The organism is Aeriscardovia aeriphila (assembly GCF_002259595.1).
GTDB lineage: Bacteria > Actinomycetota > Actinomycetes > Actinomycetales > Bifidobacteriaceae > Aeriscardovia > Aeriscardovia aeriphila.
Genome location: NZ_MWWU01000002.1, coordinates 288,357 through 519,042 on the forward strand (window position 1 = coordinate 288,357; position 230,686 = coordinate 519,042).

The 230,686-nt window shown below is 54.4% G+C and carries 195 protein-coding genes, 7 tRNA genes and 5 pseudogenes (2 of these 207 only partly in view); 133 read left to right on the forward strand and 74 right to left on the reverse strand.

Features of this window, described 5'->3' with window-relative positions; genetic code table 11:
- On the reverse strand, positions 1–490 hold the 5' portion of the coding sequence (locus AEAE_RS02230; RefSeq protein WP_094689526.1) for a phosphoketolase. 1,994 nt of this gene lie to the left of the window's left edge; the window shows 490 of its 2,484 coding nt (coding positions 1–490); its start codon is at positions 488–490; its stop codon lies beyond the left edge, outside the window.
- A 241-nt stretch (positions 491–731) separates the two neighbouring features.
- On the opposite strand from AEAE_RS02230, the gene guaA reads away from it, so the two are divergent.
- On the forward strand, positions 732–2,294 hold the full coding sequence (guaA, locus tag AEAE_RS02235; protein WP_094689527.1) for a glutamine-hydrolyzing GMP synthase: 1,563 nt from the start codon (positions 732–734) through the stop codon (positions 2,292–2,294).
- 85 nt (positions 2,295–2,379) lie between these two features.
- On the opposite strand, the gene AEAE_RS02240 is transcribed toward guaA, so the two are convergent.
- Together AEAE_RS02240 and AEAE_RS02245 are read right to left on the reverse strand one after the other, a co-directional pair.
- Complete coding sequence (locus AEAE_RS02240) at positions 2,380–2,595, reverse strand: hypothetical protein (RefSeq protein WP_148139942.1); 216 nt, start codon at positions 2,593–2,595, stop codon at positions 2,380–2,382.
- Positions 2,596–2,872: 277 nt separating this feature from the next.
- The gene (locus AEAE_RS02245; RefSeq protein ID WP_158520470.1) at positions 2,873–3,433 is read right to left on the reverse strand and encodes a TetR/AcrR family transcriptional regulator; all 561 of its coding nucleotides are present in this window, start codon (positions 3,431–3,433) and stop codon (positions 2,873–2,875) included.
- 236 nt (positions 3,434–3,669) lie between these two features.
- On the opposite strand from AEAE_RS02245, the gene AEAE_RS02250 reads away from it, so the two are divergent.
- Both AEAE_RS02250 and AEAE_RS02255 read left to right on the forward strand, forming a co-directional pair.
- Entirely contained in the window at positions 3,670–4,344 is a 675-nt protein-coding gene (locus AEAE_RS02250; protein ID WP_094689530.1) for a TetR/AcrR family transcriptional regulator, read from the forward strand.
- Positions 4,345–4,382: 38 nt separating this feature from the next.
- Positions 4,383–5,276, forward strand: a complete 894-nt coding sequence (locus AEAE_RS02255; protein WP_094689531.1) for an oxidoreductase — start codon at positions 4,383–4,385, stop codon at positions 5,274–5,276.
- Between the two features lie 244 nt (positions 5,277–5,520).
- Here the strand turns inward: AEAE_RS02255 and AEAE_RS02260 are convergent, their stop codons facing one another.
- Positions 5,521–6,612, reverse strand: a complete 1,092-nt coding sequence (locus AEAE_RS02260; RefSeq protein ID WP_094689532.1) for a D-2-hydroxyacid dehydrogenase — start codon at positions 6,610–6,612, stop codon at positions 5,521–5,523.
- A 181-nt stretch (positions 6,613–6,793) separates the two neighbouring features.
- Here AEAE_RS02260 and AEAE_RS02265 point away from each other — a divergent pair, with 181 nt between their 5' ends.
- Together AEAE_RS02265 and AEAE_RS02270 are read left to right on the forward strand one after the other, a co-directional pair.
- Entirely contained in the window at positions 6,794–7,816 is a 1,023-nt protein-coding gene (locus AEAE_RS02265) for a DUF3737 family protein (RefSeq protein WP_211277520.1), read from the forward strand.
- A gap of 131 nt (positions 7,817–7,947) precedes the next feature.
- Entirely contained in the window at positions 7,948–9,213 is a 1,266-nt protein-coding gene (locus AEAE_RS02270; protein WP_094689533.1) for a MalY/PatB family protein, read from the forward strand.
- A gap of 49 nt (positions 9,214–9,262) precedes the next feature.
- Here AEAE_RS02270 and AEAE_RS02275 read toward each other — a convergent pair whose 3' ends face one another.
- The 3 genes from AEAE_RS02275 to AEAE_RS02285 form a co-directional block, all read right to left on the reverse strand.
- Positions 9,263–10,336: an amidohydrolase family protein gene (locus AEAE_RS02275; protein WP_094689534.1), complete on the reverse strand. Its 1,074-nt coding sequence runs from the start codon at positions 10,334–10,336 to the stop codon at positions 9,263–9,265.
- A 115-nt stretch (positions 10,337–10,451) separates the two neighbouring features.
- On the reverse strand, positions 10,452–11,783 hold the full coding sequence (locus AEAE_RS02280) for a nucleobase:cation symporter-2 family protein (RefSeq protein WP_244569638.1): 1,332 nt from the start codon (positions 11,781–11,783) through the stop codon (positions 10,452–10,454).
- Positions 11,784–11,941: 158 nt separating this feature from the next.
- Entirely contained in the window at positions 11,942–12,523 is a 582-nt protein-coding gene (locus AEAE_RS02285) for a xanthine phosphoribosyltransferase (protein ID WP_094689536.1), read from the reverse strand.
- Between the two features lie 351 nt (positions 12,524–12,874).
- Here AEAE_RS02285 and AEAE_RS02290 point away from each other — a divergent pair, with 351 nt between their 5' ends.
- The 8 genes and pseudogenes from AEAE_RS02290 to mltG all read left to right on the forward strand — a co-directional run bounded on the left by AEAE_RS02290 (position 12,875) and on the right by mltG (position 23,456).
- Positions 12,875–15,883 (forward strand): UvrD-helicase domain-containing protein, encoded by a 3,009-nt coding sequence (locus tag AEAE_RS02290; protein WP_244569596.1) that lies wholly within the window; start codon positions 12,875–12,877, stop codon positions 15,881–15,883.
- A gap of 270 nt (positions 15,884–16,153) precedes the next feature.
- The gene (gene rpsD, locus AEAE_RS02295) at positions 16,154–16,783 is read left to right on the forward strand and encodes a 30S ribosomal protein S4 (RefSeq protein ID WP_094689537.1); all 630 of its coding nucleotides are present in this window, start codon (positions 16,154–16,156) and stop codon (positions 16,781–16,783) included.
- A gap of 134 nt (positions 16,784–16,917) precedes the next feature.
- Positions 16,918–17,634 carry a histidine phosphatase family protein gene (locus AEAE_RS02300; protein ID WP_094689538.1) on the forward strand — a complete coding sequence of 239 codons (717 nt, stop codon included), beginning with the start codon at positions 16,918–16,920 and terminating at the stop codon, positions 17,632–17,634.
- Between the two features lie 51 nt (positions 17,635–17,685).
- A pseudogene (locus AEAE_RS06895) lies at positions 17,686–18,063 on the forward strand (DUF948 domain-containing protein); the annotation flags it as partial.
- A 158-nt stretch (positions 18,064–18,221) separates the two neighbouring features.
- Positions 18,222–18,467 (forward strand): hypothetical protein, encoded by a 246-nt coding sequence (locus AEAE_RS02310; protein ID WP_094689540.1) that lies wholly within the window; start codon positions 18,222–18,224, stop codon positions 18,465–18,467.
- Between the two features lie 105 nt (positions 18,468–18,572).
- A complete protein-coding gene (gene alaS, locus AEAE_RS02315) occupies positions 18,573–21,257 on the forward strand; it encodes an alanine--tRNA ligase (protein ID WP_094689541.1) in 2,685 nt (894 codons plus the stop codon).
- 222 nt (positions 21,258–21,479) lie between these two features.
- A pseudogene (ruvX, locus tag AEAE_RS02320) lies at positions 21,480–21,905 on the forward strand (Holliday junction resolvase RuvX); the annotation flags it as partial.
- 138 nt (positions 21,906–22,043) lie between these two features.
- Entirely contained in the window at positions 22,044–23,456 is a 1,413-nt protein-coding gene (mltG, locus tag AEAE_RS02325) for an endolytic transglycosylase MltG (RefSeq protein ID WP_244569597.1), read from the forward strand.
- 15 nt (positions 23,457–23,471) lie between these two features.
- On the opposite strand, the gene AEAE_RS02330 is transcribed toward mltG, so the two are convergent.
- Positions 23,472–24,305: a hypothetical protein gene (locus AEAE_RS02330; protein ID WP_094689543.1), complete on the reverse strand. Its 834-nt coding sequence runs from the start codon at positions 24,303–24,305 to the stop codon at positions 23,472–23,474.
- 158 nt (positions 24,306–24,463) lie between these two features.
- Here AEAE_RS02330 and AEAE_RS02335 point away from each other — a divergent pair, with 158 nt between their 5' ends.
- The 8 genes from AEAE_RS02335 to AEAE_RS02370 all read left to right on the forward strand — a co-directional run bounded on the left by AEAE_RS02335 (position 24,464) and on the right by AEAE_RS02370 (position 34,912).
- A complete protein-coding gene (locus tag AEAE_RS02335; RefSeq protein WP_244569598.1) occupies positions 24,464–26,185 on the forward strand; it encodes a CTP synthase in 1,722 nt (573 codons plus the stop codon).
- A gap of 345 nt (positions 26,186–26,530) precedes the next feature.
- Positions 26,531–27,988 carry a Fe-S cluster assembly protein SufB gene (sufB, locus tag AEAE_RS02340; RefSeq protein ID WP_094690078.1) on the forward strand — a complete coding sequence of 486 codons (1,458 nt, stop codon included), beginning with the start codon at positions 26,531–26,533 and terminating at the stop codon, positions 27,986–27,988.
- A 230-nt stretch (positions 27,989–28,218) separates the two neighbouring features.
- Positions 28,219–29,448, forward strand: a complete 1,230-nt coding sequence (gene sufD / locus AEAE_RS02345) for a Fe-S cluster assembly protein SufD (RefSeq protein WP_094690079.1) — start codon at positions 28,219–28,221, stop codon at positions 29,446–29,448.
- Positions 29,448–30,254, forward strand: coding sequence for a Fe-S cluster assembly ATPase SufC (sufC, locus tag AEAE_RS02350; protein ID WP_094689545.1), 807 nt, complete (start codon positions 29,448–29,450; stop codon positions 30,252–30,254). The genes sufD and sufC overlap by 1 nt, the downstream gene beginning before the upstream one ends.
- A 52-nt stretch (positions 30,255–30,306) precedes the next feature.
- Positions 30,307–31,650 (forward strand): SufS family cysteine desulfurase, encoded by a 1,344-nt coding sequence (locus AEAE_RS02355; protein WP_094690080.1) that lies wholly within the window; start codon positions 30,307–30,309, stop codon positions 31,648–31,650.
- A gap of 112 nt (positions 31,651–31,762) precedes the next feature.
- Complete coding sequence (gene sufU / locus AEAE_RS02360; RefSeq protein WP_094690081.1) at positions 31,763–32,374, forward strand: Fe-S cluster assembly sulfur transfer protein SufU; 612 nt, start codon at positions 31,763–31,765, stop codon at positions 32,372–32,374.
- A gap of 130 nt (positions 32,375–32,504) precedes the next feature.
- Positions 32,505–32,987 (forward strand): metal-sulfur cluster assembly factor, encoded by a 483-nt coding sequence (locus tag AEAE_RS02365; protein WP_094690082.1) that lies wholly within the window; start codon positions 32,505–32,507, stop codon positions 32,985–32,987.
- A gap of 545 nt (positions 32,988–33,532) precedes the next feature.
- Positions 33,533–34,912: a uracil-xanthine permease family protein gene (locus AEAE_RS02370; protein ID WP_094690083.1), complete on the forward strand. Its 1,380-nt coding sequence runs from the start codon at positions 33,533–33,535 to the stop codon at positions 34,910–34,912.
- Between the two features lie 115 nt (positions 34,913–35,027).
- On the opposite strand, the gene AEAE_RS02375 is transcribed toward AEAE_RS02370, so the two are convergent.
- Positions 35,028–35,915, reverse strand: a complete 888-nt coding sequence (locus tag AEAE_RS02375) for a TrmH family RNA methyltransferase (protein ID WP_094689546.1) — start codon at positions 35,913–35,915, stop codon at positions 35,028–35,030.
- Between the two features lie 45 nt (positions 35,916–35,960).
- Between AEAE_RS02375 and AEAE_RS02380 the strand changes: the two genes are divergently transcribed.
- Positions 35,961–37,475: a PDDEXK family nuclease gene (locus AEAE_RS02380; protein WP_094689547.1), complete on the forward strand. Its 1,515-nt coding sequence runs from the start codon at positions 35,961–35,963 to the stop codon at positions 37,473–37,475.
- Between the two features lie 380 nt (positions 37,476–37,855).
- On the opposite strand, the gene AEAE_RS02385 is transcribed toward AEAE_RS02380, so the two are convergent.
- Positions 37,856–37,943, reverse strand: a tRNA-Leu gene (locus AEAE_RS02385).
- 192 nt (positions 37,944–38,135) lie between these two features.
- On the opposite strand from AEAE_RS02385, the gene AEAE_RS02390 reads away from it, so the two are divergent.
- From AEAE_RS02390 to AEAE_RS02415, 6 genes and pseudogenes are all read left to right on the forward strand, one after another.
- Positions 38,136–38,477, forward strand: coding sequence for a histidine triad nucleotide-binding protein (locus AEAE_RS02390; RefSeq protein ID WP_094689548.1), 342 nt, complete (start codon positions 38,136–38,138; stop codon positions 38,475–38,477).
- Positions 38,478–38,512: 35 nt separating this feature from the next.
- Positions 38,513–39,763, forward strand: coding sequence for a PhoH family protein (locus AEAE_RS02395; RefSeq protein ID WP_420809214.1), 1,251 nt, complete (start codon positions 38,513–38,515; stop codon positions 39,761–39,763).
- Positions 39,763–40,284: pseudogene (gene ybeY, locus AEAE_RS06900) on the forward strand (rRNA maturation RNase YbeY); the annotation flags it as partial. The gene AEAE_RS02395 and the pseudogene ybeY, both read left to right, overlap by 1 nt.
- A gap of 281 nt (positions 40,285–40,565) precedes the next feature.
- The gene (locus tag AEAE_RS02405) at positions 40,566–42,065 is read left to right on the forward strand and encodes a hemolysin family protein (RefSeq protein ID WP_179373200.1); all 1,500 of its coding nucleotides are present in this window, start codon (positions 40,566–40,568) and stop codon (positions 42,063–42,065) included.
- On the forward strand, positions 42,062–43,159 hold the full coding sequence (gene era, locus AEAE_RS02410) for a GTPase Era (protein WP_094689551.1): 1,098 nt from the start codon (positions 42,062–42,064) through the stop codon (positions 43,157–43,159). The genes AEAE_RS02405 and era overlap by 4 nt, the downstream gene beginning before the upstream one ends.
- 131 nt (positions 43,160–43,290) lie before the next feature.
- Positions 43,291–44,358, forward strand: coding sequence for a Gfo/Idh/MocA family protein (locus tag AEAE_RS02415; protein ID WP_094690085.1), 1,068 nt, complete (start codon positions 43,291–43,293; stop codon positions 44,356–44,358).
- Between the two features lie 143 nt (positions 44,359–44,501).
- Here the strand turns inward: AEAE_RS02415 and AEAE_RS02420 are convergent, their stop codons facing one another.
- Complete coding sequence (locus tag AEAE_RS02420; protein ID WP_094689552.1) at positions 44,502–46,511, reverse strand: AMP-dependent synthetase/ligase; 2,010 nt, start codon at positions 46,509–46,511, stop codon at positions 44,502–44,504.
- A gap of 369 nt (positions 46,512–46,880) precedes the next feature.
- Between AEAE_RS02420 and AEAE_RS02425 the strand changes: the two genes are divergently transcribed.
- Together AEAE_RS02425 and AEAE_RS02430 are read left to right on the forward strand one after the other, a co-directional pair.
- Complete coding sequence (locus AEAE_RS02425; protein ID WP_094689553.1) at positions 46,881–47,501, forward strand: 50S ribosomal protein L25/general stress protein Ctc; 621 nt, start codon at positions 46,881–46,883, stop codon at positions 47,499–47,501.
- A gap of 229 nt (positions 47,502–47,730) precedes the next feature.
- Positions 47,731–48,540: a trimeric intracellular cation channel family protein gene (locus AEAE_RS02430; RefSeq protein ID WP_158520471.1), complete on the forward strand. Its 810-nt coding sequence runs from the start codon at positions 47,731–47,733 to the stop codon at positions 48,538–48,540.
- A 154-nt stretch (positions 48,541–48,694) separates the two neighbouring features.
- Here AEAE_RS02430 and rpsT read toward each other — a convergent pair whose 3' ends face one another.
- Positions 48,695–48,955, reverse strand: coding sequence for a 30S ribosomal protein S20 (rpsT, locus tag AEAE_RS02435; protein WP_094689555.1), 261 nt, complete (start codon positions 48,953–48,955; stop codon positions 48,695–48,697).
- A 161-nt stretch (positions 48,956–49,116) separates the two neighbouring features.
- On the opposite strand from rpsT, the gene lepA reads away from it, so the two are divergent.
- From lepA to AEAE_RS02480, 9 genes are all read left to right on the forward strand, one after another.
- Positions 49,117–50,997 carry a translation elongation factor 4 gene (lepA, locus tag AEAE_RS02440; RefSeq protein WP_094689556.1) on the forward strand — a complete coding sequence of 627 codons (1,881 nt, stop codon included), beginning with the start codon at positions 49,117–49,119 and terminating at the stop codon, positions 50,995–50,997.
- Positions 50,998–51,251: 254 nt separating this feature from the next.
- Positions 51,252–52,457 carry a radical SAM family heme chaperone HemW gene (hemW, locus tag AEAE_RS02445; protein WP_244569640.1) on the forward strand — a complete coding sequence of 402 codons (1,206 nt, stop codon included), beginning with the start codon at positions 51,252–51,254 and terminating at the stop codon, positions 52,455–52,457.
- 83 nt (positions 52,458–52,540) lie between these two features.
- The gene (locus AEAE_RS02450; RefSeq protein ID WP_094689557.1) at positions 52,541–52,957 is read left to right on the forward strand and encodes a hypothetical protein; all 417 of its coding nucleotides are present in this window, start codon (positions 52,541–52,543) and stop codon (positions 52,955–52,957) included.
- Positions 52,958–53,041: 84 nt separating this feature from the next.
- Positions 53,042–54,316 (forward strand): tRNA (adenine-N1)-methyltransferase, encoded by a 1,275-nt coding sequence (locus AEAE_RS02455; RefSeq protein WP_094689558.1) that lies wholly within the window; start codon positions 53,042–53,044, stop codon positions 54,314–54,316.
- 2 nt (positions 54,317–54,318) lie between these two features.
- On the forward strand, positions 54,319–57,543 hold the full coding sequence (locus AEAE_RS02460; protein ID WP_094689559.1) for a bifunctional [glutamine synthetase] adenylyltransferase/[glutamine synthetase]-adenylyl-L-tyrosine phosphorylase: 3,225 nt from the start codon (positions 54,319–54,321) through the stop codon (positions 57,541–57,543).
- A 16-nt stretch (positions 57,544–57,559) separates the two neighbouring features.
- Positions 57,560–58,297 carry a coiled-coil domain-containing protein gene (locus AEAE_RS02465; protein WP_094689560.1) on the forward strand — a complete coding sequence of 246 codons (738 nt, stop codon included), beginning with the start codon at positions 57,560–57,562 and terminating at the stop codon, positions 58,295–58,297.
- Between the two features lie 119 nt (positions 58,298–58,416).
- On the forward strand, positions 58,417–59,436 hold the full coding sequence (gene pyrB / locus AEAE_RS02470; RefSeq protein WP_179373199.1) for an aspartate carbamoyltransferase: 1,020 nt from the start codon (positions 58,417–58,419) through the stop codon (positions 59,434–59,436).
- Positions 59,429–59,956, forward strand: a complete 528-nt coding sequence (locus AEAE_RS02475) for an aspartate carbamoyltransferase regulatory subunit (RefSeq protein ID WP_158520472.1) — start codon at positions 59,429–59,431, stop codon at positions 59,954–59,956. Before pyrB ends, AEAE_RS02475 begins: the two co-directional genes overlap by 8 nt.
- Positions 59,957–60,037: 81 nt before the next feature.
- Entirely contained in the window at positions 60,038–61,594 is a 1,557-nt protein-coding gene (locus AEAE_RS02480; RefSeq protein WP_094689563.1) for a dihydroorotase, read from the forward strand.
- 73 nt (positions 61,595–61,667) lie between these two features.
- Here the strand turns inward: AEAE_RS02480 and AEAE_RS02485 are convergent, their stop codons facing one another.
- From AEAE_RS02485 to AEAE_RS02495, 3 genes and pseudogenes are all read right to left on the reverse strand, one after another.
- Positions 61,668–62,090, reverse strand: coding sequence for a hypothetical protein (locus AEAE_RS02485; RefSeq protein WP_158520473.1), 423 nt, complete (start codon positions 62,088–62,090; stop codon positions 61,668–61,670).
- A 567-nt stretch (positions 62,091–62,657) separates the two neighbouring features.
- Positions 62,658–63,578 (reverse strand): annotated as a pseudogene (locus tag AEAE_RS02490) (LysR family transcriptional regulator); the annotation flags it as partial.
- 200 nt (positions 63,579–63,778) lie between these two features.
- Positions 63,779–65,380, reverse strand: a complete 1,602-nt coding sequence (locus AEAE_RS02495) for an ABC-F family ATP-binding cassette domain-containing protein (RefSeq protein ID WP_094689566.1) — start codon at positions 65,378–65,380, stop codon at positions 63,779–63,781.
- A 251-nt stretch (positions 65,381–65,631) separates the two neighbouring features.
- Here AEAE_RS02495 and spxB point away from each other — a divergent pair, with 251 nt between their 5' ends.
- Positions 65,632–67,443 carry a pyruvate oxidase gene (gene spxB / locus AEAE_RS02500; protein ID WP_094689567.1) on the forward strand — a complete coding sequence of 604 codons (1,812 nt, stop codon included), beginning with the start codon at positions 65,632–65,634 and terminating at the stop codon, positions 67,441–67,443.
- Positions 67,444–67,909: 466 nt separating this feature from the next.
- Here the strand turns inward: spxB and nox are convergent, their stop codons facing one another.
- The 3 genes from nox to AEAE_RS02515 all read right to left on the reverse strand — a co-directional run bounded on the left by nox (position 67,910) and on the right by AEAE_RS02515 (position 71,105).
- Positions 67,910–69,259: a H2O-forming NADH oxidase gene (nox, locus tag AEAE_RS02505; RefSeq protein ID WP_094689568.1), complete on the reverse strand. Its 1,350-nt coding sequence runs from the start codon at positions 69,257–69,259 to the stop codon at positions 67,910–67,912.
- 164 nt (positions 69,260–69,423) lie between these two features.
- Complete coding sequence (locus AEAE_RS02510; RefSeq protein ID WP_094689569.1) at positions 69,424–70,359, reverse strand: ABC transporter permease; 936 nt, start codon at positions 70,357–70,359, stop codon at positions 69,424–69,426.
- 11 nt (positions 70,360–70,370) lie between these two features.
- Positions 70,371–71,105 carry an ABC transporter ATP-binding protein gene (locus tag AEAE_RS02515; RefSeq protein ID WP_094689570.1) on the reverse strand — a complete coding sequence of 245 codons (735 nt, stop codon included), beginning with the start codon at positions 71,103–71,105 and terminating at the stop codon, positions 70,371–70,373.
- Positions 71,106–71,198: 93 nt separating this feature from the next.
- Between AEAE_RS02515 and AEAE_RS02520 the strand changes: the two genes are divergently transcribed.
- From AEAE_RS02520 to AEAE_RS02565, 10 genes and pseudogenes are all read left to right on the forward strand, one after another.
- Positions 71,199–73,487: an elongation factor G gene (locus AEAE_RS02520; RefSeq protein WP_094690087.1), complete on the forward strand. Its 2,289-nt coding sequence runs from the start codon at positions 71,199–71,201 to the stop codon at positions 73,485–73,487.
- Positions 73,488–73,735: 248 nt separating this feature from the next.
- Positions 73,736–76,723 (forward strand): excinuclease ABC subunit UvrA, encoded by a 2,988-nt coding sequence (uvrA, locus tag AEAE_RS02525; RefSeq protein ID WP_094690088.1) that lies wholly within the window; start codon positions 73,736–73,738, stop codon positions 76,721–76,723.
- The gene (uvrC, locus tag AEAE_RS02530) at positions 76,716–79,070 is read left to right on the forward strand and encodes an excinuclease ABC subunit UvrC (protein WP_094689571.1); all 2,355 of its coding nucleotides are present in this window, start codon (positions 76,716–76,718) and stop codon (positions 79,068–79,070) included. Before uvrA ends, uvrC begins: the two co-directional genes overlap by 8 nt.
- Before the next feature lie 201 nt (positions 79,071–79,271).
- A pseudogene (gene rapZ, locus AEAE_RS02535) lies at positions 79,272–80,162 on the forward strand (RNase adapter RapZ); the annotation flags it as partial.
- A 121-nt stretch (positions 80,163–80,283) separates the two neighbouring features.
- Positions 80,284–81,351 carry a gluconeogenesis factor YvcK family protein gene (locus AEAE_RS02540; RefSeq protein WP_158520474.1) on the forward strand — a complete coding sequence of 356 codons (1,068 nt, stop codon included), beginning with the start codon at positions 80,284–80,286 and terminating at the stop codon, positions 81,349–81,351.
- Positions 81,352–81,682: 331 nt separating this feature from the next.
- A complete protein-coding gene (gene whiA, locus AEAE_RS02545; RefSeq protein ID WP_094690089.1) occupies positions 81,683–82,636 on the forward strand; it encodes a DNA-binding protein WhiA in 954 nt (317 codons plus the stop codon).
- 202 nt (positions 82,637–82,838) lie between these two features.
- Complete coding sequence (locus AEAE_RS02550) at positions 82,839–84,035, forward strand: phosphoglycerate kinase (protein WP_094689574.1); 1,197 nt, start codon at positions 82,839–82,841, stop codon at positions 84,033–84,035.
- Positions 84,036–84,248: 213 nt separating this feature from the next.
- Positions 84,249–85,052 (forward strand): triose-phosphate isomerase, encoded by an 804-nt coding sequence (gene tpiA, locus AEAE_RS02555; protein WP_094689575.1) that lies wholly within the window; start codon positions 84,249–84,251, stop codon positions 85,050–85,052.
- A gap of 161 nt (positions 85,053–85,213) precedes the next feature.
- Complete coding sequence (gene secG / locus AEAE_RS02560; protein ID WP_094689576.1) at positions 85,214–85,462, forward strand: preprotein translocase subunit SecG; 249 nt, start codon at positions 85,214–85,216, stop codon at positions 85,460–85,462.
- A 204-nt stretch (positions 85,463–85,666) separates the two neighbouring features.
- Positions 85,667–87,274: an APC family permease gene (locus AEAE_RS02565; RefSeq protein WP_094689577.1), complete on the forward strand. Its 1,608-nt coding sequence runs from the start codon at positions 85,667–85,669 to the stop codon at positions 87,272–87,274.
- Positions 87,275–87,529: 255 nt separating this feature from the next.
- On the opposite strand, the gene tal is transcribed toward AEAE_RS02565, so the two are convergent.
- Positions 87,530–88,642: a transaldolase gene (gene tal / locus AEAE_RS02570; protein WP_094689578.1), complete on the reverse strand. Its 1,113-nt coding sequence runs from the start codon at positions 88,640–88,642 to the stop codon at positions 87,530–87,532.
- A 214-nt stretch (positions 88,643–88,856) separates the two neighbouring features.
- The gene (gene tkt, locus AEAE_RS02575; protein WP_094689579.1) at positions 88,857–90,953 is read right to left on the reverse strand and encodes a transketolase; all 2,097 of its coding nucleotides are present in this window, start codon (positions 90,951–90,953) and stop codon (positions 88,857–88,859) included.
- A 199-nt stretch (positions 90,954–91,152) separates the two neighbouring features.
- Here tkt and hrcA point away from each other — a divergent pair, with 199 nt between their 5' ends.
- Entirely contained in the window at positions 91,153–92,277 is a 1,125-nt protein-coding gene (gene hrcA, locus AEAE_RS02580) for a heat-inducible transcriptional repressor HrcA (RefSeq protein WP_244569601.1), read from the forward strand.
- A gap of 2 nt (positions 92,278–92,279) precedes the next feature.
- Positions 92,280–93,440 (forward strand): DnaJ C-terminal domain-containing protein, encoded by a 1,161-nt coding sequence (locus AEAE_RS02585; protein WP_244569602.1) that lies wholly within the window; start codon positions 92,280–92,282, stop codon positions 93,438–93,440.
- A gap of 211 nt (positions 93,441–93,651) precedes the next feature.
- Here the strand turns inward: AEAE_RS02585 and AEAE_RS02595 are convergent, their stop codons facing one another.
- A complete protein-coding gene (locus AEAE_RS02595; protein ID WP_094689580.1) occupies positions 93,652–94,473 on the reverse strand; it encodes a fructosamine kinase family protein in 822 nt (273 codons plus the stop codon).
- A gap of 106 nt (positions 94,474–94,579) precedes the next feature.
- Between AEAE_RS02595 and uppP the strand changes: the two genes are divergently transcribed.
- The gene (gene uppP, locus AEAE_RS02600) at positions 94,580–95,458 is read left to right on the forward strand and encodes an undecaprenyl-diphosphatase UppP (RefSeq protein ID WP_094689581.1); all 879 of its coding nucleotides are present in this window, start codon (positions 94,580–94,582) and stop codon (positions 95,456–95,458) included.
- 123 nt (positions 95,459–95,581) lie between these two features.
- Positions 95,582–96,355, forward strand: a complete 774-nt coding sequence (locus tag AEAE_RS02605; RefSeq protein WP_094689582.1) for a hypothetical protein — start codon at positions 95,582–95,584, stop codon at positions 96,353–96,355.
- Between the two features lie 119 nt (positions 96,356–96,474).
- Here AEAE_RS02605 and AEAE_RS02610 read toward each other — a convergent pair whose 3' ends face one another.
- Positions 96,475–97,419 (reverse strand): PAC2 family protein, encoded by a 945-nt coding sequence (locus tag AEAE_RS02610; protein WP_094689583.1) that lies wholly within the window; start codon positions 97,417–97,419, stop codon positions 96,475–96,477.
- Positions 97,420–97,937: 518 nt separating this feature from the next.
- Here AEAE_RS02610 and AEAE_RS02615 point away from each other — a divergent pair.
- From AEAE_RS02615 to AEAE_RS06905, 14 genes are all read left to right on the forward strand, one after another.
- Positions 97,938–98,010, forward strand: a tRNA-Gly gene (locus AEAE_RS02615).
- A gap of 26 nt (positions 98,011–98,036) precedes the next feature.
- Positions 98,037–98,107: transfer RNA gene (locus tag AEAE_RS02620), tRNA-Cys, on the forward strand.
- Positions 98,108–98,124: 17 nt separating this feature from the next.
- Positions 98,125–98,196: transfer RNA gene (locus AEAE_RS02625), tRNA-Val, on the forward strand.
- Positions 98,197–98,235: 39 nt separating this feature from the next.
- Positions 98,236–98,308 (forward strand) — tRNA-Val (locus AEAE_RS02630).
- Positions 98,309–98,486: 178 nt separating this feature from the next.
- Positions 98,487–100,541, forward strand: a complete 2,055-nt coding sequence (gene thrS, locus AEAE_RS02635; RefSeq protein ID WP_094689584.1) for a threonine--tRNA ligase — start codon at positions 98,487–98,489, stop codon at positions 100,539–100,541.
- Between the two features lie 8 nt (positions 100,542–100,549).
- A complete protein-coding gene (locus AEAE_RS02640; protein ID WP_094689585.1) occupies positions 100,550–101,242 on the forward strand; it encodes an HIT family protein in 693 nt (230 codons plus the stop codon).
- A 136-nt stretch (positions 101,243–101,378) separates the two neighbouring features.
- Complete coding sequence (locus AEAE_RS02645; RefSeq protein ID WP_094689586.1) at positions 101,379–102,137, forward strand: YebC/PmpR family DNA-binding transcriptional regulator; 759 nt, start codon at positions 101,379–101,381, stop codon at positions 102,135–102,137.
- A 1-nt stretch (position 102,138) separates the two neighbouring features.
- The gene (gene ruvC, locus AEAE_RS02650) at positions 102,139–102,726 is read left to right on the forward strand and encodes a crossover junction endodeoxyribonuclease RuvC (protein WP_094689587.1); all 588 of its coding nucleotides are present in this window, start codon (positions 102,139–102,141) and stop codon (positions 102,724–102,726) included.
- Between the two features lie 36 nt (positions 102,727–102,762).
- Positions 102,763–103,377, forward strand: a complete 615-nt coding sequence (ruvA, locus tag AEAE_RS02655) for a Holliday junction branch migration protein RuvA (RefSeq protein WP_094689588.1) — start codon at positions 102,763–102,765, stop codon at positions 103,375–103,377.
- Between the two features lie 89 nt (positions 103,378–103,466).
- Positions 103,467–104,552, forward strand: a complete 1,086-nt coding sequence (gene ruvB / locus AEAE_RS02660; RefSeq protein WP_094690091.1) for a Holliday junction branch migration DNA helicase RuvB — start codon at positions 103,467–103,469, stop codon at positions 104,550–104,552.
- Positions 104,553–104,766: 214 nt separating this feature from the next.
- Positions 104,767–105,207: a preprotein translocase subunit YajC gene (gene yajC, locus AEAE_RS02665; RefSeq protein ID WP_094689589.1), complete on the forward strand. Its 441-nt coding sequence runs from the start codon at positions 104,767–104,769 to the stop codon at positions 105,205–105,207.
- A gap of 18 nt (positions 105,208–105,225) precedes the next feature.
- A complete protein-coding gene (locus AEAE_RS02670) occupies positions 105,226–105,825 on the forward strand; it encodes an adenine phosphoribosyltransferase (RefSeq protein WP_094689590.1) in 600 nt (199 codons plus the stop codon).
- A 299-nt stretch (positions 105,826–106,124) separates the two neighbouring features.
- Entirely contained in the window at positions 106,125–107,759 is a 1,635-nt protein-coding gene (locus tag AEAE_RS02675) for a cell division protein PerM (RefSeq protein WP_094689591.1), read from the forward strand.
- Positions 107,752–108,363 carry an MFS transporter gene (locus tag AEAE_RS06905; protein WP_244569603.1) on the forward strand — a complete coding sequence of 204 codons (612 nt, stop codon included), beginning with the start codon at positions 107,752–107,754 and terminating at the stop codon, positions 108,361–108,363. The genes AEAE_RS02675 and AEAE_RS06905 overlap by 8 nt, the downstream gene beginning before the upstream one ends.
- Before the next feature lie 168 nt (positions 108,364–108,531).
- Here the strand turns inward: AEAE_RS06905 and AEAE_RS02685 are convergent, their stop codons facing one another.
- A complete protein-coding gene (locus AEAE_RS02685) occupies positions 108,532–109,617 on the reverse strand; it encodes an MIP/aquaporin family protein (protein WP_094689592.1) in 1,086 nt (361 codons plus the stop codon).
- A 230-nt stretch (positions 109,618–109,847) separates the two neighbouring features.
- On the opposite strand from AEAE_RS02685, the gene AEAE_RS02690 reads away from it, so the two are divergent.
- From AEAE_RS02690 to AEAE_RS02710, 5 genes are all read left to right on the forward strand, one after another.
- Positions 109,848–110,795: a pseudouridine synthase gene (locus tag AEAE_RS02690; protein ID WP_094689593.1), complete on the forward strand. Its 948-nt coding sequence runs from the start codon at positions 109,848–109,850 to the stop codon at positions 110,793–110,795.
- Positions 110,792–112,960 (forward strand): bifunctional cytidylate kinase/GTPase Der, encoded by a 2,169-nt coding sequence (gene der, locus AEAE_RS02695; protein WP_094689594.1) that lies wholly within the window; start codon positions 110,792–110,794, stop codon positions 112,958–112,960. Before AEAE_RS02690 ends, der begins: the two co-directional genes overlap by 4 nt.
- Positions 112,961–113,028: 68 nt before the next feature.
- Positions 113,029–113,445 (forward strand): hypothetical protein, encoded by a 417-nt coding sequence (locus tag AEAE_RS02700; protein WP_094689595.1) that lies wholly within the window; start codon positions 113,029–113,031, stop codon positions 113,443–113,445.
- Between the two features lie 236 nt (positions 113,446–113,681).
- The gene (locus tag AEAE_RS02705; protein ID WP_094689596.1) at positions 113,682–114,128 is read left to right on the forward strand and encodes a helix-turn-helix domain-containing protein; all 447 of its coding nucleotides are present in this window, start codon (positions 113,682–113,684) and stop codon (positions 114,126–114,128) included.
- Between the two features lie 57 nt (positions 114,129–114,185).
- Positions 114,186–114,259, forward strand: a tRNA-Pro gene (locus AEAE_RS02710).
- Between the two features lie 92 nt (positions 114,260–114,351).
- Here the strand turns inward: AEAE_RS02710 and AEAE_RS02715 are convergent.
- The 9 genes from AEAE_RS02715 to AEAE_RS02755 all read right to left on the reverse strand — a co-directional run bounded on the left by AEAE_RS02715 (position 114,352) and on the right by AEAE_RS02755 (position 119,473).
- Complete coding sequence (locus AEAE_RS02715; RefSeq protein ID WP_148139944.1) at positions 114,352–115,155, reverse strand: tyrosine-type recombinase/integrase; 804 nt, start codon at positions 115,153–115,155, stop codon at positions 114,352–114,354.
- A 36-nt stretch (positions 115,156–115,191) separates the two neighbouring features.
- On the reverse strand, positions 115,192–115,491 hold the full coding sequence (locus tag AEAE_RS02720; protein ID WP_094689598.1) for an Arm DNA-binding domain-containing protein: 300 nt from the start codon (positions 115,489–115,491) through the stop codon (positions 115,192–115,194).
- A gap of 108 nt (positions 115,492–115,599) precedes the next feature.
- The gene (locus tag AEAE_RS02725) at positions 115,600–115,797 is read right to left on the reverse strand and encodes a hypothetical protein (RefSeq protein ID WP_094689599.1); all 198 of its coding nucleotides are present in this window, start codon (positions 115,795–115,797) and stop codon (positions 115,600–115,602) included.
- A gap of 3 nt (positions 115,798–115,800) precedes the next feature.
- Complete coding sequence (locus AEAE_RS02730; protein WP_094689600.1) at positions 115,801–116,040, reverse strand: hypothetical protein; 240 nt, start codon at positions 116,038–116,040, stop codon at positions 115,801–115,803.
- 280 nt (positions 116,041–116,320) lie between these two features.
- A complete protein-coding gene (locus AEAE_RS02735) occupies positions 116,321–117,115 on the reverse strand; it encodes a DUF1828 domain-containing protein (RefSeq protein WP_094689601.1) in 795 nt (264 codons plus the stop codon).
- Positions 117,112–117,549, reverse strand: a complete 438-nt coding sequence (locus AEAE_RS02740; protein ID WP_094689602.1) for a DUF6978 family protein — start codon at positions 117,547–117,549, stop codon at positions 117,112–117,114. The genes AEAE_RS02735 and AEAE_RS02740 overlap by 4 nt, the downstream gene beginning before the upstream one ends.
- Before the next feature lie 21 nt (positions 117,550–117,570).
- Entirely contained in the window at positions 117,571–117,966 is a 396-nt protein-coding gene (locus AEAE_RS02745; RefSeq protein ID WP_094689603.1) for an ImmA/IrrE family metallo-endopeptidase, read from the reverse strand.
- 14 nt (positions 117,967–117,980) lie between these two features.
- Complete coding sequence (locus tag AEAE_RS02750) at positions 117,981–118,997, reverse strand: 3'-5' exonuclease (protein ID WP_094689604.1); 1,017 nt, start codon at positions 118,995–118,997, stop codon at positions 117,981–117,983.
- 26 nt (positions 118,998–119,023) lie between these two features.
- On the reverse strand, positions 119,024–119,473 hold the full coding sequence (locus AEAE_RS02755) for a helix-turn-helix domain-containing protein (protein WP_148139945.1): 450 nt from the start codon (positions 119,471–119,473) through the stop codon (positions 119,024–119,026).
- Positions 119,474–119,557: 84 nt separating this feature from the next.
- Here AEAE_RS02755 and AEAE_RS02760 point away from each other — a divergent pair, with 84 nt between their 5' ends.
- The 17 genes from AEAE_RS02760 (at position 119,558) to AEAE_RS06990 (ending at position 127,585) form a co-directional block, all read left to right on the forward strand.
- Positions 119,558–119,836 carry a hypothetical protein gene (locus tag AEAE_RS02760; RefSeq protein WP_094689606.1) on the forward strand — a complete coding sequence of 93 codons (279 nt, stop codon included), beginning with the start codon at positions 119,558–119,560 and terminating at the stop codon, positions 119,834–119,836.
- Positions 119,829–120,599 (forward strand): phage antirepressor KilAC domain-containing protein, encoded by a 771-nt coding sequence (locus AEAE_RS02765; protein ID WP_094689607.1) that lies wholly within the window; start codon positions 119,829–119,831, stop codon positions 120,597–120,599. Before AEAE_RS02760 ends, AEAE_RS02765 begins: the two co-directional genes overlap by 8 nt.
- A gap of 3 nt (positions 120,600–120,602) precedes the next feature.
- Positions 120,603–120,743: a hypothetical protein gene (locus AEAE_RS06770; protein ID WP_158520475.1), complete on the forward strand. Its 141-nt coding sequence runs from the start codon at positions 120,603–120,605 to the stop codon at positions 120,741–120,743.
- Positions 120,724–120,873, forward strand: a complete 150-nt coding sequence (locus AEAE_RS06775) for a hypothetical protein (RefSeq protein WP_158520476.1) — start codon at positions 120,724–120,726, stop codon at positions 120,871–120,873. Before AEAE_RS06770 ends, AEAE_RS06775 begins: the two co-directional genes overlap by 20 nt.
- Positions 120,873–121,073, forward strand: a complete 201-nt coding sequence (locus tag AEAE_RS02770; RefSeq protein ID WP_094689608.1) for a helix-turn-helix transcriptional regulator — start codon at positions 120,873–120,875, stop codon at positions 121,071–121,073. Before AEAE_RS06775 ends, AEAE_RS02770 begins: the two co-directional genes overlap by 1 nt.
- A 109-nt stretch (positions 121,074–121,182) precedes the next feature.
- Positions 121,183–121,314 (forward strand): hypothetical protein, encoded by a 132-nt coding sequence (locus AEAE_RS06985; protein WP_275542013.1) that lies wholly within the window; start codon positions 121,183–121,185, stop codon positions 121,312–121,314.
- A gap of 245 nt (positions 121,315–121,559) precedes the next feature.
- The gene (locus AEAE_RS02780; RefSeq protein ID WP_094689610.1) at positions 121,560–122,846 is read left to right on the forward strand and encodes a YqaJ viral recombinase family nuclease; all 1,287 of its coding nucleotides are present in this window, start codon (positions 121,560–121,562) and stop codon (positions 122,844–122,846) included.
- The gene (locus AEAE_RS02785; protein ID WP_094689611.1) at positions 122,843–123,346 is read left to right on the forward strand and encodes an ERF family protein; all 504 of its coding nucleotides are present in this window, start codon (positions 122,843–122,845) and stop codon (positions 123,344–123,346) included. The genes AEAE_RS02780 and AEAE_RS02785 overlap by 4 nt, the downstream gene beginning before the upstream one ends.
- A gap of 12 nt (positions 123,347–123,358) precedes the next feature.
- On the forward strand, positions 123,359–123,853 hold the full coding sequence (ssb, locus tag AEAE_RS02790; protein WP_094689612.1) for a single-stranded DNA-binding protein: 495 nt from the start codon (positions 123,359–123,361) through the stop codon (positions 123,851–123,853).
- Between the two features lie 15 nt (positions 123,854–123,868).
- Positions 123,869–124,102 (forward strand): hypothetical protein, encoded by a 234-nt coding sequence (locus AEAE_RS02795; protein ID WP_094689613.1) that lies wholly within the window; start codon positions 123,869–123,871, stop codon positions 124,100–124,102.
- Complete coding sequence (locus AEAE_RS02800; protein WP_094689614.1) at positions 124,092–124,442, forward strand: hypothetical protein; 351 nt, start codon at positions 124,092–124,094, stop codon at positions 124,440–124,442. Before AEAE_RS02795 ends, AEAE_RS02800 begins: the two co-directional genes overlap by 11 nt.
- On the forward strand, positions 124,439–124,669 hold the full coding sequence (locus tag AEAE_RS02805; protein ID WP_094689615.1) for a hypothetical protein: 231 nt from the start codon (positions 124,439–124,441) through the stop codon (positions 124,667–124,669). The genes AEAE_RS02800 and AEAE_RS02805 overlap by 4 nt, the downstream gene beginning before the upstream one ends.
- A complete protein-coding gene (locus AEAE_RS02810) occupies positions 124,662–125,057 on the forward strand; it encodes a hypothetical protein (RefSeq protein ID WP_094689616.1) in 396 nt (131 codons plus the stop codon). The genes AEAE_RS02805 and AEAE_RS02810 overlap by 8 nt, the downstream gene beginning before the upstream one ends.
- Before the next feature lie 18 nt (positions 125,058–125,075).
- The gene (locus AEAE_RS02815; RefSeq protein WP_094689617.1) at positions 125,076–125,330 is read left to right on the forward strand and encodes a hypothetical protein; all 255 of its coding nucleotides are present in this window, start codon (positions 125,076–125,078) and stop codon (positions 125,328–125,330) included.
- 21 nt (positions 125,331–125,351) lie between these two features.
- On the forward strand, positions 125,352–126,269 hold the full coding sequence (locus tag AEAE_RS02820; RefSeq protein ID WP_094689618.1) for a hypothetical protein: 918 nt from the start codon (positions 125,352–125,354) through the stop codon (positions 126,267–126,269).
- A 51-nt stretch (positions 126,270–126,320) separates the two neighbouring features.
- Positions 126,321–126,896 (forward strand): hypothetical protein, encoded by a 576-nt coding sequence (locus AEAE_RS02825; protein WP_094689619.1) that lies wholly within the window; start codon positions 126,321–126,323, stop codon positions 126,894–126,896.
- A 365-nt stretch (positions 126,897–127,261) separates the two neighbouring features.
- A complete protein-coding gene (locus AEAE_RS06990) occupies positions 127,262–127,585 on the forward strand; it encodes an HNH endonuclease (protein WP_094689620.1) in 324 nt (107 codons plus the stop codon).
- 138 nt (positions 127,586–127,723) lie between these two features.
- Here AEAE_RS06990 and AEAE_RS02835 read toward each other — a convergent pair whose 3' ends face one another.
- Complete coding sequence (locus tag AEAE_RS02835; protein WP_094689621.1) at positions 127,724–127,912, reverse strand: transcriptional regulator; 189 nt, start codon at positions 127,910–127,912, stop codon at positions 127,724–127,726.
- A gap of 1 nt (position 127,913) precedes the next feature.
- Positions 127,914–128,147, reverse strand: a complete 234-nt coding sequence (locus AEAE_RS02840; RefSeq protein WP_094689622.1) for a hypothetical protein — start codon at positions 128,145–128,147, stop codon at positions 127,914–127,916.
- Positions 128,148–128,474: 327 nt separating this feature from the next.
- Between AEAE_RS02840 and AEAE_RS02845 the strand changes: the two genes are divergently transcribed.
- The 23 genes from AEAE_RS02845 to AEAE_RS02955 all read left to right on the forward strand — a co-directional run bounded on the left by AEAE_RS02845 (position 128,475) and on the right by AEAE_RS02955 (position 149,760).
- Positions 128,475–128,726 carry a hypothetical protein gene (locus tag AEAE_RS02845; RefSeq protein ID WP_094689623.1) on the forward strand — a complete coding sequence of 84 codons (252 nt, stop codon included), beginning with the start codon at positions 128,475–128,477 and terminating at the stop codon, positions 128,724–128,726.
- Between the two features lie 23 nt (positions 128,727–128,749).
- Positions 128,750–130,195 carry a terminase large subunit domain-containing protein gene (locus tag AEAE_RS02850; protein WP_094689624.1) on the forward strand — a complete coding sequence of 482 codons (1,446 nt, stop codon included), beginning with the start codon at positions 128,750–128,752 and terminating at the stop codon, positions 130,193–130,195.
- 4 nt (positions 130,196–130,199) lie between these two features.
- Positions 130,200–131,687 carry a phage portal protein gene (locus tag AEAE_RS02855; RefSeq protein WP_094689625.1) on the forward strand — a complete coding sequence of 496 codons (1,488 nt, stop codon included), beginning with the start codon at positions 130,200–130,202 and terminating at the stop codon, positions 131,685–131,687.
- Positions 131,644–133,101, forward strand: a complete 1,458-nt coding sequence (locus tag AEAE_RS02860) for a VG15 protein (RefSeq protein WP_094689626.1) — start codon at positions 131,644–131,646, stop codon at positions 133,099–133,101. The genes AEAE_RS02855 and AEAE_RS02860 overlap by 44 nt, the downstream gene beginning before the upstream one ends.
- 5 nt (positions 133,102–133,106) lie before the next feature.
- The gene (locus AEAE_RS02865) at positions 133,107–133,343 is read left to right on the forward strand and encodes a hypothetical protein (protein WP_148139946.1); all 237 of its coding nucleotides are present in this window, start codon (positions 133,107–133,109) and stop codon (positions 133,341–133,343) included.
- A 20-nt stretch (positions 133,344–133,363) separates the two neighbouring features.
- Positions 133,364–133,720 carry a DUF2513 domain-containing protein gene (locus AEAE_RS02870; protein ID WP_158520477.1) on the forward strand — a complete coding sequence of 119 codons (357 nt, stop codon included), beginning with the start codon at positions 133,364–133,366 and terminating at the stop codon, positions 133,718–133,720.
- 182 nt (positions 133,721–133,902) lie between these two features.
- Positions 133,903–134,391, forward strand: coding sequence for a capsid assembly scaffolding protein Gp46 family protein (locus tag AEAE_RS02875; protein WP_094689629.1), 489 nt, complete (start codon positions 133,903–133,905; stop codon positions 134,389–134,391).
- A 26-nt stretch (positions 134,392–134,417) separates the two neighbouring features.
- Positions 134,418–135,323, forward strand: coding sequence for a phage major capsid protein (locus AEAE_RS02880; RefSeq protein ID WP_094689630.1), 906 nt, complete (start codon positions 134,418–134,420; stop codon positions 135,321–135,323).
- Positions 135,324–135,330: 7 nt separating this feature from the next.
- Positions 135,331–135,693 (forward strand): hypothetical protein, encoded by a 363-nt coding sequence (locus tag AEAE_RS02885; protein WP_094689631.1) that lies wholly within the window; start codon positions 135,331–135,333, stop codon positions 135,691–135,693.
- Positions 135,693–136,031 carry a hypothetical protein gene (locus tag AEAE_RS02890; protein ID WP_094689632.1) on the forward strand — a complete coding sequence of 113 codons (339 nt, stop codon included), beginning with the start codon at positions 135,693–135,695 and terminating at the stop codon, positions 136,029–136,031. Before AEAE_RS02885 ends, AEAE_RS02890 begins: the two co-directional genes overlap by 1 nt.
- Positions 136,032–136,033: 2 nt before the next feature.
- Positions 136,034–136,345, forward strand: a complete 312-nt coding sequence (locus AEAE_RS02895; RefSeq protein ID WP_094689633.1) for a hypothetical protein — start codon at positions 136,034–136,036, stop codon at positions 136,343–136,345.
- Positions 136,342–136,722 (forward strand): hypothetical protein, encoded by a 381-nt coding sequence (locus tag AEAE_RS02900; RefSeq protein WP_094689634.1) that lies wholly within the window; start codon positions 136,342–136,344, stop codon positions 136,720–136,722. Before AEAE_RS02895 ends, AEAE_RS02900 begins: the two co-directional genes overlap by 4 nt.
- Positions 136,709–137,272, forward strand: coding sequence for a phage tail tube protein (locus tag AEAE_RS02905; protein WP_094689635.1), 564 nt, complete (start codon positions 136,709–136,711; stop codon positions 137,270–137,272). The genes AEAE_RS02900 and AEAE_RS02905 overlap by 14 nt, the downstream gene beginning before the upstream one ends.
- Positions 137,273–137,370: 98 nt before the next feature.
- Positions 137,371–137,679 carry a hypothetical protein gene (locus tag AEAE_RS02910; protein WP_094689636.1) on the forward strand — a complete coding sequence of 103 codons (309 nt, stop codon included), beginning with the start codon at positions 137,371–137,373 and terminating at the stop codon, positions 137,677–137,679.
- Between the two features lie 11 nt (positions 137,680–137,690).
- Entirely contained in the window at positions 137,691–138,065 is a 375-nt protein-coding gene (locus AEAE_RS02915; RefSeq protein WP_094689637.1) for a DUF5361 domain-containing protein, read from the forward strand.
- A 3-nt stretch (positions 138,066–138,068) separates the two neighbouring features.
- Positions 138,069–141,797, forward strand: a complete 3,729-nt coding sequence (locus AEAE_RS02920) for a tape measure protein (RefSeq protein WP_094689638.1) — start codon at positions 138,069–138,071, stop codon at positions 141,795–141,797.
- Positions 141,798–141,805: 8 nt separating this feature from the next.
- Positions 141,806–142,594 carry a hypothetical protein gene (locus AEAE_RS02925; protein WP_094689639.1) on the forward strand — a complete coding sequence of 263 codons (789 nt, stop codon included), beginning with the start codon at positions 141,806–141,808 and terminating at the stop codon, positions 142,592–142,594.
- Between the two features lie 2 nt (positions 142,595–142,596).
- Positions 142,597–145,122 carry a phage tail protein gene (locus tag AEAE_RS02930; RefSeq protein ID WP_148139947.1) on the forward strand — a complete coding sequence of 842 codons (2,526 nt, stop codon included), beginning with the start codon at positions 142,597–142,599 and terminating at the stop codon, positions 145,120–145,122.
- A gap of 9 nt (positions 145,123–145,131) precedes the next feature.
- Positions 145,132–147,483, forward strand: coding sequence for a DUF859 family phage minor structural protein (locus AEAE_RS02935; RefSeq protein ID WP_094689641.1), 2,352 nt, complete (start codon positions 145,132–145,134; stop codon positions 147,481–147,483).
- Positions 147,484–147,492: 9 nt separating this feature from the next.
- On the forward strand, positions 147,493–148,083 hold the full coding sequence (locus tag AEAE_RS02940) for a hypothetical protein (RefSeq protein WP_094689642.1): 591 nt from the start codon (positions 147,493–147,495) through the stop codon (positions 148,081–148,083).
- A gap of 3 nt (positions 148,084–148,086) precedes the next feature.
- Complete coding sequence (locus AEAE_RS02945) at positions 148,087–149,157, forward strand: GH25 family lysozyme (protein WP_094689643.1); 1,071 nt, start codon at positions 148,087–148,089, stop codon at positions 149,155–149,157.
- Between the two features lie 10 nt (positions 149,158–149,167).
- Entirely contained in the window at positions 149,168–149,509 is a 342-nt protein-coding gene (locus AEAE_RS02950) for a hypothetical protein (RefSeq protein WP_094689644.1), read from the forward strand.
- Between the two features lie 2 nt (positions 149,510–149,511).
- The gene (locus AEAE_RS02955; protein ID WP_094689645.1) at positions 149,512–149,760 is read left to right on the forward strand and encodes a hypothetical protein; all 249 of its coding nucleotides are present in this window, start codon (positions 149,512–149,514) and stop codon (positions 149,758–149,760) included.
- A gap of 592 nt (positions 149,761–150,352) precedes the next feature.
- On the opposite strand, the gene AEAE_RS02965 is transcribed toward AEAE_RS02955, so the two are convergent.
- A complete protein-coding gene (locus AEAE_RS02965; RefSeq protein WP_148139948.1) occupies positions 150,353–150,559 on the reverse strand; it encodes a hypothetical protein in 207 nt (68 codons plus the stop codon).
- 487 nt (positions 150,560–151,046) lie between these two features.
- On the opposite strand from AEAE_RS02965, the gene AEAE_RS02970 reads away from it, so the two are divergent.
- The 4 genes from AEAE_RS02970 (at position 151,047) to AEAE_RS02985 (ending at position 154,625) form a co-directional block, all read left to right on the forward strand.
- Entirely contained in the window at positions 151,047–152,498 is a 1,452-nt protein-coding gene (locus tag AEAE_RS02970; RefSeq protein WP_094689647.1) for a UTP--glucose-1-phosphate uridylyltransferase, read from the forward strand.
- A gap of 256 nt (positions 152,499–152,754) precedes the next feature.
- Entirely contained in the window at positions 152,755–152,847 is a 93-nt protein-coding gene (locus AEAE_RS07050; RefSeq protein WP_094689648.1) for a zinc-ribbon domain-containing protein, read from the forward strand.
- On the forward strand, positions 152,802–154,328 hold the full coding sequence (locus AEAE_RS02980; RefSeq protein WP_169711585.1) for a hypothetical protein: 1,527 nt from the start codon (positions 152,802–152,804) through the stop codon (positions 154,326–154,328). The genes AEAE_RS07050 and AEAE_RS02980 overlap by 46 nt, the downstream gene beginning before the upstream one ends.
- An 81-nt stretch (positions 154,329–154,409) precedes the next feature.
- Positions 154,410–154,625, forward strand: a complete 216-nt coding sequence (locus tag AEAE_RS02985; protein ID WP_148139949.1) for a hypothetical protein — start codon at positions 154,410–154,412, stop codon at positions 154,623–154,625.
- A 141-nt stretch (positions 154,626–154,766) separates the two neighbouring features.
- On the opposite strand, the gene AEAE_RS02990 is transcribed toward AEAE_RS02985, so the two are convergent.
- Complete coding sequence (locus tag AEAE_RS02990; RefSeq protein ID WP_094689651.1) at positions 154,767–156,680, reverse strand: cation:proton antiporter; 1,914 nt, start codon at positions 156,678–156,680, stop codon at positions 154,767–154,769.
- A gap of 255 nt (positions 156,681–156,935) precedes the next feature.
- On the opposite strand from AEAE_RS02990, the gene AEAE_RS02995 reads away from it, so the two are divergent.
- The 4 genes from AEAE_RS02995 (at position 156,936) to AEAE_RS03010 (ending at position 162,809) form a co-directional block, all read left to right on the forward strand.
- Positions 156,936–159,071: a helix-turn-helix transcriptional regulator gene (locus AEAE_RS02995; RefSeq protein ID WP_094689652.1), complete on the forward strand. Its 2,136-nt coding sequence runs from the start codon at positions 156,936–156,938 to the stop codon at positions 159,069–159,071.
- Positions 159,071–159,472, forward strand: a complete 402-nt coding sequence (locus AEAE_RS03000) for a hypothetical protein (protein ID WP_148139950.1) — start codon at positions 159,071–159,073, stop codon at positions 159,470–159,472. The genes AEAE_RS02995 and AEAE_RS03000 overlap by 1 nt, the downstream gene beginning before the upstream one ends.
- Before the next feature lie 25 nt (positions 159,473–159,497).
- Positions 159,498–162,365 (forward strand): DEAD/DEAH box helicase, encoded by a 2,868-nt coding sequence (locus AEAE_RS03005; RefSeq protein WP_094689654.1) that lies wholly within the window; start codon positions 159,498–159,500, stop codon positions 162,363–162,365.
- A 93-nt stretch (positions 162,366–162,458) separates the two neighbouring features.
- A complete protein-coding gene (locus AEAE_RS03010; protein ID WP_094689655.1) occupies positions 162,459–162,809 on the forward strand; it encodes an RNA polymerase-binding protein RbpA in 351 nt (116 codons plus the stop codon).
- Between the two features lie 57 nt (positions 162,810–162,866).
- Here the strand turns inward: AEAE_RS03010 and AEAE_RS03015 are convergent, their stop codons facing one another.
- Entirely contained in the window at positions 162,867–163,634 is a 768-nt protein-coding gene (locus AEAE_RS03015) for a DNA-3-methyladenine glycosylase (RefSeq protein ID WP_094689656.1), read from the reverse strand.
- 91 nt (positions 163,635–163,725) lie between these two features.
- Here AEAE_RS03015 and AEAE_RS03020 point away from each other — a divergent pair, with 91 nt between their 5' ends.
- Entirely contained in the window at positions 163,726–164,442 is a 717-nt protein-coding gene (locus AEAE_RS03020; RefSeq protein WP_094689657.1) for an HAD hydrolase-like protein, read from the forward strand.
- Positions 164,443–164,713: 271 nt separating this feature from the next.
- Here AEAE_RS03020 and AEAE_RS03025 read toward each other — a convergent pair whose 3' ends face one another.
- The 19 genes from AEAE_RS03025 to AEAE_RS03115 all read right to left on the reverse strand — a co-directional run bounded on the left by AEAE_RS03025 (position 164,714) and on the right by AEAE_RS03115 (position 181,253).
- Positions 164,714–165,619: a MerR family transcriptional regulator gene (locus AEAE_RS03025; RefSeq protein ID WP_094689658.1), complete on the reverse strand. Its 906-nt coding sequence runs from the start codon at positions 165,617–165,619 to the stop codon at positions 164,714–164,716.
- A gap of 104 nt (positions 165,620–165,723) precedes the next feature.
- Positions 165,724–166,158, reverse strand: coding sequence for an FHA domain-containing protein (locus AEAE_RS03030; protein ID WP_094689659.1), 435 nt, complete (start codon positions 166,156–166,158; stop codon positions 165,724–165,726).
- An 8-nt stretch (positions 166,159–166,166) separates the two neighbouring features.
- Entirely contained in the window at positions 166,167–167,141 is a 975-nt protein-coding gene (locus tag AEAE_RS03035; protein ID WP_094689660.1) for a DUF881 domain-containing protein, read from the reverse strand.
- Positions 167,142–167,153: 12 nt separating this feature from the next.
- The gene (locus tag AEAE_RS03040) at positions 167,154–167,486 is read right to left on the reverse strand and encodes a small basic family protein (protein WP_094689661.1); all 333 of its coding nucleotides are present in this window, start codon (positions 167,484–167,486) and stop codon (positions 167,154–167,156) included.
- A 70-nt stretch (positions 167,487–167,556) separates the two neighbouring features.
- Complete coding sequence (locus AEAE_RS03045) at positions 167,557–168,597, reverse strand: DUF881 domain-containing protein (protein ID WP_094689662.1); 1,041 nt, start codon at positions 168,595–168,597, stop codon at positions 167,557–167,559.
- The gene (locus tag AEAE_RS03050) at positions 168,597–169,286 is read right to left on the reverse strand and encodes a CDP-alcohol phosphatidyltransferase family protein (protein ID WP_094689663.1); all 690 of its coding nucleotides are present in this window, start codon (positions 169,284–169,286) and stop codon (positions 168,597–168,599) included. Before AEAE_RS03050 ends, AEAE_RS03045 begins: the two co-directional genes overlap by 1 nt.
- Positions 169,287–169,481: 195 nt before the next feature.
- Complete coding sequence (gene rpe / locus AEAE_RS03055; protein WP_094689664.1) at positions 169,482–170,147, reverse strand: ribulose-phosphate 3-epimerase; 666 nt, start codon at positions 170,145–170,147, stop codon at positions 169,482–169,484.
- Positions 170,148–170,209: 62 nt separating this feature from the next.
- A complete protein-coding gene (locus AEAE_RS03060; RefSeq protein WP_094689665.1) occupies positions 170,210–171,238 on the reverse strand; it encodes a putative RNA methyltransferase in 1,029 nt (342 codons plus the stop codon).
- 12 nt (positions 171,239–171,250) lie between these two features.
- Entirely contained in the window at positions 171,251–172,282 is a 1,032-nt protein-coding gene (gene lgt, locus AEAE_RS03065; RefSeq protein ID WP_094689666.1) for a prolipoprotein diacylglyceryl transferase, read from the reverse strand.
- A 99-nt stretch (positions 172,283–172,381) separates the two neighbouring features.
- Positions 172,382–173,368, reverse strand: coding sequence for a phosphatidate cytidylyltransferase (locus AEAE_RS03070; protein ID WP_244569604.1), 987 nt, complete (start codon positions 173,366–173,368; stop codon positions 172,382–172,384).
- 175 nt (positions 173,369–173,543) lie between these two features.
- Complete coding sequence (gene frr / locus AEAE_RS03075; RefSeq protein WP_094689668.1) at positions 173,544–174,098, reverse strand: ribosome recycling factor; 555 nt, start codon at positions 174,096–174,098, stop codon at positions 173,544–173,546.
- Between the two features lie 126 nt (positions 174,099–174,224).
- Positions 174,225–174,968 carry a UMP kinase gene (gene pyrH / locus AEAE_RS03080; RefSeq protein ID WP_094689669.1) on the reverse strand — a complete coding sequence of 248 codons (744 nt, stop codon included), beginning with the start codon at positions 174,966–174,968 and terminating at the stop codon, positions 174,225–174,227.
- Positions 174,969–175,139: 171 nt separating this feature from the next.
- Positions 175,140–176,015, reverse strand: a complete 876-nt coding sequence (gene tsf, locus AEAE_RS03085) for a translation elongation factor Ts (protein WP_094689670.1) — start codon at positions 176,013–176,015, stop codon at positions 175,140–175,142.
- Between the two features lie 163 nt (positions 176,016–176,178).
- A complete protein-coding gene (gene rpsB / locus AEAE_RS03090; RefSeq protein WP_094689671.1) occupies positions 176,179–176,991 on the reverse strand; it encodes a 30S ribosomal protein S2 in 813 nt (270 codons plus the stop codon).
- 257 nt (positions 176,992–177,248) lie between these two features.
- Positions 177,249–177,743 (reverse strand): peptide deformylase, encoded by a 495-nt coding sequence (gene def, locus AEAE_RS03095; protein WP_094689672.1) that lies wholly within the window; start codon positions 177,741–177,743, stop codon positions 177,249–177,251.
- Between the two features lie 144 nt (positions 177,744–177,887).
- Positions 177,888–178,313: a hypothetical protein gene (locus AEAE_RS03100; protein ID WP_094689673.1), complete on the reverse strand. Its 426-nt coding sequence runs from the start codon at positions 178,311–178,313 to the stop codon at positions 177,888–177,890.
- Positions 178,310–180,811, reverse strand: coding sequence for a ferrous iron transport protein B (gene feoB / locus AEAE_RS03105; protein WP_094689674.1), 2,502 nt, complete (start codon positions 180,809–180,811; stop codon positions 178,310–178,312). The genes AEAE_RS03100 and feoB overlap by 4 nt, the downstream gene beginning before the upstream one ends.
- Positions 180,808–181,059: a FeoA family protein gene (locus tag AEAE_RS03110; protein ID WP_148139951.1), complete on the reverse strand. Its 252-nt coding sequence runs from the start codon at positions 181,057–181,059 to the stop codon at positions 180,808–180,810. The genes feoB and AEAE_RS03110 overlap by 4 nt, the downstream gene beginning before the upstream one ends.
- Positions 181,060–181,177: 118 nt before the next feature.
- A tRNA-Asn gene (locus tag AEAE_RS03115) sits at positions 181,178–181,253 on the reverse strand.
- Positions 181,254–181,436: 183 nt separating this feature from the next.
- On the opposite strand from AEAE_RS03115, the gene AEAE_RS03120 reads away from it, so the two are divergent.
- Positions 181,437–184,049 carry an LPXTG cell wall anchor domain-containing protein gene (locus AEAE_RS03120; protein ID WP_094689676.1) on the forward strand — a complete coding sequence of 871 codons (2,613 nt, stop codon included), beginning with the start codon at positions 181,437–181,439 and terminating at the stop codon, positions 184,047–184,049.
- An 8-nt stretch (positions 184,050–184,057) separates the two neighbouring features.
- Entirely contained in the window at positions 184,058–184,675 is a 618-nt protein-coding gene (locus AEAE_RS03125) for a M23 family metallopeptidase (protein ID WP_094689677.1), read from the forward strand.
- Here AEAE_RS03125 and AEAE_RS03130 read toward each other — a convergent pair.
- Complete coding sequence (locus tag AEAE_RS03130; protein WP_158520479.1) at positions 184,652–186,400, reverse strand: hypothetical protein; 1,749 nt, start codon at positions 186,398–186,400, stop codon at positions 184,652–184,654. The genes AEAE_RS03125 and AEAE_RS03130 overlap by 24 nt on opposite strands.
- Before the next feature lie 74 nt (positions 186,401–186,474).
- On the opposite strand from AEAE_RS03130, the gene AEAE_RS03135 reads away from it, so the two are divergent.
- The 4 genes from AEAE_RS03135 to AEAE_RS03150 all read left to right on the forward strand — a co-directional run bounded on the left by AEAE_RS03135 (position 186,475) and on the right by AEAE_RS03150 (position 192,591).
- Positions 186,475–187,593: a GuaB3 family IMP dehydrogenase-related protein gene (locus AEAE_RS03135; protein WP_094689679.1), complete on the forward strand. Its 1,119-nt coding sequence runs from the start codon at positions 186,475–186,477 to the stop codon at positions 187,591–187,593.
- Between the two features lie 272 nt (positions 187,594–187,865).
- Entirely contained in the window at positions 187,866–188,357 is a 492-nt protein-coding gene (locus AEAE_RS03140) for a hypothetical protein (protein ID WP_094689680.1), read from the forward strand.
- A 156-nt stretch (positions 188,358–188,513) separates the two neighbouring features.
- On the forward strand, positions 188,514–190,646 hold the full coding sequence (locus tag AEAE_RS03145) for an AMP-dependent synthetase/ligase (protein WP_094689681.1): 2,133 nt from the start codon (positions 188,514–188,516) through the stop codon (positions 190,644–190,646).
- Positions 190,647–190,758: 112 nt separating this feature from the next.
- On the forward strand, positions 190,759–192,591 hold the full coding sequence (locus AEAE_RS03150) for an AMP-dependent synthetase/ligase (protein WP_094689682.1): 1,833 nt from the start codon (positions 190,759–190,761) through the stop codon (positions 192,589–192,591).
- 103 nt (positions 192,592–192,694) lie between these two features.
- On the opposite strand, the gene AEAE_RS03155 is transcribed toward AEAE_RS03150, so the two are convergent.
- From AEAE_RS03155 to AEAE_RS03180, 6 genes are all read right to left on the reverse strand, one after another.
- A complete protein-coding gene (locus tag AEAE_RS03155) occupies positions 192,695–193,357 on the reverse strand; it encodes an ATP-dependent Clp protease proteolytic subunit (RefSeq protein WP_094689683.1) in 663 nt (220 codons plus the stop codon).
- Between the two features lies 1 nt (position 193,358).
- Positions 193,359–193,988, reverse strand: a complete 630-nt coding sequence (locus AEAE_RS03160) for an ATP-dependent Clp protease proteolytic subunit (RefSeq protein ID WP_094689684.1) — start codon at positions 193,986–193,988, stop codon at positions 193,359–193,361.
- A gap of 336 nt (positions 193,989–194,324) precedes the next feature.
- Positions 194,325–195,689: a trigger factor gene (gene tig / locus AEAE_RS03165; RefSeq protein ID WP_094689685.1), complete on the reverse strand. Its 1,365-nt coding sequence runs from the start codon at positions 195,687–195,689 to the stop codon at positions 194,325–194,327.
- A 61-nt stretch (positions 195,690–195,750) separates the two neighbouring features.
- Positions 195,751–197,040: an HRDC domain-containing protein gene (locus tag AEAE_RS03170; protein ID WP_094689686.1), complete on the reverse strand. Its 1,290-nt coding sequence runs from the start codon at positions 197,038–197,040 to the stop codon at positions 195,751–195,753.
- 77 nt (positions 197,041–197,117) lie between these two features.
- Entirely contained in the window at positions 197,118–197,714 is a 597-nt protein-coding gene (locus AEAE_RS03175) for a hypothetical protein (protein ID WP_094689687.1), read from the reverse strand.
- Between the two features lie 9 nt (positions 197,715–197,723).
- Positions 197,724–199,424, reverse strand: coding sequence for an NAD+ synthase (locus tag AEAE_RS03180; protein ID WP_094689688.1), 1,701 nt, complete (start codon positions 199,422–199,424; stop codon positions 197,724–197,726).
- Positions 199,425–199,579: 155 nt separating this feature from the next.
- On the opposite strand from AEAE_RS03180, the gene AEAE_RS03185 reads away from it, so the two are divergent.
- Entirely contained in the window at positions 199,580–201,013 is a 1,434-nt protein-coding gene (locus tag AEAE_RS03185) for a C1 family peptidase (protein WP_094690093.1), read from the forward strand.
- 148 nt (positions 201,014–201,161) lie between these two features.
- Here AEAE_RS03185 and AEAE_RS03190 read toward each other — a convergent pair whose 3' ends face one another.
- The 5 genes from AEAE_RS03190 to hisS form a co-directional block, all read right to left on the reverse strand.
- Positions 201,162–202,493 (reverse strand): substrate-binding domain-containing protein, encoded by a 1,332-nt coding sequence (locus tag AEAE_RS03190; RefSeq protein ID WP_094689689.1) that lies wholly within the window; start codon positions 202,491–202,493, stop codon positions 201,162–201,164.
- Positions 202,490–203,920: a replication-associated recombination protein A gene (locus tag AEAE_RS03195; RefSeq protein ID WP_094689690.1), complete on the reverse strand. Its 1,431-nt coding sequence runs from the start codon at positions 203,918–203,920 to the stop codon at positions 202,490–202,492. Before AEAE_RS03195 ends, AEAE_RS03190 begins: the two co-directional genes overlap by 4 nt.
- Positions 203,917–206,535, reverse strand: coding sequence for a DEAD/DEAH box helicase (locus tag AEAE_RS03200; protein ID WP_094689691.1), 2,619 nt, complete (start codon positions 206,533–206,535; stop codon positions 203,917–203,919). Before AEAE_RS03200 ends, AEAE_RS03195 begins: the two co-directional genes overlap by 4 nt.
- A gap of 124 nt (positions 206,536–206,659) precedes the next feature.
- Positions 206,660–208,468 carry an aspartate--tRNA ligase gene (gene aspS / locus AEAE_RS03205; protein ID WP_094689692.1) on the reverse strand — a complete coding sequence of 603 codons (1,809 nt, stop codon included), beginning with the start codon at positions 208,466–208,468 and terminating at the stop codon, positions 206,660–206,662.
- Between the two features lie 37 nt (positions 208,469–208,505).
- A complete protein-coding gene (gene hisS, locus AEAE_RS03210; protein ID WP_094689693.1) occupies positions 208,506–209,927 on the reverse strand; it encodes a histidine--tRNA ligase in 1,422 nt (473 codons plus the stop codon).
- 406 nt (positions 209,928–210,333) lie between these two features.
- On the opposite strand from hisS, the gene pulA reads away from it, so the two are divergent.
- Together pulA and AEAE_RS03220 are read left to right on the forward strand one after the other, a co-directional pair.
- The gene (pulA, locus tag AEAE_RS03215; RefSeq protein ID WP_244569606.1) at positions 210,334–215,658 is read left to right on the forward strand and encodes a type I pullulanase; all 5,325 of its coding nucleotides are present in this window, start codon (positions 210,334–210,336) and stop codon (positions 215,656–215,658) included.
- A 244-nt stretch (positions 215,659–215,902) separates the two neighbouring features.
- The gene (locus AEAE_RS03220) at positions 215,903–217,315 is read left to right on the forward strand and encodes a DUF349 domain-containing protein (protein WP_094689694.1); all 1,413 of its coding nucleotides are present in this window, start codon (positions 215,903–215,905) and stop codon (positions 217,313–217,315) included.
- 92 nt (positions 217,316–217,407) lie between these two features.
- Here the strand turns inward: AEAE_RS03220 and AEAE_RS03225 are convergent, their stop codons facing one another.
- The 3 genes from AEAE_RS03225 to AEAE_RS03235 all read right to left on the reverse strand — a co-directional run bounded on the left by AEAE_RS03225 (position 217,408) and on the right by AEAE_RS03235 (position 220,960).
- Positions 217,408–219,714 (reverse strand): RelA/SpoT family protein, encoded by a 2,307-nt coding sequence (locus tag AEAE_RS03225; RefSeq protein ID WP_169711594.1) that lies wholly within the window; start codon positions 219,712–219,714, stop codon positions 217,408–217,410.
- A 428-nt stretch (positions 219,715–220,142) separates the two neighbouring features.
- A complete protein-coding gene (gene dut / locus AEAE_RS03230) occupies positions 220,143–220,607 on the reverse strand; it encodes a dUTP diphosphatase (RefSeq protein WP_094690095.1) in 465 nt (154 codons plus the stop codon).
- 32 nt (positions 220,608–220,639) lie between these two features.
- A complete protein-coding gene (locus tag AEAE_RS03235) occupies positions 220,640–220,960 on the reverse strand; it encodes a DUF4193 family protein (protein WP_094689696.1) in 321 nt (106 codons plus the stop codon).
- A gap of 232 nt (positions 220,961–221,192) precedes the next feature.
- On the opposite strand from AEAE_RS03235, the gene sepH reads away from it, so the two are divergent.
- Positions 221,193–222,416: a septation protein SepH gene (sepH, locus tag AEAE_RS03240; protein ID WP_094689697.1), complete on the forward strand. Its 1,224-nt coding sequence runs from the start codon at positions 221,193–221,195 to the stop codon at positions 222,414–222,416.
- Between the two features lie 158 nt (positions 222,417–222,574).
- On the opposite strand, the gene AEAE_RS03245 is transcribed toward sepH, so the two are convergent.
- Positions 222,575–223,939 (reverse strand): alkaline phosphatase family protein, encoded by a 1,365-nt coding sequence (locus AEAE_RS03245; protein ID WP_094689698.1) that lies wholly within the window; start codon positions 223,937–223,939, stop codon positions 222,575–222,577.
- Between the two features lie 101 nt (positions 223,940–224,040).
- On the opposite strand from AEAE_RS03245, the gene AEAE_RS03250 reads away from it, so the two are divergent.
- On the forward strand, positions 224,041–226,797 hold the full coding sequence (locus tag AEAE_RS03250; RefSeq protein WP_094689699.1) for a DNA gyrase/topoisomerase IV subunit A: 2,757 nt from the start codon (positions 224,041–224,043) through the stop codon (positions 226,795–226,797).
- Positions 226,798–226,950: 153 nt separating this feature from the next.
- Here the strand turns inward: AEAE_RS03250 and AEAE_RS03255 are convergent, their stop codons facing one another.
- Positions 226,951–229,317, reverse strand: coding sequence for a DNA gyrase/topoisomerase IV subunit B (locus tag AEAE_RS03255; protein ID WP_094689700.1), 2,367 nt, complete (start codon positions 229,315–229,317; stop codon positions 226,951–226,953).
- An 84-nt stretch (positions 229,318–229,401) separates the two neighbouring features.
- Positions 229,402–230,686 carry the 3' portion of an RNA polymerase sigma factor gene (locus tag AEAE_RS03260; RefSeq protein ID WP_094689701.1) on the reverse strand. 245 nt of this gene lie beyond the right edge of the window, so only the last 1,285 of its 1,530 coding nucleotides appear in the window; its start codon lies beyond the right edge, outside the window — the gene reads right to left on this strand; it ends in the stop codon at positions 229,402–229,404.

The window sequence follows — 230,686 nt, forward strand, 5'->3', positions numbered from 1 at the left end:
CGTGGGAGAGGGCATAACCCAACTCGCCACCCTCGTGGATGGAGCCTGGGGTCTCTGGTGCGAAGTGGGATGGAATACCACCTGGATAAGAGAACTGGCGGAAGAACTTCTGCAAGCCAGCCTCGTCATGGGTGATTTCTGGGTAGTACTCAGTGTAGGTACCGTCCAAGTAGGACTGAGCGGTACCTGCTGGGCCACCGTGGCCTGGGCCCATGATGATCACGGTGTTCTGCTGGTGGTCAGCAATCAAACGGTTGATGTGGCCGATCAGGAAGTTCAGGCCTGGGGTGGTGCCCCAGTGGCCAACCAGACGGTACTTGACGTCGTCACGGGTGAATGGCGCCTTCATCAGCGGGTTGCTGCGCAGATAGATCTGGCCGATGGACAGGTAGTTGGCAGCGCGCCAGTACTTGTCCACACCCTCGAGCGCTTCCTCGGAAACCGGACGACCGAGCTTCTTCCAAGGGGTGCCAATAACAGGATTCGTCATTTGTTCTCCTGCACTCTTGTGCGATCTGTTTTACTCTTAGGACTTCTGTAGCCAAGCGCGGCGTACAAGGCCGCCTTCGGCATATGTCCCAATCTCTTTGATCATATTTGGAGTGCCAGACTTTGCCACGCCCACAAGGCTCTTTAGCCCGCGGCCAAAGACGGTGTGAAAGTCTGGCGCTTCTGTCAAGCCAGTTTGCCAAGATGAGAGGAAAACTTGAGTTATACGAAGGAGAGGACTCATGGAGAGACGTCCGGTTCTGGTCGTCGATTATGGCGCCCAGTACGCGGAGCTCATTGCACGTCGAGTGCGTGAGGCTCATGTCTATTCTGAGCTGGTTGCTCATACCATGCCCGTGGATGAGATGCTGGCTAAGAAGCCACTGGCAATTATCTTTTCTGGTGGTCCCGCGTCAGTGTATGAACCTGATGCACCGCATATTGATCCCAAGATCTTCGATGCAGGCGTTCCTATTTTAGGTATCTGCTACGGCTGCCAGTTGATGGCAGAAGAGCTGGGCGGTGACGTCGACAAGGCTGCCATGGGTGAATATGGCAAGACCTCCGTCGAGGTGGACAATTCCTCCTACATTCTGAACGGTTCTCCTGCCGAACAGACGGTGTGGATGAGCCATGGCGTTCAGATTAACAAGGCTCCAGAAGGCTTTGTGACCTTGGCAACCTCTCCATCCGCTCCTGTGGCCGCAATGGCTGACCCTCAGCGCAAGCTTTACGGCATTCAGTGGCATTGCGAAGTCAAGCACACTCCTCTGGGTCAGAACATCATCGAGAACTTCCTGCACAACGAAGCAGGCATCGAGGATAACTGGAGCCCGAAGGGCTTGATGGAAGAGCAGATCGAAAAGATTCGCGAAGAAGTCGGCGATGACCAGGTGATCTGCGGCCTGTCAGGTGGTGTTGACTCTGCTGTTGCCGCCACTTTGGTGCACAAGGCTGTGGGCGACCAGCTCACCTGCGTGTTCGTCAACCATGGCTTGCTTCGTGAAGGCGAAGTTGAGCAGGTTCAGCACGACTTCGTGCAAGCTACCGGCATCAAGCTCAAGACTGTTGATGCTTCCGAAGAGTTCGTTTCTGCCCTCAAGGGTGTGACCGAGCCAGAGGCCAAGCGCAAGATCATCGGTGACCTCTTTATTAAGACCTTCGAAAAGGCTGCATCACAGATCGTTGCTGAGGTCGGTGAGAAGGGCGCGAAGGTCAAGTGGCTGGTTCAGGGCACTCTCTACCCAGACGTCGTCGAGTCGGGTGGTGGCTCCGGCACTGCCGTGATCAAGTCCCACCACAACGTCGGCGGCCTGCCAGAAAACTTGGAGTTCAAGCTCATCGAGCCACTGCGCTCCCTGTTTAAGGATGAAGTTCGCCAGATTGGCACTCATCTGGGGCTGCCGGACTACATGGTGTGGCGTCAGCCATTCCCAGGTCCAGGCTTGGCAATTCGTATTGTGGGCGAAGTTACTCAGGATCGTTTGAACCTGTTGCGCCGCGCTGATGCTATCGCTCGTGAAGAGATGACGAAGGCTGGTTTGGATCGCAAGATCTGGCAGTGCCCAGTTGTTCTCTTGGCTAACGTCCACTCTGTGGGTGTTCAGGGCGATGAGCGTACCTATGGAAACCCGATTGTGATCCGTCCAATCGAATCTTCGGATGCTATGACGGCCGATTGGTTCCACATGCCTTATGATGTGCTGACTGCCATCTCCAACCGCATTACCAACGAATGCCGTGGAATTAACCGCGTGGTTTACGATGTCACTTCGAAGCCACCGGCAACCATCGAATGGGAGTGAGTTTTCACTGTGAAGAAGGCGATCATCTGCGTGGTGGTCGCCTTCTTTGCGTTTGCAATGTTTTCTTTGTTGCTATGCAGTGTGTTCACCGAACCGCACAGCTCTCTTCGCTCTGTGGCTGCTGGGATTTATCGTCATCTGCAGGTGTGGGCGAAGCAGAGGGATCAGCAGCAGTGACAATCTGGGAGTGCCGAGCCGAAAGCTTTTCCAAAACGATAGCCACCCAGGTTGCGATGAGCAGAGGCTGGATCACTGCGTTGATGTTGCTCGGGGAGAGGAGCACCTCAATGAGGCTTGCCAATTGGTGATCTGAGGCAAAAGAGCGCCGAGAGATTTCAGCGAGTCGAAAAGTATTGGGTAAACAACGACGTAAATGGTGAGCCACTGAATGAGGTATTCGCTGATCTCAAACTCCTCTTGAGAGAGCGTGAGGCGAGGGAAACGGCGAGTTACCCAGCGTTGCGCGCCAACCTGGAGAAGCGCCACCAAGAATGGGATTGGGGCGACCTGGCGCTGACAGGAGTCGGAAGTTTAGTTGTTGTCTGGTTTGGCGTGACTTACCGTTTGTGGGGTTGGAGCTACTCGCGGTTAGCAGGGTTTGCTTTGGGAAGTAGCGGGGTAAGCCAGACGGCCATCGTCAACGCCATGCGCTCGGGAATAGGGTTTTCGCTCAATGCCCAGCGGCACAGCGCATCCGTCAAGCCGGAAGCCAAATAGATAATCGAGTAGCGAGAATCCGTACCAGCAGGCAAGTGGGGGCCGAAGGTTGCGCGTACCAACCCGGTCATCTCTTTTCTCAGGACAGAGACTAAACCATTAGCAGTCAGAGCGGCGATGAATTCTCGGTGAGCCAGGAAAACATTCGCATAAGTGAGCATGAGGGTAGGTACATGCACATTTTGCTCGAGGGCGAGGCCTTCTAAAGGCCGGATCATCCACTCGTCAATGCAATCGTGCAGCAACTCCGACTTGGAGGAGTAGTTGTTGTAGAAGGCTTGGCGCGAAAGAGTGGCGCGACGGCAGATGTCGGTAATAGAAATTGATTTATAGGTTTGATCGTGCAGCAAGGAAAGGAGGGCGTCGCGCAGCATGTCGCGGCTTCTCGCCGAGAGCGGGTTGACGTGTTCGATTTCGCTCATGTTCGTCCTTTCCTCGTGCTGCGAAAAGTGCATCACGTAGTCTTGCTCGATTCTAAAGGAAGCTCCTTCCATGCGGCTTACTATGTATTTTTGATAAAGAGTTTAGGTTTACAGGTTTGTGGGAAATTTTGAACTACTATAGAAGGTAGGAAAACCGAGAGTCTGGGCAGTGCACGGGATGAGCGCCATGCGTCCATCACTGTACTGCATGAGCCGAGCACCAGAAGGGATACGACATGGAAGCTGAGACTTCTCCACAACGTATTTCCGTCTTTGACGAATATATACTCGCATCCGACTTGCCGCAGAGGCAGAAGCGAGTACTGAAGGCCTGCTTGGTTCTGTTCTCTACCAAGGGCTATTCTGACACCACCACCTCAGATATCGCACGCCTTGCTGGCGTTTCTGAAGGAACTGTGTACAAGCACTTCCGCACGAAGAAGGACCTCCTCACGGCACTAGCAGTACCCTTCACTGACCGTTTCCTGCCGTCTAACGCTTTTGAAAGCGTTTTGGACCGCGCAAAGAACATGGAGAGCGTGCCTGATTTCAACGAGTTCTTGTACCAGATCACGTATGATCGTTTCCTCTTCGTTTCTGATAATCGTGAGATATTGCGCGTTTTCTTGCGAGATGGAATTCGCCGTACCGATGCCTTTGATCTTGCCCGCGAGCGTTTTGTTACTTCTTTAGCTGCGGCACTGGCAAAGGTGATTCACCTTTATCAAGCCCGGGGTGAACTGATCGATTGGCCAGAAGCTGTTATCTGTAGATTTGTATTTGGAGCATGGATGGGATATGTCCTTCCTAACGTCATTCTCTCCGATCAGAGTTTCGACATTGAGAAAGCTTCCCATCGCGTTGCACTGACATTATCCAGAGGATTAGCACCACAAACTTCAGTTCAGTAGTTCTCTGATTACAGTAGTGGTGCAAGAGAGGTAGAGCTATGACTGACGCACAAGTTAGTGAAAAGCCCGCAACTTCAACACTTGCTTCAGCACCTGTTGCTCTTGTCTCCGGCGCAAGCTCAGGCATCGGATTCCAGGTTGCCAAGCAGCTGAGCGAGAAAGGCTTCATCGTTTACGGTGCTGCCCGCCATTTTGCTGAACTTTCTGAGGACTCGGCGACTACTGTTGGCAAGGGTGGCTTCCACGAGGTTCACCTTGACGTCACTGACGAAGACGAGTGCAAGAAGGTCGTCGACTACATCGTCGAGCACACTGGCCGCATCGATGTTCTCGTCAACAACGCTGGCTTCGCCGTCTTCGGCGCTATTGAAACGGTAAGCAGTAAGGAAGCTAAGCGCCAGTTTGACACTAACGTCTTCGGCCTGGCCAATATGACTCGTACCGTTCTTCCTCATATGCGCGAGAATCGTCACGGCCATATCGTCATGATCTCTTCGGTGGCTGGTCGCTTGCCTGGCTATTTCGGCGGCTGGTACCACGCCTCGAAGTGGGCTGTGGAAGCTTTAAGCGCTACTTTGCGTTCCGAGGTCAAGCCTTACGGTATTGCCGTTACCGTGGTCGAGCCTGGCGCAGTGGCAACTCCGTGGGCCAGTATCGCCACTGATAGCTTGATGGAGGTGAGCAAAGGCACTGCTTATGAGCAGACTGCTCGCCGCGTTGCAGCAACAATGCTTGACTTCTACGAGAATGCTCCGATTTCCACTCCTGAGCAGGTGGGTGGCCGCATCGTTTCGATGATGACGCGCAAGAACCCGCCTCGTCGTTTCGTCGTGGCTCGTGGGGCTCGCATGATGTTGGCAGCTCACGCTCTCTTGCCAGCAGCAGCTTTTGAAGCAATTGAACGCATGAATCTCACGCGTCGAGAAGGCTGAATTGATGGCTTGAGATTATCACCGTGCTTCATCGCATGTTTTACGTAAGCGGGCACAGTGTGTGAGGAAGGGGTGGCATGCACAAATGTGCATGCCACCCCTTTTGTATCGGTCGCAATTGCTGCAGCAACGAGGACGCAATATTTCGGATTGAGTGCAGTGGTAATCACAGATAGCTTCTGATTCGTTGCAGTGGCAATCTGAGGTAATTCCTGATTGGGTGCGGTGACAATCTTGAGAAATGCTAGGCGCGAGAAGAGGGGAGAACCACATTTTCCACCGGCTCGCCTAGGGCCAGATGCGTCAGATTCGTCATCGTCAAGTTGCGCAAGTTCACCACCGACTGCGGCAAGTGCCAGCCGCCTGCAACATGAGGGCTGATGATCAAGCGAGGAGTGTCCCAGAGCGTTGAATCTGCGGGCAAAGGCTCAGGGTTCGTCACATCGAGCGCGGCACCAGCGAGGTGACCTGCACGCAAAGAAGCTTGCAAAGCTGCAGAATCTACCGCATCTCCGCGTCCAGCGTTCACAAAATAACTGCCCTGCTTCATCGCGCTAAAGAAGCTTTCATCGAAGAAGCCGACTGTTTGAGGGTTAGACGGCAAGAAACTCATCACAACATCAGCAGAAGGCAGGTACTCGGCCAGAGAGTCCATGGCTACAACCTGAGCGACAGCAGCAGAGTTCGCCGAGTGAGCAGGGTTGCGACGGAAACCGAAAACTTTCGCTCCCATTGCCGTGCACAAGCGGGCAAAAGCCTCACCAATATGGCCATAACCCAATACCACGACGGTTGCGCCGACCAACGAACGCACTTCACCGGCAGACTGCCAGCGATGCTTACGCTGCAAATCAGCATACTGATCGAGGTTTTTCATCAGGGCGAGAAGCTGAGCGAAAGCATGCTCAGAAACGGCTTGGTCGTAGGCGCCAGAAGCGTTGGTAATCACCACGCCCTGAGGCAGGGCGAGATTCATGTACTTGTAGTAGCCTGCGGAGAGAAGCTGAATGAGCTGCAAACGAGGGGCGGAAGCGTGGGATTGCGCAGTGAAGAGCTCTTGTACGGCAGCAACAGGGAAGTTTCCCACCACAGCCGTTGCATCAGCAGGCAAATGCTCACTCTTGGGCGCAAGCCAGGTAAAACGAGCAGCTGGGATGCTTGCTTCCATCATCTGACGGTCAGCAGGGTAGAAACGGTCAACCGCAACGATATGCATGCCCTCGCCGGCCGTTTGTGCGGTTTGCTGAGCGTGAGGAGTAGAGGTGGGCACGTGCGCAGATACTGGCGCAGGTGCAGTGGAAGTGGTCATATTTTCGCGAGTCTCAGAAGTCGTCATGTCCTTTATTTTAGGGGGAAACAGGGGTGGAAAGTTTCTCGATACGCGCAAAGCGACACTGCCAATCTCAGAAAGTGGAGTGACGACCCTAGACTAGAGAACAGTGAATAAACCAAGCCGTGCCGACTGCGAGAGTCGCCATTAGCTTGGAACTTGGCAATGCCGTTGTGCAGGAGACGATATGAACGAAAATATGGCCACTATGGGCGAATTGTCATGTCAGCCAGTTCAGGAAATGTGCGAGTGGACAGGCCCCCACGCCAAGGAAGTTGTCGAATCAGGCGCCGAGCAGCAGGCAACTCAGGCAATCCGAGGCGAGTACTTCTCCGGCGAACGCCCGCTCTACGGCTTGCATGACGCTCAAGTGAGTGACTGTGTATTCGGCGAAGGCGAATCGCCTCTCAAAGAAGCCCGTCACGTTTCCGTCGACAACTGCGTTTTCAAGTGGAAGTACCCCTTCTGGTACGCCGACACGGTTGCAGTGGAGAACACTGTGCTCGAAACTGTGGCGCACGCTGGCATGTGGTATGTGAAGAACTTCAGCATGAAGGATTGCGCGCTGCAGGCAGGAAAGCTCTTCCGCCGCAGCTCGGGAATCTTCCTCACCAACGTCCACTTCGCCAATGCGACGGAAACCTTCTGGAATTGCGAGGATGTACACCTCGAGCGTGTTGAAGCGCAAGGCACCTACTTTGGTATGAATTCGAGGAAGATCATCGCCGACCACCTCGACCTCATCGGTGATTACGCTTTCGACGGTGCCAGCGACATTCTCATCACGAACTCTCGCATCGTGGCCAAGGATGCCTTCTGGAATTCGACGAACGTTACTGTGCGCGATTCCTTCATTTCTGGCGAGTACTTGGGTTGGAATTCGACGAATCTCACGTTGGAAAATTGCGTCGTCGTTTCCGATCAGGGCTTGTGCTACATCAAGGGTTTGATGATCCGCAATACGAAGCTTCTGCGTACCGATTTGGCTTTCGAGTTGTGCTCGGATATTGACGCTGAGATTACCAGTTCGATTGATTCGGTGAAGAACCCTGTTTCTGGCCGCATTGTGGCCCCGCGCATTGACGGCGTGATTCTCGACCCTGCAGTCGTCGATCCTGCGAAGACGGAGATCATCTCCGGTGGCGAGCGCATCAGCGAATCGACCATGAATGAGGAGCATGCTCAACATATTGCCGGTTATAACGAGTAGTTGGTGCTCGCAGTAGGTGAGGGAGACCTGATCGTGCAGTGCTTGCCGCATGTCAGAGTTGGCTATCAGGGTCTTTTGTGGCGCAACAGGCTCTGGCAGCCAGGTAGCGCTCAATTTCGGGGGAGAAACATATGGCTGATGTTTTCGGTTTTGATAATCCAGTGAAGCGCCGTCATCACAACTGGGCTAAATGGGATGTTGCCGACGACGAGCTGCCCATGACCATCGCCGATATGGACCTTCCGACTTCACCGCAAATTGTCCAAGCTTTGCATGACAAGGTGGCTAGCGCAACCTACGGCTACGAGGATATTCCGCAAGAGTATTACGAAGCAGTGCAAGGCTGGCTCACTCGCCATCACCGCTTCACTCCGCCACTCGAATGGATGAGCTTCGCCACTGGCGTGATTCCTGCGCTCAGCTCCCTTATTCGCACGCTCACGACGGTGGGTGACAACGTACTCATGCTCACCCCGGTCTACAACATTTTCTTCAACTCTGCCGCAAACAATGGTCGGCATCCTCTGGCCTCACCGCTCGACTACGAGAACGCTTCCCACACCTATTCCATCAATTGGGCAGATGTGGAGAAGAAGATGGCGCTTGCTCGCACCACAATGATGGTCGTGTGCAACCCGCATAACCCCTCGGGTTTGGTCCCGGAGCCGGAAGACCTCGCCCACATCGTGCGTTTGGCCCGTCAGTACGGCGTTATCGTCGTCTCTGATGAAGTTCATGGTGACATGCTGTGGGACGACACTCTTGATTACACGCCGATTTTGAGCTTGCCTGAGCCGTTGCGCGGCAATGTGATTGAGCTGATTTCTCCGTCGAAAACCTTCAATTGCGCTGCAACTCACGCCTGCATGGTGCTGATTGCTGACCCTAATTTGCGTGCGCATGCTGTGCGCGGTTTCAATAACGATGAGATTGCTGAGCCCAACCTCACCGCTGTTCCTGCTTCGATCGCCGCTTACCGCGATTCCGATGAGTGGTATGCGGCCATGCTTTCCTACGTTCGCGCCAATATTGAGTTGGTTAACGATACTCTTGCGCGCGAAATGCCGCTGATCACGCCGGTGAAGATGGCAGCGACCTATTTGCCGTGGCTTGACTGCACTGACCTGTTCGCCGCACACCCTAGCTCGCCAGTTTCCTCAGTTTCTCCAGATTATCAGTCCACTGAAGTTGAGGCCTTAGACAGACCTCACACCGTTTCTGATGAGTTCACTGCGTTTATTCGCCAGACTTCTGGCTTACTGGTGAACCCGGGTGGGGAGTACTTCGGTAATGGAGCTACCTTCATTCGTATGGCAGTTGCCTGCCCGCGCCACCAAGTTGAGGATGCTCTCGCTCGTTTGAAGCGGTCCTACGACTTGTGGTGCGAGCAGCACTAGTGTGCGGAGCTTCGACTTCTGAGAGTCGCGCTTTTGAGAGCCTTGTGTCCTAGAAGCTTGCGCTCAGGCCATTAGAATCGTCGCGGTCAGCGTTCTTCTTCTGCTCAGCGTCGATTTCCGCTTGGAGTTTCTCATCCTCTTCGGCTTCCTTCTTCGCCTTCTCAGCCTTTGCCTGAGCTTTTTCCTCTTCATAGAGGTCTTGTTCGCTCAGCACATTGACAGGAATCCGCGCGCGCATGTGCTCCCACGAACCAGAGAGCACCAACTGCTTCTCCTGCTCATCAATGTGGGCAGCCTTCACCTGTTCCAGCGCATGCTGAGCAACATCGAGGCTTTCCACTCCCGTTTCGGTGGCGAAAGGAGAATCCGAAGAGAAGAGCACTCGACCAGCGCCAAGAGTTTTCACTGCAGTGGTAATCTCAAGCGAATTTGCCCAAGCAGTGTCCACCACAAAGTTCTGCTGCGCCGCCAAACGAGTCGCCTCAGCACTCACCTCTCCCTGAGCGAATAGAGCGGCGACACCACCATGAAGAATGACGCGCACGCGAGGGTAGGAGGCAGCCCACCGCAAATCCATCAGGTCACGAACCGTGGCGAGCAACTGCTGCCTCGCACTCTCGAGAAAATGCGGCGAAGAATGCTCAGCCACAGGATGCAGCCACACCGGACGGCGAACCTCATTGAGCATGGAGAAGAGCGCGGAATTCTGCTCATCAGCAAAATTACGACCATCCTCATGCGTCAGCATCTGAATTCCCACGAGAGTGTCAGAACGTGCGATAGTGTCAGCTAAGTAGTGGCAAGAAAACTCGAGGTCGTTGAGTGGAAGATGAGCGATAGCGCCCTCGAAAAGCTCTGGATGGTCCAACACTAGCTGGGACAACTCTTGATTAGCAGTCTGCGCAACCTCAGCGCGATACTTCTCGCGAATCTGTTCATCAAAAATGACAGATCCCACGATTTGCAAGCTGCGAGGAGGGTTAGCAACCAAACGCATATCCATATCCGTCAAGAGATTTTCACGAACAGAAGGATGACGTGCGCCCAGGTTAGCTTGGGAACGCTCTAATGCGCGCTCATAGGCGCGAGGCAGAACATGAGTGAAAACATCAATCGTTGGCATAAGTTCTTTCACAGTGTTAATGAAAAGGGGCAACCAAGTACGACTGTACTCGATTGCCCCGTCGATTCTCGCTAGCGGCGAAGAAGCTGCTGAGTGATGAGAAGAAGTCTAGTTATCACTTTTCTTCGTCAGCGTGATCCTTCTTATCAACGCTGAGGTTGATCTTGTAGAACTTCTCATCGCGAGGAAGAACCAGGTTCATGATGAAAGCGATCACGAACACGCCTGCGATAGCGTTGGATGCGAACACCTGCTGGAACAGAGCTGGAGTGTGAGCGAGCAAGGTAGGAACCTGGGTGAAGCCAACGCCCACCGTCAGAGAGACGGAAGCGATGAGGATGTTGCGCTCAGAGAAGCCAGCCTCGGAGATCATCTGGAAGCCTGCCAGGATGATGGAACCGAACATCATGATGGTGCAGCCACCCATAACTGCCTGTGGAATGGAGTTGAAAGCAGTTGCCACGGCAGGAACGAAGGCAGCGAGGATGAGGATCAAACCGCCAGAAGCGATGACCTTACGGTTGACAACCTTGGTCATGCGGATCAAGCCAATGTTCTGAGCGAAGGAGGTCAGTGGTAGAGCGCCGAACAGACCAGAGATAGCGGAGATCAGACCGTCGCCAGCGATGGAGCCAGCAGTTTCGAGGTCAGTGACCTCACGGTTCATACCCACGCGAGCCAGAGCAGCGGTATCACCGGTTACCTCAACTGCGGAAACCAGGTAGAGCAGAGCGATGGAGATGATGGCACCCCAGTCAAATTCAGGCTTGAATGGCAGGAACTTTGGTGCGGAGACGATGCCGATGTGCGAGAAGCCGCTCAAATCCACCATGCCCATGCACAGAGCGAGAACATAGCCGACGACCAGGCCGAAGAGAATGGACAGCTGCTTAGCAAAGCCCCTGAAGAACACCTGAGAGATCAAGCAAGCGAGCAAGGTCACGGTTGCGACGAGCAGGTGCTTCCAGCTGCCGAAGTCCTTTGCACCGTTGCCACCACCGAAGCTCGATGCAGAAACGGAAAGCAGGGAGAAGCCGATGGAGGTAACCACGAGTGCGGAAATAATCGGTGGAACAAGGCGCTTCCAGAAGCGAGCGGTCAGGCCGAGAAGTGCTTCGAACAAGCCGCCGACGATGATGGCGCCGACTGCGGATTCATAGCCGCGGGTGGAAATAATGCCCACGATTGCGGCCACGTAGGTAAACGAAATGCCGGTAACAATAGGCAGGCGTGCGCCGAAACGCCACAGTGGGAAGAGCTGCAAGAGCGTTCCCAAACCTGCCATGAGCAGTGCTGCCTGAACGATGGAATCAGAAACAGCAGCTGGCATCTTGCCGGCGGAAGTGACGATGAAGATTGGTGCAAGATTAGCTACGAACATGGCGAGCACGTGCTGAAGGCCGTAAGGCAGGCCCCTCAGGAAGCTCATCTTGCCGGTGAAATCCATCAAAGGATTACCATCGCTGGTTTCGCTGACCGCGGCGGCTGGAGTCTTCACGGTCGAATCTTTCTCAGTTGTCATGGGCTTTTTCCTCTCCTTGAACCCTCGACGAAAGATAATTGGTGAAATAAAAAGAGTGGTTCGCGCGGAACCACTCTCAGAAATTAGTCTTCAACGAACTTCACTTCGCCAGTCTGGTCATCCATTGCTGCGATGCGAGCCAGAGACTGCACGTTGTAGCCTCGCGATCTCAGCAGTTCGCCACCTTCCTGGAAGCTCTTCTCAATGGCAATGCCGATGCCTTCGACGACTGCTCCTGCTTGCTTGCACAAGTCCAGAAGGCCCAAAATGGCCTTGCCGGATGCCAGGAAGTCGTCAATGAGCAGAACGTGCTCGCCTTCGTTGATGAAGCGCTTAGCAACGATCACGTCGTAAGTCTTCTTCTTGGTGAAGGAGAACACCTGGGTGCGGTACTGTTCACCATCGAGATTGATGGACTCGGTCTTCTTAGCGAAGACGAAAGGAACGCCAAGCTTTTCAGCGACGATTGCAGCAATTCCAATACCAGAAGCTTCGATGGTGAGCACCTTGTCGATCTGCTTGCCAGCGAAACGCTTCTTCCACTCTTCAGCCATGCTGGCGAAGAGCTGGGGATCACACTGATGGTTCAAGAAAGAATCCACTTTGAGCACGTTTCCGGCACGGACAATGCCTTGCTCGCGGATCCTATCTTCGAGTTCCTTCATTGATTTGGCCTTTCGTTTTTGGTCCATCAGCTCAGAGCGAAGAATTGAGCTTGCCTAATAAGAATCTGCCGGCGACCGGACAAGAAGGGCTGAAAAACTCGGATTGGAAATATTAATTCAACCTTGTTGAAACATACAGGAAACACCGCAACACGCGATAACGCGACTGTAATTCCTCACTAACAAGGTAAGAAAAGGCGATTTCCCAACGTTTTACCTTTCTTGCTCCCTGCAGGCTTGTTGGTAGCATAGTCCCAGGTAAATGGCTGGAGATTATCACTGTGCTGAATTCTGGGAATGTCGAATTCAGCTGCGATGTAAACAGTGGACGATGTGAGAGGCAGGAGAGAGATGGATCAGATGGCTGATGAGTTTGACCAGCAGGCTTCCTATGAGGCAATGGCAGACGAGGACCCTTCCTTTGTTCCTCCTGTTGATCCAGAATCTGCTGAAGCCCAAGAGTATGGCTTGGATGCTCAAAGTCAGGCAGAATATGAGCAGTATCAGCAGCAGCGTTTCTTGGCCCAACAGCAGCAGCTTGCCGCTGCTTCGCAGAAGAATACAGCATCTTCACAGAGTAATACGGCATCTTCACGAGGTACAGGTAATTACCGTTTAGAACAGTTGAGCCCCGAGGAGAAGCAAGCTCAAGCTCAGCGCCTTCTCGCCGGCCTGAACCCCCAGCAAGCACAAGCGGTGCAATACCAAGGTCCTGCTCTGCTTATTGCTGCAGGTGCAGGCTCAGGTAAGACCCGTGTTCTTACTCGACGTATTGCCTGGGTAATGAGCCAGTGGAATGCATGGCCGAGCCAGATTCTTGCGATTACTTTCACCAATAAAGCTGCAGCAGAGATGCGCGAACGACTGACGAAACTCGTCGGCTCGCAGCGTGCAGAGCGCTTGTGGGTTTCCACATTCCATTCGGCTTGTGTTCGCATCCTCAGGCGCTTCACTCATGAAGCGGGTTTGAAATCGAATTTCACGATTTATGATCAGCAAGATCAGTTGCGTTTGTTGAAGCTGATTGAAACTGATTTCAACATTGATGTCAAGAAGTATAAGCCTCGCCAATTCTCCAGCAAGATTTCTGACTGGAAGAACTCGTTGCAAGGCGCGCAAGAAGTGCTCCAAACTTTGGCGCCATCCTTCACACCAGGTGTTGCCGGCACCCATATCACCGGTCATGAGAAGCAGCCAGAACTGGAAGCTATGGTCTACGGTGAGTACCAGTGCCGTTTGGCTGCGGCAAACGCAGTGGACTTCGACGATCTCATCATGAAAACGGTCGATCTTCTCAACACCTCTCAAGAAGCGGCTGATTTCTACCACAAGCGCTTGCACTATGTTCTGGTCGACGAGTATCAGGATACGAACCGCGCACAATATGAGTTCCTGCGCCTGATTGCCGGGTATGAGGGCTTTGCTGTCAAGCGGCCTGCATGGATTTCTGTGGTGGGCGATTCTGATCAGTCCATCTACGCTTTCCGCGGTGCTGATATTTCGAACATCCTCGACTTTGAGAATGATTTTCCTCACGCGAAAACTATTCTTCTCGAGCAGAACTACCGTTCGACACAGAATATTTTGGACGCAGCAAACGCTGTGATTGCCAAGAATGAGGGACGTAAGCCCAAGAAACTGTGGACATCAGAAGGTTCTGGTGACAAAATCATCGGCTATGCAGCTGATGACGCTCGCGGGGAGGCTCGCTTCGTCACCGAAGAGATTGCTCGCATTCGCACCGAGGAGAATATTCCGTATTCCGATGTTGCCATCATGTACCGCACGAATGCACAGTCTCGCCTGATGGAAGAGCAACTCGTAGCAGCTGGAATTCCTTACCTCATTGTGGGAGGAACTCGATTCTATGAGCGTGCAGAAATCAAGAATGCTCTCGCATACTTGCATGCTCTGCTCAACCCTGCTGACGATATTTCCTTGCGTCGTATTCTCAACGAGCCGCGTCGTGGAATTGGTGCCAAAACCGAGCTTGATGTTGCCAATTTCGCGCAAGCGCATTCCATGAGCTTCTGGGAAGCATTGTCACACCTTGATGAAATCGGCTTGTCTGCAGCACCAGTCAAGCATTTGCGTCAGTTCGTCGACCTGATGCAATCCATGATGGATTCAGTGACCGGTGATGGTGTTCTCCCAAGCACCGCTATTCATGTGATGCTGGAGAACTCCGGCCTCGTTGCTCAATATCGCGCGTCACAAGATGTTGAAGATCAAAGCAGGCTGGAAAACCTCGGCCAGTTGGAGACTGTTGCCAAAGAGTATGAAGCTAACGAAGTGAACCCTACTTTGGATGGCTTCCTGGAGCAGACTGCACTGGTTGCCGATTCTGACCAGCTTCCTGACGGTGACTCTGGCCGTGTCACGCTCATGACCTTGCACACGGCGAAGGGTTTGGAATACCCCGTCGTCTTCCTCACCGGTATGGAAGAAGGTACTTTCCCTTCCGCTCGCGCTTTGGCAGGGGATAATGATGCTCCTGATGCTTCCACCAACCAGTTGGAGGAAGAACGTCGCTTGGCTTATGTGGGAATTACTCGTGCGCGCAAAAGGCTTTACATTACTCGTGCGGGCATACGAAGCCAATGGGGCCAGGCTCAAGAGATGCCTCCGTCCCGCTTCCTTGACGAAATTCCGGCGCAATTGATCGATTGGCGTCGTGAGTTCACCGCAACAGAAAACGTGAGAAGCAATGGAGGCTGGGGTTCCGACAACTTTGGCGACGACTTCGACTCCGACTTCTCCGCTACCTCTGCCTTTGGAACAGATGAAGAAGGCTTCTCCTATGGAGGGAGGAGCTCCTTCGGTTCCCGCTACTCTCGCTCCTACGGTTCTGGCTCGTTTGGTGCGCGAAGCTCCTTTGGCTCGCGTGACTCCTACGGTGCGAATGATTTTGACGATTCCGATGATTATTCGTCGTCAGGCAGTTCGTACGGTTCTGGATCGCGTCGGTCGGGTAGTCGATCGAGCAGTTCCTACGGGTCTTCCTCTCGCTCTTCGAGCTATGGTTCAGGTTCGAGCAGCTATCGTTCGCGCTCTTCCATCTATGGTTCGAGTTCTCGCGGTTCCTATGGCTCGAATTCTTACAGTTCTCGCTTTGAGGAGAAATCGAAGATTCATTATTCGCACAAGCCAGTGGAGAAGAAGACGGCAACTGCTGCCAGTGGTTCGACGTATAGCATTTCAGACTTTGCAGTCGGGGATAAGGTGAGCCATGATAAGTACGGTTTGGGTACTGTCACGGAAATCTTCGACAAGGGTGCAAACTCCATCCTCGTGGTGGACTTCAAGAGTGAGGGTGTCAAGCGCTTGCTTCTGCGCATGGCTCCAGTGGAGAAACTCTGACGGCCAGCGAACGGGGCTGGTACAACTCGGCGCTAAGAAGTGCTTCATACGAGCTTTTGTAGCGTCGGGGGAGTGCTGTAGTGTAGGCCTGTTACGAAAGTAACTATCTGGAGCCTTAGCCCATCAATGGATCGGCGTACACCGTCACTGAAAAGAGCCGGTATGCGTTGCGCCCACAGCGCTTCGAGCATTGGAGAGGCCTGGCTCAGCACCCACACAGGTGTGTAGGTGCGGCGTTCAGATAACGACAGAGTAGAAAGTTAGGTTATTATGACCAACGTCCAGCGTGCACGCCGTCAGGTTCGCCTGTCTCGTGCTCTTGGCATTGCCCTGACCCCAAAGGCTCAGGGTCTCTTTGATAAGCGTCCATACGGCCCAGGTGAGCACGGCAATTCCCGCCGTCGTTCTGAGTCCGATTACTCCGTGCGTCTGAAGGAAAAGCAGCGTCTGCGCGCTCAGTACGGCGTTTCGGAGAAGCAGCTGCGTAAGGCTTATGAGGTTGCATCTCGCACCCAGGGCCAGACCGGTAACGCAATGCTGATCAACCTCGAGACTCGTCTCGACGCTCTGGTCCTGCGTGCTGGCTTCGCTCGCACTGTTGCTCAGGCTCGTCAGTTCGTGGTGCACCGTCACATTCTCGTCGACGGCAACATCGTGGATCGCCCAAGCTACCGCGTCCGTCCAGGCCAGGTCATTCAGGTCAAGCCAAAGTCCCAGACCATGGAGCCATTCCAGGCTGCAGCAGAAGGCGTTCATCGTGACGTTCTGCCAGCAACCCCAGGCTACCTCGATGTTGACTTGGCTTCTTTGAAGGCCACCTTCACCCGTCTTCCTGAGGTCGAAGAGATCCCAGTTCAGGTGAACACTCAGTTCGTGGTCGAGTACTACAACCACTACTGATCCTCGCTTCGTATTGGTTACCCAATACAACAGCAATCCCGTTTGGAAATCCAAACGGGATTTTTTTATTTCCGGTCACGCAATAGGCTGCCGGCGTTTCTCGCTTTCTGCACATCCAGCTGCATAATGGAAATATGAAACTTCATCTGCATCTCGTTCGTCATGGGCAAACCTATTTCAATCGCTATAACAAGTTGCAAGGGTGGTCAAACTCTCCGTTGACCGAGAAAGGCCGCGAAGACGCACGAAAAGCAGGAAGACTGCTCTCTCTTACTCACATTGCAGCAGCCTATTGCTCCGATACAACACGAGCACAGGATACTGCGCAACTGATTTTGGAAATGAACCATAAGAAGTCCGTTAAGACGGCGACATCTTCTCGTTTCTTCCGCGAACAGTTCTATGGCTCCTTCGAAGGAACTGATATGGCTGCAGCCTGGTATATGGCAGGTGGCCCTCATGGAGCATCAACCTACGCAGAAATCGTAGAAAAATTCGGAATCGGAGCCACAAAAGACTTTCTCAAAGAGGCAGATCCCTTCCACGATGCAGAATCTGAAGGGGAATTTTGGGTTCGTATTCGCGAAGGCTACCGTTTAATCGCCAATCATGCTCGTCACAGTGAAGAAGACCCGGATACTGTCATTCACCCGGTGCATGACGGTGATGACATTCTCATCATTGCCCATGGAAACCTTCTGTTGTCTCTGATGCAACGCTTCGCACCGGAAGGTTATGACCTTTCTGAGCGTCCGATGAATGGTTCGATCACCACTTTTGACTTCGATACTGACAAAATCGATGATTTCGACCATGCATTGACTTTGGTGGAATATAACAGAACCAAGTAAGTGCGCTACAGTTAGAACAGTATTGCTCGATTATCAGGAAAGTAGGTTGGTATGAGCATTGGTGATATCGCTGGCCTCATCGCAGCCATTGCCTTCGCTATCCTCGCAGGCGTCGCCATTTACCCTCTCATCCGTTTGGGCCGCATGCTTGACCAGATTGCCACAACGGTGAAGGAAGCGGGCGACCATACTCTGCCAATCTTGGATGAATCCACCACCTCCGTGCGTGAACTCAATAAGACGCTGTCTGACGTCAACCAGATCACGGATTCTGCTCGCTACACCGCACGCAACGTGGGTGCTTTGACTGACCTGTATTCCTCCATGCTTTCTAAGCCAGTCATCAAAGTGGCATCCAGCTTCTACGCTGTGAAAGAAACACTGAATGGCTTCATGAAGCATTCGAACACAACTACGCAAAATTCGCAGTTGAATGAGGATGGAGAAAAGAGCACCACACCAAAGGCTGCATCAAAGAGCGCGAAGCGTGATAATCCTGAGCAGTCGCCTCTTTCTCGAGCCAAGCATGCGAAGACGAGTGAGAGTGAAAAGCCAGAAACCAAGCCAACACCTACCGAGGAGAAGTGATGATGAAGCGACTTTTCTGGTTCGGCCTTGGCATGGCGGCAGGCATTGTTCTGGTAAACAAAACGCGCGCATATGCACGTTCTCAAATGCCTGATGTGATGAGCAATTTCCTCATGGGCCCGGATATGGATAACGCCCAGGCCAGCATTCAAACAGCGCGCGGCCTGATCAATGATTTCCAGCGTTTGCAAGCAAGCCGCGAGCAAGAGCTCGAGCAGCGTTTCACCCACCGTCAGGCTGAGTAATACTTTTTCGCATATTCGCTAAGTGTGCCAGAAAACTCCTCTCGTAATGTGCCGAGGTATCAATACAATCGGGAGAGTTACTGTTTAAAGAGGAAGGTTTCTGGCATGCAAACGTCTGAGATCGCCCGGAGATATCTTGACTACTTCCGCGACCATGACCATCTGATTGCACCATCTGCATCGCTCATTTCGCCGAATCCCACAACGCTGTTCACCATCGCCGGTATGGTGCCGTTCATTCCCTACCTTCTGGGTCAACAAACTCCACCGAAGACTCGCATGGCCAGCATGCAAAAGTGCGTGCGCACCCTCGATATCGATGAAGTGGGCAAGACTACTCGTCACGGTACTTTCTTCCAGATGCTGGGAAACTTCTCCTTCGGTGATTATTTCAAGGAAGAAGCAATCCACTATGCATGGGAGATTCTGACCCTTCCTCAGGATCAGGGTGGTTACGGCTTCAACCCTGAACTGCTGTGGTTCACCGTTTTCGAAGACGATGACGAAGCTCTGCACATGTGGATTAACGAAGGTGCAGATCCTACCCACATTCAAAAGCTCGGTATGGCAGATAACTTCTGGACGACCGGCGGCCCTGGTCCTGGTGGTCCTTGCACCGAAATCTTCTATGACCGCGGCCCAGCCTATGGCAAGGACGGCGGTCCAGCGGTTGATGATAACCGTTACATCGAAATTTGGGATCTCGTTTTCGAAACCTATGAAGTCGACAACGTCAAGTCCAAAACTGACTTGCACATTGTTAACGACCTTCAGCGCAAGAACATTGATACGGGCATGGGCTTGGAGCGTGTTGCTTACCTGCTTCAGGGCAAGAACAACATTTACGAGACCGACGAAGTCTTCCCAGTGATCGAAGCTGCACAGAAGCTCTCCGGCCGTACCTATGGCGAAAACGAGGAAGATGACGTTCGCTTCCGCGTTGTGGCTGACCACGTGCGTTCCGCATTGATGATCATGTCGGATGGCGTTCGCCCGTCGAATATTGGTCGTGGCTATGTTTTGCGCCGTCTTCTGCGTCGCACTATTCGCTCGATGAAGATGTTGGGCGTGGATGACGAAGTCATGCCAACCTTGCTTACCGCTTCTGAGAACGTGATGAAGAACTCTTACCCAGAGATTGAGGAGACCTTCCACGACGTTTCCGAAGCTGCGTATGGTGAGGAAGACGCCTTCCGCAGGACTCTTTCCAAGGGCACTGAGATCTTCGACATGGCAGTGTCTCAAGCAAAGAAGTCCCAGTCTGCAGACAGTCAGCCGACTGTTTCCGGCGAAGACGCTTTCAAGCTGCATGATACTTATGGCTTCCCGATCGAGCTCACCCTCGAAATGGCATCAGAAAAGGGTGTTCACGTCGATGAGAAGGCCTTCCGTGAGCTGATGGCTGAGCAGCGTAACCGCGCTCGTCAGGATGCTTTGAAGAAGCGCCACAATGTGGACTTGTCCATCTACGACGATTTCCGTAAGACGATGAGCGAGCCGCAGAAGTTCTTGGGCTACCAGCAGTTCGACTCTCGCGCTAAGGTGCTGGGAATTCTTACGGAACAAGGCCCTGTCACTTCTGTTAGTGCACCAGCAACCGTGGAAGTCGTGCTGGACCAGACTCCGTTCTATGCTGAGCGCGGTGGTCAGCAGGCTGATCATGGCCAGATTCTTTCCGATAACGGTGCAGAACTGGAAGTTGATGACGTGCACGAAGTGGTGAAGGGATTGACTGTTCACCAGTGCCGTCTGACTGAAGGTACTTTGGCTGTGGACGACGCGGTAGATGCTCAAATTGACGTTGCTCGTCGTGCTGGCTTGGCTCGCTCTCATACTGCAACTCACGTTTTGCATAAGGCATTGCGTGAGGTTCTCGGCCCGCAGGCTACCCAGCGTGGCTCTGTTGTTGCCCCTGACTTCTTGCACTTTGATTACCAGTGGCCAAAGGCTCCATCGCGCTCTCAGATCGATGACGTGGAAGCACGCGTCAATGAGATTGCCATGGAAGACCTTCAGGTCGTGCCAGAATATATGCCACTGAAGAAGGCTGAAGAGCTGGGTGCTGATCACCTCTTCTCCGACAAGTATGGTGACATCGTGCGTGTGGTGACCATCGGTGACGGTTGGTCGCGTGAGCTGTGCGGTGGTACTCACTTGGATTGGACAGGAAAGATTGGCAATTTTGTCATCACTTCTGAGTTCTCCAATGGTTCTGGCGTGCGCCGCGTGGATGCTTACATGGGTTATGAAGGTTACCGTCGTAGCCATGCTGAGCGTCAGCTGGTGAGCACTCTGGCTGGTTCGCTCAACGTTCCAACTGATGGTGTTCTCGAGCGTGTGGAACAAGCTTTGGCTGACCTCAAGCAGGCTCAGCGTGAACTTGCCGATATGCGTTTGGCATCCCTGAAGGCTTCTGAAGCTCACATTGTTGAGAACGCCTTGGCAAACGAAAAGAACGGTGTCGTCGTTGCAGCCAGCAACGTTGGACAGTTCGGTGATGCAAACCAGGTGCGCCCAGTCGTTATGGAGATTCGTGAGAAGCTCGGCAATGACAAGCCAGTTGTGGTTGCCATCGCAGGAACCAGCGCGGAAGGCAGGCCAGTGGTCTTCGTTGCTACCAACGAAGAAGCACGCAATAAGGGCCTGAAGGCTGGCGATATGGTTCGCACGCTTTCTCAGATGCTCGGCGGTGGCGGTGGCGGCCGTCCTGACTTCGCTCAGGGTGGCGGTAAGGACGCTTCTGCAATCGACGCTGCACTAGCTCAGCTGGTTTCTACCGTCCAACAGTGAAACACTGTTACACCGGTAAAACAGAATAATGTCACAGCATGAGACTGCACCCAACCTGCATAAGAGCGTAGGTAGGTGAGGGGCATGCTGAAGTGGGGAAGGAAAGAATGATCTTTCCTTCCCCTCGTTTATATGAGGCTGGTTGTGCTCAACACAAGAAGTGCATTCCAGTTCGTTCTTGTTCTTGCTAAGGTTGAGCAGGGTCAATAATGAGGAGGGGCCATGGGTGTTTGGTTGGGTGTCGATTTAGGTAACGCACGAGTAGGGCTCGCACTCTCTGATCCATCGGCTCAGTTGGCTTTTCCTTTGCAAAATATTAAAGTGTTTGGCGACTCCTTTGTTGCTTTGAATCCGGTGATTGACCTTATCGAGGAACAGCATGTGGAGGCTGTTGTTATTGGCGATCCGTTGACGCTTGCCGGGAAGGTAGGCGCGGCTGCCAGAAAAGCAAAGCGCTGGGCCAAGCAACTCACTCTTCGCCTCGAAAGGCTTGAGCTACCGGTTCCTCGAATTATTTTTCAGGATGAACGATTAACCACTGTGACTGCCCACCAACAGTTGAGAAGTGCCGGATATTCGCAAAGAACTGACCGGCAAATGGTTGATCAACAAGCTGCAGTGATAATCTTGCAAGCTGCTTTGGATGCTTACAATTATCCTGAGAAAAACCCGATACCTCCTCAAGATTTTCTCGATCCAATGCCGACGTTTGAAGAAATTGCTCTTTCTGACGACGATATTCCTGACGTTTTGAAAAAGTATTTCCAGTAAGGGGAGAGGGCAACCATGAATGACAAAAACAAGCCAGCCTCTTCCTCTCCTCATGAGATGGAAGACTTCTTGCAACGCTTACAAGCATCGCAAGAAGAACAACAGCTCAATCAGCAAATGCACGATTCCTCACTGGATGGTTTTGCTGACTTTACTGGTATGGACGAGGATGATGCACAGTCACTCTTCTCATTCGCTGATACTTCCGAAACTGCAGGTGAGAATGATGGATCAGACACACCTGCATTAACTTCAGCAAGCAGCACCACCCAGAATGCTTCACCAGCATCTGGCCCCTCAAATGCTGCTCCAGCGCCCGTTTTGACGCGCGTTGCCCTGCGTAATGAGAGACGACGCAAGAACATCCGTCGTGTGATAGGAATTATTGTCGCCATTGCACTCGTCATTGTGTTGGGCTGGGCAGGCGTGAAAGTCTACCGTAAGGTGAGAAGCATTCAGGCTGCTAATCAGCAAGCACAACTGGAAGCGCAGACGGCGAAGCGGGCCACGGATTACCCAGGCCCGGGTGAAGGCTCGGTTGAATTCACTGTGGAGAAGGGTCAAGGTTCTGGTGAGATCGGCGAAAACCTTGTCAAACAAGGTATCGTCGCATCAGTCGCTGCCTTTGACGCTGCAGTGGTGAATGCCGATGCTGCTCAAAAGCTTCAGCCAGGCACCTTCCAATTGAAGTACAAGATGGCTTCGAAGGATGTTGTCGCGATCCTGGTGGACCCGACAAAGGCTGAAGGCATGATCAACGTGACAGCAAGTACTCGGGTTTCTGCTGTCATTTCTGCAGCTTCACAGCTAATGAACCTTCCTCAGAGCGATTTCCAAGCCCTGTTGGATTCTCATGGTGATGGCATTCTTCCTCCTGAAGCTAAGGGGTCATTCGAGGGCTGGTTGCAACCAGATACGTATAACCCGAAGGATTATTCTTCTGCGCACGATCTCTTTGCGGACATGGTCAAGAAGCGCATCGCCTTCCTGGATGAAAACAAAGTTCCTACCGGAGATGAACGCGAGAACATTCTTATTCGTGCCTCCATCATTGGTGGAGAGGTGAATAGGGAAGAGTACTACGGTCAAGTATCGCGAGTGATTGAGAACCGCTTGAAGAAGAATATGCCTCTGGGAATGGATTCCACCGTGGCATATGGTTTCGGTGTGGACCCTCACGGTTTGACTCAAGCGATGCTTCAGGATGAATCGAACCCGTATAACTCGCGAATTCAGAAGGGCTTGCCGCCAACGCCGATCAATCAGCCGAATTTGGCAATGATTGATGCCGCAATGAACCCGACGCCTGGCGACTGGCTTTACTTTGTCACCGTCAATCTCAGCACTGGTGAGACGAAGTTCACTGCCGATTATTCCGAGTTTGAAAAGTATTCGCAGGAATACCAGCAGTGGGAAGCGAACAACTAAACGGGACTATCTCATTCATGGCGGATGAATGAGAAGGAGAGTGGGGATGAGCACGCTCCACGTCCACAACAGGTGAGGAAGAAGGCGGAGTTGTCGAGCTCCGCCTTCTTTGCGTTGCGGCTCCTTTTCCTCACGCTGATGGCTAATAAGTGCGTGCACTGATGTAGCGAACCATAGCAAACACCACAGCAACAGGGCGTCAGTTACTGGCCAGAGCAGTGTCAGAGTTTGTGCGCTCAGCGCTGCTGCCCAGACGTCAGCAAGGCCAAAACCGCTCTGAGGTGGCAGGTGGGGTGGCAGCTGACGAGATAACTCAGTTGGTGACGCAGCTTGAGTTTGAGCTGAATCGCTCGCCGTGACTCGAGCTGAAATCTTCGACTGTACTCCTGTACGCGCGTTGTGAATTGCAGCCGAGTCTTGACGTTTTCCTGCGATTTTCGTGAGCCGATGGCACAGGAAGCCCAGAGCGCATATACTTACTCCCACACTCAGCGCAGTGACAATCTGGGTGAAAAGCTGGGTGACCATCGGGGTGGAAGCCTGGAGAGGTGAAGGCGCCGATGACGTGAGGCTTGAGGAGTCGAGGCCTGGCCGCGCAGAAGCCGAAGACTCGAGGCTCAGCCACTTGAGTCCAGAACCGTTAAGTTCCAACCAGTCGAAACCTCTCCAACCAACAAACCAAGCCCCAGTAACAACCGCCACGCTAGCCGCAAATTGGCAGGTAGCCGTGCGCAGGAAAGTTCGGCGGCGCACCAAGCCGCAGTGATAATCTTGGCGAGCAGCAGAGAGTAACGCCATGCTCGCGCTGACCACGAAAATGATGCGAAGAATAAGAGTGAGAGTTGTCATGAGGCCATCGTGACAGAGCAGACAAGAGCGAACAGGAATTTTTCTGCAGTGTGGATAACTTGAGCAAAATCGGCGTGTTGGGCTCGTATGAAGCCAATCTCTCTGAGAGGTGAAATATGAGCGGCTCGAGTCGTGTCTGAATGTTAGGCTGGGGAAACATGGTAGAACAGCACAGCATCGAAAACCACCATGTAACTAAGCAGATTTTCATCACTGGCGGCGTTGTGTCCTCCCTTGGCAAGGGCCTCACCGCATCCTCCCTCGGACGTCTCCTCCGCTCTCGCGGAATTCGCGTTCTCCAGCAGAAGCTTGACCCTTACGTCAACGTCGATCCAGGCACCATGAACCCATTCCAGCATGGTGAGGTCTACGTGACGGAGGACGGCGCAGAAACCGATCTCGACCTCGGCCATTACGAGCGTTTCCTGGGAGTTCCACTTTCTCAACGCGCTAACGTGACCACCGGCCAGATCTACGAATCTGTGCTGCGCAAGGAGCGCGAGGGCAAGTACCTCGGCGAATGCGTTCAGGTCATTCCTCACATCACCAACGAGATCAAGGACCGTATGCGCGCCCAGGCTGGTGATGATGTGGACGTCATCATCACCGAAATCGGCGGTACGGTTGGCGATATCGAATCTCAGCCATTCATGGAAGCAGCTCGCCAAGTGCGCCGCGAACTGGGCCCAGACAACTGCATGTTCATCCACGTCTCCCTGGTTCCTTACATCCAGGCCGCTCACGAGATGAAGACGAAGCCAACTCAGCACTCCGTCATGATGCTGCGTCAGCTGGGAATCACTCCTGATGCCCTCGTCCTGCGTTCCGTCACCCCAGTATCCGAGTCCATCAAGGACAAGGTTGCTCTGATGTGCGACGTCGACCGTGAAGGCATCATCAACACTCCAGATGCTGAATCCATTTACGAAGTTCCATCCATCCTCTTCCGCGAGGGCTTGGATACTTACGTGGTTCGCAAGCTTAACCTCCCATTCCACGACGTGACGTGGGGCGAGTGGGGCGAGCTGCTCAACCGCGTTCACAACCCGAAGCACACCGTTCGTATTGCTCTGATCGGCAAGTACGTCGACCTCCCCGACTCTTACCTCTCCGTCGTCGAAGCTTTGAAGGCAGGCGGCTTTGGTAACTGGTCCAAGGTGGAGATTAAGTGGGTCGCTTCCGACAACCTCGAAACCATGGAAGGCGCCCAGAAGAACCTCGCTGATTGCGATGGCATCATCATTCCTGGCGGCTTCGGCGTTCGTGGTGTCGACGGCATGGTGACCGCTTTGCGTTGGGCTCGTGAAAACAAGGTCCCGGCCCTGGGCTTGTGCTTGGGCTTGCAGACCATGGTGATCGAGTATGCTCGCGACGTCATGGGCTTGGAGGACGCCAACTCCACTGAGTTTGAGCCAAATACGACGAACCCGGTGATCGCCACGATGGAAGAGCAGAAGTCGATTCTGCAAAATTCCGATATGGGCCATACCATGCGTTTGGGCTCTTACCCCGCAAAGCTCGTCGATGGTTCTTTGGCTGCTCAGCTCTACGGCACGACTGATATTACTGAGCGTCATCGCCACCGTTACGAAGTGAATGTCGATTACATGGAGCGCATTCAGAAGGCCGGTTTGAAGATCTCGGGTACGAGCCCAGATGGTCATCTGACTGAGTTTGTTGAGCTTCCTCAGGACGTTCACCCGTTCTACATCGCAACCCAGGCTCATCCTGAGTTCAAGTCTCGCCCGTACGCTCCACACCCGCTGTTCCAGGGCTTGATTGCTGCCGCTCTTGATTATCAGGCTGCTCGCGATGCTGGCAAGGGTATTCCAAGCGCCAACCCGAAGGCTGAGAAGGCTGAGAAGGAAGACGCTGAGTGACACTCAGGCTGGCTTTTAGCTCCTAGCTGAGAGTCGCTGGAGATTATCACTGTGATGAAAGCTGGAAGGCCGTTGTTCCGAAAGGGATAACGGCCTTTGCTGTATGTGCCCCGCGCAAAATTGCGCGGAAACTGATAGAGGAGCGGTACACCACAATGGCGTAATTCTGCGCTTTTCGAGCTATCTCTTTGCTCGACACTTCGGCGGGGCAAAGGTTAAGGGGCTGGGTAAGCTAAAAAACCCAGAGATAATTATTCCTATATCGGGGGTGAAACTGTGGCGGAGAACAAACAGGCTCTCACGGCTGATAAGCCTGCGAATGAACGCGAGTCTGCCGACGTTGAGATGGGTCAATATGTTTTTGACCGCACCCGAGCTAATGACGACAAAATTGAAGCCGACGAGAAAATTCTCGCCGAGTTTGGCAATGGTTACAACTACGGTTGGCATGATTCTGATGCTGCTGGCCAGGCTGCAAAGAAGGGTATTGACGAGAATGTCGTGCGCGAAATTTCAGCCGACAAGCATGAGCCAGAATGGATGCTGGACCTGCGTTTGAAAGGTTTCCAAGCATTCTTGGAAAAGCCAATGCCACAGTGGGGTGTTGACCTCTCTGGTTTCGATGCTCAGGATTTTAAATACTACGTTAAACCGATGGACCATCAGGCAAAGTCATGGTCTGACCTTCCACCGGACATCAAGAACACTTATGACCGTTTGGGCATTCCCGAAGCAGAGAAGCAAAGGCTCGTCGCTGGTGTTGCAGCTCAGTATGAGTCGGAAGTGATTTACAATTCGATTCGCGAAGAGCTCGCGAGCCAAGGTGTTATCTTCTGTGACACAGATACTGCAGTGCAAAAGTACCCTGACTTGGTGAAGAAGTACTTCAACACTGTGGTCAGGTACAACGACAATAAGTTCGCCGCGTTGAACACTGCTGCATGGTCCGGTGGCTCCTTTGTGTATGTACCGAAGGGTGTTCACGTCACCATTCCACTGCAGGCTTATTTCCGTATTAACACGGAGAATATGGGTCAGTTCGAGCGCACGCTGATTATTGCCGACGAAGGCTCCTACGTGCACTATGTGGAAGGCTGCACAGCTCCTCTGTATTCCACGGATTCTTTGCATGCTGCTGTGGTGGAGATTATTGTGGAGCCTCACGCTCGCGTGCGCTACACAACCGTTCAGAACTGGTCGAATAACGTGTACAACTTGGTCACTCAACGTGCTTACGTCAAGGAAGGCGGAACTATGGAATGGGTCGATGGCAACATCGGCTCGAAGGCTTCCATGAAGTATCCAGCATGCATTCTGGCTGGTGAGTATGCGAAGGCATCCACCCTTTCGCTTTCCTTCGCTGGCTCTGGCCAGTATCAGGATACGGGTGCCAAGATGATCCATCTGGCTCCTCACACTTCTTCGACGATTGTGTCGAAGTCCATTTCCAAGGGTGGTGGCCGCTCCTCGTACCGCGGTTTGGTGAAGATTCCGAAGGGTGCTTTTGACGCGCATTCTTCCGTTTCCTGCGATGCTTTGCTGGTGGATGAGTTCTCTCGCTCGGATACCTACCCACATGTGGATGTGCGTGAGGATGAGGTCACCATGTCGCACGAGGCTACTGTTTCCAAGGTTTCTCAGGATCAGCTCTTCTACCTGCAGCAGCGTGGTATCGAAGAGCGTGAGGCTATGGGAATGATCGTTCGCGGCTTCGTGGAGCCAATTTCGCGTGAGCTTCCTATGGAATACGCACTGGAATTGAACCGTTTGGTCGAACTGCAGATGGAGGCTTCCGTCGGATGAGTGAGAAAGAGATGAACACCACGTCAACGCCAGATTCTGACGGTTTCCGCCGCTCTGGTACCACAAAGCCAGTGGAAACTGCAGAGCAGAAGGCTCGTCGCGCTCAAGTTCAGGCTAATGCTTCGGAAGCGCAGCGTATTGAAAACGCGCGTCAGAAGGATCGCGAGCTCAAGAACGAGCAGAGTGCGTCAACTGCGTCAGAGGGTCAATCGGCTCCTGCTGAAGTTCGTATGCCGCGGTACGACCCGAAGGACCCGTATAAGTTCCCGGCTCAAATGCCGTCCAGTGCGGATTCCATGATTCGCTCCTTTGACCCTGCTGATTTCCCTCAGCCCAAGGCTAAGGACAATGAGTGGCGCTATTTGGACATGGACGAGATCAGCGAGTTCATGCAGCCTTTCACTCCCACGAACCTCGCCCAGGTGAGTGTCAGTTTTGAGGATGGTTCTGCGGTTCCTCAGCTTTCTGACAAGCAGACTAGCCGTGAGCTGGGCGTGAGCTTTGGTCAGATTAGCAAGAATGAGTATCCTGCGGGCTCGGTGAGCAAGCCCGTCGATCTTACGGCAGCAATCCAGTGGCAGGTAACGCAGCGCGTGTACTGGCTCAACATCACCTCTAATGTAGAAAAGCCAGTGATCATTCGTGTGCACTCGAATAATGCCGAGCGCGATGCCCTCCACTTCGTCATCACCGCTGCGGCGAATAGCCATGCAAGTGTGGTGGTCATGCATGATGGTTTGGCTCACTTGGCCGAAGGCATGGAGATTAGCACTGGTGCTGATTCCACTCTGAACTTCACCAGCGTTCAACAGTGGGATGAAGCCAGTAAGCATGTGGGCACCGAGCGCATCCGCGTGGGAGCAAACGCAGAATTGCGTCACCGCGTGGTCACTCTCTCCGGCAACTTCGTGCGTCTGCGCATGGACCCTGATTACGCCGGTAAGAAGGGCTTCCTTGATATGTTGGGCATCTACTACGTGCTGCCAGGCGATTACGCTGAGCATCGCACGATGGTGTGCCACAACCAAGCAGACTGCAAATCTCGTGTCATCTATAAAGGTGCTCTTGACGGTAAGGGTGCGCGTTCCGCGTGGGTGGGTAACGCTCTCATCCTTCCAACAGCACCGAATACCGATTCCTACGAGCTCAACCGCAACCTCGTGCTCAAGCCCGGCGCCATTGCCGACTCGGAGCCACAGTTGGAGATTGAGAACGGTGACATCATCGGCGCAGGCCATGCTTCCAGCGTCGGCCGCTTTGAAGACGAGCAGCTCTTCTACTTGGAGTCGCGCGGCGTGAGCGAGGAGAATGCTCGCAAGCTCGTCGTTCGTGGCTTCTTCGAGGAGCTGATCAACCAGATCGGCGTTGAATCGGTTCAAACAGCCTTGATGCAACGTATTGAAGAAAGACTGGCCAAGGGTGAATCTGCGGCTATGACTCAAGTTTTGGAGGATAAGTGATGGCTGAAGTAGCAACCAATGTGAGCGAGCAGCACACCCTGGAAATTAGGGGATTGCGCGCAGGAGTGCAAACCAAGGAAGGTCGTAAGGAGATCCTCAAAGGCGTCGACCTGACCATCCACACCGGCGAAGTTCATGCCATCATGGGTCCGAATGGTTCGGGTAAGTCCACTTTGGCATACACTCTTGCTGGCCACCCTAAGTATGAGGTGGATGGCGGCGAAGTGCTGCTTGACGGTCAGGATTTGTTGAAGATGAAGCCGTACGAGCGTGCTCGTGCAGGCCTTTTCCTGGCAATGCAGTACCCCGTAGAAGTTCCTGGCGTTTCCATGACCAACTTCTTGCGTACTGCTGTCACCGAGGTTCAGGGTTCTGCTCCAAGCCTTCGCCAGTGGGTGGAGGAGCTGTCCACGGAGATGAAGCGTTTGCGCATGGACCCGAAGTTCGCTCAGCGTTCGGTCAACGAAGGCTTCTCTGGTGGTGAAAAGAAGCGTGCTGAGGTGCTGCAGATGGAGCTTCTCAAGCCAAAGTTCACCATCATGGATGAGACGGATTCTGGCCTGGACGTGGATGCTCTGCGCATTGTGTCGGAAGGTGTGAACCATGCAAAGGATGTCAACCACTTTGGTGTGATGCTCATCACCCATTACACGCGCATTCTTCGCTACATTCACCCTGATTTCGTGCACGTTTTCGCCGATGGCCACTTCGTCCGTGCTGGCGGTCCTGAGCTTGCTGATGAGCTGGAAGAGTCCGGTTACGATCAGTACCTGCCAGAAGGCGTGAGCGAATCGGCACAGGCCTGAGCTCAGCAGGACGGCATCGGTAGATTATCAGCATGAATGAATCGGCATGACTATGAGTTCCTCTGAATTTTCTGGCGAGCAAGGATGGCAGGAACGGGTCGTCTCACAGTTCCCGCTCTTGCAATCGCCTCGCGCGCAGAAGGGGTTTGGCTCAGCTGAACATCCTTCGCGTTTGGCTTACTTGGATACTGCGGCAACCTCGCAAAAACCGCAGGTGGTGATCCAAGCAGAGCAGGCATTCTATTCCTCGATTAACGCAGGAGTTCACCGAGGAACTCATCGTCTTGCCGTTGAAGCAACGCAAGCTTACGAAACCGCACGTGCACGCATTGCCACTTTTGTGAACGCGAGTTCTGAGGAAGGTCAAGAGGAGATTGTTTTCACCTCGGGTGCCACCGCAGGCCTCAACGAGTTGGCGATGAGCATTGGCTGGGCGAGCTTGCCGGCAGCTCTCTCTGACGTTGATGTGCAGGCTCGTGCTCGTTTCGGGCTTCATGAGGGTGATGAGATTCTCACCAGCATTGCAGAACACCATTCTGTGCTCCTGCCATTCCAACAGTTGGCTCGCCGCACGGGTGCCACGCTCACTATTGCTGATGTTGAGGATGATGGTCGCCTCGACGCTCAAAAAGTGTGCGACAAGATTACCCCTCGCACGAAGATTGTCGCTTTGACGGCGGCGAGTAACGTTACTGGCGCTCTGACCCCGCTTAAAGCGATCGTGCAGAAGGCTCACCAGGTAGGCGCGCTGGTCATCGCTGATTTTTGCCAAGCTGCACCGCATCTGAGCCTCGATGTTGCGGACCTCGACGTGGACTTTGCCTGCTGGTCAGCGCATAAAATGTACGGTCCTACCGGCGTGGGCTTCCTCTACGGCAAGCGCGAGCTGCTGGAACTGCTGCCTCCAGCAAACTTTGGTGGTGAGATGGTGGACCTCGCTTGGCTGGATAAGCAGGCACAGTGGTCAGCCGCGCCTTTCAAGTTTGAGGCGGGAACGCAACCGGTAGCTCAAGTAGTTGCTGCTGGTGTGGCAGCTCAATGGCTTACTTCTGTCGGCTTTGACGCTCTTCAAGCTCATGAGCGTGAGATTGGCACTGCACTGTTGAAGGTTGCCGATATTCCTGGCATCCGTGTGCTCGGGCCCTTGGATATGAACGAGCGTCTCGCAACCGTGAGCTTTGAAGTTGAGGGCGTTCACCCTCATGATGTGGGTCAATTCCTCGATTCTTACGGTGTGGCAATCAGGACAGGTCACCACTGTGCTCAGCCTATTCACCGTCGTTTTGGTGTGTATTCTTCTAACCGTGCGTCGGCGGGGGTGTATACCACGGCGCAGGATGTTGAGCAGTTTATGGATGCGGTTGCTCAGATTCGCCCGTATTTCTTAGGTAAGTAGGAGTAGAAAGGAGAGCATGATGTTTGACGATCCTTTCGCACTGAACTCACTCTTTGGAATTTCTGAGCAGGACAGTAGTGAAGACTCTGTTGTAGATCCCGCTTTGGAGCAGATGTACCAAGAGTTCATTTTGGAAGCGTCGCGCGATCCTCACGGTAAAACGCATTTCGCTCCTGATGTTGCTCAAGAGAATTCGGATCGGCGAGAAAACTCGGGTGATCAAGAGAACCAAGGTGCGCAAGAGACTCAAGGTACACGAGAGAATCAGCGCAGTGACAATCTCGTGTCGGCCTCGAGCAGCCAAGAGCAGAGCCATGAGTACTGCCAGGCGGACTCTCACCAATTCAACCCGACGTGCGGCGACGAGGTGACTGTGCGCGTTGCCATCAAGCAAGAAGAGGGCAAGCCGGCAGTTATCGAGCAGCTGATGTGGGATGGGCACGGTTGCTCAATTTACCAGGCGAGCCTGTCGGTTCTGCACGACATGGCGCAAGGCAAAAGCGTTGACGAATTCATGAAGCTGCATCGCGCTTTCCGCGAGCTGATGGATTCGCGAGGCAAGGGCGTCGACGATGCTGCGACCGCGGATGCTTTAGGCGATGCGATGGCTTTCCAAGGAGTCTCGCGATTCCCGATGCGCATTAAGTGCGCACTGCTGGGCTGGGAAGGTACGAGAGACGCTGTGGCGAAAGCTTTAGCAACAATTTCTCCAGATTATCAGTGAGTTCACTGCATCGTCATGAGCTCACCGATTAGCAGCTGCAAGGTTGAAGCGGTAGGATTGCAGGATAGTCTGCTGAAACAACATCGAAAAATGAAATTCAGTGACAACAGCACAAAACGAAAGTAAAGCTATGGCAGATAATAATTTTGAGCCGGAAGCCGTGCGCAAGGCTCGTGAATATGCGAGCTCGGGTGACTTCAACCCGTTCTCGGAACAATCTTTCGCCCCCACTTTGGAAGCAAGCCAAAAGGCGGGTGCTGCTCAACCACGCAAGGTTGAGTTGAAAGCTCACGATGAGGTGGGCGAGCAAACCGCACAGGCTGTCCTCGACGCAATGAAGGACGTCATCGACCCTGAGCTCGGCATCGATGTAGTGAATCTAGGCTTGGTTTATGGTGTGGAAATCGATGAGAAGGGTCGTGCCATTTTGACGATGACTCTCACCACTCCCGCCTGTCCGCTAACAGATCTTATTGAAGATGAAGCAGCCAGCATGCTCGCACCTGTAGTGGAGTACTTCCGTGTTGACTGGGTGTGGACTCCTGCATGGGATGTGTCGATGATCACCGAAGATGGGCGCACCATGCTCAACGCGATTGGCTACGATTTCTGAGTTCCTGTGCTCATAGGCGCGATCGCGCGATGAGATACGCGCGAATGAAGCGAAATCTCATGAGTGCATCTTATCGATCGCGCAAGCTGAAGCGCGCACAACGCAAGAGGCGAAGTTTGAAAGAGGTGTGAGAGGGGAGTAGCGAGAGCTACTCCCTTCTTGCGTTGTGCACGATCACAACATTGCGGGCGACGACGCAGTTGCGCGGCGCTTCAAAAATTCGCAGCACCTCCAAAGTTGTGTGCAGTGCCTACACAATTCACAGCGGCGGACTGCTTGCGCGCAAGCGTGAGAAATGCTAAGCTGATTACTTCTTCTCTGTGGCCGAGAAAGCGCAGTGATAATCTCGGGCGTGTCGTCAGGTAAAGAGAAGCGTTCTCCTATCTTATTCCTAGTGCTTTGTAACACTTTGTTAACATAACTGTAACCTTAAAGCCATTTAAGTAGCACAATCTATCAAAGAACACAGTGCAAAAAGCACAGTGCCAGACCCACAACTATGTGCGAGCCCGGTGGGCAGCACGAAAGGGATAAAAATGGCAGAAATGAAGAATATTTTCAGCTGGCAGCTGCACGGAGATGGCAAGCATCTCGGCCCAGGCGAGGTTGTTGCTCCATGGGAGCGTTTGAGCTGGGCACGTACAGCCTCCGTTGGCGCACAGCATGTTATTGCAATGTTCGGCGCCACCTTCTTGGTTCCAATTCTGACGGGCTTCGATCCATCCGTCACCCTGTTCTTCACCGCATTTTCAACGGTCCTGTTCTTGCTCATCAACAAGAACGTTCTTCCTAGCTACTTGGGCTCTTCCTTCGGCTTCATCGCTCCAGTTACCGCAGTGGTGAGCGCACACAAGGGTCTGGCAGTCGCATCCTTCGGTATTCTTTCCACTGGTCTGGTCCTGGCTCTGGTCGGCCTGATCGTCCACTTCGCAGGCTCTCGCTGGATTGACATTGTCATGCCACCAGTCGTGACCGGCGCCATCGTGGCCATCATCGGCTTCAACCTGGCCCCAGCTGCTTGGAACAACTTCAAGCAGGCTCCAGACACCGCAGTCGTCACCCTCGTTGCAGTTCTCATCATCCCCGTCCTGCTGCGCGGTATGCTCGGCCGCTTGAACATTTTGCTCGGCGTTCTCGTCGGTTACTTCTACGCAGTCGCACGCGGCCAGGTCAACTTCAAGGCTGTGGAGCAGGCAGCATGGATCGGCCTGCCAGCATTCCACACTCCAAAGGTTGACTTCTCCGTACTCGCAATGTTCATCCCGGTCGTCCTCGTCCTCATCGCTGAGAACATCGGCCACGTCAAGTCTGTGGCTCTCATGACTGGCAAGAATTACGACGACCAGATTGGCACCGCACTCTTCGCAGACGGCCTCGGCACCATGTTCGCCGGCTTCGGCGGCGGTTCCGGCACCACCACCTACGCTGAGAACATCGGCGTGATGGCTGCAACCAAGGTCTACTCCACCGCGGCTTACTGGTGCGCAGCAGGCTTCGCCTTCATCCTCTCCCTCTGCCCGAAGTTTGGCGCACTGATCAACACCATTCCAGTCGGCGTACTCGGCGGCGTCACCACCTTGCTCTACGGCATGATCGGTATGCTCGGCGTTCGAATCTGGGTGGAGAACCACGTTGACTTCTCCAGCAACGTCAACCTCTCCGTGGCCGCAGTCACCATGGTCATCGGTATCGCCGACTTCTCCTTCGCCATCAACGGCATCGGCTTCAACGGCATCGCCATCGGCTCCGTGCTCTGCCTGGTGATTTACCACTTCATGGCAGGCCTCGGCCGCTTGACTGGCACCGTCCTTCCTGAAGAAGCAAAGCCTCTGGAGGCCAACTCTCAGGGCGCCGGCGTCGGTGACGCTGCAGCTTCCGTCGAAACTCAGGAAAAGGTTGCCGCTGCAAAGGCAACCAAGGCCTGATGACAGCATAGTCTGAGATTATCAGCGCTAAACGCAAGTGGGAGAGCAGATTTCTGCTCTCCCACTTTTTGTATGCGCAGCCTTGAGTTGTGCGGGCTGATAATCTGAAGAAATTCTAACTATTGACCAGCAAGCCTTGTGCCGCGCGGATCGCGTAGAAAGCCACCGCAGAACTTGCCGCAACATTGAGCGAATCAACATGGTGAGCCATCGGAATTTTCACCGTGTAATCAGCAGCGCGCAAAGTACGAGGCATGAGGCCCTCGCCTTCTGTACCAAAGATCAGCGCAACCTTACCGATATGCTCAGGAGCGTCTTTGGGCAGAGCACAACGGCGGGCGAGCTCAGGAAGGGACAGAGAGTCGTCGCGCAAAGCCATCGCAACAGTAGTAAAACCAAGGTCTTTGAGCTCTTGAATCGATGGGTTTGGCCACTGGTGGTAATCATCACCGCCAATGCGAGTCCACGGAACCTGAAAAACAGTGCCCATCGAAACGCGCACCGAACGGCGATAGAGGGGATCAGCGCAAGAAGGCGTGACCAGAACGGCATCCACGTTGAGAGCCGCGGCCGAGCGGACAATAGCGCCAATATTTTCGTGGTTGACCACATTCTCCAGCACTGCCACCAAGCTTGCCCCCTTGCACACCTCAGAAACGGAGGGGAGAGACCAGCGCTTCATAGCGGCCAGAGCGCCACGATGCAAGCGAAAACCAGTCAACTGAGTGAGAAGCTCCTCAGAAGCGACGAAAACGGGAACATCAGGGCCCCACGTGCGATCGACGAAATCAAACTCCTCCTGCATCTGGGCCAACCAGCGCTCTTCCAACAAGAAGCTCAACGGCTCAACATGGGCGGCGAGAGCGCGGTCAATCACCTTGGGCTGTTCGGCGATGAACAGGCCTTTGGCGGGCTCCAGGCGATTTCTTAATTGCAGTTCAGTAAGATTAGTGTATGCCTGAACTTGAGGGTTATTCAGATCGGTAATAGGGATGATTTTCACCCTTGCAGTCTAGCAAGCAGTCAAGAGCCAGAGGGGGAGGCGGGTATGGGCTTGCGAACGCCGAAGCAAGGCTCGAAGCGATACCGATACCTCCATGCTGCGCGCCTTCGTAAGCCGCGCGAACTCGTCAAATACCAGCATTGCCCAGCAACCGGGAAAGTCTGCTATGCGACTCAAGATGAAGCAATTCTCGTTCTGGGCAAGACGCAGTGGTCGAAGGATAGGGAGAAGCGCCACGAGAAGCGAGTCTATCAATGCCCCAACTGTCATCAGTGGCATCTCACTTCCGTTTCCCAGCTGAGCTACAAGCGGTATCTGCATCCGCGGGAGAAGGCGAAAGTTCTGCTGAGCCGGTGGAAGAACCTTGAGCGCTTCGGTGGCCACCGTCCGAAAGCTCTCGACGTGTACGTCGAAAGAATAGATGGGTATTGGACGTACTCGATTGCTGAACTCGATGTGCGAGGCAAGGCTGAGACTGCTGCGAAGGCACGAGAATATACGCGTAAAGTGTTCCCTCATGACCTTCTTGAGGTTGGCCTCGAGTTTCATTACCTGCATGAAAAGTACTCTGACATCGAGTACGTTTATCAGCGCATGTGCGAGCAGAGATATGGAGTGATTTCTCAGCGTGCTTGGCGTGAGTGGATGAACAAGTTTGGCCTTGAGCCGGAGGAGGTTTTTGTGGTGCCGGAAGCCGCGGTGAAAGCTGGAGCTGCGGTGAAAGCGGAACCGGAAGCTGCGCCGGAAACAGAAGCTGCGCCGGAAACAGTCGAAAAGGTACTGCCGGATGAGGTGGAAGCAGCACAGGAAGTCGCGCCGGAAGCAACACAGGAAGCCGAGGAAAGAGAACCATCTGCCCCGCGCACTGCCCCGCGCTCTTCCTTCAAATTTCTGACGAAGAAAGTGGACTACCGCAAGCTCAGCCTTGCTCAAACCCAGTTCATGTACTTAGAGCCGCTGCTGGCTCAGATTCGCTCGGTGTTTTTCCGCCGTGGTTTCCGCTTCCGCAAGTATGACCCGCGCTACAAATTCCTGCCTTCGATAGTCTTTCCCAAGTATCGCACTATGATTGTGGTGAAGCCTTGCTTGTGGCATGAGGATGAGAAGTGCGAGCGCCTTCCGCAGCTTTTCCCGCGTGCCCTCGAGCGATTCCGCGATGCTCATCTCGATGAGTGGATGGATATGATTGATGCGTATGAAGAGTTGCGCGCTCAGGGCTGGGATGTGCTCGAATGCTTCGAGTGTGAGCTCGACGGTCGCGTCGATGAGTTTGTGGATCAGACTGCTGCTCGCATGGTGCTGGTGAAGATGAAGCATGCTGGTGAGAAGCAGCTTTCTGACCAGTTCCTCGAGCGCTGGCAGGCGTATGCGAAGGAGCACGATTCTGCTGATCTTGTCCCCACTCTTGCTCGCCAATACAAAGAGATTTTCACTGAGTCTTTCTTCGCCGACGGCCCTGTGCACCTTCCTCGTCGTGAGCTTGCTCAGTGGCTCTACTGGTGTGTCACCTCCCAGCGACCGCGAGGGGAGTACCCGCTTCTTTCTCGTTGGAGAAGCTAGGGGAGTTTGCCAAGATTATCACTGCTGAGGAGACACACAGCTTTCGCGAATGGCGCTGAAAGAGAAGAGCGCTCGTAGCTCAAGGCTGCAAGTCATGTAATGAGGAAACCGATGAAAACGAATGAGAACAACTGAAGCGTACAGCTGAAAGTTGAGGGGGACTTGTTCTGAGGCTACTTGGCTGCTACCGGTGTTGAGGTGTTGCAGTAGCAAGGAAGGTCATGCAGGTTCCCCTTTCTCATGCTCTTATGCTCGAGAGAGGCAGAGGGGGTATGGAGTTGGTGGTGAGGGAAGGGTAACCTGAGATTAGCACCCCAAAGTCCGTACTATAGAGCACTGGAAAAACAAAAACCGGTTCTGGAATCAGAACCGGTTATGAGTGTCCGGAGCGGGAGTTGAACCCGCACGGCCGTATAAAGTGGCCACTAGCACCTCAAGCTAGCGCGTCTACCATTCCGCCACCCGGACAGTGCCCGTAAGCAACAAAATAAAACTCTAACACAGATGAGCAAGTGTGCAAGGGGTTCGCGAAAAAATGAGTAGTTTCGGCGTGTCGATATGAAGAGAAACCGCGTCATTTCAACAAAACACAGATTTTCAGCTCGGTTAGTACCTGGTGGCAAGATGGAGTAAAGAAGAACTCCACAGAAAAGAGCTGATATGAGCACGAACGATCCTGATTGCCTCTTCTGCAAGATTATCGCTGGTGATATTCCGAGCAGCAAGGTCTACGAAGACGAGCAGGTGTATGCCTTCAAGGATATTAATCCGAAGGCTAAGGTCCACGTTCTCGTGGTTCCTAAGGTGCATTATGCCAACGTTGCCGAGCTTGCCGAGAAGGACCCTGCACTGTTGGCACATGTTGTTCAAATCGCTCAGAAAATCGCTGACGAGCAGGCTGATGGCACCTTCCGCCTGATTTTCAACACGGGACGCAATGCAGGCCAGTCTGTATTCCACGTTCACGCTCATGTTTTGACCGGAGAGGTGTTGCCTGAGTGAGTGCCCGTTACGGCCATACGGTTCGCGTTTTCACCATTCCTGAAAACGTGGATGCGACAGAAGTGCTCGGCCCTGTCGACGCGGTTTTGCATGAGGTGGAGAAATCATTCCCACGCCTCACTTTTGTGGTGCGAGGCCATAACATCTCCATCATTTCGCAAGACGTTTTGACAGAGCCAGAGGCGATTGCTGCAGAAAACCTGTTTGAACAGTTAAGCCAAGCAGCACAAGCGAAAGCAGCTTTAGATGCTGATTCTGTTCGCCGCCTGCTCTCAGCACGTCGTCGTCACTTCGATGCTCATGGCCGCGATGTGGAATACCTCAGTGAAATCACACACAAGCATGCCGCTGGTGAAAATGCTGCAATCAAGGGTTCTGCAAGTAAGCATACTGGAACTCACCATACGGCAGATACTCGTGCTCCTCACAAGAGCGAGTATGACACTGCTCGCAAACGCTTGAGCAGAGCACAATTCTCACAGTTGACTGCGCACGAAACTCACACTGCTCGCACCCGTCAGTCGAGCCAAGTGGAAGGTGAACTGCCGGATGTGAGCATCCCTGCAGTCATCGCCTACGCCGGTGGAGTACCAGTGCGAGCGAAAACAGCAGGGCAGAGGCACTACGTTGCTCAAATTGCCAAGAACACCATCACATTTGGTATTGGCCCTGCAGGAACAGGTAAAACCTACCTCGCAGTAGCCATGGCAGTCCAAGCATTCCAAGAACACCGAGTCCGTCGCATCATCTTGACACGCCCTGCCGTCGAGGCCGGTGAAAATCTGGGTTACTTGCCAGGAACCCTCGCCGAAAAGATCGACCCTTACCTCAGGCCCCTCTACGACGCATTGTCCGACATGCTCGGAAGCATTCAGCTCAAGCAAGCCATGGACTCTGGAGCCATCGAAGTAGCGCCACTGGCTTACATGCGAGGAAGAACTCTCAATGACGCTTTCGTCATCCTCGACGAAGCGCAGAACACCACCGAGGAACAGATGAAAATGTTCCTTACTCGCTTAGGTTACAACTCGCGCATGGTCGTCACCGGCGACATCACCCAGGTTGACCTCGCCATTAGACGGTCCGGATTGCGATCCATTGAACACATTTTGCGAGGAATACCAGCAATCAGCTTCGTACATTTCACCGATAGCGACGTCGTGCGCCATTCCCTCGTCGCCGCAATCGTCAACGCCTACAACAAGCACGATGAGGAACGCGAAGCACGCGCTGCACGTGCACATACTGACCCACAGCGCAACAGCCGCAACGAAAAGGAGAACTGATGAGCGTTGAAGTAGCAAACGAAACAGAGTGGAGCATCGACCCTAAACAGTTCTCCGACCTCGGAGCTTTCGTCCTCGACCAAATGAGAGTGAGCCCCGGCGCGGACCTCACCATTACCTTCGTTGATCCACAAACCATCGCCGACCTGCACGAGCGATGGATGGGCTTAATCGGGCCAACCGACGTGATGAGCTTCCCCATGGACGAACTGCGCCCCGGAAAAGACGGCGCACTCACACCAGCTGGCATCCTCGGTGACATCGTGCTCTGCCCTGATGTGGCAATCCAACAAGCGCACGCATCCGGGCATTCCGGCATCGAAGAAATGCTGCTGCTCACCGCACACGGAATCCTGCACTTGCTCGGCTTCGACCACATGGAGCCCGAGCAGGAGCGAGCCATGTTCGACCTGCAGCGCCAACTCATGCTCCTCTTCATCGCCGCACGCGGAACAGCGGTCCACGAAATCGTGCTGCCCGAAGGTGCGGAGGACATGCTGGCCAGCTACTATCGCGACCATCCAGAACTGCCTCGCGCAGGTTCAGAAAAGTTCATCCACTCAGGCGCTTCCGATGGACCAACACAAGGCTTGTCCGGCCAGCCGGAAGAGGATGACGCTGAAGTCCAGAGCGACGAGCAAATCAACTTCGAGCAGCTGAAAGCCAACGACGAACGTTTTGGCTTGCCACAAAACGACTGGGTCGGCAGGCCAGAAAGCGAGCCGGAACACAATAACGGCTCCGATGACGCGTCAAACACGTCACCATATAGTGAGAAGTGAGGCGAAGAGCAGTGGAAAAAATGACTCTGGAAATAGTTCTAGCCATAGTCTTCGGCCTGATCGCCATCCTCGACATGTGGTTCTCCATCGTGCTGGCCAGCCTCGAATCGGCAGTCATGCGCGTCACCCGAACCTCGCTCAACAACCGATCCCTGGCAATCCAATCCGATGAAGACCTTACCGACTTCGAACGCGCCCGCAAACTCAAGAAGATTACCAGGGTGCAAAATCTCGTGGCGAGTAGGAATGCCACCCAAGCCTCCGCATCCTTCCTTCGCGTAGTGCTGACCGCATTCTTCGGTGTACTCGTCGCCCTTATCGCCGTGCTCTTCGTCCCTGAATGGTGGGAAGCCGTGCTCATCGGCTTCGTTGCAGCCATCATCTTCGGCGTTATTGCGCTTATGGCACGCCCGCGCTTCAAAGCTACCGTTGACTTGCCTATTGACGTGATGGTCCGCCACTCGCGCCTGATGAGTATCGTCACGCGCATCTTCCCCTTCGCAGCCATCCGTTCGCTGCGCAAATCCTTTAGAGAAGAAGGAGATGGAAGCCTCGCTGACGACGAGCAGATCGAGAAAATCCAACAAGAAGAATCCAAGGCGATGGTTGACCGCATGGTGGAAACCACCGATGTGGACCCTCAAGTCGCAGAAATGCTGAGAAATGTTGTCTCGCTTTCTGACACTCTCACGCGTGAGATCATGGTTCCTCGCACCGACATGGTCTGCCTCCCAGCTGACACGCCACTTGCTGACGCCCTCAAACTCTTCTCTCGTTCCGGTTTCTCTCGCATTCCTGTCATCGGCGACTCCATCGATGACTTGAGAGGCATGGCGTACCTCAAAGACGTCGTCCAACTCTTGGCCTTCGGTACCGCTAATGACGATAAAACCATTGGCAGCATTGCCCGAGAGCCGTTGCTCGTACCAGAATCCAAGCCTGTGGACGATCTGTTCCATCAAATGCAGCAGCAGCGTCAGCATATCGCCGTCGTCTTCGACGAATACGGCGGAATTGCCGGAATCGTCACCATTGAGGACGCCATCGAACAGATCGTGGGTGAGCTGGAAGACGAACATGATCGCACTCAGCATCAAGAACCGCGTCAAGTAGACGAACACGTGTGGGAAATGCCAGCACGCACACCGATCAACGATTTGGAAGAGATCTTCGAAATCGATATTGACGAAGACGATGTTGACACCGTTTACGGCCTGCTGACCAAGATTCTTGGCCACGTGCCGATCGTTGGGGAGTCGGGCCGCACACACGGCTTGCTGCTCACCGCCATCGACCAAGCAGGAAGGCGCAAGAAAGTTTCCATGCTGCGCGTTCAACCACTTTCCTTGCTCACCCATGACGAGCAGGAGAGGCAAGAAAAGCAGGAGAGTGCAGACTCAGCCGACAAGGCTGACAAGGCTGACAAGGCTGAACAGAACTCAGCACGCTCATCCCATTCAGCTAACCTATCGCATACTGCCCCGTCGCACACGGCCACCACAGAGGAGAAAGACTCATGAGTGATTTCGACCCACTGACTTTCGACCCGGAAAATATTGACCCCGAAGAGCTTGCCGAGCTCGCAGGCGAAGAAAAGGACAGTGATAATCTCGAGTCGGCTAGAGCAAGCCTCGACGACATCGCCCCAGAACATCGCGTACCAGAAGGCTTCCGCTCCGGCTTTGTTGCCATTGTGGGCAGGCCAAATGTGGGAAAGTCGACGCTCGTCAACGCGCTGGTTGGCCGCAAAGTGGTGATTACCTCCGATAGGCCGGAGACGACACGCCGTGATATTCGCGCCATCATGACCCGCCCCGACTCTCAGCTCGTCCTCGTTGACACACCAGGAATTCACCGCCCGCGCACCCTTCTGGGCAGGCGCCTGGACGATATGGTTGACGAATCCCTCTCCGAAGTGGATGCCGTATGCTTCCTGCTGCCAGCCGACCAAAAGATCGGCCCTGGCGACGAGAGAATTCTGCGCAAACTGCAAGACCAGTTCGCCCGTACCAAAGAAGAGCCGACCTCGCCACGTTACTGGCGCAAACCAGTGATCTGCGTGGTCACCAAAATCGACCAGCTGAGCAAGAAGAAGCTCGTCGACAAGCTCATCGAAGTCGACCAGTTCGGCCATTTCTCCGAAATCGTCGCCGTTTCCGCACTCGAAGGCGATAACACCGATGAAGTGGCGAAGGTGCTCATCAACGCGGTGCCAGAAGGCCCGAAAATGTACCCCGATGACGTTCTCACCGAGGAAAGCGCCGAGCAGACTATCGCCGAGCTGATCCGTGAAGCTTTCTTGGAAGAGCTTAACGATGAGCTACCGCATTCTCTGGCCGTCGTCGTCGATGATATTGTGAAGCCAGAACCTGGCGAAACCGATGAGAATGGCAACCCGGCGAAAGCTCATGTTTATGTGAGCCTCTATGTGGAGAGAGATTCGCAGAAACCGATTATCATTGGACGCAAGGCAAAGAATCTCGTGTATGTGAAGAAGAGAGTGAGGACGGCGGTCAACAGAGCTGTTGGCATGCGCTCCAGCCTCGACCTTCACGTCAAACTGGCACGAGATTGGCAGTCTGATCCGCGCGCTTTGAACCGCTTCGGCTTCTAAAGCTGATGTTTGCGGTGGCTCTGCACATTTCGCGCGTAACTACGCAACTGCAAAGTACTGCAAACAAGCGAGTACTGGCAACACGGAGTACTGACCACAGGAGAGTACTAATGACTCAACATTCAGAAACAATGCTGCAAGAAACAGCGTCGCAAGCAACAACATCACCGGAAAAGACACAGCCAGTGAATGTTGCGATTTTAGGCGCAGGCGATATTGCCCACGCCATGGCAACCACCCTCAACGGAATGCTCGCCGATGAGCGTTATGCAGGCTTGGTTCGCCCATATGCTGTTGCCACGCGCAACTCGAAGGAGCGTGCCCAAGAGTTTGCCAACAAATACGGCATCCCAGTAGCTTATGGCTCCTACGAGCAGCTGTACGAGGACCCCCAGGTTGACCTCGTCTACATTGCAACCCCTCACGCTTTGCACGCCGACCAGGCCATCGCATGCATGAAGCATGGTAAGGCCGTTCTGGTGGAGAAGTCCTTCACTGCGAACGCTCAGCAGGCTCGTCGCGTGCTCGAAGTGTCGCGCGACACCGGCCAAGCTTGCGTCGAGGCAATTTGGACGCGCTTCATGCCAAGCCGCAAGAAGCTGGTCGAACTCATCGACTCGGGCGTTATCGGCGAGGTGACTGATGTTTCAGCGAACCTCTCGTACCCGCTCGAACACAAGGCGCGCATCATGGACCCGCAGATGGCTGGTGGCGCTCTTCTCGACGTCGGCGTTTACACCATCAACTTCATCGACATGATGACTCCGGATTATCACCTCGATCGACTCAACAGTGTGGCAAGCTTCACCTCTACGGGTGTTGACCAGCAATCCACCACAGCAATGTGGCGCAGCAAGCCAGGTAAGCCGACCGTCATGGCAACCGCAACTTCGTCGACTCTTTCTGTGGGAACTCGCCGTGGCATGGTGATGGGCACGAAGGGCTACATGATTGTCACGAATATCAACAATCCGGAAAAGGTTGATATTTACAACAATCAGCACCAGCTCACCGATTCCATCACTCTCAATGAGGGGCAGATCACTGGTTATGAGTACCAAGTGGTGGAGGCTGCGAAAGCTCGGATGAATGGTGAGATCGAAGCTCCAAGTATGCCTCATGCTGATACGCTGCGCGTGATGGAAATCATGGATAGCATTCGTGAGCAGTGGGGAGAGGTTTACCCCTTCGAACGCTGAGCTCGAAAGACAAAAGAAGGCGCCGGGTATCACCGATACTCAGCGCCTTCCTTTATGCCTTGTGGTGGCAGCCCCAGTTGCGAGGCAGCCGCCTGAAACTATCTTCCGGCCACCCGAGTCGCAGTCGCGCCCCGCGCCACTTCTCAGTGCTTGTTCAGCGGCACATACATCTGTGTGTTGAGCAGATCCTCATACCTCTTGAGCACCTTCGGGCGAATCACCTTCATCGAAGCGGTCAGCAAACCATTCTGCTGAGTGAAATCATCCGGAAGAATGATGAACTTACGCACCGACTCAGCGCGGCTCTCGCCTTCATTCGCCTTGTCAACATACTGCTGAATCTCGGAGCGCACAGCAGCATTATTCGCTGCTTCCTCCAAGCTCATGTTCTCATCCATGCCATGCGACTTCAGCCAACGCTTCACACCATCCGGGTCCAAAGTGACCAGAGCAGAAACGAAGGGGCGCTTATCGCCCAACACCAAAGCGTGCGAAACCAGAGGACTGCGAGCAATCTTTTCCTCCATCGGCCCTGGCGTCACATTCTTACCACCAGCAGTGATAATCAAGTCCTTAATGCGGCCGGTAATATACACATAGCCGTCGTTATCAATACGACCCAAGTCGCCGGTCTTCAACCAGCCATCCTTGGTGAAGCTTTCCTTGGTCGCCTTCGAATTCTTGTGGTACGTCGTGAAAGCAGCAGCACCCTTCACCTGCAACTCGCCCGTTTCAGCAACACGCAAGGTGAAACCAGGGAAGGCGATACCTACCGAACCCTCGCGGTACTCAGCAGTCAAAGGAGTGAAAGCGCAGGGAGCAGTCGTTTCCGTCATGCCATAGCCTTCAAACAGCGGGATTCCAGCACCACGGAAGAAGTTCATCAAACGCGGGTCCAAAGGAGCACCGCCGCATACCAGCCACTTAGCGCGGCCACCCAGTGCATCGCGCAACGTCTTGTATACCACAGGGTTAAACACGCCACGCATCAAGCGCACCGAACGATTTGCCTTACCCTGCTCGCTCATTTCATGCGAATAGGTTGTTGCCACGTTGACAGCGCCCTGGAACACGTAGCCTTGCAAGCCGGAGCCAGCCTTTTGGGAAGCCGCGTTGTAAATCTTCTCAAACACGCGAGGAACACCGATCATGATGGTCGGGCGTGCGTACTGCAAATCAGAGAGCAGCGTGGCAAACGACTCGGAAATGTACTCAGTAATATCCGAGTTCACCACGATGTAGTTGATGGCGCGAGCAAAAGAGTGCGCCTGAGGCAAGAACTGTAACTCCGAATTGCGCGGGTCGGCAAGCAGGTCAGGCATGAAAGCGCGCAAATTCTTCGCCGTAGCGCAGAAGTACTCATGCGTCATCTCCACACCCTTTGGCAGGGCAGTAGAGCCAGACGTGTAGACGATGGAGCACAAATCCGTCTTCTTAATGCTGGCAATACGCTCGTCCAACTCGCGGTCAGAAACCGTCTCGCCGTAAGCCTGAATTGCCTCCAAGTCGCCCTGCTCGAGGCAGTACACCTTCACATTCTTGTAGTGCTCCAGTGCGTCCTCAATACGCTCGCGCATGGCATTGGTCTGCACGATGAGAATCTGGGCGTCGGAGTTGTCGAGAATATGCTCGACCTGAGGGGCAGAATCTGTGTCGTAAATCGTGGCTAGAACACCGCCGATGCTCACTACAGCGGCGTCGACAACATCCCATTCATAGGATGTCGAGCACATGAAAGCCACGCCCGTGCCCTTCTTAATGCCGATATGCATCATGCCTTTCGCTGTGCGGCGAATATCGGCGAGCACCTGATGAGCCGTCTTGGAAATCCAGGAGCCGTGACGCTTAAACACGAAGAGAGGGGAGTCGCCCATACGCTCGGCACGCTCACGGTAAATGTCATAAATCGTGTATTCTTCAGGAATCGTGTCAGCGCCCTTGCTTTGCGTGAGCTTGAGGTTCGTGATGGGGTCGATGTAGGTACGCGTAGGATGGCCGAAGCCCAAGTCAATTTCGTATGGCAACTCTGGCTGGGGACGTTCCGGCTGGTTGGGATCGAGAGGAGCTGGCAGACCTAGCTTGCTGGATACCTTACCAGCCAAACGGTAGGTTGCGTTAGAAAGTTTGTCGGCAAAAGGCAGATTCGCGCCCATGGGAACTCCTCTCGGTTAACTCCCGATCCTTTTTGTTCAACTTTAGCGGGAACCCTGCCTGACATTGTTCTGCCGTGGTGTTAATCTCAGAACTTGATGCTTTGGCGAGGGGAGAAATTCCCGTTATCGACTCGGCGTTTATACCTTCTCACAAGGAAGGCGAGCTGACAGGGCAGGCGGCTGGCAAAGTTGACGATGCTGGCTTACTTGCCAAGGGGCGCTCAAGATTATCACTGCGCTTACTCGCGTGCGAGTGCTCAGTGCACATTCCTTGTGTTCGGGTGTGCTGCGACAGGCGATGCTTGTTGCACAGGCTCTGAAGGTCCGTCTTGTCCTCGCAAAGAAGCTCGTACAAGAAAGGATTTCATTATGGCAGAGCCAATTAAGCTCGAAGGTCACGTTCGTACCGAGTTCGGTAAGGGTTTCGCCCGCCGCATGCGCATGGCTGGCAACGTCCCAGCTTCCATTTATGCCAATGGCCAGGAGCCACTCTTCTTGCAGCTTCCTGAGCTGGATTTGAAGAACGCTCTTCGTCACTCCAATGCTGTGTACAACATCGTCTTCGGCGATGAGGATCGTCTCGCTGTCGTCAAGGATGTTCAGCGCAACCCAGTGAAGCGCTCCATCGAGCACGTTGACTTCTATGAGGTCAAGCGTGGCGAGAAGATCGACGTCACCGTGCCAGTCTTCATCGAAGGTGAAACCAAGGGCTCTGGCGTCGCATTCGTTGACGTTCAGGAGTTGCACGTTCGCGCTGACGTGTCCAACCTGCCAGAGCGCTTCACCCTCTCCGTCGAGGGCATGCAGGACGGCGAGAAGATTCTCGCTAAGGACATCACCCTTCCAGAAGGCACCGAGCTCGTCGATGTCGACCCAGAAGAGTCCGTCGTTTCCGTGCAGGTCCCAGCTGATGAGGCTGAGTCTCCTGCTGCTGCTCCAGCAGCAACCGCTCCAGCAGAGGCTCCAGCAGCTGACGCTGATGCTGAGTGATAATCTTTTGAGATTTTCATGCTGCGTTTTGCACCGGCCTGACATAAAGCTAGCAATGTAAAGGCGGGCGTAAGCGTAAAGAGGGCTGTTCCTTGCCTGGCTGGCCTCGTGTGTCTTAGCGAGACTGACCGGTGTGTGAGGAGCGGCCCTTTTGCTATTCTTAGCTGACAGTCACCCAGCTGTTGACAGTCACAGCGCTAACCAAAGCATGAGCCCAAAGGAGCGGCATATGTCCCAACAGATTGCTTTAGAAAGTAATGCTGTTTTCATGGGCATCGAATACTTCACCATTCTGGTCTCCGGCTTTGTGGGAGGCCTGGTCGGCGTGCGCAAAAAGTACGACGGTTTCGCCATCATCGTGCTCGCCTGGGCGACGGCTCTGGGTGGCGGGCTCGTGCGTGACATTCTGCTCGGTGACATTCCGCCTGTTGGTGTGCGCGACCGCGCGATGGTGCTGATCGCCATCGCAGCAGGCGTGATCATCATGTTTATTCACCCTGAAATCGAGCGCATGCGCTGGACGCTGATCCTGCTCGATGCGGTGGCCATGGCGCTCTTCTCAGTGATCGGCACGGAAAAGGCTCTGGCCTGGGGAACAGGTGGCATGACGGCAGTCTTCCTTGGCATGGCAACGGCTTTTGCTGGTGGCGTGCTGCGCGACGTTTTGGTAGGTGAGGTGCCGGTGGTGATTCGTGACAAGCACCTTTACGCGGTCCCCTCGGCGGTGGCCTGCATCCTTACCATCATTTCGCATCGCATTATTTTGGCGCGTGGCGGCACGATTAACACCGAGATTTTCTGGGACGTCGTCATCGTTGTTTTCATCGTTTTCATCCGTTTCGCCTCGGTGAAATGGAACCTCACTGTTCCTGGCGCGTCAAAGCGTTCCGAAGCCTACATGTTCCGCGCGCCTCGCCGGCACAAAGTTTCTCCAGATTATCAGGCCGATGTTATGGACTCCGGAGAGATCATCGAGCGTGATGAAGCCCCGCAGGACGAGCCTGCGGTCACGAAAAGCGGGAATGCTCGCCAGCGCTGATAATCTGCCCTTCTGATAATCTGTCAGCCTGCTCATTTGTCATAGCGCCTGTTGCGGCAACAAAAAGCCCTTCCCGAAGGAAGGGCTAGAGAGGGCAGTGCGTCAGAGACTGATGTGACGCGTAAGCTCGACCTGCTTTTGAGATACGGAAAGATCAGAGCTTGTTGATGGCAAGAGCCAAAGCAGACTTGCGGTTTGCAGCCTGGTTCTTGTGGATGATGCCACGGCCTGCAGCGCGATCGAGCTGACGAGCGGCAACGGCGAATGCCTCTTCAGCAGCCTTCTTGTCGCCAGCCTCAACGGCTTCGCGGACCTTGCGGATCTCCGTCTTGAGCATGCTCTTGAAGGCGACGTTACGCTGATGTGCCTTCTCGTTAGTGATAACACGCTTCTTCTGAGACTTGATGTTTGCCATGAATGTACTCCAAATGACGTTCACTGCCTACAAATACAAGCCCCTATGATACACCACAGGCAGACTAAATCTGCCAACTACGAAAATATGCCCTACACTAGAAAGCAGTGTGACAAAAGCCCAGCCAGGCCATAAAGCCAACCAAGCCATGAGGAGCAGTTGTGAAGCAGCAGGTCAATCAGCCAGGTTCGACCCCACAGTCGTTGATCAGGAATTTCTGCATTATTGCGCATATTGATCACGGCAAGTCCACCGTTGCTGACCGTATTTTGCAATTGTCCGGTGTGGTAGATGCTCACGACATGCGCAACCAGTTCCTCGACAAAATGGACATCGAACGCGAGCGTGGAATCACTATTAAATCCCAGGCTGTGCGCGTTCCGTGGGCGGTAGACGGCACTGAATACACACTGGGCATGATCGACACGCCAGGCCACGTCGACTTTACGTACGAGGTTTCCCGCTCGCTCGCCGCATGCGAAGGAGCCGTCCTGCTCGTCGACGCTACCCAGGGCATCGAAGCGCAGACCTTGTCCAACTTGTACATGGCGTTGGATGACGACCTGGAAATCATCCCGGTGCTCAACAAAATTGACCTGCCTTCTGCCGAGCCAGAAAAGTATGGTGAGGAGATTGCCAATCTGATTGGCTGCGACCCCGACGATATTCTGCGCGTTTCGGGTAAGACGGGTGAAGGCATCCCTGAGCTTTTGGACACGATCGTCAAGAAGATTCCTGCCCCGCACGGCGACCCTGATGCTCCTGCTCGCGCACTGATCTTCGACTCCGTGTACGACTCCTATCGCGGCATCGTCACCTACATTCGTATGGAGGACGGCGAAATTCACTCTCGCGAGCGTGTGCGCCAAATGGGTTTGGGCTCGGCTCACGACCCGATCGAGCTGGGTGTGATCAGCCCGGATATGCAGCCGACGCAGTCGCTGGGTGCCGGTGAGGTTGGCTACATTATTACGGGCGTGAAGGATGTGTCGCAAAGTAAGGTGGGCGATACCATTACCACGGAAAAGAACCCGGCCACGGAGGTTCTGCCTGGTTACCGTGAGCCAGAGCCGATGGTGTATGCCGGCATTTTCCCGATGGATAACGTCGATTACCCTGACCTTCGCGACGCGCTAGATAAGCTCGTTCTTAACGACGCTTCTTTGGTTTATCAGCCAGAAACCTCCGTCGCTTTGGGCTTTGGCTTCCGCTGCGGCTTCTTGGGCTTGCTGCACATGCAGATTATCGTCGAGCGTTTGCGCCGCGAGTTCGGCCTCGAACTGATTACCACTGCGCCGAACGTCCACTACCGTGTGATTGCTGAAGACAGTTCTGAAATTACCGTGACGAACCCGAGCGAATACCCCGAAGGTAAGATTCGCGCAGTGTACGAGCCTGTTGCTGATGCGGACATCATCACTCCGAAGGAGTTTGTGGGTGACGTGATGGACCTGTGCCAAGAGCATCGCGGCAATATGAAGAATATGGAGTACCTCTCCACCGAGCGCGTTGACTTGCACTATGAGCTTCCTCTCGGCGAGATCGTTTTCGACTTCTTCGACCAGCTCAAGTCGCGCACGAAGGGTTACGCAACCTTGAACTATGAGCTTTCTGGCGAGCAGGAAGCTGACTTGGTGAAGGTTGACATTCTCATTCAAGGCGAGCGCGTCGATGCGTTCTCGGCCATCGTCCACCGCGATAAGGCGTATGCGTATGGCGTGATGATGACGAAGAAGCTGCAAAAGCTCATCCCTCGCCAGCTCTTCGAAATTCCGTTGCAGGCGGCGATTGGCGCTCGCATTATTGCGCGTGAGACGATTTCTGCACTGCGTAAGGATGTGTTGGCCAAGTGCTACGGCGGCGATATCACTCGTAAGAGGAAGCTGCTCGAAAAGCAGAAGGCTGGCAAGAAGAAGATGAAGATGCTCGGGCGTGTGGAAGTGCCGCAGGAAGCCTTCATCGCTGCTTTGTCGACGGATGACACGACGGATCGTGATACTCGCGAGAAGATTCGTGCGGCGAAGAAGAAGGCCAGCCTGTGAGCGAGCTCGATACCACTGGCACTCCTGACTCTCGCGGCTGGGAAATCCCCACCATCGGCGGCGTCGACTGGCAAGATAACCCCGACCCGGTGGAGGAGAGTGACCCTCTGGGCCTGGGCAAAGGCGTGTACCGCTCGGAGGGCAAAGTTCCCCGCGGCTTCCGTCCGACAGCTTCCCCTCAGGCTCTCGAAAAACTGCGCCAAGATTATCAGCACGCTGGCGAGCAGGCTGCAGCTTTCGAGCAGGGTAAGGACATTCCTTTCGAAGTTTACGTGCACGTTCCCTTCTGCTACCGCCGTTGTGGCTACTGTGATTTCAACACGTACACCACCATGGATTTCGGCGAAGGCGCGAGCCGAGAGAACTTCGCTAACGAGCTCATCAAAGAGATGGAGCTCTACGCTCTCTGGCAACAAAGTGCGGGGATGAAGCTCAAGCCGGCATCCACCGTCTACTTTGGTGGCGGAACTCCGACGATCCTTCCTGCGGCAGACTTGGTGAGGATGCTCACCCGCGTGCGTCAGATCTGGGGCTTGCTCCCTGCCAATCTTCAGCCTGATAATCTGGGCTACGAGGCGAGTACTGAGGCCAACCCGGACACGGTCAGCGAAAAGAGTATCAACGAGCTTGCCGAGGGTGGTTTTACGCGTATTTCTCTGGGCATGCAGTCGGCCGTTCCTCATGTTTTGCAGGTTCTGGACCGCACGCATAACCAAGCGAATGTCGTTTCGGCGGTCGGCTGGGCTAAAAAAGCGGGCCTTTCCACTTCGCTCGACCTCATTTACGGGGCTCCAGGGGAGAGCGTGGACGATTGGAAGCGCTCTCTCGACGCGGTTCTGAGCTTGGAGCCTGACCATATTTCCTGCTACGCGCTCACTGTGGCGCCAGGCACGAAGATGGGCCAGCGCATTGCCCACGGCGAGCTGGAAACTCCTCGCGATGATGACGAAGCGCACAAGTATGAGATTGCGTGCGAGCAGCTAGCTCAGGCGGGCTACCAGTGGTATGAGGTGAGTAATTGGGCGAAGCCGGGGCATGAGGATCGTCACAATCTGGGCTACTGGCGAGGTGCCGATTGGGCTGGTTTAGGCCCGGGGGCTCATGCGCACGCTGGTAACTTGCGCTCCTGGGATACAAGGCACCCGAAGGTGTGGACGCGACAGGTGGAAGCGGGTATTTTGCCGTGGGCAGGCCATGAGATTATCACTGGCCAGGAAGCCCGCGAGGAAAAGCTCATGCTTTCCCTGCGCTTGTACGAAGGAATTGCTTTCGACGAGCTGGTTTCTACCATCGCCGATGGCGATGTCACCCAGCGAGCTCAGGCCCGCGAACAGGTGAACAGTTTCTGCGAGCAGGGTTTGCTGGAGCGTTTCACCGACAAGAGTGGGCAGTTGCGTGTGCGGCCAACCGTGAAGGGCAAGTTGCTTAACGATGGCATGATCGAAGCGTTCTTGGGTTAATTTCCCCAAATTCCGCGTATTGCGTAGTATAGGAGCAGTGAGTTTGCGCAGAAGCGCAAAACAATGTCGTGAGGAGATGTGCAGTGGCGAATAGAGCACAGCGCCGCGCAGCCGCGCGTATGAAGGATGAAGAAACCAAGGGCGTTTCTTCTCAGCGCAAGTTTGATAACCAGGCAGACCGTGTTGCTCGCACCAAGAACGGCGAGTGGCGTCCAAGCCGCGTGGATAAGCCAGTCGAGGAGCCAGCAAGCTCTCAGGATGATGTCAACCTGACCATCGCTCGCAAGCGCACTCCTCGTGAATGGGCCAAGTTCTTCAGCTGGCTGTTCATCGTCGTGTCTGCCGTGGCATTCCTCATCGTCATGTGGATTCCACGCCTTCCACTCGCCGCAATCGTGGCGGTGACCGTCGTCTTCGTCATCGGCGTGGTCAGCCTCTTCTTCGTGCGCTCCGATCACGACCGCAACCCGTATGTTGACGAAAACGGAACCGCAGTCTGATCGCATTATCAGCGTGTGCCGGGAGCTTGCTCCCGGCTTTTTTGTTTCTGATAATCTCAAGAAAGACGACTAGAGGAGGCTAGAGTGGCGCGTGCATTTCAAGCCGGCGAAAAGGTACAACTGAGCGATAAAAAAGCCAAAAAAGTGACGATTCAACTGGCCAGCGGGCAAGTGTCGGAAACCGGCCACGGCCTGATTCGCCACGACGATATTATCGGCCAGATGCCAGGTACCATCGTCACTTCGGTAAGCAAAGTCAGGCGTGCGGGCGAGGAATCGCGTAAGAATGCGAAGGCTATCGGCGGCTGGGAGTACCTGTGCCTGCGCCCCAGGATGATGGATTATCAGCTCTCCATGCCTCGCGGCGCACAGATTATGTACCCCAAGGATATTGCGCTCACGCTCATGTACGGCGATATTCGCTCGGGTATGCGCGTGATGGAGTCGGGTGGCGGCTCAGGGGCAATGAGCTTGGCGCTGATCGATGCTGTCGGTGAAACAGGGCATGTGACGACCATTGAGAAACGCCCGGAGTTTGCAGAAATTTCGGCGGCCAACGTCGAGCTGTATTTCGGCATGCCACCTAGCCAGTGGAATATCGAGGTCGGCGGTTTCGACGAGGTGGCAGCGAGCCTCGACGAGCATTCGTACGATCGCTTGGTTTTCGACTTGTTGGACCCGTGGAACCACACCAGCCAAGCATGGCGAATTTTGCAGCCGGGTGCTGTGATGACCTGCTATGTGACAACAACAACGCAGATGAGCCGGTTGTGCGAGCAGCTCAGGGCGGAGGATCGCTGGACAGAGCCCGAGATATACGAGCTGATGGAGCGCACCTGGAAGGCAGAGGGCCTTGCTGTCAGGCCAAACCACGACATGATTGGGCACACTGGTTTCTTGGTGATTGCGCGCACGATGGCTGCTGGTGTGGAGCCGTTGAAGAAGAACCGTCATGGTTCGAAGGATGTGTATTCGGATGTGGACCGCACGGGTCAGCGCGCGGGGGAAGCGCTGGCTGACGCCGCCGGTGGTGCCGAGGAAGTTGGTGCTGCTGGTGCTTCTGCACCAGCCTCTGGCGCTTCCCATTCGCAGGCTGCGCTCGATGCACAAGATGCCCTCGATCTGCTGGAATCGTTGGATGCGCGCACGATTTCTGACCACAAGATTCGCCGCGTGTTGCGCGACCTTCACGCTCAGGTCACGCTGTTGCGCTCGCTCACCTCGGATGGCGAACAAAGTGCCGAGCCTAACAACAAGCTTTCTCACCCTGCGGCTGGCAGCGAGCCGGCTGACGAGCTTTCCAATCACGCCGCGGAAAGTGAACCTACTAACGAGCCTTCCCACGAGGAAGAAGAGTAGCGATGGAAGAATCTGCACTGCACCTGGCTGAACGAGCCCGCCTGACACCCGCTCACCGCTTTGCTCGCCTGGGCTTGGCGAGCCTCACAAGCTTAGGATTATCAGCACGCCCGCAGCAGGAGCAAGAAGGCTTCCTTCAGGCGCTGTTTTCCGCCGTCACGCTCAGTGCAGATCCGGACACTGCCATGGTGGCCTACTCGCGCCTTGCAGATTTGTGGGGTGATAAGACCGTTGCCCCTGCTGTTTCAGATGAGCCGTTGGAGCAAGCTGATCAGTCCCAACAATCTGATCAGTCCAACCAGCCTGCTCAACCTCAGCGCGTTCTTCCGCTTCCCAGTTCCGACACGGCCTTCGTATCGCTGATTCGCGTGCTCGGAGCTTCACGGCAAATGGGAATGCTCATGAACTCGCGAGCAGACCTCATCCAAGCGGCAATGCGCAGGCAATGCTGCTCGTGGAATCAAGAACAGCGGCATGATGCAATGGGTGCTGCCATGAATGCTGCAGTTAAAGCAGCGAGTACAGTCTCAGCGGTCCCAAGTTCATCTGCTGCCACATCTCAGCCCGAGCAGCTGCTCGCCATCAAACTCAGCGCGATGCGTCGCGAATACTACCGTCAACTGGCAAGCGTGATGGCATGGGATTTGGAGAACGATCCGCTCAGCATTCAACCCCAGGTGTCTGCCGCGCTGTCGTCTTTGGCAAGCGCAGCGATTGAAAGTGCTTATGAGCTGGCAATCTCCACTACTCCTCAGGCTGAGCACGTGAAGTTTGTGGTGGTGGCCATGGGAAAGTTGGGTGCTCAGGAGCTCAACTATGTGTCGGACTGTGACCTCGTGTTTGTCTGCGATCCGGCCTGCGACCAAGCCCCCACCTCAGCCACGCTCGGTGCCGAGCAGGTGCGGGCCATCGGCACCACAATCGCGCAGAAAATCCAGAAATTCTGCTCGCAAACCTTGCCTAACGTCAACGAGCCAGCCTTATGGGATATCGACACCGCCTTGCGCCCCGAAGGCAAAGACGGACCACTCGTACGCACTCTCGAAGCTTTTGACACTTACTACAGCAAATGGGCTCAAAATTGGGAGTTCCAAGCTCTCCTCAAAGCTCGTCCTATCGGAGGCGACAACACTCTCGCCGAGCAGTTTACGCAGATGGCCACGCACTACGTGTGGTCAGCAGCAGCGCGGCCGAACTTTGTGTACGAATGCCGTGCCATGCGCGAGCGCGTCGAAAGCCTCATCCCTCTCCACCTCAAAGATCGTGAGATTAAACTCGGCAAAGGCGGCCTGCGCGATGTGGAATTCACCGTGCAAATGCTGCAACTCGTCCACGGGCGCAGTGACGAAAGCCTGCGTTGCACCGCAACTCTCGATGCCCTCAAAGCTCTCGTCGCTGGAGGCTATGTGGGCAAGAAGCCGGGTGCAAAACTCGACGAATGCTACCGTTTCGAGCGGGTTCTCGAGCATCGCCAGCAAATGTGGGAGCTCAAGCGTACGCATCTTTTCCCCGACCTCGGCGAGCAGGGCAATGGTGGTCTCGATTCTGCCCGGCAAATTTCCGTGGCCAAGATGGGTGCGAATGCTCAGCTGCGCCGTCTGGCTCGCGAGCTCTCCTTGCTGCCCGACGAGTTAGTTCGACGCTTTGACCAAACCCGCCGCCAGGTTCGCCGCCTGCATGAGGAAATCTACTTCCGCCCGCTGCTGCCACTGCTCGCCGAATGGAGCGAGGATGACCTGAGCCTGACCACTCAAGCTGCCCGCCAGCGCTACGCTTCCATTGGTTTTGCCGACCCTGACGTAGCGATGAAGCGTGTGGCGCGTTTAACCCAAGGTTTTAGTAGGGCTGCTCGCATTAACCGCATCATTTTCCCCTCTCTGCTCGCGCACTTGGGTGAGGGGCAGGACCCGGACATGGGTTTGCTCGCTCTCGAGCGCATTGAAGAGCGTTTCCCGGAGGGCTCGCGCTACTTGGGTTTGTTGCGCGATAGCTCTCAGGCGGCTCAGAGGCTGTGTTGGATTGTCTCCAATTCGCGTTTCTTGGGTGATTTGTTGGCGAAGTCGGTGGAGTCAGTCAGTTGGCTTGCTCTCGACGCTGATCTGCAAGCGCGCACTCGCGAAAGCTTGGACGTTCAATGTTTGGCCCAGGAGCTGCGTTTTGGTGATGATATGCCTGGCTTTGCCCAGTCGTTGCGCGCCTTGTACCGTCAAGAGGTGGAACGCTTGGCTTTGGGCTGGGTTGTTCAGGTGGTCAGCGCCTCCCAGCTGCGCAAAGGCTTGACGGCCTTGTTGGAGGCGGTGATTGCTTCGGCCTGGCGGTGGACGGCGAAAGCCCACCCTGCCCCGGGTGTGAGCGCTATTTTGCTGGGTTTGGGCCGCTTTGGTGGCCAGGAAACAGCCTTCAGCTCCGATGCTGATTTGATGTGCGTTTACGAGGCGCAAGAAGGCGTTGACCCTGAACTTGCCCGCTCGGTGACGCTCGCCCGCATCAACGACCTCACCCAGATTATCAGCGCGCCGATGGGCTCCGAGCGCGGCATCGACCTCGACTTCGACTTGCGCCCGGAAGGCAAAAACGGGCCTTTGGTCCGCTCCTTCGACTCGGTGGCCGCCTATTACTCCCAGTGGGCGCAAACCTGGGAATTCCAGGCTCTTTTGCGCGCCCGTTTCGTCGCCGGTGAGCCCGACTTAGGCACCAAGATTATCAGCACGATCATCAATCCCGTGCGCTACCCACAATCAGGGCTGACGAGCAGCCAGGTGAGCGAAATCCAGCGGATGAAAGCTCGCGTCGAAGCAGAACGCCTGCCCAGAGCTATGAGTAGGCAGCGGGCGTTGAAACTGGGCTGGGGAGGCTTGTCCGACGTCGAATGGCTCGTTCAAACCGTGCAATTGCAACACGCTGGTGAGTTTGAAAATCTGCGCACCACCTCAACACTGGACGCGCTCGATGCAGCCCAAACTGATAATCTCATTTCGGCTGAGGATGCCCAGATACTGCGAGCTGCGTGGAGTATGGTTGCCGACGCAAGAAATGCCGCATATTTGTGGCAAGGGCGAGCCGAGCGTGCCGACCAGCTACCAGACGACGAGTACTCACTGGGTGCGATGGCCGCCTGCATGGGTTTGGGTGCGCATAGGGGAGAGTGGTTCGAAAACGAGATTCTGGCCCTCATGCGACGCGCCCGCCACGTGTTTGACAGCAACTTCTATTCTGAGCAGCACTAATACTAAGCTAGGAGTTATGCAGGCTACAGCGAGAATTCAACAACTTCTGTTCGATCTTCAGGTTACCGACACGAAGATCCGCCACATCCGCAACGAAGCAGAAGAGCTTGAGGAAACGCGCAAGCTCAAAATGCTCATCGAACAGCGCAAAGTGCTTGCCATGCAGCAAGCCCAACTTTCCTCGCGCGCACAGAAGGCTCAGCTCGCCCTCGACGACATCGCCCAGCAGGAAAGCAAGCTTGCCGAGCATCTTGACCAGTTGACCACCAGTCAGCAGGCGACCAGCGATTCAGCGAAACTCGCGACTATCGCTCAAAAGAGAGTCGCCGCTCAAGCTCGCCTCAAGGAACTGGACGGTGAAAAGGCGAGTGCGCAGGATGTGAAAGCCCAGTGCGAGCATTCCATCACTATTTTGGGCAAGAATGACGAGCGTTTGCGCGATTCTGGCATGGCGCTCAAGCGTCGTCGTGAAGCCGTTCTTCACCATTTGGGCGAGAAGATTACCATTCAGAAGGAACGCCGCGGCATTGCGGTGCATGCACTTCCGCCTGAGCTGGTAGAAACGTATATGCGTTTTAACAAGGCGAAAGCGGAAAGTGAGGAAGGCGGGCCGGTGGTGGTTCGCTTTACGCACGGCGAGCTGGAATCGCAAAAGGTGAGTCTGAGTGCGCAGGAGTTGAGTGAAGTTCAGGCAGCGCACCCTTATGATGTGGTGGCTTTGGAAGGTGCGCACGTGCTCGTGTGCGTGATGTGACACTGCCGCCGCGCGCTGTTAGCGTGAAGCACAGCGCAATCAGCGCAATCAGTTCCGCGCCGTGAGCGCAGCGCAATCAACCCAGAGAGTGAGGACGTATGGCTCAACAACTCGAGCAGCTGAAAGGTTCGCATCTCGTCTCCTTGGACGAGTGGAGTGCCGAGCAGATTTTGCATCTGCTACGCCTCGCCGAATGGATGCGCACTCACCGCGATGACGCTTCCCAATTGGCAGCAGGCTCGGTAATGGCAACCCTGTTCTACCAGCCGTCTACCCGCACTCGTTTGAGCTTTGAAACCGCCATGCTGCGCCTAGGTGGGCATGTTGCCGAATATGAGGGCCGCTCGCTCGACACCGATGATCTGGTTTTCCGCGAGACCATTCACGACCTCATCCGCTCGCTCTCTCAAATTGACGATATCATCGTCATCCGTCACCCTCGCGAAGGCTCAGCTTTGGTGGCTGCTCGCGCTTCTGACGTGCCGGTGATTAACGCTGGGGACGGTGGGCATTTGCACCCGACGCAAACCCTGGCTGACCTTGCCACCTTGTTGCGTTTGAAGGGTGGAAAGTTAAGAAACTTGACTATTGGCCTGTGTGGTAATCTCGCGGCTTCCCGTACCGCTCACTCGCTGGTGACGACTTTGTGCCGCTTGGGCCATAACCTGCATTTCGTGCTGGTCAGCACTCGGCAAAATCGCATGCCGGATTGGGTTTTGGCGCGTTTGGATCGCACGCCGGGCTTTAGCTACGAGGAGGTGGACTCGCTCAGGCCTGTCATCTCCAGCTTGGACGTGCTGTATATGACGAGTTTTTACCCCACTCAAGTCGAGCCTACCGGTCAAGCTCGTCAGGCCAGTAACTCGACGGCAAATGGCAAAAGATTATCACGCGACTATAGGGTGACCCCCGAGTTGCTGCGGGCTGCGAAGCCTGATCTGGCGATCTTGCACCCTCTTCCGCGAGGTTTGGAAATTGATAGGGCAGTGGATGATGACCCGCGCGCCGCTTATTTCACGCAGATCAGTTTGGGTGTGGATGTGCGTATGGCGTTGATTGCCACGCTGTTGGGAAAGTTGCCTCAGCAGTTTGATGAGTCTGTTGTGTTTGCCGAGCAGGGAAGTGATGTCGATGAGTGAGCTCAACACAAGTGCTGCAATAACCCCTGCTGCTGCAAGCCCAGTAGTCGCCGCAACCCCAGTAACCACCGGCGCTGACGAGGTGAATGACCTCATCCTCACCCGCCTAGCCGCCGTGCTGGGCCGCGGTTACGTCATCGAGCATGTGCCTGCCGGCGGTTCCTTGAGTCTGCTCAATTACTTGAAGATCGACCCTAGCGAAGAAACCGTTGTTATCGCGACGAATGTTGCCTCGCGCGCAGCAGGCCACGAGGATTTATTGGGTGTGCGCGTTGACGAGATCGACACGGATATGCTCGCTCTCTTCGCTCCTCACGCCATCATCGCCCGCGTTGAAGAAGGCAAACCGGTGCGTACTGTTGACCCAGTGTTACCCGCTCGCGTAGTCAACACGATTCGGTGTGTGAACCCGCGCTGTGTGACACAGACAGAACCGTATTTGGATCAGGTTTTTGTGCTCGCAGATAAAAACCTCGGGGAGTACCGCTGCGAATATTGCTCAGCTGCCGCACAATTCTGAGGCTGAGCTACGTCGTAGTGATAATCTCGGTTTGTCCCGCCGAGGCCTGTCGCTAGACTAGTAAGGCTTAAAGGAGGAAGCATGTCATCTGTTTTTATGGGTTCCGTCCGCCTTGCCAACATCAAGGTGTGGGATACCGGCGAGATTATTGATATCATCGCGCAAACTCGCCACTCGCACCTCATTGGCGAAACCATCGACTGCACCGGAGTCACCGTCACCCCTGGCTTGGTTGACATGCACGTGCACTTCTTCGACCCAGGCAACACTCAGCGTGAGGATATTCGTTCCGGTTCTGCTGCTGCTTCTGCCGGCGGTTTCACGGATGTGGCAATGATGCCCGATACGCTTCCTGCTGCGGACGGCGAGCCGTTTATGGAGGGCCAGGCCAGCCGCGAGGAGCTGATTGGCCAAGGTTTCAGCTCGGTTTTGGATTACTGGCAGCGTTATGCTGACTCTTTTGACCCTAACCAGCCGATCGACTATTGCATGGTTGCGGCCGCTACCGTTGACCGGCAGGGTCGCCGCGTCTCGCGTGAGCGCATGTGGGAGCGTTTCCTGCGCGGTTCTGATTCGGTGAAGCGTTATGGCCACCCGGTGGTTGCTTTGAGTGATGACCCTCGCGCGATCTCCGAGCGCATGCTGGATCGCGTGATGGAGTTGGCTCATGTCAATGATCTCGTGGTGATGGACCATTGCGAAAACCACACGAGCGGCATGATCAATGAAGGCGAGCTTTCCCGTCGTCTCGGTGTGCCGGGTATTCCGGATTCTGCTGAGATTGATGTGATTCGTCGCGATATTGAATCCTGCCGTCGCACGGGTGCGCGCCTGCATTTGCAGCATGTCACCACTGCCGGTGGTTTTGACCTCATTCGTGAGGCCAAGCAGGAGGGCTTGCCAGTGACGTGTGAGACTGCTCCGCACTATTTCGCTTTGACGGATAAGGATGTGGAGCGTTATGGCGCGTATGCGAAGGTGAATCCGCCTCTGCGTTCGGCTGCTGACCGTCTGGCCACTTTGGAGGCTATTGCTGACGGCACGGTGGACGCGATTGCTACCGACCACACGCCTCTGACTTTGGCTGACCGTCAGGCTCACGCGCTCTCTGCTTTGGATGGTATTTCTGGTTTGGAAACCTCGTACGCTCTGGCACACACTCTGCTGGTGACGACCGGTGTGATTGGTGACCGCCGTTTGGTGGAGTTGATGAGTTTGGGTCCTGCTCAGATTTTGGGTTTGAACCGCAACCGCATTTCGATGATGCTTACTCAGGACCCTGCTCTTGCTGCTCAGGAGAGCTTGAAGGCGTTGGCTACTCGCGTCACGGTGAACCCGGAGGCGTCGGAGACTTCCGATTTCGACCAGATTGCCGCTTCTTCACAGTCTGCTGGTCAGAAGGCTCACCGCGTGCTTGACCTCACTGATGGCCGTCACCAGCATGTGCGTTTGAGCTTGGTCGCGCCGAAGCAAAAGTGGAATATCGATACTCGCCGCTTCTTCTCCAACGGTCACAATTCGCCGTTTAATGGTTGGAAGGTTCACGGCATGCCGATTGCCACGATTATGGGCTCGCGTTTACACGATGTTGCTCAGCACATTCGCAACAAGGAAGCTCATGGTCGCTGGAATATCTAGTATTTCGAGTTGAGAAAGTCTCTGGGGTGCAGGCAAGCATGATTTTTCCATGAGCCTGTATCCCAAAGTTATATTATACAGATTCGATTTTCCGTTTCACTGCGGCAGGTGTTTCATCCGACCAATCTTCCTCAACTTGGGCAACGGTAATGATACTGTCTAGCGGAATGCTCGATATCTTTGGTATAAGCATCTCGCTGAAGATTCCAGTTGTACTTATGTATAGGTTTTCTTTTTCAGTCGAGAAAATTAAACCGTGAGATTGCTTAATGCGGAATGGAGTTGAGGAAAATGAAATATCATCATCAACAATCTCAACTCCTTTTATTGCACCATAGAGTGCATATTTATTAAGAGGCTGTGCCCCCTGGATTGGTACTTTTTCTTCTCTCCTGAAGACAGAGACTCGCAAACGTGGAATCTGCTCGATTTCATCAAAGTATGGTGTATCTTCTTCATAGTTTGTTACTACGATAAGATGGTTTTCCGTTTCCACGTCGATGCGCCCATAGGTGTATCTCTTCTGATCAAGCGAGTCACAAGAGATTGAGCAGAGTCGCTCTCTCCTTAGTGCATGCAAGTTATTCCTCGCGATCAGTGGAATTGTTGTATCAATCATGATTCAACTGACGAGGAATTAGTGTTGAGAATTCTGATGGCGCTGGTCGCGGCGCTTCCTGCTCTGCTCATCCACCGGGTCGATTTCATCGTCTTCTGGACGGAAGAACACGGAACCAGCTTCCGTAGAAGCAAGGTCCATCAGGTTCTCAGCGGAATCTTCAGAAACGCGAGCGCGCTCGTCAGCGCCAATCTTTGCGCTCACCCCGCCCAGAGCACTCGAACCAGCAGCGGTACCCACCACAGAGCCCAAAGTTGCGTTATCACCGGGCTCTTGCGGTACACGCGCCGGCTGCATTTGTGTGCCCGAACTTGCTTGAGAAGGCGAACCTGAACGCGGTGCCAGTAAGTGGTCGACGACTTCGGCTTCCGTTAATCTTCCTGTAGCCGAATTATGAACCATCGCCGCACTCTTCTCTTTGAGCTCGGCGACCAAAGTCTTCGGGTCAATCAGCTTGTAACCCTTACGAACGATGATGTGCTGCAAATGCTTGAGGTAGTTCACGGCACCTTCAGAAAGCTGAGTGCGCTGAGGCTTAATCCAGCCGATAATCATCGTGCGGTCCGTATCCAAACGCACAGTCGCCACTTTATCGGGGTTCAAATCCTCATTATCAATGCCAGTCGAAATAGTGTAAGCGTTCACAGTCTGGATAAGGTTGAGCATGGAAGCGCGGTCAGAAATCGTAATGACCTTGCTCGGCTTATTCGGCCAGATTGCCTCTTCAGCGAAGAAGAGAGATGAATCATCGCCCTGTTCGTACTTGATGAACGGGTAGTCGCGCAACTCGTCCAAGCTCACGCGGTCTCGGTCGGCCAGCGGATTGTTCGAGGAAAGGAACACGTGCAAATTCGCGCGGAAGAGAGGGTAGAAGGTCAAGTGCTTGGTGCGCAGCATGCGAGTGATGATGTCGCGGTTGTATTCGCTCAGGTACAGGATGCCGATGTCCGAGCGCATCTGTGCCACTTGCTCGATGATGTCGCGAGTAGTGGTTTCGCGCAGTGCCACCTCATACGATTCTGTGCGCTCGGTTCTCAACTGCTCAGCCAAAGCCTCCAAAGCGAACATGAAGTGCTGAGTGGAGATCGTGCACAGTTGGTTGCGTCCGCTCTTTTTGAGGAAGCGGTCTTCGATCATGCTGGCCTGCTCGACGAGCTGGCGAGCGTAGACCAAGAAGTGTGCGCCTTCCGAGGTCAGGGAGATTCCCTGGTGGGAGCGTTGGAAAATGGAGAACCCTAATTCTTCTTCGAGGTCGCGAACTTGTGCAGAAAGGGTTGGCTGGGAAATATAGAGATCCCTGGCCGCCTCGTTCATGCTTCCGGCTTCGACGATCTTGATGATGTACTGCAATTGCAGAAGGGTCATTCCTGCTCCCTCTCGAGACACTTTTCTCCATAGATTACAGCATTCTTGTGAACACGTTATTACTCGGTGAAATGCCTGTCGGTATGAGGGCGCACACCGTACAAGCCCCTGAGGTGCGTAGGTTGCTGGGGGGGGGTAAACTCCATCGCGCAAATACTCGCCGTATAAGCCCTGACGTGAGGGGGCTTGCGGGGGGGGGGCTACTCCATCGTCACCAGCTCAAGGTAGGAATCATCCCACAAATCCTCATCACCATCGGGCAGCAACAGCACACGCTCCGGGCGCAAAGCCTCCACAGCACCCTGATCGTGGGTCACCAAAACAATCGCACCCTCATACTTGGAAATAGCAGAGAGAATCTGATCGCGCGACTGCGGATCCAAGTTGTTGGTCGGCTCATCGAGCAGCAGAACATTAGCCTTCGACGTCACCAAAGTGGCCAGTGCTAATCTTGTTTTCTCACCACCAGAAAGCACCGAGGTAGGCTTATCAGCGTCTTCACCCGAGAAGAGGAAAGAGCCCAAAATAGTGCGCGTCTGCGTGTTATCCAACTCAGGAGCCACATGCTGCAGATTCTCCAACACCGTGGCGTCATTATCCAAAGTGTCGTGTTCCTGAGCGAAATAGCCAATTTTGCAGCCATGCCCGTAAATCACTTCACCGGAATCCGTCTGCTCCTGGCCAGCCAAAATACGTAAAGTCGTCGTCTTACCGGCGCCGTTATAGCCCAAGATTACCACCCTGGAACCGCGGTCAATCGCCAAATCAATTCCAGTAAACACTTCGTTGGAGCCGAAGCTCTTGGAAATATTCTTGGCCATGATCGGCGTACGGCCAACCGGAGCTGGGGTAGGGAAGCGCAAATCAGCTACTTTCTCTGCCTTCTCCACCGGCTGAGTCTCGGCCAACAGCTTTTCAGCGCGACGAATCATCTGCTGAGCAGCCACAGCCTTCGTTGCCTTCGCGTGCAAGCGGATGCCTTCCTTCATCAAACGCTCCGCCTTCTTCTGAGCAACCTCACGCTCACGGCGAATGCGCTCCTCATCGGCGGCACGCTGCTTCAAATACGCCGACCAACCCAAGTTATACACGGTGATCGTTGCCGTGCGAGCATCCAAATGCCACACACGATTCACCGTTTCATCCAGCAGCTCAGTGGAGTGGGAAATGACGAGGAAACCACCCGGGTAGTTTTGCAAGAAGCGCTTCAACCATTCAATAGAATCCGCATCCAGATGGTTCGTCGGCTCATCCAAAATCAAGGTATCCGCATCCGAGAAAAGAATGCGCGCCAACTCAATACGCCTACGCTGACCGCCGGAAAGAGTACCCAAAGGCTGGCGAAGAGTGCTCTCCTCAAGCCCCAAAGCCATACCCATCTTGATAGCCTCTGACTGAGCGGCATAGCCACCCGCATTGTCAAATTCAGCCAGAGTGCGGTCGTAGCGGTTCATCGCCTTTTCCATCACGGCAGGGTCAGAGGAGGTCATCTCCTTCTCCGTCTTACGAAGGCGCTTCAAAAGATTACCAATATCGCGTGCATCCATAATGCGATCCAAAGCCATCTGCTGCGCATCGCCTACGTGCGTCGACTGCGGAAGGTAACCCAACTTGCCCGAAACATGAACAAAACCGGAAGCAGGCAGCATATCACCAGTGATGACGCGGGTCAGCGTCGTTTTGCCAGCACCGTTGCGGCCAACCAAACCCACGTGATCTCCCTTGGCAATATGGAAATTCATAGGAGCAAGCAGCTGACGTGCTCCGATACGGATTTCCAAATTCTGCGCTTCGATTCCCACTTTTCCTCATTTCCGTGCACTTGTTTCGCCCCAACAGCCTAGCCGATAGAAAGGACGGGAGTGGGAGGAGAGGTGTGCGCGAGAAACGCAAGAAAAACAGGAAAATCTCTGTGGGTTACGCGCCAAGCGATTTTCTACTGGAGGTGATTGTCCACGCGATAACATGAGTCGAAGGCACTGAAAAGTGCAGGCTTTCGCTTGCGCTCACAGTATCAACTGAGAGAGCCCCGTCAATGCTGACAGGAGAAATTATGACTGAAGAAAAGAAGACAGTTCCAGCCTCTGTCGCCATGCTCAAGGTTCTTGAGGCATGGGGTGTCAAGAACGTTTATGGTTACCCAGGTGGTTCCTTCAACTCCACCATGAACGCTCTGGACTTGGAGAAGGACAATATTAACTACGTTCAAATTCGTCACGAGCAGGTGGGTGCTTTGGCAGCAGCCGCTCATGCCAAGCTGACTGGTGAAATCGGCGTGTGCTTCGGCTCTGCTGGCCCAGGTGCTGTGAACCTTCTCAACGGCTTGTATGACGCTCGCGAGGATCATGCTCCTGTTCTTGCACTTGTTGGTCAGGTTCCTCACACCAACATGAACTACAACTACTTCCAGGAGTTCTCTGAGCTGCCAATGTTCTCCGATGTGGCTTGCTATAACCGCACCGTGATGACTGCTGAGAGCCTTCCTTACGTCGTTGACAAGGCAATCCGCGAGGCTTACCGCAACCGTGGTGTCGCCGTCGTCATCATTCCAAACGATTTCGGCTATGTTCAGATTCCTGACGAGCCATACGCTTCCGTCACCGTCGATGACAAGCCAGCTCCACTGCCAGTGGCAACCGATGATGAGGTGAGCCGCTTCCTCGAGCTCGTCAAGAAGGCAAAGCGTCCAGTCTTCCACGTTGGTTCTGGTATCAAGGGCAACGCCGATCTGCTCATGAAGCTTTCCGAGAAGCTGCAGATTCCAGTCACCATCACTGGTTTGGCCAAAGGCCTCGTCCCAGACGACTTCCCAGCAAACCTCGGCACTTTGAACCGTGCTGCAAGCAAGGCTGCTGATGAGGTGTTCGCTTCTGCTGATCTCGTGATCGCACTGGGCGCTGACTTCCCATTCGCCAACCTCGTCTACCGCACTCATCCATTTACCTTCGTCCAGATCGACGCCGAGCGTGCACAGTTCGGCCGTCACCACTTCCTGGATATGGGTATTTGGTCTGATTCGGGTGCCTTCTTGCAGAAGGCTCTCGACATGAGCACCCCAGCTGAGCCAAGCGGCTTCTACCAGGCAGCTGTTGAGGATATGAAGGGTTGGAAGGAATACCTGACTGGCCTGATGAACAAGGCTGACGGTCCACTCGAGTACGAGCAGATTTATCGCGAGATCAACCGCGTCTCTGATCCAAACGCAGTGTACGGCATCGACGTTGGTGATAACATCATCAACTCCTTCCGCTTCCTCAACCTCACCAAGGATAAGAAGTGGACGATTTCCGCACTCTTCGCCACCATGGGTTACGGCGTTCCGGCTGCTATCGCAGGTAAGCTCGCCTTCCCAGACCGCCAGGTGTTCAACATCTCTGGTGATGGCGCCTTCTCCATGGTGATGCAGGATCTGCTCACCGAGGTGAAGTACAACTTGCCAATCATCAACATCGTCACCTCCAACGCCGCTCTGGGCTTCATTCGCTCCGAGCAGGAGGATGTCAAGATGAACTTCTCCGGCATCGATCTGCTTGACGCTGACTACGCCAAGGTTGCTGAGGCAATGGGTGTTGTTGGCATCACCGTTCGTACTTTGGACGAACTGGTTCCAGCATTCGATAAGGCTGTGGAAGTCACGAAGTCTGGCCGTCCAGTCCTGCTCGATTGCAAGATCACCAAGAAGCGTGGTCTGCCAGTTGAGGAGCTGGAGATTTCGTGGAAGGATGGCAAGGCTGTGGAGACCGTGTCTCAGGCATATCAGGACACCCATAAGCCGATGAGCGTGGAAGAGTTCTTCGAGTCCTATGATGGCTCTGCACTCAAGCCACTGCCATACTACTTCGAGAAGTTTGGCGTCACTGAGTGAGTCAAAGTTCAAGTTTCGAGTTCTGGCCGGCGTCTCATTGTAGCCGGCCAGTAGCTCACAAGCTTCCTCGGGAGGCTCTCAGTACAGTCGGTTGATGCGCGAGTTTCATGAGCTTTGTGGTGTAAGCGCAGTGTAGTTTCATCATTGCGCAGTGTCTCACTGCAGGATGCGAATGTTCTTGAGCATTAACTGACGAATGGCGTGTGATGGTTTTCATCACGCGCCATTTTTTGTTGCTGGGCGTTCGCTGTGTTCCTGTCGCCCGTCTGGTTTGCATCCGCTTTGTGTAGCGCCGATCTGAGGATGTGCTCGCTGTGTACATTACTCGTTTCGGGCATAGAAAAGGGCCTATCTCGCAGGAGATAGGCCCAAAATTTTTTGGCTCACAGTCGGTGAACTGAGTTCACGCTCTGCGCTCGCTCACGCTCAGCCACTCGGCAGATTAGCCGCGCAGCTGTTCAGCTACTCAGCGCAGTGCTTGCAAAGCTGCTTCGTTGATGTAGCTGTGAGGCTGGTTGAAGTGAGGCATGAAGAAGATGTCGCTCAGAGCAATCTTCTCAATGGTCACGCGCTCCTGAATGGCAAGGGAGAACATGTGAATGGTCGCCGACATATCGTACTCACTCATCAGTTGAGCGCCGATCACCTCATGATTATCGCGACGATAGACGATGCGAATCTTCACCTCAGGGTTCTCACCTACCTCGTTCATGAAGGCTGGCTTCTGCGTATCAGTGAGGTCCACCTGTTCAGCCTGAATACCACTCTGAGCAGCAGTTTCCACAGTCTGGCCGGTGCACACCATCTTCAAATCGAACAAGCACAAGCCGGACGAGCCTTCAACACCGCAGGATTCAATATCGCGACCGGCAATATTCATGCCAGCGATCATGCCTGAACGAACAGCATTCGTTGCCAGAGCAATGTAGGACGTGGCCTGAATGGAGTTGTCGAAAGTGGTAGCGCAATCGCCCACAGCATACACATCTGGGTCGCTCGTGCGCTGATGCTTGTCAACGAGAATGGCGCCGTTACGGAACAGCTGCAAGTGGCCGCGGGCCAAAGAGGTGTTCGGACGGAAGCCGATGCACATAATCACCAGGTCGGTGTCATACGTGCCCTTGTTGGTCACGACAGAGCGGACGCGATCCTCGCCCTCGAAACGCTGAACGAGCTCACCCAGGTGAATTTCAATGCCCTTGGAACGCATGCGATCAGCCATGACTTCGGAGAAGTCACGATCAAAGTGAGTTCCCAGAATGCGGTCGAGAGCATCGATAAGAATAACCTTCTTACCTGCACGCTGGTAAGCCTCAGCAAGTTCGGCTCCAATGTAACCAGCACCAACAACGGTGACTGTCTTGACACTGTCATCATGCTTCAGCTGTTCAACAGCCTTCTGAGCATCCTCATACTGCTTTGCACGCTGAACATAAGGCAGGTCAATTCCTGGAAGACGAGGGATGATAGGCGAGGAGCCGGTGGCCAGCACCAGCTTGTCGTAGCTTTCGCTTCCTTCCTCACCATCCTTGGTCTTGTATGTGACAGTCTTCTTCTCATAGTCGATGCCAGTGATCTCAGTTTCCGTGCTCACCTTGGCACCTGCAGCTTCCAACTGTTCGCGGCTGGAATAGAACAGACCGTCACCAGTGCTGATCTGGTTTCCAATCCACAGAGCCATACCGCATGCGAGGAAGCTCATATATTTATCGGCATCAAAAACGTGAACCTGTGCGTCCTTATCGAGGTCCAACACATGCGTTGTAGCGGAGATACCGGCATGGTTTGCACCGATGACGATGACCTTCTGACCCATGATTCTCCTTTGAAGTCGGACAGTAAGTGATCCACCCTTCATCTTAACGAAGAAAGATGGTTAAGAAGGCATCAGTTACAAAATTACGCTGTAGAAAAAGGCCAGGCGACAGGCTTTAGTTTTGTCGCGAGGCCTTTACTGTACTGACAATCTGGAGAAATGCTTTAGGAGCGAGGCTTGAGATTACCAAAGACGCTGACTCGGCTGTCCGAAGTGACAGGGCTGTACTGGTCTCGGGAGGTGAAGCTCGTCTTGTAAATCAGCAGCAAGATCAGTGACGCCGAGGTGAGGGTCAAGGAAGCCAGCGCGTACAGGATGACCAGCTGGTAAGCGGCGGCTCCACGGGGGTCAAGGCCTGCGATAACCTGACCTGCCATCATGCCAGGGATCAACACCAAACCAGAGCTTGCCAAAGTGGCCACCGTCGGCAACATTCCCAGGCGAATTGCGGAGAGAACCGAGGTTCGCGAGGACTCCCATGGGGTGGCGCCCAAGGCGAGCATCATGTCAATCTCGTCGGCTCGGGAGCGCATGGATTCATAGAAGCGCGACATAGCAACAGCGGTAGCTGACACCGTATTGCCCAAAATCATGCCGGTAATCGGAATGACGACCTGCGGCGAGTACCAGGGGCGTGGGCGAATGACGGCCTCCACCAAAATGCCCATAATGAGCAGGGTTGTGATGAGAAGGGTGAGGAAAACAGGTAAAGCCATGCCGTGAGGGATGCCTTTAGCGCGAGAAATCGTGATTTGCACGCCGCCGACGATCATGAGAGCGACCAAGCTGAAAACAATGATCACGTTGTTTTGTTGAATGACCCACTGGATGATGAGAGCCATGGCGAGCAGCTGGAGGGCGGCGCGGGCTGCGGAGAAGAGCAGGGATTTGCTTACTTCGAGCCTGAGAGCCCAGGAGATTGCTGCGGCAACGAGAATCATGGCAAGCGCGACCAGCAAGCCCCACTGGTCAACGATGTAGGTTCCTGCCGGTTGCAGTCCGTTGGACCGGGTGGCAAGAGTTGCATGGGCTGCGAGAGTCGGCTGGGCAGTAAGTGTTGCCTGTGCGGCAAGGGGTGTGAGAAGCGAAAGTGTGGCCATAATTATCCTCTTTACTCCTCAGAAGTCGAATCGTGTACAGGCATTACATGTAAGCCGGTGGAGTCGAGCAGCAGCGTTCGTGAGGCGAAGCCATCAGGAGCACGGTGGCGAACACGCAGTGCTGATAATCCAAAGTCGGCGGCCAAACGAGCAACATACTCGCCTTCAGTGTGCGCCGACTCATCGTCCAAAGCGGCGTCGATCTCATCAGCCAGCAGCACGCGCGGGCGGGTGAGAAGGGTACGCAGCAGGCTCACACGGGCCAGCTGACCGCCGGAGAGGGAAGCGGTTTCGCGCTCCAGCTCAACATCGGGCAAGAGCAAGGCATCCAAGCCTTCGCGAAGCTGTTGGTCGGTAGGGCGAGTGGCGCCGTTATGATGCGCGATTTGCAGCGACCAGGGCATGAGCAGTGCCTCACGAACGGTGTTGCCCGTCAGAATGGCTTTTTGATGCACATAAGCCACCTGCCTACGCCACATCTGCGGGGACATGGTGCTAGCGGCAACACCGTCGAGCTCCAAAGTTGCTGTGCCGTGCGGGCGAAGCTGAGCGATAGTCTCCAAAAAGCTCGATTTACCCGAGCCAGAAGGGCCGGTGATGTCGATAATCTCGCCGGGGAAGACGTCGAGGGACAGATCATTGAACACCTCAACATGTACCGTCGAGCCCTCGCGAGGGTGGTCGACGGCGTAATGAGCATTGCGCACTCGCAGCAGCGGAGTAGACGATGAGGATGTGTGATTCATGGCCTCCAGAGTACCAGCACTCGGGGCCGGCAAAGCTAGCGTAGACAAGCCGATCAACCGCTGAGATGGAGAGGAAAAGGTAAAGTGGAAGCCATGAATTTGCCCCTCAGAAAAACTGCTGAACAGCCTCGCCGCCCGCTGGTCATCGGCCTGATGGCTCACGTCGACGCAGGAAAAACCACGCTTTCCGAAGGCCTGCTCTACACGGCCGGGTCGCTGCGATCTTTGGGCCGCGTCGATGAGCGCACCTCCTTTCTCGACCCCGAAAAGCTGGAAAAGCAGCGCGGCATCACGATTTTCACCCACCAAGCCCAGCTGGATTACCGCGGCCAGCCCATCACGCTGCTGGACATGCCTGGCCACATCGATTTTGCGGACCAAGTGGAGCAATCCTTGGCTGTTCTCGACGTGGCAATCTTGGTGGTTTCGGCTTCTGATGGGGTAGAGGCGACGACCTTGTTGTGGTGGCAGATTCTGGCTCGCTTGGGCATTCCGACAATCCTCGTCGTCAACAAGATTGACACTGCAGGCTTTGATCGCGCGGCGCTGCTCGCGCATATTCAGGCGCGTCTGGGCGAAAAGTGCATTGATTACGGCGGTCCGGACGATGTTGTGCCACGGGGTGGAGCTTCGACGGAGGTTGATGGCGAGCATGATTCTTCTGTCGTTGGGCTTGCCGATTACCTCACTTCTGAGGCGGCCGAGCAGTTGGCGGGTCTCGACGATCGCCTCCTCATGCGTTACCTCGACGATGGCAGCCTTGACGAGCAAGTGGTGCGCGAGCTTTTCGCCACCCGCGCGCTCGTCCCCGTTCTCTTTGCCTCCGCTTTGCATCTGCAAGGTGTGACGCGCTTGCTTTCCTTGCTCACACACTTGGCCGAACCAAGATTTCCACAGCAGGGAATCAGTGGCGAAGGAGAGCTTTCCAGCAGTGATAATCTAGGGCCACACCAGGGCGAGTTTGGGGCGAGAGTTTTCCGAATTTCGCATGATTCCAAGGGTTTGCGCCTTACCTGGGTGCGCGTGACCAGCGGGCAGTTGGCAGCCAAGCAGGAAGTGAAGCACCAAGCCGCGAGGGTGAGTGGCGGGCAGGCTGGAGGCGAATGCTTCGAATCGGCAACCAACTGGCTGAAACAAGGCGACGAGCAGGGCGAAAAAGTCGACGAAATTCGCGTATACGACGGCGCCAAGTTCACCACAGTCTCGAGCGTGCAAGCAGGAGACGTGTGCACCCTGGTCGGCCCACAAAAAACGTGGCCAGGGCAGGGTTTGGGGTGTGAATCTGATTGCGCACCAGCAAGCGTGAGGCCAGTGCTGCTTTATTCTGCCCACCCAGCCCCGGGCGAGCAAGCCGACGACCATGCCGTTCTTGTTGCGCTGCGACAACTGGCCGAGGAAGACCCTCTGCTCAACGTGATTTGGAATGAGACTGCCCAGCGCGTCGAACTGAGCATTATGGGAGAAATCCAGCTCGAAACTATCACCCAACGGCTTCGCGACGAATACCACCTCGCCGTGGAATGTGAAGATGCGGGCGTCGTGTACCAAGAGACGATCAGTAAGCCCATCGAGGGAGTGGGTCATTTTGAGCCGTTGCGCCACTATGCCGAGGTTCACGTGCTGCTCGAGCCAGGCCCACGGGGCAGTGGAATCAGTTTGAGGAACGCGACGCCAGCCAACAGCTTGGCACCCCACTGGCAGCGCGACATCATGCACCATCTTGCCGAGAAAATGCATAAGGGAGTGCTGCTTGGCGCGCCACTGACCGATGTGAAAATCACCCTGCTGGGAGGTGCGGCCAATATTAAGCACACGTCGGGTGGAGATTTTCGTGAGGCCACCTATCGTGCAGTTCGCGAAGGCCTGATGTTTTTGAAGCAGCAGCAGGCGTGCGTGTTGCTGGAGCCGTGGTATCGCTTCCGTTTGGAGGTGCCCGTCGAGCAGCTGGGCCGTGCGATGAGCGATGTGGAGCGCATGCATGGAAGGATGGATCCGCCGCAGATGCCAGGTGGTGCGACAGCTGGTGGTGCTGGCGTAAGCGGTGGTGCTGGTGCCTCGGGTGGTGCTGGAGCTGCTGGCTTTGGGGCTGGCTTTGCTGTAGTCGAGGGCGAGGCTCCGGTGTCGCAAATGCGCGGGTATGCGAGGGAAGTTCGCGCCTATACGCAGGGCAAAGGCAGTTTCTCTTGTGTTTTCGCCTCTTCAGCTCCTGTCGACGACCAAGAATCTGTTGTTGAAGCCGCCCAGTACGACCCGATGGAGGGCGGGGAGGATACTCCGGATTCGGTGTTTTGCGCGCATGGTGCTGGTTTTACCGTTGACTGGAAGGATGTTCCTCGTTTCCAGCATCTGCCGAATTTCTGGCAGCTTGGTGGTGGGCACTGAGCTCAGGGCGAACGGCCTTGAGGTGACGAGTGTTGGTTGCGCGCATCAGGTAAAATATCGAACAAATGTTCTAGAGATTATCACTGTGGGCTCATTCCTCCGTGATAATCTCAGGACGACAGAAACGAGAAGGCTGAGGGGAGAGAAGTACGGTGACAGTGCAGGATCAGGCTGAGCACACGGTCAATTCTGAAAACGCCCAGAAGGCTGAGCATTCCGAGCAGGATGTGCAGATCACATCCTCCGCTATGCTCCAACGGCTCAACCCCAGCGGCGAGTGGAAAAGCGTGAAATCGGCGCCAGGAACAGTGGTGACCGACCTTTCCCACGTGCCCAATGACGCCAAAATCACCATTCAAGGTGCGCGCGAACACAACCTGAAGAACGTGGACCTCGAATTCCCGCGTAACGCCATCACCGTGTTCACCGGTCTGTCTGGCTCGGGTAAGTCCTCCCTAGCATTCGACACCCTCTTCGCCGAAGGTCAGCGCCGCTACGTGCAATCCCTGTCGGCCTACGCCCGCCAGTTCCTCGGTCAAATGGACAAGCCGGCCGTGGACAAAATCGAAGGCCTCTCGCCAGCTGTTTCCATCGACCAGAAAACCACGAACCGCAACCCGCGCTCTACCGTCGGAACGATCACCGAAATCTACGATTATCTGCGTCTTCTCTTCGCCCGTACCGGCGTTCCTCACTGCCCCGTGTGCGGCTCTCTCATCTCGGCTCAAACCCCACAGCAGATGGTCGATACGCTGCTCGACTACCCTCAGCGCACTCGCTTCCAGCTTCTTGCCCCCGTTGTGCGCGGTAAAAAGGGTGAGTTTGTCGAAGAACTGCGTGACCTGCGCGCCCAGGGCTTCGCCCGCGCTCTCATTGACGGGCAGATGCAACAGCTTAACAGCGATATCAAGCTCACCAAGCAAAAGAAGCACACCATCGAAGTCGTCGTCGACCGCCTGGTCGTCAAAGATTCCGTCCAGCAGCGTTTGACTGACTCCATTGAAACTGCTCTGCGCCTGTCCAACGGCGTCGTCATCGCTGACTTTGTCGATGAGCCGGAAGATTCTGCGAACCGTCGTCAACCCTTCAGCGAGCATCGCGCATGCCCGAACGGTCACGCTCTCTCCTTGGAAGAGATTGAGCCGCGAACCTTCTCCTTCAACGCTCCCTACGGTGCATGCCCTGAGTGCACGGGCATCGGTTTTAAGCTGGAAATTGACCCGGAGCTCATCATCCCTGACCCTTCGAAGAGTTTGAGGGAAGGTGCCATCGAACCATGGTCGGGCGGTAAAACCACCACCGAGTACTACCAGCATTTGTTGGAAGGTCTCGCCAAAGAGACTGGCCTCGACCTCGACACCCCATGGGAAGAGCTGTCTGAAGAGCAGCGCCATAACGTGCTCTACGGTCACGATTTCAAAGTGGAAGTGCGCTACCGCAACCGTTGGGGCCGTATGCGCGAATACTCCACCGGCTTCGAGGGCGTCATTCGCTCGCTCATGCGTCGCCACGACGAAACCGACTCGCAGCAGATGCGCGAATACTACGAGTCCTACATGCGTGAAATTCCATGCCCCGTGTGCAACGGCAAGAGGCTCAAGCCGGAAGTTCTCGCCGTCACCGTCGCTGACGAATCCATCGCCGACGTATGCGATATGCCCGTGAGTGAAGAGCTTGCTTGGGTGAACTCGCTGAAGCTCAGCGGTTCCGCCTTGCGAATTGCGAGCGAAGTTCTCAAGGAAATCCGTTCTCGCCTGCAATTCCTCAACGATGTGGGCCTGAACTACCTCACCCTCTCCAGGGCGGCGAAAACACTTTCTGGCGGTGAAGCACAGCGCATTCGCCTGGCCACCCAGATCGGCTCTGGCCTCGTAGGAGTGATGTATGTTCTCGACGAGCCATCCATCGGCCTGCACCAGCGCGACAACTCGCGAATGATCGCCACCCTCGATAAACTGCGCGACCTGGGCAACACGTTGGTCGTCGTTGAACACGACCAAGAGACGATGGAAAAGGCAGACTGGCTGGTCGACGTCGGCCCAGGAGCCGGCGAAAACGGCGGAGAAATCATCTACTCCGGCCCTGCCCGCGGCATCGCCCGAGCCTCCAAGTCCGTCACTGGCGACTATCTGACTGGTAGGCGCAGCATCCCCGTACCACAAACACGGCGCAAGATTGACAGGACGCATGAACTCACCATTGTGGGAGCTCGTCAAAACAACCTGAAAAACCTCACCGTCCACCTGCCATTGGGAGTGATGACTTGCATCACTGGTGTGTCCGGCTCGGGTAAATCCACTCTGATTGACGATATTTTGTACCCAGTGCTCGCCGACAAGCTCAATGGAGCTCGCATCGTGCCAGGCAAGTACACGCGCGTCGAAGGAGTCGACCAGCTCGACAAGGTCATTCATGTTGACCAAACGCCAATCGGCAGAACACCACGTTCAAACCCAGCAACCTACACAGGTGTGTGGGATAAAATCCGCGACCTGTTCGCTAAAACTCCGGAAGCTCAAGTGCGCGGTTATGGTCCAGGCCGCTTCTCCTTCAACGTCAAGGGCGGCAGGTGCGAAAACTGCCACGGTGATGGAACCATCAAGATCGAGATGAACTTCCTGCCAGACGTCTACGTGCAATGCGAAGTCTGCCACGGAACGCGCTACAACCGCGAAACCTTGGATATTAAGTGGAATGGCAAGAATGTTGCTGACGTGCTCAATATGCCAATCTCTGAAGCAGCTCAGTTCTTCCACCGCTACCCGTCCATCGCCCGCTACCTTGACACCTTGGTGAGCGTGGGCTTGGGTTACATTCGCCTCGGCCAGTCCGCCACCACACTCTCCGGCGGTGAATCCCAGCGCGTCAAACTCGCTACCGAACTTCAGCGTCGCTCCACCGGTGGAACCATCTACATTCTCGACGAGCCAACCACCGGTTTGCACTTTGAAGATGTGCGCAAGCTTCTCGTCGTGCTCCAAGGCTTGGTGGACAAGGGTAATACCGTTGTCGTCATCGAACACAACCTCGACGTCGTCAAATCCGCTGACTGGATTATCGACCTCGGCCCGGAAGGTGGCTCCGGTGGTGGAACTGTCGTGGCTCAAGGAACCCCAGAACAGGTGAGTAAGGATGAACACTCTTGGACGGGCAAGTACTTGAAACCCATGCTTGACCCTGCTGAAGTAGAAAAGTCGCATTCTTTCTTCTTAGAGAAGGTCCATCACGATGAGTGACGAAGAAGGCTTTCGCCCCACCCGACGCAACACACCAGCACCAGCAGTAGGTGATATTGCTCATGCTGGTGAAATCGTCACGCCCAGAAACCCCACCGGCGACCCCAACCTCAACCGCAACGGGGAACCGCTCCTAGGTGATACGCGAGACCTGTTCCGCCCCAACACCTCGGATATTCCTACCAACCCGGGAGTGTACAAGTGGCGTGATGCGAACGGGCGCGTCATCTACGTGGGCAAGGCGAAAAACCTTCGCAACCGTCTCACCTTCTACTTCCAGCCTCTCAACCAGCTGCACCCCAGAACGCAGAACATGGTTCTGACCGCTCGATCTTTGGAATGGACCGTGGTGGGAACAGAGATGGAAGCCCTCACCTTGGAATACACGTGGATCAAAGAGTTTGATCCACGCTTTAACGTCGTCTTCCGCGACGATAAAACCTACCCGTACCTCGCCGTCTCTTTTGGTGAGGAAATCCCGCGTATTTGGGTGACGAGGTCAAAAAATACGAAGAAAACCCGCTACTTTGGCCCGTACACCAAAGTGTGGGATATGAGAAACTCGCTGGATAGTCTTCTCAAAACCTTCCCCGTGCGCACCTGCACTCCAGCAACCCTGCATCGCGCACAAATGAGCGGAAGGCCGTGCCTGCTCGCCTCCATCGGCAAATGCTCCGCACCCTGTGTCGGCAGAATCTCGCTGGAAGAGCATCGCGAAATGATGCGCGAACTCACCTCCATTCTCACCGGCAGGCGAGGGGAGAAGTACATTAAAACCCTCACCGCGCAGATGAAAGAAGCCGCCAGCAACCTCGACTTTGAAAAAGCAGCCAAACTGCGCGACCAAGCAGCAGCCATGAAAAACGTCGTACAAGAAAACGCCGTCGTATTCTCCGATGACGTCGACTGCGACATTTTCGGCCTCACAGGTGACGAACTCGAAGCGAGCGTTCACGCTTTCTTCGTGCGCTCCGGCACCATCCGCGGCGAGCGCAATTGGAGCGTGGAAAAGGTAGAAGACATCACCGATTCCCAGCTCATGTCCGACATGATCGCCCAAGTCTACTCACAGATGGAAGACGACGAACAAAAGGAAATCAACGCCGTTGCACCGAAACTGTCAGGCAATGTCGACATCACCACTCGCAGAGACGCTGTTTCCTCCGCAGAAAACCTCAGCTCCCAAACCTCCGTCGAACGAGCAGCGGCGACGAGGAAGCGAAGGGAGAGGGAGAACCAGACTGGCCGTGACGACCTATTCAGTGAGGAAAGTGCCATCCCACCCGAGATCATCGTTCCTGTTCAGCCCGATGACACCGAGCGCCTCGAACAGTGGTTGAGCTCCCTGCGCGGCTCGAAGGTGGTTATTCATGTGGCCCAACGCGGTGACAAGAAAACCCTTCTCGAACGCGCCACCTCGAACGCAGCCATTGGCTTGAAGCAGAGCAAGCAGCATCGCACGGCAGATATCGCTGCACGTGAAGAAGCCATGAATGACGTCAAACGCGAACTCGGCCTTCCTCAAGCGCCGCTGCGCATCGAAGGCTACGATATTTCCAACGCTGCAGGTGGCGGCTACCAAGTGGCTTCCATGGTGGTGTTTGAAGATGGCATGGCCCGCCGCTCGGAATACCGCCGTTTCGCCATCAAGGGCAAGGATGGCAAAGGTGCTCTCGACGATCTGAGCGCAGTCTACGAAACCATCACTCGCCGCTTCAAACATGGCAACATTGCTGGCGACTCCGGTGACTCGTTGGAAGCCCAAGCCAAGATTGCCAAAGCTGCTGAATCTGGCGACCCCACAAATCTGGGTGAAGACGTTGTTCAGCAGGACACCAACCCGCGGCATTTCGCTTACAAGCCAAACCTGATCCTCGTCGACGGTGGTGCTAATCAGGTGAAAGCCGTCCAACAAGCCCTTGCCGACTGTGGCGTGGACGATGTAGCAGTCTGCGGTCTGGCGAAAAGGCTGGAAGAAGTGTGGCTTCCAGACGAAGAGTACCCGCTCATTTTGAACCGGCAATCGCAAGGAATGTACTTGTTGCAGCGCGTGCGCGATGAGTCACACCGCTTCGCTATCACCTACCATCGCACCAAGCGGCGCAAGGGAGAAATCCACTCTGAGCTCGACTCGATTGACGGCATCGGCCCCGTGTATGCCAAGAGGCTGTTGCGCGCATTCGGTTCGTTCAAAAAGCTCAAGCAAGCCAGCATGGACGAGATTATCAATGTGAAAGGTATCGGAGAAAGCAGAGCGCAGAGCATCTACGCGAGCTTGCACAAAGACGACGAACAAGAGCAGAGTATACAAGAACAACTGCGACGCGAGGCGGGACTCGACGAATAGTGTGCCGCTGTGTCGCGCTCGTGTCGACTGCGTTGCGCTCTTGTCAACTGAATCACCCTTGTGACGGCTGTGTCACCTTTGTGTCGACTTGTTGCCCTCGTGTTGGCTACAGAGTGCGACTAGGCTAGCTAGAAGATAACCGCAGGTGCGGAAGGACAAGCAATGACAGACGAGACTGTGAACCACAAGCCCAGCCAAGGCATGCTATTCGACCCCAGCGAAGAAGATGGCTCACCCGAAGCCACCTTCGAAGTTCTCCTCGTCACCGGCATGTCCGGCGCAGGACGAACCCGCGCGGCAGATGCTTTGGAAGACATGGGATGGTACGTCATTGATAATCTTCCGCCAAAAATGCTCGTGCCACTCGTCGATATGATGACTTCTGCAGGCTCAACCATCCACAAGCTGGCCGCCGTCATCGACGTGCGCTCCCGCGACTACTTCTACGACTTGCTGAAAGTGATGAACCACCTCGAAGAGCTCAACGTACGCTCGCGCATCCTCTTCCTCGACTGCGACGACGACGTTTTGGTCAAACGCTACGAGTTTGCCCGCCGCCCGCACCCACTGCAGCACGGCCGCCGCCTCATCGACGGCATTCATGAAGAACGCGAACTGCTGACCGCGCTCAAGAAGGAAGCCGATATCGTCATCGACACGTCTCTTCTCAACATTCATCAGCTCTCCACTCGCCTGTATGAAGTGTTGCTCGGCCAAGGCCCGGAGACTGTTCGCGTGCATGTGTTCAGCTTTGGCTTCAAATACGGCCTGCCCACGGACGCTGATTTCATTGCCGACGTGCGCTTCCTACCGAACCCGTTCTGGGTGCCGGAGCTGAAAGGCCAGACAGGTTTGGATAAGCCGGTGCAGGAGTATGTGATGGATTCGCCTGGCGCTCAGCGTTTCCTGGCGGACTATTCTCGTGCTTTGATGACGGCGATCACCGGGTTTGCAAAGGAAGATAAGCATTACGTCACGATTGGTGTGGGCTGCACAGGTGGTCAACATCGCTCAGTGGTGATGGCTCAGGAGTTGGCGCAAACCCTGCGTCGTCACGGATTATCAGTGACGGTTTCAGCGCGCGAGATCGATGCGGGCCGCTACCAGAGCGCGCAGAAGAGTGAGCGGAAGTCCGCCCCCGATTCGAAGGACGATACTGATTCGAAAGGCGCCGCCACCTCAGACAGCGCCACACAGAAGGAAGGTGGCGCTCATGAGTGATCCGCAATGCACCACCACCATCCCTGTGGTCAACCCCGCACTTCCTCCCGCACCGCTCAGCCTATTGACGGGCGATCCGCAACAAGTGCACGCCGCATGGCCAGCACACCACCGCGACCATATTAAAGTTGCCGCGCTGGGCGGCGGCCACGGCCTTCATGCCACCTTGGAAGCATTGCGCTTGCTCACCAACGATGTGACTGCAATCGTCTGCGTCGGCGACAACGGTGGCTCGTCTGGTCGCCTGCGCCAAGAGTTTCCCGGAATCCTTCCACCAGGCGATATTCGCATGGCACTGTCCGCTCTGGCATCGCAAGAGGCCAGAGAAAGTGGCGTTGTTAATCTTTTGCAGCACCGCTTCGTGTCAGCAGGCCCGCTCAACGGCCATTCGCTGGGAAACCTCATCATGACGGCGGAATACCAGCGAACCGGCGGCGATACCATGCGCTCCATCCGCACTGTCCAGGAAATGCTGGGAATCGGCGGGCGAGTGGTGCCAGGAGCGAGTGTTGCTCTCGACCTGACTGCGCAAGTCAAGTTTGCCGACGGCAGTGTGCACACGCTCACCGGCCAGCGCAACATCGCGAAAACCAGCGGTCAAGTGCTCGACATGCATATCAGCCCGAGTGATCCTCCCGTCTTTGAGGAAGCGGTGAAAGCCATCGAAGAGGCGGACCTCGTCACCCTCGGCCCAGGCTCTTGGTACACCTCGCTGCTGGTGCACGTGATGGTTCCACGCATCCGCGAAGCTTTGCACAAGAGTGCGGCGAAAAAGATTCTGATAATGGATCTGGTCTCCGATGCTGAAACTCGCGGGCTGACTTTGCAAGGCCAGTTGGACGCTTTTGCTCGCTACTCTCAAGATTTGCCGGTGGACGCTATTGTCGCTGGCCCGCAACAGCCTGGTGAGTCGTCACTTCGCGTTCCTGCGTCGACGGCAGTAATTCGTCGCCGGCTCAATATGACCGGAAAGCCAGCAGTCCACGATCGCGTGAGATTAGCAGTCGGCATTAAGGATGCGTGCGACTTCTTCATGGAAAACGCATCGGCCGGGAAGTAGCCTCGCACCGCATTTTTTGCATACTGTCAAAAATTACCCTCAGAGGAAAATAAATGAATCTGAGCTGGGGAAGAAGTGCGCAGTGATAATCTCAAGCGATGTGAGAGATTGCAAGGCTCGCGTGCGAAACGCCGGGAAATTTCAGCAATTTCACAGTTTTGACCAGCAGAAAAAATGAGCGGGAAAGCTGGCTGAGGCTGGGCGCAAAAGTCCAGACACTCAAGTAAGACTACTGAGAAGTTCGTGGCGAGTCGCAGACAGACTTGCCGACAACGATTCTTGATTTCGTGACAAATGACCGTGAAATCGGTCACGTATGTGGGGAGTGGTCGTGGCGCTTATTGACGACGTGAAGGATGAGCTTGTTTCTTACACTTCGGATTCTGAAGCTGTAGTTCGTGCTCAAGCTTCGGCCATGATACGTTTCGCAGGTGGTCTGCACATTGTGAAGCGTCATATTGTGATCGAAGCACAATTCGCCGAACAGTCTGTCGCCGAATGGCTCTCGAACACCATTGAAAACGTGTATCACCATGATACCGAGCTGCTGCAAGTGCATCACCAGTCTCCTTTGGGCGACTTGACGCGTTTTTCTGTTCGCGTGATGCAGCAGGGTGGCCCGCTGGCTTTGGAAACTGGCCTTCTGACCAACAAGAAGCAGCCAGTGCTCGGCCTTCCTCATGGCTTGCTCACTGGAGAAGTGGAGATTGCCAAGGCGGCATGGCGTGGTGCGTTCCTCGCTCATGGTGAACTGTCTGACCCAGGTCGCGCATCCATGCTCGAGATCATCTGCCCGGGCTACCAGTCGGCCATCGACATGGTCAAGCTCGCCAAGCTTCTCGACGTCAACGCACAGATTCGCAATTATCGCAACTCTCAGCGCGTCAATATTCGCGACGCTGCTGACATTGAGCGCATGCTGCTACTCATGGGTGCTCGTCGCACTTCGCGCGACTGGTCGGGCAAGCGTCAAGATGGCTTGCACCGTGGTAAGGCAAACCGTTTGGCTAACTTCGATGACGCCAACATGCGTCGTTCGGCCAAGGCTGCTGTTGAGGCTATTGCTAAGGTGAAGCACGCTTTCGAGGTTCTGGGCGATGACATTCCAGAGAATCTGCGTTCTGCAGGCCAGGTGCGTCTCGACCATCCGGATGCAACTCTGGAGGAGTTGGGCCGTCTGTCCAACCCGCCGATCTCCAAGGATGCTGTTGCTGGCCGCATTCGTCGTCTTTTCCAGTTGAGTGACAGGGTGGAAGCTCAGCGCGCTGAACAGCAGAGCGAGTAAGTCGCAACACTGACTGCATCGCTAGGCGCAACACACATGACAAGCCGCAGCCTCAGGGTTGCGGCTTTCTACTTTCATTGCCGCGCTTTCCTCGCGAGACTTTCTTCGCCGTACTTTTCGCTGTGCTGGCGGGCGTAAATGCTAAGATTAGCAACGGTTGCACGTGAGCTACCCTCCGATTTTTCGGATGAAAGGATGAAATATGAAGACTCTGAAGGATCTCGGTGATCTTTCCGGCAAGCGCGTTTTGGTGCGCGCCGATTTTAATGTCCCGCTCGATGGCACGAAGATTACTGATGATGGTCGTATTCGTGCTGCACTCCCAACTTTGACCGAACTGCACAATGAGGGTGCCAAGGTCATCGTGATGGCTCATCTCGGCCGTCCAAAGGGCCAGGTTGTTCCTGAGCTCTCTCTCGCTCCTGTTGCTGCCCGCCTCGGTGAGCTCATGGGTGTGAACGTCGTTCTCGCACATGACACCTATGGTGAGGATGCTCAGGCCAAGGTTGCAGCCATGAAGGATGGCGACGTCGTTCTGCTCGAGAACGTGCGCTTCAACCCAGAAGAGACCTCCAAGGATGAGGCTGTTCGCCACGAGTATGCTGAGAAGCTCGCCAAGCTCGCTGACGTCTTCGTTTCCGACGGCTTCGGCGTGGTTCACCGCGCACAGGGCTCCGACTACGATGTCGCAACCATTCTGCCAAGTGCAGCTGGCCTGCTCATCCAGAAGGAAGTCAAGGCACTCTCTCGCGCTACCGAAAGCCCAGAGCGCCCATTCACCGTCGTTCTCGGTGGCTCCAAGGTCTCCGACAAGCTCGGCGTCATCAAGAACTTGCTCGACAAAGCTGATCGCCTCGTCATCGGCGGCGGCATGCTCTTCACCTTCCTCAAGGCTCAGGGCTACGAAATCGGCAAGTCCCTCGTTGAAGAGGACATGATTGACACCGTCAAGGGCTACATGGAGACCGCAAAGAAGAACGGCGTCGAGCTCGTTCTCCCAGTCGACGTTGTGGCTGCTGATAAGTTCGCTGCTGACTCCCCAGCAGTGTCCGTCCCAGCTGACCAGATTCCAGCTGACAAGATGGGCTTGGATATTGCTGAAAAGTCCCAGAAGCTTTTCCACGACAAGATCGTCGACTCCAAGACCGTCGTGTGGAACGGCCCAATGGGTGTGTTTGAGTTCCCACGCTTCGCAGCCGGCACCAAGGCTGTGGCTCAGGGCCTCGTTGACGCCACCAAGGCTGGCGCATTCACCATCGTCGGCGGTGGCGACTCTGCTTCTGCAGTGCGTAACCTCGGCTTCAAGGATGATGAGTTCTCTCACATCTCCACTGGTGGTGGCGCTTCCCTCGAGTTCTTGGAGGGCAAGGAGCTTCCTGGCCTCAAGGTTCTCGACTGAGCTCACACTCATATCACATCAGTGAGAACACATTGAGATTGACAGTGAACTTGGTGAAATTCACTGCAGGTTCTCGGCGGCTCAACCCACTGAGCCGCCTTCTTTTGCCTGCTGCAGAAGACAACTGATAATCTCACGGCATTCTGTAGCAAGCTAGCCAAGCTGCTAACAAACGAGAGTTTGGCATTCATGCGAAAGACGAAAGAAGGATGCATGGCTCGCACTGCGCTCGTCGCTGGTAATTGGAAGATGAACTTCGATCATTTTCAAGCTACCTACTTCATGCAGAAGCTCGCATGGCTGCTCAGAGACGCGCATTACGACTTTGACGACGCAGAAATCGCCATCATGCCTCCTTTCACCTCCATTCGCTCGGTCCAAGTTCTCGTCGAATCCGAGAACATGAAAATCAAAATTGGTGCACAAAACGTCTCTGAGATGAGTGGCGGCGCCTTCACCGGAGATGTTTCCGCAGAAATGTTGGAAAAGCTGGGCTGCTCGTACACTATCATCGGCCATTCGGAGAGGCGCAAGTACCATCCCGAAGATGACGTCAACCTGGTCGATAAGGTTCGCGCCACTTTAGCCGCTGGTATGCAGCCGATTTTGTGCGTGGGAGAGAGCTTTGAGGAGCGTCGCCAGGGCATTGAGCTCACCTACGCGACCAACCAGGTTGCTGACGTGACGCGCGACCTCTCTGCAGGCCAGGCTCGCCGTATGCTTGTTGCGTATGAGCCTGTTTGGGCTATTGGCAGGGGAGCTTCTGCTACTCCTCAGGATGCTCAAGATGCTGCTGCGGCAATCAGGCGTCACTTCGCTCAAGCTTTTGATGAGGATGTTGCCAATGATGTGCGTATTCTCTATGGTGGCTCGGTGAAAGCGGCGAATGCGATGGACCTCATGGCTGGCCCTGACGTCGACGGCTTCCTGATCGGTGGCGCGAGCCTCGATCCCGAAGAGTTCAGCAAGATTGCCAGAATTGTTGCGCTGGCGGCCCGCAGGCGTCGTAAGCAGTGAGATTATCACTGCGCGTTAATCAGACGTATACAGCACAACAGCAGAGCAGCACTTGGGCAATGGCTCAGTGATAATCTTAAGAAATTTTGATTTCACGCTTTTCTTTCTGTGGTTTCGTGTACAGTAGAGTGCAGTAAAGAGCAAGACTTTCGGAGGTAACTGTGCAAGCAGTGAAGATTATTCTCGACATTATTGTCGTGTTGGCGAGCATCTTGTTGACCATGCTCATCCTCATGCATAAGGGCAAGGGTGGCGGTATCTCCGATATGTTCGGCGGTGGTATCGGCGCTTCTGCCTCCACCTCTGGCGTGGCAGAGAAGAACCTGAACCGTTTGACGGTGATCGTGGGCCTCGTGTGGGTGGCTGTGATCATCGCTTTGGGCTTGCTCACTAAGTTTGGTCTGATCTGATTTCATTCTGACTGCACATGAGTGCGAGGCCGCCTGTAGGCGGCCTTTTTCTTTACCCCATTTCACGAGTTCTCCGAGTCTGACTGAGGCGTCCGCGAGTTTTCCTCGAGTTCCTCGTGCTCCTCGTATTCCTGACACAGCGCCACTCGACACACTGTCCCGCCTCACAGTTGAGCGCAGTGCGCATGGCCCAGAAAGGTAACTATGCCCTCCACCTCCCATCGCAAGGCAAGCAACCTCAGCATTGAGGCTGCTCAAGCCGCAGCAAGCTCTGCGGCACGAGCGGAAGGTCAGAGCAAAGGCTCTGGCCTGCACCATTCTCTCGGTCTCTTCGACTATTTCTCGCTGGGCTTCTCTGCCATCGTCGGTACCGGCTGGCTCATGCTCTTGGGTGACTGGATTATCACTGGCGGCGGACCTATCCCTGCAATCATTGCCTTCTTGCTCGGCGCTTTCCTGCTCGTCCCTTTCGCTTGGATTTACGCTGAACTGTCCGCAGCAATCCCTGTTTCCGGCGGAATTGTGGACTATGTGGACATGGCTTTCGGCCATATCCCGAGCTTCCTCGTCGGCTGGTTCATGATGCTGGGCAACCTCATCATCGTGCCATGGGAAGCACTGGCTATCGCCACTTATATTTCCATCATTTGGGGGTCGATGCCACAGATGAGTTGGCTCAACGCCCTGCATTACACAGTGCTGGGCACGCGCATCAACGTAATCCCGTCCTTGATCGCCTCGCTCATCGCACTCGGCCTCGCGGCTCTTCACTTGGGCGGTACCAAACTGTCGGCAAAGTTGAGCCGAACCATCGTCTGGATTCTCATCGCCACCGTCATTGCGATTGCCGGTATCGCGCTGTTTCATGGCAGCACTGATAATCTCATGCCAGCCTTCCACCAGGTCAGCGCCAGGGAGTCGGGCTCGGCAGCAGGGGAGAGCACCGGCGTGACGAGCTTCTGGGCCGGCGTGCTCGCGGTTTTGGCCATCACACCGAGCTTCTACACGGGCTTTGAAACCATTCCACAGTCGGTGGAGGAGGCGAAGGACGACCTCAACTGGGAGCGCTACTCCTGGCCGATGGTCGGCTCTATTCTCGGCGCTGCAACCTTCTACATCATCGCCCTTTTCGCCTTCTCTTCGCTGGGCCCGTGGTCGGGCTTCATCGCCACTAAACTTCCTGTCGTCGCGACCTTTAAGACGCTGGTGAGCTGGCTGTCGATCCCGCTGCTCATCGTGGCTACACTCTCGCCCGTTGGCCCGCTCAACAGCTTCTTCTCCGCAGTGGCACACCTGATTTTTGAGATGGGTAGGCGCTCCCAGATTCCTCATGTCTTCGCTCGCGTAAGCAAGCGCACTGGCACGCCCTGGGTGGCGATTCTCGCTGTTGGCGTGCTCTCAGTAGTCGGCCCGTGGCTGCCGAGCTCGTTCCTGATTGTCATCATGTCAGTGACGGCTTTCGCCTTCATCATCGGCATCGAGATGGTCGCGCTGTCCTGCTGGCGATTGCGCGTGACGCACCCGAGCATGCCTCGCCCGTACAAGGTGCCTGGTGGCATGGTCGCGATTGGTGCAGCGGCGCTCATTTCGGTGGCGTTGCTCGCTTTGCTGGTGGTTCCGGCTTCTCCGGGCTATTTGAACGCTCAGGCGTGGAGCATTGTCGGCACGTGGGCTGCCCTTGGCTTGGTCGTTTTTGTGACGCGCTCGTCGGCCATTCGCCGCTCTGGTTTCGCTGACGCATCGCTTGAGATTACCACTGTGCTTCATCGCCAGGAGAACACTTCTGACTCCAGTGCTCCCAGCAAAGAGTGACAGTGAAAAGTGACTGTGAAGAATGAGAGGCGTGCACTGATACAGCGCAGTTGCAGCGCGCAGTGATCAGCGAAGACTAACAGCGCTCAGTGATCAGTTCGCGCGATGAGATACAAAAATCCCGGCTACCGTGAGGTAACCGGGATTTTTTGAACTCGTCAGTTTCGATTCAGCGAAGTGATAATCTAAAGCTTCTCTGAGAAAACTCACAAGAAGAAGCTTAAGTATTTACTCCAACCTTCGCGTCGCAGAAACTCAGGCGTTCACGCGGTCAATGCCCTTCTGAACATCCTCGATGACGGAATCCCAAGAAGCAATGAACTTGGCAACGCCGTCTGCCTCGAGCTTGTCGGTGACATCCTTGATGTTGACGCCGAGAGCCTTGAGGGAGTCCATAACCTTGTGAGACTCAGCGATGGACTCTTCGGTGATGGAAACAGTGCCCTTGCCCTGCTCGGAGATGGCCTTGAGGGTCTTCTCTGGCATGGTGTTGACGATGTCCTTGTTGATGAGGGAGTCAACATAGAGGGTTGGGTTGTAGTTCGGGTTCTTCACAGAGGTGGAAGCCCAGAGTGGACGCTGAACGTGAGCACCCTTAGCTGCCAGAGCATCCCAACGTGGGTTGTTGGTGAAGTTCTTGAGGAAGAGCTCGTAAGCGATCTGTGCGTTAGCAACAGCAGCCTTGCCTTCGAGAGCCTTAGCTTCGTCAGTGCCGATCTCTTCGAGGATCTTGTCCACAGCGGTGTCGACGCGGGAGACGAAGAAGGATGCCACGGACTGCATCTTGGACAGGTCGTGACCGTTCTCAGCAGCGAGCTCCATGCCCTTCATGTAAGCGTCGATAACCTGCTGGTAGCGCTCGATGGAGAAGATGAGGGTGACGTTGACGGAAATGCCCTTGGCAAGGGTAGAGGTGATTGCCGGCAGACCTTCGAGGGTTGCTGGAATCTTGATCATTGCGTTTGGACGATCAACCTTGTTCCACAGGACGACTGCCTGCTCCTCGGTCTTCTCGGTCTCGTGTGCGAGGCGAGGATCCACCTCGATGGACACGCGGCCGTTGACCCAGCCGGAAGCCTCAGCAACGCCACGGAAGATGTCGGTAGCGTTACGAACATCGGTGGTGGTCAGCTCGCGAATGGCGTCGTCGACAGGAATACGGCCGAGCTCCTTGAGCTGCTCGTCGTATGGGCCAACCTGAGCCAGAGCCTTCTGGAAGATGGATGGGTTGGTGGTCACGCCGACAACGTTGAAGTTGTCGATGAGCTCCTGGAGATTACCAGAAGTGATGCGGGTGCGATCGAGATCGTCGAGCCAGATGGACACACCGTTGTCGCTGGTGCGCTGGGTGTTGACATTCTCTGCCATTTAGTTCCTCCTTGAAATTGGCCGCAACTACACGGCCAACAAGCTAAATTTCTCATACCCTCACGACGGGGTAGCCCCCAAGTTGTGCGATGGGAAGCTACCCCTGTGAGAGAAAGTTTTGTTCTTCAATTTTTCGTGGAGGGGCGTTTCTTCACTCAACTGGTCACAAGCCTTGTGACCAGCGCCTCTTCAGAAAGCGTGTGAAGAACGTGGCTCACTTGTTGAGCTCAGCGAGGGAAGCCTCAGCAGCTTCGACCACGTGCTCAGCAGTCATGCCCAGGACGCGCATGTTCTCAGCGCCGTTGCCCTGCAGGCCGAACTGCTCGATGGAGCAAGCCTTGCCGTAAGCGCCCAGGTACTTGTACCAAGGCATTGCGATGCCAGCCTCGATGGAGACGCGAGCCTTCACAGAGGATGGGAGCACGGACTCACGGTACTCAGCAGACTGCTCTTCGAACCACTCCATGGAGACCATGGACACAACGCGAGCGTTGATACCCTTCTCCTTGAGAGTTGCGGCAGCCTCAACTGCGTGCTGAACCTCAGAACCAGAGGCCATGAGGATGACGTCTGGGGTGCCCTCAGTGTCGACGAGGACGTAAGCACCCTTACGAACACCTTCGTGAGCCTTCTCAGCAGTCTCCTTCAGGGTTGGAACGCCCTGGCGGGTAAGGATCATTGCGGTTGGGTGAGTGTTGTTCTTCTCGAAGAAGTAACGGTAAGCTTCGAGGGTTTCGAACTCGTCAGCTGGGCGAACAACCTCGAGGTTCGGGATTGCACGCATAGAAGCGAGGTGCTCGATTGGCTGGTGGGTTGGACCATCCTCACCGAGGGCCACGGAATCGTGAGTCCACACGTAGAGGTTTGGAATATCCATCAAAGCAGCCAAGCGAACTGCTGGACGCTCGTAATCAGCGAACTGGAAGAAGGTGCCGCCGAATGGACGAGTGTCAGAGCCGAGCAGGATGCCGTTGGTCACAGCGCCCATGGCGAACTCGCGAACACCGAAGTGGATGACGCGGCCTGCATAGGAAGCTTCTGGCCACTGGGTGGTCACTTCGTCGGATGGATCGAAGGATGCAGAACCCTTGATGGTGGTGTTGTTGGAACCACCGAGGTCAGCAGAACCACCCCACAGCTCTGGCATCACAGCTGCGATTGCGTTGAGAACCTGACCAGAGGTCTTACGGGTAGCAGCCTTGTCGCCAGCCTGGTAAGTGGCAGCGAGGTCGTCGAGAGCCTTATCGAAGCCCTCTGGAAGCTCGCCAGCATGCATGCGGTCGAAGAGAGCAGCCTTATCTGGGTTGGCTTCACGCCACTGCTCGAACTTCTTATCCCACTCAGCATGTGCTTCGAGACCGCGCTTGGCAACCTCACGAGCATGCTCGAGAGCCTCTTCATCAACGATGAAGCTCTCTTCTGGGTTCAAACCGAGAACCTTCTTGAGGGCTGCAGTGGCCTCTTCGCCCAGCTTGGAGCCGTGTGCAGAAGGATCGTTGGTCTTGCCTGGGGTTGGCCAAGCCATGAGGGTGTCCACCTTGATCAGGTGTGGACGGTCGGTAACCTTCTCAGCCTTCTCAACTGCTGCTGCGAAGGCCTCGACGTCCTCCTTGTAGGAGCCGTCTGGCTGAACGAAGGAGACCTCGTCGGTGTACCAGCCGTAAGCCTCATAGCGCTTGAGAACATCCTCGCCGAGAGCAATACGGGTGTCGCCCTCGATCTGGATGTGGTTTGCATCGAAGATCACGAAGACGTTGCCGAGCTTCTCGATGCCAGCCATTGCGGAAGCCTCAGAGGAAACACCTTCCTCGAGATCGCCTTCGCCAGCGATGACCCACACCTTGTGGTCGAATGGGGAAGTGCCCTGAGCAGCCTTTGGATCGAGAAGTGCACGCTGATAGTGCTGGCCATAAGAGAAGCCAACAGCAGATGCGAGACCCTGGCCCAGTGGGCCGGTGGTCATTTCAATGCCTGGGATCTGGCCGTACTCTGGGTGGCCGGTCAGCTTACCGTTGAGAGAACGGAACTGCTTGAAATCATCCAGGGTGATGCCGTAGCCGGACAGGTACAGCTGCACGTACTGAACGAGGGAGACGTGGCCGCCGGAGAGAATGAAGCGGTCGCGGCCGAGCCACTGTGGGTCAGCTGGATCGTGCTTCATGAAGCGCTGATAGATCGTGTAAACGATCGGTGCGAGCGAGATGGCAGAACCTGGGTGGCCGGAACCGGTCTTCTCGACGGCATCGGCAGCCAGTGCCTTGGACATGTTGACAGCGCGCTGGTCAAGCTCTGTCCACTTGAAATCGCTCATGTTTCTCCTTTCGGTTGATTGAGGTCGCAACGGTGGGACCGAAACAGACCTGAAATACCGTGTAAAAGTTTATCTGTCACATCTGACGAAATCAGCGGGAAACAGTTGCTGTGCCTTGAGCTCAATGTTTCCTCGCGGCGATTATTTAGCAATCGAGGCGCTAGAGTGCTAAAAAGGAAGGGAACGGAAAGGAGGAGTTATGGCGAATGAACGTTCTGATAGCCAGCAAGAGAGGCGAATGCTCGTGCTGCGAACCGTGGTCGACCAATATATGAGTACCCATGAGCCAGTCGGTTCATCGACAGTCGCTCGACTTCTCCCCGTCAAAGCCTCTTCTGCAACCGTTCGCAATGACATGGCCGCCCTCGAAGACGACGGCTACTTGGTCCAGCCCCACACTTCTGCAGGTCGAGTTCCTACTCAGCGCGGCTACCGCCTCTACGTTGATCGCCTGGTTCATGTTGCCCCGCTCACTGCCGCGCAGATGCACGCTATTACTGACGTCCTCTCGCATTCCGTCTCCTTGGAGGACACTTTGCGATTGTCGGTGAGGCTTTTGGCGAAGATCACCGGCCAGGTCGCCATCGTTGCCAGCCCGTATGCTCAGTCCTCGTCTTTGCGCCGTTTCGAACTTGTTCGCCTTGCGTGGAATGCCTATTTGATGGTGATTATCACCGATTCTGGGCGTGTTGAGCAGTCGACTTTGGTCTCTGAAAAGCAAACTTCTGCCGAGCTCGTCGATGAGGTGATGCAGCGCATTAATGAAATGTGTGTGGGCAAGCCTCTCACCGCTATTCCTCGCGCCTGCGTGAGCTTGGCCACTTCGACGAAATATCGCGATGTTGCCGTTTTGCTCGCCCAGGTTGCTCACGCCATTCACGGTATAAGCGCCGATTCTGATTCTCTGTATATGGCCGGTACTTCCGCTTTGGCTCGCCGTTCCGATTCCTCTGCTCGCGACCTCGCTAGCCTGTTTGACGCCTTGGAGGAGCAGGTGGTGGTGTTGCGCTTGCTCTCGACGGTTTCGCAGGCTGATAACGGCACTGGTGTGGGCGTGGCGATCGGCTCGGAAACCCATACGGACGGTTTGCAAGATGTTGCTGTGGTGTCTTCTGGCTATGGCGACGAGATTATCAGCGCGCATGATGACACTTCCGAGGCTTCTTCCACCAATTCTGATAATCCTGAGGAAGAGGGGAAGCATTCCGGCCTTGCCTTTGTTGGTTCTATTGGGCCAACGCATATGAACTATCCGAACACCATGGCTGCTGTGAAGGCAGTGGCACAATATCTGTCCTCGATTATCGGCCAACAGGAGGTCTGAGAGTGGCTACTGATTATTACGCAGTTCTCGGCGTTTCTCGCGATGCTTCCGACGATGAAATCAAGCAGGCGTATCGCAAGATGGCGCGCAAGTACCATCCTGATATCGCTGGTCCGGAGTACCAGGAGAAATTCCAGGAGATTAACAAAGCCTACGAAATCCTCTCCGACCCTGAGAAGAAGCGCATGGTGGATCAGGGAATCGACCCAGAGGATCCTCAGGCTTCTGCTGGCTTTGGCGGCTTCTCGCAGGGTGGTTACGGCTCCTTTGCCGATATTTTCGACGACTTGGGTGGTATGTTTGGCGGCTTTGGTGGGCGCTCGCGCGGTCCACAGCCTCGCGTCCAGCCGGGCTCTGACGTGTTGGCCGATTTGCGCATTCCACTCAAGGTCGCAGTGTTCGGCGGTGTGCAGGAGGTTCAGTCTCGCACGTACATTACGTGCCCAACCTGCCATGGCAATGGTTCTGCCGATGGCTCTCAGCCGGTGACCTGTTCGGTGTGTAAGGGTACGGGCTTCCAGCAGAAGGTCACCCGCGTGTTGATGACGCAGATGATGACGCAGGTGGAGTGCTCGAACTGCCATGGCTTCGGCACGGTGATTCCTAACCCATGCACTCAGTGCGGTGGTAGTGGCCGTGTGGCTGATGAACATGTCGAGAAGGTCAATGTTCCTGCAGGCGTTCAGGATGGCACGCGCATGCGTGTTGCCGGCCGCGGAAACGTGGGCTTGGGCGGCGGCCAGCCAGGTGACCTCTACATTGACATTCATGTGGCTGCTGATAAGCAGTTTGTTCGCGTCGGTAATGATTTGCACTGCTGGGTTTCTGTGCCGATGGTGTGGGCTGCTTTGGGCCACGAAGTCACCTTGTCCACTTTTGATGGCCCGCAGAACGTCGAGTTGAAGCCGGGTACACAGCCGGAGGAAGAGATCCGCGTGAAGGGCTTGGGTGCTGGCATTTTGAATAGCCCAGGTGAGCGTGGCGATGTGGTGGCCCATGTTCAGGTGAAGGTGCCCAAGAAGCTCAACTCTGCTCAGCGGGAGGCTTTGGAAGCGTTTGATAAGGCCAGTAAATCGGATAAGCCAGAGCAGTTTGCTCGTCCAAGCAAGGGTCGTGACCGCGGTCTCTTCGATCATTTGAAGAATATGTTTACTGGCGAGTAATCGCAGGTGAGCTTGTGTACGCAGAAACCCTGCAGTTTCCACACGGAAGCTACAGGGTTTTACTGTATTAGCTGCACTGGCTCACACACAGCTCACTGAGCATACTGCTGGAAGGCAGCCGCATCTTTCACATCGTCGATCTGGCGAATCACACGCACAGGCATGCCCACAGCGATAGAGTGCGCAGGAATATCTTTCGTCACTACCGCCATCACAAACTCGCCAGCACACGTGCGCACAGCGAACGGTATTGCGACACATAACCTCCACCAAAGAAGACGCAATGTCCAGCGATAGGGTAGAGCTGCCACAGAGGCAAACGAGACTCAAAACCAGCAGCTAGAGGGTGCTCACGATCGTAAGCCTCAATAATGTCGTCGAGGTAAGGGCAGCCGAAGAGGTCAAGCATTGCAAGGTCCTCCTCACGATGGCCACCGTGAGCAGCAGGGTCGATGAGCACTGCTTCAACACCACCGGGGGTAGTAGTGCCACGAGCAGGAGTCCACATCAAGTTGCCACTCCACAAGTCACCATGAACACGAGCCGGAGTGTCGTGGGCAGCATCGCCCAACAAAGCAGGCAGATTATCACACACCTTCTTCGTCACCTTAAGGTCCTGCTCATCCAGCTCGCCGCGGGCAATACCCATCTCCACCATCGGGATCAAACGAGCATTGCGAATATAGCTCTCCACACTCGGCCACGAACCAGTCGGCATGGGCACAGGGTCATCCAGCGGCCCGAAATAGCTCTTCCCGCTATAACCGTCCGGTGCGCTACCCCAGGAAGGTGCTCCCGCATCGTGCATCCGCGCGAGCTGGCGGCCAAAAGCGCGAGCAGCTTGAATGGTAGGACCAGCTGAGGCGATCTGCTCAATGTCAAGGTATTTTTCGTTGACGTCGATGACTTGGCAGACGCGAGGGCCGCCCTGAGCTTCGGCTTGCTTCATCCAGCGCAGGCCTGCCGCTTCAGCGGGGAAGAAGTTCTGAGGTGGGTTGAAACGAGTTTTACGATGAACAGAAAGCTGAGCCATGCTGCCTCCTTTGTGGCTGGTGGCTTTTCGGCAGACTGCGTGAAGCATGTAACGCTTCTGTGTCCGCTCGTGTATTTCTCCTCGTTCAATGGTAGACGTTAGTCATATGAATTATCTGCAGGCGATTATTCTCGGCATCGTGCAGGGCTTGACAGAATTCCTTCCCGTCAGTTCTTCCGCCCACCTCCTCATTGTGGGCAAGCTTATTGGCGCGGGTGACTGGGGTTCGCAGTTTACCGCTATCATTCAGCTCGGCACTGAGCTTGCCCTTCTGATCTACTGGCGCAAGGCCATTGGCCGCATTATAAGCCGCTGGTTCCTAGCTTTGGTGGGTAAGAACGGCTCGGATGTTGCTCACCGTTTCGGCAAGGGCGACCCCGACGCGCTGATGGGCTGGCTGGTGATTTTGGGCACGCTGCCCATCGTCTTGGCCGGCGTGTTGATGCAGAAGTACACGGACTCACTCTTGCGCAACTTGTGGATCACCGTTGCCATGCTCATCGTTTTCGGCGTCATCTTGTGGCTGGTTGATGAGCGTTTCCCGCGCGAGATCGATGAAGAGCAGATGACCTGGAAGGATGGCCTGCTCATTGGCTTGGGCCAGATGCTCGCTCTCGTCCCTGGCGTATCGCGTTCTGGTTCGACGCTCACTGTCGCTCGTTTGAGGGGCTTGACGAAGTCTGCCGCTGCTCGTTTCAGCTTCTACTTGGCTTTGCCAGCCGTCTTTGGCTCCGGTTTGCTGGAGTTGGTGAAGACGATCAAGCTTTCCCGCACGCAAACGCTCGTCCCTGGCTGGGGTCCGACCATTGTGGCTACCGTGGTCGCCTTTGTGGTGGGTTACCTCGTCTTCTACTTCTGCTGGCGTTTGATTACCGAGCATTCCTTTAAGGGCTTCGCTTTCTGGCGTATCGGCGTCGCCGTCGTTTTGGCTCTCCTTTTGCTCACGCATGTGATGCCTGCCGTTGCCGCGGGGGCTACAGCGTAGGGCTTGAGATTATCACTGTGCATCTTCGCAAGTGTACTGATAGCGCGGCTTCGGCCGCGCTTTTCTTTTATTGCCATGCGGTGAAGCCGGGCTGATAATCTGGGAGAGGAAGAGGGGAGTGTTATGAGCAGTGAGACTTCGCCAAGGAAGGCCAGTCGCCGCCGCCACTCAGCAGTTGTTGTCGCGGTATTTCTCGCCATTGTGGCCCTGGTGGCTGTCGGAGCGCAGGGTGCAGGACGCCAAAGGCTCGAGTCGGCGAGGAATAATTGCCGCAACGCCTACGGAGAAGTGGCGAGCGCAAAGGACGAATACCTCAAAGTTCTCGAGTCGGACGACGTGCATTCGGCGCGCGCAGTGAGTGAGAAGGAAGTTGCCGATACGAGCACCGTCACCCGCTTGCACAGGGATGTTCAGCCCATCGAGGCCGTGGTGGACACTTGCCCGTTGATGTCGACGGAAACCTCAGTTCTGGTGGAGCGAGCCAATGAGCTTAAGAAGCTCTCCGACCGCTACACTTCGCGCGCTCAACAGCTGAAAGCCGATGTGAAAGCAGTCAACGCTTCTGTTCATGATTATCAGCTCAATCAGGCTATTCTCGTGCTCTCGCATGAGGTGAACAACGCCGAGCAGTTGCTGAAGGATTCTGACGGTACGGTTGCTCAGGAGAGTACTCGGGATGACCTCAAAGCGTCTTTGGCAACGGCGAAGAAGCTGTTGAAGAGGAAGAAGAAGGTGGAAGCGCGTATTGAGGATGCGACCGCTGACCTCGCTTCGAAGCAGGATGCGGTGAAGCAATCGCAAGCTCAGAAGCATGATCAGGATAAAAATAAGGCCGACGCTGATGACAGCGCCGACGAAAATGACGAGGCTCAGAGCGACGGAAGCTCAAACGACTGAAGTTCAAACTGCGCTGAGTAGGGAAGTACTTCCCAGAAAAAACGGCATGGAAAAGGCGTCACCCCGGGCAGTGACGCCTTTCATAACGGCGATAGTCTCAGAGTGTGAACCGGCCGTCCTCACTCGTTCGTGTCGTCGCCGCCGAATTTCTTCAAATGCTTCTTAATCTGAGAGCTCGGCAAGCTTTCCGGGTCGAGCGGATGCGTGTGCTCAGTGCGGCCCTCCGCATCCCAATCGCAGCGGTCGTAGGAGCGAAGGAAGCGCTCTGCTTCGTCGACGAGTTCAGAAGCGGCAACCTTCTGTTGCTGGTGGGATTGCTGAACATCCCAGTTGTGCTCGATCTCGCTCAACGACTGCGCTAGTGCAGGGTTTTGCTCGACATAGCTATTAGCCTGCTTCGTCCACATCTGCGTGGCGAGTTCCACACTGGCCATGCCCTTCATGCTCTCCACACCCACTTCGGCGCACAAGCTGCGCATCAAAGCGAGAGTCGCCGGAGGGCACTGATCGAAAGGCAAGTATTCCGGCACGTCAGCCCACAAGGACAGAGACTTCTGGCCCTGCTGAGCTGCTGAAAGGTTCAGAATGGTGGTAATTCCTACAGGGCCGGTGTACGTGTTCTCGTTGATGGACAGGTCCGAGCCATCGACGCGCCCGATAGGAATGTTCCTTGTGTAAGGGTTTGACTCGTAGATGGATGCGAGATTAACAATGAGGTCAACCTTCTCGTCCTCACAAATTCCCACGATTGTCGTACAGAAGTCACGCCAGTGCAGGTTGGGCTCGGGGCCGACGGCAAGCAGGAGAGTCAGTTCAGGGCTGATAGTGGCACGGTAGAACGTGAAGCTTGGCCACACGATTCTCTTAAACCCTAAAGCGGTGCATTGCTGAGGGCGAGTGTCGCGGTAGTCATAGAAGAAGTCGTCATCAACTTCTGTAAAAGGTAAGGCCTCGGTGTGCTCAATAAGAGTACGCACGGCTAGTGATGACGCACTGCCTGCATCATTCCAGCCTTCAAAGGCAGTCACGAGCACCGTGCGATGCTCTGCATTCGTTTTCTCCATACGTTTTAGCGTAGAAGAAGCTGGGGTGTGTCGGGAAAACAATCGCCCTTGGCGGATACGCTCACAGAGGAGTGGGGCAAATGAGTCTTTTGTTTCCTACTGATATCTCAGGTAACGACCGAAACTTACGTGAACCCATGTGACGACACGCACATCCACCCTCCCGGAACTCTCGGAACCCTCGCACAGCGCTATCCGACACGCGCATGCACACTCTTAGTCACACGTTTTGGCTTCCTAGATCATTTCGTTGCACTGAGTTTCTCCCTCTCTAGCCTTGCTGAGCTTGCCTGAGGGGAGCTTATGCGTGTCAGGTTCAGAATCGTTGGAATAACTGGCTTTTAAGATTGTCAACGCACTGTACGACACTCCGAAAACGAAGAGGGGCTTGTCAAAGTCTCCTGCGGGTGTATAGTAGTTGCTTGTGCTTCGGAGCTGTGCTTCACAGCTTCGAGAAAAGTAAAGAGCTCAGTTCCCTGAGTTTCCAAGCTTTTCGAGGTACGAGTTCGGAAGAACATGCGGACATAGCTTAGTTGGTAAAGCGCAACCTTGCCAAGGTTGAGACCGCGGGTCCGAGTCCCGTTGTCCGCTCGAGGGTCCGATACGTTGACCTGTACGGTGGGTTAGCCAAGCGGTTAGGCAGCGGCCTGCAAAGCCGTATAGACGAGTTCGACTCTCGTACCCACCTCGAGGATTGTCCTCATTGGGCGGCTGGCGCAGAGGGAGCGCGCTTCCCTGACACGGAAGAGGTCGCTGGTTCGATCCCAGCGTCGCCCACAACTAGGAGTCCGGAGCAATTCGGACTCCTTTTTATTCGGGCGATTAGCGCAGCGGTTAGCGCACTTCGTTCACACCGAAGGGGTCACTGGTTCGATTCCAGTATCGCCCACCCGTTCCTTCATGATTCATTCTCTTTATCAGTATCCTTTCTTTTCCTTGATTGTGCGTGCTGACAATCTCAGTGTGTCCTTGTCATAGTGGCCTCGTAGCGTGGAAGCAACGCGAAACCCGCGTGTCCAACAGGCCTGCACCTTGTAAAGCAGGTCCAGCAGAAAAAGGACAAGGAAATGGCAGAAAACCACAACATCACCATTGAGCTCAACGGCGAGAAGAAGGAAATTGAGTCCTCTCTCACGGGTCAGGAGCTCTTCGCCGACGATCCACAAGTGATCGCAGTCAAGATCAACGACGTTCCTCGTGATATTTACACTCCACTGAAGGACGGCGACAAGGTCGAAGCAATCACCCTCACTTCTGAAGACGGTCTGCACATTATGCGCCACTCCGCCACTCACGTGATGGCACAGGCAGTTCAGGCACTCTTCCCTGATGCCAAGCTCGGAATCGGCCCGGTGATTAAAGACGGCTTCTATTACGATTTCGACGTCGAAAATCCTTTCACTCCTGACGATCTGAAGAAGATCGAAAAGAAGATGCAAGAGATTATCAAGCAGGATCAAAGCTTCCGCCGTCGTGTCGTTTCTCAACAAGAGGCACAAGAAGAAGAGAAGGACCAGCCATACAAGCTGGAACTGATCAACTTGAAGGAAGAGCAGATTAAGGCTGATGCAGCAACCGAAGTTCGTGCCAACGGCGAGCTGTCCATGTACGACAACGTGCGCAAGGACGGTTCCGTTGCATGGAAGGACTTGTGCATGGGCCCACACCTGCCATCGACCAAGTACATCGGCGCCTTCAAGATCCAGCGTACGGCAGCAGCCTACTGGCTGGGCTCTGAGAAGAACAAGCAGTTGCAGCGCATCTACGGCACTGCTTTCCCCACCAAGGAAGAGCTCAAGCAGCATCTGAGCCTGCTCGAAGAGGCAGCACGTCGTGACCACCGTAAGCTCGGCCATGACCTCGACTTGTTCAGCTTCCCAGACCAGCTCGGCCCAGGCCTCGTCGTCTTCCACCCCAAGGGTGGCACCATCATCAATGTGATGGAAGATTACTCTCGCCAAATGCACCGTCGCGCGGGTTACTCCTTCGTTCAAACCCCACACCTGACCAAGGGCCAGCTGTACGAAACCTCCGGCCACCTTTCCTGGTACAAGGACGACATGTACCCGCCAATGCACTTGGATGAGGAGTACAATGCCGACGGCTCGGTGAAGAAGCCAGGCCAGGATTACTACATGAAGCCAATGAACTGCCCGATGCACAACCTCATTTATGCATCCCGTCAGCGTTCCTACCGTGAGCTTCCACTGCGCCTCTTCGAGTTCGGCACCGTTTACCGTTACGAGAAGTCCGGCGAGGTGCATGGCCTGACCCGTCTGCGTGGTTTGACTCAGGATGATTCCCACATCTACTGCACTCGTGAGCAGATGTCCGGCGAGCTCAAGTCCATCCTGCACTTCGTCATGCAGGTGCTCAAGGACTTCGGCTTGAAGAACTTCTACGTCGAGCTGTCCACCAAGGACCCGAATAAGTACATCGGTTCCGATGAAGTGTGGCAAGAGGCAGAGGATACCTTGCGTGAGGTCGTCGTCGAATCTGGCCTGCCATTCCGTGAGGATCCAGCCGGTGCAGCATTCTACGGTCCAAAGATCTCCGTCGAGGCCATCGACGCCATCGGCCGCAACTGGCAGATTTCCACCATTCAGCTCGACTTCCAGGAGCCACACCGCTTCCACCTGGAGTACATCGACAAGGACGGCACCCGCAAGGAGCCAGTGATGATTCACCGCGCTCTGTTCGGCTCTGTTGAGCGCTTCTTCGCCATCCTGCTCGAGAACTATGCTGGTGCATTCCCAGCATGGCTCGCCCCAGTTCAGGTTGAGGCAGTTCCTGTCACCGACGAGTTCTCCGACTACATGCGCGAGCTGTGCGATGAACTGCGTCAAAACGACGTTCGCGCCGAGCTCGACACCACGGATGACCGCTTCGGCAAGAAGATTCGCAACGCAGCTAAGCAGAAGGTTCCATTCACCCTCATTGCTGGTGAAACTGATGCTAATGCTGGTACTGTGAGCTTCCGCTTCCGTGACGGCTCTCAGCTCAACGGCGTTGACAAGGCTCAGGCTGTCAAGCTCGTGGCCAGCGTGTGCAAGACACATGAGAACATCAACTCTGCTGAGGATTTCCAGCGCGTTTCTGGTTTTGAGCCAGTCGAGCAGTGAGCTGGTATATGAGCGATATTCGTATCGATTCTGCGGATAACTTCCCGCCCCAAGAGGACGGCTATGAGCGCTTGTGGACTCCGCAGCGCATGGCTTACGTCTTGGGAAACGGGAAGTTTTCCCGTTCTCAGGCCTCTCACCACACCGAGATTAACAGTTCTGCACATTCGGATGCACCAGAACAAGCCAGATCGCACGAGCCGAAGGCGAGTAAACCGTGCCCGTTTTGCGCGGCACAGGCGAAAGCCGATAGTGACGGACTGATAATCTGGAGGGGCGAGAAGGTTTTTGCCATCATGAACCTCTACCCGTACAATACGGGCCACCTGATGATCTGCCCCAACCGTCATGTCGGCCTTCTCACCGACTTGACCGACGAGGAGCTGCAAGAGTTCGAGCGCGCCACCGTTTTGGCAATGCGCGTTATCTCGCATGTTTCTCACCCGGATGGCATGAATATCGGTGTGAATCAGGGCGAAGTGGCAGGTGCAGGAGTTGCCTCGCATCTGCATCAGCATGTTGTTCCTCGCTGGAATGGCGACTCGAATTTCATGCCGATTATCGCTCAAACCCGTACTATGCCTGTTTTGCTGAGCAACCAGCGTGATGCGTATGCTGAGGAGTTCTCCAGATTAGCAGGCTACGAAAGCCCAGCTCCTGCTGTTACGCCAGAAAGCGATATTTTCCCTTCTGAGCGCTAGAAAATACGCGTTGAGCTCGCAGCTGAGCGTTGATATTTCAGACGTTTGTCGAGCTCAGGTGTGAAAAATTGCGCCTGAGTCCGGCAACGTCGTTATACTCTTGTAGGACTTTTATTCATTTATTTTGAGGAGCGCCATGTCAGGACATTCCAAGTGGGCCACCACTAAGCACAAGAAGGCGGCAATCGACGCTAAGCGCGGCAAGCTCTTCGCCAAGCTCGTCAAGAACATCGAAATCGCAGCCCGTCAGGGTGGTGGCGATCTCGCTGGTAACGCAGCCTTGTTCGAGGCTGTGAACAAGGCGAAGAAGAACTCCGTCCCAGCTGACAACATCACCCGTGCAATCAAGCGCGGTTCGGGTGCTGAAGCCGGTGGCGCCAACTACGAGAGCATCGTGTACGAAGGCTACGCACCAAACGGCGTAGGCCTGATCATCGAATGCTTGACCGATAACCGTAACCGTGCAGCAGCAGATGTGCGCACCACCCTCTCCAAGAACGGTGGCTCGCTTGCTACTACCGGTTCCGTGAGCTTCAACTTCTCCCGTAAGGGCGAAATCGAAGTTGCTTCCGAAGGTGTTGATTATGATCAGCTCTTCGAAGCAGCTGCTGAAGCCGGTGCTGAGGATGTTGAGGATAACGGTGACGTGTACACCGTCATCACCGAGCCATCCCTGCTCTCTGATGTTACCAAGGCTCTCACCGACGCTGGCTTCGACCACGATTCTTCCGAGTCCGTGATGGTTGCTGCAAACAAGGTCAGCCTGGACCTCGATGCTGCTAAGAAGGTCACCAAGCTCATCGACGCTCTCGATGACCTCGATGATGTTCAGAATATTTACTCCAACTGGACGGCCGATGACGATGTGATGGCTGCTCTCGAGGATGAGGACTGAGTTGATCATCCTCGGTGTTGACCCTGGCCTCACTCGTTGTGGGGTCGGGGTTATTGAAGCCGGCGCATACCGCCGGCTTTCTTTTATTCACGTCGATGTTATTCGTTCCAGTATCGACGTTTCCCAGGATCTGCGCCTGCTGACAATCTGGGAAGGTTTAAACGCCAAGATGGATGAGTTCGTCCCCGACGTGGTGTCCATCGAGCAAGTTTTCGCTCAGCATAATATCAACACTGTGTTGGGTACAGCGCAGGTAGCTGGCCTCGCCATGGTAGCCGCGGCCCAGCGTTCCATCCCTGTTGCTGTGCACACTCCTAGCCAAGTCAAGCTCGCGGTGACCGGCAACGGAAAGGCCGACAAGCTTCAGGTGGAGAGAATGGTGGCGCGAATTCTCAACCTCAACAAGCTGCCAGACCCACCAGATGCTGCGGATGCGCTTGCTCAGGCGATTACTCATGCTCTGCACCCCGCCGGCGAGTTGCAAGGAGGGGAAAGAGAACAGCACCTCACGCCTGCGCAACGGCAATGGGCGGAAGCGTTGAAGAAGCAACAGCAGAATAAATCGCGCATGCACGGTCGCGGTATGTAACCTGATATAATCGAACACAAGTTCGAAGGAGGGTGTATGATCGCACAACTTACCGGTTTGGTGGCCAGTATTGGCCCAGATAGTGCCGTTATTGATTGCAATGGCATTGGTTTCGGCGTTCATATGCCTCATACTGACCTCGCGCGTTTGAGGGAAGGCCGGGAAGAAACGGTCTTCACGCATATGGCTCTGACTCAGGATGCGCTGACTCTCTACGGTTTCACTTCCACCAATGAGAGGGAAGTGTTCTTACGCTTGCAAAAAGTGTCGGGCGTAGGCCCGAAAGCTGCACTCGCTCTGCTCTCAACATGCGGAGTCGAGGGGATTAGCACTGCGGTTGCCTCACAGGACGTGACTGCACTATCCAAAGCTCCTGGTGTGGGCAAGCGTATGGCACAGAAAATTATTGTGGAACTGACTGGCAAGCTCGACGGTGTTGCCGATGTGTCCGCTTCTGCTCCTGCAACTTTGCCCGATGGTATGACCACTATTCTTCAAGGTTTGGATGGTTTGGGAATCAGGCCGGATACGGCGAAGGATGCTTTGAACGCCGTCATGCAGCAGCATGGTTTCGAGGTTGATGTGCCCAGTGCTGAAGTCGCTACTGTTCTTCGCGAAACTCTGTCGTACATCGGAAGGAGGCAGAAGTGAGCCGTGCATCGCGTAAAGCTCCTGAGCCGCAGTTCGTGCCGGATGCTGGAGCAACGCTCAATTACAACCCTTTCGCCCCGGGTGCAAGCTTGCCGCATTATGAGGAAAACAGCGCGGCCGATACGGTAAATAACCAGAACGCTCGTGAAGAATCCTTGCGAACAGTCTCCGCTCAATCGCAGCCGGAAGAGCGTTTGAGCGATGAGGAGCTGCGCCCGAACACGCTGGACAGCTTCGTTGGCCAGCCTCTGCTCAAGGAGCAGTTGCGCCTGTTCTTGGATGCTGCCATTAAGCGTGAGGTTCCGCCGGATCATATTCTTCTTGCCGGGCCTCCAGGCCTGGGTAAAACCACTTTGGCCATGATTGTTGCTCACGAGTTGGGAGTGTCCCTGCGCGTCACTTCTGGCCCTGCTGTGCAGCACCCTGGTGACCTTGCCTCGATTTTGTCTTCGATGGAGGAGGGCGAGGTTCTCTTCATTGATGAGATTCACCGCCTTCCTCACACAGCAGAGGAGATGCTCTACATTGCTATGGAGGATTTCCGCGTCGATGTGGTGATCGGCAAGGGTGCTGGTGCTTCATCTATTCCTCTGACTTTGCCGCGTTTTACCGTGGTGGGTGCGACGACGAGGGAAGGTATGCTGCCTGCACCTTTGCGCGCACGATTTGGCTTTACTGCCAATCTGGATTACTACCCAGCTTCAGAGCTGCAAAAGCTTATCCAACGTTCTGCCCAAGTGTTGGGTGTGAGCATTGATGACCAAGCAGCCCGCGAGCTGTCCCTGCGCTCGAGGGGTACGCCGCGAATTGCGAACCGACTGCTCAGGCGTGTGCGCGATTGGGCTGTGGTGCATGAGCTGGACCATATTGATGAGAGCGCGGTGAAGGCGGCTTTGCAGCTCTACCAGATCGATTCGGAAGGCTTGGACCGCTTGGATATCGCCGTTTTGGAGGCGATGGTCAAGCGCTTTAAGGGCAGGCCAGTCGGCATTAAGAACCTCGCGTCGATGGTGGGAGAGGAAGCTGAGACTATCGAAACGGTGTGTGAGCCGTATTTGGTGCGTCAAGGTTTCATGATTCGTACACCGAAAGGCCGTGTGGCAACCGAGAAAGCGTGGAAGCATTTGGGGGTTGCGCTGCCGAACCCTTCGCAAGGCCAGAAGCCGCTGTTCTAGTTGTGCGTTGTGGTGTGCGCGCTCTAGCTGTGCGGACGGCGCGCTCACGCTGTGTAGCCGGTGCGGCAGACGGTGTGGCCGGCGCGTCGGCAGTGAGTGCGCTCGTCGCGCAAAAGTTGCGAGAAGGTTACGAAAAGCCGCGAGCGTCTGCTTAGTGCGTTACCCTGAATGAGTGACCCACTGATGGTGGGCGTAGTGATTAAAGGAGACTATTGTGAACCCAGCTCTTTTGAACAACCTCTTTATGGTTGTCATTATTGCTGTCCTCATCCTGTTTATGTGGCTTTCCACTCGTAAGCAACGTAAGCGTCAGCAAGAGCAAGAGAATTGGCTCAATAACCTTCAGCCAGGTGATGAAGTCGCTACCATCGGCGGAATCATCGGAACTGTTGTTGAAGCTGATATTGCTCATGATCAGGTCGTCATCGACTCTGAAGGTACCAAGCTGCGCATGCGCGTGCAGTCCATTCGCCAGGCTCCTGTCGTCCCTCACTACGCTGATGAGGATGCTCCTGCTGAAGATTCTCAGAACAGTGAAAATCTTGAAGAGCAAGCTGCTCACGCCACCGAGCCAAACCAGGCAGACGAGGCTAGCAAGCAAGAACCTGTGGAAGCCAACGAAAAGCTGACTTCTGAGGATTACAAGAACGAGTGAGACGAGGAGAGGTTCCGTATGGCAGATTCCGCAGAACTCACTACCAAAGGCCTTCGTCTGGAGGGCTTGAACAAGATGGCGGAAGGAGACCGTAACTACCTGATCTCCCTGTTCCGCACCATTCCTGGGTTCCCGGCAAAGAACATTCTTTTCCGCGACTTTGTTCCTGTTTTGGCGGACGCTCGAGCATACGCGCTGCTCATCAACGCTTTGGCTCAGGCTTTGCCAGTGTCTTTGGATGATTTCGACTACATTGGTGGTTTGGAATCTCGCGGCTTCCTGATCGGTGCTCCACTCGCCCTCAAGCTGGGCAAGGGCTTCATCCCATTCCGCAAGGCTGGCAAGCTTCCTCCTGAGGTTTACCACCAGGAGTACACACTCGAGTACGGTAAGGCTGCTATCGAAATCGAGAAGAACACCATCCACAAAGGTGATCGTGTTCTCATCGTCGATGATTTGATTGCCACCGGTGGTACCGCTGCAGCTGCTGAGGACCTTCTCAAGCAGGCAGGTGCTCATGTTGCAGGCTACTCCTTCGTTATGGAGTTGGATGGCCTGCCAGGGCGCCGGGCATTGGGCGACCATCCCATCTCGGTGCTGATGGGCATGCCAGCCTGAGCTGTTGTGCCTCATATGCTCGCTGCCGAACTGTGATAAATACAGAACTGCGACAAAATAAAGTGCAGAAAGCAGTCAAAATGGCAGCGAAAATGCTGTAGACTTCAAGAGTACCGCTTCTCGTGGCGCTAGGCTCATCATCCTTTCTTCTTATTTGCGATTTTGCAAATGATGAGCCCGGGTGGGCGTTACGAGTGAGCGGCATTTTTGTATTCAGGCGGCTTTGTGTTAGAGCGGCATTTTTGTATTCACCTGGGTTCTCGCCTAGAATATTCAGGGATCACAGGTTCGGAGGTTATATGGCACAAGTAGAACGCTCAACGAAGCGCAGTTCGTTGCAATTTGACCTCACTAACCTCGCATCAGGAGCCTGGCGCGCCCTCGTCGCCGCATTCCTCGCACCCCTCGCACTCTTCGCCCTCGCTTTCATCAGTTGCGCGCTCGTCGTCGTCACGACCACAAACGCGAAATCAGGCGCCGCTCAAGCAGTGGTCAGCGGCTGGGACATTATCAAGCTTTCCCTCGCACTTCCGGTGAATTTTGGGGGAGTGATAATCTCAGTTCCGCCCCTTCTCGCCACGACAATCGCCTTCCTGTTCAGCCTGGCAATCTTTTTGAGCTTGCGCGTAAGAAACCTGAGCCAAATTCCTCTGGCCGCTTTGGGCTGGCTGGGCTCCTGGCTCATGCTCGCCCGTGCTTTGGAAACTTCTCAGCAATCTCAGATGAACAGCGTGATTGGCCACTCCTTCGTCCTTTTCCTCGCCATTGTACTGGTTATTGCTGTACATCGCGTGTGGAAGGAACTCTACCAGCCGTGGCTCGCCACTTTGCCACAACTTTCCGACACTTTCTTCCCTGAACCTGAGGCGGATAAGCGCTTAGATAGCTTGCCGCCTCTCACTGTTCGCCGCGTGCTGAAAGCCTGCGCTCAAGCCCTCGCCCGTGTACCCAACTTGGTAGTGCGCCAGCTGCGTATCGCTCTGATCGGTTTGTCACTGCTGTCTGCCGGAGTGTGGGTATACTGGCTCATCGCTGGTCACCATACCGCCGACCTTCTGTGGAAGCAGACTGCGGTAAGTGGGGCACCTCGCATTGTTTTGGCGCTATTACTCTTGCTGTGGCTGCCCAACTATCTGGTGTACGCGCTGGTGTGGGCGCTGGGTGGCATGCTCAGCGTCGGGGCCCTCGGCACTTTCTCCCTGGCGGCCCTCAGCACGCGCAACCTGCCGCTGATCCCCGTATTTGGCTACATTCCTGACCCTCTGCCCGCGCTGGGCCAAACGCTTCTGCCGATGGTCGGTCTGCTGGTGGCTTTGCTCGCTGCCTGCGATAGCTTGTGGCAATTAAGGCTCATTATTCGCCGTTGGGTTGTCGCCTTGATTCGCATTAGCGCTCGAGATTATCAGTATTCTTCGCGCCTCATCCCAGCCTGCCTCGTGGTGTTGATTCTTCCTATCGTCAACCAGCTCGCTGTTGTGGGCGCTTGCGCCGCAGTGGGGTGGGTGCTGATTGCGCTCTCTTCAGGTGGATTGGGCTCGCGCAACCTGGCTTCCCTCGGGGCTGCACACCAACTTCCTGTACTTCTGCGTTCGTGGTGGCAGGTGTTTGCTGACATCAGCTTGATTCTCGTAGTAGTCAGCCTTGTGATTATTGCTATTCGCGCTGTGGTGATCTATCGCTACCGCAGTGCGCAAGGGCAGAGTGCACAGCGCCAGAATGTGCAAGGTCACGTGCATTCTTCTTCGACGGTGAGCTCTGTGCTGGCTGACAGCGCGGATACTGAGTATGACGAGCCGAGTAAGCGATTGTCGTTTGAGAAACGCCCGCAGGTGAGTGGCGATGGAACTGTTCCTTTCCACGCCAGCGAGGTGAAAAGGCGAGTAGTGGCGAGCGAGCATATTCATGATGTGGACGAGGAGAGTGCCCATGAGTGAGAATTTGCCAGCCGAGAACATACCAACACAGCGCAATGAGCAGAGTTTCGATGCTGATGAACCTCGTCTTGACCGCGATTACCAGCGTTCTGAGAGCTTTGAGCAGCGCCCTGACAGCGACGAGGAGAAGGTAGTGAATGCCTCTCTTGCGCAGCTCGCTCGCGGTGAGAAGGAAGGCCCACTCGAGAAACATCTCGACAGTAATAACGTTGACCTGGAAAAGAACAGCCTCGACGAGAGTGATAACAATGACGAGGACAACGCCGAACAGAGTACGCCTGTCCCTGAAGTCGAAGAGAAGAGCTTTATCACTGGCCACAAGCACCCGTATGTTTCTGAAAAGCATGAGGGCAAGCCGTGGTTCGAGTGGCTGGTTGCCGCTCTCGTCGTGCTCTCCGGCGTTCTTGCTGCAACAGGATTAACAGGTGCAGGAATTGGTTTGCTCTCCGCAGTGGCAGGTGCCAGTGCACTGATCCGTTTGCTGGCTCGCTCGCATTCCCCGTGGAAAGTGCGCTCGGTGTTCTTCGACTGCTTCATCGGCTTTGGCCTGATGCTGGGCATCCCGTTCACCTACTGGACGGTGTTGTGGATTCTCGCCTCATAAGCGTGAAGCTGAGCTACACCACGACCACCCTGCGCAGTGCGAGAAACATGCGCAGCCGCCAAATTGCGCGCAGCGCCCATGAATCAGCAATGAGCTGTATGCAGATATGAAAAAAGCCGCGAAAGCGGCTTTTTTCATAGATTTCAACAGACTGATAATCTGGAGAAATTACTCAGATTCTTCGGCATCCTCGCCATGAGACTCGGAGTAATCGATATTCGTCGACTCCGCCATTTCAGCAGCTTGAGAGGCAGCAGCCTGCTCTGGGCTCACCTCTTCAGTATCCTGGCGCATCACCTTGTTGAAGTCAGCGATATCGCGAGAATCTTCCGAGTCGCTCACCTGCTGAGCATCCTCAGGAACAGAAGAGTCAGAAGCCTTCGCATCCTTCTCATCAGAAGCCTTGGCATCAGAAGCCTGAGCCTTGTCAGAAGAGGCAGAAGAGTCGTCAGAAAGCTTCATGTTCTCAGCCAGCACGACGATCAGACCGACAACAGCGGCAGCCAGCAGCGGGACAATCCAGAAGATCCACAGCTCAGTGAGAGCTTCACCATCGCCATCGATCTTGGCCAGAATGGCAGAACCAGTAGCGCGAGCTGGGTTCAAAGCCGAATTGGTAATCATGGAGGTCATGACCGTGCCGGCAGCATAAGCCAAGCCAGTAGCCACAGCATAGTTGCGGCGAGGAAGGCCGTTACGCTTCAAAGCGCTCACAGCAACAGCCGTGATGAGCAGGGTAGCCACGAGCTCCACGATGATAGCGGCTTCCATCGTGCCGCCCAAACGAGTCTGCACTTCAGCGTAACGGTTAGCGGCAAGCTCCCACATCGTCTTGGTTTCCAGCTTGCTCTGAGCACCAGCCTTCAGGTTATAAGTGCTGACCATGAAGTTGAACAATGGCTTCATAGTGAAAGCAGCCAGAATGCCACCCAGGGTTTGAGCCACGCAGTAAGCCAAGAAATCAAGCCACTTCAAACGGCCCGACAGAGCGGCAGTCAGGGAAACGGCAGGGTTGAGATGGCCACCAGTGACTGGAGCAGTCAAATAGGCTGCAGCAGCATAAGCAACAAAGGCTGCCAACACTGGCAGAATCAGGGAGGAATCAGAAATACGATCCCACGATGATGCTGAGAGCAGAACCATCACCACGAAGAAAGTGCCCACGAGCTCGAGAAGAGAACGGGTGAGCAGACCATGAGAGAAACCATTCTCGCGCTGAACACGAGCGCGAGATGACTGTGTTGTATCCGTCATATATACTTAACCTTTGGTATGCCTTGCAGAAAATCTGCATTACATATCTACGGTATACCAAGCCTTACCAATAAACGTGGGAAAAGGCTGGGAATTGCCGACAAGAATGCGCATATGCACGCGCAATGTGCCCGCACATAAAGCTTGCACACCGCGTACTACGCGCAGGCTCCTGCGCACACGCACCACTGCGCATACACAAGAGGAACACTGGTCACGTTGGGAGAACGATGCCACATCAATACTCTCGCGCTCTAAGCGCTCACGGCGGTCGTCAAACCGCACACAACTCTTCACAAGCGAAACAAGCGAACCGCTCGGCAGCACGCCGCGCCATCGCACGCCGCTCCGCCAACGCTGCAGCACAGCGCACGGCACACGAGCCCATTGATATTTCCAAGCTTCACCCCGTCGACCCCGGTTCGCACGGCACCAACCCCAGCGAACAAGTCGAAGGAGTACGCCTGCAAAAGCTCCTCGCGCAGGCAGGCTACGGTTCTCGCAGAAAGTGCGAGCAGCTGATTGCCGAAGGCCGCGTTGAAATCGACGGCGAACTCGTCACCACCCTGGGAACCCGCGTTTTCCCCGACAAGCAGACCATCAAGGTTGACGGCTCGCGCGTACACCTCGACGATAAGCACATCACTTTGGCCCTCAACAAGCCACGCCAGGTGCTCTCCGCCATGGATGACCAGAAGGGCCGCTGGACTCTTCGCGACATCATCGGCGACGGCTACCCCCGCATCTTCCACATGGGCCGCCTCGACTACGATTCCGAAGGTCTCATCCTCATGACCAACGACGGCGAACTCGCCGAACACGTCATGCACCCGCGTTACGAAATCGCCAAAACATACATCGCCACCGTTCGCGGCAACATTCCTCGCGCCACCGTGCGCCGCCTCGTCACCCAAGGCGTTCACCTCAAAGACGGCTGGATTAAATGCGACGAAGCACACGTCGTATCCGCAACCCGCGAACACTCCGTCGTCAAGGTGGTGCTGCACTCGGGTAAGAACCGCATCGTCCGCCGCATGCTCGAAGCCGTCGGCTACCCAGTCACCCGCCTGATGCGCACGCAAATCGGCCCAATCCGCCTCGACGGAGTAAAACCGGGCAGTTACCGTATTTTGACCCTTCCTGAGGTCAAGAAGTTGGAGAAGGAGGTAGGCCTGTGATCTGCATCGCAATCGACGGCCCAGCAGGAGTCGGCAAGTCCAGCGTTTCACGCCAACTTGCCGACGAATACGGATTGGCATACCTCGACACTGGTGCCATGTACCGAGCAGCAACCTGGTGGTGCTTGAAGGAAGGCGTCGCCTTGGACGAGCCTCAAGCTGTGGTGGACGCTGTTCGCGACTTCTTGGATAACCACGTCACCTTCGTCATTGACCCGCAGGAGCCTGCCGTGGTCAGTGATGATGAGGATGTGACCAGCCAGATGCACAGCGAGGAAGTAAGCGCCCACGTTTCCCAAGTAGCCGCCATCCCTCAGGTTCGCGAGCTTCTCATCGCCGCACAGCGCAAGGAGATCGAAGCTCAGGCTAATCCTGACTCCTTCTCTCAAGGCTTGGGCATTGTGGCGGAAGGCCGCGATATCACGACGGTTGTCGCCCCTCGTGCTGAGGTTCGCGTGCTGCTAACTGCATCGGAAGAGGTGCGTCAGGCTCGCCGTAACCATCAGGCTCAGCAGGGCCAGTCGGGTAAGGACGACGTGGCTGCTCGCGACGCTGCTGACTCTCAGGTCAACAATTTCACGAGCGCTGCTGAAGGCGTGATCACTATTGACAATACGCATATGGATTTGCAGCAGACGCTGGATTCTTTCCGTCGTATTGTCGACCAGGCTTTTGTTGCGCAGGACCTTCCTTTGCCGGATGCCGAGTTTGAGAGGCTGTACCCGGGGGAAGTGCTCTCTGATGCCGATTTGGAGGAGTATGAGCTTTCCGATGAGGATCGCGCTTTGCTTTCCGGCGGTTCGCTGGAGGATGAGAGCCTTTTAGATTATCAGAAACCAGTTGGTGTGCTCGCGGTGGTGGGCCGTCCGAACGTGGGTAAGTCCACGCTGGTCAACCGCATTTTGGGCCGCAAGGCTGCCGTGGTGGAGAATAAGCCAGGTGTGACGCGCGACCGTGTGAGCTATGAGGCCAACTGGAATGGTTCCGACTTCTTGGTCGTCGATACTGGCGGTTGGGAAGCAGGTGTCGAGGGCATCGACTCTGAGGTTGCGAACCAGGCGGAGATTGCTGTTGAGCTTGCTGATGCTGTGCTTCTGGTGGTGGATGCTCAGACTGGTTTGACGGATATGGACCAGCGCATGGTTCGTATGTTGCGCAAGTCGAAGAAGCCGGTGACGGTTGCTGTCAACAAGCTGGATGATGTGCGTGATTTTGCTGAAGCGTCTGACTTCTGGCGTTTGGGCATGGGTGAGCCGTACCCGATTTCTGCTATGCATGGCAAGGGTGTGGGTGACCTGTTGGATGCGTGCATGACGATGTTGAAGAATGCGGAGCACACGTCTGGTTTGCTCTCTTCGTCGAATTTCCGTCGTGTGGCTTTGATCGGTAAGCCGAATGTGGGTAAGTCGAGCCTTCTCAATCAGCTTTCCCATTCTCAGCGTGCCGTGGTGACCGATATTGCTGGAACTACCCGCGACCCGATTGATGAGGTTGTTGAAATTGGCGGTAAGAAGTGGCAGGTGATTGACACTGCTGGTATTAAGCGCCATGTGAACAAGCTTTCGGGTGCGGAGTACTATTCGAGTTTGCGAACGCAGGCTGCTATTGAGCGCGCGGAACTGTGCTTGGTTCTCTTTGATGTATCTGAGCCGATTTCTGTGCAGGACCTTCGTGTGATGAGCCAGGCTGTTGACGCGGGTCGCGCTATTGTGATCGTGTTCAATAAGTGGGATTTGTTGGATACTTTCTCTCGTGCTCGCCTGGAGCGACTATATGAGAGTGAGTTCACGCAGGTGACGTGGGCGCAGCGTGTTAATCTTTCTGCCAAGACTGGCTGGCATACCAACCGTTTGGCTGATGCGATGAACACGGCGCTTAACTCGTGGGATCAGCGTATTTCGACGTCAAAGCTCAACTCGTTCTTGGGTAAGATCCAGCAGGCGCATCCGCACCCTCTGCGCGGTGGCAAGCAGCCTCGTATTTTGTTTGCGACGCAGGCGGGTACTCGTCCTCCTCGTTTCGTGATCTTTACCACGGGCTTCTTGGATCCGGGTTATCGCCGTTATTTGGAGCATCAGTTGCGCGAGACTTTTGGTTTCGAGGGCACGCCGATCCAGATTTCTGTGCGTGTTCGTGAGAAGCGAAAGAATGATAAACGCCGTTAACCAGTTCGTAACAACACACTAAGATTACCAGCGCAGCATAAGTATGCGCTATGAAAGAGGAGGTCATCATGGCTCGCAAAACTCCTGTTGCCATTTGGAACGGGGCTCGAGCAAAAATGCCGTTGAAGCTGCAAGGTTATGTGGCTGACGGTGTGGCTCCGCAGTATCGATTGATTGAGAACACTCTGACCATCACTTTTACGAACCCCACTCCTGCGGAGAGGTTCTTGCATGATGAGTGGGAGGGTAAGTCTGTTCCTGATGTCGTGGCGCAGTATTTCTCTGATGAGGCGGGGCTTCCTCTGGTCGCTGCTGTGAACCCGTTCTGCCTTAATGGTGTGCGTGTGTTGGATGTTGTTGATTCGGCACCGGGTACTCCTACGCATCCTCTGGTTGAGGATGACGACACGCCGGAAAATACTTCTTCTGATTCTGGCGTGTCGGGGGTGTTAGGAAAGTTAATGTCGCTGTTTAAGAAGAACTGAAAAAGTTTACACTTCGAGTTTTCCTGTCCAGTGGAGAGCCTTAAACCCTTGTAATATCGCGATTTGAGTGAATTGAGCGGGGGGGGGGGATCTCCATAGCTTGAGGTGTGTGAGCGCTCAATTATTTCTTTTTCGCAACGACCCTTAACAAGTAGGTTACCGTCCACAAAGATTCTCTTAAATCTTTCAGGAAGGAATAAGGAAAATTTATCGAGTTTTCGGTAAAATCAATCATTATGCAGAGATCAAAGGCTGATTGGAAAGCACTGCGTGAGCTAATCGGGATTAGCACCGGTTCGCTGGCAGCATTGCTTCATAAGAATATTGCTACTATCCAGTATTGGGAGAATCCCAATGACTCCGCCGTCAGGTACCACCCTTCGGACCATGCCTGGGAGGTACTGGAAGATTTGCGTGCCAAGCAGATTAACACTGTGAACAAGATCGTGAATCTTCATGTTGACAAGATGAATGAGGCGGAAGCTCGTCAGAGAAGCGACCAGAACATTCCTGTCGCTAAGTTGACTTATTATCGAAACCGTGCTCGCTACTATGGCAATAAGCCAGAGTATGGTGACATCGGCATTTTGAATGCTACGATGCGCCAAGCAGCAATGAAGCTTGGTGAAAAGGGAATTCCTGTTGAATTCGAATATGACGATGAAACAGAGAGCGAGAAATAAGGGCTACTGTTAACTCTGCATCAGTAAGCTTCTGTTTTCTCCGACCTTGACACCGTTCGGATCATAGCGCAGCTTGGTAGCGCACTTGTCTGGGGGACAAGGGGTCACGGGTTCAAATCCCGTTGGTCCGACATTTAACCGGCTATTGCAAACAGTTGTGATAGCCGGTTTTTTATTGCAAATACTAGCGTTTCAGGCTCTCAAACCTTATCTGACTTTAGCTTCATTTATCCGACTTTTGTATGAGTTTTCCGGAAAACGTGTCCAAAATGTGTCCAAAAAGTTGGCTGTCCAAACGCTCTCTCACCGTGTCTAAATCATCATCAAAAAGATCCGCATACACGTCCAACGTCATCGACGCAGAAGCATGTCCCAGCTGACGCTGAACAACCTTCACATTCGCACCACTTGCCACCATCAACGATGCTGCCGTGTGGCGCAAGTCATGAATCGTCATACGCGGAACACGAGCCGCATCACACGCCTTCGCAAACCACGAACCGCCTGTGCGCGCTTTAGGATGCTTCAGATAACCACCCCGCTGATTCTCAAAGAGGAGAGCATTGCCAGGCTTATCTAAATCCAGCACTTTATCTAGCGCCGAAGGATACATCACCGTGCGAATCTCATGCGTCTTCGGCGTACCCACCACAATTTGCGAACCGACCTGAGTTGCTGATTTATACACATCGATGCGATGCTTATCCGGGTGCACATCCTTCACCTTCAACCCGATAGCCTCACCCCAACGCAAACCCGTTAAACCCAGCAACAACACCAACGGCTTATACACTCCAGAAGCCTCTGCCACAGCGAGCAGCTGTTCCATGGTGAGATATTCGTGTTTCGTCTTGCGTGGCTTTCTGGGCAGTTCTATGCCCCTTGCAGGGTTAAATGCGAGCTTATGTGCCTTCACGCCATCGTCGAGTAGGCTGGCGAGTACTCCATGGGCGCGGAGTACGACGCTTGGGCTTTTCTTTTTGCCGTCGAATTCGCCGTTGCTGATGCTGAGTACCCAAGCCTGCACTGCAGGCTGGTTGATTTTAGTGAGAGGTACGCCCGCCTAAACGGGGCGCACATACTTTTCCCAGGCTTGCTCAAGATCATCCAAGTAGCTGGGCTTGATACTCATCTTTTTGCGCGCAATCCACGAATCATACAGCGTGGAAACGGTCACGTTCACATTACTGGTATCGACAAACGTGCCAGCGGCTTTAGCCTGGGTAACATGCTGCGCCTCCCAGAGCACTGCGTCCCTACGCAGCTTAAACCCGCGTCGTCGTGTGCGCTTCCCGTCCGGTTTAATGTAGCGCACAGAATACATCGTGCGCCCCTCAGTATTCTTGTATGGTTCCACGCTCATGGTGTTATCCTTAGCAGTGAAGGTATCTACTTTGGCTCGATATCTTTATAGAGGGATGATGGCGTGCCAGGATATCTTTCTAGCTCCTTTTCCTGGCACGTCATTACTTTATTTTGTGTCTTTTCTTGGCCGCCCTCCACCAGCACCTTGACCGGGCATATGAGCGCGCCAATAGTCGATCGTTTCTGGCAACCACCCTCGCGTAGAGCCAATAGTTGCATCAGGCTCAGGGAGTTTATACTGAGCGGCATTCTTCACGCCAATACGCTCAGAAACTTCTTTCACGCTCAAAAAATGCTGTGTCATTCTTCACCTCGACATATCCAGCTGGTAGCCGCCCATAGTCAGCAGTAGTAAACCAATGAGAAATGGGGTAGAAGCATGGAACAAGAGAGCGAGCAGCAGGCAACTTGCCCCCGTGTATCCGTTAATTGAAAAATTGTTGGGCTGCTGTTTCTTGTTGCTTTTGATTCTCAAGGCTATTTGGATACTCAGGCACAGGAGGAGAATGATACCTGCTGTGAGAGCGTAAATGTTTGCCGTGGTCATTGTATTTCCTTTCTTGTCGTGAGACTATGAAAAGGAAGGGTTCTGAATAGTCCAGATATCAGAACCCTTTGTTTTTATTTCTTCTTACTGTCGTGGTACTTGATGATTTCAAGTATTGCGAGTATGAGTGCCGGTGTTGTGTTGATTATCGCTATGATAATCGTTGCCCATTGTTGATTCATGGGATCTCCTTTCGACTCTTTAAGTATATCACACATACATATGTATAACAACTATATACAAAGGAAAACGCCCAACAAAGCACACAAATCTCAACAATTCACGCAGCTAAAGCAGCAGAAGCAAAATCAGACAAACGCGAAAATGGAATCACCTTAATACCATACGCACCAAACGCGGAGAGAGGTCCCTCAGGTAAAGCAGCTGAACGATCATCACCAATCACCAACAGCTGCGCCCCCTTACGCTCAGGAGCCTGCACAATATCATTCCACCCCCACATGATCTGCTGGAAGGCAGTCTTCGTAAAAGCATTCGGCGCCTGACAAAACCGTGTAGGCTGATCAGCACTCCTCTGAAAAACAAAATCAAAATGCTGCTCAAACCGAGACTTCCCCCGCACAGAAACACTCGGCGTATAATACACATGCAAACGATCCAACTCGGCAGCTACATCATCTGCAAAATACGCAGAAACTCGCTTAGAAGAAACCTCCAACAACGAATTAACCCGAATCAACGCCTGAACAAACCGATTCAAGCCATCAGCACGAGCAGCATAACTACTCTCTAAAGTAATTTCACCGGTCTCTTCTAAGCGTGCTCCAAACTGGCGCAATATCATGTCAAATCGTTCATGGCGAGTAGGCGTGAGCACAAACCCATACTGACTGAACAAAGCCAGTGTAAAACCATCATCACTATAAACAACAATATTCTGCGTCTCTTTAGCGTAGAACACTAGATCATCGTTAGCTTGGTCAAGAAAGGGCAAAGAAATCTCAACCCACTCACCAAATCGCTTTGCCTGAGAGTTGCGAGCAATCCACTGAGCATAATCTGTAATCAACCGGGGGAAATCATTATCGCGAGCCACCGCCACATTCGCGCTCATAACAGTCCTCCCTGAAATTGAGGTTTCTCCACCACGTGAAATCTCTCTAACAATGCTACAGTCGAATCAATAAAATCGTCACTTGACAAGCTAGCCTCTACGGCGTACCTGTCTTCATATTCTTCGCTGTATATATGCCAATGCGTACCACTTACACGGGTATGATCAGGGTTATTGTGTGGGCTCCCATTCACACACAAGCGAAGCAGTAACACACCATTCACTGTGATACGCGCAGAAATAGAATGTCGATGAGGATTCTTGCGACCCTGATATAAAGCAACCGTGTAATGATGCTCAGAATGTGAAGATTTCACATGGAACTCTTTATTCTGCTCTCCAGCAGCTGGCATTGCCACCAAAGATTCGACAGAACGCTTCACCTCATGAATGAGGGAGCGCGCCTCTTCTTCTGTCAACTTCACTCTACTCATAGCTGCCTAGCCTTTTCTTGCTTATTCCGCCCAGTCTTGCTCCATATGCAGTAACCCCACCTCATTGAGATACTTACGGAAAGCGGAAACCACCCACGGCATCACGCCCAACTCTTGCGCCAACCACCACGCATTATCATTCACCCGCTCCAACGCCGCAAACCGATCAACATTAATCAACAGGCGAGCAGCTTCTTCATCAGCGCGCGCCTCTTGCGCTTTGGACGGGAGTTTATCGCCGTGGTAGGCGTGGGAAGCCTCATGCGCGAGCACACACTCCCTCTGAATATCGTTAAGCCGGTTACTCAGGTGGATTGTCTCATCGGCAGGCTCATAGTAGCCTTCAATGCCTGCGGGTAGCTCATCGTCAACGATTCCACTGCAATAGCGCAGCGTAAACCGCTCAACCTCACTCATACAGCCCCCATCATTTAGTGCAGTCCCTTAAAGAATGATTTAATAATGCTCTTCAAGAACTTATGAGAGCTCTTTTTCTTCTTCACAGTTTCATTGTGCGCAGCTTTACCCATCTGCATAAGCTGAATACCAGAAGGGCTGCTTGGCTCGCGAACTGTACTTCTACTAGAGCTAACAAATGCTCGAGATGTACCATACCGCTTTGCGCTATCTACGGCATTCTGCACGGCCAATGTAGCCCGGCAGTCAGAAAGAGAATCATGAGCGTTATAAACAAAATGGCACTCTTTCGCAGCCTGCTGAAGCTTGTAATACTCTTTACCATGAAACAGCTGCCCATACTCGCGCATCGTATCGCGAACCTTACGCGTATCAAGCAACAAATCCAAATCCGCCAAAAAGCTCAAATCAAACGGGGCATTATAAATCACAACCTCTTGAGCCTGGTTCAAAATAGCCTGAATCTTCTCTACATCCTGATAAACAGAAGGCTTATCCTTCACCATCGCCTTAGTAATATGATTAATCCGAGCAGCAGCAGCCCACGAATCAACATGCTCTGGCTTGTAATAATTATTGAGCAGCATATTCCCATCGCCGTCGATGATAGAGATTTGGAGAATCTCATCCAACCCCGGGTTCAAGCCTGTGGTTTCGGTGTCAAGAACGATTCTTTTAATCGGATGAGAATAATCTTGGAGAGGGCGTAGATCGGGGAGAAAGTCAGCCGTGTATTCAGAATAACTGGGATTTTTATACAGTTTCACGTTCATAATCGGCAAGTCTTTGATCTTAGCCATACGCGCATATGCGCTACGCTGCGGCGCAGCAACCTCAAAGACAAGCTGGTTATTTTTATCGAAGAGACCGTAGTGGGCTTTCTTCTTACCTGACTGTTCGATACTGCGAATATGGCAGTCGGGGAAAGAGGAGAGCTTCTGTTCTAAAACTTTAGGGTTGATCAGTTCTTCACGAACGTAAATGCGTACTTCACCATTAATCTCTTTAATAATCCGATCATTATAATTCATCCCAGCACCTCTTTGTACATTTCATCTCATGGTAGGTCGTTGTACATTTCTTGCTCGCGCTCAATATCGCCGCGCTTAGCAACGAGAGTGAAGCGTTCCGGGTGAGCACGAATCTCAGCCGCCTGTTCAGCAGCATGCAACGCCATCTTCTCAATCCGAGCAGCATGATCGCGCAACTCCTGAATATCCTTCTGCTCCACTTCGTTGTGCTGCTTTGGCGCGATATCATGCTTATCTTCAATCGCGCGTAATTCTTCAGCAGGGTCTGTACCGAAGAAACTGCAGATCGTAATGAATTCTTCTAACGTAGGAGTTCCGTGCTGGCCGTTAAGCAAATCACGGAAGCGTGAGTAGGAGAGGCCCATTTCGTTTGCCAATTTAGGCATGGGCTGATTGCCACCCTGCTCTCGCAGTTTTATGAAAAGCTGCTGAACAGACTTATCTACTGCCGACCATGTTCTTCCTCTAACTGCCATATACATATCATACGTGTTTAATATGCGACACGCCGAGTCGAGTTCTAGACTTGACGTGTTGAACATTCGACATATGATAGAGGCATGCACAGCGAATATTCAACACTAACAGCAAAGAAGGCAATAAGTCTCCTACGTGCAGCTGCTGTTGAGAAAGGATCAAGCTTCAACAAACAAGCGAAGATTCTAGGCATAGGAAACCATGCGATTTCTGCGAGATACACCAATGGGGATATGCGAGTCAGTGAATTCTTCACACTTGCTAATGCCTTTGGTCAACGAGCATCAGACATCGTTAAACAAGCAGAAATCATCACCGAGCAGCAGAAAGCGAATATTAAACAAGGAAGTAAAAATGAGTAGCGGACTACAGAGATTTGATTTTCATAATCAGCAAGTACGAGTCTTTGCTGATGGCCAGGGCGAACCTTGGTTTGTAGCTAAGGACGTATGCGACGTTCTCGACCTGAGCAATACTACAGTTGCATTGCAAAATTTAGACACTGATGAAGTGACTAAGTTTAACTTAGGCGGTCAGCACGGTGAAACAAATACCGTTTCTGAGGCCGGCTTGTACAAGTTGATCATGCGTTCTCGTAAAGAGAATGCCAAGCCGTTCCAGCGTTGGGTTACGCATGAGGTTCTTCCTACGATTCGCAAGCATGGTGCTTACATGAGCGAGAAGACGATTGAGCAGGCGTTAACGAGCCCTGACTTTCTCATCAAGCTTGCTACACAGTTGAAGGGCGAGAAGGAAGCACGCAAACAAGCCGAAGCCCAATTGGAACAGGCGAAACCGAAACTGCTGTTCGCTGACGCGGTGGAAACCTCGAATAAGAGCATTCTTGTTGGGGTGTTGGCCACGATTCTTCGTGCTAACGGTGTGCAGATTGGTCAGAAGCGCTTGTTTCAAGCTTTACGTGAGAATGGTTTCCTGTGCTCTACTGGCAGTCGTTATAACCTGCCTACTCAAAAGCGCGTGGAACTCGGCCTCTTCGAAGTGAAAGAAACTACTGTGGTTCACGCGGACGGGCACAAGACTATTAACCTCACGCCAAAGGTAACGGGTAAAGGCCAAGTGTACTTCGTGAACTACTTCCTCAAGAAGCCTGTTGAAGGACGGTGAGTGATGGCTGTGGTTTACGTGCTGGTTTTCATTTTTGCTATTGCTTTGGCCACGTATATGGGCGTGACCTTCTACTTCGAACTGAAGCAACCAAAGCATAAACAGCGTGAAGAGGAGGCCCCACATGGTGAGCATCATGCTTGAAATCCTCTTGTACATGGGCTTGCTGCTCTTGTACGTGGGAATTCTCACCGGCATCTACTTCCTCGTCATGTTGATTGTTGATGACGTGGGAGAGCGTAAGCACCCGTATTACAAGGAAAGGAGAGAATAATGCCACGGCTTGAAAGCTTTGAAGACTTGTGGGACGTGCATGAGACGGCAGCCTATCTGCACATTTCCCGCAGTGCGCTTTACCACTGGAATTACCAGGGTATTGGCCCGCGTCCCATTCACATGCCCAATAAGCGCGTCTACTACAAGCGGGACGAGGTCAAGCATTTCCTCGCGGCCATGATTAAGGCACCACGATGAGCGTAGAAGAACGCTTACGCGCGTTGGAGTTGGAAATGCGCGCAATCGGCATCAGCCTCAACAGGATCGAAAACCGGGTAAACCATCTCACAGTTGAAAGGAATCAAAAATGAGTATGTTTTCTGAATTCGCTAATGAAGTAGTTTCTACCATGAAGGTGGAGCATGATTACATTCACGAGCTTGCCAAGAAGGTTAAGCTGCTGGAGGCTCGGGTGGAGCAGTTGGAGGGGAAGGAATGAAACACCCAACCCTCGCTCTGATTACGGCTACTAGCGTGCTCGCTGTATTATGCTTGGCTTTCTGGTGGCCGTATGCTATCGCTCTTGTTGCCTGGCATAGTATCAGCCCGGTGCGTGGCATCTGCTGGCTAGTGAGCCTTGTTTACTTGGGCATCTTGTGTTTTGCTCCCATCGAGGTTGATGGTACGCGGTTAAGCAATCTCTTCTAAATTTTCCCCATTTTTAGTCAGAATCTAAGGATAAGTATGTCTTCATTCGCAGAATATGACGTTCATTCGCCCTACCACTCGCTGAATCACTCGGCGATGGTGAGCGCGAAAGTTAAAGCTCTTGATAAGTATGGGCTTGCCGCGAACAGTTACGCGCTCAACTTGTTTACTCGCATTGCCTCCCAGCATCACCAGTTTGATGATGTGGTGAGTGCTATGGATATCGCCCAACAGGTATCGCTCATGATCCAGAATGACCCGGATGCGGCAAAGCAGGGAATGCTCCCCATGCGCGCAGAACACCATAAGCAGACGAGCTTAAGCTACGTGCAACTTGGCAGGGTTATCCAACCACACATGGTGGGTTACGGTGCCTTCTGGGTGAGCTTGAACACCGCGCTCAATCGTAATAGTTGCGTTCTATGGCGCAGCTTCGACACCACATCGAAACATCAGCATCAGCAGTGGCTGGAGGCGCGTAAGAGGGGGATTGGCGGCTCGGATGCTTCCAGCGTAGCAGGGGTGAACCCGTGGACGAGCGCTTACCAGTTGTGGCTGGAAAAGACTGACCCGCAGCCGCACGAACTGGAAGAATCGTGGAACTTGTATTTCGGCCACCAAGCTGAGCCGATTATTCGCGAATGGTTTGCCAAGCAAAACCCGAAAACCGTCGTACTGGATGGTACGGGCTACATGTTCAGGCAAAAGCATGAGGAGTGGATGCTGGCAGACTTCGACGGGTTTATTAAGGAGCCAGAACAACCGTGGCGAATCTTGGAGATCAAAACATCACGCTCGTGGGCTGACTGGCACGACGATGACGGTAACCGGACGATTCCCGTGCAGTATATGGCGCAAGCGGATCATTATCTGGCCGTCACCGGGTTTGACCAGGTTGTGTTCGTCGTGATGATTAACGGGTATGAGCCGCATGTGTTGCGCTGGGAGCGCGACTCAGAGCGTATTACCCGGTTGATTGATGCGGAGCGGGATTTCTGGAAGAACCATGTGCAAAAAGGCGTGAGCCCGCACCCTGAAACATTGGACGATTTCACACTCAAGTATCCACAGGCGAGGAAGCGGAAGACCGTGCCGGTAGCGGATGATACTGATGCGTTTGACCAGCTCGCATCCCAGTTTGAAACCGTCAGTCAGCAGATTAGGGATTTGGAAAAGCAGCGTGCCGAGATCAACACCAGTCTGGCATTGCAGTTGGAGGATAACGCCAAGCTCAACGGGCAACGTTACCAGGTGAGTTTGGGCATGCGCGCCGGGAAGCGGGCCAAAACCGTCACCGTCAAGAAACTCGAGGAGGAGCAATGAGCGACACCACTAGCGAGCAGAAGAGAGCGCAAACGCCGGAAGAGATAGAAGCACGCCCGGTAGGCATCTACCAGAAGATTTACGCAGTACAGCGCTTCATGAACCGCGTACCAAAAAACGGCAACAGCCCGCACAGCCGTTATGCGACCATCACTGCCACGATTGACGCGCTCTTCCCACTACTCCACAAGTATGAGCTGGTGTGCACGAGCGAATCTCACGTGAGCCTTCAAGACAACCACGTCATGTATACGTTCACCACACGCATCACCGACATCATAACGGGAGAGAACGTGGGCAGCACTCACCTGTTTGATGCGACCCAGCTGGCGAAATCGAGGGATGCGGGAGATTACGCGCAAAGGGTGGGCGCGCTCGAAACCTACTACAGGCGTTACAGCTTGTACTCGATTTTCAACATGATCACGTACGACGCGGACGGCCAGCCGTCGAATAAGCGCGAACAAACCGTGAAACCAACGAACTACATGCAACAGTAAAGGAGTAAACAAATGCCACAAATCACCATGACCATCAACGGGAACCTCACCAAAGATCCTGAGTTGCGCAACTTGCCCTCAGGCCAGAGTGTGTGCGACTTCACCATTGCCCACACTGACCGCAGGTTCAACCGTCAAAACAATCAGTGGGAGGACGGGCAAACCACCTTCATCAACTGCTCAGCGTGGGGCAGCCTCGGCCAAAACATCCAACAGAGCCTTGGCAAAGGCATGGCGGCCATTGTCATTGGCAAGTTCGAGCAGCAGGATTACACCGACCAGCAGGGCAATAAGCGCCGCTCCTACAGGCTCATCGCCGATCTTGTAGGCGTTGACCTCGCACACGCTACCGCCCAGGTGATGAAGAACAACGGTAGCGCACCACAGCAAGGATTCCAACCACAACAGCAGCAGTCGCTCGTACAACAGCGCGCTCAAGCCTACGCCCCACAACCGGCCTTCCAGCCGCAACCGCAGGAAGACCCATGGGCAGGCCGCCTCAACTAAGGAAGGAACATCATCATGCAAATCTTCCTCATCGTCATCCTCAGCCTCATTACGCTTACCAATCTCGCCCTCTACGGTTTAATCGACAGCCAGCTCAAACACATCCATCATCATTTGCAAGAGCTGAGTGAGGCCACCGGTTATATGGCGTGGGCTCAAGGTGCGGGAAACCCGAGCGTATGGCAACAGTATGTGGCTCAAACAAGCCCTCAGATGCCAGATATGGGCGGAGGCGCACATGAGAGCTGATGAACTCGTTACTCGCGAGGATCTCCAGGTTATCACCTCTCGCCAGGAGGCATATACGGAGAAAATGCGCATGCGTGCTGATGAACTCGAGAATCAAATCGCCACACTAGATAAGCGGATCAACGCGAACGAGCTTGTTACTCGTGAACTCGCGCATCGCATCGACGCAGTGCTGGTGGCAATCTCCAAACTCACCGAGCTTCAAGACATGAGGAAATATTTTGCGAAACGCTGGACCGCGACAGACGAGCATGAGCTCGTTGACGCGGAATACCGGCAGATTATTAACTCGCACAGCAAAATCCATTACTCCAAAGCTAAGAAGAAGGAGCAAGCATGAACCTGTTAACCACACGCCACTATCTCAAACAGGCGAAAGCCATCATCGTACGCGAACTCATCGCAAGCGACCAACTCTCCACCGAGAGCCACATTGATGATGCTCTCGTGCTACGCACCGACCAACTCGAGCAGATCGCACAGCGCATCCTCGACCAGCTCATGGCAGAACCTCCAGCAGAGCAGAAGCCCGCCGATATCAACGCATGGAGCGTGGAAGATGAGTAAGGCCAAGCAAAAGGGAACCGCCTTCGAAACAGCAGTAGTGCGATATATGCAACGGTGGTATCCAGATGTCGAGCGGCGCGCACTCCAAGGTGAGAACGATAAAGGCGATATCGCAGGTTTAGAAATCCAAGGCTACCCCGTTGTTGTCGAATGCAAAAACACAAAACAGCTTGACATTAGCGGACACATGAAAGAAGCCATACGAGAAGCACAAAATGCACACGCCGCATTCACTGTACTTATCCAGCACGCTCCCCGAATCGGGTTCGACAAAGACGAGAACACCGGCCAGCAGTGGGCAATCATGCCACTCCACGACTTTATGGAGCTGTTCTGGCTTGCAGAGGGGAACGGCTACGAACCAATTAACTCCACATACGGAGAATAGACACTAGGAAAGAACACGATGGCAGAGACTAACAGTAAGAAAATAATCGCTTGGGGCCACATATATGCGGCCACTAGCCTGATGAACAGTGCTTGGGAGATGATCTCCAAGGCATTCTGGAAATCCTATAGCTGTGGCGATCCAATTGGAGTCAGCGACCGCCTGAGAAAACTCATGAATGATGCCGAGGAACTAGGCATAGAAATGCAACTCGACACGGAGCAATTATTCCGAAACTCACTGGACGACGAGCAACCCACTACAGCTGAGTAAACGAAAAAAGGAAGAAAAACGATGAAAGAGCAAGAACGCTACGGATACGTCAAGCTCAGCAACGCATTCTGGCGCAACGGCAAAACAATGACCCTCCTGAGAGTCAACCCGCTCGCCATCGCCTACTACACGCTGCTGCTCGCTTATTGTTCGGATAATCTCACGGATGGGGTGATTCCTGATATTGCTATTCGTGGCGTTTTTGCGATTCCTGATGAGGTGATGGATCTGTTGGTTGAGGTTCATTTGGTGGATAAGTTGGGGGAGTCGTTCAGGATTCATGATTATTTGAAGTGGAATCTGAGTGGGTCGGAGATTGAGCAGGAGAGAGCTGTTCGCCGGGAGCAGGCGCGGAAGCGTAAGCAGAAGCAGAGGGATAAGGAGGCTGCTGAATCTGATAAAAGTGATGAAAGTGTGAGTGTCACGCCCATGTCACGCTCTAGTCACGCCTCTGTCACGCAGCGTCACGCGCAACTAAGAACTAAGAACTTAGAACTAAGAACTAATATTCCTTCTTTCCCTAAACCCCTTCCTTCACAAGTCCCACTCGACCAGTACGAACCACCAGAAGACCTGAAAAAAGAAATGATGCAAGAGTGCAAAATTAGTGCAGCAGCCTTCGCTCTTCTCGAGGAAGGTTTTAGAGGCTGGTGGAGTGAACAAGACGAGCAGGAAAAGACCAGAGGGCAGTGGGATCGCTTACTCAAAGGCTGGATACGAAAAAGCAAAAATCGGCCAGAATACCAAGTCCACAAACACACCTGGGCCTGCTCTCACACGCTCCATGCTCTCGGCGTTACCTCCACCGCAGAGTTGAACGCTCAATTCGAAGAACCAACCAGAGGCAATCAGCTAGCCCAACAAGTAGCCACTTATCTCAACAGGGGAGAAAGCGAAGATGAAGCAGTAACCCGCGCTCAAGAACAAATGTTCGACTAAAATAAGACCTTGAACAGTCAATACCAGGAACAAACCACGCAAAGGACAACGATGGACAGCCTCGAAAAACCAATCCATGACCACCTCATAACCATTGCCACACTCTTGAAGCCTGCATGGCTCATCTGCTACCATTTAGCCCACCAGCCCGGCAGCCAGCTGCTCGCCGCGCATTCTGGTGGCGTGCATGATGGATTACCGTTGAATGCAGGGTTATGGGATCAGTTGGAGGAAGTAGAGTCTCTGGTGCGTTTGGCGGGCTATGCGACGGGTGTGAAGAGTGCGGCTTATGCTCGTGTACCTGATTTAGCCCGGCTGGTGTCAAGCCGAGCCGAGCAGCTGGCCTCTATGGCGGATTGTAGGGAGTGGGAGCGCGATTTGGCTACTGCTGCTCGAGTCGTTGCAGGGGCCTGTGTGGAGAATCGCGTGGATAGGCAGCAGTGGTATGCGGTGCGGGTGGCCTGGCAGCCCGAGCAGGTGGCTACGCTAGTAACGCAGTTGACGGGCAATCCGGTGAGTAGTTCGATGGTGCGCAATTTGAAGAGGCGCGGGCATATTAGTGTGAGCGAGGGCAAAGCCTGTTTAGGTGATGTAGTTACTGCCTTAGAGCATCACGGGCGCCAATAATTTTTAGAAATTGGGTGGGCGAAATCGTTGACATTCCACCGTCCCCGTATAAAATATAAAGTAAGGACAAGTATCAGAGAGCAACCTCTGGCACCTGTCCTTTTTTGTATGTTCTCACCCATGTGCACCACTACCATCATGGCAGTTGAATATGTCCTCCTGCACGGCGATCTGGAATACCGGTATGTGCACTTCACGGTTAAAGCCCGGCTTTCGTCCTTTCACCGGGCATAAACAGAACATACAAGCGCCCTAACAACAACACGAGGGCGCATAAGGTGAGGTTCCTCAGAAGGCACGCTATTGCAGTAGCGCGGGCAAGTGCAACTCCTGCCAACCTACTGGTGCAGATAGGGCTATACACAATGGCATATAATCCACGCTCCACTAACAGGCACAAACGCGAACAACTACGCGCCAGACTCCAAGCCATCTACCACACCTGCCCCATCTGCGGCCAACCACTCGACACCACACTTCGCACACCACACCCCATGAGCGTAGAAATCGACGAAATCATACCCATCGCCAAAGGCGGCAACCCCTACCAACTAACCAACCTCGAACTCGTCCACCGCCACTGCAACAGACTCAAAAGCACACACACACTCGAATGGGCACAACAACAAACACACAAAACACAACACACAAACACAAAAACACTGCCCTATACAACAACAAACCTCTAAAAAAATACACATATGGGGGTATACCCTCCAGCCGGCCACCCAGTGCCACCTCGGGCATAGGGCTATCCCTCCCCGAAAGCAAAATCCACAAGAAAACACAAAAAGGCGCGCCCACTAAACGTGAACGCGCCCTACAGCTTACTTCTTTCGCGGCCTGCCACCGTGACCGGGACGGCCTGCATTCCACTTTTCAATCGTGGATTTACTCCAACCGCGCGTACGTCCCACCCACACATCAGGCTCAGGCAGCTTATAGCCCGACAGTGAACCGGTAGGCACTCCGAGCAGCTCGGCCACCTGAGAAAAACTTAAATAATGGTTATCCATCTCACTGCTCCTTGATTTGATACGCCCATGCGAGCAGCACAGTGAGCGTAAGAAGAGCCCACTGTGGCGCATGCATGAGAATAGCGAGAAGCAGGAAAGCAACCGCCGTATAACCAAGCCAGTGAATTGTGGCAGAGAAGGGATTCTCTTGCTTAAGAAGGTACAAAACAATGTTGCCCAGCAAAAGAATCACGAGCAGCGCTATTGCGATACTGCTGAAAAGAATGGTGTTCATGGGTGTTGTCCTTTCTTGAAAAATGATAGGGAATGATGATAATGGAAGAAAGGGGTTCTGATATTACCTCTATTCAGAACCCCGATTTATTTACTTCTTCTTTTTGCTATCTCGATACTGAATGATGTTGAGTATTAGCGCTCCGGTTCCAGGTATCGCTGTGATGATAGCTGCGATGATGGTGATCAGATTGTCTTTCATGATCATCATTCCTTTCTGTTGAACGGACTTTCCGCCAACAGTTTTATATTAACATAAATATAGTCGGTAAGCAACTATATTTAAGAGAGAAACGCCGAAAATATCAATGAAAATCGAGGGTTAACAATGACTCGAAGACGTACTAATGGAGCGCTCGCCAGCGCTGCTCAAACTGGTGACTATCACGCTCAACTCAGAGCAGTGCGCGACTTGATTAGCAGGCAACTTGACTCAGGTGAAGTCATGCCCCGTGATATGGCAGCACTGACCAAACGCTACCTTGACGTGTGCAAAGAGATCGCCGCCATTGAAGCAGAAGAGAAGAAAAGCGACCCTGCAGCAAGCGCACTCGCTACACCGATGGAAAACATCACCTAACACAAGAGAGGGGAGGAGCAATCATGAGCTTACACGTGGATGGAGCAGCCTCCTGCGTCATCCCCACCGGCGCGGTCAGCTCGTACCTTCCCTCCATTATCGAATTCGCGGCTGCTAACGGCGCGCACTTTGAAAAATGGCAGCAGCAAATCCTGCGCGCCCTCTCCGCCGTTGACGCTCAAGGCCATCTGCTGTGCCGCCAGTTTGGAGTCTCCATTCCCCGTCAGGCGGGTAAAACCTTCCTGGCTGGCTGGTACGCGCTGTGGTTCGCCTCCAAATTCCCCGATCGTGTGGTGATTTGGACAAGCCACCATTTCAGCCTGCTGGAACACACGTTCCTACAGTTAGGTGACTTGGCGGGTGCGAAAAGCATGCACACGCTCGTTGACCCTGACCACGGCATCTACCATGGCAAAGGCAACGAAGAGATCCGCTTCCGCAACGGTTCGAAAATCCTTTTCCGCGCCCGCGAGCGTAATGCTGTGCGTGGTATGGATAAGCTCGCGCTCATTATTTACGATGAGGCACAGATTCTTACCGATCGCGCTATCCGCGCTATTGCACCAACACAGTTGCGCGCGCAGGGCAACAGCATTCAAGCTCTCTTCCTCGGTACGCCGCCAACTCCCAGTGACCCGAGTGAAGTGTTCACCAAGCTGAGGGAGAGTGCGCATAAGGTGGATAATCATGCGTGGGTTGAGTTCAGTGCGGATAAAGACGCTGACCCGACAGATAGGGCGCAATGGAGGAAAGCAAACCCGAGTTTCCCCGCGCAAACCAGCGAAGCGGGCATTCTCGACTTGTATTATTCTCTTGCACCTGATGATTTCCGCCGTGAGGTTCTCGGCATATGGGATGAACACCAAGTAGGCACGGTAGCTATCAACAAAGAAAAATGGGCTGCAACCAGTATCCCGCTGGATAAGGTGCCTGACGGGGGAGTATTAAGCCTAGGAATTGACATGCCACCCGATCGGCGCACGCTCACCATCGGAGCCTGCCTCAAATACGAAGACGGCCGCTATCTCATCCAGATGGCGCGCATCAGTGACCCCGCGCATGAGGGTATCCAGCCCACGATCGAGTGGATACGCGAGCGCAAGCACAAGCTCGCCAGCATTGTGATAGACGGGCAAAGCCCCGCTATGAGTCTGCTACCGGACTTGCAGGCGGTGCATATGAAACCGATGATTACGACGACAAGCGATTTGGGGCGCGCCTGCGGGCGTGTACTCGACCTGCTCGACCAGCAGCGCATCCTCCACCTGCCTGACACTGACCAGCCGCAATTGGCGGAAGCTGTGAAGAACGCGACCACACGCAAACTGGGCAACAGTGGAGCGCTCGCGTTCAACAAGATTGGCAGTGACGCAGACATCAGCCCCTTAGTGGCCTGCACTCTCGCCCTGTGGGGCGCATCCACGAGCAAGCGCCATCCGGGGCGGAAACAAATCTTCTCAGGAGCATAAAACCATGAGTGAAACCACGAAACCAGACCACGGCTGGACACCCGTTAGTGAGCTTTCCCAACCGCAATTGCAAGTACCGGATAGCCTTCCTGGGCTGCACGCTGATGAGAACGATTTGTTACGCCGCTGCGGACAAGTCTGGGCACAACACGTATCAAAAAACCTGTTGCGCACCAGCTACTACGAGGCACACGAACCACTGCGCAGCTTCGGCCTGACCCTTCCTCAAAGGATTAGGAATGACTACACGCCGTTGGGATGGGCGCGCAAAGCCGTTGACATGCTCGCTGACTTGTGTGTGCTGGAAGGCTTTGTCGCTCCTGGCAAATCCAACCCGTTCAACTTGGAAGAAATGGCCTCAACCACCCACCTGATGGGCACAGTCCAGCGGGCTATCCAAACCGCGCTCATCCACGGGTGCAGCTTCATCACCGTCGGACGCGACAGTAATCTGCAGCCGCTCATCCGCACCGCAACAGCAGAATCCACCGCCGCCGTCTGGGATTACCAACACGACAGAGTGCAAGCCTGCCTAGCTATCAACGATTTCGATGATGAGAAGAACGCTACCGGCCTCATCCTCTACCTTCCCGGCCGCACACTCTCCTACGCGAAAGATGAGAGGGGTGACTGGCAGATTACCGGTCAAGAGCTCATTCCTAACGGATTGTGCGCCGCCTTCCGCCTCGCCTACAAGCCCTCCCAAATTAAGCCCTTTGGCCGCTCGCGCATCAGTCGTGACGCCATGGGACTCATCGACGGTGCTAATCGCATTCTGCTGCGCACGGAAGCCAACGAAGAGTTCTACGCCTACCCTAAATACCTACTGTTAGGTACAAGCCCCGAGTTCACACAGGCGGCAGATGAGAACGCCCTGCACATGTATATGGGCAGGTGGAACGCCATTAGCAAAGACGAAGACGGGGATAGACCCTCTATCGTCCAACTCTCGGCCGCGCCGATGGATCCGCATCTCAACATGCTCAAAACCTGGGCTAGCATGTTCGCCAGCCTCATGAACATTCCCGCCGCCAGTCTCGGTGTCGTCTCGGACGCCAACCCCACCAGTGCAGACGCGGTAGAAGCACAACGCAATGATCTCATCATTGAAGCTAAACACGCTTGCCGTGAATTCGGTGAAGGAATTCTCGATGCCGTGCGTCTCGCCATCATGCTCGACCCCAGCCAACAAGCCAATCTAACCGAGCTTGCCCAACTGCAACTGGACTGGGTTAACCCGAGCATGCCAGCCACCAGCATGAGCGCTGACGCCTTCAGCAAGCTCGCCACCAGCATTCAAGGCTTCGGAGACAGTGAAGTTGGCTGGGAAAAGGCAGGGCTCTCCCGCGCCGAAATCATCCGATTGCGCGCTGACCAAGAAAAAGCCCGCGCTCGCGCCATGGTTGAACAACTCAGGCTAGCAACCGCCCAAACGGGAAGCGACAACAATGCAACACGGCCAGAAGCACAACAGGGACAAGCTGCTGGATAAAGCCTACCAGCAATATTTGGATAGCTTGGACAACCTGATTGACACTGCTATCGACGAATTCAACGAGCTCATCGACCCACGATTTGACCATCAAATTCAGATGAGTCCTGAAGATGCTATGATCAGCGTTCTCAAAGAAAAAGCTGCATGGGCAGACTATATCGCCAATACCTACTACAACACCATGCGTCAAATCTGGGCAGAAGAGTCCGACCTCGACATGCCAGACATGCCAGAAATCCCCACTGTCGACTACCGGCGTACCGTCTGGAAAATCGCCCACGGCCTCAACGATACCGATTACCCCGGAATCAAATTCACAGATGTCATCAACGATAAAGCCCACGGCTACACCATGGCAGACATCTGGCAAAGAGCCATCAACAAAACACTACCCAAAACAAAACCCGGATACACCCAAGCCCAACACAACGAAGACCTCGAATCCTTCATCCACGAATTCCTCGAACAGCAGGCTCGCCTCAGCATGCGTAACAGGATTGAGGCTGACCCGAGCAAGCCACGCTGGGCGCGCATCCCACGCGGTATGAAAACATGCGCGTTCTGCTATATGCTCGCCTCACGCGGATTCGTCTATCACGATGAAGAAAAAGCTGGCGGACGCATGCACGACTATCACCCGCATTGTGACTGTCAAGTAATCCCGTCATGGGGAGAACAAACAATTCGCGGATATGACCCGGAAAAGATGCGGGAGAACTGGGATAGAGCGTATTCCGTAGCGCCCGGAGGGTATAAGCAGGCACTTGCTGTGCTGCGCAGGCTCTACCCGGATATCCTCAAAGATGGCGTGCGCAACTCTACAATGCCGCAATGGGAGGGTCAACGAGTAGCACCTCGCAAAACCGATCTTGCACGGCTCTCCAACTTCAACCTGCACATGTCAGGTGACAAATTTACTGCTCAAGAAAAAATACGAGCCCTCGTCAAATGGACGGACAAGGGTTCAAGCTGGATCAATGGTGCGCTGTTTGGTGAAAAACCATCGAATGAGGGTATCGAGAAGATTATCTCGCAGATTGATGAAGCCTTAGCTGACCATACGACGAGCAAAGCATTCACGGTGGATAGGCTGATGGATGTTCGAACCTTCGGTGCTTCTAATATCGCTGAGCTGTTCCATTTGACACCTGGACAGACATTTACTCATGCAGGTTTTATGGCAACGAGTTTAAACAGCGGAGGTGTCGAGGCTACGCCCTCTCAGAGGGTTGCTACGCGCATTCTGGTGTCACCGGGTGAGCATGCAGCGTTCCTCGAAAATATCACTCGATATCCAGGCGAAAAAGAGATACTCTTAGAGAGAGGAAGAACATTGAAATTTGTAAATCTCGGGAAATTACCAAATGGGGAATTACTGATTAATCTAGCACTCGTTCCGAGGGAGGAATGATAGGCATGGCTTCATATGAGTTTGAGCATGATTGGCCTTTGACTCCAGTAACAGATCCTGAAATAATTAGACGAACTAATGAGATTATGGGTATTCATCCTTATCCGAAAGAGAAGCAAGATTGGGTTAGCAAATACTCATACCAGCTATATCTAGAGGGAAAGCCATTTTCAACTATCAAAGTGGCAGAAGAATATGATCTGCGTAAAGCGAATGGAACACTCGACGACGTATTCAAGTAGAGAAGACGAGAATAATGCACATGGATGTTAGCCTTCTGAGGCGTATTCTCCAGCTTCTTGATGAAACCGGTGAACCTGTGGATGCCGAAGTGCTCACCAATTCACACGTGAGTCAAGAGGTAGCCGCCTATCATATTTACCTTCTCATTGATGGTGGTTTTGTTGAGGGGCGTACCACGAAGGCTAACGGTGGCGGGATAGTTTTCGCTTCCGCAGTGCGCATGACGTGGGCAGGCCAACAGTTTTACGCGAACATTCGTTCCAACAAGATCTGGGATCAAGTGAAAAACGCTCTCGCCACCATCGGTGGGAGCGCGAGCGTGCAAGTGTTGAGTTCTCTTGCCTTGCAAGCTGTGCAGCAGTCAATCCACATCTAAGATATTTAGTTTTACTAATAGTTAAGGGCGTTCAATGGTGAGCGCCCTTTTCTTATGCCCAAAACAGGGTTCAACAGTTTTACCCAACACATGGTGTTGGGGGCGTTGCTTTGTTCGCATCTTAACAAGCCAGCACTCACCCTGCCTGGTGAGGAAATAAACAAACCCACGAAGGGGAAACCATGGCCGAAAATACGGAAACCACCACACAAGAAAACACGAGTGAAACCAAGCCTGAAGTGAAAACCTTCACCCAGGAAGACGTGGATAGGATCGTGCAGGAACGCCTCGCCCGCTCGAAAAAGAGCGAGAAGAAGCAAGCCAACGAACCCACGGAACCGAGCGAACAAGCTACACAGCAGGCAAGCGAACTCGAAGCACTGAGGCAAGAAAACGCCAAACTCACCAAGCAAATCGCAGACGCAGAACACGCACAAGCCGTCAACAAAATGCACCTGCAAATTGCCACCAAGTACGGCATCAGCGACCCCAGCATTCTTGTCGGAGACAATGAAGAAGAAGCCGAAGCATTCGCCAAAAAGCTTCTCGCCGTATTCAAGCCCTATGAGAATCTCGCCACCGCCAGAAGCAAGCAGGCCACTAACCCCACGAAAAAGCTGAGCCCTCGCGAAGACTTCGAGCGCGTCATGCGAAATCTCACACAACAGTAAACAAGCAACCCTAAGGAGGGTTTATCATGGCAGATCCAACCATGGATCGTAAGAGTGAGCATTTGGAACTCACCCCAGAAACACAGGCAACTATTTGGAAGGATGCCGCTAACCAGTCTGCTTTCATGCAGTTGGCACAGAAGATTCCGCTGCCGGGCGCTGGTGTTCGCGTGCCTATCATCGTGGGCGAGCCACAGGCCGCTTGGGTGGGTGAGCGTGATGAAATCCCGAAGTCTGGTGTCACCTTCGAGAAGAAGGACATGATCCCGTACAAGATTGCGGTGATCATGCCATTCTCTAACGAGTTCAAGCGTGACTATCAGGCCTTGTACACGCAGATTAGCCAGATGGGCCCGTCTGCCATCGCCAAAGCCTTTGATCAGACCGTGATGGGCACTCTGACCAAGCCGGGTGAAGCCTTCGATACGTTGGAGAAGGCTGAGCGTGTGTCCCTTGGTACTACTTCTAAGAGCGTGTGGAACGCTTTGAACACTGCCGATGACAAGATTTCCGCTGTGAACGGTGCGCTGGATGGTTGGGCTCTTGCCCCGCAGGGTCGCTCTATCCTGCGTCAAACAACCGATAACAACGGCCGCCCACTCTTCCTCAACGGTACCGATGGTGCTGATGTGGCTACGATTCTGGGCTCTCCAACCCACATTTCTCGCGGCATTCACGTTGACGCCACCGAAACTGGCGGTGATTCCCATGATCAGCATCTGGATGAGGTTGTGGGTGTGGCTGGCGAGTTCGCCTCTGCTGCATGGGGTGCTGTTTCCGCCCTCGACCTGTCTGTGTCCGAGCAGGCAAGCTTGAAGATTGATGGTCAGCAGGTGAACTTGTGGGAGAATGACATGTTCGCCGTGCGCATCAAGATGACCGTGGGCTTCCGCATCAGGGATATTCACCGATTCGTACTGCTGACGAAGTGAGCGGCTGATGAGTGAACCGTTCGCCACGGTTGACGACCTTGAGAAACGCTGGCATGTTCTCTCACTGAGTGAGAGGGGACAGGCCAGCGTTCTTCTTGAGGACGCTTCAGCCCTCATTCGCGCACAATCACCCTGGCAAAGCTTGGACAGTGGACTCTTGCGCTCTATTGTTTGCGCGATGGTCAAGCGTGCCATGAACATGGGCGAAAGCGCGGGAGTGAGCGTCACCAGTCAAAACGTCGGTGGGGTGAGTGAGTCTTTCACTTTCGCTAACCCTAATGGTGACTTGTATTTCACCGCTCAGGAGCGCAAGCTGCTCAAGATTGGCACGCAAACCGCACGGAGCCTGCCGTTACAGGAGGGCTTGTGATGCAAGGAATCACTATCACTGTTCACTATCCTGCTCGCGTGACGCGCAATGCGTTGGGAGAGGCGGAAACCGAATACGAGGATGAGCAAGTCGCTAACGTGCTCATTCTCCCACCCACGACAACTGACCTAGCTAATTTTGAGCATGGGGAGGGCGTGGGGTTGAGCGGTATTGTCTATTTCCCGCGCACGTGGAAGTATCGCAGCCTCAAGGGCGCAACAATCGAACACCAATTCGGCGTGTTCAGCGTGATTGGTGACCCGATGCCCGCGCAAACGGGGTTGAAGCCTACACGATGGTTGGCGATGCCCGTTTACGTAAGTAGGCAGGAAGGCTAACCATGGGAAACGTTCGAATCGAATGGAACAACCCCGACTGGCGGCGATTGCGCAGAAGCCCGGCCTTAACCACAGAGCTGAATAACCAGGCTATCCGCTTGCAACAGCAGGCCAATAAGATGGCCAAACACAAGGGCACAGGCTACTTCGCTATCAATGCAAAACCTACAGAATATGGTCAAATTGCCCTGGTAACTACCGGGTATGGTAATGGTGCAGACACCCTTCAACAGGTGCGAGACAACATGATTGACCAGGCTAAGCACCACACTTTGCAAAAAGCCGTGCGAGCTATCGCGAAAGGTGGAGCATGATTAGCGCTACCGCACTGTTGATTGATGCTCTCCAGCAGGCGGGATTACAAGCAGGCGTGAGTGTTCCTGGTAATCTCCGACCACCGTATGAGTTCGTCACCGTCGAACGGGTTGGCGGAAACGTTGACCTGTACGGTAAGCGCGACACCGCCGCGATGGTGATTGAAGTGTATGAGAAGAGCATGTTGGCGGCGGAAGAAGTAGCCGCGAACATTGTTATCCCTCTCATCGTAAACCTATCCCAGAGTGTGACTGCTGTTCTCAAGACGGAGATTACCTCTCACCTGGATAATCCCATGCCAGTAGGCACTTCTGTTGTGCCTTGTTATGAAATCAACGTCCAAATCACATTGGAGGCCAATTATGGCAGAAAATAATACCGCTGAAATCGCCCTTGGTAAGGGCAACGTGCTCGGCTACGTGTTCGTAGCGCCCATGGGTACGGCTCTTCCTACGGATGCGACTACCAAGCTGGATACGAAGTACACGAACCTCGGCTATGTTTCCGAAGATGGCATCACGAATGCCACGGATACGGATACCACCGAAGTTAACGATATGAATGGTACTAAGGTGCTCTCCGTCGTTTCCTCCTATGGTGAGACATACCAGTTCGCGCTCTTGCAGACGAACGAGGACACCCTCAAGCTGCGCTATGGTAACTCTCGCGTGACCAAGCAAAACGGTAAGATTACCGTATTCCACGGTATCCCCACCGGCGATCACATGCGCTTGGTGTTTGACCTCGTGATGAACGATCAGCCAAAGCGTATTGTCGTGCCTGATGCCACGCTCTCTGAAGTTGACGATCTGCAGTACCACTCTGGTGATGCTGTTATGTACACGATGACGTTTAACGCGAACCCTTCCGCTGAGATTCAGGGCAACACGTCGGTTGACTACATCGGTACTGCTGCTGAAGAGTAAGTGAGTCGTGTGTGAGGAGGCTTTGCGGTTTTCCCTTCTCACGCCGTTGTATTCCGCGCGAGAAAACCGCCACATTTATCTTTCACTTGGAGAACCTTATGGCTGATATTGAGAAGACTTTAACAACCGACGGCAAGCGCACCATTACCATTCACGGTATGAAACTCACCGTTGATCCTGCTGTGATGGACGATATGCGCGTGATGAATTGGCTGTACACGATCCAGCATCCTGAATCCGATGATGATGATGGAGTGCTGGTCATGGTGCCTCTTATTCGCACCCTATTTGGCAAGGATTATCAGAAGATCATGGATCATCTGGCAGAAGCTGATGGTCGTATCCCGATGCAGAAGGTGGCTAACTTTCTCACTGAGTTTATGAGTAAGGTTAACCCAAACTCCTAACGCTCGTAGCAATGCTGGAACACGCGGATATACTCCAAGCGGATTTCCAGCGTTTCTACGGGCTCAACCTCGCTCTCCTCACCCACAGTTTGGATGTGATGCGGGCGGCTAATCTCGCCGCTCACCTGCCGCTTGACGCCCTGATCTGGCGCAAATTCAGTAAGCAAGCTGAATGGAGTACCGCCGAGTACCTGCTCGCCAATATTGCTGATGCCACTGCGTTTCTTGCCTGGACGAAGAGCAAAGATGCGCAACTCCACGGTGCGAAGTGGAAAGGTCAGATTAAACGCCCCGGCCAGCAAACGGAGCAAGAGAAGATGGTTACCGCGCAAGCGGTCAGCGCGGAAACTCTCGCTCGCATTTTCCATGATGATATTGAGAGGTAAATTATGGCACTTACTCTCGCACAAGCCTACGTGTCCATCGTCCCTAGCCTGAAAGGTGTAGGCTCTGCCATCAGTAAGGCGTTCAACGAAGCAGGACAACAGGTAGGCCAACAAGCAGGGCAACAGCAGGGGAAGAGCTTCTCTGCTGGGTTCAGCGCGAAAGCAGGCGCCATCATGGGTGCCGTCAGCGCCGTGGTAGGCAAGGCAGCGAGTGTCATCAGCTCATCCCTTTCCAGTGCTGTCTCCCGCGCTGACATGATGACTAACTTCCCCAAACAGATGAAGAATCTAGGTTATTCAGCCAAGGACGCAGCCGCCTCCATCCTGAAGATCAGTAAGAGCTTGGACGGCCTGCCAACTACATCTTCTGCGATGACTGGCATGGTTACGAGCCTCGCACCACTCACCAAGAATCTGGATGAAGCCACCGATATTTCTCTGGCTTTCAACAACGCCATGCTGGCTGGCGGTGCTTCAACCATGGAGCAGGAGAACGCGCTCACTCAGTACACGCAGATGTTATCTGCGGGCAAGGTGGATATGCAGGCTTGGCGTTCTGTGCAGGCGGCTATGCCTGGCCAGCTGAACCAGCTTGCAGAGGCCTTACTTGGCGCAGACCACAACGGCAACGACCTGTACGAGGCGATGAAAAAGGGAACGGTGAGCTTCGACGACTTCAACAAGGCCGTCGTTAAGCTCAACAAGGACGGTTTCGGCAAATACGCTTCCTTCGCCCAACAGGCTAAAGATGCCACTCAGGGTATTGGCACGGCCATGGAGAACGTGAAGAACCGTGTTGCCAAGGCTGTGGAGAAGGTTGTCGAAGCCGTTGGCGTGAACCAGATTGCTGGCGCAATCAACGCCTTCAGCTCCCAGTTTGGCAAAATCGGCGACGCGGCAGCCAGCATGGTAACCGCCGTGAAGAAATACCTCACCGATTTGTGGAAGAGCCTGCAGTCTTCGGATAAGCTCAAGCCATTTATCCAGGGCTTTGATGAGATTAAGAGCGCTATCCAGCGCATGCTCGGTTCCATTAATTGGCAGGCGCTCGCCCCACCAGACGCGATTATCACGCTGATTGATGGTCTTGGGGTCGTTTTCCAACGCATGGCAGGCGTTGCTGCGAAAGCCATTGATAGCATCGGCAGTATTATGCAGCATCTCTCACCTGCAATCGGTGCAGTGGCCCAAGCCTTCGCCAAAGTGCTGGAGAGCATTCTCAACATTAAAACCAGCGGCCTTGATGGCAGCATCTTGTCCAAGGGCTTTGATGCTGCCACGGCGGTGATTAACAAGACGCTTGATGTGCTGACTGGCTTGGGCAACTGGGTGGCGAACAACGCTGACGCGGTAACAGCAGGTATCACTACTATTGGTGGTGCTTTCACTGCGTTCAAAGTTGTGAAAGACGTGCAAAACACTCTCAAGAACTTTGGCCCCGAGATTATGACCGCCACTGAGTACGTGCCGCAAATCATGGCTAACTGGAAGGGCGGCTTTGCTGGTGCAGCCCAAGGCGTTGGCGAGCTCGCTAAGGTTATCCCACAATTAGGCGGATTAGCTAAAGGATTGAGCGGTCTACAAAACTTCAAGAAAGTACTGGGAGATAACAAATTCGCCCTCATTGCAGCGGGAATTGCTGCAGTAGTTGCTGGGCTCACAGTCTTCTTCACAAAGACGAAGACTGGCCAGCAGTTGTGGCAGAGATTCATGAGGGTGCTTCAGTCTGCGTGGCAAGCTGTACAACCAGTATTCCAAGCTGGTTTGCAAGTGGTGCAGAACGTGCTTCAAACCATGGGTAATGCGTTTAAAAACCTCTGGTCTGCGATTCAGCCGGTTCTCTCCACAATTGGCACGGCGATTGGAACGGCCTTTGGCAATATCGTGAATGCGATTAAACCAATCTTCCAACAGATCGGGCCTGCGATAACTAACGTATTCACCACGATTGGTAACGCGATCAAACCTTTGGTGAGTAGTATTGGGCCTGCCTTGCAGTCAGTGTTCCAAAATATTGGGAATGCGCTCAAACCAGTGGGAGATCTGCTGGGAAGCATCTTTGCACCGAATGTGGCAGCACAGGGACAAGCGTTCCAAAACCTCTTCACCGGTTTGGTCGATGTCGTCAAATCCTTGCAACCTGCATTCCAACAGCTAGCTGATACGCTGGGCACAGCATTCCAGCAGAACGGTGAAGCGTTCAAATCCTTGTTCCAGCAAATCGGCGATATCTTCACACAGCTTGGGCCTACATTTGCTGAAATCGGCAAAACGTTGGGGGATGCGTTCGCCCAGATTGGGCAGGCGCTGGCTCAAATCATGCCACAGCTGATGAAGCTAGGCAGTGAAGTCTTCACTCAGATTGCGAATGCGGTTGCTCAGGTTATTCCGCCGATTATGGATGCGTTGAAGCAGATTCTGCCGATTCTTGGCCAGATTATGCCGATTCTCATGCAGCTGGCTGGTACGGTGATTATGGCAATCGTGGGCGCTGTGCAAACCTTGCTCCCGCCGATTATGCAGATTATCTCTCAGGTTTTGCCGGTTATCGTGCAGTTGGTGGCGCAGGTTGTTCCGGTGATTGCTAGTCTGGTTCAAACTTTGGTGTCTGCGCTTGTGCCGGTAATTCAGGTGATTATGGCTGCCGTTGCGGCGATTCTGCCGGTTATCGCTACACTGGTGGCAACCATCATCAGCGCGCTCATGCCAATCATCACAGCTATCGTGAATGTGATTACCGCGCTTCTGCCGATTATCACCACGGTGATTACGGGCATCTTGCAGATTGTCCAACCGATTATCGTGATGATTAGCGGAATCATCCAAGGTGTCGTGCAAATCCTGCAAGGCGTTATCGATTTCCTCACCGGTGTTTTCACGGGCAACTGGAGCCAAGCATGGCAAGGAATTCAAGAGTACTTCAGCGGTGTGTGGAACGTCATCAAGAGCGTTTTCACGGGCATCTGGAACACGCTTGTTGCATGGTTCCAAGCCAGCCTCAACAATATCAAAGCCGTCTGGAACGCCGTCTGGAACGCTATCAGTAGCTTCTTCTCCACCATCTGGAACGGTCTGAAATCTGCTGGTAGCGCGGGAATCAACGCGATCAGTAGCGTGATCAGCAACGTTATCAACGGCATCAAGAACATCTGGAACAATACCTGGAATGCGATTGGCAACTTCTTCAAGAACATCTGGAATGGCTTGAAGAGTGCTGCCAGTGCTGGTATCAACGCTGTCATGGGCGTGGTGAACGGCATCAAGGGCAAGATTACTGGTGTGTTTAGTGCGGCTGGTTCCTGGCTTTCCAACGCTGGCCGTGCCATCATGGACGGCCTCGTCGGTGGCTTGAAGGCCGCATGGGGTAAGGTCACCGGCTTCATCGGTGGCATTGGTGACTGGATTAAGAAGCATAAAGGTCCTATCTCTTACGATAAGAAGCTTCTTATCCCTGCTGGTAATGCCATCATGAACGGCTTCACCAAAGGTTTGGAAACCACATTCCGCAAGCAAGTTCAACCGACGGTGTTGAGTTTTGCCGGTCGCATGCAAGACGCCATGGATACGCAAATTCAAGCACCAGGGTTAAGTATGGCGGTGTCTGGTTCGCCGTTGGCTTCTGCGCAGTATGCGGGCGCTGGTTCCCGCGTGACGATTACCAATTATTATCCGCAGGCTGACCCGTGGCCGTTGAAGACCGCTGACGATTCCGACCACCTGTTCAACAGATAAGAGGATTTATGAGTGGACTAGCGTATGCAATTAACGGTATCCCGCTCGAGGATGACATGACGATTGTGCAGCTCGGCTCAACTTTCTTATCTGAGTTGAGTGTGGCGCGCACGGTCGTGAGTGTGCCGAACAGGAATGGGAGTGTGCCTACGGGCGGGCTGCCTGTTTTTGATGAGCGGAAGATCACGATCAAACTGTTCAACCACGGGCATGGGTTCGAGCGTAGGCTACGCCAGTTGCTTCGCGCGTTCACGATGCCTACTCTCACGCTTTCGCGCACGGTGGATGGGGTGGGACAGCAGGCGAGCGTGCAATTAGTCTCGCTCTCTCCTGATGGTGATGAACGCTTGGGATTATTCGAATCCTACACAGTGGTGTTGGCCATGCCAGGCGTTTACTGGGAGGCGAAAAACGAACAGTCGGTGAGCCTACCGCTCACTGGTGGGGCTCTCACTGGGCTGGCGTGTGATGCGCCACTCACGGGGCTGGTTTTCCAACTGCCAGCTAAAACCACCCAGTTCACGGCTTCTGACCCAGTTAGTGGAACGGGCGTGAGCTGGCAAGGTGCAGCCAGTGACGGATTCACCTATGTGGATTCGGGCAGGCTGCAGTATTGGAAGTCCACTTCCCCTCTTGCTTTCGCCCCCGTCAAACCCTCATCTGTGGGCGTTGATTACCCGAGCGGGGGAATCCTGCAGGTCAATGCGAATGCGGAAGGCAAGTATTCGCTCACGTGCGCGCTAACCGGCGCCACAGCAGGCAATATCACAGTCAGATTCGCACAACAATGGTGGTGAACATGGGTAAGACTCTCCGTGCGAGGTTGAAAGCGTACGCGCCCAGCGGTGAGCTCTTAGGCTTGCTTCCTGAGCCGATCAGTTTTGATGCCAGTTTCGAGCACAACGATTCTGGAACGCTGAAAGTCAAGTATTCGCGCAAGGCTTTTAACGGCGGCATCTTCCAACGTTCTCTGGGAGAAGGCCTGACGATTGGCCTTGAGGTGAGTGACGGGGGAGCATGGCGCGAACCATATAACGCGCGCTTCGTGCTCGTCTCCCGTTCCCGTGACGCGCAAGACCAGTCCGATACGCTGGATTTGAATTTGATGACCTACGCATGGTTACTCAAAAAAGCTCTGCTGTTGGACACGAGCCGTTTAGAGAAGGAAGGCACGAATAAAGGTAAGCGCGCCTTCCTCTCCGCCAACCCGGGCAGCATTCTCAAAACCATGCTCACCGAGAATAAAGAGCGCGGTGGTGTGGCACAGTACATTCGCCTCGGTTTCGATGCGGGCGTTGACGCAGCCGGGGTGAAATGGGCTCGCGTGATGAGCCTGCATTATGACCCTGGTGTTGACGCCTACACCGCATTGTCGAACCTCGCCGCCAACGGCGTGGTGGACTGGCGCACTGAGGGTATGACGCTAAAACTGTGGAACGCGGACAGTCCCAGCTTATGCCACGATTACAGCCAGAAGGTTATCCTGCCTTTGACCACACAAATGCTCGAATCCCCCGAGGAAGAAACGATTGAAGACCTGGCATCTCACATTCTCGTGATGGGCGATGGCATGGATTTCGTACAGGATAATCCTGCTGCGCCCACCCCGTGGGGAAAGTGGGAGCTTTACAGTTCCCAGGGTGGTGTATCTGACCCTGCAACGGCGCGCACGCTGATGACTCAACAGTTGGACCAAGCCGCGCGCATTCGCGGCCAGTACACGCGCACAGTGATGACGGTGAACGTGGATAGTCTTCCGTTGGTGGATTATCAGGCGGGGGATTGGCTTACCGCACCTACTGTTTCTCACGGTGAGAAAGTGAGAGTGCAGCGCATCAGTGTGAGCTTGTCTAATAGTGGGCTGAAAGTGGCGTTGATTCTCAACGATCGCCTCTATGATGCGCAAACCAGACAAGCCAAGCGTGTTCAAGGCATTACTGGTGGTGCGGTACAGGGTGGCGCTCAGGGAGGCCGCCCCGCCCTAGAGCAAGACCACCGCATCCCAATCAAGCCGCGTGACCTTCAGCTTGTCTCTGATGCGTATATTGATGCGTACGGGTATGCCAAAGGCACGCTGACAGCCAGCTGGCAGGCGGTGGAACGTGCCACAGACGATAGCATCATTGATATTGAACACTATGAGATTCAATACAAATACGCTGAGCTCAACGATTGGAAGTTTGCCGCGCTCACTGATCAGACGAGCCTGCAGATTGATGATTTGACGATTGGCAAGCTCGTACAGGTGCGGGTGAGGGCGATTCCTCAGCATTCTGATCGTAAAGGCGAATGGTGCGACCCCGCTGAAATCACCATCACCAAGGATCTAACGCCACCATCAACCCCAGCCGCACCAACAGTAGCCAGCCAGCTGGGCGTTGTTCACATTACCAGCCAATGGTTAACAGCTGACGGGGGAAAGCTGGAAGCAGACACTGACCATCTCGAGGTTGGCCGCGGTCTCGCATCAGGGCAAGCTCAAGTCATCGGCAGTATCGGGCGCACCAGCCCCCAGTTGACTGATTATCAGGTGGAAGAAAAACGCACCTACTATTACAGTCTGCGCGCCATCGACCGCACCGGCAACAAAAGCAACTGGAGTGCCAGCACACCAATCACTGTTGGCGCGTACACGCATCCTGAACGGGTGGAACAGATTGAGCAGGAGGCGAAAGCCGCCCGCACTGGTCTGGAACAGTTCCAACGCGACGTTTCGCAAACCTACGAGACCAAGCAGGATGCGCTCGAAACCCACGCGAGCTTGGAGCAAAACCTCGACGGCTTCAAAACCACCGTCAGTCAAACCTACACGAGCAAAGAGGACTTCTCCAACCTCTCCGACACGGTCGAACAGAACAACGCCAGCATCAGCGAGCAATTACAGTCGCAGATTGACCAGACGAAGGACGAGATTAACACCTTCGTCTCAGAAAATTATTATTCGCTGACTGATGCTGAACAGCTGATGGCACAAATGCAAACCCAGTTCACGCAAACGAGTGACGATTTCACTTTCAAATTCAACGAAATTCAAACCGCTCTGGGTGCTCTGTCTGGTGATGTGAACTCGAGTATTACCAACATCAACAAGTACATCCGCTTCGTTGACGGCCACATCATCATCGGCGTGGAGGGTAACCCGTTCAGCTTGGATATCGGCAATGATCGCATCAGCTTCTTGCAATACAACAGCGAGATCGCCTACATGAGCGACCACCAGTTGTATATCGCATCTGGCGTGATCACAGAGCACTTGCAGATTGGCGTGTTCGAATTCCGCCCGCGTTCTAATGGCAATCTCAGCCTCGTTCTCGCAAACCAGTAAGGAGAAAGCATGGCAACCTCCGGCAGTGGAACCAGCAACGCCGATGGCCAAGGTATGATCAAAGTTCACCTCAACTGGTGGCAGTTGAGCCAAGACATCGGCGCGAATAAAACTCGCATCCGCCTCGAACTGCAAGTAGAAGTACGCCCTGGCGCCAGCCTCTATGGTTCAGCCAATCTCGGGTGGAATATCAATTGTAACGGCAGTAATGGTGGTAGCTGGCAGATTGGCAGCATGGGCGGTAACACGCGCACCATCGGCACACGTGACGTGGATATCTACCATAACGGCGATGGAACAAAGAGCTTCGGCGCCAACGCCTCCGTCACCTTTAACGCCACCTTCAACGGCCGCTGGATCGGAACCGTCAACGTCTCCACCGGCGGAACCCTCAACACAATCCCCCGCGCCAGCAAAGCAAGCGTCACCGGAAACATCAGCACCAACCAAACCATCACCATCCACACCAACCGCCACTCTGGCAGCTTCACCCACAAAATCCGCGTCAACTACGGATTCAAAGATATTGATGTTTTCAACAACGTGGGCGATAGCGTCAACGTGTTCCTTGACCGCAGCAAATACGCACTACAATGCACCGACCGCACCAGCAGAGGCCTCTGGATCTACTGCACCACCTACCAAAACGGCCGACAAATCGGCAGCGAGCAGCGTACTGATGTGACGTTAAGCATTGATGGAGGAGTGGTACCCTCTGTCTCTAGTCTGAAGCTCTCTGACGATTCAGGTCTGGCCTCAACATGGGGCGGGTATGTGCAAGGCCGCTCCAGGGTGAGAGCGCAGGTGTCTTCCAGTGGCGCGTACGGGTCTAGTATTACCAGGACGAACATTACCTGGTTGAATGTGAATTTGGATTCCACGAATGCCCAGTTGGGTACGACGAATCAGCAGGGGAGTAACACGGTTACCGCGCAGGTAACGGACTCGCGCGGGCGTACTGCCAAGCGCAGTGCTTCGTTTACTGTGCTCTCCTATTCGCAGCCTACACTGGCTGGCTCGGGAGTGTGGCGCACACCAAACGATGAATCCTCCACCGTGCGCGTGCATATCAAAGGCAGCACGACAAATCTTGCCAATAATGGGAAGAATACGGCGAGCGTTGAAATCGCGTATCGGCGTAAGGGTGAAACTAACTGGCGAGTTTCCAACACGAGCAATCGTGGTTTATCGTGGGATACTAACTACGATTTAACCGGGCTTTCTGCAGATTTGCAGTGGGAGATTCGCGTCAGCGCTCGCGACCAGCTCAGCACTCTCACCCAGCAAGTGTTCACAATCAATACTGCTTCGCCAATCTTGGATTTTCGCAAGGACGGGCACGGTGTCGGTATTGGCGCAGTGGCGAACGATTACAACGCGGTTGATGTGGGCTGGAACATGAACCTGCTTGCTGGCGCCAGCGTGAACAGTCCAGTTACTGGCGTGCGCCAGGTTGGCCGAACAGGTGCGAACAATGAGGTGCGTTGGTTCGAACTCGTACGGAATCAGAAACCGGGGTTTGATAATGGTGAGAGCGCGGATTGGGCGCGGCTTATCGGCGCAGTCGGCGGCTACGGCAACGGCTCTACTGGTTTCATTGACTTGAGCGTGGCTTTCCGAGCGAGAAGTACAGACGATATCATTAACTCCATCACGGTGAATCAATCCGCTTACGCGGATACAAACAGTGCAAGCCTGTACATCATCATGGACTCGTCCGGCTACTGCCATATTTACATTCGCGCGTGTAATTATTACTCGTTTAACGTGCTTGTACTTGGCCAGGGGATTTCTTGCCCGCAAGTGTGGACGGACAGCCAACCGGAAGGAACAGTGCTGTGGCATACGGGAAGCGGGGCTAAAGTCTCCGACAGCATGCTGCGCTTAGGTGGTAATCTTCTCCTCCCACAATACGGTGGCCTCAGCCTCGATATCCCCAATGTGGGCAGAACCAGCGTGATTAACACGTATAACGGTGACCACGTCAACTTTAACTGGACACACAACAGCACAGGGCTGGGTGGCATGGTCTTCCAACGCATTTGGACGGGCAACTGCGGCAAAGGTGGAACCATCAACACCAGCCTGCTGGGAGACTATAACCTGTTTGCCGCACGCGTCAAAGACTGGAACTATCTACTCTTCGGGCTGCGCTGCACGAAATGGGACGGTTCTGGCTGGACACTGCGCTTAACCGCTAGCGGTGATGACGGCGTGAAACTGGAAATGTGCACGGTGAATCTTGACGCGGTGGGCGGGCGTAATGCGGGGCTCAAAATGCTCGGAAGCTCACGCCACGTGATATCAAGCTCCAGTGGCCATGAAGGTTTGAACGTCACCGAGCTCTATGGCGTCCTGTAGGAGGTTCTCATGTACGTTCAAGTTGATGAGGATCAGCGGCTCGTGTGCGCTGTGGATAATCCCGACTATGCGGGCGAAGGCTGGGTGGAAGTGCCTGTGCCTGTGGATACGGTGGGTGGTCTGCTCTCTGATTGGAAGCTTCGTGATGACAAGCTGGTTTTCGACCCCCAGCCGCCACAGATAGAAGCGAGTGAGACTGATGGTTTGCATGGCTTGTTGCCGGTGTTGGTGCAGAATGCGGCAGGCAGGCTGGATGATCAGCAGCTCTTGCAAGTCGCAGGGAGCCTGCCCGTGTGGCAGGTTGGGCAAGCGTACCGGCAAGAGGATGCTGTCCGTTATTCCACCGGGGTGTACCGGGCTGTGGAAGACCATGTGAGTGAGCCTGCAGCCTGTCCTACACTGGCGGGCAATGACATGTGGATTAGGGTAGGTAGGCCTCATGCTGATGGGTTGTGGGATTGGCTCGCTCCCGTATCACAGGAGACGGCGTACCCTTTGGGCGCGCGCATTTACTATCAGGGCGCAATTTATCAGAGTTTAACGGAAACCAACATGTGGACTCCCAGCCACTATGGGTGGGAGAAAGTAGAAAGCGAGTAAACAATGAGTTTAAACGGCATTGATATCAGTAATTGGCAGGCGGGGCTTGACCCGGTCGCTGTTCCAGGCGATTTCATCATCGTGAAGGCTAGTGAGGGGGTGGACTACATTTCACCGGTGTTCAGGCGGCAGACAGATGGGACGCTCAACAGCGGTAAGCTGTTAGGCGTTTACCATTACTTGAATGGTTCGGGGGCAGCTGCTGAGGCTGCCTTTTTTGTTACCCAAGCTCAACCATATCTGGGGCGTGCGGTGCTCGCTCTGGATTGGGAGAAGCAGGGTAACAGCGAGTTTGGCAACGTAGAGTATTTGAGGCAGGTAGCCGCAGAGGTGATTCGCCTTACCGGCGTGAGGCCGCTGATCTACTGTTCTTCCAGCTTGTTAAGCTCTGTCGCTCCAGTGGCTCAAGAGTTGAACTGTGGATTGTGGGTTGCGCAGTATCCGAACTATGAGCGTACCGGCTATCAGCAGAGCCCGTGGAATGAGGGTGCGTACGCTTGCGCTATCAGACAGTATTCCAGCTCTGGCCTGTTGAATGGTTACCAGGGCAACTTGGATTTGGATAAATTCTACGGGGATAAAAACGCCTGGTTAAAGTATGCTGCGGTGAACGGCAAGCCCGCCGCCACTCCTGCTCCAACCCAACCTGCGGGTCAGAAGAGCATCAGCGATATCGCCACTGAGGTTATCGCAGGAAAGTGGAGCACGGGGACGGAGCGTATCCGCCGCCTGCAAGCAGCAGGCTATAACTACCAGCAGGTGCAAGACGAGGTGAACAGGCGCTTGAATCCAGCACCGAATCTGGAAGCCCTGGCTAACGCGGTGATTGCTGGTAAGTATGGTAACGGTCAGGAACGCAAGAACAGGCTTGGCGCGAACTATGATGCCGTGATGGCCATTGTCAACAAGAAGCTCGGCGCTAACCGTGTTACCCCGCGCGTGTACGTGGTGAAACCGGGCGATAGCCTCTCCAGCATCGGCGTTCGCCTCGGTGTGAGCTGGGCAAAGCTCGCTAGGGATAATGGCATTGCTAATCCTAATGTGATTTACCCTGGTCAACGCCTCACCTACTAGAAAGGCGGCCATGTTGAGTGAAGAAAGCATTGTTGCCATTCTTGTTGCCGTTCTCGCTTCTGGCTCGGTGTCGAGCCTGACTACATACCTGCTCAAAAGCTTGTATGAGAAAAGCCACGGCAGCCCACGCCAGAAGGCGTTGGAAACCGGAGTGCAAGCCCTGCTGTTCGAAAAGCTGGGCAAGCTGCACCGGGAAATGATCGACCGTGGCGGTTGGGCTCCTGACGCAGAAAAACAAATGGCAGACAGAATTTATCAGGCGTACCACGACCTAGGCGGAAACGGCGTAGGAACAGCCCTTCACGATGATATCCTGCGCGCGCATTCCCGCCCCACTAAAACAGAGGAGTAAACATGGAAGAACTCGAAACAACAGAAACCGGCTACGTGCCAGCCGTCCCAGACTGGCTGCGCACTGCTATCTATTACATTGGCCTCATCGTCGCAGCTGTCAGTTTCGTCATCCTTGCCATGGCGGGGGAGCTCGACTGGCCACGATGGGTCGAAACATTAAGCGGTGCTATTGGTACTGCTTTCGGCGGCATCGCCTCCGGCTTGGGAGTAGCTTACAGCCCTAGCCGCTTCACGCTGACGAAAAAGTAAACGACCAGCATGGTAGATAACAGCAGCTCCCTAAGCCTACTCACAGTGCTCAAACCAGGGGGCTCTTCTCATACTGGGGCGGAATCTAAGCCTGCGAAGACCATCGACCAGATGATTGCGCTGATGTCGGATCGCGGTTTGGCGATCACGGATGAGGTGAAACTACGGCAGGTGCTCTTTGACTGCAATTACTATCGTCTCTCGGGCTTATAGTGTTGTTCTACCGTTTTAAATAAAATCACCCCCGTTCTAGCACTGCTAGGGCGGGGGCTTTTTTGCATATTCACTTGTCTCCAGGCATGCGGCGGCGGCGCGTGGGAGCCCATGCCTCAATCATCTAGATGGGATTACCAAAAATAAAATCCCAAAAAAATGTGTCCAAAACGTGTCCACAAAAATATGAAAACAGCGAGAAACCGCTGTAAATACAAAGGTTTTAGCACATTGTTCTTTCGGGTTCAAATCCCGTTGGTCCGACATTTAACCGGCTATTGCAAACAGTTGCGATAGCCGGTTTTCTATTGCAAATACTAGCGTTTCAGTCCCTCGACTTGTTCGCGACACACCATTTCAGTGAATTTCAGTGACGCGATTACTCAGCTGAGGTAACCTCTGGATGCTCTTGGTTCAGATGCATCAGAACCAGCGCATTTGCTGCTCCTGTTAAGCCCAGTGCAAGAGCAAGGAAGCCTCTCTTTGTATCCTTCTTTGCCACAATGGCGACCATAGCAGCTGCGAGTTGCAGAACAACGCCGGTCCACAAGGTATAGAGCGTTATCTTCTTGATGATCATAGTCATTTTCCTTGTTCCTTTCATGATGTTGTTGCAGTGGCAATCTTGAGGGATAAAGCAAGATTGCCAGCAACATGACCCTTCCACAGGCAAATTGTACCCCTTCTGCTGTGTCGTGGGATGCTCGTGAGTGTTGAGCTGTGCCGTTGTGCTGGGAACAGGCAAGCAGCCTACAGTTGTGACAAAACTGACAAAAACGAACAAAAGTGTTCAGAAAGGCGACAAAATGAGACAAAAGAATGAGGAAAGTGCTCAGAGCGCGGGGAAATCGTAACGAAAATCAACAAAAGTGGGGAAGAGGTACCACTAAGCTATTCTAATTCGTAGAATAGATAACCTGACGAATACCGATGGGAAAGCATTGGTAAACGTGAGCTTAGCTGGTCGCTCAGTGAGACCAGTGTGAGCCTGACTAGCCGGTAAGCAAGTCACCAGGGCAGGCGAGCAAGCTCAAGGCTTGAGCTCCCAAACTGCTCAGAGAAAGGAAGGTCCCATGAGCGTTCAGGGCCTGAATGATGCCATCGCCAGGATGCGCGCAGACGGGATGAGCGACGTTGCTATTACCGCGTTTACGCATAACTACCACCAGTGGGAATCTGACCGTTCCGGCTTCATCGCCGAGGAAAACGTCAAACCACTCAAGCAGCTTCCCTCCATCGCCGAAGTGATGACGACGATCAGCGCAGAGGACGCTCACGAAGCCCTCGCGCACACCGCGTTCCTCAAGCTCAACGGCGGCTTGGGTACGTCTATGGGCTTGTCGAAAGCCAAGTCGCTGCTGCCCGTGCGCTTGCACAAGGGCAGGCCGATGCGCTTCCTCGACATCATTCTGGGCCAAGTGGTGGCAACCCGCTCCGCGCAAGGCGTGGACCTGCCATTGGTGTTCATGAACTCGTATCGCACGTCGAAGGACACTCTTCAGGTAATCCGCCGCAACCGCCATTTCAAGCAAACCGACATTCCGGTGGAAATCTTGCAGCATCGCGAGCCCAAGATTCTTGCGGAAACCGGGGAGCCTGTCAGCTGGCCAGAAAACCCTGATTTGGAGTGGTGCCCACCAGGCCACGGCGATGTGTACGCTACGCTGTCGGATTCTGGCATTCTCGACACGCTGGAGAAGGCAGGTATTCGTTACTTGTTCATCTCCAACTCTGATAATCTGGGTGCTCGCCCAAGCTCGAGTGTCGCCGGCTACTTTGCCCAGACTGGCGCGCCGTTTATGGTTGAGGTGGCGCGCAAAACCCAGGCTGATGTGAAGGGCGGCCAGTTCGTTTTCGACAAGACTACCGGCACGATTCGCTTACGCGAAATGAGCCAGGTGCCTAAGGCTGACCTTGCGAAAGCTACCGACATCAAGCGTCACCCGTTCTTCAACACCAATAACATTTGGGTGCGTATTGACGCTTTGAAGGCGAAGCTTGCCGAATATAACGGCATTTTGCCGCTGCCCGTCATCCGCAACACCAAGACTGTCGACCCGACGAACCCCGACTCGCCGCAGGTGGTGCAGTTGGAGACGGCGATGGGTGCGGCAATCGGCTTGTTCGAGGGTTCGGTGTGCTTGGAGGTGAACCGCCCGCGCTTCCTGCCGGTGAAGACGACGAACGACTTGTTCATCATGCGTTCCGACCGCTTCCACCTGACCGATACCTTCGAGATGGAAGATGGCAACTACGACTTCCCGAAGATTCACCTTGACCCGCGCTATTACAAACTGATCCAAGATTTCGACGAGCGCTTCCCTTATGGTGTGCCGTCGATTGCTGCGGCGAACTCGGTGACGATCGAAGGCGACTGGACTTTTGGTGCATCGGTTAAGTTCTTTGGTGACGCTCACCTTGCTGACCCGCAGAATGACCCTGACCCGGTGACTCGTCGTGACCGCGCTTATGTGCGTGACGCTTCGCATGTTGGCCCGCGTGGCATCGAGAAGGGTGACTGGTGAGGTTGAGCCTCGCTGGTACGCTGTGTCTCGTTGGTAGGTTGCGCTTGTTTGGGCGGATGCTTGCTGGTTGGCTAACACTTGCTCTTACGCGGCCTGCGCGGCTCTGAGCTTTCTGCTCGGTCATTCACGCTGGTAATCTTGAGCTGCCTGTTTTATCGACTTGCTTGAGATTACCAGTTCTTTTTCTCTCCCACTTCTGCCTATACTGTGGTTGTAGTTACGCCAGTTACCGTTTGCAGTGGTTCAGGAGTGGGGTATGAAATGTCCTAACTGTGGGGCTGATGTTGTTCAGTCCGATCGTTTTTGTACGAATTGCGGTTTTTCACTCGTGGGGGGGGCGAGCCGGTAACTTCCTCGCCTGAACCCGTTGTTCAGGAAGCTGTTCAACAAGCTGCTCAAGAGGTTGAATACCCATCCGTCCAACAAGCCGCTGAAAGAGTTGTTTCCCCACACCGCCGCCGCGGGCTCATCGTCGCGCTCTCGATTCTTGTCGTCATCGTTGTTGTAGTAAGTTTGATTATTTCCTTGATGGCTTTTCATGTGGTGGCGAACCCCCTGCAAAAGCCGCGTTTGGTGTCGCCGAAGATTTCCGCTCCTCGCTACCAGGATGGCTCCGATTCGAAGATCCCACTTCACATCACCGGCCGCGCCGTGTCTGGTCGCGTGATTTCCCAGCATATGTACGTGTCGCCGAAAGCTGCTTCTGTGCGCTTGGAACCTGGCCAGTACACTGTGACGGTTGAAGCGAGCCCCTTGTTGAGTTCTGGTGATGTGTATCGCATTCCTCAACCTCTTAAGATTAACACTGCGAGTGGTTCGAATTTTGTTGGTGAGTCGAAACCAATGAAGCAGGATCTGAAGTTTGAGGTGAAGCCAGCGAGCGAAGTGACGGCTTCTGATTTGCAAGCTATGGCGAAGTTCGCGAAGAAGTCTGCTACTCCAGTGAAGAAGCTTGATTTCCTCAATGAGAAGATTCGTCGTCAAAAGGTTGCTACCGCCTTTAACCAAGTGCTCGACATGTTGGATACAGGCAGTTCGGATAAGTACTATGCCTCTATGTATTCGTTGTTGGACATAGATCAAGATGGTACTCCTGAAATGTTGACGTGGTTTGGTGTCACAGGTGATAAAGAATTTGCTTCTGACGGGCCTGTGGGTTGTGGCGATCAGCATGATAATTTCTCCGGCAACCGGGTGTGGAAGTACAATAGGATTGATAATAGAGCAGAGTGCTTGGCAGGAGAACAGATTCCTAAACCTTTCAACGCTGATTATCCAATGTTGATGTATGGCTTTTCTCCCAGTAAGAAAATCATCAGAATCAGCGACGAACCGAATGAAACATGGATCAGTATTCAAGATGATCATCTGGACGCTGTTAATAAGTCATATGACCAAATCGAAGAAGAGGGATCCGGACACTATACATATGGCTGGCTGAATAGTGATGATAGAGAAGATTGGCCTTCAAAAAATGTGTCTTCTAAAGTTACAGAGAGAGGTTTGTTGGCAACTTTCGCGATGTCTGTTCCCCAAGAGCTGAGTGTTCAAGGCATCTCAGATTATGATCGATATGCACTTGATATTTCTAACTTCGTCATGAACGGTGGGCAAATTCTTGTGGGGACAATCAAGGTGATGACTGCTCAACAAGTTCAAGAGTATCAACACCAATATGTGATTGACCATCGCCTAGATGCGAACCTTGATCCTATGTCAACAGACCCACAGTCATCGCCATGTAAAACAAACTCTGATCATTGCGGTAATCTGGCGTCTCAGTTTGATGATGGAACTCTTATTCCTGTATTTATCACTGAGGGTCTGTAAAAGGATAGCCTCAATAGTTGGGTTGAACACAGAGTATACCGAATTCCGATGTATATTTACCGCATTGGCGGATATCAGAATATGAGCAATAGAGGGGTTCTCGATACCGATAAAGAGTTTATTGATAATCTGCAAACCATCGCCAACAAACGCGTAATTATCAGTGCAGGCTCTGTTTCTCGGGACTTGCAGCAAATGCCAATTTTGCCGTGGCGTCAGCAAGATGTCTTTATCAACAACATCCTTGCTACATTGCCTGAGGCAACTGGACATGCGCAGGATAAGACAACACAGTGAGCGCGAGAAACAGGCTTAGCGCTTGAAGCGCAGTAAATGGAAGCACACTAAGTGAGTTGAGCAACTCGCGGGTGTAAGAAATAACGCAGAGGAAATGGCCCAGGAGCGAAAGCTTCTGGGCCATATGCATAGTGATAATCTTTAGTCATCTTTGTCGTCAAGATGCGACGTGACGTCATGAATGTCGTGACGCAAGAAATGCTTGAGAAGCTGCTGATGAGCGTGATGCTCCTTCTCCTGTTCCTCGCTCTTCTCACCATCAGGCATATGAGCAAGCTCAGCAAGCTGAGTCATACGCACCAAACGCATCTTCTCCAGCAAGGCCGCGCGACGACGCAACTCAACCTCCGCCTCCTTGGCCTGAGTGGGAGACAAGCCTGCGCGCAAACCAACCGAAGCGATCAAGGCGTCAATCGCATCAACAGGACGGGACGGCTGAAGCGTCTGTGAAGACGTGGAAGAGCCTTGTTCAGCAGCTGAGGAAGCTGGGGAAGTGGAGTTAGCGGAAGCGGTCGAAGAAGCAGGGGCGGCGCTGGTGAGATGGTCAGGATGGCGAGAATCCAACGACGGCATACCAGCAGAAGGAGCCTGAGAAGCAACAGCAATTTGCTCGTTCTTCCTCACCAAACGCAGAAGCTCAGCACGACGCAACAACTCAGCACGAGAAGTCTCATACTCACGAACAGCATGCAAGAGAAGATCTTCCCTCACCTTGCGCTCCTCCTCAGGAAGGTGAGCCCACGAAGTGACGAAATCATCCAAAATTTGCTGAGCCTTCTGAGGATGACGAATCATACGAGACAACACATAACGGTCGTGAATAATCTCCGGACCATAATGCGGATGATGAGAAATATCCTCCGCAGCCTGAATAGGATGAAACTCCGCCACACGCTGAGCCAAACCAGCAACCAACGGCATCACCAACACACTCACCGCACCTGCAGCAACCAGCACCGAAGCAGTTTCCTCCTTCATCGTGCCAGTACGAGTGGCAATCTCAGTAACCGCAACAATAACCGGAAGCGCCGTCGCACAATACATCGCCACCGTAATGCGATGATGAATCGAAAGATGGTTCTCCTCCTTCGCCACCGAAAGAGCAACCACAATAGGCACCGAACGTATCACAACCAACAACACAATGAACGCGATCAACAGCGCCGGGTCGGCGCCCACCGCCTGAATGTTAATCTTGGCGCCAGAGAGCACAAAGAAAATAGGAATAAAGAAACCGTAACCAATACCATCCAAGCGAGTTTCCAGCGCCTTATCGCCCTCAGGAATGAGATAACGCAAAATAAAGCCCGCCGCAAAAGCACCCAAAACAATATCCAGATCAAAAAGCGAGGAAACCGTCACCAAAACGACCAACAACAAGATCGTCATACGAACAATAACCTGCTCCGCAGCATTCGACTTTTTCGCCAAAAACGCATTCAGCCTCGTACCCCAACTCTGCAACTTCTGAGGAATAGCAGCAGCCGCCACACACAACAGAGCAAAAGCAGCCAAAATGAAGAACGTCTCCACACCCGTATGCGTTGACAACAACACCGCCATCGCCAACACCGGGCACAACTCACCCCATGTACCATACGCAATAACCGCATCACCCACAGGAGTACCAATCAACTGCTTCTCCTGCAAAATCGGCATCAGAGTACCTAAAGCAGTAGTCGTCAACACAATCGCCGACGCCACACCATGCAAATCATGCTCGTCAAAATAAGGAATAAACGTCACCGCAAGCATGGCAATAGCAAACGAAACCACCCACGTAGCCAAACCACGACGACCCTGAGGACCCTTCAACTGCTCCGGGTTAATCTCATAACCAGCCAACAAAAACAGAAAAGCCAAACCCAAATTGCTCAACAAGCTCATCGGAAGCGACAACTTCACCACACCAGCTACATAAGGGCCCAAAAGCGCGCCAGCGCCGAGCAGCAGAACTGTTTGGCTAATCGGCTTGCCAGGAATAGCTTGAGCGATGAGCGGGCAGAGCACAGCAACCGCCATCACTACAGTCAGGGTTACGAGTACAGAAGTCATGAAACTATTGTGCCGTCAGAACTTGACCAGGGGAGAAGGGTAGCGAAAATGTGAGGCGGCGAGGGGAGCGGCGGGGAGTACGAGCGGCGGGGAGCGGATGGAGGCCGGGCGCGCTCTCGCTGAGCGAAAATGTGAGGCAAATTTGCGTTTTGACACCTTGTTCAATTTCACCGCTGAAATATCCAGAAATTTGGGGTAGAATGTCGTCAGTTATTGATAAAGGAACACACCTTTTCGTACGAGACGTGAGGACACATGACTGAGGGTTCCAATGGTCGCCGCCGGTTTTCGGATAAATGGGGCAAGCATGAGCTGGACGTGCTCGTCGTTTTGTCGTCGGCATTTCCACAATGGCTGACCTCTCGCCAGATTGCTCAACGAGTCAAGGCCTACGCCGACTCCTACGGTGAACTCGCCGACCAAGCAGCAAAGGCAGCATTCGCCAAGCAGTTCCAGCGTGACCGCGCTAAACTCGCCGACTTAGGCATCGAAATCGAATCGCGCCAACCCGAATACTCTTCGAAGTCTGACGGCCAGGACTTCGCCTCCTACCGTCTGAGGTTGGGCGATCAAGGTTTGGTGCGCCTGCACTTCGACGAAGAGGATATGCCCATTCTCGCCGCAGCGACCTTCCTGGCCAAGTCGCTCAAGTCGGATGCTGACGACGTTGCCGATAAGAAGCGCTCGCGTTTCGCCTCTCCAGCTAACTCGCCGACTTTGGGCCTGTCGGCACTGGCACCGAGCATCGGCACACAGTCCATCCCGACCTCGCTTGCTGAAGCCGTGCAAACACATCGTTTCACCGCAACCGTGCGCGCTGAGGATGACGACGAAACCGTCGATGTCGCTTATGAAGATTCTGACGACCTCGCCTTCTACATGATCATGCACCCAGGTGTTCGAATTCTGAACCCTAGGGCTGCTCGTGACTCTTTTGCTCGCCGTTTGCAGGCAGCAAGCCAGTTTGAAACCTGCGATAATTCCTCACGTACCACGCCGGTTGCTGTGCAAGAGCGTATTTTGAAGCCGGAGGTCGAAGTTCCGCCGAGCTTGCATCCTACCCACCGTCGTGGTTCTGGCTCGGGCCAGTCGAGCTCGGAAGTGGATCGTCGTTTGCGCCTGATGCTCTTCCTTTCGGCTCATCCGGGTGCTGAGTATTCGGTGGAAGAGTTGGCTGATCGTTTCATTGGCCCAACCCATACGAAGGATCAGCATGAAAAGGCGATGAAGACGATCCGCAAGGACGTCAACACGCTCACCACTGTTTCCGATGATGGTGAGATTGCTGGCTCTCAGTTCTTCGATATTGATTGGGATTTACTCGAAGAAGAGGATGTTGTTCGCGCGGACAACTCTCTGGGCTTGGACCGCTTGGCCGGCTTGACCCCGCAGTATTTGAGCTTGCTGGTGGGTTCGGTCCGCTATTTGGCGAAGTCGACGATGCTGCCAGACGATCAGCGTCAGGCTGCAGACTCGCTGTATGAGAGGCTTTTGGCAGCTCTTCCTCATATTGAGGGTGAGCTCGATGGCGACCCGAAGACCTTGGCGCTCACCGGTTACGAGCTCGAGCCGGATTCGATGGGTAAGATTCGTGAGGCCATCAGCCGCAAGTGCCCGATTCACTGTTACTACACCAACGGTGCGGGTGAGCGCAAGGAACGCTGGTTCCTGCCTGTTGACACGTTCATCGACGAGGGTGCTTTCTACGTAGTGGTGTGGAATGTGCTCGGCCGCCACGGTGATCTGCTCAAGCAAAAGCTGGAAACCTTCAAGCGTGCCGACTCGCGTTCGAAGGCCCCTCAGTGGAAAACGTTGCGTGCCTCCCGCATTGCTGAAGTTTCCGTTGTCGACCAACCAGTAGAAGAAGAGATCATTCCTGTTCCTCCGATTTCTGAGCTTCGCCAGTGGAACTTCAAGAACGGTTCGGACGTGAGTTTCATCACTGATTCTCACAATCTCGCCTTCATTGACGACCTTCATTCGGCAACCATTGAGCCGTGGGATGAGGGTGATAAAGTGCACTTGCGCATCACTTCCGACTCGTGGTTTGTCGCCTTCTGCATCGCCCACGCCCGCCATATTGTTGCAGTATCCCAGGGTGAGCGTCACGAGGTGAAGAGCAGCGAGGACAAGGATGGAAACGTCGTCGAAACGGTGGAAACTCGCCCGTCTGATGTTGCTGCTGCCATTCGTGAACGTGCTCAGCGTGAGATTGAAGGCCTGCACCGTCAGGAAGAAGAGGAAGATCGCTTGGAGCAGGAAAAGCTCAAGCGTGAGCAGGAAGCACAAAGTTACGTGGCGCATACGACGTCGGCAGCTCCGTTCGGTGGTACTGCAGCCCGTTCGCGCATGGAATCGGACCATAAGCCATTTACGAGAGCAGGTATGTGATGAGCGTAGGAGCATGGGTAGGAGTGTGGGTTGGACTCGTCGTTTTCCTCCTACTCATGCTCGTGGCGGGCATCGCATTCGCCATTTGGCGTGGTTACAAAGGCTACACGGGCCTCAAGCCTCTATTTTCAACGATTTCTGAGAAGGTGAAGGGCTTTTCTGAGCCTTATGTCGGTGGCGAAGAAAAGCCTGTGAGCCTGGCTCGTCGCGTTTCTGATGTTGCTCAAGATTATCAGGCTGCACACACTGACCTGCTCAACCATAAAGCTCGGGTGCGCGCAGTTCACGCTACGCGATTTAGCCGCTGGGCGGCTTTTAACACCGCGCGAGAGCAGGAGCGCGGTGTTGCTCAGCCCGGTAATGATGCGCGCAGCAGGCGCGTGCGTGATGAAGCACAGTGATAATCTCTAGGTGGAAAGTGGGAGTATGGCGAGGAGAAGCCATCATCGCAAGCATACGACGGCTGTAGCGGGGGTGGGCAGCCAGCTTGCCCGCGGAATTGTGCCGGACGCGGATCAGGAGAATTTGACGCCAGCCCAACGTTATGCGGCGGCGAAACGAGAGCGGGAGCAAAGGAAGAGCTTGGCCTACCAGTTCGCCCAGCGTTTTGACTTCCCTCTTGATGATTTTCAAAACGAAGCTTTGCAGGCCTTGGAGGCGGGGGATAACGTTCTTGTCGCTGCGCCGACCGGTGCGGGTAAGACGGTGATTGCTGATTTTGCCGTCTATTTGGCCCAGCAGCGTAACTTGAAGGCTTTCTATACCACGCCGATTAAGGCGCTGAGTAACCAGAAATATCACGATCTGGTGGCGCAGTATGGCCGGGAAAATGTGGGCTTGCTCACCGGCGATATTTCTATCAATTCGGAAGCCAACATTGTGGTGATGACCACTGAAGTGTTGCGCAATATGCTCTACGAAAATTCTGTGACGCTGACTGCTTTGCGGTATGTCGTTTTCGATGAGATTCATTTTTTGGGTGATCAGTTCCGCGGCCAGGTGTGGGAAGAGTCGATTATTCACCTTCCGCAGAGCGTGAAAATTGTGGGTTTATCGGCAACGGTGTCGAATATTGAGGATTTTGGCGCGTGGATTGAGTCGGTGCGTGGGCATACGCGCTTGATTATTTCCGAGACGCGCCCGGTGCCGCTGGAGCAGTCAGTGATGGTGCAGACCGGCCGCGGTGGTGCGCCGGAACTGTTTGACTTGTATGACGAGGCTAGCCGCGAGGATCGCGGTGATGGTGAGCCTCAGGGTGGTGACTCTCGGGACTGTAGCCGCCGAGGGGACGGCCAAGCCTCCTCTCACGCCACCAGCTCGCGCACGAAGCCCACGAAGCCGGCTGCCTTGCGCGTCAACCCTCAGCTTCTCGCCCGCTTGCGCCGCCTGGATGATATGAGCGCACGCCGTGATTTCGACCAGCACCGCCGCCACTCGCACGCTTCCTCGCGCTCAGGGCGCACTCGCGGCTACCATCAAGCACATCGCCCGTGGCCACAACGCTGGGAAGTGGTCGACGAGCTTGACCATCGCGACCTTTTGCCGGGCATTTTCTTCATCTTCTCGCGTATGGGTTGTGAGAAGGCAGTCGACGAGTGCATGCAAACTGGTTTGAGCCTGACTTCTGACCACGAGTACCGCCTCATCGGTGAAATTGCTGATGAAATGGCCTACAACGCGATGAGCGAGCAAGACCTTCGCATGCTGCACTACAGGAGCTTCAAGCATGCCTTACAAAACGGTTTCGCCTGCCATCATGCGGGAATGATCGCGCTCTTCCGCGAAATCGTGGAAAAAGTTTTCGAACAAGGCTTGGTTAAGGTGGTCTTCGCCACGGAAACCCTCGCCTTGGGTATCAACATGCCGGCGCGTTCGGTCGTGATTGAACGCCTCGACAAGTTCAACGGTGTGGCGCGCGTGCCGCTCACTCCTGGCCAGTACACGCAGCTGACTGGTCGCGCAGGCCGTCGTGGCATTGATGATGAGGGTCATGCCATCGTCGTCGACCATGAAGGTTTTGAGCCGGCGGGTTTGGCCGCGATGTCGTCGCGGCGCGTCTACCCGCTGCACTCCCAGTTCCAGGCCACATTTAATATGGCTGTTAATCTTTTGGCGCACTCTGACTTGGCCACCGCGCATCGCACGCTGGACATGAGCTTTGCCCAATGGGAGGCTAACGAGTCGGCCGAGCAAATGCAGAAGGAGCTGGCGAGCTTTGAGGAGGCGCTGGCTGGCTACGAGAAGGCCTTTGCTTGCGACCAGGGCGATTTTAAGGAATTCCTTGAACTGCGCCTTCGCTTGAGCGACCTGGAGAAGGGCGAGCGCCGTCGCATCAAGCACACGCAGTTTAAGACTCCGCAGGATAAAAAGAAGGCTCTGGAGCGCCTTGACCGCAAGATTCGCCAGGTTCGTCAGCGTGAGCGTAACCATCCGTGCGCCAGTTGCCCGGACCTTGACAAGCATGTGCAATGGGGTATGCGTTGGGTGAAGGCGAATAAGCGCTACCAGTTGCTTAAGGATCGTTTCGAGTCGCGCACTGGCGTGGTGTCGCGCAGGTTTGACCTGATCTGTCGCGTGCTCGAGTCGTTGGGATACTTGCGCAGGCCGGAGGCTCACGCAATGGCTGGAGCTTCGGCCGCAACCGAGGCTCAAGCTGTACCGGAGGCTCAAGCAGCTTCCGCGGCTCCAGATTATCAGCGCAACAACATCGGCCTCGACGCCTCACACTCGCGCACCGCAGGAACCTACGAGCTGACCTGGCGAGGAGAACTCTTGCGCCGCCTGTTTAGCGAGCACGACCTCTTCCTCGCTCAATGCATGATCGAGGACACTTTCCGCCGCCTCGACGCTCAAGGCTTGGCAGCAGTGCTCTCTGGCGTGATCTATGAGGCGCGCCGCTCGGATGAAGCGCGCATCCGCCACTATCCCGGCGGTCGTAACGGTAAAATCGCGCGCGCCATCGAGCATATGGACGACGTGTGGGACGACCTCGAATACACGGTTGAACAGGCGGGCCTACTGCAGCTGCCAGAAGTGAACTGGGGTTTGGTGGAGCCGATCTTCCGCTGGTCGGGGGATGCAACGCTCACCGAAGCGCTCTCAGGCACGATGATCCAGCCGGGTGATTTCGTCCGCTCCTGCAAGCGCCTGCTGGATGTGCTCGGCCAAGTGCGCGAAGCGGCCGAACAGTTGGGCGACGTCCAGCTCGCCGATACGGCCCAGCAGTCCACCGAGATCATCAATCGCGGTGTCGTCGCCTATTCTGGCCTCGACGCTCAAGACGAGCTGGAGTGATAATCTGGAGAAATTCTGCTTCAAGCTGCGCGCGGGTAGGGAATATTTTTGCGCGAAACTTGTTGGTAGAAGTGGTTTTGTGAAAGGGGTTACATGGCAGAACGCAGCCTTCGTGGTACCAGCATCGGTGCAAAGTCACTGGAAACGGATGAGAACGTCGAGTTCGCTCAGCGCACCGACGTTGCTTATGTGTGCCCAGATGGTCACCGCACGATTGTTCCATTCGCGAAAGATGTTGAAGTTCCTGACCAGTGGGAGTGCCGTTGTGGTAAGCCTGCTGTGCGTGAGGATGCTGAGAACCCTGACGATCCGTCTGCTCAGGGAAAGCCGCAGCGTACGCATTGGGACATGCTTTTGGAGCGCCGCACTATTCCTGAGTTGGAGGAGCTTCTGGAGAAGCGTTTGCAAATGCATCGTGAGGGTTGGTTCCCTGACTACGAGTGAGTTTCTCGCTCTTTTTCGTATTACTCGAGATTATCAGTGCTGATAATCTCGAGTTTTTTATCGCACCTGCAGTGAGTCAGTTGTGTGGTGAAAAGCTGAAACATAAGGATTATCAGCAAGAACGAATCGACGAAGAGCAGAAGCGTTCTTGGAAATTCCTATACGAGGTGTTGCAACAATCTCTTCTTGAGGGAACTTTCTTGATGATAAGGGTTCTGCTAAGAAAAGTGGGGAAGAGGGGTTGGAAAGATCACGACCATAAAGCTCAGTGGTAATCTGGAGCGCTTGGCAGAGCTTAGCAGGTCCATTACTCACCTCTGTTCCTGTACGGTTTCGAAACTTCTCCATCGTCTGAACGCCATCGATAGGCTCTACCGCGCGAATGAGGGCTCCAGCACCAACACCTAAAGGCCCCAGCGAGATGTTCATGCAGGAATGGATGCCATGAGAAATATAAATGTAGGCGTGCAGGGGAGAGGTGAACATTGCCCGATTGCGGAAAGTAAAACCGGTATAGCAGTGGCTTGCTGGATCGAATTGGTCGTATGTTTCAATCTCGACGATTCGAGCGGTGAGAATCTCTCCGGTCGTCAAGTGGCGACACAACACCATGCCAAGCAAGCTGTGAGCGGTCGAGTCGAGAGCAGTTTGAAAATCTGGAACAGAGAATGTTATGTCAGATTTGTAGTGTCGAGGAAGTGCTGTGCCAGCCAAAATCCCTTGATTATCAATGCTGGGAGGTAGATCAACTGCTGTAGTAAGAGAAGTGCTGAAAGCCGTCAGTGTGTGAGTGAAAGAAGGCGTGGCCTGTGAACTGTGATTCATATCTCCAGTGTAAGTGAGGTCACAACGAAAAATAAATTTGCGGTCCCGTGGAGCAGCTAGCCTCAATAACGGTAAGAGAAAGTGAGGAAGCATGGCCCGCAAGATCGTCCTCATCGATTTAGATGGAACTTTGACTCGTTCAGATGAAGGCATCATTTCATCTGTCAAATACGCATATCGCGACAATAACATTCCCGTTCCTGACGACAAAACGTTGAACAGCTTCATTGGCCCAGCAATCATGGACTCCATGCGCCGCACTGGCGTATCCGAAGAGAAGCTGCCGGACATGGTCAAGTCGTATCGTTACGCATACCGCAATCCGATTTTCGATGACCCGAAGCACCCGGGTGAAAAGCTCCCGGGAATGTACCTCAACGAGGTGTACGACGGCATTTTTGAGGCTCTCGATGAGATGCACGCGAAGGGTTACTACCTTGCAGTGTGCACCGCAAAGCCGGAACCTCAAGCGCTGCCAATCTGTGAGCATTTTGGCTTGATGGAGCATATGGATGCGCTTTATGGTGCGTCTAACGATGCCAGCAGGATTAATAAAGACCAAGTCGTGGCCTATGCCTGCGAAAAGCTGAACTATCAGCCAGGAGAAGACCTCGCATTGATGGTCGGCGATCGATGGACTGATGTAGACGGCGCTCGTGATGGTGCTCATCTGGATTGCGTGGGCGCTCGTTGGGGTTATGCTGACCCAGGCGAATTGGAAGAACACGGTTGCTATGCATTCGCACGGACTCCGCATGATCTGCCAGCCGTTGTCGATGAGTACTTTGCAGACAGACAAGTTCAATAAGTAAGTATGAACTGAGATTAACAGTGCGGTTTGCTCATTGAACCCGCTGTGCAATTGCATTGTTGATTACACAGATAAAACCCGTTGTTGAATTGCTACCAGAAACTGACTCGATACTGCAGAAGCTGGTAGCAATTTCTTTCTATCCATAATGCCGATAATGTACGTTATGTCAGATTGGTGAGAAAAATACCACCCTTTTCCTCCAAAAATGTGGAATTGTTTTTCTGCGTTCTACTTCATGACATCAGTTCAGATTCATGGCAAACATTCACGAGAACAGCGCGTCAAACAAACTGAGTTCTGCAACTTCCTCATGCTTGCTCACACGACGAGTACGACGCTGCGAATATGTTGAGCGAGTCTTACTCTTTACGGATTCTTCGTTGCTTTGGCTGGCTGTGCTCGGTGCCTTTGATGAACTCGATGCGCTCGCGTCAGCACTTGAACCTGTGACAGAATCGCTTGTATTTGTCTGCAAATTTGTCCGCAAAGCAGAGTTTGAACCAGCAGCATGAGCCGCGCTAGCATGAGAAGCGCGAGCCGTTACGGCGCGAGAAGCGCTGGAGGAGTGCTTCTCCCCTAGCTCCAAATCTGCCAACAGCACAGGCCCGTGGTCTACCGACTCCAGCGAGCGGCCTGTCACCGACGACACGGCCTCTTCATCCAAACGAATGGGCGAGAATGCACGCAGGCGAGCACTCAAATCTTCGTCCAAACGTGCCACCGATAGGCCAAAAACCGCCGTTCCTTCGCGCATCATATCGATGATGGACATGTCATCGGTGCACTCCATCACCTTATGCCCATCTGACATAATGAACGTGTGCGAGAACTCCTCCAGCGGCTGGCGACGCAGTTTCGCAATAATCAGCGCAATATTCGTGAGGTTGATACCCGCATCGATGAGGCGCTTAGCCACGCCGAGCAACAAAATATCGGTGTAACTGTACAGCCTGCGCGTCCCCGAGCCGTGTGAAGCGTGCAGGCTGGGCTCAACAATATGCTTGTTGGCCCAATAGTCGAGCTGGCGGTACGTGATGCCCGCAACCTGCTGGGCAATCGCTCCCGAATACGCGAGGCGAGGCTTCTTGGGCCCGCTGAACAGCTGGCCTTGAATGGCGTTCTCCAGATTATCAGTACGGTTATTCACAGCCGAATGCTCATTCGCAGCCATGATTTCTCCTCCCTGATAATCTTAAGAAATTCGTACAAATGTACGACAAGGGTAAAACAGCAAAAAGGACGGGCAAAGCCCGCCTTCACCGTCGAAACTTCGCCTCAGGCTTGAGGAGAAGTGAAATACATCATGCGGAAACGGCCGATCATCAACGAATCGCCGTTGTGCAGCAGCTGACGATCCTCGATGCGCTGCATGTTGACGTAAGTGCCGTTGAGAGAGCCATCATCCTCAATCTCGTAGCCGCCGTTGACGCGGTGGAAGTGAGCGTGCTGGCGGGAAACGGTGGAATCATCCAGAAGAATATCAGCGCGAGGGTCGCGACCAACCGTCACCTGGTCCGTATCCAAAAGGTAACGCGAACCGGTGGATGCACCACGAGTGGAGACGAGCAGAGCAGAACCCGGCTCGAGCTTGCTGATAGTAGTGACATCGTCTTGAGTGAGAGGTCGATCGGTTGCGGCAGTCAGAGGAACCTGAACTGCTGGAAGACCGATGCTCGTGGTCTCACCTGCTGCTTGTACTGGATCAATCATCATGCTTCTTATTCTACTGTTCGTGCGTACTGGAATGTACGAGGTTTGCGAATGTGAGTGATTTTAAGCGTTTCTTTCTCGTCCACGCTCACCGTGGCTTTGTACTGCACGCGCAAGGTGGAGCCGATACCGCCCGAAATTTCGATGGCATTGCGCAAAGCGTTGGAATCGCCGATTGCGAGTACCGTGTAAGGCGCCTGCAACAGCGTTCCATCGCTCAACACGCCCGAAGCGGAGTCGGAGAAATAGGTGGAGGTGACTACGCGCACAGTGTTAATCTGAATGGCCTCTGCCCCGGCGTTTCGTAGCTCCTCAATCAGCGAGAAAAGCGCCGAAGCGGGAATGGTTTTCCCCTCGGCTTCACTGATGCGGATGCGCACGCCTGGGCCTTGTGCAGGCAGAGTTCCGGCGATCACTCCAGCTGTCTTCTGGTTGTTCTCCTCCATCTGTTTGAGCTCGGCTTGCTTGTCGACAGCGTTTCGGATGGATTCAAGCTGGGAACTGAGCTGGTTCTTCTGGCTGGTCAGCTGGTCGATTTTCTGGTTGGTCTCGTCAAGCAGGCGCACGAGTTCCGACTCGGAGAGCGAGCTGTACGAGGATTGCACGTTGCGCTGCTGGCCCATATAGCCTACGCCGAGCAGGATGCACAGGATGAGCACGATAATTTGCGTGAAAATGCTCAAGGCGGTGGTTTTCTTGTGCCCGTTTGGCTCGAGATTATCAGTACGCTGAACCTGCCTGCGAGCCTTTACTCTTGCGCGGTTTCGACCAGGCGTTTCCGCCTGTGCGCCGCTTGCGCTGCTGGCCGAGCCCTCGGCAAGATGTGCGCTGCTGGCCGCGACAATACGGTGACCAGGACGCTCCTCAGGCCCGTTCTCTGGCACGAAACGGGGAAGCTCACCCGTGATTGCTGCAGGCTTTTTCACGCCAGCTGTGGCCTTGTTATTTGCCTTTACAGCGTGCTTGCGAGAGTGACGACTCATTCCACCACTCTCCTAGCCTCTAAAGATGAATCGACGAATCGCCGTCGCATTCGAGAAGATGCGAATGCCCAACACGACGAGCACAGCCGTGGTCAGCTGCGAACCCACGCCCATCTGGTTTCCCAACAGCACGAGCAGAGCTGCAATGACGACGTTGGAGATGATGGAAACGATGAAGGCGCGATCGGAGAAGTTGCGTTCGAAATAGTTACGAGCGGCACCGACGAGGGCGTCGAAGGCGGCGACCACCATAATCGGCAGGTAGGGTTGCAACTCAACAGGAATGCTCGGCTGGGCAAAAACGCCAATCAGAATGCCAATGATCAAACCAATGACTGCAACCATGTCTTCCCTCACTTCCTCTTGCTTCGAGCTTAGTACCTCTCCCGCCCGTTCATGTTACGAAACGAGATTATCAGTGCGCAGATGCGCCCGGCGCTGAATATTTTTCGATACCTTCCTGCTCTGCTTTCTCCTCGCTACTCGAAGAGCTCAGAGGTGAGCTGGAGGCTGCCATATGCATGTTCTGGCGAGTGAGAATATCCACTTTCACTCCCTGGCTTTCCAGCTGAGAGCGCTGAGGGAAGAACTGTGGAGTGATTGCTTGAGAAAGCGCACTCGCATCACCAATAGCACGAATGGTGTACGGCGCAGTGACAATCTCGGTGCCCACGAGAATGGAGGTCCCTGCCACACGAATGGAGCTTTGAGCGCCGATGCGCACGTCGTTGACGTCAATGGCTTCAGCGTGGTGAGCCCACAACATGTTGACAATCTGTTGCAAATCGGTGTCGTGAACGGCGGACTGGAGGGTCGCGATGCGGGCTTGATGGTCACCGCCGGTGTCACCTGCGTCGATGGTAATCTCAACGCCTGAGCCTTCAACCGGGTTCAGGGCGAGCATATCCAGCGACTTTTGGTACGGAGAGGCGTTACTTGTTGCCGCGTCTAACTTCTTTTGCAACTGATCGCGTTGGGACAGCAGCCCATCTACCGACTTCTTGAGCTTTTTAACCTGGTCATCTTGCCGGCTTGCCTGGCTGGCGAGTTCTTGGCGAACGTGGAGGCGAGTGTCGCGCTGCAGCTGGCGGATGGCGGCGACGGCAGAGAAGCCAACAGCCACGCAGATAAGCAGGACGAGGGATTTGAACATCACCTTGCCTACAGCTGTTGTAGGGCCTTCCACGAGGTTGGAGTCAGTGTAGAGCTGGTCGGTGGAGTGATCAGTGAAATCTTCCAGCAGGCGCAAAGTGGCGTCCAAGGGGTTGGAACGGTTGCGCCGGTGGGCTTGTAATTCGCTGGCAGCTTCCGCGCTGATCGCGCGAACGGTATGCGGGTAGATTGCCGAGCGGGAGAAGATCGAACGGCGGGTTTGCGGCTTGTTTTCTGCGGCGAAGACGAGCGGTATTTCGCCGGTTGCCGGCTCGCTGTCAGGCTTGGAGGATTCGTCGAGCATTATGCCCTCTCTCCCACCTCACGCGACAGGGGAATACCAGCCTTCTTCGCTACCTTATCGGCTTTGAGCAGACGAATGCCTTGCATGAGGTAAATAACGCCAGCAACCCAGTACAGGCCGATTCCCCACCAGTAGAGTGCTAATCCGAAGCAGTGCACGGCATAGTAGAGGTTCAGCGAGCGCAAGGTTGCCGAAATGATGAGCACTGGGATGGCGCACATCAACATGAAAGTGCCTGTTTTACCGACGAAGTGAACAGGCAGCGGGCCGTAATGGTGGTCGGAAAGCACGAGGACGAGGACGAGCATGGTGGCATCGCGCGCAACGATGAGCAGCATCATCCACCATGGGATCACGTTAGCCAAGCACAGGGCGATTCCGGTGAGAATGATGAGCATGCGGTCGGCGATCGGGTCGAGCAGCTGACCTAAGAGGGTCACCTGGTTGAAGCGACGGGCAATGTAGCCGTCGAGACCGTCGGAGGCTGCGGAAAGGGAGAGCACGATGAGCGACCAGATGAGGTAATCAGGGTGGTCGGGCTGGCTAAACCAAATCAGCCACGCGATCAGCACGATTGAGGCGATGCGCAGGAAGGAGATGACGTTGGGGATGGTCCAAATGCGGTTGGTGGGAACGGGAGAAAAGCGCGTTTTCTCGTCCTTGGTACGCTTTTTCTGCTCGTTCATCATATCCCTTCAGTCCTTTGTTGCTGTGAAGCCACGAATGGTTTCAGTACTCTGTTTCTCGACTTGTTTCTCGACTTTATGCACGTGTATACACAAAGTCGAGAACAGTCGAGTAGCGTGCTGACAATCTGCATTGGATTGTTGTCAGCACAGGTGTTTGCGCCTTGAGTGTTTGCGCTGTAGTGTTTGCGCTGTAGTTCAGTCGCGATAAGCCTTCTCAGCGGCTTCGCGAATGCTAGTGATGGCCTCCGTGATGTCAGGAGCGCCATACACAGCAGAACCTGCCACGAGAACATCAGCGCCAGCAGCGGCAACGAGTGGAGCCGTCTTCGGGGAAACACCGCCATCCACTTCGACGCGGGTGTTCAAACCTTGACGGGTGATCTCATCGCGCAAGCGGCGAACCTTACCCAGCTGGTTGTCGAGGAACTTCTGACCACCAAAACCTGGCTCAACAGTCATGATCAGGATCATGTCGAACTCAGAGAGGATGTCGAAGATCGGCTCAACAGGCTCGGCTGGGCGAACGGCGAAGCAAGCCTTCGTACCCATGTCATGCAGCTGGCGTGCCAAGCGCACCGGAGCGTGAGTTGCTCCCATGTGGAAGGTGACAGAGTCAGCGCCGTTCTGGGCGAATTGAGGTGCCCAACGGTCAGGGTCGTCGATCATCAGGTGCACATCGGTAGGAAGCTTGGACACTTCGCAAATGCGCTTGACGACTGGCTCACCAATGGTGAGGTTCGGGACGAAATGATGGTCCATCACGTCGATATGCACAAGGTCGGCGGCATGGATGGCGTCCAGGTCGCGCTCCAGGTTGCAAAAATCAGCGGACAAAATACTTGGTGCAATGCTAATGCTCATACAGTCCATTCTATAAAAGCTCTCGATTAATTTCTGCGCACGTCCAATTGTCGAAATTGGCTTTATTCCTCACTTTTGCTCGCAACAGCGTGCGCAATTTTACTCACCGTGACCCAACAGTCAGTGGTAATCTCGGGCATCTGGTCGATAAGCTCACGGGTTTGAGATTGCCACTGCTCCGGATCAGCCGCCAAACGGCCAAAGCTCACCGGAGACATCAGAGCCACTGACTCGCGCTCTTCAGGGCTTGCCAGGGGGCTGGTTTGCGTCACGCGAATAGAGCTTATGAGTTCCATGCGAGGATCATTCTTCAACAACTCCAAAGCATCAGAAGTGCCTGCAGGAGCAAGACCCAAAGCTGTGCGCAACTGCTTCATGTGCTCTGGGGCGGGAATGACCTTGATCAGCCAGCCGCCAGGCGCGACACGCGAGAAGTCTTCATATTGTGCTGGCGCGAAAACGTTGAGAATGACGTTCACCGTGTTAGCGCGCACGGGAAGGTGGGCTCCATCTCCCACTACCCACAAGCTTGGGCCTCCCCCGCGAGCTGCTTCTTTGATGGCGTCAGCGGAAATATCGCAGCCGATGACGGTGACCTGCTGCTGTGCGCTGTTGGCTTCCCGCGCACTGATGTGAGTGTCGGAGTTGTCGTCTGACGCAGTGGCAGAGCTGCCCTCTAGCGCATTGGCAGAGTTGGTGACGGGCTCTGCACTGGGTTCAGCAAGCCCAGCGGTTACGGTTTTCGTGACAGTTCCATCGCCGCAGCCCACGTCCAGAATGGTGATCTGCTCAGGTGATTCACCACTACCCTGCTGTATACCACGAATACATGTATTCAGAGCTTTAGTGATGGCCTGCTCTATGTCGTGGTACAAGCCCAGACGGGTGCGCAAGGCTCGGTTGGAGAAGAAATCAGCAGTGTAATGGCTGGAATTCCTCGCATTGCGGCGCAGATCAACGTAGCCGTGGCGGTTGATGGAAAAGCTATGGTGGTTCTCACAGCGCAGAAATGCCCCGTCTAATGCCAAAGCTTCGTGGCAGACGGGGCACTCGAGTGGCGCGTGAGCAAACTTAGCGATTGCTTGGCGCATATTCTTTACTCGTCACTCATGGGTTTCATCATCGGATGGCTCAGCGGATTTGAACTGCTCAGCCGCATCGGAAGATTCATCGGAGTCAGAAGAATCCGTGGTGCTGGTCTTGGCGTCCTCTTCTGCAGCCTTGCCCTTGCCTTCTTCAGCGGCCTCGCGAGCGAGATCATCCGCAGTGACCTTCGCCAAAGTTTCGCGAGCAGCCTTCAAGCTCTGGCCGTTGAACACCAGGTAGCAGAACAGCGCGATGCCCAAGATGACGCAGATAATAGCAGCCCACACGTTGGTGCGAATACCCAGAATCTCGCTGGAAAGGTTGATGCGCAACATCTCAATCCACGAGCGGCCCAGGCCATACCACATCAGGTAAAACGCCATCTGCATGCCGACCTTCAGCTTGCTGGCAATCTTACCCAAACCCCACACGATGATGGCAGCGCCGATCAAATTCCAGATCATCTCATACAAGAAGGTCGGGTGGAACAGCGTTCCCGCAGGGCAAGTTGAACCGGTGTAGCATTGTTGCGACTTACCAATAGCATCAGCAGAGTTGAGTTTCAAACCCCATGGCAGGGTAGTTGGCATACCGTAAAGCTCTTGGTTAAACCAATTGCCCAAACGGCCAATCGCCTGGGCAACGAGCAAGCCTGGTGCCAAAGCGTCGGCGAGAAGCAACAGAGAATACTTCTTGTGGTGAGCCCAGATACCCGCGGCCAGCGAGCCGCCGATCAAAGCGCCAAAGATTGCCATTCCGCCATGCCACACCTTCAAGATCTCACTCGGGTCACCATTCGGCGGGAAGTAAGCGTTCGGCACTGTCAACACGTGGAAAATGCGTGCGCCAATCAAACCGAAAACAATCGAGATCAGAGCAACATCGAGAACCTGATCAAAAGTTCCTCCGAGCTTCTTCCATCGGTGCGTGAGAATCCACACCGCGACAATCATGCCCGTGAGCATGGTGATGGCATACATGTGAATGGTCAGCGGCCCGATCTGAAACTGCGAGAAAGTTGGAGACGGGATGTAGGCAAGCGTGTGCACAATAAGCTCCCCCAATATAAACTAATAGCCTCACGCATTCTAGCGCGTGAGGCCGAGTAAGCGGAATGATAATCTCAAGAAACCCTCAAGCCACCAGCGTTACACACCGAAAAGTGTGAGAGCGCCGTAAACAAATGGGGCGCACAGCAAAATCGAGTCGACACGGTCGAGCACACCACCATGGCCCTTAAGCAAGAAGCCCATGTCCTTAATGCCCAAATCGCGCTTGAGCATCGAGGCCGACAAATCGCCCAGCGTGCCCACAATAGTGAGGACCAAGCCCAAGACGATTGGCTTCCACCAGCCAAAGTGAAGGAAATCAGCAGTAAAGCCAAAACCATAGAAAGCCACAGTGCCGATCACCGCGAAGAGAGCGGAACCAGCCAAGCCTTCCCACGACTTCTTCGGAGAAATGCGCGGAGACAGCTTATGCTTACCGAAAGCCGCACCAAAAATCAGACCGCCCGTGTCCGAAAGGGCCGGAACGAAAACAGCCATGAACAGACGCCACTGATACTGCTTTTGCGTGAGCATGAGAATAAGGAAGCCAGCGAGCAGCGGAATGTAGAGCACGGAGAGAACCGTGGCCACGATATTGCGCAAGCCCAACGGCATGAGCGTACGGTGCAAGGCAGGAGAATCGAAAGGCTGATCGGGGTCGAGACCGCGCTTCTTCATCGCATCGAGCTCTACCTTCTTCGCCTGCTTGGCAACGATCTGCGGGGTAGAAAAGCCAGCCAAATTGAGCATGCAGGCGCACAAAATGACCAGTACCAGCGCAGTGGCGAAACTCACGGCAAAGCCCATCACATGGTCAGGCGAATACCAGGTGGCGAGAAGCACATAAGCAGAACCGACCGTCAAGCCTAAGAACGGGATGGTGATGTGAGCCACCGTCATATCGACCTTCAGTTCCCACACCGCGATGAGCATGAACGCGAGGATGAGGTAGGTGAAGGCGTGAGATGAGGCGAGAAGAACGCCCAACACGCCGATCACGAGAATGGCTCCGGTCGCAATCGCCTGAGGCATGTTGCGGCCAGTGCGTTTATTGATATCAGCAAGCTCATCTTTGCGCTTATTCATTATTCCTCCCCATCGTTGAGGGACTTGGTCGGCTGTGCATAAGCAAAAGGCCGATGAGGTATCGGCCTTTCTCATGCGTTCCACTGAAGTAACAGTGATGTAACTACGGTTCACCAGTACAAACCGCGGCTCAACTGTGATGTAACTGCGGTTATCGAGAACCTGTTCAGCCAGCTCAGACCTCGAGAATTTCCTTCTGCTTGGTGTCCAGCAGCTGATCGATCAGATCGGAGTTCTTCTTGGTTAGCGTGTCGAGCTGCTTGAAGATGTTGTCGCGATCGTCCTCGGTCAGCTCGTCATCCTTGAGCTGCTTTTCCACGGTTTCGCGAGCCTTACGACGAATATTGCGCAGGCCAACCTTGCCCTTCTCAGCCTCATCCTTGGCAAGCTTGACGTACTCCTTACGTCTCTCCTCCGTCATCTCTGGCAGGGTGATTCGAATCACATTGCCGTCACGAGCTGGGGAAACGCCGAGATCTGAGTCGCGAATTGCCTTCTCCACAGCGGAAATCTGAGACTGATCGAAGGGAGAAACTGCGAGAGCGCGTGGCTCAGGAACGGAGATGGTTGCCAGCTGCTTTAAAGGAGTTGGTGCGCCGTAATAGTTCACCATAATGCCGTTGAGCAGCGATGGGTTTGCGCGACCCGTACGAATACCAACGAAGTTCTCCTTCGTGGCTTCAATGGTCTTGCCCATCTGTTCCGTAGCTTCATCCACAATGCCAGCCATATAACCTCCCTATAAATCCAACGCAACTTTGCGTTGAAGCTTGTTGTTCTAATTTACCAGTTTTGTCGCGCCCGCGCTCGCTCGGCATGTGCGCCGGCCGGTTCGCAGGCAAATGGCCTGAGATTATCAGGCTGCGAAGCTCGACTCCACATCTGCTGCAACCAGAGTGCCAATCTCCTCGCCCAACAAAGCGCGAGTAACATTACCTGGCTCCTCCAAACCAAAGACGCGAATGCGCTGGTTGTTGTCGTGAGCCATGGAAAGAGCAGAAGAATCCATCACTGCCAAGTTGTTGACGATGGCATCGTGGAAGTTGAGCACGTCGTAACGGCGAGCGGAAGAATCCTTACGCGGGTCAGCGTTGTACACACCATCCACGCCGTTCTTACCCATCACCACTTCAGAGCAGTGAATTTCGAGCGAACGCTGAATAGAAACGGTGTCGGTGGAGAAGTACGGCATGCCAGCGCCTGCACCGAAAATCACCACGCGGCCCTTTTCCAAGTGGCGGATTGCCTTCAAAGGAATATACGGCTCAGCAACCTGGGCCATAGCGATGGCGGTTTGCACGCGAGTAGGCTGGCCAGCGTTCTCCAAGAAGTCTTGCAAAGCCAGGCAGTTCATGACGGTGCCGAGCATACCCATGTAGTCGCCGCGGGAACGGTCCAAACCGGCCTGCTGCAATTCAGCTCCGCGGAAGAAGTTGCCGCCGCCCACGACGATGCCCACCTGAACACTCTGCTGTACGGCTTGCTTGATCTCCTGTGCGATTCGGCTGATAACAACAGTGTCGATTCCCACTTTTCCGCCGCCAAAAGCTTCACCAGAGAGCTTAAGAAGGACGCGGCGTGGCTTGCTTGCTTCAGTCATGTGAGACCCCCAGCATCGAAGAGTTGTAGTATTTCCACACTCTGTGGTCAAGTCTAAGCAAACTTAGTGACAGAAGGCGAGGATAAAAAAGACCAGCCTCTCCCCTATACAGCAAAACGCTGTAAGAGAGAGGCTGGCCATTCAGATTATCACCAGTGAAGGTGAGCGAAGTCACTCCTCGGAGGATTCCTCAGCAGCTTCTTCTTCGCCCTTACCAACCTCAATGCGGACGAACTGCTCGAGCTTGCCGCCGGTCTTCTCGACGAGCTGGCCCACGGTGACCTTAGGATCCTTGACGAATGCCTGGTCGACGAGCACGGTGTCCTTGAAGAAGGCCTTGATAGCACCCTTGACGATGTTTGGAATGATCTTCTCTGGCTTGCCCTGCTCACGGAACTTGTTGGTCTCGACCTCAGTCTCGTGGTCGATGACGTCCTGTGGAACGTCCTCTTCGGTGAGCCACTTTGGAGCCATTGCAGAAATCTGCAGGTTCACATCGTGAGCAACCTCAGCAGCCTTCTCGTCGGTGGCAACCATAGCAACGGTGGATGGTGGGAACTCAGCAGACTTCTTGTGAGCGTACACATCCACGCGCTCGCCCTCGATGCGAGCGAACTGACCGAGCTTGACGTGCTCCTTAAACAGAGCACCAGCCTCGGTAATGGTGTCAGCAACAGTGCCCTGAGCGGTCTTTGCAGCGAGGATCTCCTCAGCAGTGGTTGCCTTTGCAGCGACCATAGCTTCCACGATCTCGTTACCATACTGAACGAACTGTGGGGTCTCAGCAACGAAGTCGGTCTCAGCGTTCAGCTCGACTGCGTAACCCACCTGCTTGCCGTTCTCCTCGACGACCTTGTATGCAACAAGGCCTTCCTGAGCCTTACGGCCTTCGCGCTTACCAGCGGCCTGAACACCCTTCTCACGAAGAATGTCCTTTGCCTTCTGCACATCGCCATCAGCTTCGGTGAGTGCAGCCTTCACGGCCATCATGCCAGCGCCGGTATCTTCACGAACCTGCTTAATCAGTGCCAGCGAAATTGCTGCCATGTGCGTCTCCTCTCGGTGCTAGAAACTAGCAACACTTTTCCTGAAAAATTTGGGGAGAGCTACGCGAGATTATCACGCGGTGACAATCTTGAGCCATTGAAAACTTCAACAGCGTGACGCGCAACTCTCCACTCGCTGAAATTCAGCTTGTTTGTGACGAGAGTCACTCGGACTTCTCAGAAGCCTCTTCGCTCTTCTTAGAATCGTCGGAGTTCAAGAGATCCTTTTCCCACTCAGCCATTGGCTCAGCAGACTTCTCCTCAGCCTTGTCAGCAGTCTTGCCCTTGTCACGAGCCAACAGACCATCAGCAACAGCGTCAGCCATGAACTTGGTCAGCAGCTCAATGCCGCGGATGGCGTCATCGTTAGCTGGGATTGGGTAGTTGACGAGGTCTGGATCAGTGTTGGTATCAACGAGAGCCACGACTGGGATACCGAGCTTACGAGCTTCATCCACAGCGAGAGCTTCCTTGTTGATGTCCACGACGAAGAGTGCGGAAGGAGTGCGGTTCATGTTAGCGATACCGCCGAGCTCGCGAACGAGCTTGTCCTTTTCGCGGGAGAGAAGCAGGAGCTCCTTCTTGGTCAGGCCAGAAGCCTTGGTATCCTCGAAGTCCATCTCCTGCAGTTCCTTCATGCGAGAAACGCGGCCGGAAACGGTCTGGAAGTTGGTGAGCATACCACCCAGCCAGCGCTGAGCAACGTATGGCATACCAACGCGGGTTGCCTGCTCGGCGATAGCCTTCTGAGCCTGCTTCTTGGTGCCGACGAAGAGAACGGTGCCATTGTGAGCAACGGTCTCCTTGACGAAGTCATAAGCCACGTCGAGAGCGTCAAGAGTCTTGAACAGATCGATGATGTGAATGCCGTTGCGATCCATGAGGATGAACTGCTTCATCTTTGGGTTCCAACGACGGGTCTGATGACCGAAATGAACTCCAGCGTTCAGGAGTTCGCTCATGGTGATCTGAGTCATGAGTGTACCTTTCTGTCGGTTATTACCTAGTCATGAGCACCTGGACACAGCATAAAGCCGACCGACGCAGGCCATCGCAGTCATGACGCGTATTTGTGTATGCGGTTGACAATAAAAATGCTCGTTAAGCTCGCGACCAGCCTTTCAAGCGGTGCATACAGCCTTCCATAGTAACCGACAGAGCGTACTTTTTCACGAGACTTTTCGCCTGGCTTTCTCCCCTCGGATTTTCGCCTGGCTTTCTCTCATCTGGATTGTCAGCGCTGGGTGAACGGGTGCTCGCGCATATAGCGCATGGCTGCCTTACGGTCGTCCTTTTCCAAGCGATCCAGGTACACATGGCCGTCCAAGTGGTCGCACTCATGCTGGATCATGCGGCCCATCAAACCCTTACCTTCCAACACCACCGGCTTGCCGTCGAGGTCGATGCCGGTAGCCTTCGCATAGTCGGCGCGAGGGGTTTTATACCACAGCCCTGGCAGGGAAAGGCAGCCTTCCTCACCGTACTGCTCACCCGATTTTTCAACGATCTTGGGGTTAATAATGTAGCCGATCTTGCCGTCGATGTTGTAGCTGAACACCCTGAGATTAACACCGATCTGATTGGCCGACAGGCCTGCGCGACCCGGGTCATCCACAGTTTCCATCAGGTCTGTCACCAGCTGGCGAACAGCAGGCGTGATTTCCTTGACCTCGTCGCAGGGCGTGCGCAGCACTGGGTCAGGAACAACGCGAATCTGGCGAATAGTCATTGTCTCCCCTTTCCTCTCTACTTTCCACTTCCCACTTCACAGCGGTGGCAACTGAACCATCAGACTTGTATCGGAAAGTTTTCTTGCTTGTACCGGCAGGTTTCTCGCCTTTCCGGTAGTTTCTGGCTTATACCTGCTGTCAGGTTAGTCTCTCCTCTTGAACACTTTGCTGGCAATTGACTTCCACAAATGGTGAGGAATTGAGCGTTCGCGCTTGATAGCAGCCGGCAGCAGAGGGCAACCCACACAGATGAGCGAGTCCGGGTTGGGATCGCACGCTCCTTGATTGCAGGCGGCGACCGAGACGAAAGCGATATCTGTGCCGTTGACCTGAGGGTGGTCTTGCAACCAATCGAGGCTCAGTTTGACGAAGTCGAGGGGAACGCGGCGAGATTGCGCAATAGCGTACGGGCTTTTGCCGCACTGTAAATCTTGGACCACTAAGCTTAACAAGGTGGGCTGGGAGGTGTCCTGCGGCCTATTGGTGCGGCGAAAACCGGCGTTGTCGTCGGCCTCAGTTTTGCGAAAACCCTCGTTATTACTGGGGTGAGTAGCTTGAAAGCCTTTCATAGCAACACTCCAATCTGGAAGATTGCCACCGCTAAAATGTAGGCAACCAGCAAGCCGATAATCACCGTCTCTGCTGCGATCTTACGGCCAAACAGGCGCTTCTCCTCTACAACAGTTGCCAGGCAGGGCGTGTAGGCCAAAGTGAAAACCATGAAAGCCAGCGCCGCAGCCTGAGGGTGACCATTGCTTGATTTATCAAAGCTTTCGCGCAAAGCAGAGGAGAGATCGCGTGAACCAGAGTCCGAAGCATCAGCGTGGTACGCCTGGGACAGCGAGCCGACTACAACTTCCTTGGCCACAAAGCCAGACATCAGAGCGGCTGTCGCCTGCCAGTTGCCAAAGCCTGCCGGGGCGAAAACGGGAGCAACACTTTGCGCAATCGTGCCATACAAGGAGTCTTCCACGCGCGAGACCTTGCCAAAACTATCCTGAACCGGCTCGGCGGAGGCGTTTGCAGTGTTAATCTCAGGGTTTTGAGCGGAATGGCCAGCCAGGGTGCCGGACACAGGAATGGCGGAAAGCAGCCAAATGACGAGCAACATGGACATGATGGCCGAGCTTGCCCCGCGAATAAAGTTCCACAAGCGCTTGGCAACGGAAACCACCATCAGCTTGGCACGAGGAATGTGGTAGTGCGGCAAAGCGATGACAAAAGGCTGGTTTTTCAAGTCAGAGAACTGCGTGCGGCGCAAAATCAAACCGATCAGAACAATGACCACCAGCGAGATCACGTACATCGCAAAGATGGCAATTCCAGCGTTCTTGCGGAAGAAAGCGAAGGCGAGCACCACGTACACCGACAAACGCGCCGAACAGGAGGTAAACGGGATGAGAAGGCCCGTCATGATGCGTTGACGCTCGTCAGGAAGCGTGCGGGTTGCGGCCAGGGCGGGCAGATTGCAGCCAAAACCCACCACAAGCGGGAGGAAGGCGCGACCATCGAGGCCAATCAGACGCATCGTGCGGTTCATCACGAAGGCCGCGCGCGACAGGTAGCCCGTGTCTTCCAACAGGTAGAGCATTACGAAGACCATCGCCATCGGCGGGACGTACGTCAAAACGGTGATAATGCCATCGATCAGGCCGTCGACCACCAGAGAATGGACCCAAGAATCGAGGCCTTGCTGGCCAGCGATCTGCCAGTTGAGCCAGTCGGCGCCGCTGTTGAGCACGCCTCGCACTTGATTATCAATAAAGTCAACGATCGGCTGTGCGACCGCAGTCGTCGCTTCGAAAACCAGGTACATGACGGCGAGGAAGATGATGATTCCCCAGACAGGGTGCAGCAACACGGCGTCAATGCGGTCGGAAAGCGTGAGATGCGTCGCGAGGGCGGGGCTGGCAGTTTTGACTTTGCTGGTGTTAATCGCTTGATCCGTTGCGGCGGTCTCGGCGGCTTCGCTCGTGTGGACGCCCTCGCTGGCTTCGCTCTCCTCTCCCGCTTCACCGTAGCCAATTGCGGTGAGCAGCCAGGAAGCCCACTGGAAACGGCGGTCAGCATTGCGCCGCAACCAGGTGCGCACACCATCCCAGCCTGAAGTGGCAAAAGCCTCTTCTCCTGGCAGCGGGTCAACGGCAGGAGCGCTCGTCAGCACTGGGTTGTGAATCTGGCGGTGAATGTGAGCGAGCAGCTGCTCAACACCCTTGCCAGTTCGCCCGTCAACGCTCACCACAGGAATATTCTCTAGAGCCGCAGAAATGCGTTGTTCTATGCCTTCAGGCTGGTGAGCAAGGTCTGCCATCGTCAGCGCCACCACGGGAGCGACGCCTGAATCGATGGCTTGGCTGAGCAGGTAGAAGCCTCGCGAAGGTGCGGTAGCGTCAATGGTAATCACGAGAACCTGAGGGTCGGGATGGCTGCCCCAGCCCAGAGCTGTTTGCGCGGCGACTTCCTCATCGGGGCTCATCGAGGCGAAAGAGGCGGTTCCTGGTGTGTCGACAAGCTCCCAGTTCTCTTTCCTGTTCGTAGCAGGATCAGTGTAGGTGAGCTCGCCGGACTCGATCATCACCGTCGTTCCTGGCGCGTTCATCACTGCTGCGTCCGCACCCAAGATTGCGTTGAACAGGGTCGACTTGCCAACGTTGGGGTTGCCGACGAAGACGACGCGAGGGATGCGCGTAGTAGTGTACTCTGCAGTGTGTGCCGAGTGGTTGTGTGCGTCGTAGTTGGATCCTGCAGCGTGACCAGCGTGCTGGGAGTGGTTCGCGTGGTTGTGCTCCGCGGCGTAGTCGTGCTCCGCATGAGCTTGCGAGTGACCCGGCTTATGGCCATGGCCTTCATCGCGGCCAATCAGGCGCCACAACAGCGAGAAACCGCGAGAGTGATGATGCCCCGAGTGCATCATCCCCTCTTCAGGCACGCTGTGGTCAAGCTCACTGTGTGGTGCAGGTTCTCTGTGCGCAGGTTCGCTCTGCGCTGTGGATTCGCTGGGCACTGTGGGTTTGCTGTGAAGCGGTGCGCCAGCGGAATTGTCGTGCTGATAATCTGGAGAAATCATAGTGTTTTAAGGGTTGGGCTGAGCACGTTGACCACAATGGAGCGCGCTGTTTTTCTGTCGATGGCCAGGCGTTCGCTTCCGTGAGCAATGACTTGGCCGAAAAGGTGTGATGACAGCAGAATTTCGACAGTATCGCCGGGGCGCAAACCCATCTCCCCGATGCGGATTGCCTGCTCTTCGTTGAGATTGCAGGCTTGAATGCGTGCGCGCATTCCCCTGCGGCAATCGCTTAACTGTATCTGCTTCATTGTGACATCATAAAACATGCTGGGCACGGAACAGGCTCTGAGCATGCTGCTCGTGTCGGCGGGTGGTTTGCGGACAGGGGTAGGAAAACAAAAAAGGCCAGAGCGAACTCTGACCTGTTGGCTCCCGATGCTGGACTCGAACCGGCGACATTTCGATTAACAGTCGAACGCTCTACCAACTGAGCTAATCGGGAATGTGTTGCGTTGGCAACAGAAAGAAACTATACGCAGATGAAAGCCAGTTCGCAAACCTCGGCGTGTCGATAAGCTCAAATCGGTGTGATGACGCGGTTTTCCAAAAGTTATCCACATTTTGCGAGAAAACCTGTTCGCGCGTATCTCCTCGGCTTGGATGGAGCTAACGAAAGGAGGATGCGATGAAATGGTTCACTCGCTTGAAAGGATTGACCGACTGCCCTGCCTCGACGATGAAGAGAGCTGGCCGTCAGCAATCTCATGTTTATGGCCCGACTCGTTTGAACTTGGGTTCTGCTGCTCGTCACGCTTCGGGTTTGGTACGGGCACGATTTGTGATTATCAGTGTGGTTGCTTTGCTGATGCTGTGCTGTGTGCCGCGTGCTGATGCTTTGACGTATTGGTATAACTTGCCGGGTTTGTCGATGAAGAATTCTCAGGGCCGGGTTTTGGTTGGTCTGGGAATTATGGGTTATAAGGATGGTTTGCCGTTTTACTGTGTGGAGGCGGGTATTGATTTTCTCGCTGGTTCGGGTGATGACGGGTGGAAGCCTGCTACGGGTGAGAAGTATCGTATTGCGGCTGAATTGGTGACGGAGCATAAGGATAATCATGATGATTTGATTCAGGCTGCGGTGGCGTGGGCTATTCATGATCATTTGGAAGAGAATTCTTTGTGGTCATCGATTAAGAAAGAGACCATGATGGGTGGTTATACCACTCAGCAGGTGGCGGATACTGCGCGCAGGTTGTGGGATGAGGCTGCGAAGCATACGGTGAGTTCAGCAGCGGTGAGGCTGGTGGATTCGAATGTGTTGCACGGCACAATTGTGGTTGAGTTGCGCAGCGCGGATGGGACGGTTGAAGGGGTGAATTGGCATCTGGAATATGATGATTCGCTCATTGATGTGCAAGGGCCGATTCGTGGGAAGACCGGTAAGGAGACGATTCGTATTCCGTGGACGGCGCGTTCTGCGGGCAAGGCGGATGTGAAGGTCGTCTATGACGTGGTGGAGGGGCGGAGGAAAGAGAATATTGCGGGTAAGCAGAATCTCTTTATGCCTACGGGCTACCAGCATAAGAGTCAGGGTATTCAGTTTGATGTGGATAATCGTTTCCAACCGCTGATTACCTCGGATGCTGCGGATCATCGTATTGAACCGGGTCAGATGCCCCATGATCGTATTACGTGGTCTGTTGACCCTTGTGCGCCTCTCCCGTCCTGGCCAGACAATGCTCCCGTACGTGCGCAAGCTCAGGTCTGGTTCAGTAACACTGAACCTCAAGAGGGTAAGAAGCTTGAGGATGCGAGGTTGCTTGCCCAAGTGGAGAGTATTTCTGACCGCGCGCAAACCCAAACGGTAGAGCTAAGTAAACTCTCCTCGCAGTGGCTTGCTGACCATCCGGGTGCAACCCCGAGGAATATTGGTGATTCTGGTTGGCTGGTGTGGCAGTGGTCCATCACTCGCAAACAACAGATTCCTGAGGTGGCTGGACAGTTGCGTGATGAGTATTGGACAGATGGTATTCAACCAGGAGAAACCGTGGATGCGCGTTTGCGTGCGATGAAGCCGGTTATCCACTCCTCCGTGCGTCAAGCTCAACAGCTTGCTAGCGACGTTGAAGAGAACAGCGTTGAGGAGAACGGGGTTGAGGAGAACAGGGTTGAGGAAGATCCTGTTCTGGATGCCATCATGCGTGATCGCGAAGAGCCTATCCGCGACACGGTGAGCCTTGACGTGGAGGATATCAACGGTGACGGTGTTGTGGATACTCACGACTGGCTACACACCCGCACGGGCTGGGGTGAGAATGCAGAAACCGAGGAAAACCAGATCAGCCTCGTGGTGAAAGGTGAGCTGCTCGGCGGTCTCGCGACTGATCAGATGGCAAGCCTACTCGAAAACCCGAGTGCGAAGCTTCCTGAGGGAGTCACTCGTCTAGCAACGACGGAGTTTTCGACTAATCATGCGGGCACTTTCTTGATCAGTTCTTCGGATGAGGATGAGAAGCGCGTGGCTTCCTGGCATCCCGAGCCCGGTGTGGTGTTGGATGAGTTGGAATCGGGCTATCAGTTCTTCCGCTTCTGGGTGGACACGCAGGCCAGTGGTATCGCCCAGCAGACCGGCTTGGAGCCTACGGCTGTGTACCCGTTTATTCAGGGTGATGTTGCTGAAGATTATGGTGCCGCTGATGAGACGGTGTATACCCGCTCAAACGTGGCATTGCTCACGAAGGCGGATCGAGACACGCTGGTAATCCCGGCAAGCGAAAATGCCGAGCAGCAGGTGGGTACTTTTACAGTTACTGACCGTTTGGAGCTGAAAGGCGCTGGTGAGGCGGATACATGGCCGATTGACGCTTCGGGTAAACCGGTGGCAGTGAGCTTGCAGGGCACGCTGTACAAGGTGGATGGTGAGCTTCCCAGCGTCAGCGATGAGGTTCCCGATTCCGCCCAGATTGTCAGTGTGCGTGATGTCACTGTCTCGGGTTTCTCTTCGAAGGATGCTGAGCTTGAGGTGAGCTTGGTTCCGGGCAATTACACCTGGATGTGGAAGGTGAAAGAGCTGCCGAGTGCGTTTGCGGAGAATTCTTTTGCTCATCAGTTTGCCCAGCCTGCGGAATCCTTCCAGGTAACGCGCGAGAAATTGCCTCAGACGGGTACAACATCCTGGTCGCTGCTCGTTCTTGTTGCAGCAGCGGTGAGTTTGATGCTGGTTGCTGCCTTGTTGCTGCTCATCTCGCGCCATTCGTGTTATTCGATGCGTCGTGCTCAGCCCTTACACCGCAAGTGAGGTAGAAGATGAGTTTGTGGACGATCTTGGTGCGCATTCCCCTCGCTCTAGTGATGATTCTCGTGATGTTGATTATGCCTCCTCGCTGGCAGGGCGGTTCGCCGTCTCTCTGGATGATCTCCCCGTTTGAACGCCAGACGAGTGAGCACGCAGCTTCACAGGGTGGTGTGAAAGGGGCGAGTAAGCAAGGTTGTGAACGCCTGTACTGGCCGGTAAGGCTCAGCACCGGAAAAGATGCTTCTGAGGTGCTCTCCCCTGCCGTCATTCCTAAAGAAAACTGGAAGAAAGGTCATCGCGGTATCGATGTTGCCATTGATGAAGGCTCGCAGATTATCGCACCTGGGAAGGCCATGGTGGTGATGTCTGGCAAAGTCGGTGGCAAAGATGTGCTCTCACTGGCTTTAGACAATGGCCTCACCGTCAGTATTGAACCTGCCATCAGTAGCGCGAAAAAGGGAGCAACCGTTCAGGCAGGCGAGATTATCGGCGAGGTGGAAGGAATATCTGACCATTGTGAGAACACCTGTGCGCATATCGGTGTGCGGCGAGGAAACACCTACCTCAACCCTACAGCTGCGTTGAACCCCGTGAGAGTCGTGCTCTTAGAGTCCCGCATCAGCAGCTGAAATGTAGCCTTCCTTGATCAAATTCTTCACCTGGGAAGAACTGATCGGGACAAGGTCAACACTGATCAGCGTGCGAGAAGCACGGGAGGAGAGCGTCATGCCCTCCAGTTCATTAACTTTGGCTGCGAGCTTCTTGTGTAAAGCAGCATTGCGTGCCAACAGTGCAAACAGGGAGGCAATGCTCTCCTCATTGCTGATGCCAGTTACCCACTCTTTGCCCGAAACAATGGAAGGCACATCAATAGCACCATAACCGCTGATCACCGGCCACATACTGTTGAATTCAGCAGAAGGAAGAGTGTTGGCCGGGTAAGGAACCTTGTGCTTATTCAATACTTTCTTGCCCGAAAGAGAGTTGACTATACCGCTCAAGCTCACGTCTGGGTTGATGTCAGCAGCAGAACCTTGGTATCCCTTGCTGGTGAGAACGGAAACCAGTTGGGTGGAAATATAATCCGTACCTGCAATCACCGCATCGAGGGCAATAGTGGAAGACTTCATAAACGGTAACGCCTTCATCAAGCCATTGGATGTGGTTGCACCACCCTGCTGTTCAATCAGGTCATCCAATAAGCTCGTCAGACGGTGAGAAATATCCGCCGAATATAAGTCAGAGCCGAAGTAGAAATCCCGTGCAGCTGACGAGTCGAGGAAGGAGGACAAGGACTTCACTTCAGGCAAGCCCACCAGTTGAATCACTCCCTGCTGTAACGGAGTTTCCAACATGGAGAACACGCCGGAAAGGAAGTCTTTGCTCGCCTCATTCTGCGGGTTGCCCGGAACCAGCAGCAACACCTGAGCAGGGTTCGAAGCAGAAAGCGTATTCGCACGAATCTTACTCAACGCTTCCCTGGCCTGAAGAACACCAATACTTTCCGGTGTTGCCATATCTACATACGCATCCATATGAGCAGATACGAGGTCCGAGCAGCCGACCATGCGCACTCCGCGAGCAGAAAGGGTGCGTACCAGTTCTGCACTGCGGCTACGAGCAGCATCGAGCTCTTCGTCGTCTTCCAAAGCGGTGTCGTCGGCCGCAGAATCGTTCAAGCCCTCCGAATGAGCCGAGTCGCTCGATTCACTCGAACCGGCAGAATTGCTCGAACTACTCGAACTGTTCAATCTGCTTGAGCTGCGGGAGGTGTTCCAATGCTGCGAAGAGGAAGTGTACTTGTCCGACTCAGAATTTTCAGACTGATAATCTGAAGAAGAACTGGAGACATACTGCGGAGTGTCGCCCTCGCTGGTTTCGGGAGTGGAATGGAAGCCGGAGGAATTGAGGCTTACGCTCGGCGAAGTCAACCCTCCCCACAACGAGGTAACCGGTTCAACGCGAGGTGCGCACAAAAACAGCGTATTGCCTTTCAAATCCGTCGAACTTGCAGAATTCTCAGAAGCCTCGCTACTCCACTGTTGCTCGAGCTTTTCCAACTGTTGAGCTTGTTGGACGGCGTCGCGAGCGTACTGGGTGGTAATCGAAGAGGAAGAGAAACCGGATTTTTGCAAGGCTTGTTGCGTGCGTTTTGCCAAGCTTGCCCACGAGTTGAGCGACATGCTCGACTGTAAAGCGGAAGGGTCGGCCGGAAGCAGGAGTCCGACGCGCGAGTGTGCGGGAACGCCCGTGTTGGAGCTGGGTTGTGACGAGCAGGCGGTAAGGCTCGTCAGAAGGGCGAGCGTGATGGCGGTGGCCGCACTCTTTCTCATCATATGACCCATGTGTTGCACGTTTCCTAGTCTAGCCGTTTGTGAAACTGAGGTGTGGCTAGCCAAGTGTGCTAGCTCTCAGGTAGTCTAGAGCCATGGCTCAAGATATTGAAATTGGCCTTGGCAAGACCGGCCGTATTGCATACTCTCTCGACGATATTGCTATTGTTCCTTCTCGCAGGACTCGCGACCCTCGTGATGTGTCGGTGGCATGGCAATTGGACGCTTTCTACTTTGACATTCCGATCATGGGTGCGCCGATGGATTCGGTGATGAGCCCAGAAACTGCTATCAAGCTCGGTCAGCTCGGTGGCGTGGGAGTGCTCGACCTGGAAGGTTTGTGGACGCGCTACGAGGACCCTACTCCTCTGCTGCATGAGATTGCGCATTTGCCAGCTGAGGAAGCGACGAAGCGCATGCAGGCCATTTATGCTGAGCCAGTCAAACGTGATCTGATTGCCGAAAGGTTGAAGCAGATTCGCGACGCGGGAGTGCCTGTTGCGGGTGCTTTGACCCCAGGGCGTACGAAAGAGTTTTATAAGACGGTTATTGACGCCGGTGTTGACCTCTTCGTCATTCGTGGCACGACTGTTTCGGCAGAGCATGTGTCGAGCAACGATGAACCGTTGAATCTGCGCCGTTTCATCTACGAGCTGGACGTGCCGGTGATTGTGGGTGGTGCGGCAACCTACCAGGCTGCTCTGCATTTGATGCGTACGGGTGCTGCTGGCGTTCTGGTCGGCTTCGGCGGTGGTGCTACTTCCACGACGAGGGCAACCTGCGGTATTGAAGCTCCGATGGCTACTGCTCTGGCGGATGCTGCCGCTGCTCGCCGCGATTATATGGATGAGTCTGGGGGCCGTTACGTCCACCTGATTGCTGACGGTGGCCTGGGTGATACGGGTTCGATTGTGAAGGCTTTCGCGATGGGTGCTGACGGTGTGATGTTGGGCACTGTTCTGGCTCGTGCTGATGAGGCTCCTGGCCAGGGCATGCACTGGGGTAATGAGTCGCATCATCCGATTCTTCCGCGCGGTCAGCGTGTGAGCGTGGGTACTGTGGCTCCTTTGGATCAGATCATTAACGGCCCGAGCCATTTCGCTGATGGTAAGACGAATGTGGTGGGTGCTTTGCGTCGCACGTTGGCGTCGACGGGTTATGTGGATTTGAAGAGTTTCCAAAAGTGCCCGGTTATTGTTGATCACAATCGTTAAGGCTCCTATGGCTTAAGATTGTCACCGCGTTTCATCAGCCGCGCTGGGGTGGGTTTGCAGTGTTCGCTGCGCTCACCTGGCGCGGTTTTTTGTAGCCTTGCGTCTCGACAATTGACTCTGAACGCAATTGTGCTGTGGATTGCATGCTTACGCACAGGTTTATCGTTGCAATGACGCGGTTTTTACCTAATTTTCCACGAAATTGCACAAAAGCTTACCAGCGTGTTGTAAAACTCCTATTCTCATGTGTAAATGATGAGAAGGAGAAAGATATGGCCCTTGCACCATTCTGCGGACTCCCCGACAGCTATCACGGAAGCCACCGCATCTTCAAAGCCCGCGTCCAATTCCTCACTTACGGTCAACCCACCAATGTGACGGTGTGCTACACCGACCATGCTCACCCTGATGAAGAGAGCATCGCCATGGCTCAACAGGTCATCTTGGTGACCATGCGCGCTATGGACATTGTCAGGAAGAAGATGCCCGAAAAGGTTCTCGACGACAAAGCCTCTCCTGTTGTTATTCAACGCTTAGTCAATATGCGCGAGATTATGACCTATTTCAACATCGTCTTTGGAAAGCCTCAGGCTCTCGCCAATAAGCTTCCGGTGACGATGAGTGGCATTCATATCACGTTTACGAATGATTCCACGGTGGAAGCAAGCCTCGCTATGTGGATCGGTCAGGAAACACACCAAGGCTGTGTGGTGATGAGGAAAGATGGGCAGCGCTGGCTGTCCGTGTTCCTTGACATCGGCTAAAAGCTTGGCGCTCGCCGCGCTGCGGATTGCGCGTAGTGGTAATCTTGAGCCATTATTCTGAGAAAACGCTGAGAAGAAAAGGCAGATTACGGATAATCGTCAGGAAACTGGGGAAAGTTTCCCCATTCGTTATCTCCTCGCGGTAGTGTAAATCTCATGTTGAGGTATTACACCACCGCCATTGAGGCACCACAGGTCGAGCAAAGCGACACCTTCTACACTCTTCTTGCAGCTCGCGCGTCCCTGCATCCCGAGGACACCGTGGCACAATACCGCGATCCACACGCCGACACCAGTGACTGGGTCACCGTTTCCGCACACGAGATGCTCTCCACCGTGCGCGCTGCAGCAAAAGGCTTGCTCGCCGCTGAAGTCAAGAAGGGCGATCGTGTCGTCATCTACTCAGCCACAATGTACGAATGGGGTGTGCTCGACTTCGCCTGCGCAGCTATCGGCGCAGTCCTCGTGCCCATCTACGAAACCGACTCCTCCCGCCAAGCAGAAGGCATCTGCCAAGCAGTCAACCCCACCCTCGCCTTCGCAGACACCGGCGAACACGCCATGATGCTCGAAGACGTTCTTGAGCGCGTCGACAGCTTGCAAAAAGTCTACTGCTTCGCCACCGACGGCCTGCCCGCACTCCAAGAGCGCGGCAGAGCAGTCAGCGACGAGCAGCTCGACGAGGCAATCTCCAAGGTTCATACGGATGACATTGCCACCATCGTCTACACCTCCGGTTCGACGGGTAAGCCGAAGGGTGCGCAGCTGACTTATCGCAACTTCCTGTGCGTGGTTAAGGATGGATGGAAGGTTCTTCCGGGCATGCTCAACGATTACAATCGTCTGCTGCTCTTCCTTCCTCTCGCCCACTGCTTCGCCCGCTATATTCAGTATTGCTCGATCTGCAACAATGGTGTTGTAGCGTATGTGTCCTCGGCAAAGCACCTGCTCGCGGACCTCAGAAGTTTCAAGCCAACCTACCTGCTGGGTGTTCCTCGCGTGTTCGAGAAGGTGTATAACGCTGCGTCTCAAAAGGCAGGCCCTGGCATCAAGGGTTCTATTTTCCAAAAGGCCTATGAGCATTTCGTCCAGTGGAGCAAGGATGAGCAGGACGGTAAAGCCCACCCGGCATCGGAACGCATTTCCCATGCCTTCTACATGAAGACTGTCGGTGACACCGTTAAGGACGCGCTGGGCGCGAATATGGCCTGGCTGGCCTGTGGTGGTGCTCCTTTGAACCCGGACCTTGCCCACTTCTTCCAAGGCATTGACGGCATCACCTTCATCCAGGGCTATGGCATGACGGAATGCGCTGCTCCGTGCATTGTGAATTTTGAAGATGCCAACCGCATTGGCGCTGTGGGCAAACCAGGCCCTGGCATCGAATTGCGCATCAGCGATGAAGGCGAGCTGCAAATCAAGGGCGACAACGTCTTCCACGGCTATCTCGACGACCCTGAGCGTACAGCAGAAGCCATGACCGAAGACGGCTGGCTGCGCTCCGGCGATTTGGCCAAGATTGACGACGACGGTTTCGTCTGGATCACTGGCCGCAAGAAGGATTTGATTATCACTGCCGGTGGTAAGAACGTGTCGCCTGGCCCGCTCGAGGAAGTGATCGGCAAGTGCCCGATCGTCTCGCATGCCGTCGTTTTGGGTGATTTGAAGCCGTTCATCTCTGCTCTCATCACTTTGGATGAAGGAATGGTGAAGACGTGGCTCAAGAAGCAGCATATGGACCCTGAAATGAGCATGGAGCAGGCGGCGAATAACCCTGCGGTGCGCGCGTATGTTCAGCAGTTTATTGACCGCGCCAATATGAGTGTTTCGCGTGCTGAATCGGTGCGTAAATTTGTCATTCTTCCTGCTGATTTCAGCCAGGAAGAGGGCACGATGACCCCGTCGATGAAGGTTATTCGCCCGAAGGTTCTCACGCACTATTCTGACGTCATTGAAAAGCAGATTTACACTCCGGCTCCTGGAACCCAGCCTCGCCCCAGCGATGTGGACCAGCTTTTCGACAGGATGTCGGATGCGGCACGCAACGCTTCGAACCAGATTGGTCAGGCGGTGAACCAGGCTTCTGCTCGCGTGGCGGAAGGTAGGGATTCGGTGGTTGCAGCGTGGAAGAACCGCGATAAGGCGGATAATTCCAACGCTGATAGCAACGCTGACGCTGATGCTGATGCTGAGGCTGCGCAGAATACTGAATCAGCACAGAGCGCTGAGGAGAACACTCCAACAGCTCCAGCAGCTGACACTACCGCTGCCAGCACTAGATCCGACTAAGCTCACAGCTCAGCCAACTGAAATAGCTCAGCCTGCTGAAATAGCTCAGCCGATTCAGTCAGCTCAGCCAGCCCAGACAAAACACATTAAGCGCAGAACGACAAGGAAAGCCATGAAAAAGCAGTACACCACACCCAGCGAGGACGTCGACGTCGATCGCAGCGTTTACACCATCCTGCAAGACCGCGTCGAACGCATGCCTGAGCAAGCCCTGGTCGAATACCGCGATAAGAACAACCAATGGCATGAAATAAGTGCCACCGAGTTCATCGCTCTCGTGCGCGAGCTTGCCAAAGGCCTCCTCGCCTCGGGCGTAGGCACAGGAACCCCAGTGGCAATCTTGTCGCATACTCGTTACGAGTGGACCGCACTGGACACCGCCATCATGGCAATCGGCGCAATCACTGTGCCAATCTATGAAACCAACTCCCCCGCGCAGGTGAAAAACATCCTGCTCGACGCCGCCGTACAATACGCCTTTGCCGAGGACGACGAGCAGCTGGCGAAGTTTGACGCAGTGAAGCCCGAAACTCCCCTGCTCAAAACCGTTTACGTGATTGAAAACCATGCGCTCGACTCGCTCAAAGAGCTCGGCCGCGAGGTCAGCGACGAAACTCTTGACCAGGCGATCAACTCGGTGACGGGCTCAACTCTGGCCACCATCGTCTATACTTCTGGCTCCACAGGGACGCCGAAGGGTGTGGAAATCGAACATCGCAATTTCGTTTCGATTTGCGAAGCGAGCAAGCAGTCGATGCCCGGCATTGTGCGCCGCCCGAACGGCTCCTACCTGTGCTTCCTGCCGTTCGCTCACGTTTTCGCCCGCTTCATGCAATTCCTCGTGTTCGAGTCAGAGATGAAGCTGTCGATCGGCGGTTCGATGAAGACGATCCTTCAAGATTTCCGCCACGTCAAGCCAACCCTCGTGCTGGGCGTTCCACGCGTGTTTGAGAAGGTGTATAACGCGGCGACGCAGAAGGCTGGCCGTGGTGCTGCCGGTTACCTGTTTGCTCGCGCCGCTCGAATTGCTCGCGCCTGGTCTCGCGCTCAGCAAGACGTGGTGTACGGCCGCAGCGAGCGCATCCCTGCATGGCTTAACTTGCAGCGCAACGTCTATTCGGCACTCGTCTACTCCAAGATCCGCGAAGTGCTGGGCGGTAACGTCGACTACATCGTCTGTGGTGGCGCTCCTCTCGACCAGGACATCGCGCACTTCTTCAACGGCTGTGGCCTGCCTTTGCTGGAAGGCTATGGCTTGACGGAAACCTGTGCTCCGGCAACGGTCAACCCGGAGAAGGGCTATCGCATTGGTACTGTTGGTGTGCCGCTGGCTGGTATGAGCGTTGGTGTTGCTGATGACGATGAGATTGTCATTGCTGGTGGTTCGATTGCTCGCGGCTATCACAACGCCCCCGAAGCTACTGCTGACACCTTTGACGCGGATGGCTGGTTCCACACGGGCGACTTGGGTGACATCGACGAGCAAGGTTTCGTCACCATCACCGGCCGCAAGAAGGATCTGATTATCACCGCTGGTGGTAAGAACGTGTCTCCTGCTGGTTTGGAAGCTTCGGTGATGACGAGCCCTGTGGTTGCTCAGTGCGTGGTGATTGGCGATAGGAAGCCGTTTATCGCTGCTCTGGTCACTCTCGACCTGGCTGATACGAATTCTTGGCTCGCTTCTCAAGGCGCTGCCGAGGTGGAAAGCTTGCAGGAGGCTCGCGAGAACCCTCTGGTTCGCGCTGAGGTGTCCCGCGCCGTGTCCGTGGCGAACAAGCAGGTGTCGCGCGCTGAGTCGATCCGTAAGTTTGAAATTCTTGACAGTCAGTTCACTGAGGCGAACGGCATGCTCACCCCGTCGTTGAAGACGAAGCGTGCGGTTATTGTGCGTAATTTGCAGCAGGTGATCGACGAGAAGATTTACACTGCCCCTCAGCAGCACTGAATTTCTCAAGATTATCAGCGCGCCTCATCGGGCGCATACAAATAATGGCGAGGCCAATAGCCTCGCCATTTTCATATTATTCGATTGTGCGGTGTTTCTGCACTCACTTGCGGTGAGGCAGAACCTCATCCACGATGCCGTAATCCTTGGCCTCTTGTGCTGTCAGAATAGTGTCAATCTCAATGTCCTTGCGAATGCGCTCAGGAGACTGACCAGTATGCTTGGCCATCGTGTTCTCCAACCATTCACGCATGCGCAACAGCTCACGAGCTTGCACTTCAATTTCGGAAGCCTTGCCGAAACCCTGGCCAATTGCTGGCTGGTGGATCAGCACGCGAGCATTCGGCAGCATGAGACGCTTGCCCTTGGTGCCAGCAGCCAAAATCACGGATGCAGCAGAAGCAGCCTGACCCAAGCACACCGTTTGAATTTCTGGCTTGATGTACTGCATGGTGTCGTAAATGGCCGTCATAGCAGTCATCGAGCCACCAGGGGAATTGATGTACATCATGATGTCACGGTTAGGGTCCTGGCTTTCGAGAACCAGAAGCTGAGCCATGAGGTCATCGGCAGAAGTGTCGTCAACCTGCGCACCCAAGAAGATGATGCGGTTTTCGAAGAGACGAGAGTATGGGTTCGTCGTCTTCACACCGTAGGGAGTGCGCTCGGTGTACTCGGGCAGCACGTAGCGCATCTGTGGAGAGGTGAACGTGTTGCCTGCCAGGCGCTCAGCGCGAGCGACGAAACGAGCTTCTTCACTAGCCATGTCACTCTCCCTTCTGTGATTGCACGGCCTTGTTCAGCGAGTTACGGTCGGTGATGATGTGATCGACGAAACCGTAATCGAGAGCCTGCTGTGCGGTGTACCAGTGGTCGTAAGCGTTGTCCTCATAGATCTGCTCAATGGTGTGGCCGGTCTGCTGAGCAGTGAGCTCACCCAAAGTCTTCTTCATATCCATGATGAGTTCCGCGTTGACGCGCACATCCGTCTCGGTACCGCCGATGCCGCCAGATGGCTGGTGCATCAGAACGCGTGCGTGAGAGGTGATGAAACGCTTGCCAGGAGTGCCCGAGGAGAGCAGGAACTGACCCATCGATGCGGCCATACCCACGGCAATGGTTGCCACGTCTGGCTCGATGAGCTGCATGGTGTCGTAGATTGCCATGCCGGCGGTGATGGAACCGCCTGGGGAATTGATGTACAGCCAGATGTCCTTTTCAGGGTCTTCAGCGGCGAGCATCAGCATTTGAGCGCAGATGACGTTGGCGTTCTCATCTTTCACTTCGTCGCCGAGCCAAATAATGCGGTTCTTCAGCAAACGGTTGAAGATCGGGTTTGCACCAGCGAGTGCTGCACCGTCGCCATCATCCATTACTGGAGTAAACGGAGAAGTCACGGTAACTCCTTGTCTTTTTAAACTATCCGTCCTCTACCTTACAGCATTGTGCGAGCTGCTGGGTAAGTTTCGCAACCGGCTAGTTTCAAAACTTAAGTCCTTTTGGCTCAAGTTTAGTGCACTTGAGCGAACACCTCGCCGGTAAGCCTGCCCTCACAGCTGAATATGTTCTGGGCTGAACCCAGATTATCATTGACGCACAAGGTTACTGCAAAGGGTAACTGTTCAGTGCCGCTGCACAGATAAACTGCACAGATAAACTGCGCAGATCGCTTCACAGCTTCACTGCATACAAAAAATCCCCGCCGAAGCGGGGATCGAAAGCCGTTAATCAGCTCACTTGGAAGCAGCAGTCATCGAATCTGCAATAGATGCGGCAGCTGCAGCAGCCTGAGCGGAAGCTTCCTCATCGGAGGTTTCTGGCTCATCAGCTGGCAGGTACTCAGAGAAGTCGACGACGGTGCCGTCAGAGGTCTTGAAGGTGACCTGACGCATACCGGCGACCATGCCCTTAGAACGGCCCACTTCAGTGACAGCAGAGCCGAGCTGGCCCTGACGCACGATGGACTGGATGAACTGGCCTGGATCGATGCCATACTGCTGAGCGATGGTAGCCAAGAAGTCAGTCACATCATTCTGGGAGACTTCGATCTTGAGGTCTTCAGAGAGCTGGTCGAGAACCATCTGGTCACGCAGCTCCTTCTCGGCCTCATCGGCAGCAGCCTTCTTGTTCTCTTCAGAAGCATCCTTTGGCAGCTGGTTGATGTGATCATCAGAGAGCTGCTTGGCAACGCCTGCTGGAACAGGAATGTCCAAGCCCTCTTCAAGCTTGGCGATGAAGGCATCGCGAGCTTCCTGAAGCTGACGACCCTTCGCATCCTGCTCAGCAGCCTTCTTCACGGACTCCTTGAGCTCGTCGAGAGTGTCGAACTCAGAAGCTTCCTGAGCGAAGTCGTCGTTGAGTTCTGGCAGCTGCTCTTCCTTGACGGAGTTGACGGTGACCTCGATGGAAGCCTTCTCGCCTGCGTGCTCGCCGGAAGCCAATGGTGCTTCGAAGCTGGTCTTCTCGCCTGCGGTGAGGGTTTCGAGAGCGTCATCCATACCCTCGAGCATGTTGCCAGAACCAATCTGGTAGCTCACGCCGGACTGAGAATCAACCTGTTCGCCATCAATGGTTGCGGTCAGGTCAATGTTGACGAAATCGCCCTTCTGAGCAGCGCGATCCACACCCACCAAGGTGCCGAAGCGCTTACGCAGGCCCTCGAGGCGCTCTGCAACGTCCTCATCCTTGACCTCAGCTGCTGGAATCTCAACTTCCATGCCCTCAAGGCTTGGCAAAGTGAACTCTGGACGAACCTCAACCTCAGCGGTGAACTTCAGCTTGGTGTCGTCGTCAGCCTTCATTGGCACAGCCTCAACGTCCAGCTTTGGCTGGTCCATGGGGTGCAACTCGCGCTTCTGTGCAGCCTTGGCGTACAGCTCTGGAACAGCGTCGTTGACAGCTTCAGAGACGATTGCTGCAAAGCCGAAACGAGCGTCGAGCACAGCAGCTGGCACGTGACCCTTACGGAAACCTGGGACGTTGACCTGGGAAGCAATGCGCTGACGGGTCTGGTCGAGATACGGGTCGAGCTCCTTCTGATCCACAGTGACGGTCATCTTGACCTTGGTTGGCTCGAGCTTCTTGACAGTGGTTCTCACCCTGAACTCCAATTCCTCGAAAAGTTTCTTGTGTTTCTCTCTTCGCATCTGCGTAAAGAAACTAACTTTCAGTAACTGTAATGCCTCTCAGAGACTTTGTAACCAGGTTCACTTGCCATGGCCTGGCTCCGTGTTCGCTTAAGAATGCGCCGATTTGCTCGTGTGGGATCTCTTGCCAACATACTTCTCTGATCAGCGAGGGCTTTACCAGTAATTCCGCTGGTATTTCCAAATCTTGGCTCAACTGGCCAATAGCCGTCCTCATGGCGCTCAACCTTTGGTAGCGCTCAGGTTGGTGGCTCTTCCAGTATTTCATGGTTCTTTGGGCTCCCGAGCCGCCTTTTTCCTCATACGTATGCATGGCTGGCCACTCGTCTTCCTTAAGATTTTCAGCACGCAGGATGGCGTCAAGCCACACTCGTGGCTTGACGGAACGTTGCAGTGGAGCGTAATTCTCCACCATCTTGTCCTCTTCTGTGCCGGTATGACGGCGAACGCGCTCTTGGAAGCCAGAAATATCCTCAAACTGGGCGCGATTATGCGGTTTGCGCAAGCCGGCTTCCACAAGGGTGTGGTCGCCGACTAAAAGATCAGGGTTGATGTCCAACTTTCTGGCAATCTTGTCGCGGGTATTCCATAGTTCGCGCACGATGGCTAGACCTTCACGGTCAGCACCCAGCCGAGAGATATGGCTCGTGTGGTACCAGGGTTCATTGTGCGACTCGTGGAAAGCCAAACCGTGGGCTAAAATCGCGCTGAATTCTTCCTGAGCCCACTCCCATTTCCCCTGAGAGCGCAACGCTTTTTCTTCCGCATCGCGCAACTCAATGAGCAGCTCCACATCCAAAGCGGCATACACTCTCAAGTCGCGTCTTAGCGGCCGGACTGACCAGTCAGCGATGGCATGCTCTTTGGCCAGCGTCTTTCCCAGGAATTTCTGAGTTGCGGAGGCGAGGCCTGCTTTTTTGAGCCCTAAGAAGCGCGCAGCAAATTCAGTGTCGAAAAGTTTGGTCGGGAAAAGCCCCAGATCGCGAAAACTCGGGAGATCCTGTGAAGCGTCATGCAGAAGCCACTGCGCATCGGGCATGACACTCACTAAACGGGTGATATCGCATCCAGCCGCTAGAAGGGCGGGAATGTCAAAAAGATACGTGTCCGTCCCCTGGCGGCGCACTTGGATCAGATAATCCATATGCGAATAGCGGTAGGAGTTGGCACGTTCCGCGTCAACGGCAAGCGGACCGAGGGCGTGGCTCAAGTCAGCGATAGCAGCGTCGAATTGGCGAGGGGTAGCAGTGAGGTCGGGTACTCCCCTGTGGGGTACGTCGATCAGCTCTGGCTCGTCCTGCATGCCTGCTCTGCTCCCTTACCACTTTTCTGTTGCCACTGTGCGTGTTCATTCACAGCACTCACGTCGATTATTGTTGCCTACTCGCCCGACGAATTACCCTGCTCGTCAGTCTGACCTTCCTGATTATCAGCACCTGAATCATCATGAGAGGCTGAACCACCATCAGCATCTGAAGAATTATCAGAGCCAGCTGCATCCGGGTCTGTCCGCTTAAACTCCTCTTGTCGAGAGCGCAACGCCTGCATACGCTTCTCAAATGCCTGAGGGTCGTGAGGGTCAGACTTTGCCGCCACTCCCCCGAAACGGTCAGTCACCGGTGAAGGCAGATCAGCCACTTGGTCGGCATGCTTATCCCATGTGTGGCGAGCCGGCTCATCCAAGAAGTCCTGCCAACTCGACCACGGGTCAGACTTCGCACTGGTAATCTCAGGCGAGGAGGAACGGCTTAAATGCGCCAGTTCGCTGCCGGAGAGCTGTTGAGCCTGACGAGGCTGGTCGCGGCTTAATTGTTCCACCCATTGGGCGTTGCGCAGCTTGGCAATCTCATAGGCTTTTTCGGCCTCTTCACGAGTGCGGTACGGGCCAAGCAGGTCGGCAATTTTCGAATGCTTGCCATGCTCCACCTGACCCGTTTTCGTGTTAAACCACCAATAGCGACGATTAAACAAAGCCATAGCAGCCTGCTACTCAGTAAAACGAGAAGTGACCGGCAGGCGACGGTCGCGACCAAAGGCCAAAGCAGTCACCTTCGGGCCCAACGGGTACTGACGACGCTTCCATTCAGCGCGGTCCACCAGGCGCATCACCGTGTCGACAGTCTTCTCATCAAAACCGTCGGCCAAAAGGTCAGCGCGACCATGCTGCTTTTCGATGTAAGCGGCCAAAACCTTGTCCAAAAGCGCGTACTCCGGCAGAGAATCAGAATCCTTCTGACCTTCGCGCAATTCGGCAGACGGAGCTTTGGTAATCGAATTGACGGGGATGACCTCCGGCTTGCCCTCCAAGCGAGCCTTGTCATTACGCCAGCGCGAGAGATCCCACACCTTCGTCTTGAAAACATCCTTGATCGGCGCGTAACCGCCCACAGCATCGCCATAAATGGTCGAGTAGCCGCAGGAAAGCTCGCTCTTATTGCCCGTGGCCAGCGCCAAAAGTCCCTTCGAGTTGGAGTAGGCCATCACGATCACACCGCGCAAACGAGCCTGCAGATTCTCCTGAGCAGTGCCGGTGAGAGCAAGCTGGTTTTGGAAGACGGTGAAGAGCGGCTCAATAGCCTGAACCTCGTAATTGCAGCCCAAGTTTTGAGCCAGCTGCTCGGCGTCGGACTTTGAACCGTCGGAAGAGTAGCGCGATGGCATAGAGATGCCGTAGACGTTTTCTGCTCCGAGGGCGTCGGCTGCCATAGCTGCTGTCAAAGCCGAGTCGATGCCGCCGGACAGGCCGAGAACAACACCCTTGAAGTGGTTCTTCTTGGCGTAATCCTTGAGTCCGAGCACGCAGGCTTCGTAGACGGCTTCATCGTCGATGCACTCGGGGGCGATGGTGGAACGGGACATTTCCCAGCCTTGCTCGCGCGTGTGTTCGCTGCTCGGTGCGGGAAGTGTCCAGTAGGAAAGGTCTTCTTCGAAGCTCGCGGAGCGTTCCAGCAGGGCTCCTGTTGGAGAGACGACGAAGCTGGTGCCGTCGAAAACGAGGTCGTCCTGGCCGCCGACCTGGTTGAGGTAGATGACGGGGGCGTTGACTTCGCGGGCGCGCTTAACGGCGAGGTCCTGGCGGGTTTGGCCCTTGCCCTCTTCGAAGGGCGAGCCGTTGATGGTAAGCAAAACGTCGATATTCTTGGTGGCGAGCTCGGCTACTGGGCCGCCATCTTGCCAAATATCCTCACAGATTGCCACGCCGACGCGCTGGCCGTGCACTTCGAAAACAAGGGCCTTGTCGCCGGGGCTGAAAATACGGAACTCGTCGAAAACGCCGTAGTTGGGAAGGAAGTGCTTGGCGTACTGGTTGACGATTGCGCCGTGGCGCAGCACGAGAAGCTTGTTTTGAGGCTTGGGTTGGCCGGTGGGCGTGCTGGTTGGTGGCTCGCCGACAGTTCCGAGGACGACACGCATGGAGCCCATTCCCAAGGCGTCGAGTTGGGCGGCGATCTTTTGGGCTGCTTGGTGAGCGGCGCGGCGGAAGGTTGCTCGGTAGGCAAGGTCCTCAATCGGGTAGCCTGTCAAGGTCATTTCAGGGAAGACGACGACGTCTGCCCCATGCTTGTAGGCCTTCTTGCAGTAGGAAAGAACGAGTTGCGAGTTGCCTTCAAGGTCACCCACGCACGTGTCGATTTGTGCGAGGGCGAAGGTTACTGGCTTGGCGGTGCTTGCGTGTAGCGATGTCATAAAAGCCTCCTATTACCACTTCTGTTATGCTAACCCGCCAGGCTGAGAAATCGCACATCGTGTCTAGCATAGAGCTCATGACACAAAATACCGAAAAAACTGCAGTTTCTGCCTCTCAAACTGCGCTGAGCGCTGAGGGCGCTCTCACCAGCTCCATGAGCGAAGGTTATTCCTCCCAGTTCAATTCGCAGCGCGCTAACAAGATCGCTGCTAACGCTGCGGTGCACAACGGTGTTCTCGCCGCTGCTGTGGACTATGAGGGGGTGCGCCAGCTTCGCCGCACCTTCAGTATTGAGCTCAAGCAGGGTTCGATTACCAACCAGAAGCGTTCGGGCCGTTGCTGGATGTTCTCTGGTTTGAACGTGTGCCGTTACGAGATGATCAAAGACCTCAACCTCGCTGATCTCGAGCTGTCGGAAACCTACTTGTTCTTCTGGGACAAGATGGAGAAGGCTAACTACTACTTGGAGTCTATTCTGGACACCTTAGATGAGCCCCTGAGCTCTCGCGAATGGGAGTACGTCAACGCTGACCTCGTCGACGATGGCGGCTGGTTCTGGGGCTTTGCCAACTTGGTGAATAAGTATGGCCTGATGCCTGCTGACGCTTACCCTGAGTCTGCTAACTCTGATTCTTCTGCTGACATGGTTCAGTATGTGAACGCTCTTCTTCGTGAGGATGCCGCTCAGTTGCGCGCTCGCCACGAGCAGGGTGCTTCCCTGGCTGTTCTGCGCGAGGTGAAGAGCCAGATGCTCGCGGCAATTTACCGTATGCTTTCCATTAGCTTGGGCGAGCCTCCGGCAACCTTCGACTTCGTGGTGCGCACCAAGGACGATGAGGATAAAGATTCTCAGTCTGCTGAATCTTCTGAGAACTCTTCCGCTGCTGACTCTTCTGCTGAAAAGGGCGAGAAGAGTGAGAAGGATGGCGAGAAGAAGGGCTTCATCACTGGAAAGCTCATCGTCGACAAGAACATCACTCCTCTCGAGTTCTTCCACAAGTACTGCTCCGTAGACCTTAACGATTACGTTGACGTTGCTGACGCTCCTCACAAGGAGTATGGCAAGCTGTATGAGCTGCGTCGCTCCTCCAACATGGTGGCTGGTCACGAAATCCAGTTCGCCAACATGGGTATGGATGTGATCAAGAGGGCTTTGATCGCTCAGCTCCAGGCTGGTCACCCTGCATGGTTCGCTTGCGATTGCGAGCCATTCTCCCTGCGTCGCATGGGTGTGTTCGACCGCAAGAGCGTGAATGTGGAAGCCCTCTTCGACGTTGAGTACAAGCTCGATAAGGCTGATCGTCTGCGCTTTGGCGAGTCGCTGGGTAACCACGCAATGACCATTCAGGGTGTTGACCTTGATGAGAACGGCAACCCAACTCGTTGGAAGATCGAGAATTCGTGGGGCAAGATGGTCGGCGAGAACGGCTACTTCGTCATGTCGGACGAGTGGTTCAGCGACTTCGTTTATGACGTCGTGTTGCGTCGCGAGTTCCTGGATGCTGACACTCTCGCTGTTGCTCATAGCAAGCCGGTGGAGTTGGAGCCTTGGGATCCATTCTGCAAGGCTACTCGCTGCATCGCTTGAGATTATCAATCCGGTGAATCATAGCGGTGATCTTTTGTTCACCGGTTGAATAAGGGCGCTGGGCTCTCAAGTCCAGCGCCCTCTTGTATATGCGCACGTGTTCGTTCGCTCGTGAGCTCCCGAACCACGAAGCGCGGATGCGTACAGATCAGTACTTGCGGTACGCAAGCGCGGCACGCGCGGAAGCCGCAGTGAAAATCTGGGAAGGCACGCGGTAAACGCGAGGAATAGTCGGGTACTTCTCAGGGTCAAGTCGGTGGCCGAGCACCGCGGTGAGCGCGTGCAAAGTGTCGACGCCCATCTGAGGGTTGTATTCGATCACGCGAGAAAGCGAGCCGTTGACAAGCGCCTGCAAACCCGCGCGAGTGCCGTCAATGCTGATAATTTGGGGCGTAATGCCCGCCTCTTGAGCTGCCTGCGAGGCACCGATCGCCATCGAATCATTGGCAGCAAAAATAAAGTCAATCGGGGTGCTGGGGTGACGGGCCAGAATATCGGCCGTCAGGTCGTGGCCAGACTGGCGAGTCCAATCCCCATGCTGCGTTTCCACCACACGCACCGACGAAGAAAGCTTGCTCTCCCATCCCTTTTCGCGCCCCTGCGCCTGAGGGGAACCCAGAGCGCCCGAGATTACCAGGCCGGTGAGCTTCGCGCCTTTTTCGGAAGAATTCAAACTGTTCACGTATTCGGCAGCCTGCTCACCTGCCCACTCGTCAGACGGGCCGATAAAGCTCGCCACTAAAGGAGCCTCCTGGCCGTCAGCCTTCTGTTCGCTTTTGTTAGTCGTCGTGTCTGCGTTGGTTGACGTGCCGCTGCTGGTTGTCGTGTCACCGCTGGCTGTTGTGTCACCAGCCGTCGTCGTGTCGACAGTGCCATGGTCATCGTGCGTGGTCTGCACCGGGATGCCCACCACAATAACTGGAATTCCGGCAACTCGGGCCTTCTCCAACTCTTCTTGCCAGCCGGTTTGCTCAGCCGGGTACAGAATAATGGCAGCCACGCGAGCAGAAATTGCCTTGTCGAAAGCGCTCACCTGTTCCAAAGGATCATTGGAATTGAGCATATGGTCCGTCGTCAGGCTGAAACCGCCGGCTGTGACAAAACGCTGAATATCCGCTCTCGCATGGCGAGCGAATGCACCCACACCAGCGATGCCGATATAAGCGATCGTCTTATTCTTCAACTGCCCGGTGAGCGCAGTTGCAGAGCAGATGGCATCCATCTGCTGCTCGGTTACCCCAGCGTGGGCGGCAGAATCGGAGGACGCGCGGGAAGAAGTGTCAGCGGATGTTTTTCCACCCGAGCCATCAGCAGTGCCATCAGCAGTGCCATCAGCACTCGTCTCACAGTAAGCGGGTTGAGAGGCTTGAGGTGCGGCGGCTGGCCGCGCTGGACTTGCCCCGCAGGAGGCAAGGCTCATCAGCAGCGCAGTTGCCAGGCTTACTGAACTCAGCGCTGTCACAACGCAAAGTCGTGTCATTCTTTCCCGTCCTTTGAAGCAGTGTTCAGCGCTGAAGCAGTGTCATCGTCTGCAGGCTTATCGGCTACCGTGCCATGCAAAATCGCACGAATCTTAGGCAAACGCTGCGCAATCTGCGCCTCATACCCATGCTCTTTCGGACGGTAATAGATTTTGCCGCGCAACGGCTCAGGCATATACTCCTGCTGCACAATATCCCCCGGGTAATCATGCGCATACCGGTAGCCCTCATGGTTACCCCACTGCTGCATAAGTTTGGTCGGCGCATTCCTCAAATAAAGCGGAACCTGACCAATATCACCCTTATCCACATCGGCGAGAGCCTCATTAATGGCGTTATAGCTCGCATTCGACTTTGGTGCCGTGGCCACAGCAATCACCGCTTGAGCAAGAATAATCCTCGCTTCCGGCATGCCTACCATCGCCACGGCTTGAGCAGCTGCCACGCACAATTCCAGTGTTTGAGGCGATGCCATGCCCACCTCTTCACTGGCAGCAATCATAATGCGCCGGGCGATAAAACGAGGGTCTTCTCCCCCACGCAACATACGCGCCAAATAGTGAATGGCCGCGTCCGGGTCAGAACCGCGCATGCTCTTAATAAAGGCGGAAGCCACATCGTAATGCTCGTCGCCCGTCTTGTCGTAGCGAATCTGAGCAGCTTGCATCACTTGCGTCACCACATCAGTGGTAATCTCAGGCAACTTGTTGGAAGTTGGGCTTGGCTCTTCGACAGCACTCGCGGCAGACTCCAAGATTGTCAGTGACTTACGCGCATCACCCGCCGCATATCGCACGATCACATTCAAAGCGCCGTCCGACAAGCTCAGTGTGTCATTCAAACCGCGAGGAGAATGAACCGCACGCGTGACAATCACCTTCAACTGCTCGTCTGTCAACGGGTTAAGCTTGACCACCACCGAGCGGCTGAGAAGCGGCGAAATCACCGAAAAGCTCGGGTTCTCCGTCGTTGCAGCCACAAAAGTGACATCCCTATTCTCCACCGCAGGCAGCAGCGCATCCTGCTGCGACTTGGAGAAGCGATGCACCTCATCGATGAATAAAATCGTCTCTTTGCCCTCAGTGACCAGGCGACGGTGAGCGCGCTCCAAAACGGCACGCACATCCTTCACACCCGAGGTCACCGCCGACAGCTCTTCAAAAGCACGGCCCGACTGAGTGGCCATAATCGTGGCCAGCGTCGTCTTACCAATGCCAGGAGGGCCGAACAAAATCACCGAACTGGGGGCAGTGATCATATCCGAGCCTTGAGGAAGGGCCAGCCTGCGCAAAGGCGAACCCTCAGCAAGCGCCTCATCTTGGCCCACCACTTCATCCAAGTTTGCAGGCCTCATGCGCACGGCTAGAGGCCTGGTGATATCGCTCGCCTCGGCCTGGCTGAACAGGTCTGGCATATCTTCGCTCATAGGCCCTCCTGCTCAATAGTCACGCCATTTTTCATCAGCTCATCGATCGGAGCAACCTCATAGCCGTCGAAAACGACAGAACCTTGGTTTTGCGTTTCATCCAAGTCGATAAACCCGTCGATAGCCCAGTCGAGGTCGCCCTCCGCATCCTTGAGAATTTGGCGGGCATGCCAGCGATGGTGAGCATTCTCATCCGACTCATCGAGGATGAAATACTTACTCGAGCGAGCATCCTGGTCAGTGATAATCTCCTCATGCTCGTCGTAAATATCGTCGAGAGTGTCCTCCCAGGAGCGCAAGCCCATGCCAAACTCTGTATCCAAGTCGGCAAGCTCCTGGCTCTTTTCCTCGGCAATCAGCAGCACGCGCAAGAAGAGGGCGTTACGCACCAAAAGCTCCATACCCTTACGGTCCGGCACCACCGAGTCGCGGGAGCCAGGGGCAGAACCACCCAGATTAGCAGTACTGCCATTATCCGCGCTCACACCCATCTGGGCATCAGCGTTCGCCCACTCATCCAACAGCGAGGAATCCACCGAGCGCACGACCAAGCCCAGCCAGTCGATGATTTCTTCCAAACGCTCGGTGAGCTTATCGGTAGGAACCGTACGGCTCAAAACATGGTACACATCCGACAAATAGTGCAGAAGAATGCCCTCCGAGCGGTTCACCCCATAACGAGCGATATAACCGTTGAAATCGGAAGCGGTTTCCACCATGTCGCGCACCACCGACTTTGGCATCACCTGGTAATCATTAGCCCAAGGCACATCGTGACGATACTCGTTGAAAGCCTGCCACAACAACTCTTTCAGAGGCTGCGGGTAAGTGATGTCCTGCAAAGCCTCGACGCGAGCATCATAATCCAGGCCGTCCTCCTTCATCTGCGCGATCGCGCGGTCGCGAGCCTGACGCTTCTGCGCATTGAGAATCTGGTGAGGGTCCTCCACCATTGCCTCAACCATGGACAGCAAATCCATGTCATAGGTAGGCGACTGCGGGTCCAGCAACTCCAGAGCAGCAAGCAAGAACGGAGAGAGCGGCTCATCCAAAGCGAAGTTCTCCGGCAGATCAAAGTGCGTGTCGTAATCCACCGAGCCGTCGTCATATTCCGTGCGCGTAATCACATCCGTGTTGAGAAGGGTGGCGAAAATCTCATCCGCACGGTTCTCCAACTCTTCCTTCACCTTGTCGCTGACCAACGAGTTCTCAATGAGCTGGGAAACACGCTCACGCGCATCGCCACCCTGAATCACCTCGTTGAGAACGAGAGAATGCGTCACCTGAAGGTGCGGGACGAGCCTTTCCGGCTCAGCGGCAATCAGCTTCTCAAAAGCAGCCTTATCCCAGCCGACAAAACCCTTCTCCGGGCTCTTCTTATGAAGTTTGCGCAGCTTCTTCGGGTCATTGCCCGCCTTCGCCGTCAAACGCGCATTCTCAATGTCATACCAGGGAGCCAGAGCGATAACCAAACCCTCATGGTCAAAGCCCGAACGGCCCGCGCGGCCAGCAATCTGGTGGAACTCGCGCGCACGCAAACGACGAGTCCTATTGCCATCAAACTTCGACAGCTCGGTCAAAATTACCGTGTGAATCGGCACGTTAATGCCCACGCCCAGCGTATCCGTACCGCAAATAATCGGCAGCAAACCCTTCTGCGCGAGCGTCTCCACCAGGCGGCGGTAGCGTGGCAGCATACCCGCATGGTGAACACCCACACCGGTAACCAACAGCCTGCGCAAAGTTTGGCCGAACTTCGTCGTAAAGCGGAAGTTCTCCAACTCCTTCTTAATCGCCTCACGCTGCTCTTTCGTCGCCACACCATACGAGGAGAGGTCTTGAGCGGTGTTAATCGCAGCAGCCTGCGAGAAATGCACCACATAAATCGGCTCATCGCCCTGGTCTAGCAGGTGGCGAATCGTGTCGGGCAGCGGGTCGATCACATACTTATAGCTCAGCGGGATCGGGCGAGCTGCCTGGTCGACCACATCTGTTTCGTGACGGTTGAGCTTATTGAGCAGCCTCTCAATGTCGCTCGTGTCACCCAAAGTAGCGCTCATGAGCAAGAACTGCGTTTTCGGCAGGGTTAGCAGCGGCACCTGCCAAGCCCATCCGCGCTGAGGGTCGCCAAAGTAGTGGAACTCATCCATGGCCACACAGCCGATGTCGCGCTGCTTACCGCGCAAAGCCTCGTTAGCCAGGATTTCCGCTGTGCAGCAGATGATCGGCGCGTCGGTGTTAATGTGCACATCGCCGGTGATCATGCCCACATTGTCCTTACCAAAAACTTCGACAAGGTTAAAGAACTTCTCAGAAACAAGAGCCTTAATCGGTGCGGTATACCAAGCTCGCTGGCCAGTGCAGATGGCGTTGAAAATCATCGCCTGCGCCACCATCGACTTACCCGAGCCGGTCGGCGTGGCCAAAATCACATTCGCACCCGAAACCAGGCTTAAAACGGCGTCTTCCTGGTGTTCCCACGGCTCAATTCCGCGGGAGCGCACCCAGGTGAAGAAGCGCTCGAAAATCTCTTCCCCGCTCGGCGGTTGCGGATCATCTAAACCGGCAAGGTCCAGAATGTCAATCGGCTTCTTGCTCGTCTCGTCTTGCCCCATCATTCCTCCTTGCTGGCTACCGTCTCCATACTACGCAAAAGGGAGCAGCTCGTCAGAACTGCTCCCCATAAGCTCACGAGATTATCAGGCTTGCGATGAAGCGCACTGATAATCTTGAGGCAAACTATTGCTTATCGGCTTCGAGAGCCGCCACCGCTTCCTTCACACCAGACTCATTGATCTGCTGCTCAGAAATTGGAGCAGGAGCACCAGTGAGAGGGTCGGAACCAGAGTGCGTCTTCGGGAAGGCGATGACGTCGTAAATGGAATCGACACCGGAGAGAATTGCCGACGCGCGATCCCAACCGATAGCCATACCAGCGTGAGGCGGGGCACCATACTTGAAGGCCTCTAGCAGGAAGCCAAACTTCTCGTCAGCCTCCTCCTGAGAGATGCCCAACACCTTCAACACGCGCTGCTGAATGTCGTCACGGTGAATACGGACAGAGCCGCCGCCCATCTCCAAGCCGTTGCACACGATGTCGTAGGCGTCAGACATAGCATGCTCAGGGTCAGTGTCGAAGGTATCCAGCGAGGATTCGCTTGGCATGGTAAACGGGTGATGCACACTCGTCCAATTGGTGTGACCCACGTTGACGTGGTCGTCGTTCGGGTCGTCAGCGCGACGGAACAGTGGGAAGTTCACCACCCAGCAGAAGGCGAACTTCTTCGGGTCCAACAGGCCTTGGCGCTTGGCAATCTCACGACGAACCATACCCAACAAGGTCTGAGCATCCTCAGCCTCGCCCGCAGCGAAGAACACGGCGTCACCCAGCTTCGATCCGGTAGCTTCCATGAGGCCTTCGCGCTCAGCGTCGGAAATATGCTTGGCGATGGAGCCAGCGATAGTGCCATCCTCCTTGAAGGTGACATAAGCCAAGCCCTTCGCGCCACGTTGCTTTGCCCACTCTTGCCAGGCGTCGAACTCGCGGCGGGACAGGCTTGCGCCGCCCTCGTAGCGCACGGCACCTACATAGGAGGCCTGGAACACGCGGAATGGCGTGTCCTTGAAGTATTCGGTCAGGTCGACGAGCTTGTTGTCGAAGCGCAGGTCTGGCTTGTCGGAGCCGTACCATGCCATGGCATCCTTGTAGTCGATGCGCTTGATTGGCAGCTCAACCTCGTAACCCTGGGAAGCCCACACGTCATGAATGAGCTTCTCACCCATAGCAATGACATCTTCCTGGCCCACGTAGCTCATCTCCATATCGAGCTGAGTGAACTCAGGCTGACGGTCGGCGCGGAAGTCCTCATCACGGTAGCAGCGAGCAAACTGGAAGTAACGCTCCACACCAGAAACCATGAGCAGCTGCTTGAGCAACTGTGGGGACTGTGGCAAAGCGTACCAGGAACCTGGCTGCAGGCGGGATGGGACGACGAAGTCGCGAGCGCCTTCCGGAGTGGACTTGATGAGGGTTGGGGTTTCGATCTCCTCAAAGTCCATGGAGTACAGGCTTTGGCGGGCTGCACGCATGATGTCGGAGCGCAGCTTCAAACGAGCCTGCATGCTGGGGCGGCGAAGGTCCAGGTAACGGTAGCGCAGGCGCACATCCTCACCAGGAAGCTTGTTGTCGCCCTCGTTCTCCAACACGGAAGACACCTGGAATGGCAGAACCGCTGCAGTGGAGAGAACGGTGATCTTCTCGGCATCCACTTCGATAGCGCCTGTTGCCAAGTGCTCATTGACCTGGCCTTCAGGCCGAGCTGCAACCTTTCCTGTGACCTGGAGCACGTATTCACTGCGCACATCCTTGGCCATAGCAGAGTCGGCAACCATAATCTGGATCAAACCAGAGTGATCTCGCAAGTCGAGGAAGGTCATTCCTCCCAGATCGCGGCGACGATCCACCCAACCGGCGAGCGTGACAGTGCTGCCGACATTGGCCAAGCCAAGTTCAGCAGCTGAATTCGTTTTGTATTTTGTCTGAGTCATAGACGTGTAATCCTCCCAGCGTTCCCGTTCAGCATACTCACTGTGCTGGAGCAGACTCGCTGCCGACCACAATTTCCTGCTTGCCATATTCACTGGCAGGAACCCACGTGTTCACATCAGCGCTCATCTGTTCGCCAGTGATGATGTTCTTCACCTGGTCAGTTGCGTTCTCAGAGCCTGGCTCAGCGTTGGGGTCAGCTGGAAGCCACACATAAGGGATACCCAGGCGGGAAGCGTAACGAATCTGCTTGCCAATTTTTTGAGCAGTAGGAGCAACATCGCTGGCAATCTGACGGGAGCGCAGGGTGCGGGCGATGGCGTTGGAGGCGTCACGATTCTCTTCATTCCATACGCCGACGAGCACAGTTGCTGGCGACTGACGATTCGCGTGAGCGCCTTGAGTGTGCAGCAAGTAGGACAGCATTCGAGAAAGGCCGATGGACAAGCCAACGCCTGGGTACTTCTTGTTACCCTGGCTCACCAGATTGTCATAGCGGCCGCCGGAACAGACGCTGCCTAATTCTTCCGCGCCTTCCAAACTCGTCTCGTAGACAGAGCCAGTGTAGTAGTCGAGACCACGAGCAATAGCGAGATCAGCAATGACTGCGTGAGAACGTACCTTTTCGGCTTCGCGCAAGATCATTGAGACGGTTTCCACGCCTTCGATAGCCAAGGCATAGTGTTCAGACGTGGTGTCAACATCGTAGCTGTGGCACAAGGCATCAAACTTTTCGCGCAAAGCGTGAGGTTCGTATTCGCGAATTTCAGCTAATTTCAAGCAGGCCTGTGCCTGTTCACGATTCGCAGAGCAATACTGCATCAGCGATTTCACTACTTCATCTTCGCCGACTTTGTCGAGCTTATCGACCTCGCGCAGAACTGCCTCGACATCGCTTAAGCCAATAGCGCGGTAGAAGCCTTCCGACAGCTTGCGATTATTGACATGAATGGTGGCCTGAGGAAGGCCGAAGGCCTGGAAGCGTTCCATTGCCTCGAGCATAACTAGAGGAAGCTCAACTTCATAGTGGTCAGGAAGTGTGCCATTTCCGACGACGTCGATATCTGCTTGAACGAATTCGCGGAAACGTCCTTCCTGCGGGCGCTCTCCTCGCCACACCTTTTGAATCTGCCAGCGCTTAAAGGGGAACGTGAGGTCGCCTGTGTGTTCCACCACATAGCGGGACAGTGGAACAGTGAGGTCAAAATGCAGACCTAAGCGCTCTGCTAGAGGTTCGTCACTTTCATGGCCAACATCTTGCAAACGCGAGAGCAGGTAAATCTGCTTACTGGTTTCGCCTTTTTTGAGCAGAGAAGCGCCAGTTTCCACGGCTCGCGTTTCAATTCCCATGAACCCGTGGAGCTCAAAGACGTTTCTGAGCGTATCGATCATTTGTTGTTCAACGGCTCTTTCCTGCGGAAGCCATTCCGGGAAGCCGGATACTGATGCACCTTTAGCCACTGTGTCACTATACAAAAAGCTCAGAACCGATTGACGAGGGCTAATAACACGTTCTTTCCTATCGGTTGGTGAGGTGCGGGTTCTTGAGTAGTACGAATGAAGCGTCGAAAAATGATTGCTTTGCAAAAATTTACTGCAAATGAGCAGAAATTCTGGAATTCTTTGCAAACGGTGGCAGCCTCGTATGTATGATCACCACCCCTTTTGAAAACCCGGAAAAACTCATGTATTGTGGGGACTGATCACAGTGTCGTGCATGACGGATACCCGCTTTTTTCACGTAACGAAGATGTTTGTTGCAAACGGTATCTCACTGCTCACCGCTGGGAGCATGCCGCTTTATGTCGACGGGGACCAGCGTTTCGTCACTGTGAGGGTAAGTACTCAATGAAGAGAATGGAAACACATGTTTACGCATGCAAGTAAACGGCTCTACACTCTGACAGGTGTTGTAGCGACAGTTGCTATGGGCTTGGTTGGGGCTCTCATCCCTGTGACCAACGCTCGAGCTTCAGTTACTGCTGATGCTCAAGCTGCTGCTAATTCTCGTAGCGATGTGCAAGTCATCGCATTCCAACAAACATGGAATACGATCGCACAAGCTTGCACCACCACCTACGGTCCCGAAGGTGTTGGCTACGTAGAAACCAGCCCTGTTACAGAAACGATCCCTGGCACAGCTTGGTGGACCAGCTATCAGCCAGTCAGTTTCAAACTCGATTCCAAACTCGGCACAGAAGCTGAGTTCAAGAATATGGTCGCCACCTGCAAGAAGGCAGGCGTCGGCATCATCGCTGATGTTGTGATGAACCAGACCACTGGAACTGATTCTGACATCCACGGCGAGCGTGAAGGCGTTGCAGGTACCAAGTTTAATGCAGATACCGCCTCCTACCCTGGTTTCACCGGTGATAAGAACCAGTACCCTCAAGGCGCTACTCGCTCTGATTTCCACGAGTGCACGGCAAAAATTACCAATTACACCAATCAAGATGAAGTGCAAAACTGCCGTTTGCAGTCTATGTGGGATTGGAACACAGGCTCTGCCAAGGTTCAAGATATTGACTCCGATTTTCTCGCCCGTTTGCTCAAGCTCGGAGTTGCTGGCTTCCGCGTTGACGCTGCGAAGCACATCAACGCAGCTGATCTCAAAGCCATCAAGCAGCAGACTGCTCAGAAAGCAGGAAAGTCTGCTGATGACATCTACTGGGTACAAGAAACCATCGGTAATGCTTCTGAAGCAGCAGGCATTCAGCCGTCCAACTACTTTGGCAATGGAGATGTCACCGAGTTTGGTTTCGCCTCTGAGCTCAATCAGAAGTTCAAGGGTTCCATCTCTGGGCTGAAAGATCTCAGTTCTCGCCTCATGCCTTCTGAAAAGGCAAACGTGTTTATCACCAATTGGGATACTGCCCGCCAAGAAGGTTACCTAACCTATAAGGATGGAGCACGCTACCAGTTAGCTAACGCCTTCATGTTGGGCTACGGCTATGGCACGCCTCGTCTCATCTCTGACTACAAGTTCGGAAACGACATAGCAGACCACGATACTGGTGCTCCTGGTGCCACTGAGACCTCTGTTCCTGACGTCGACATGGACAAGGTATGCTCCTCCAACACCTCCGACTGGAATTGCCAGGAGCGCTGGACGTCGACACGAGGAATGATCGCCTTCCACAATTATGTGGGTGACGCGAAGCTGACGGGCTGGCAATCTCAAGACAAGAACAACATTGCCTTCTCTCGCTCAGCCAAGGGCTTCTTGGCCATCAATAATGCGACTGAGCCAGTCAAGGTTAACTACACCACAGACCTTGCCGACGGTACATATTGCAACGTGTACGCTGCTCAGGATTGCTCCGAACAGGTTGAAGTGAAGGATGGAACGGTTTCTACTACCATCCCAGCACGTTCTGCGGTCGCTCTCTACGCAGGAGCAACCAAGGATCACCACCCAGCGGCCAGCCAAGCCAAGGATCCTTCTGACCCAACGATTGGCAAGGAAGACCAGGCAATTTTGCCAACGGACCAGACGCTGACCGTCTACTACAAGGCTGACCCGAGCTGGAAGGCCGTGAAGATGGGCTACTTTGCCAATGGTCAATGGTCCGCCTCCCAAGAGCCGATGAATGGGCCAGATGCTCAGGGCTATTACACTATGGAGCTCACCACCGGCGGTAAGGAAGCGAAAGTTTACTTCACTGACGGCAACGGCAATTGGGATTCGAATAATTCGGCTAACTACACTATTCCTGCCGGCATCGTTCAAGCCAGCATTGAAAACTATCAGGTGAAGTTTGGCAACCCCGAGGCTTTAGAGGGCAGCACTCGTCTGGTGATCCACTACAAGCCAGCAGCCAACGACCCTGGCCGCGGTGTTTACGTGTGGGGTACAGACAATTCCGGTAAAGATTTGGCCGGTGAGCACCACCAGTTCACTGGTGAGGATGCATGGGGCAAGGTTTATGAGGCTTATGTCCCTGGCTCCTTTGATAAGTTCAACTTCATTGTGACCACGTCTAACTGGGATAAGTTTGGTGCCGACCGTTCCATCGTCGTGGCGAAGAATGGCACTGCTGAGGCATGGGTGGATGGTAGCGCAGCTGATGGCGCAGACACGACGCTGAGTTCTGCACCGAAGGACTACACCGTTTCTGGTAATCTCACGCTTACGGTTCACTACTATCGCGCTGATGGCAAGTACTACGATGCAGCAAATACCAGTATCGAGGACCCACAGTGGAACTTGTGGACCTGGACGTCTGCCTCTTCTGGCAAGTCGGCAAGTTTCACCAAGCATGACGCTTGGGGTGAAATCGCCACTATCTCCTACCCTAATTACCAGCTCGTCGTTTCGGGTGACAACTCTGATATCGGCATGCTGCGTCGTTTGGGTGAATGGAGTGAGAAGGACCCTGCCGATGGAAACATCTTCGTTCCAGCCAATGCTCTCGTAGCAAATAAGGCAGATGGCTCCGTTCATGGCGAAATCTGGCTCGTTGCCGGCGACGCAACGGTCTACACTTCTCAGCCAACCTTGTCGACAACGGTCAAGTCTGCGTCTATCTCTGATTTCACCAAGCTTGACGTAAAGATGAGCAAGCCGGTGAGCGAAGACGACGTGAAAGGCAAAGTTGAAGTTACCGACGCCTCAGGCAAGCCTGTCAAGCTCAGCTCGGTGAAGGTCAACGGCTCAACGCTTGAGATTGCCACTGCTGATGAGCTCGAACCGAACGCCAAGTACACCGTTAAGGTTGCTGATTACGGTCAGGTATCTGCTACGGCGGGTGCAATCGTGCGCACGAAGAAGTTCGATGAGAAGTACGCTTACTCGGGCGACGACCTCGGTGCTACATATTCGCAGAAGGAAACCACTTTCAAACTGTGGGCTCCAACTGCAAGCTCGGTCGTGCTGCGCACCTATAAGTCAGATCAGTCTGCTGATGCTCCTCTTGCTCACACCTACCCGATGACACGTCAGGACAAGGGTGTGTGGGTCGTCACTGTGCCTGGGGATATGAAGGACACTGCTTATGACTATGCGGTGAGCTTCGCTGACGGTACGACGAACGAATCGGAAGATCCATACGCAACAGCAGCCACCGTCAACGGTGATCGCTCTGTCGTTCTCTCCGATGAGGAGAAGACGATTGCAGACTTTAAGCGCATGCCTGCCTTTGAAGGTGGGGATAGCAATGCCATCGTCGCTGAAACCCATATTCGCGACTTCACCAAGTCCCCAACTTCGGGTGTGGATGAAGCCAAGCGCGGAACTTATTTGGGCTTCGTGCAAACGGGGACGAAGAATGCTGCTGGTCAGTCTACGGGCATTGACTATTTGAAGCAGTTGGGTATCACTCATGTTCAGCTGCAGCCATTCTTCGACTATGCTTCCGTCGATGAGACGAAGGCATTGGACGATAGCAACTACAACTGGGGTTACGACCCGAAGAACTACAACGTTCCTGAGGGTTCGTACTCGTCGAATGCTGCTGACCCGGCAACCCGCGTCAAGGAAGCTAAGGAAATGGTCAAGGGTATTCACGATGCCGGCCTGCGTGTGGTGATGGATGTGGTGTACAACCACGTGTTTGACGCCTCGCAGCACGCTTTCGGCAAGGTGGTTCCTGGCTATTACTTCCGCTACACCGCTGACGGCAAGATGTCGAGCGACACGGGTGTGGGTAATGATACAGCCTCCGAGCGTGCCATGGTCCGCAACTACATCGTCAACTCGGTGACCTACTGGGCCAAGAACTACAAGGTCGACGGTTTCCGCTTCGACCTCATGGGTATCCATGATCTCGAAACAATGAAGCAGGTTCGTGCTGCACTGGATAAGATCGACCCGAGCATTCTGGTGATTGGTGAAGGCTGGGATATGAATTCCATGCTTCCAAAGTCACAGAATGCTATCCAGCCGAATGCATACGAGTTGGATAACACGGGTGAGAACGGAACGAAGACGGGCTCGACCATTGGTTTCTTCAACGATTCCTTGCGCGACGGTCTGCGTGGTTCGGTCTTCTCTCTCGACGGCACTGGCTTCGCAGCTAATAAGGGTGACCAGGAGCAGTTGGTGATGCACAATATCCTCGCCTGCCCGCTTTCTGATGGCTCGCCGGAGGCGACCAAGTGCTGGAATGGCAATGCTGAGGATCATTTCGCATCCCCAGGTCAGGTTGTTCAGTATGCGGAAATCCATGATAACCAGACTCTCTTTGACCGTTTGCTCAAGTCGGTTCCTCAAGAGGCTGGCGAGTCGGACGCTGATTATCAGGCTCGTTTGACCAAGATGGATAAGTTGGCAACTGGCACGATCCTTCTTTCGCAAGGTCAGTCCGAGCTTCAAGTTGGTCAGGAATTCTTGAGGAGCAAGGCTGGCAATGAGAACTCGTATAACGCGGGTGACTCTGTCAACCAGCTCAACTGGGATGATCTCGACCCGGCCAAGAACGCAAACGCTGCTGATACGGCCGCATTTGTCAAGGGCTTGATTGCTTTGCGCAAGTCTGTTCCTGGCCTTCGCTTGAACTCCTACTCTGAGATTGCCAGCAAGGTGAAGCCTCTGGCTGCTGCCAAGGGTGTTATTGCTTACCAGATTGAGGATGAGACTGGCACCTATGTGGTTGTTCTGAATGCGAATAACGCTCACACTGCTGTCACTGAGGTTCCTGCTGGTAAGTATCAGCCTCTGGTTCTGGGCTCGCAGGTTGTGAAGGCGAACACTACGGATGTGAAGGCTCGTTTGGCTCTGCGCTTCCTGCGCGCTGCCGCTGCTGAGGGTGTGGATAACACGCTCACTGTGGATGAGAAGGGCTTCTCTGCTGCTCCAATCTCCGTGTCGGTGTTGAAGGTTGCCAAACAGGAAGAAGAACAGCCGACTCAGCCAGGTGATGGGGATAAGCCATCGAAGCCAGGTGATGAGGATAAGCCATCGAACCCTGGCGACGGTGACAAGCCATCGAACCCTGGCGACGATAAGAACCCTGGTAAGGATGACGGTAAGGATTCTGGTAAGGATTCTGGTAAGGATGGTTCTGCCTCTCAGCCAGACGGATCCAAGCCAAGCACCTCCAAGCCATCCGCATCGAAGACTGCAGCCTCGAAGGGTGCTCAGGTGCTCGCATCCACGGGTGCGTCTGTGGTGATGATCGCCGCACTTGCCCTGCTGGCTGTGCTCGCTGGTGCAAGCCTGATTGCCTTGGCAAGAAGGCGTCAGAATAACTGATAATCTCGAGGGCTATCGAGCGATGATTGCCAAGATCAGAGTGATTGTCGCGGTGATAATCTCGAGCGATAAGTGAAGAAATGAGGCTTGGTGTGCGAAAGTGCGCCAAGCCTTTTTGTTACAAAACGTTGAACACGAGATTTTCCGCCGTTCAGTCTCTATAATGAAAGGGTTGCGACGGCGATGAGGCCTGGTAGAGGTTCCAGGCTGAGCCTTCGACCCAACGCGAACCCAAGGAGTAGGCATGAGCGTACCAGAAAATGAAACTGAAAAGGTGACTACTGAAGCCACTACCCCAGCTGAGGAAACCCAGCTGAACACAAAAGAAACTTCCACGACTGCTGAAAATGCAGCTCCTACTCCGTCTGCAGTGGCGAAGAAGAGCGCTGAGCCTGTTGTTCGCGTCACCTATTCCGAGGAGGACGTGGCTACAGCAAAGACCTTCGCTTCCGTTCACGATGGCTCCGTGTTCGTCAAGGATGGTGACCAAGAGCGTGAAGTCGGCAAGTATGCAGAGGGTGAAGAAGAAACTGCTCTGAACCTTCTCGCGCGTCGTTACCTCGACCTTAAGGCTCGCTTGGAGCTGTTCGCTCAGCGCCTTAAGGCTTCCCAGATTCGCTCTCGCGAAATCGACCAGACTGTGGAAAGCCTCAAGAAGGATGTTGAGGCACCTCAGGTTGTGGGTGACCTCACTGCTCTGCGCAACCGCATGGATGAGCTCGCCAAGATTGCTGAGGAGAAGAAGGCTAAGCTCGAGGCTGCTCGCAAGAGGGCTTTGGATAAGTCCATTGCTGAGCACACTGCCGTGATCGAGAAAGCGGAAGCTCTCGTTGCCGGCCTCAACGACAACACTAACTGGCGTGATACTGCTGAGAAGTTCCGTGCCATCTTTGATGAGTGGAAGGAAACGCAGAAGAAGAACGCTCACCTTGACCGCAAGACGAGCGACGCTTTGTGGAAGCGCTTCTCTGCCACTCGCTCCCAGTTCAACCGTCAGCGCCGCCAGTGGGCTAAGCAGCGTGATGAGGCTCGCGAGGCTGTGTTGAGCAAGAAGCGTGCCATCGTCAAGCGCGCTGAAGAGCTGAAGGATTCCACCGATTGGCTCGATACCTCTCATGAGTTTGCCAACTTGATGAACGAGTGGAAGAATGCTGGCCGCGCAGGTCGTCGCGATGACGACAAGCTGTGGACCCAGTTCCGCGCTGCTGCTGACACCTTCTTCAACGCTCGCCAGGCTGACCGCGATCAGCGTAACGCCGGCCAGGAGGAGAACCTGGAGAAGAAGCGCGCCCTGTTGGCTAAGGCTCAGCAGCTCCTGCCAGTTACGACCGAGCAGCAGGCTGCAGCCGCCCGTCAGGCTTTGGGTAAGATCCTCGAAGAGTGGGATCAGATCGGTTATGTTCCACGCCAGAATATCCGCGAGCTCGAAGACGGCTTGAACGCTGTGGAGCAGCAGATTAAGGCTGTGGAAGAGGCTGTGTGGCGCCAGAAGGACCCGGAGACTTCCGCTCGCCGTAACTCCTTCGAAGATCAGCTCAACGCTCGTATTGCTGAGCTCGATGAGCTGATCGCTTCCGAAAAGGATGAGAAGAAGAAGGCTGAGTACGAGTCCGAGAAGGCTGCAAAGCTCAGCTGGTTGGCTGCCGTCAGCAAGTAAGCCTCAAGATTATCACTGCGCTTGCTGCTAGTAGCGAGCGCAGTGCATGAAAAAAATAGAGCCCCTGGATTGAGTCCAGGGGCTTTTTCTTGTTATTGCTTCTTCTTCGAGCCGTTGCTGCCGGTCAAGCGATAAGCGTCGTACACGCCTTCCACGCCACGAACAGCGGTGAGAGCAGTCTTCAAATGCTGAGAATCAGCCAGCTCGAACTCGAATTGCAAAATAGCCACGCGGTCGCGGCCAGCCTGCATATTGCCGGACATAATATCCACTCCAGCATCCGCCAGAGTGCGCGTCACATCGGAGAGCAAGTGTGGACGGTCGAGTGCTTCAATCTGAATGCGAACAAGGAAGGTACCCTTCCTGCCTGACCAGGACACCTTGACCACACGCTCGGGCTGGTTTTTCTTCAAATTGATGAAGTTCACGCAGTCCACACGGTGGACCGACACGCCCTCCGTCTTGGTGATGAAGCCGGCGATGTCGTCACCAGGCACAGGAGTGCAGCAACGGGCGAGCTTAACCCATACGTCATCTACTCCCCTGACGGTAATGGCAGAATCAGAAGTCGAGCTCGACGGCTTGGTGGAAATATCGCGGAGAGGAATGACAGAGCCATCCAGGTCTTCGCTTTCTTCATCGCCTCCTAGTTCGCGTGTCAAATGTTCGATGACATTTTGAACGGAGATCTTCCCCTCACCGATAGCTGAGTACACAGAGTCAGGACTACCGAGGCCAAGGTCTTGTGCGACACCCACCATCGATGGTTCAGAAGTGAATTGAGCAACAGGAAGGTTACGCCTGCGCAATGCGCGGATCAGATCATCCTTACCATCGTCGATAGCTTCGAAACGACGCTCCTTGCTAAACCACTGCTTGATCTTCGAACGCGAGCGTGGCGACTTGACGAAGTTCAACCAATCGCGCGATGGACCCGCATTCTCCGCCTTCGAGGTGAGAATCTCCACGGTATCGCCGTTGTTGAGCCTCGTATCCAACGGCATCAAACGCCCATTCACACGAGCACCCATCGTGTGGTGACCCACCTCAGTGTGCACGGAGTATGCAAAATCTACCGGGGTCGAGCCTGCAGGCAGAGAGATGACCTTGCCCTTCGGAGTGAATACATACACTTCGCCGGAGCTCAAATCATCCTTCAGCGAGCCCAAGAATTCGTTGGAATCTGGGGTTTGGCTCGTCCAGTCGGCCAACTGCTGAATCCAGCGCAGGTTATCCTTTTCGCTCAGCTCCTGCTCTTGGTCCTGAGAATCTTGAGCCTCACGCGTCTTGTCAGTAGCGTCAGGAGTCGAAAGTTCACGGCCTGCTTGACCATTTTCCTTGTACTTCCAGTGAGCGGCGATGCCGAACTCTGCCCTGCGATGCATGTCCCAGGTACGAATCTGGATTTCCACTGGCTTACCGCCGGGGCCGACGACCGTCGTATGCAAGCTCTGGTACATGTTGAGCTTTGGCATGGCGATGTAATCCTTGAATCGGCCAGGAATCGGCTTCCAGTTTGCGTGAACCGTACCCAAAGCCGCATAGCAGTCGCGAATGGTGCTGCAGATCACGCGCACACCGACCAAGTCGTAAATATGATCAAAATCGTGGCCGCGCACGATCATCTTCTGGTAAATCGAGAAGTAATCCTTCGGCCTACCCGTCACATAGGCGTCAATGCCGGCACCACGAAGGTCGGAGCGCAGGTCGGAGAGAATCTGGTTCAAATACACATCGCGCTTACCTGCACGCTGAGCCGTAAGAACAACAATCTCGTTGTAAATCTTGGGGTATAGCTGCTTAAAGCTGAGCTCTTCGAGTTCCGTCTTGATGGCGTTCATACCCAAGCGGGAAGCCAAAGGAGCGTAAATATCGAGAGTTTCGCGAGCCTTCTTGTCGCCAGAATCCTTCGGGACATAACGCCAGGTGCGCGCGTTGTGCACGCGGTCAGCAAGCTTGACCACCAGGGTGCGCACGTCCTTACTCATCGCGACGACGAGTTTACGAATCGTTTCAGCCTGAGCAGAGTCGCCGTATTCGATCTTGGAAATCTTGGTCACGCCGTCTACCAAGCCGGCCACCGTGTCGCCAAACTCTTCGCGGCACTCGTCCAACGTGTAATCCGTGTCCTCCACTGTGTCATGCAACAGACCAGCTGCCACGACACGCGGAGTCATACCCAAATCGGCGAGAATCTGCGCCACGCCCAGAGGGTGAATTATGTACGGCTCGCCCGAGCGGCGACGTTCCAAACGGTGCTGCCACACCGCGCGGTTATACGCCTTACGAAGAATAGTGAGGTCAGCTTGAGGGTGATGCTCACGCACCTGCTGCAAAATCGGTCGCAGAGAATCGCCCGGAATGTCCGAGATTTCAGCGCCCAGCTGGCGGGAGCTCATGTCAATCCAGTCGGAAGGGTCCTGCGACAGCGGGTTGGCAGCAGCAGCCGACTTTCCCGCACCATGGCGAGCATCAGAAGGCATCGCCGTCACGACTGGCTGCGCGACCTGACGAGCGATGGTGTCATCCACCACCTGCTTCTTCTTCTCGGGAGTGCGCGCATGAATATCACGCGAGTTGGCAGCAGAGAGTGCTGCAAAACCGCCAATATGGTGTTCTACTTCCTCGCTCATCGTTTCCTCCATCCCTCAGGTCCTCTAACGTTCTTAACTTTACGCGATTTCACGTGTTTTGTGACAAATAGCAGAAACTCCTGAGCACGCGTGCTCAGGAGTGAGTGACAAATGCGTTCTGGTAATCTTGAGCGATGCTGGAGCCTGACCAGCCAAGCCAGTACTTTCCAGTTATCCAAGCCTCAGGGCCGGCCTTAGTTTTGAACTCCTGTCGAGCCAAAACCTCCCTGGGAGCGCTGCGAGTCCGGAAGTGCTGAAACTTGGGCAAAAGAGCCTCGCCAATAACGCTGGATTACCATTTGGGCTATGCGATCGCCCTGGGAGAAATGCCAGGTGTGCGTGGGATCAAGGTTGACCAGCGGCACCTTGATCTCACCGCGATAACCCGAGTCGATAGTCCCCGGAGCGTTCGGAAGCGTGATGCCCTTCTTCCAGCCCAAACCTGAGCGAGGGTGAACCAAAATGACGAAACCATCAGGAATCGCCAGGCAAATGCCAGTAGGGACCAACACGCGCTCAAACGGCTTGATGTCGAAATCGATAGCAGAGCGTAAGTCGGCGCCGGCATCACCCTCATGCTCATAGGAAGGGATGAAAGCAGGCTCTTTATCGTCCACGCCGGTGATGAGCACAGGAACAATTTCTGGCCCATCACTCATTAACGCGGTGAGTGGTGCAGTGGCTTGCGAGCTCACTCAGCCATCTCCTCAGCGCATTCCTTGCAGATTGGCTGACCGTTTTCGTCGGTGTAAGCGAGCTGGCTGCGATGCTTCACCAGGAAGCAGTTGCCGCAGATGAACTCATCTTGCTGGGTTGGGATGATAGTGACGGATGAATCTTCGTTGCTCAGGTCAGCGCCGGGAAGCTCATAAGAATCAGCAATGGCGTTTTCGTCGTCATCACCGTCAATGGAGCCATCGTTATCGCTGCTAGCGCCGGAGAGTTGGGCAACAGCAGCCTCGTCGTCGTCCTCTTCGTCCTTGTCCTTAGGCTGATCGTAATCCTGGGCCATAGCGGTTCCTTTCGTCCGCGAACCAAGCTCTCCCATTGAAAGCCTGTCCGTAACTCTACGCGCAGATAGTATATTTTCTCCACCCTACAAAGAAAAGAGGCAAGCTTCAGGCTAAAGTGTAAGAAGAATGTGTTCGTATGAGCCAGGCCTTCACAGGCTTACCCCCCCCTGGCATAGGTTGGAGGCAGGAAAGCGTGCGAAAACGTTGTGTTTCAGCGGAAAAGGGACGGATATGAGCGAGTTGAATGAGAACGAGAAGTCGGAGAGCACGCCATCGCAGGCAGAAAACCCTGTGGTGCTGCGCAGCGTGTCATTCGATCACGTTGATGACAAGGGGAATATTATTCTCACCCTCGCCTCGAACGGCACGAGTGGTGCAGCAGAGAAGCTGACCCTTCCTTTGACAACCGAGCTTGAGAAGGGCGTAACTCGTGCTCGCGACATCATTGAGCAGGCTCGCGTCTCCGCTCAGAAGCCGTTGCAACAGACTTTGCCTCTCGCCGAAATTCAGGTGATGGTTCGCGAGGGCGCATCCTTCAAGGAAGTGGCCAGCAAGTACGGCATCGACGTGGAAACCGTTCGCCATTACGCTCAGTCTGTCGAGCAGGAGAAGCGTTTCGCCATCAGCCAGTTCCTCAACGTGCGCTTGGCTACCGATAACGGCACTCGCTCTACACAGCGCCTGATTGCTGACCAGCTGCAGGCTGCTGGCGTGGATATGACTTCCTTGCGGTGGAATGCGTGGCGTAAGGTACATGAGCCGTGGCAGATTCAGCTGTCGTACAAGCATTCCGATATTCTCTACCGCGCTCGTTGGAATTGGAACCTCTCCGATAACCATGTTGACCCGCTGGACCCCGCTGCTGCTCAGCTCGTTCGCCCTCTGACTCGCGACACTGACCCGGATGTCATAGCTGAGCCGAGTACCCCGGTTTCCCGCGTGTCGGGCCGTACTTCTCGTGCGGGTGGACAGGCTGGCGCTTCTCAAGCTTCTGGCCAGGCTGCTTCCACTTCTTCTACCTCGCACGCCCAGTCTGCGGCAAGCTCTGCAAAGGCTTCTGCCGCTGGTACTCAAACTGGCACTCAAACTGACGGCCAGGCTTCTGGCTCAACGTCAAGCCGCAACTCTCAGACTTCCGCACCTCAAGCTTCGGGTTCAGCAAGCTCGTCGTCCCAGGCTTCTGCGCACACCACTTCTGACGCTGCTGGCATTGCTTCAGCTCGCGGCGATGAAACCCGCGTTTCTCAGCCGGTGGCCATCGAGACTGCTGTGGCAACAGCTGAGGTGCAGGAGCCTTCTGAGGAACATATTTCTGACGCCGCAGCTCTCTTCCCCACGACTGCTGAGGAGGAGGCTTTGAGCACTGCTTCGCTGCAGAAGGCGAAGAAGAACGCTCATAAGGGTCGCTCGGCCATTCCTTCTTGGGATGATATTATTTTCGGCGACCAAAAATAGCTTTCGAATAGCTTGAGATTATCAGCTTGCTGACTCACACGTTTCCTTGTAATCCCTTGCTGTTTTGTCGCTTCGCTTAGCCGCAGTGCTTGTCACCTTTCGAGATGAGCACTGCGTTTTTTATTCTTTTGCTCCTCTCCCCTGCCTTTCTATACGTTCTATTCAGTGAGCATCGTGAGCCACGGAATCGTCGCCTCCAAGCGCGTCATCGAACCATGAACACCTGGCATCTGCATCGCCGGCTGCTTTTGGAAGCGCGAATCTACAATCGTCACATCCTCATGGCAATACACGAGTACATCGCCCAACATTTCCTCAATACGCGGCGTCGAATAGCCGTACAACCTCGAATCAATAGCCTCTTGCTTGCTCATCACCGTGGCAACTTTGCCTACCTCTTGCCGCCAGCGCTGAACCACCGCATCAACTGACGCACTCTTCTTCATGTACAGCATCAGCGCGCGCGGCTCACCTGCAACCAGCTGAATACCGTCTTGAAGGGCAGGATTCTTGGCAATGTCAATCTGGCGCGTTAAGTCAGTTTCTACCATGCCATGGTCGGCACTCACGCACAAAAAAGTACCTTTCGGTAAGCTGTTCGCAACAGTGTGAATAAGATTATCAACCTGCTCGAGGGCCTGCGCCCATTCGCGAGAAAACCAACCATAATGGTGACCAGCCTTGTCAACCTCGCGCAAATACCAGTAAGTAAGGCCAGGCTGGCCGGCAAGCTCCACCACCTTCTGTGCCTGCTTGTCCAGCTTGTTCTCGGCAACAAAGTCCGCGCCGCGCAAGCACGCCTCCGTCATAGGCGTGCCCTTAAACTCAGGCAAACTCACATTGCTCACGCGAACTGACTGAGCTGATAATCTTTCGAAAACCGTCGGCTCGCGCTGCAAATCGGCCGGCGGAATCGCGCCTTTAAACTTGATCATCTGGGTAATGCGATGGGTGCGAGGGTTGAGCTGCGTGTAACCCAACATTCCCGTCAGACCAGGGCAAGTGCCCGTTCCCAATGTTGCTAATGCGGCGGTAGTCGTCGAAGGGTAGCAGGTGCGCAGGCTATGAGTCTTATCCTGTTCAGCAAACGAAGAGTCATCCCCCAGCAGCGAGGCGAGGAAAGGCGCATGTTCGCGCTTTGCCTTCAGATTGAAATAGCCCAAACCATCCACCAGGATTACCACTGCGGATGAAACCCGAGGAATAGCCAAAGCAGACTGGCAGGTTTGTGGGTCAGTCTGCGTCGCCGTGGCAACAGGGTGGCCGAGCGCTGAGGACAGGCCGGGGAGAATAGCGGAAAGTGTGCGGTACTTGGAGTACGAGCTACCGGCAAGGTCCCACACGGGTGTTTGGTCGATTACACCTTGAGGGGCGGGGATGCGGGCGTCATGGGAATTGGTGGGGGTCGAATTGGTGAGGTTCTGAGGGTTGCTATGAGAAGTGGAGTCCTTGAGAGCGTTGTTGTGAGAACTGGTGTCGAGAGAGCTGTTGTCGTTATCAGTTGGATTTTCCGTTGCGCACATGCCTCTATTATTCCAACACGGGTCAACCTGAGTACACAATGAAACTCGGTTTCAGCTTTCGCCCAAGTGTGAGAGAATAGCAGACGCACGAAAGGAGAGCTATGGCAAGCAAAAGGCATTCGCCAACCCAAGCAGCGTACGACCCTCGCGAGGTGAAAATGAGGATCGTCGATACGCCGCTGAAAACCGAAATGGATACGTCCTTCCTGGCGTACGCCTACTCGGTGATCTACTCGCGCGCTCTCCCTGACGCGAGAGACGGCATGAAGCCCGTGCAGAGGCGCATTATCTACCAGATGGGTGAAATGCACCTGACACCGGATAAGCCGTACATGAAGTCCGCTCGAGCCGTGGGCGAAGTGATGGGTAAGCTCCACCCTCACGGCGATTCTTCGATTTATGAGGCAATGGTTCGCCTCGCTCAGCCTTTTGCCATGCGCTTGCCTCTCGTCGATGGTCACGGTAACTTCGGCTCGCTGGATGACGGCCCTGCAGCATCTCGTTACACCGAAGCAAGATTAGCAGCGGCGGCGCTGGCCATGAATGCTGATATTCATGAGGGAACCGTGCCCTTCTCCCCTAACTACGACAACAAGCTGAGCGAGCCAGATGTGTTGCCTGCGGCTATTCCGAACCTTTTGGTCAACGGTTCTCAGGGTATTGCCGTGGGTATGGCCACGAATATGATCACGCACAATCTGCGTGAGGTGGTGGCTGCTGCCAAGCATGTGATGCTCTACCCCGATGCCACGCTCGATGAGCTGATGTGCTTCATTCCTGGTCCTGACCTTCCAGGCGGTGGTGTGATTATGGGCCAATCGGGTATTCGTGAAGCCTATGAGACTGGACGGGGCACCTTTGTGACCCGCGCTCGCGCCCACGTGGAAAACGTGACAGCGCGCAAAAAGGGCATTGTTATCACCGAACTTCCTTATATGGTCGGCCCTGAAAAGGTGTTGGAGCGTATCGGTCAGTGCGTGAAGGAGAAGAAGCTCGACGGTATTTCTGACGCTGTCGACCTTTCCGATCGTACCAATGGTTTGAAGATGGTGATTAGCGTGAAGTCGGGCTTTGACCCGGCCGCTGTGCTCGCCCAACTCTACCGCAACACACCTTTGGAAAGCCCCTTTACCATTAACAACGTGGCTTTGGTGAATGGTAGGCCTCACACTCTGGGTTTGAAGGCGCTGCTCGAGGTGTGGATTAACCACCGTCGTGACGTCATCACTCGCCGTTCTCAGTTCCGACAGCGTAAGGCGCAGGAGCGCTTGCACTTGGTGGAGGGTTTGCTGCGTGCCCTCGTCGACATTGATGAGGTTATTCAGGTGATCCGTTCGTCGGAGAATCCGGAGGCTGCTCGCGAACGTTTGATGGCTGTCTTCGACCTGGACGAGGTACAGGCGAAGTACATTCTTGACCTTCAGTTGCGTCGTTTGACGAAGATGAGCCGTATCGAGCTCGAGGCGGAGCGTGATGATCTGCGCCGCACGATCGAGGAGCTGCAGGAGATTCTCGATTCAGATGAGAAGCGCGATAACGTCGTGATTGAGGAGATGGATCAGGCCGCCAAGGCTTATGGTGACGCTCGTCGCACGGTAATTATGAGTGATGAGGGTGCGCTCGTCGCAGATCAGGGCTCGCTTGCTGGTGCTCACTTAGGTGGTGCAGCTACTGCCCCTGGTGCTGGAGTTGCTGGCGCCGATGCTCTGGGCGCCGGCCTTCCTCCTGCCGCTTCTGCACCGCATGGCGCTCACGACCTCACCGTGATTGACACCGCTGCTGTCTCTCAAGCCTTGAAAACCCAGGATGCTTCGGAGGTTTTGCAAATCGACGACGCTCCTGCAACTGTCGTGTTGAGCGCAGACGGCCAGATTGCCAGGATGGGTGAATCGGCGATGGACTTGTTCTCCACCCGCGACGCCTCCACTCCTCGTGCCGCTCATGATGCGGTTCGCGCGGCATTTGCTACCACTACGCGCTCGCGTTACGCTCTGATTACCACTGCAGGTCGCTTGGTGTTGGCCAATGTGATGGATTTGCCTGTGGTCGCTGCTACCCCAGATTTGGCGGTGGCGCATGGCGTGAGTGCAGATGAGCTGTTGCAGTACACGCATGATACGGACCCTGTTGCTGGTGAGCATGTGGTCGCTGCCATTCCACTGCCCAGCTCGGATACTTCCACTCTGAGCCTCGCTCTGGGCACTGCTCAAGGCGTGGTGAAACGTTGGAGCATGGATGGCATCCCCGCCACTCTCGACTCCTGGCCGGTCATCTCGCTCAAAGCCAATGACGCTGGTGAAATGGATCAGGTGGTTGGCGCCTACCTTGCCCATGATGAGGACCGCCTTGTCTTCATCACCTCCGATGCGAAGCTTCTCACCTTCCCGGCAAGTGAGGTGCGTGCTCAGGGGCGCAACTCTGCTGGTATGAAGGGCATCGCGCTCGAAGAGGGCAAGAATGGTGAGGCTTCTCCTCGTGTGTTGACTTTCAGCGTGGTTGCTGCTGGAGCGCTCAGTTGGACGGGTGACACCTCTGACCCTGCTGCTGACCCGGCTCAATTCCAAGGCGCAGTGGTGCTCACTGTGGCTGGTCAGCGTGACTTGCTGCCAGGCACTTACCCTGGTTTTGCCAAGCTCACCCCTCTGGCACAGTACCCGACGAAGGGTCGTGGAACTCATGGTGTTCGTGTGCAAAAGTTCCTGGTGGGTCAAGACGAGCTGATTCACGCTTTCGTTGCTCCGTTCCCGATGCACGCCCTTGACGCCTCCGGCCAGCCGGTTGAGTTGCCGAGCGTTGATATGCGCCGTGACGCTTCTGGCCGCGAGCTCCCAGCAGTCATCGCCACTCTTGGCTTGTAAACTCAGTATTTCTCCAGATTATCAGTACACAACAAAGCGCCCCGCTCCTCACCGAGCGGGGCGCTTGCGTCACTGTGCTCACTGTTCCTGATCGCTTCATCAGTCGCTGTCTATCGCGCGCTGATAATCTCGTGTTGTTACTGTGCCGAACTATCAAGCGTCGATTTGCGAACGGTCGAACGTATCAGCATTATCGACAATGAACTGCTTGCGCGGAGGAACCTCATCGCCCATCAGCAGGCTGAAAATCTCATCTGCATGAGTGGCATCATCCATCGTAATGCGACGCAGCAAGCGCGAGCGCGGGTCCATCGTGGTTTCTGCTAACTGATCAGCATCCATCTCACCCAAACCCTTGTAGCGCTGCACATCTGGATCATAGGTGATATGCTTCTTATCCAATTCGGCAAGCTTTTCGCTCAACTGCTCCTCCGAGTAGGTGTAGAGCAACTCCCCTTTATGCGAACCCGTCAAAGCGATACGGTGCAGTGGCGGAACAGCAGCATACACATGGCCCGCCTCAATAAGCGGACGCATATAGCGGTAGAAGAGTGTGAGTAGAAGAATGCGAATGTGTGCACCATCCACATCTGCATCAGTCATCATGACAATCTTGTTGTACCGAGCCAAGGAAAGGTCGAAATCCTTACCCGAGCCAGCACCAATCACCTGGATGATGGCCGAGCATTCTGCATTGTTAAGCATCTGGTTCAAGCTCGCCTTTTCCACGTTTAAAATCTTGCCGCGAATTGGCAGCAAAGCTTGGAAAGTCGAGTTACGTGCAGCCTTAGCAGTACCGAGTGCAGAATCGCCCTCGACGATGAACAACTCAGCAATATCGTCGTTACCTGAAAGGCAGTCGGAGAGCTTGGCAGGCATGGCGGCTGATTCCAGAGCGTTCTTACGCCTGGTGACTTCCTTGGCCTTATGTGCCTGAATGCGTGCATGCATTTCGCCCGAGATCTTCTCCAGCACATTCTGCGCTTGCACCTTGAAGCCGCGGCGTGAACCGGTGATCATCTCACCAAACTGCTTGTTGGTAATGCGCGTGACGATCGGCTTGACCTGTGCGGTGCCGAGAATATCCTTCGTCTGGCCTTGGAACTGCGGTTCCGGAATGCGCACGGCAACCACAGCTACCAGACCGGCGCTCAGATCGTCGCGTTCGATCTTTTGGTTGCTATCCTTGAGGTTCACCTTGTACTTGCGTGCGTTGGCTTCCATGGTGGAGCGAATCTGCTTGGTTACCGCGTTGAGGAAGCCGTCCACATGAGTTCCGCCGCCGGGGGTTTCCACGACGTTGACGAAGCTTCGAATCTCCGTGTCGTAGCCGGACGTCCAGCGCAGTGCGATGTCGACGTCGCAATCGCGCTCCACGGTTGCTGCATGCAGCTCGTCGTTGGCGTCGACTTGCTGAGTTTCTTCCTTGTAGGTGGCGTGACCAGTAATATGCCACACGTCGCATACGGGCTCGCCGTGGGAGAGGAAGTCGACGAAGTCGATGAGCCCGCCTTCATGGTGGAAGGTCTGCAGGCGAGGCATGTTGGCCAGTTGGTGGGCTTCTTCTCCGGCAACTTTAGCCCTCGTGGTCTCACTTACCGCCTCGTCTTCCTCCAGATTATCAGTGCTCACCTCATCGGTTTCGGGCTCAGCACTCTCCATTGCGCTGTTATCCAAGTCACGATCCGCAGTCTGATCCGCGTCAGAAACTGCAGACTGACCGTCATAGGTAGATGCGTTCTCACCAGAAACGGTGGTGTCAGCTGGCTCGCGGTTGACTACTTCGCCATTGATAATCTGGAGGGCATCCTCAGGGGCATACTCATTTTCCACCTCAATGGTGAGGCTGGGAACCAGGAAGCTTGTTTGACGGACGCGCTCGATGAGCATGTCATAGTCAAAGTGCGCGGTAGCGTTGAAAATTTCCGGGTCAGCCCAATAGCGAATGCGCGTACCTGTCTGCTTCTTGGGAACGCTACCCACAATTGCGAGCTCGGTTGGCCTGCCCTTGCGCGTCTTCTTAAAAGGAGAGTTCGGGCTGGGCTGCGCAGGATCAGTGTCGGTGTAAACGCCTGGATGACCCAGGTGGAATTGCATCTGGTGGGTTTTGCCATCACGGTCAACTTGCACGTCGAAACGCGAACTCAAAGCGTTGACCACAGAAGAGCCCACACCATGCAAACCGCCAGACTGGTTGTAGCTGGACTCGCCAAACTTTGCACCAGCGTGAAGCTTGGTAAGAACAACTTCCACACCAGAAAGGCCCGTTTTCGGTTCGGTGTCCACCGGGATACCGCGGCCGTTATCTTGCACTTCGACAGAACCGTCGTTGTGCAAAATCACGCGGATTTTGGTGCAGACTCCGGCGAGTGCTTCATCGACGGAATTATCGATGATTTCCCACAGGCAGTGCATGAGGCCAAGAGTGTCGGTGGTTCCGATGTACATGCCAGGACGTTTCCTGACGGCATCCAAACCTTCGAGAACTGCAATATTTTTCGAGGAGTAAGACGTTGCCACTTATTCACCCTTTCGACTGCCTCAGTTTAGCCACGTGCAAATGACAAAACAAAGGCCGGCATGTTTGCCGGCCTTCAGACGAACTCAGTCGTCCAAGAAATCCTTCAATGGACGCAAGCTGCTCTTTTCCTTGAGCTTCTTCATCGTCTTCGCCTCGATCTGGCGAATACGTTCGCGGGTAACGTCCCACACGCGACCGATATCATCCAAGGTCTTGGACTGGCCGTCATCCAAGCCGTAGCGCATACGAATCACGGATGCGTCACGCTCATTCAAAGTGCTGAGAACATCGCGCAACTGCTCCTGCAACAGGGAGAAGCTGACGGCATCCTGTGGAGCGATGGCATCGGTATCCTCGATCAAATCGCCGAACTCGGAGTCGCCATCCTCGCCCAGAGGAGTGTGCAGGGAGATTGGTTCGCGACCATACTTCTGCACTTCTTCGACCTTCTCGACTGGCATATCGAGTTCTTTTGCCAACTCGTCGGGGGTTGGTTCGCGACCGAAGTCCTGCAACATCTGACGCTGAACGCGAGACAGCTTGTTGATGACTTCGACCATGTGCACAGGAACACGAATGGTGCGAGCCTGGTCGGCCATAGCGCGAGTGATAGCCTGACGAATCCACCAGGTTGCGTAGGTGGAGAACTTGAAGCCCTTCTTCCAATCGAACTTTTCGACGGCGCGAATCAGGCCCAAGTTTCCTTCCTGAATAAGGTCGAGGAAGAGCATGCCACGGCCGGTGTAACGCTTAGCCAAGGACACCACGAGTCGAAGGTTTGCTTCAAGCAGGTGGTCCTTTGCCTTGCGACCATCGTTAGCAGCCCACTTGAGCTCACGCTTACGCTTGAAGCTCATACCCTCACCCTCAGTGTCCAGAAGGTGCTGAGCATACAGGCCTGCCTCAATACGCTCGGAAAGGTCAACCTCTTGAGCAGCGGTCAACAGCGGAACGCGACCAATCTGCTTCAAGTAGTCCTTCACCGGGTCGGCAGTAGCACCGGAGGACACCACACGCCTCTTCGGGTTGCCCGAAGGAGTGACATCCTCATCGTCGTCATCGTCGTTGCTCACGACGTAGGCGCCGCTCATGCCTGGCTGGGCGACCTTCTTCTTACGCTTTTTGCCGAAGTAATCGGCGATGGTTTCACCAGGAATGGTAGTCGACGAGACGGTTGGGCGCTCGGCGTTGGCAGACTCGGTGACGGTGACAGAATCATCATCGTCATCATCCTCGTCTAAGTCATCGTCGAGGTCGCCAGAATCGTCGTAGTCGTCGTTGTCCTCATCCTCATCGGTATCGAGGTCGAGGTCATCCAAGTCAAAGTCTTCGCCGTCGTCGAGAGGCATGTCTTCGTCGAAGTCCTCA

What these genes read in the sequence shown, in the direction of transcription:
- guaA (WP_094689527.1), top strand. Translation starts at nt 732, where the DNA reads ATGGAGAGACGTCCGGTTCTGGTCGTCGATTATGGCGCCCAGTACGCG.
- AEAE_RS02245 (WP_158520470.1), bottom strand. Translation starts at nt 3,433, where the DNA reads ATGAGCGAAATCGAACACGTCAACCCGCTCTCGGCGAGAAGCCGCGAC.
- AEAE_RS02250 (WP_094689530.1), top strand. Translation starts at nt 3,670, where the DNA reads ATGGAAGCTGAGACTTCTCCACAACGTATTTCCGTCTTTGACGAATAT.
- AEAE_RS02255 (WP_094689531.1), top strand. Translation starts at nt 4,383, where the DNA reads ATGACTGACGCACAAGTTAGTGAAAAGCCCGCAACTTCAACACTTGCT.
- AEAE_RS02260 (WP_094689532.1), bottom strand. Translation starts at nt 6,612, where the DNA reads ATGACGACTTCTGAGACTCGCGAAAATATGACCACTTCCACTGCACCT.
- AEAE_RS02265 (WP_211277520.1), top strand. Translation starts at nt 6,794, where the DNA reads ATGAACGAAAATATGGCCACTATGGGCGAATTGTCATGTCAGCCAGTT.
- AEAE_RS02270 (WP_094689533.1), top strand. Translation starts at nt 7,948, where the DNA reads ATGGCTGATGTTTTCGGTTTTGATAATCCAGTGAAGCGCCGTCATCAC.
- AEAE_RS02275 (WP_094689534.1), bottom strand. Translation starts at nt 10,336, where the DNA reads ATGCCAACGATTGATGTTTTCACTCATGTTCTGCCTCGCGCCTATGAG.
- AEAE_RS02280 (WP_244569638.1), bottom strand. Translation starts at nt 11,783, where the DNA reads ATGGATTTCACCGGCAAGATGAGCTTCCTGAGGGGCCTGCCTTACGGC.
- AEAE_RS02285 (WP_094689536.1), bottom strand. Translation starts at nt 12,523, where the DNA reads ATGAAGGAACTCGAAGATAGGATCCGCGAGCAAGGCATTGTCCGTGCC.
- AEAE_RS02290 (WP_244569596.1), top strand. Translation starts at nt 12,875, where the DNA reads ATGGATCAGATGGCTGATGAGTTTGACCAGCAGGCTTCCTATGAGGCA.
- rpsD (WP_094689537.1), top strand. Translation starts at nt 16,154, where the DNA reads ATGACCAACGTCCAGCGTGCACGCCGTCAGGTTCGCCTGTCTCGTGCT.
- AEAE_RS02300 (WP_094689538.1), top strand. Translation starts at nt 16,918, where the DNA reads ATGAAACTTCATCTGCATCTCGTTCGTCATGGGCAAACCTATTTCAAT.
- AEAE_RS02310 (WP_094689540.1), top strand. Translation starts at nt 18,222, where the DNA reads ATGATGAAGCGACTTTTCTGGTTCGGCCTTGGCATGGCGGCAGGCATT.
- alaS (WP_094689541.1), top strand. Translation starts at nt 18,573, where the DNA reads ATGCAAACGTCTGAGATCGCCCGGAGATATCTTGACTACTTCCGCGAC.
- mltG (WP_244569597.1), top strand. Translation starts at nt 22,044, where the DNA reads ATGAATGACAAAAACAAGCCAGCCTCTTCCTCTCCTCATGAGATGGAA.
- AEAE_RS02330 (WP_094689543.1), bottom strand. Translation starts at nt 24,305, where the DNA reads ATGACAACTCTCACTCTTATTCTTCGCATCATTTTCGTGGTCAGCGCG.
- AEAE_RS02335 (WP_244569598.1), top strand. Translation starts at nt 24,464, where the DNA reads ATGGTAGAACAGCACAGCATCGAAAACCACCATGTAACTAAGCAGATT.
- sufB (WP_094690078.1), top strand. Translation starts at nt 26,531, where the DNA reads ATGGGTCAATATGTTTTTGACCGCACCCGAGCTAATGACGACAAAATT.
- sufD (WP_094690079.1), top strand. Translation starts at nt 28,219, where the DNA reads ATGCCGCGGTACGACCCGAAGGACCCGTATAAGTTCCCGGCTCAAATG.
- sufC (WP_094689545.1), top strand. Translation starts at nt 29,448, where the DNA reads ATGGCTGAAGTAGCAACCAATGTGAGCGAGCAGCACACCCTGGAAATT.
- AEAE_RS02355 (WP_094690080.1), top strand. Translation starts at nt 30,307, where the DNA reads ATGAGTTCCTCTGAATTTTCTGGCGAGCAAGGATGGCAGGAACGGGTC.
- sufU (WP_094690081.1), top strand. Translation starts at nt 31,763, where the DNA reads ATGTACCAAGAGTTCATTTTGGAAGCGTCGCGCGATCCTCACGGTAAA.
- AEAE_RS02365 (WP_094690082.1), top strand. Translation starts at nt 32,505, where the DNA reads ATGGCAGATAATAATTTTGAGCCGGAAGCCGTGCGCAAGGCTCGTGAA.
- AEAE_RS02370 (WP_094690083.1), top strand. Translation starts at nt 33,533, where the DNA reads ATGAAGAATATTTTCAGCTGGCAGCTGCACGGAGATGGCAAGCATCTC.
- AEAE_RS02380 (WP_094689547.1), top strand. Translation starts at nt 35,961, where the DNA reads ATGGGCTTGCGAACGCCGAAGCAAGGCTCGAAGCGATACCGATACCTC.
- AEAE_RS02390 (WP_094689548.1), top strand. Translation starts at nt 38,136, where the DNA reads ATGAGCACGAACGATCCTGATTGCCTCTTCTGCAAGATTATCGCTGGT.
- AEAE_RS02405 (WP_179373200.1), top strand. Translation starts at nt 40,566, where the DNA reads ATGACTCTGGAAATAGTTCTAGCCATAGTCTTCGGCCTGATCGCCATC.
- era (WP_094689551.1), top strand. Translation starts at nt 42,062, where the DNA reads ATGAGTGATTTCGACCCACTGACTTTCGACCCGGAAAATATTGACCCC.
- AEAE_RS02415 (WP_094690085.1), top strand. Translation starts at nt 43,291, where the DNA reads ATGCTGCAAGAAACAGCGTCGCAAGCAACAACATCACCGGAAAAGACA.
- AEAE_RS02420 (WP_094689552.1), bottom strand. Translation starts at nt 46,511, where the DNA reads ATGGGCGCGAATCTGCCTTTTGCCGACAAACTTTCTAACGCAACCTAC.
- AEAE_RS02425 (WP_094689553.1), top strand. Translation starts at nt 46,881, where the DNA reads ATGGCAGAGCCAATTAAGCTCGAAGGTCACGTTCGTACCGAGTTCGGT.
- AEAE_RS02430 (WP_158520471.1), top strand. Translation starts at nt 47,731, where the DNA reads ATGTCCCAACAGATTGCTTTAGAAAGTAATGCTGTTTTCATGGGCATC.
- rpsT (WP_094689555.1), bottom strand. Translation starts at nt 48,955, where the DNA reads ATGGCAAACATCAAGTCTCAGAAGAAGCGTGTTATCACTAACGAGAAG.
- AEAE_RS02460 (WP_094689559.1), top strand. Translation starts at nt 54,319, where the DNA reads ATGGAAGAATCTGCACTGCACCTGGCTGAACGAGCCCGCCTGACACCC.
- AEAE_RS02465 (WP_094689560.1), top strand. Translation starts at nt 57,560, where the DNA reads ATGCAGGCTACAGCGAGAATTCAACAACTTCTGTTCGATCTTCAGGTT.
- AEAE_RS02475 (WP_158520472.1), top strand. Translation starts at nt 59,429, where the DNA reads ATGAGTGAGCTCAACACAAGTGCTGCAATAACCCCTGCTGCTGCAAGC.
- AEAE_RS02480 (WP_094689563.1), top strand. Translation starts at nt 60,038, where the DNA reads ATGTCATCTGTTTTTATGGGTTCCGTCCGCCTTGCCAACATCAAGGTG.
- spxB (WP_094689567.1), top strand. Translation starts at nt 65,632, where the DNA reads ATGACTGAAGAAAAGAAGACAGTTCCAGCCTCTGTCGCCATGCTCAAG.
- nox (WP_094689568.1), bottom strand. Translation starts at nt 69,259, where the DNA reads ATGGGTCAGAAGGTCATCGTCATCGGTGCAAACCATGCCGGTATCTCC.
- AEAE_RS02510 (WP_094689569.1), bottom strand. Translation starts at nt 70,359, where the DNA reads ATGGCCACACTTTCGCTTCTCACACCCCTTGCCGCACAGGCAACACTT.
- AEAE_RS02515 (WP_094689570.1), bottom strand. Translation starts at nt 71,105, where the DNA reads ATGAATCACACATCCTCATCGTCTACTCCGCTGCTGCGAGTGCGCAAT.
- AEAE_RS02520 (WP_094690087.1), top strand. Translation starts at nt 71,199, where the DNA reads ATGAATTTGCCCCTCAGAAAAACTGCTGAACAGCCTCGCCGCCCGCTG.
- uvrA (WP_094690088.1), top strand. Translation starts at nt 73,736, where the DNA reads ATGCTCCAACGGCTCAACCCCAGCGGCGAGTGGAAAAGCGTGAAATCG.
- uvrC (WP_094689571.1), top strand. Translation starts at nt 76,716, where the DNA reads ATGAGTGACGAAGAAGGCTTTCGCCCCACCCGACGCAACACACCAGCA.
- AEAE_RS02540 (WP_158520474.1), top strand. Translation starts at nt 80,284, where the DNA reads ATGAGTGATCCGCAATGCACCACCACCATCCCTGTGGTCAACCCCGCA.
- AEAE_RS02550 (WP_094689574.1), top strand. Translation starts at nt 82,839, where the DNA reads ATGAAGACTCTGAAGGATCTCGGTGATCTTTCCGGCAAGCGCGTTTTG.
- tpiA (WP_094689575.1), top strand. Translation starts at nt 84,249, where the DNA reads ATGGCTCGCACTGCGCTCGTCGCTGGTAATTGGAAGATGAACTTCGAT.
- AEAE_RS02565 (WP_094689577.1), top strand. Translation starts at nt 85,667, where the DNA reads ATGCCCTCCACCTCCCATCGCAAGGCAAGCAACCTCAGCATTGAGGCT.
- tal (WP_094689578.1), bottom strand. Translation starts at nt 88,642, where the DNA reads ATGGCAGAGAATGTCAACACCCAGCGCACCAGCGACAACGGTGTGTCC.
- tkt (WP_094689579.1), bottom strand. Translation starts at nt 90,953, where the DNA reads ATGAGCGATTTCAAGTGGACAGAGCTTGACCAGCGCGCTGTCAACATG.
- hrcA (WP_244569601.1), top strand. Translation starts at nt 91,153, where the DNA reads ATGGCGAATGAACGTTCTGATAGCCAGCAAGAGAGGCGAATGCTCGTG.
- AEAE_RS02595 (WP_094689580.1), bottom strand. Translation starts at nt 94,473, where the DNA reads ATGGCTCAGCTTTCTGTTCATCGTAAAACTCGTTTCAACCCACCTCAG.
- uppP (WP_094689581.1), top strand. Translation starts at nt 94,580, where the DNA reads ATGAATTATCTGCAGGCGATTATTCTCGGCATCGTGCAGGGCTTGACA.
- AEAE_RS02605 (WP_094689582.1), top strand. Translation starts at nt 95,582, where the DNA reads ATGAGCAGTGAGACTTCGCCAAGGAAGGCCAGTCGCCGCCGCCACTCA.
- AEAE_RS02610 (WP_094689583.1), bottom strand. Translation starts at nt 97,419, where the DNA reads ATGGAGAAAACGAATGCAGAGCATCGCACGGTGCTCGTGACTGCCTTT.
- thrS (WP_094689584.1), top strand. Translation starts at nt 98,487, where the DNA reads ATGGCAGAAAACCACAACATCACCATTGAGCTCAACGGCGAGAAGAAG.
- AEAE_RS02640 (WP_094689585.1), top strand. Translation starts at nt 100,550, where the DNA reads ATGAGCGATATTCGTATCGATTCTGCGGATAACTTCCCGCCCCAAGAG.
- AEAE_RS02645 (WP_094689586.1), top strand. Translation starts at nt 101,379, where the DNA reads ATGTCAGGACATTCCAAGTGGGCCACCACTAAGCACAAGAAGGCGGCA.
- ruvA (WP_094689588.1), top strand. Translation starts at nt 102,763, where the DNA reads ATGATCGCACAACTTACCGGTTTGGTGGCCAGTATTGGCCCAGATAGT.
- AEAE_RS02670 (WP_094689590.1), top strand. Translation starts at nt 105,226, where the DNA reads ATGGCAGATTCCGCAGAACTCACTACCAAAGGCCTTCGTCTGGAGGGC.
- AEAE_RS02675 (WP_094689591.1), top strand. Translation starts at nt 106,125, where the DNA reads ATGGCACAAGTAGAACGCTCAACGAAGCGCAGTTCGTTGCAATTTGAC.
- AEAE_RS06905 (WP_244569603.1), top strand. Translation starts at nt 107,752, where the DNA reads ATGAGTGAGAATTTGCCAGCCGAGAACATACCAACACAGCGCAATGAG.
- AEAE_RS02685 (WP_094689592.1), bottom strand. Translation starts at nt 109,617, where the DNA reads ATGACGGATACAACACAGTCATCTCGCGCTCGTGTTCAGCGCGAGAAT.
- AEAE_RS02690 (WP_094689593.1), top strand. Translation starts at nt 109,848, where the DNA reads ATGCCACATCAATACTCTCGCGCTCTAAGCGCTCACGGCGGTCGTCAA.
- AEAE_RS02700 (WP_094689595.1), top strand. Translation starts at nt 113,029, where the DNA reads ATGGCTCGCAAAACTCCTGTTGCCATTTGGAACGGGGCTCGAGCAAAA.
- AEAE_RS02705 (WP_094689596.1), top strand. Translation starts at nt 113,682, where the DNA reads ATGCAGAGATCAAAGGCTGATTGGAAAGCACTGCGTGAGCTAATCGGG.
- AEAE_RS02720 (WP_094689598.1), bottom strand. Translation starts at nt 115,491, where the DNA reads ATGAGCGTGGAACCATACAAGAATACTGAGGGGCGCACGATGTATTCT.
- AEAE_RS02725 (WP_094689599.1), bottom strand. Translation starts at nt 115,797, where the DNA reads ATGACACAGCATTTTTTGAGCGTGAAAGAAGTTTCTGAGCGTATTGGC.
- AEAE_RS02730 (WP_094689600.1), bottom strand. Translation starts at nt 116,040, where the DNA reads ATGACCACGGCAAACATTTACGCTCTCACAGCAGGTATCATTCTCCTC.
- AEAE_RS02735 (WP_094689601.1), bottom strand. Translation starts at nt 117,115, where the DNA reads ATGAGCGCGAATGTGGCGGTGGCTCGCGATAATGATTTCCCCCGGTTG.
- AEAE_RS02740 (WP_094689602.1), bottom strand. Translation starts at nt 117,549, where the DNA reads ATGAGTAGAGTGAAGTTGACAGAAGAAGAGGCGCGCTCCCTCATTCAT.
- AEAE_RS02745 (WP_094689603.1), bottom strand. Translation starts at nt 117,966, where the DNA reads ATGAGTGAGGTTGAGCGGTTTACGCTGCGCTATTGCAGTGGAATCGTT.
- AEAE_RS02750 (WP_094689604.1), bottom strand. Translation starts at nt 118,997, where the DNA reads ATGAATTATAATGATCGGATTATTAAAGAGATTAATGGTGAAGTACGC.
- AEAE_RS02755 (WP_148139945.1), bottom strand. Translation starts at nt 119,473, where the DNA reads ATGGCAGTTAGAGGAAGAACATGGTCGGCAGTAGATAAGTCTGTTCAG.
- AEAE_RS02760 (WP_094689606.1), top strand. Translation starts at nt 119,558, where the DNA reads ATGCACAGCGAATATTCAACACTAACAGCAAAGAAGGCAATAAGTCTC.
- AEAE_RS02765 (WP_094689607.1), top strand. Translation starts at nt 119,829, where the DNA reads ATGAGTAGCGGACTACAGAGATTTGATTTTCATAATCAGCAAGTACGA.
- AEAE_RS06770 (WP_158520475.1), top strand. Translation starts at nt 120,603, where the DNA reads ATGGCTGTGGTTTACGTGCTGGTTTTCATTTTTGCTATTGCTTTGGCC.
- AEAE_RS06775 (WP_158520476.1), top strand. Translation starts at nt 120,724, where the DNA reads ATGGTGAGCATCATGCTTGAAATCCTCTTGTACATGGGCTTGCTGCTC.
- AEAE_RS02770 (WP_094689608.1), top strand. Translation starts at nt 120,873, where the DNA reads ATGCCACGGCTTGAAAGCTTTGAAGACTTGTGGGACGTGCATGAGACG.
- AEAE_RS06985 (WP_275542013.1), top strand. Translation starts at nt 121,183, where the DNA reads ATGAGTATGTTTTCTGAATTCGCTAATGAAGTAGTTTCTACCATGAAG.
- AEAE_RS02780 (WP_094689610.1), top strand. Translation starts at nt 121,560, where the DNA reads ATGTCTTCATTCGCAGAATATGACGTTCATTCGCCCTACCACTCGCTG.
- AEAE_RS02785 (WP_094689611.1), top strand. Translation starts at nt 122,843, where the DNA reads ATGAGCGACACCACTAGCGAGCAGAAGAGAGCGCAAACGCCGGAAGAG.
- ssb (WP_094689612.1), top strand. Translation starts at nt 123,359, where the DNA reads ATGCCACAAATCACCATGACCATCAACGGGAACCTCACCAAAGATCCT.
- AEAE_RS02795 (WP_094689613.1), top strand. Translation starts at nt 123,869, where the DNA reads ATGCAAATCTTCCTCATCGTCATCCTCAGCCTCATTACGCTTACCAAT.
- AEAE_RS02800 (WP_094689614.1), top strand. Translation starts at nt 124,092, where the DNA reads ATGAGAGCTGATGAACTCGTTACTCGCGAGGATCTCCAGGTTATCACC.
- AEAE_RS02805 (WP_094689615.1), top strand. Translation starts at nt 124,439, where the DNA reads ATGAACCTGTTAACCACACGCCACTATCTCAAACAGGCGAAAGCCATC.
- AEAE_RS02810 (WP_094689616.1), top strand. Translation starts at nt 124,662, where the DNA reads ATGAGTAAGGCCAAGCAAAAGGGAACCGCCTTCGAAACAGCAGTAGTG.
- AEAE_RS02815 (WP_094689617.1), top strand. Translation starts at nt 125,076, where the DNA reads ATGGCAGAGACTAACAGTAAGAAAATAATCGCTTGGGGCCACATATAT.
- AEAE_RS02820 (WP_094689618.1), top strand. Translation starts at nt 125,352, where the DNA reads ATGAAAGAGCAAGAACGCTACGGATACGTCAAGCTCAGCAACGCATTC.
- AEAE_RS02825 (WP_094689619.1), top strand. Translation starts at nt 126,321, where the DNA reads ATGGACAGCCTCGAAAAACCAATCCATGACCACCTCATAACCATTGCC.
- AEAE_RS06990 (WP_094689620.1), top strand. Translation starts at nt 127,262, where the DNA reads ATGGCATATAATCCACGCTCCACTAACAGGCACAAACGCGAACAACTA.
- AEAE_RS02835 (WP_094689621.1), bottom strand. Translation starts at nt 127,912, where the DNA reads ATGGATAACCATTATTTAAGTTTTTCTCAGGTGGCCGAGCTGCTCGGA.
- AEAE_RS02840 (WP_094689622.1), bottom strand. Translation starts at nt 128,147, where the DNA reads ATGAACACCATTCTTTTCAGCAGTATCGCAATAGCGCTGCTCGTGATT.
- AEAE_RS02845 (WP_094689623.1), top strand. Translation starts at nt 128,475, where the DNA reads ATGACTCGAAGACGTACTAATGGAGCGCTCGCCAGCGCTGCTCAAACT.
- AEAE_RS02850 (WP_094689624.1), top strand. Translation starts at nt 128,750, where the DNA reads ATGAGCTTACACGTGGATGGAGCAGCCTCCTGCGTCATCCCCACCGGC.
- AEAE_RS02855 (WP_094689625.1), top strand. Translation starts at nt 130,200, where the DNA reads ATGAGTGAAACCACGAAACCAGACCACGGCTGGACACCCGTTAGTGAG.
- AEAE_RS02860 (WP_094689626.1), top strand. Translation starts at nt 131,644, where the DNA reads ATGCAACACGGCCAGAAGCACAACAGGGACAAGCTGCTGGATAAAGCC.
- AEAE_RS02865 (WP_148139946.1), top strand. Translation starts at nt 133,107, where the DNA reads ATGGCTTCATATGAGTTTGAGCATGATTGGCCTTTGACTCCAGTAACA.
- AEAE_RS02870 (WP_158520477.1), top strand. Translation starts at nt 133,364, where the DNA reads ATGGATGTTAGCCTTCTGAGGCGTATTCTCCAGCTTCTTGATGAAACC.
- AEAE_RS02875 (WP_094689629.1), top strand. Translation starts at nt 133,903, where the DNA reads ATGGCCGAAAATACGGAAACCACCACACAAGAAAACACGAGTGAAACC.
- AEAE_RS02880 (WP_094689630.1), top strand. Translation starts at nt 134,418, where the DNA reads ATGGCAGATCCAACCATGGATCGTAAGAGTGAGCATTTGGAACTCACC.
- AEAE_RS02885 (WP_094689631.1), top strand. Translation starts at nt 135,331, where the DNA reads ATGAGTGAACCGTTCGCCACGGTTGACGACCTTGAGAAACGCTGGCAT.
- AEAE_RS02890 (WP_094689632.1), top strand. Translation starts at nt 135,693, where the DNA reads ATGCAAGGAATCACTATCACTGTTCACTATCCTGCTCGCGTGACGCGC.
- AEAE_RS02895 (WP_094689633.1), top strand. Translation starts at nt 136,034, where the DNA reads ATGGGAAACGTTCGAATCGAATGGAACAACCCCGACTGGCGGCGATTG.
- AEAE_RS02900 (WP_094689634.1), top strand. Translation starts at nt 136,342, where the DNA reads ATGATTAGCGCTACCGCACTGTTGATTGATGCTCTCCAGCAGGCGGGA.
- AEAE_RS02905 (WP_094689635.1), top strand. Translation starts at nt 136,709, where the DNA reads ATGGCAGAAAATAATACCGCTGAAATCGCCCTTGGTAAGGGCAACGTG.
- AEAE_RS02910 (WP_094689636.1), top strand. Translation starts at nt 137,371, where the DNA reads ATGGCTGATATTGAGAAGACTTTAACAACCGACGGCAAGCGCACCATT.
- AEAE_RS02915 (WP_094689637.1), top strand. Translation starts at nt 137,691, where the DNA reads ATGCTGGAACACGCGGATATACTCCAAGCGGATTTCCAGCGTTTCTAC.
- AEAE_RS02920 (WP_094689638.1), top strand. Translation starts at nt 138,069, where the DNA reads ATGGCACTTACTCTCGCACAAGCCTACGTGTCCATCGTCCCTAGCCTG.
- AEAE_RS02925 (WP_094689639.1), top strand. Translation starts at nt 141,806, where the DNA reads ATGAGTGGACTAGCGTATGCAATTAACGGTATCCCGCTCGAGGATGAC.
- AEAE_RS02930 (WP_148139947.1), top strand. Translation starts at nt 142,597, where the DNA reads ATGGGTAAGACTCTCCGTGCGAGGTTGAAAGCGTACGCGCCCAGCGGT.
- AEAE_RS02935 (WP_094689641.1), top strand. Translation starts at nt 145,132, where the DNA reads ATGGCAACCTCCGGCAGTGGAACCAGCAACGCCGATGGCCAAGGTATG.
- AEAE_RS02940 (WP_094689642.1), top strand. Translation starts at nt 147,493, where the DNA reads ATGTACGTTCAAGTTGATGAGGATCAGCGGCTCGTGTGCGCTGTGGAT.
- AEAE_RS02945 (WP_094689643.1), top strand. Translation starts at nt 148,087, where the DNA reads ATGAGTTTAAACGGCATTGATATCAGTAATTGGCAGGCGGGGCTTGAC.
- AEAE_RS02950 (WP_094689644.1), top strand. Translation starts at nt 149,168, where the DNA reads ATGTTGAGTGAAGAAAGCATTGTTGCCATTCTTGTTGCCGTTCTCGCT.
- AEAE_RS02955 (WP_094689645.1), top strand. Translation starts at nt 149,512, where the DNA reads ATGGAAGAACTCGAAACAACAGAAACCGGCTACGTGCCAGCCGTCCCA.
- AEAE_RS02965 (WP_148139948.1), bottom strand. Translation starts at nt 150,559, where the DNA reads ATGACTATGATCATCAAGAAGATAACGCTCTATACCTTGTGGACCGGC.
- AEAE_RS02970 (WP_094689647.1), top strand. Translation starts at nt 151,047, where the DNA reads ATGAGCGTTCAGGGCCTGAATGATGCCATCGCCAGGATGCGCGCAGAC.
- AEAE_RS07050 (WP_094689648.1), top strand. Translation starts at nt 152,755, where the DNA reads ATGAAATGTCCTAACTGTGGGGCTGATGTTGTTCAGTCCGATCGTTTT.
- AEAE_RS02985 (WP_148139949.1), top strand. Translation starts at nt 154,410, where the DNA reads ATGAGCAATAGAGGGGTTCTCGATACCGATAAAGAGTTTATTGATAAT.
- AEAE_RS02990 (WP_094689651.1), bottom strand. Translation starts at nt 156,680, where the DNA reads ATGACTTCTGTACTCGTAACCCTGACTGTAGTGATGGCGGTTGCTGTG.
- AEAE_RS02995 (WP_094689652.1), top strand. Translation starts at nt 156,936, where the DNA reads ATGACTGAGGGTTCCAATGGTCGCCGCCGGTTTTCGGATAAATGGGGC.
- AEAE_RS03000 (WP_148139950.1), top strand. Translation starts at nt 159,071, where the DNA reads ATGAGCGTAGGAGCATGGGTAGGAGTGTGGGTTGGACTCGTCGTTTTC.
- AEAE_RS03005 (WP_094689654.1), top strand. Translation starts at nt 159,498, where the DNA reads ATGGCGAGGAGAAGCCATCATCGCAAGCATACGACGGCTGTAGCGGGG.
- AEAE_RS03010 (WP_094689655.1), top strand. Translation starts at nt 162,459, where the DNA reads ATGGCAGAACGCAGCCTTCGTGGTACCAGCATCGGTGCAAAGTCACTG.
- AEAE_RS03015 (WP_094689656.1), bottom strand. Translation starts at nt 163,634, where the DNA reads ATGAATCACAGTTCACAGGCCACGCCTTCTTTCACTCACACACTGACG.
- AEAE_RS03020 (WP_094689657.1), top strand. Translation starts at nt 163,726, where the DNA reads ATGGCCCGCAAGATCGTCCTCATCGATTTAGATGGAACTTTGACTCGT.
- AEAE_RS03025 (WP_094689658.1), bottom strand. Translation starts at nt 165,619, where the DNA reads ATGGCTGCGAATGAGCATTCGGCTGTGAATAACCGTACTGATAATCTG.
- AEAE_RS03030 (WP_094689659.1), bottom strand. Translation starts at nt 166,158, where the DNA reads ATGATTGATCCAGTACAAGCAGCAGGTGAGACCACGAGCATCGGTCTT.
- AEAE_RS03035 (WP_094689660.1), bottom strand. Translation starts at nt 167,141, where the DNA reads ATGAGTCGTCACTCTCGCAAGCACGCTGTAAAGGCAAATAACAAGGCC.
- AEAE_RS03040 (WP_094689661.1), bottom strand. Translation starts at nt 167,486, where the DNA reads ATGGTTGCAGTCATTGGTTTGATCATTGGCATTCTGATTGGCGTTTTT.
- AEAE_RS03045 (WP_094689662.1), bottom strand. Translation starts at nt 168,597, where the DNA reads ATGCTCGACGAATCCTCCAAGCCTGACAGCGAGCCGGCAACCGGCGAA.
- AEAE_RS03050 (WP_094689663.1), bottom strand. Translation starts at nt 169,286, where the DNA reads ATGATGAACGAGCAGAAAAAGCGTACCAAGGACGAGAAAACGCGCTTT.
- rpe (WP_094689664.1), bottom strand. Translation starts at nt 170,147, where the DNA reads ATGAGCATTAGCATTGCACCAAGTATTTTGTCCGCTGATTTTTGCAAC.
- AEAE_RS03060 (WP_094689665.1), bottom strand. Translation starts at nt 171,238, where the DNA reads ATGCGCCAAGCAATCGCTAAGTTTGCTCACGCGCCACTCGAGTGCCCC.
- AEAE_RS03070 (WP_244569604.1), bottom strand. Translation starts at nt 173,368, where the DNA reads ATGAATAAGCGCAAAGATGAGCTTGCTGATATCAATAAACGCACTGGC.
- frr (WP_094689668.1), bottom strand. Translation starts at nt 174,098, where the DNA reads ATGGCTGGCATTGTGGATGAAGCTACGGAACAGATGGGCAAGACCATT.
- pyrH (WP_094689669.1), bottom strand. Translation starts at nt 174,968, where the DNA reads ATGACTGAAGCAAGCAAGCCACGCCGCGTCCTTCTTAAGCTCTCTGGT.
- tsf (WP_094689670.1), bottom strand. Translation starts at nt 176,015, where the DNA reads ATGGCAGCAATTTCGCTGGCACTGATTAAGCAGGTTCGTGAAGATACC.
- rpsB (WP_094689671.1), bottom strand. Translation starts at nt 176,991, where the DNA reads ATGACTCAGATCACCATGAGCGAACTCCTGAACGCTGGAGTTCATTTC.
- def (WP_094689672.1), bottom strand. Translation starts at nt 177,743, where the DNA reads ATGACTATTCGCCAGATTCGCGTTGTTCCTGACCCAGTGCTGCGCACG.
- AEAE_RS03100 (WP_094689673.1), bottom strand. Translation starts at nt 178,313, where the DNA reads ATGAAAGGCTTTCAAGCTACTCACCCCAGTAATAACGAGGGTTTTCGC.
- feoB (WP_094689674.1), bottom strand. Translation starts at nt 180,811, where the DNA reads ATGATTTCTCCAGATTATCAGCACGACAATTCCGCTGGCGCACCGCTT.
- AEAE_RS03110 (WP_148139951.1), bottom strand. Translation starts at nt 181,059, where the DNA reads ATGAAGCAGATACAGTTAAGCGATTGCCGCAGGGGAATGCGCGCACGC.
- AEAE_RS03120 (WP_094689676.1), top strand. Translation starts at nt 181,437, where the DNA reads ATGAAATGGTTCACTCGCTTGAAAGGATTGACCGACTGCCCTGCCTCG.
- AEAE_RS03125 (WP_094689677.1), top strand. Translation starts at nt 184,058, where the DNA reads ATGAGTTTGTGGACGATCTTGGTGCGCATTCCCCTCGCTCTAGTGATG.
- AEAE_RS03135 (WP_094689679.1), top strand. Translation starts at nt 186,475, where the DNA reads ATGGCTCAAGATATTGAAATTGGCCTTGGCAAGACCGGCCGTATTGCA.
- AEAE_RS03140 (WP_094689680.1), top strand. Translation starts at nt 187,866, where the DNA reads ATGGCCCTTGCACCATTCTGCGGACTCCCCGACAGCTATCACGGAAGC.
- AEAE_RS03145 (WP_094689681.1), top strand. Translation starts at nt 188,514, where the DNA reads ATGTTGAGGTATTACACCACCGCCATTGAGGCACCACAGGTCGAGCAA.
- AEAE_RS03150 (WP_094689682.1), top strand. Translation starts at nt 190,759, where the DNA reads ATGAAAAAGCAGTACACCACACCCAGCGAGGACGTCGACGTCGATCGC.
- AEAE_RS03155 (WP_094689683.1), bottom strand. Translation starts at nt 193,357, where the DNA reads ATGGCTAGTGAAGAAGCTCGTTTCGTCGCTCGCGCTGAGCGCCTGGCA.
- AEAE_RS03170 (WP_094689686.1), bottom strand. Translation starts at nt 197,040, where the DNA reads ATGCAGGACGAGCCAGAGCTGATCGACGTACCCCACAGGGGAGTACCC.
- AEAE_RS03175 (WP_094689687.1), bottom strand. Translation starts at nt 197,714, where the DNA reads ATGGCTTTGTTTAATCGTCGCTATTGGTGGTTTAACACGAAAACGGGT.
- AEAE_RS03180 (WP_094689688.1), bottom strand. Translation starts at nt 199,424, where the DNA reads ATGACATCGCTACACGCAAGCACCGCCAAGCCAGTAACCTTCGCCCTC.
- AEAE_RS03185 (WP_094690093.1), top strand. Translation starts at nt 199,580, where the DNA reads ATGAGCGAAGGTTATTCCTCCCAGTTCAATTCGCAGCGCGCTAACAAG.
- AEAE_RS03190 (WP_094689689.1), bottom strand. Translation starts at nt 202,493, where the DNA reads ATGACACGACTTTGCGTTGTGACAGCGCTGAGTTCAGTAAGCCTGGCA.
- AEAE_RS03195 (WP_094689690.1), bottom strand. Translation starts at nt 203,920, where the DNA reads ATGAGCGAAGATATGCCAGACCTGTTCAGCCAGGCCGAGGCGAGCGAT.
- AEAE_RS03200 (WP_094689691.1), bottom strand. Translation starts at nt 206,535, where the DNA reads ATGGGGCAAGACGAGACGAGCAAGAAGCCGATTGACATTCTGGACCTT.
- aspS (WP_094689692.1), bottom strand. Translation starts at nt 208,468, where the DNA reads ATGACTCAGACAAAATACAAAACGAATTCAGCTGCTGAACTTGGCTTG.
- pulA (WP_244569606.1), top strand. Translation starts at nt 210,334, where the DNA reads ATGTTTACGCATGCAAGTAAACGGCTCTACACTCTGACAGGTGTTGTA.
- AEAE_RS03220 (WP_094689694.1), top strand. Translation starts at nt 215,903, where the DNA reads ATGAGCGTACCAGAAAATGAAACTGAAAAGGTGACTACTGAAGCCACT.
- AEAE_RS03225 (WP_169711594.1), bottom strand. Translation starts at nt 219,714, where the DNA reads ATGAGCTCCCGCCAGCTGGGCGCTGAAATCTCGGACATTCCGGGCGAT.
- dut (WP_094690095.1), bottom strand. Translation starts at nt 220,607, where the DNA reads ATGAGTGATGGGCCAGAAATTGTTCCTGTGCTCATCACCGGCGTGGAC.
- AEAE_RS03235 (WP_094689696.1), bottom strand. Translation starts at nt 220,960, where the DNA reads ATGGCCCAGGATTACGATCAGCCTAAGGACAAGGACGAAGAGGACGAC.
- sepH (WP_094689697.1), top strand. Translation starts at nt 221,193, where the DNA reads ATGAGCGAGTTGAATGAGAACGAGAAGTCGGAGAGCACGCCATCGCAG.
- AEAE_RS03245 (WP_094689698.1), bottom strand. Translation starts at nt 223,939, where the DNA reads ATGTGCGCAACGGAAAATCCAACTGATAACGACAACAGCTCTCTCGAC.
- AEAE_RS03250 (WP_094689699.1), top strand. Translation starts at nt 224,041, where the DNA reads ATGGCAAGCAAAAGGCATTCGCCAACCCAAGCAGCGTACGACCCTCGC.